Below are 220,607 nucleotides of genomic sequence, written 5' to 3'. Positions count from 1 at the left end.
TCGGCACCTACGACGTCGTCAATGGCGGCGTGCGCCTGCTCGAAGGCGGCGGCGCCAAGACCGGCGCGGCGCAGCAGATCGAGATCGCCGAGCTCGCCAAGCTCAACGCCAATCTCGACGTCTCCGCGGTGAAGGACGAGCTCGAGCTCGTCACCGAAGCCTCGAAACCGTTCGAGCTCGGCGCCTTCCGCGAGGGACATCTGACGCCGGTCTATTTCGGCAGCGCGCTGCGCAATTTCGGCGTCGGCGACTTGCTGGAAGGCCTCGGCAAGTTCGCGCCCGAGCCGCGCGCGCAGGAGAGCGACCAGCGCAAGGTCGAGGCCACCGATCCGCGCATGAGCGCCTTCGTGTTCAAGATCCAGGCCAACATGGATCCGAACCACCGCGACCGCATCGCCTTCGCGCGCCTGTGCTCGGGCAAGCTCAGCCGCGGCATGAAGGCGAAACTGGTGCGCACCGGCAAGAGCATGCCGCTGTCGAGCCCGCAATTCTTCTTCGCGCAGGACCGGTCGGTGGCGGACGAGGCATTCGCCGGCGACGTCGTCGGCATTCCCAATCACGGCACGCTGCGCATCGGCGACACGCTCACCGAGGGCGAGGATTTCACCTTCGTCGGTGTGCCGAGCTTCGCGCCGGAAATCGTCCGCCGCGTCCGTCTCACCGACGCGATGAAGGCGAAGAAGCTGAAAGAAGCGCTTCAGCAGATGTCGGAAGAGGGCGTGGTGCAGGTGTTTCGCCCGCGCGATGGTGCCCCGGCGCTGGTCGGCGTCGTCGGTGCGCTGCAGCTCGACGTGCTGAAGGCGCGCCTGGAGGCGGAATATTCGCTGCCGGTCGAGTTCGAGGTCAGCGAGTTCCAGCTGGCGCGCTGGGTCTCCTCGGACGATCGCAAGAAGCTCGACACTTTTATTGCCGCCAACACCTCGAGCATCGCCGACGACGTCGACGGCGATCCCGTGTATCTCGCCAGGAACGAGTTCTATCTCGGCTACACGAGGGAACGCGCCGAGGGTATCGAGTTCACCAACGTCAAGGACGTCAAGAAGAAGGGGTAGGGTGCCGCTGTCGTTCGCGCGCGAGCATGTGAACGCGCGCGGACTTGACGCGTTCACGGATAATGCCACCTCTTTCTCGTGGCATTGCGAGCTCACTCCATGTGGCGCGGCATCCTTGTTTTCATCTTGCTGACGATCTCGACGGTCGCCGCCGACGCGCAGCGACGTCAGATCAATCCGATCCCGTTTGCGCACGAACCGTGCAGCGTGCTCGATTATCGGCCCTGCACGCCGTCCTATTGCAGCCCGCTCGAGCCCGGGCCCTGCATTCCCGAGATGGACTATCCCTATGGGCAAAATCTTCAGCTGACGATCGAGAGCGTGCCGTCCGAGGCCGATCGCGCAAAATACCAGAAGCCGGATCACGATCTCGACACGATCGGCGACCTCTTCGCCGAGCTGCGCACCTGCTGGTCGCCGCCGGCGGACAATGCGCGGGCGGGCATGCAGATGGCGGTGCGCTTCAGCTTCAACAAGGCGGGCGCCCTGATCGGCCCGCCGCGCTTGACCTTTGCGACCGCGGGCGTGCCGGCTGCCACCCGCACGACCTATCTTGACGCCATCAATGCATCGCTGAACGCCTGCCTGCCGCTGAAATTCACCAGCGGCCTCGGTGGTGCCCTGGCCGGCCGACTGATCGCGATCCGCTACGTCGATAACAGGAAGCTCGGAAAGTAGCTCTATCCCCTCATCCTGAGGTGCGCGTTCTTCACGCGCGTCTCGAAGGATGAAAGGCCACGCTGTCGCGACAGCCGGGCCTGCATGGTTCGAGACGCGCGCAGGGGCGCGCTCCTCACCATGAGGGGGTGAGAGTTGCGACCATCGGCCAATCGATGATACCTCAGGGGCGGGGGCTGCTTGAGGGGAGGATGTCATGGGTCTGCTGGTCATGATCCTGGGGCTGGTGCTGTTTTTCGCGGCCCATGTTTTCACGACGAAACGCGAGGCGCGCGCGCAGGCCATCGCCAGGCTGGGCGAGGGGACCTACAAGCTCCTCTACGCAGTGGTCTCGCTCGCGGGGCTGGCGCTGATCATCTGGGGCTTTTCCCATTATCGCAGCTCCGGCTGGATCGACGTCTGGTACCCGCCGAAGGCGCTCAAGCACATCACGCTCGCGCTGATGCTGCCCGCCGTCATCCTGGTGGTCGCCTCCTATTTGCGCGGCCGCATCTATGCGACGCTGAAGCACCCGATGCTGGCCGGCATCAAGCTGTGGGCGGCCGCGCATCTGCTCGCCAATGGCGACCTCGGCTCGATCATCCTGTTCGGCTCGTTCCTGGGCTGGGCGGTCTATGACCGCATCTCGCTGAAGCATCGCAAGGATGCCGGCGGCCCGCCGATTCCGGTCGGCGGCGTCACCAATGATCTGATCGCGGTTGCCGTCGGCGTCGTTGCCTATCTGGCGCTGGCCTTTGCGTTCCATCCCGTCGTGATCGGTGTTCCCGTCGTGGGGGTCTAGCCGATCAGCGCAAGACAGCTCGGCATGCCCGTGCGCGGAAGGTGACAAAGCAACAAGCCGAGGCCTCCGATGGACTGGTCGCATTCAAAAATCCCGCCGATGCACCTCGAGGCGCGCTTCGGCGATCGGGTGGTGCCGGCGTTCTGTGACCGGCCGGCCAGTCTCTGGGCGATGATCGCGGACGCCTGCGCCCGCAATCCCGATGGTGAAGCGCTGATCGCAGGCAATGTCCGGCTGAGCTGGCGGCAGGCGGTGGAGCGGGCCGCGCAGATCGCCGCGGGTTTGCGCAAGCTCGGCCTGCAGCGCGGCGATCGTGTCGCGATCCTGCTCGGCAACCGCATCGAATTTCCGCTGCTGCTGTTTGCCGCCGCGCATGAGGGCCTCGTCACGGTGCTGCTCAGCACGCGCCAGCAGAAGCCTGAGATCGCCTATGTGCTGGCCGATTGCGGCGCGAAGATCCTGATCTATGAGGCGGGGCTCGCCGAGCGGCTGCCCGAGGCGCCTGATGTCCCGGACGTCATCCATCGTATCGTCGTCGATGACGATCCGCGCCTGTCGCGCTTTGCGGTGCTCGCAGACAATCCCCCGGCGCCTGCGCCGGTCGAGACGAGCGAAGAGGACACCGCGATGATCCTCTACACCTCGGGCACCACAGGCAAGCCGAAGGGCGCGATGCTCGCCCATGCAACATCGTGCATTCCTCGATGGTCTTCGTCTCCTGCCTGCAATTGACGCAAGCGGATCGTTCCATCGCAGCCGTGCCGCTCGGCCACGTCACCGGCGTCGTCGCCAACATCACCACCATGATCCGCTGCGCCGGCGCGCTGAGCATCATGCCGGAATTCAAGGCCGCCGATTATCTCAAGCTCGCCGCGCGCGAGCGCGTCACCTACACAGTGATGGTGCCGGCGATGTACAATCTCTGCCTGCTGCAGCCCGATTTCGACAGCTATGATCTGTCGAGCTGGCGCATCGGCGGTTTCGGCGGCGCGCCGATGCCGGTCGCCACCATCGAAAAGCTCAAGGCGACGATTCCCGGCCTCAAGCTGATGAACTGCTACGGCGCGACCGAGACGACGTCGCCCTCGACGATCATGCCGGGCGAATTGACGGCGAGCCATATCGACAGCGTCGGCCTGCCGTGCCCCGGCGCACGCATCGTCGCGATGGACGCGGACGGGCGCGAGCTGCCTCCCGGCGAGATCGGCGAGCTCTGGATCCGGAGCGCCTCCGTCATCAAGGGCTACTGGAATAATCCGAAAGCCACCGCCGAAAGCTTCACCGGCGGCTTCTGGCGCTCGGGCGATCTCGGCTCGGTCGATGCGGACGGATTCGTGCGCGTGTTCGACCGGCAGAAGGACATGATCAATCGCGGCGGCCTGAAGATCTATTCGGCCGAGGTCGAATCCGTGCTGGCGGGGCATCCCGCGGCGATCGAGAGCGCGATCATCGCCAGGGCCTGCCCGGTGCTGGGCGAACGCGTCCACGCCGTGGTGGTGACGCGCGCACCTGTTGCCGACGCCGATTTGCGCGCCTGGTGCGCCGAGCGGCTGTCCGACTACAAGGTCCCCGAGACCATGGCGATCACATCGCAGCCGCTGCCGCGCAACGCCAATGGCAAGGTGCTGAAGCGGCAGCTGCGGGAGCGCCTCGGAACCTGAGCGGGGGCAGGTCGCCTCCCGGGCTCCGCCGGGTGGTTAACGCCTTGATCGGGCTCGCTTTGCCTTGCCACCGCCATATCGTTAGGGTACCTCGCCGCCACACGGGGGACGGGATTCCTGACGCGAACGCCTTGGCGCGCGTACCCGGACGGGCATGGGATTAGCATAAGTGTCTGAATTATTTGACGAAGTCGACGAGGAAGTACGTCGCGAACAGCTCAAGAAGCTGTGGGACAAGTATTCGATCTACTTCATCGCCCTGATGGTGCTGGTCGTGGCCGCTGTCGGCGGCTGGCGCGGCTACCAATATCTGGAGGCCCAGAAGGCCGCCGAGGCCGGCGCCGCCTTCGAGAAAGCCGTCGAGCTGTCCGAGCAGGGCAAGCACGCCGAGGCCGAGACCGCCTTCACCGAGCTCGCCGCCAAGGCCCCCTTCGGCTATCGCACCCTGGCGCGGCTGCGCGCTGCGGCCGAGGCGGCAAGCCGTGATCCCAAGGCGGCCGCCAAGCTGTATGACGACATCGCCGCCGACCGCGGCGTGGGCGGCGAATGGCAGGATCTGGCCAGGATTCGCGCCGCCGGCCTCCTGGTCGACAGCGCCTCCTATGCCGACATCCAGCAGCGGCTGGAGGCCTCCGCCACCCCGAAATCGACGTTCCGCCACACCGCGCGCGAGATGCTGGCGCTGTCGGCCTGGCGCAACAACGACATGACTGCGGCCCGCAAATGGCTCGACACGATTGCCGAGGACGGTGAAACGCCACCCGGCCTGCGTTCTCGTGCCGAGGCGCTGGCGGCTCTGCTGCCGCCCGTCGCCAAAAGCTGACCAAGAGCTGACCGATGGGCTCTCTGACCTGACGAGATACGATATGCGCCGCACGCCACGCTTGATCGCAGCCGCCGTCCTGATCGCCTTCACCGGCGTCCTGGGCGGCTGCTCCAGCTTCGATCCAAGCGACATGCTCGACTTCCTCGACACCAAGAAGAAGCTGCCGGGCGATCGCAAGCCGGTCTTCCCCGAGGGCGTTCCGGGCCTCGAGCAGGGTGTCCCGAAGGAGATGTACAAGGGCGCGCAGCAGCAGCCGGATCCGAACGCGCCCGCCGTCGCGGCTCTGCCGACCGAACCGCCGCCGCCCGAGCCGGCCAAACCGGCCAAGGGTGCCAAGGCGAAGAAGACCCATCAGCCGGCCGCCGCTGCCGCCACACCGGCTGAGGCGCCTGCCGGCGAGGTCGATGGCGAGGTCCAGCCCGAGGCCGCGCCGCCCACCGCCGCGCCTCCGCCCAAGCAGAAGATCGTGCGCAAGCGCACCACCGCGCCGCCGCCGGATCAGCCGGTCCAGCAGGCGCAACCGACCCAGACCACACAGCAGCAATCGCAGGGTGCTTTCCCGGCGCCGATGCCGAGCGGCAGCTTCTCTCGCTAATAATTCCACCTGCATTGACAGGCGCAGCCCCGGCAGCGCACGAATGACCGATGTCCTTCACGATCGCCATCATCGGCCGGCCCAATGTCGGCAAATCGACGCTGTTCAACCGTCTGGTCGGGCAGAAGCTCGCGCTCGTCGATGACCTGCCGGGCGTCACCCGCGATCGCCGCGAGGGTGAGGCCAGGCTCGGCGATCTCGAATTCACCATCATCGACACCGCCGGCCTCGACGAGGGCGCCAGGGGCTCGCTCACCGCGCGCATGCAGGAGCAGACCGAGACTGCGATCGCGCAGGCCGACGCGCTGTTCTTCGTGATCGATGCCCGCATCGGCCTCACGCCCACCGATCGCGCCTTCGCCGATTTCGCCCGCAAGGCCAACAAGCCGGTGCTGCTGGTCGCCAACAAGAGCGAGGGCAAGCATGGCGACGCCGGCGCGATGGAATCCTTCGCGCTCGGCCTCGGCGATCCCATCCAGATCTCGGCCGAGCACGGCGAGGGCATGGGTGAGCTTTACGATGCGCTTGCCAAGCTCATGCCGGAGCCCATCGAGGACGATGAGGTCGAGGACGACGAGCCGCTCTCCGAGGAGGAGGCCGCGACGCGCCCGATCCGGGTTGCCATCGTCGGCCGGCCCAATGCCGGCAAATCGACGCTGATCAACCATCTGCTCGGCGAGGAGCGCCTGCTGACGAGCCCGGAAGCGGGCACCACGCGCGATTCCATCGCGGTCGAGATCAACTGGAAGGGCCGCGATTTCCGCGTGTTCGACACCGCCGGCCTGCGCCGGCGCTCGCGCATCGAGGAGAAGCTGGAAAAGCTCTCGGTCGCCGACGCGCTGCGCGCGGTGCGCTTTGCCGAAGTCGTCGTGCTGATGATGGACACCCAGAACCGCTTCGAGGAGCAGGATCTGCGCATCGCCGATCTGATCGAACGCGAGGGCCGCGCAATCGTGCTCGCCGCCAACAAATGGGACCTGATGGAGACCAAGGGCGGCGGCGCGATCTCGAACTTGCGCCGCGATGCCGATCACTGGCTGCCGCAGGTCAAGGGCGTGCCCATCGTCGCGGTCTCGGGCCTGATGGGCGAGGGCATCGATCGCCTGATGCAGGCGATCCAGGACGCCTACGCAATCTGGAACCGGCGCGTGCCGACCGCTGCGCTCAATCGCTGGTTCGAGCAGGCGATCCAGGCCAATCCGCCGCCCGCGGTGTCCGGCCGCAGGCTGAAGCTGAACTACATCACGCAGACCAAGGCGCGCCCGCCGAGCTTCGTGCTGTTCTGTTCGCGTGCCGATGCGGTGCCGCAGTCCTACCTGCGCTACCTCACCAATTCGATGCGCGAGACCTTCGAGCTGCCGGGCACGCCGGTGCGCATCACCCTGCGCGAGAAGGCCAATCCCTTCGCGCACAAGCGCAAGCGGCCGTCATGAGCGACGGGCCGGGAGAGGCGACAGCGTCAGCCGCTGCGCCGGTCCGGCGCGGCGCGGTCGCCTTCATCTTCGTGACCATCCTGCTCGACATGCTCGCGATCGGCGTGATCATGCCGATCCTGCCAAAGCTGGTCGAGAGCTTCGTAGGCAACGACACGGCGCATGCGGCGCGCATTTTCGGACTGTTCGGCACCGCCTGGGCGCTGATGCAGTTCGTGTTCTCGCCGATGCTTGGCGCGCTGTCGGATCGCTTCGGACGGCGGCCGGTGGTGCTGCTGTCGAATTTCGGGCTCGCCGCCGACTATGTGCTGATGGCGCTCGCGCCGTCGCTGACGTGGCTGTTCATCGGCCGCCTGATCTCCGGCGTCACTTCGGCGAGCATCTCGACCGCCTTCGCCTACATCTCGGACATCACGCCGCCGGAACAGCGGGCGGCGGTGTTCGGCAGGATCGGCGCGGCGTTCGGTGCAGGATTCATCCTGGGTCCGGCGCTCGGCGGTCTGCTCGGCGACATCGATCCGCGGCTGCCGTTCTGGGCCGCGGCGGCCTTGAGCTTTGCCAATGCGCTCTATGGGCTCTTCGTCCTGCCGGAATCGCTAACGCCCGAGAAGCGTGCGCCGTTCCGCTGGACCAGCGCCAATCCGGTCGGGGCACTGCGTCTGCTGCGATCCAACGCGGCATTGGCCGGGCTGTCGATCGTCAATTTCATCGCGCAGCTCGCGCATGTGGTGCTGCCGTCGACCTTCGTGCTCTATGCGACCTATCGCTACGGTTGGGATTCCAAGACCGTGGGCCTGACGCTGGCCATGGTCGGCATCTGCACCATGGTGGCGCAGGGGCTCGCGATCGGTCCGATCGTGCGCCTGCTGGGCGAGCGGAACGCAATGCTGATGGGCTTGTGCTGTGGCGCGATCGGCTTCGTGATCCTGGGCGCTGCGCCCACCGGACCGCTGTCCTGGCTCGGCATTCCCGTGCTGTCGCTGTGGGGCATCTCGGGTGCGGCCATGCAGTCGCTGATGACGCGGCTGGTCGCACCCGATCAGCAGGGCCAGCTGCAGGGCGCGACCGCGAGCGTGCAGAGCGTGTCGCAGCTCGTCGGCCCGTTCCTGTTCACGCTGACGTTTTCGTTCTTCATCGGCACCAGTGCACCGCTGCACCTGCCCGGCGCGCCGTTCCTGCTCGCGGCGGTGCTGATGGTGATATGCGTGGCGATCGCGGTGCGGGCGTTGGCTGCAACGAAGACGGTCTCGTAGGGTGGGTTAGCCTCGCGGGTCGCGCGAAGCGCAAACCGCGAGGCGTAACCCACCTCTTTCATTTCCGCAGAGGCGGAAGTGGCGGGTTACGCCAGCGGACTGCGCTTCGCGCAGCCGCGTGCTAACCCACCCTACGACTTCCTATTTCTTCACCAGCGGACAATCGCTCGCCTCGAGCGGCTTGGCCGCGTCTTCCGGCGCGATGGTGGCGACCAGCTTGTAATAGTCCCACGGGCCCTTCGACTCTTCCGGCTTCTTCACCTCGAACAGATAGGCCGGGATGAGGCGGCGGCCGTCGGCGCGCAGCGGCCCCTTGCCGAACAGCGGATCGTCGGTCGGCAGCTCCTTCATCTTGGCGACGACCTTGGCGCCGTCATGCGGGTTGGCTCCGAGCGCATCCATCGCCTTCAGGTAATGCAGGATGCCGGCGTACAGCCCCGCGACCGTCATAGACGGCATCGAGCCCTTGGGCGAAACCTTCTGGAAGCGCTTCGACCATTCGCGGGTCTGGTCGTTGAGGTCCCAGTAGAAGGACTCGGTGAAGGTCAGGCCCTGTGCGGTCTTCAGGCCCAGTGAGTGCACGTCGTTGATGAACAGCAGCAGCGCGGCAAGCTTCTGACCGCCGGAGACGATGCCGAATTCGGCGGCCTGCTTGATCGCGTTGGTAGTGTCGCCGCCTGCGTTGGCGAGGCCGATGATCTTCGCCTTCGAGGACTGCGCCTGCAGCAGGAAGGACGAAAAATCGGAGCTGTTGAGCGGATGCTTGACGCCGCCGAGCACCTTGCCGCCATTGGCGGTGACGACGGCGCTGGTGTCGCGCTCGAGCGCATGGCCGAAGGCGTAGTCTGCGGTCAGGAAGAACCAGCTGTCGCCACCGGCCTTGGTCAGCGCCTTGCCGGTGCCGTTGGCGAGCATGTAGGTGTCGTAGGTGTAGGAGACGGTGTTCGGCGTGCAGGCCTTACCGGTGAGATCAGCGGTGGCTGCGCCCGAATTGAGCAGCACCGAGTTCTTTTCCTTGACGAGGTTGTTCACCGCGAGCGCCACGCCCGAACTCGGCGTGTCCGAGATGACGTCAACCTTGTCGTTGTCGATCCATTGCCGGGCGATGTTGACGCCGATATCGGGCTTGTTCTGGTGGTCGCCGGAGAGGACCTCGATGGTCCAGCCCTTGGCCTTCAGGCCGGAATCCTCGACCGCCATTTTCACGGCGGCGACCGAGTTCGGGCCGCCGATGTCGGCATACAGGCTCGACATGTCGTTGAGCACGCCGATCTTGATGGTCTTGTCCTGCGCGTAGGCGGATGTTGCAAAACCGAAGGTGGCGCATGCCAAAAGAGCCGCAGTGCGGCGCGCGAATGTCGTCATGAAAGGTCTCCTCCACTGTCAAATATGCGGACGGCTCTCTTGCGGAGCCTTGTTCCTGTCGATGGCTCTACCGTGTCCCGCAGGTCCCGGCAATGCGCCTAAATGCGGATGACGCTGCGTCGTAGCGTCATCCGTCGGTTAACTTTTGGGCAAAATGCGTTGAGACGCTATTTGAGCGCGTCCGAGGTCAGCTTGAATTTCTGGATGCGCTTTCCGGTATCGACCTCGGCGGTATAGACGTTACCCTTGGCGTCGATCGCCATGGCATGCACCCAGTGGAACTGACCGGCGTTGCGGCCGCTATGCCCGAAGCTGCCGACCACGCTGCCGTCATCGCGCTTGATGACCCTGACCTCGTTGTTCTCGCCGTCGGCGCTGAGCAAATAGGTCTGCTTCGGATCGGGCCAGATCGCGATGTCCCACACCGCGCCGTTGCCGAGCGTGTTCTTCTCGAAGAAGAACTCCTTCACGAAGGTGCCGTCCTTTTTGAACACCTGAATGCGGTTGTTGATGCGGTCGCAGACATAGACGAGGCCGTCATTGGCGAGTTTCACGCAATGGACAGGATTGCCGAACTGCAGGGCGACCGGGGCCTTGGGGTCGTAGGGACCTTGCTTGTCGTCGCTGGGCTTGTTGCCGTAGGCGCCCCAGTGCCGCTTGTAGGCGAGCGTCGTCGCATCGAACACGATGACGCGGCGATTGCCGTAGCCGTCGGCGACGTAGATCTCGTTCGCCTCCTTGTCGATCGCGGTCTCGGCGGGCTTGCCGAGCTGTGTCGTGTCGTTGCTGCCGAGGCTCGGCGCGACCTTGCCGATCTGGGCGACGAACTTGCCGTCGAGCGTGAACTTCAAAATGGCGTTGTCATTGTCGGCATTGCCGCCGATCCAGACGAAGCCGCGCTCGTCGACCTCGATGCCGTGCTCGCGGCCGACCCATTCGTAGCCTTCGCCCGGGCCGCCCCATGAGCGCAGCAGATTGCCGTCGCTGTCGAATTCGAGAACGGGCGGCGCCGACACGCAGCATTTCGAGCGCGGCGGGTTGAGGCTCGCGCCTTTCTCGTCGTCGGTGAGCGAGCGCGGCCGATGGATCACCCAGATGTGGCCCTGCCAGTCGACCGTGATGCCGCCGACCTGACCGAGGATCCAGTTGTTCGGCAGCTGCTTCGGCCAGGAGGCGTCGACCGCGAAGGTCGGGACGTCGCCGGCAGTTGCCGCGCCCGGAAGCACAAATGCGATGGCCGCGATCAGGATGGAAAAAGCGTGAGAGATATATGCGAGCGCACGCGCAGAGCCTGCGCGATCATGCCATGGCGCCATGGCAACCTCCCTTTTTGTTGGCTTGCGGCTTGCTGCCGCCTGAGCGCGGGCAGTCAATCGCGGGGAGGCGCCCTAGTCAATCAGGCGGGCGAACGGAAGCTCATCAGGGTGCGGGTCTTGTAGTCGTAGAACTTGCCGGTCTCGGTCCAGTCGGGCGCGCACAGCGGCACGATGAACTCCGCGACCTGCTCGGGCGTGTCGAGCGTCGCCGGATCCTCGCCCGGCATCAGCGTAGCGCGCATGCGGGTGCGGATCGGTCCCGGGTTGAACAGAGTGACGCGCAGCTTGGTATTTGCCGTCTCCTGCGCCCAGGCGCGCGCCAGCGTCTCCAGCGCGGCCTTGGAGGCGGCGTAGGGGCTCACATAGGCGGTCGCCTTGTTGGCGGCGCCCGAGGTGATGAACACGGCGCGCCCCGCATCGGACTGCTTGAGCAGCGGCTCCATGCAGCGGATCAGCTGGAAGTTCGCGGAGACGTTCACGGCCATGACGTCGTTGAAGGCTTTCAGCTCGATATGGCCGATCGGCGAAGAGGGGCCAAGCACGCCGGCATTGCCGACGAGGATGTCGAGCTTGCCGTAGCGCTCGTGGAGCCCGGCGCCGAGCCGCGCGATGCCGTCGGAATCGGTGAGGTTGAGCGGCACCAGCGTAGCGCTGCCGCCCTCTTTGCGGATCTCGTCGTCGAGCTCTTCCAGCCCGCCCTGCGTCCGCGCCGTCGCAATGATATGCGCGCCGGCCCTGGCGAGCGCCTTTGCGGTGGCGAAACCGATGCCGCGCGAGGCGCCGGTGACGAGAGCGATGCGATCGGCGAGGGGTTTTGTCATGGCGGGGTTTTACAGGCGTGGACGGCCGGGACAAGCCCCCGCGTGGCCGTCATTCCGGGGCGATGCGAAGCATCGAACCCGGAATCCAGAGGTTATCATGCCATTTCGAGATCCCGGGTTCGATCCTGCGGACCGCCCCGGGATGACGCCTTCGGCGTCAGCTCGCCTCCGCCAGCAGCGACAGCTGCCGCGGCTGCGGCTCGGTCTGGGTCTGGTCGGTGAGGTGGGTCGGATAGGCCCCGGTGAAGCAATGGTCCGAGAATTTCGGATTGGCGGGGTCGCGGCCGGGCTCGCCCATGGCGCGGTACATGCCGTCGATCGACAGGAAGGCGAGCGAGTCGGCGCCGATGATCTCGCGCATCTCCTCCAGCGAATGCGTCGCGGCCAGCAGGCCGCCGCGGTCGGGCAGGTCGATGCCGTAATAATCGGGATAGAGGATCGGGGGCGAGGCGAGGCGGAAATGCACTTCCTTGGCGCCGGCATCGCGCATCATGCGCACGATCTTCTTTGAGGTGGTGCCGCGCACCAGCGAGTCGTCGATCAGGATGATGCGCTTGCCTTCGATCGCGGCGCGGTTGGCCGAGTGCTTCATGCGCACGCCGGATTCGCGGATCGCCTGGGTCGGCTGGATGAAGGTGCGGCCGACATAGTGGTTGCGGATGATGCCGAGCTCGAACGGCACGCCGGAATACTGGCTGTAGCCGACCGCGGCGGGCACGCCGGAATCCGGCACCGGCACGACGACGTCGATCGGCACGTGGCTCTCGCGCGCGAGCTGCGCGCCGAAGGCCTTGCGCACCTCGTAGACCGAGCGGCCGTGGACGATGGAATCCGGCCGGGAGAAGTAGATGTATTCGAAGATGCAGGGGCGCGGCGCCATCGGCGGGAACGGCTTGTGGATGTCCTGGCCGTTCTCGTCGAACACGATGACTTCGCCGGGCTCGATGTCGCGCACGAAGCGCGCGCCGATGATGTCGAGCGCGCAGGTCTCCGAGGTCAGGATCGGGCAGCCGTCGAGTTCGCCGAGCACGAGCGGGCGGATGCCGCGCGGATCCCGCGCGCCGACCAGCTTCTTGTTGGTGAGCGAGACCAGCGCATAGGCGCCCTCGATCTCGCGCAGCGCGTCGATATAGCGCTCGATGAAGCGGGCGCGCTTGGAACGCGCGACCAGGTGCAGGATCACCTCGGTGTCGGTGGTCGACTGCATCATCGCACCGTGCTTCACGAGCTCGCGGCGCAGCGTCAGGCCGTTGGTGAGGTTGCCGTTGTGGGCGACCGCGAGGCCGCCGGCATTGAGCTCGGCGAACAGCGGCTGCACGTTACGCAGGATGGTGGCCCCGGTGGTGGAATAGCGGACATGGCCGACCGCGACATTGCCGGGCAGGCGGTCGATCACCTCGCGGCGGGAGAAGGTGTCGCCGACGAGGCCGAGGCGGCGTTCCGAGTGAAAGCGGCTGCCGTCGTAGGAGACGATGCCGGCGGCTTCCTGGCCGCGGTGCTGGAGGGCGTGGAGGCCGAGCGCGGTGATGGCGGCGGCATCGGGGTGGCCGTAGATGCCGAACACGCCGCATTCCTCGCGCAGCGTATCCCCTTCCAGATCGTCCTGAAGCTCCAGCGCGGACGGCCCCAAGCCGGCCTTGGCGTCGAGATCAAGTTGAGCGTCCTGGTCAGGGTGTCGCATCTCGTTCGCGCCTCTCTCTGGGCTCAAGTCAACGTGCCGCGGGTTTCTCGATCAGTTTCTTCAAACTGTCACGAGCCGGTTTACTGTATCCGTCGCCACCGCCCGAAGGCTGCTGCTCGGAATCAGCTTGATCATCATCTGGTTTGTTTTTCTTGAATCTCTTCAAGATGGTGTTCTCGGGGTCGTCAGGCAAGAGGGCCATCAGCCAATCCCCGGTTCCCTGGAGCACGACACGGGATTTCGCCCCCGTGACCCAGTCCGGGCGCTGCTTGTCCGGCACCAGCCAGGTGAAGAACAGGAAGGCGACCACGACGATCAAAAGCCCGCGAGCCAGGCCAAACAGGAAGCCGAGGGTGCGATCCAGCGCGCCGATGCGCGAATCCAGGATCATGTCGGAGATCCGGACCGTGATCACGGACACCACGACGAGGGTGCCGACGAACACGCCGGCGACCACGACCACGCTCGCCACCGTGTCGTTGTTGAAATAGGTTTTTGCGGTCGGCAGCAGCTTCGAGAACGAATAGAGCGTCACGATTGCGGCGGCGCCCCAGGCCGCGATCGACAGGATTTCGCGCATGAAGCCGCGGACCATCGCGAGCAGGCCCGAGATCAGCATCACACCGAGCAGGATCAGGTCGAGGAGTGTTACTGGCATCGGCTGGTCTGGTCCGCTCGTACTTCAAAGGTGCTCAGCGAATCGGTGTTTGGCCGCCGCCCTAAAAGAGGGGTAGACGGCGTTCCCGGCAAGGCCGCAACCACGCAATCCCATGCTGCTTTTGTGACGGCTGTATAGCGGCGGTGGCCTCCGACGTCACCTCCGGCTACCCCTCTCCACGGCGGAATCTTGCCGGTGTGGCATTTTTCTCTGCCGGTGCGCTGGATTCGCCCCGGCGGGAGCCTTTGGCGGCGATCTCGGCCACCAATGTGGTCAGGCTGTTGACCGCGTTCAGGGACAGTCCGGCGTCGCCGCCAGCATCGCCGCCACGGGCCGATTCGGGCAGCACAGCGCGTTTGAAGCCGAGCTTGACCGCTTCCTTGAGCCGGGCGGGGGTCTGCGCCACCGGGCGGATGACGCCGGAGAGCGAAATCTCACCGAAATAGACCGCATCGGTGGGTAACTGCGCATTAACCAGAGAGGAAACCAACGCCGCCGCGGCGGCCATATCGGCTGCCGGCTCGTGGATGCGCAGGCCGCCGGCGACGTTCAGATAGACGTCGTGGCCGGACAGCTTGACCCCGCAATGGGCCTCCAGCACCGCCAGCACCATCGAGAGCCGGCTCTGGTCCCAGCCGACCACGGCCCGGCGCGGGGTGCCGAGCGAGGTGGGCGCCACCAGCGCCTGCAATTCGACCAGGACGGGCCGCGTGCCCTCGATGCCCGCAAAGACTGCGGTGCCGGGCGTGCCCAGATCGCGCTCGGAGAGGAACAGCTCGGAGGGGTTGGTGACCTCGCGCAGGCCAAGGCCCGTCATTTCGAACACGCCGATCTCGTCGGTCGGGCCGAAGCGATTCTTGACGGCGCGCAGGATGCGGAATTGCTGCGAGCCTTCGCCCTCGAACGACAGCACCGCATCGACCATGTGCTCGACCACGCGGGGGCCGGCGATCTGGCCGTCCTTGGTGACGTGGCCGACCAGGATGATGGCAGCGCCGGTCTTCTTCGCAAAGCGGATCAGCGCCTGCGCCGAGGCGCGCACTTGCGTGACCGTGCCCGGCGCGGATTCCACCGTGTCGGTCCACATGGTCTGGATCGAATCGATCACGATCAGCCGCGGCACCGCGCCCTCCGACAGCGTCGAGACGATGTCCTCGACCGAGGTCTCGGCCGCGAGCTGCACCGGCGCATCCGACAGCCCAAGCCGCTCGGCGCGCAGGCGCACCTGCGCGACCGCCTCTTCGCCGGAGATGTAGACGATGCGGTGTCCCGCACGCGCCATCATGCTGGTCGCCTGCGTCAGCAATGTCGATTTGCCGATGCCGGGATCGCCACCGACGAGCAGCACGGAGCCGCGGACGAAGCCGCCGCCGGTGACGCGGTCGAGCTCGGTCATCCCGGAGGACAGGCGCGGCGCATCCGGGCTCTTTCCGGCGAGGCTTTCCAGCGCAAACGTCCGGCCCTTGCGCTTGGAGCGGATCGAGACCGGCACGCTGCCGCTGGTGTCTTCTTCGGCGAGCGTATTCCACTCGCCGCAGGACTCGCACTTGCCCTGCCAGCGGTTATAGGCCGCGCCGCAGTTCTGGCAGACGAAGGAAAGCGTGTTCTTGGCCATCGGGGGATGTTGAGTCGGAGGTGTCGGGGCCTGCTGATAGCACGAAATGGCCGGCCCTGAGCCCGATCATCCCGCGCCGCATATCGCAATTCAACACGACCGGTACACGCTTTGTTAGCTCTAGGGAGCCGCGCCGCGCCGAACTTTGCCAAATCTTAGCGGACCCAGGTCCAGTTTCGGAACCGATACGGGATGGCGCCAAGAATGACGATATTTTTGCGGATAATGCTCGCCGTGGGCATGGCCTGCGGCGTGCTGGCGCCGGCCGGCGGTATCGACGCGGCTGCCGCCAAATCTCTCAACATTGTCTTCGTGAGCCCCGGCAAGACCGGCGAGGTCTACTGGGACATGGTTGCCCAGACCATGCGGGCCGCCGGCCGCAAGCTCGATGTGCATGTCGAGGTGCTGACCAGCGAGCGCAATTACCGCACCATGCAGGAGCTCGGCTTCGGCGTGGTGGCGCGGGCCGACAAGCCCGACTTCCTCATTCTCTCGAACGAGGAATCCGCCGCCGTTCCGATCCTGGAGGCGGCCGAGGCCGCCGGGGTCAGGACGCTGCTGCTGTCGAACACGCTGATCGGCGAGGACGCGAAGCGTCTCGGGCCGCCGCGCCAGAACCTCAAGACCTGGCTCGGCGACATCACGACCGATCTTCAGACCGCGGGCGCGCGGATGGCGAATGCACTGATCAGCGCGGCGCGTGCCGAGAAATGGCAGAGCCCGGACGGCAAGATCCACATTCTCGGCATCGGCGGCGACGAGATCACGCCGGCCTCGATCGCGCGCAACGCCGGTCTCCAGCTGGCCGCGGACGCCGCGCCCGACGTGGTGGTGGACCGGATGCTGTTTGCCAACTGGACACAGTCCGAGGCCGAGCAGGTCACGGCGAATTATCTTCGCTGGGCCGCGCGCAAGGAGATCCGGCCCGCCGGCATATGGGCCGGGAACGATCCGATGGCACTCGGCGCGCTGCGCGCGATCACTGCGGCCGGCCTCGTGCCCGGCCGGAACATCGAGGTGGTCGGCCTCAACTGGTCGGAGGATGCACTGCGCGAGATCAAGGCCGGCCGTCTGCTGCTGAGCGACGGCGGGCACTTCCTGCTCGGCGGCTGGTCGATCGTCCTGCTCCGCGACTACGCCGATGGCTGCGATTTCGCCGACGTTTCGCCCCGGGTCGAGGTCAAGACGTCCGCGATCACGCGCGACAATCTCGGCTCGGTCGGCGACCTCATCAAGACGCGCGCCTTCGACCGGATCGATTTCACGCGGTTCAGGGCGAAGGCGGGACATTGCGGCCAGTATGACTTTTCCCTCGATGCGCTGGTCTCGTCCCTGCCGCTTCCGGACGGCGTCGGTGATTGATGAAGCGTGAGGCGATGACCGATCCGGACGGCAACGGGCAGGCAGCGCCGCCGCGCTTGCGCTCGGTCGTCCGCGCGATGATCTGGGCCACCGTGCCGGTCCTGCTGCTGGTGCAATTGCTCGCCTCCGCCGGTGTCGAGGCCACCAGCTTCTGGTCGCAGATCCGGCAGCTCGATGCCCGCATTGCCCGCACCGCCGAGAGCCGCGCCGAGCTGATCGCCGAGCCGCTCTGGAAGATGCGTTATGACCAGGTCACGGGCGTGCTCAACGAGATCATGCACGACGAGACCATCGCGGCTGCGGCCGTCTATGACGACACCGGCGTTGCGATTGCCCGCGTGGTGGCGCGCGCCTCGGACCAGGCGGTCGCGGAAATCTCGCGCCCCATCAAGTACAGCAACGGCAACATCGCCGTGCAGGCCGGACGCATCGCGATCGCTTATTCCTATGCGACCGTGTATGCCGACACCGGCAGCCGGCTGATGCTGCTGCTCATCGTCGGCCTGCTCGCAACGCTCGCCACCGTGGTGGCGATGCGCATCTCAGCCAACATCTTCATCGGCAGGCCGCTCGCCGCGATCATGTCGGCGATCCAGCGCAGCAAGCAGGACGGTCGCGCCTATCCGGCCGAGATCAGATCCGCGAACGAATTCGGCCAGCTCGCACAGGCCTTCAACGCCATGCAGCACACGACGTCGCGCGCGCTCGACCGGCTCGGGCACATGGCGTCGCACGATCCGCTGACGGGCCTGCCCAACCGGCGCTCGCTGTCGGAGCGCCTCGTGACCTTGAGCGGCGATGCCGGCTCGCCGGACTCTCTGATCGCCTTCTGCTTCATCGACCTCGACGACTTCAAGGGCATCAACGACACCTTCGGTCACGATGCCGGCGACAGGTTCCTGGTCCACATCTCCGAACGTCTTCGCGAGGCGGTCGAGCCGCAGGACTGGGTCGCGCGGCTCGGCGGCGACGAGTTCGTCGTGATCCGTCCCGAGGTCAGCAACGAAGCGACGGCGCAGGCCTTCGCACGCCAGCTGCTGGATGCGATCTCCGAGCCGATCCGGCTGCACGACAAGCAGGTCGCGCCGCGGGCCAGCATCGGTCTTGCCGTGCGCCGCGCCGGCGACCCCGAATTGTCGCATCTGCCGGCGCTTGCCGACATTGCGCTCTACCATGCCAAGAGCAAGGCGCCCGGCACCGTCGCGGTGCTGGACGAAGCGCTGCAGCGCGACTACCGCCGTCGCAGGGATCTCGAGCTCGCCATTCCCGCAGGCTTCGCCGAGGGGCAGTTCGAGGTCTGGTATCAAGGCCAGGTCGACCTCGATAGCGCGGCCGTCGTCGGCCTCGAGGCGCTCATTCGCTGGCGTCACCCTGACCATGGCGTGATCGGCCCCGGCGAATTCCTGCCGCTGATCGAGCGCAGCGGCAACAATGCGCGGCTGACGCGCTATGTGCTCACCGACGCCTGCCGCGCGCTGCAACGTCTGGCCGCCGCCGGCAGGCCGGATATCAGGATCGCGATCAATCTGCCGCCGTCAGAGCTCGCCGACCATTCGCTGGCCGCCGAGCTGCGCGCGACCTGCGCGCGCTTCGATGTCGCGGCATCGATGCTCGAGCTCGAGATCACCGAGGGCTCGCTGATCAACAACATCGCCAGCGCCTCCGAGACGTTGCATCGACTACGGCGGCTTGGCGCCACCATCGCGCTCGACGATTTCGGCACCGGCTATTCTTCGCTCGCCCATCTGCGGCGGTTCCCGCTCGACAAGGTCAAGATCGACAAGGCCTTCATCAGCGAGATTCCTGACAGCGCCGAAGACAAGGCGATCGTCGGCGTCATTGCATCGCTTGCCGGCACGCTGGGGCTTACGCTTGTCGCCGAAGGCATTGAGCGGGCCGAGCAGGCCGCGGCCATGCGCGAGATGGGCGTGACGCTTGGGCAGGGCTATCTCTACCACCGGCCGCAGCCGCTCGCGGCTGTGCTGCAAGGGCTCGAGGGGCGGACCGGCGAGGGCCGCGTCCCCATCGACAGCCCGTCGGTTGCGCCCGAATTCGCCGCCTGAGTGCCGTTCGTTACGGCTGCGCCGCGTTCCAGAGCATCGAGAGCCCGGCCGCGATCATGATCGCGTCCATCAAGAGGCGGAACACGTCCGGCTTCAGGTGCAGCACGAAGCGCTTCGCGATGAAGGCGCCCGACATCAGCGAGCCCCCCGCGATCAGGCCTTTGACGAAGACATCGCCGGTCAGCGCGCCGAAGCGTTCGAACGTCACCGATTTCGCGAAATAGAGCCCGAGCGAGGAGGCGGCCTCGGTGGCCAGGAAGGCGCCTTTGGAGAGGCCGTAGAACAGGAACAGCGGCACGCTGAGCGGGCCGGTCGAGACCACGATGCCGGTGAGATAGCCGATGACGGCGCCGCCGATCGCGAGATGCCAGAGATTGGCCTTGAGGTCATGCCGCGCCAGCCAGTGCCGCACCGGCACCATCGCGATCAGGAAGACGCCGATGGCGAGATCGACGGCGTGCGACGGCAGGGCCAGCAGCGTCCGCGCGCCGAGGGCGGCGGCCGGAATGCCCGTCACCGAATAGGCCGCGCAGGCCCGCCAGTCGACTTCGCGCCACCAGGCCAGGATCCGCGAAAAATTGGCCATCACCGAGGCCACCGCCATGATCGGCACGGCCTCCTTCGGCCCGTAGGCATAGACCAGCACCGGCATCAGCATGATCGACGAGCCGGTGCCGACGATGCCGGAAATGGTGCCGGCGATGAGGCCGACGGTGAGGACGAAGAGAAAGGCCAAGGGCAGGGCTCCGGGAATCGGACGAGTGTAGCCGGGGCAGTGTTGGAGGTGAATGCAACTGCCGCATGGTTGGTATCGTCCCGGGCTGCACCGGGGCGTCATTGCGGAGATGTTGCGCGAAGCCGCTTCCACTCGTCATTGCGAGCGTAGCGGCTGTCACCGCGGAGGGATTCTGGATTGCTTCGCTGCGCTCGCAATGACGGAACATAGGCCGCAGCGCTGCCGCTAGCCGAGAGACGAAATCTCGGTCCGCATCGGCATGCCGGCCTGCGCGCCCGGCTTGAGGCACTTTTGGGCTGCCGCTTCGCATCCGACCTGGAGGGCGGTTTGCAGCGGAACCTTCTCGCTGAGCATCGCCGCAAACGCGCCGACGAAGGTGTCGCCGGCCCCGGTGGTGTCCACCGGTGTGATGCGCGGGGCGGGCGCGCGCAAACGGGTTCCGTCCGCTGCGACCGCGAGAGCACCTTGCGCGCCGGCCGTCACGACGCAGCTGAGATCGCCGGCCCTCGCGAGTGCCGCGGCTGCGGCTTCATAATCGGACGGGGCCATGCCGACGGCTGCGGCGGCATCCAGCGCCTCGTGCTCGTTGACGAGAAGATAGTCGGTGACCGCCAGAAGCTCCGTGACCATGGTGCGGGTCATGGTCTCCGGCACGGGCGCGAGATTCCAGATAACGGTGCCGCAGGACAATGTCGTCCGGCGCGCCGCCTCCAGCGCCTCTGCGAACGGCACCTCCATCTGCAGCACCAGCACCGTGTCGGGACCGAAAAGCTCGGCTGGCAGGTCAGCGGCGCTCGCGGCCATGTTGGCGCCGCTCGCCACCGTGATCGCGTTCTCGCCGGATTGATCGACCGTGATGAAGGCGCAGCCGGTCGGCTCGTCGTCCCTGACGACGAAAGCCGTGTCGACGCCGTTCTCCCGGAGGTTCCCGATCGCGCTGTCGCCAAATCCATCCCGGCCGACGCGGCCCGCCATCCGGACTTGTCCTGGTCCAGCAATCCGCGCGGCGGCGACGGCCTGGTTGGCGCCCTTGCCGCCGAAATGGGTCTGGTAGGACGGGGCGAGCACTGTCCGGCCGGGGCCCGGAATGACCGGGACCTGTGCGACCAGATCGACGTTGAGCGACCCGAACACCAGGATCATGGCAGGACTTCAGCCTTGCTCGTCCATGACGCGCAGTTTTTCGACGCGGCGGCGGAAATCCTCGTCGGTGGAGAATTCAGCGGAGAGGTAAGATGAGACGAGGTCCACGGCGAGCCAGGCGCCGACGATCTGCGCGCCGATGCACATGACGTTCACATCGTCATGCTCGACGCTCTGATGCGCCGAATGCACGTCATGGCAGACCGCGGCGCGGATGCCCTTCATCTTGTTGGCGGCGATGGAAGCGCCGACGCCGGTGCCGCACACCATGATGCCACGGGCGGCTTCGCCCGAGGTCACTTTCTGCGCCACCGCCCGCGCGATGTCGGGGAAGTCCACCGGCTTGTCGTCATAGGAGCCGACGTCGACGATGTCGTGGCCGAGCTTGCGGATATGGTCGATGACAGTCTGCTTGAGCGGCCAGCCGGCGTGGTCGGATCCGATGACGAGACGCATGTGATGTCCTTCTTGATTTGGCATTGTCCGTGACAGCCGCAAAACGGCTGTCACGGTTCTCGTGGTTTCAGCTACGCATGTCCGCCGGCAGATCGACGCCGTGGAATTTCTTGTAGATCGCGTTGAGCTTGCCGTTCTTGACGTTCTCGGTGATCCAGGCGTTGAGCTTGTCCATCAGGCGCTGCTCGCCCTTCTTCAGGCCGATGGCGAGGTCGAAGGTCGCCAGCGGAATCCGGGACTCGAATACGCGCGAGGGATTCTTCACCCCGATCTGGTTGATGATGGTCGCGGACGAGCCGACGCAATCGACCTGGCCGGACACGGCCGCGGTCACCATGGTGGCGTCGTCGTCGTAGCGGGCGATCTTGAGGTCCTTGTCCTTCATGTTGGACAGGGTGGTGTCCTGCGTGGTGCCACGCGAGACGCCGATCGACTTGTCCTTCAGGTCCGGCCAATCCTTGACCGTCGACGACTTCATGCAGCCGACGTCGGATTGCAGCGTCGCATAGCGCTTCGTGAAGTCGATCACCTTGGCGCGTTCGGGCGTCACCGACAGGGTCGAGATGATGATGTCGGCCTTGCCGGTGAGGACGTTGGGGATGCGGGTCGCCCCCGTGGTCTGGATGAACTCGAGCTCGAGCCCCCAGTCCTTGGCGAGCAGCTGCGCGACCTCGACGTCCGAACCGGTCGGCTTCATGCTCGAGTCCATCATGCCCGAGGGCGGGATGGCGAGGTCGGTCGAGATGCGGATCTTCTTCGCCTGCGTGATGTCGTCGAGCAGGTCGGCGGATGCCGGCGTCGCCGCCATCATGATGAGGCCGCACAATGCGGCGGCCATGCCCAGCAATGTCTTGTTTGTCATTCTTGGTTCTCCTCTCCCTGTTATGATTTTAGATTTCCCGTCCCCACGAATTGTGTGAGTTCGGGTGTGGTCGGCGACGTCAGGATCGAGGCGGGTCCGGTCTCGTGGACCTTGCCGCGATGCATGAAGACGATCCGGTCGGCGATGCCTTTGGCAAAGCCCATCTCGTGGGTGACCATCACCATGGTCATGCCGTCCGCCGCGAGTTGCTCGATCACCTTCAGCACCTCGGCGGTGAGCTCGGGATCGAGCGCGGACGTGACCTCGTCGAACAGCATGACCTTCGGCTGCATCGCCAGCGAGCGGGCGATCGCCGCGCGCTGCTGCTGGCCGCCGGAGAGCTGCTCGGGATAGGCGTGCAGCTTCTCCTCGAGCCCGACCTGCGCCAGCACTTTTCGCGCGAGATCCCTGGCCTGGGCCGTTGCCATGCCCTTCACCGCGCAGGGCGCGAGCGTGATGTTCTGCTCGATCGTGAGGTGCGGAAACAGATTGTAGCTCTGGAACACGATGCCGACGTCCTGGCGCAGTGCGCGCAAATCGACGTCGAGGCGGTCGACCCGGTGGCCGCAGACGACGATCTCGCCGCCGTCGACCTTTTCGAAGCGGTCGATGCAGCGCAGCGCCGTGCTCTTGCCGGAGCCGGAGCGGCCGATCAGCGCGAGCACTTCGCCGCGCTCGACGGCAAAGGAGACGCCGTCGAGCACCCGCAGCGGGCCGAAGCTCTTCTGCACGTTGCGAAGCGAGACGATCGGTTCGGAGGAGGAGTTCTGCTGCATGTTAGGCCGATGCGAGGTTGGACCTGCCGCGCCCCATCCGCCGCTCCAGCCTCTGGCTGAACAGCGACAGCGGATAGCACATGGCGAAATAGGTGACGGCGATGATGGCGTAGATGGCGAACGGCTCGAACAGCGAGTTGTTGACGATCTGGCCCGAGCGCATCAGCTCGACGAAGCCGACCACCGAGGCGAGCGAGGTGTTCTTGATGATCTGCACCATGAAGCCGACGGTCGGCGGCGTCGCGATGCGGATCGCCTGCGGCAGGATCACCTTGATCATGCGCTGCGTCCGGCTCAGTGCGAGGCCTTCGGCGGCCTCCCATTGCGGCTTCGGCACGGACTGGATGCAGCCGCGCCAGATCTCGCCGAGATAGGCGGCGACGTAGAGCGTGAGCGAGGCGCTGGCGGCCGTGAGGGGCGAGACCTTGAGGCCGATCGCGGCGAGGCCGAAATAGCCGAGGAACAGGATGACGAGCAGCGGCGTGCCCTGAACGAGCTGGACATAGGTTGCGCTGGCGAGCCGCACCGATTTCAGCGGCGAGATCCGTGCCAGCGCGATGATGAAGCCGACGATGCCGCCGCCTATCAGTGCGATCACCGACAGGCCGATAGTCCACAGCGCGCCCTGGCCGAGGAACATCAGATGGTTGATGTTGAGATGTCCGCCCATGCTCATCTCACAGCGGCGTGCCGAGCCGGCGCCGGCGCGGGAACAGCACGAGGCCGAGGCCCCAGAAGCCGGCGCGCATCACCAGCGACAGGATGACGTAGAGCACGGCGACGATGATGTAGGTCTCGAAAGCGCGATAGGTGTCCGACTGGATGTAGTTGGCGACCGCGGTGAGCTCCTCGGCCGAGATCTGCGAGCAAACCGAGGAGGCCAGCATCAACAACACGAACTGGCTGGTCAGCGCCGGATACACCTTCTCGACTGCCGGCAGCAGGATGATGTGCCAGTAGATCTGGAGCCGCGACAGCGCCAGCCCTTCGGCCGCCTCGATCTGTCCGCGCGGGATCGCCTCGAAGCCGGCGCGCATGATCTCGGCGGTGTAGGCGCCGACATTGATGGTCAGCGCGGCCACGGCGACCGCGAAGGCGGAGAATTTCAGCCCGAGGCTGGCGAGGCCGAAATAAACCAGGAAGATCTGCACCAGGAGCGGCGTGTTGCGGATGGTCTCGACATAGGCCTTGCAGGCGCCCGCGATCAGCGCGTTGTGCGTGCCGCGTCCGACCGCCGCGAGCGTGCCGAGCAGGGCGCCGAGCACCGTCGCGAACGCGGCAAGCTCCAGCGTGAGGACGGCGCCGGCGAGAAAACTCGGCCAACGCTCCAGCACTGCGGGAAAGTCGAGTTGCAGGCTCATCGCCGTCGCTTCAGCCGGTTGTCTGCTTGGTCATGCGATCATAGACGCGGAACAGCGCCTGATTGCCGTTGCTGCCTTCGCCGTGGGCGCGCGCATCGACATATTGGCTGGTGACCAGCGCGGTTCCGGGCAGGGGCACGTTCAGGGCCTGCGCGTGCTCCTGCACCAGGCGGAGGTCTTTGAGCTGCAGATCGATCCGGAAGCCGGCGGATACGTCGCCCACGATCATCGCGGGGCCGAGCTTGTCGAGCATCCAGGAGGCGGCGGAGCCACCGAGCAGCACCCGGCGCAGCAGATTGAGATCGAGGCCCGAAGCGCGTCCGAGCGCCAGCGCCTCGCAGATCGCCTGGATGTTGATGCCGCAGATCAGCTGATTGCAGAGCTTGACCGTCTGGCCGGCGCCGGACGCGCCGACATGGGTGATGGTGGTGCCCATCGCGCGGAAGAACGGCTCGGCCTGCGCGAAGGCGGCGGCATCGCCGCCGGCCATGATCGAGAGCGCGGCGTTCTTGGCGCCGACTGGCCCGCCCGAAACCGGTGCATCGATGAAGCTGACGCCAATCTTTTGCAGGTCGGCATGGATGCGGCGGACCGCGACCGGCGAGATCGTGCTCATGTCGACGATCAGCTTGCCTGTTGGTGGCGATTTCAGGAGGCCGTGCTCCCCGTAGATGGTCGCCTCGACGTGGGGCGTGTCGGGCAGCATGGTGATGACGATATCGGTGCCTTCAGCGGCATCGGCGGGACTCTTGGCGCGCGTCGCGCCGTCCTTGACGCTGTCGGTCAATGCGGCCTCGTTGAGATCGAAGACGCGGACCGCGTGGCCGGCCGCCAGCAGGTTGCGCACCATCTCGCGGCCCATCGTGCCGATGCCGATGAAGCCGACCTTGCCCTTGTCGTTCCGTCCCATGTTATCGATCCGTTTCTTGGTTGGTTTCTTGGTTCGTCCGCGATCAGCCTGAAGCGCTGGTCTTGTCGATGTCGCCGACGACGGCGCGCCGCCGGTATTCGTCGCCGATGGCAAAATGCTTGCGCAGCGTCGCATCCGCCCGTTCGGGATCGCGCGCGATCACCGCTTCGAAGATGCGGCGGTGGTCGTCGATCAGGTAGGTCTTCATCGACGGGAAGGCCTGCACCAGCTCGCGGCGGCTGCGATGCGAATGCGTCAGCAGGCCCGCCATCGAAGAGTGCAGGACGGTCAGCGTCTCCGAATGCGAGGCCACGACGATGGCGCGGTGGAACTCGAAGTCGGCCATGCCGCCGGCATCGGCCTCGTCGATCGTCTCTCCGATCTTGGCGAGCGCGCGCTGCAGGCGTTCGAAATCGGCGATGTTGGCGCGCTCGCAGGCGAGCCGGATCGCTTGGCATTCGATCGCGACGCGCGCCTGCATGACGTCGTCGAGCATGTCGGCCTGCTGGGCCAGCGCGAAGGTGAAGAAGTCGTTCAGCACGGAGACATCAGGCCGGGTCACCACGGTGCCGATGCGGTCGCGGATCTCGACGATGCCGAGCACGGTGAGGGCGCGCAGCGCCTCGCGCACGATCGGCCGGCTGACGCCGAGCAGGGTGGCCAGCTCGCGTTCGGAGATGAGGCGGTCGCCCGGCTTGAGCGAGCCCGCGAGCAGGCGCTCGCGCAGGAAGGCGAACACCTTCTCGAACCCTTTTTCGCCCTCAGTGGTCCGCTTGAGCTCCATTTCCATCCCGTTTTGGTCTGATCTTGGTCAGACCAGTATGCTAACCAGGCGGCTGAGGTCAAGGGGACAGGGACGCGTGGCTGGGAAGCGGCGAGGCGGCTTCAACAAGGCGCCTGCTAAGGCATTGAATCGCCTAGGGCCGGCTACTGTGCATGGGGTTGTTTTTCGTATTTTGTCGTTCCGCCTTGCTGCTGACAGCATGTTGGCAGCAGCGGCGGGCTACGACCATCTCCTGACAAACGGGGAGAGCGGGTCATGCCGATCGAGGGAAGCTGTCATTGCGGAGAGACTGTGTTCGAGGTGACGGAGGCGCCCTCCAGCGTCACGCGCTGCACCTGCTCGCTCTGCGCCAAGCGCGGGGCGCTGTGGGCCTATTACACGCCGGCGCAGTTTCACCTGCTCTTACCGGCGGACAACGTCGCGACCTATCTCTGGGGAAGCCGCACGGTCAAACATCATTTCTGCGCCAATTGCGGCTGCGGCACCTTTTCGGAATCGCCGGACTGGTCGAGCGGCAAGCCCGATTTCGACAATCCCAAGGTCGCGGTGAACGCGCGCCTGTTCGACGATTTCGATCTCGATGCGGTGCCGGTTAACATGATCGACGGCAAGAATCTGTGGTGAGCGTGAAGGGCGCGCCTCTCTGCTGCGCGCCCGTCCTCTTGAGGCCCGGTTGAAAAGCTGGTTTGTTTCCACCCCTAGAAAAAAGGGGAGGAAACCCATGATGCGTCTTTTTGCGCGAGTGGTGTTTGCAATGTGTCTGGCCGTTGCAGCCGGCTTCAATGCACAGGCGCAGACCAAGCCGAAGGTCACCTCGCTCGGGCCTGACTTCCCCAAGGCCGCGCTGTTCGTCGGCAACAGCTTCTTCTACTACAACAATGGCATGCCCGGGCATCTCACCTTCATGGAGCGAGCCGCCGATGCCGCCAACAAGGCGACCTATCGCAACACCATGGTCACGATCGGCGGCTCCGGCCTCGACTGGCACGACATGGACAATCTGCTGCGGGCGGGCGGCATCGGCGCCTATTCCTTCGACGAGCAGAACGTCGTGATCTTCAACAAGCCGGGCAGGCAGTTCGACGCCGTCGTGATGATGGATTGCAGCCAGTGCCCGATCCATCCGCAATTGAAGGACGCGTTCACGACCTTTGCGAAGAAGGACAGCGAGATCGTCCGCGCCCACAGCATGCGGCCTGTGCTGTTCATGTCCTGGGCCTATGCCGACAAGCCCGAGATGACGGACGGACTGGCCGAGGCCTACACGCTTGCCGGCAATGCCAACGACGCGCTCGTCATTCCCGCCGGTCTCGCCTTCGCGCGTGTGCGCAAGCTTGCGCCCGAGCTCAATCTCTATGCCCCGGACAAGCGGCATCCGAGTCCGGCAGGCACGTATCTTGCGGCGTGCGTGACGTTCGCCGCGCTGAGCGGCCGCACGCCGGTCGGCAATTCCTACAACATGGGCCTCGATGCGGAGACGACGCAGCTCTTGCAGAAGGCGGCGTGGGACACGGTGCAGGAATATTACGGGCGCTGACTTGGCGAGATCTCGTAGGGTGGGCAAAGGCGCACTTGCGCCGTGCCCACCATCTGTCTCCGTAAACCAATTTGGTGGGCACGCTTCGCTTTGCCCACCCTACGGCAGCTCGCTCATTTCAACACCACCCACGCCGGCGCATGATCGCTCGCGCCATCCTCGCCACGGACCCTCTTGTCGACACCGGCTTTCGCAAGGCGCGGCGCGAGGGCGGGACTGAGCAGGAGATGATCGAGCCTGAGGCCCGCATCGCGCGGCCAGCGGTTTCGCTTGTAGTCCCAGAACGTGTAGATGCGCTTCTCCGGATGCAGCGCGCGGATCGCATCGCACCAGCCTTGCTCGATGAGCGAGGCAAAGGCTGCCCGGCTCTTGGGCTGGATCAACGCATCCTTGTCCCACGAGCGCGTCGGGTAGATGTCGATCTCCGTCGGCGCGACGTTGTAGTCGCCGGCGAGCACCACCGGCAGGTCCTGCTTGATGAAGGTCCTTGCGTGGCGCTTGAGGCGTGCGAACCAGTCGAGCTTGTAGTCGAATTTCGGCCCCGGCTGCGGATTGCCGTTGGGCAGGTAGATGCTGGTGACGATGATCCCGCGGACGGCGGCCTCGATGTAACGGGCTTCGTGATCGTCGCGGTCACCCGGCAGCCGATCGCACGTGAGCACCGGCTCCGTGTTGCGCGCGAGGATGGCGACGCCGTTCCACGTTCTTTGTCCACACCACACTGCGCCGTAGCCGGCCTTTTCGATGGCCGCGGCCGGAAATTCGCCATCACTTGCCTTCAACTCCTGAAGCGCGACGACATCGGGCTTTGCCGCGCGCAGCCATGCCAACAGATTGGGCAGGCGGCGGTTGACGTTGTTGATGTTGAATGTCGCGATCTTCATGTAGAGCTACCGGCTCCCGCCTTCCGTCACCCGGAGATACAATGTCCAAGTTGAGCTTTGCCGCTATTGCTTTCGTCGTCGCGTTCTCCGGGGCTACTTCGGCACAGTCAGCCGAAACGCGCGGCGCGTGCAAGGCGGACTACGACAAATTCTGCGCCGGCCTCGCGCCGGGCGGCGGCATCGTCGCCTGTCTCAACGCCAAGCGCGACCAGCTCAGCGCGACCTGCAAGGCAGCGCTGGACAGCAGGAAGAAGAAGTAGACATCGTGTCCCGGACGCGCGGAGCGCGAGCCGGGATCCAGAAGGCGACGCGGTATGCTGCTGAGAGATGGGCGCCGGCTCTGCAGCGCATCGCTGAACCGGACGATGCTTCGCATCGCCGGGGAGCGCTACGCTGCGTCCGGGGCACGAAAGCGTCGCTTTAGCTCGGCAGCGGCGGCGGGCTTGCAGGCTGCTCGATCGGCGGCGAGGGCGGCTGCTCGGCTACCGCCGCCGGAGCCGGCCTTGCCAGCGGCTCGACCACGTTGCCGCCCTTGTAGACGCGGGCATAGCGGTGACCGAGGCTGGTCAGCACCTCGTAGCCGATGGTGCCGAAATGATGCGCGAGCTCGTCGACGGTGATGCCTTCGCCGAGCAGCGTCACCATGTGGCCGCGCCGCACCGCGTTCGGCGGCAGATCGGTGATGTCGATCGCGATCAGGTCCATGGAGACGCGGCCCGCGACGGGGCAGCGTTTGCCCGCGACGATCACCTCGGCGCCGCGGGTGCCGTCGTTGGAGCTGGCGGCGCGGAAATAGCCGTCGGCATAGCCGACCGCGATGATCGCCAGTTTGGTCGGCCGGCGCGCGGTCCAGGTGCCGCCATAGCCGACGCTCTCGCCGCGCTCGACATTGCGGATCTGCACGATGCGCGCCTTGAGGTCGACGACCTGCTGCATCGGATTGTCGGCCTCCGGCGTCGGGTTGACGCCGTAGAGCGCAGCGCCGGGGCGCACCAGGTCGAACTGGAAGGGGGCGCCGAGGAAAATACCGGACGAGTTGGCGAGCGCCGCCGGCACGCCCGAGAATTCGCTGGCGATGGCGCGGAAGGCCGCGAGCTGCTTGGCATTGACGGGGCTGTTGAGCTGCTCGGCCGAGACCAGATGGCTCATGACGAGCGTGATGCCGTGATCGCCGGCGTTGATGCGGGGAATGATGGCCTGCGCTTCCGACAGCGTCAGCCCGAGACGGTTCATGCCGGTGTCGATGTGGATTGCGGCGCCGCCATTCCAGCCGGTGCGGCGGCAGAACACGTCCCATTCGGCGAGCTCGTTGAGATCGCCGATCACCGGCCGGCAGTTGATCTGGGCGTAGTGCTCGCCGGTGTTCTGGAAATAGCCGCCCAGCACGTAGATCGTGGGCTCCGGCACGGCCGCGCGCGCCTTGCGGGCTTCCTCGATGGTGGCGACGAAGAAGGTCTTGCAGCCGGCCTTGCTCAGCGCACGCGACACCTGCTCGGCGCCGCAGCCATAGGCGTCGGCCTTGATCACCGCCGAACATTCGGCCGGCACCGCCGTCTTCTCGAGCTTGCGCCAGTTGGCGATGATCGCGTCGAGATCGACGGTGAGCACGCCGCCGTAAGCAGCGAGCGCGGCAGCCTGATTGGCCTCCGCGGAGAGAAGGCCGGATTGCGGGTTCATTTTCGGGTCGGACGCCATTGTCATGGCGCCGTTTTACGCAAGAGGCGGGTCTGGTTCAAGAAACTCAGTAGTCGTTGCCGCTGCGAGCGGGCAGCTGACTGTCAGGCGCGAGATCGCCGAACCGCGTGACCGAGGCTTCGAACGCCAAATCGACGGTGCCGGTCGGGCCGTGGCGCTGCTTGCCGATGATGACCTCGGCTTTTCCGTGCGCAAGACTCATGTCAAGCTGCCACTTCTCGTGTTCAGGCGTGCCTGGGCGGGGCTCCTTCATCGCGAGGTAATATTCCTCGCGGTAAACGAACAGCACGACGTCGGCGTCTTGCTCGATTGAGCCGGATTCGCGCAAGTCGGAGAGCTGCGGCCGCTTGTCGTCGCGGGATTCGACCTGGCGTGAGAGCTGGGACAGCGCGATCACGGGAACGTTGAGCTCCTTGGCGAGCGCCTTCAGGCTGGTCGTGATCTCCGTGATTTCCTGCACGCGGCTGTCGCTGGCGCGCTTGCCTGAACCTGACAGCAGCTGGATGTAGTCGATCACGAGCAGATCGAGGCCCTTCTGGCGCTTGAGTCGGCGCGCGCGCGCCATCAGCTGTGCGATCGACAGGCCGCCGGTGGCGTCGACATAGAACGGCAGCGATTGCAGCTCGATCGAGACCTCCCGGATCTTGTCAAAATCGGCTTCCGAGATGCCGCCGCGGCGGATGTGGGAGGAGGGAATGCCGGTACGCTCGGCCACGATACGCGTGGCGAGCTGGTCGGCCGACATTTCGCAGGAGAAGAAGCCGATCACGCCGCCATTGGCGGCCTTCATGGTGCCGTCGGCCTGGAGTTCGCCGACATAGGCCTTGGCGACGTTGTAGGCGATGTTGGTCGCCAGCGACGTCTTGCCCATGCCCGGGCGACCCGCCACGATGATGAGGTCGGAGTGCTGCAGGCCGCCCATCTTGGTGTCGAGGTCGCGCATGCCCGTCGAGATGCCGGACAGCTTTCCGTCGCGCTGGAACGCCTTTGCAGCGAGATCGACGGCGACCGCCAACGCCTGCGAGAATTTCTGGAAGCCGCCGTCATAGCGGCCGGACTCGGCGAGTTCGTAGAGCTTTCGCTCGGCGTCCTCGATCTGTGCCCGTGGCTGGAAATCGACCGGGGCGTCGTACGCGACATTGACCATGTCCTCGCCGATGCCGATCAGGTCGCGCCTGAGCGACAGGTCGTAGACGGTGCGACCGTAGTCCTGGGCGTTGATGATGGTGGTCGCTTCGGCCGCGAGCCGTGCCAGATATTGCCCGATGGTCATGCCGCCGACATCGGTATCGGCGGGCAGGAAGGTCTTCAGCGTCACGGGTGTGGCGATCTTGCCCATCCGGATCAGGCTGCTGGCGGTCTCGAAGATGGTCTGGTGCAGCGGCTCGAAGAAATGCTTCGCCTCCAGGAAGTCGGAGACGCGGTAGAAGGCATCGTTGTTGACCAGGATCGCGCCCAGAAGGCTCTGTTCCGCCTCGATATTGTGCGGCGCGCTCCGGTAGGCGGGAGTTCCCGGCTCGGGCGCGAGTTTGAGAACGTTCGAATCAGTCAGGGCCATGGTCGGACGTGCTTAGCAATTTTCTTGGGCAGATGCGGGGCCCGGGATAAAGCGCCGCCTCAAGCCAAAGCGGAAGCGAAAGCTGTCCGCTATCAACCGCTCAGTTAAAATGGTGGATGATTAGCAGCCGCAGCACGCGCCGCGCTTGACGGATTTTGGCGGAACTCGCCCGTCCCAAAGGCAGCCGCCCCTGGTCATGGAAAAATCCTGAAATCATGAACCTTATGGATTAGCGCGCAGACCTATCTGGAAGCGCGCGAAATGACGCGCACTGGCCGCTTTCGGCTCGGCTTCAGACCAGCAGGAGGTAGACCAGCGCAACAAGCGCCGCCCCAACGCCCGTGGCGATCAGGGCGTAATCGGTGCGGAGGTCGTCCTGCACGTCAAATGAGGTTTGGGTCTCTTTGCTCATGGCGACGGTCTAAGCCGGACCCGACCAGACTTATGTGAAGCAGATCACATCTCCCCGGAATCTTTCGGGGTAGGGCCGGAACAGGCAGGCGGGCAGGGGATTGTCCCAACCCGCGACGGGAAGACGAGGCGAGCGATGCGGCCAGAACGGCAGCAGCAGATTTGGCGGAGCGAGGCAGGCAGCCGACTGTGGCTGTCCGGGCTGATTGCGGCCATGCAGCACGCCGAGCGCCCCGAAGTGCGTCGCCAGCCGATCGCACCGGAGATCCTGGACGAAGTGCGGGCGCAATTGGCGTTAACGGCCTCTTTCCGCGCGTCCCCGATATCGACGCTGCGTCATTAGAACCTATTCACCTGCGAGCTTCAGCCTTGTCCTGGCGCCGCCTTCGATGGCGCGCAGGCGGGATTCATTGCGTGCGATGTAGTCACGGGTGATCGGCACCACGCCCTGACGCTTGGTGAGCTGGATCTGGAAGTTCATCATGGCCTGCTTACGGAACGTCATCTCGCAGGCCGCCAGATAAAATTCCCACATCAGCGCGAAGCGCTCGTCGTAGAGCTGAACGGCCTCCTCGCGCCGGGCCATGAAGCGCTCGCGCCAGGCTTTCAGCGTCTCGGCATAATGCAGGCGCAGAATCTCGATGTCGCAGACCAGAAGGCCCGCACGCTCGATCGCCGGCAGTACCTCCGACAGCGCGGGGATGTAGCCGCCGGGGAAGATGTATTTGGCAATCCAGGGATTGGTCGAATCCGGCCCTTGCGAACGGCCGATCGAGTGCAGCACCATGACACCGTCCTCGTTCAGGAGTTCGGCGCAGCGCTGGAAGTAGGCGTCGTAGAACCTCGCCCCGACATGCTCGAACATGCCGACCGAGACGATGCGGTCAAATGGCCCATCGATGTCGCGATAGTCCTGGAGCAGGAATCGGGCCGATCCGGTCAGGCCCTTTTCGGCCGCACGCGCATTGGCGATCTGCAGCTGCTCGGTCGACAGCGTGACGCCGGTGACGTCGGCACCCGCGATCTCGGCGAGATAGAGCCCGAGCCCGCCCCAGCCCGAGCCGACGTCGAGCACGCGCTGGCCGCGCTTGATGAGCAGCTTTGCTGCGATGTGGCGCTTCTTGGCAAGCTGTGCATCGTCGAGCGTCGCGTCCTGCGTCTCGAAATAAGCGCAGCTATATTGCTTGTCGGCGTCGAGGAAGAGCGAATAGAGCCGGGCGTCGAGATCATAGTGATGGGCGACATTGGCGCGGGAACGCGAGCGCGGATTGAATTGTTTCAGGTGCCGCGTCAGGTAGCGCAGGTGCCACCAGGGCTTTGCCCACTGCGGCAATAGGTCGGGTTGATTGAGCAGGATCGCGAGGGCATCAGCTATGGTACCGCGTTCGACCACGAACTCCCCGTCCATATAGGCCTCGCCAAGCCCGAGCTCGGGATTGACGAGGATCTTCCGCTCCGCCTCCGGGGTGACGAAGCGCACCGCGACCGGCTCGCCAGAGCCGTCGCCGACAGTGAACTTCGACCCCGCCGGCGTGGTCACCGTCAAAGACCCGCGGCGGATGAATTGAGACAAGAATCGACGCAACAAACGGTCCATCGACACCTTCCTCTCGAGCGAACCCGAAGAGATGCGACTAAGCCGGTCTTCACATCTGACGCTCAGGTCCCGCTCGGGTTCCTATGCGTTTGCATCTAAATTTAGGGGCGGTGTTCCGAACCCGCTATTGCGTTGTGTTCAATGCGGATATTCGAAAAGCGCTTAACCACACCCTTGCGCGGGCAGCCTGCTTCCATTCGCGGCTCAATCCGCTAAAAGGTGACCCGCCGGCGCCGCCGGATTGCCGGCTGTGCGGAAAATCAATGGAGATGATGGGAATGTCGAGCCGAGCGCTTAGCCTCGCGACGGTATTGCTTCTGATCGGCTTCGGCGCGACCGATGCCGTCCTTGCGCAGGCGACGAACCTCGAGGCCGGCAAGACCCCGTCCCAGCTCTTCGCGCAGACCTGCAATGCTTGCCACAAGAGCCCGCGCGGGCTGTTGAAGTCCGTGGCGCCGGGCTCGCTGCCGGGCTTCCTGCGCCAGCACTACACCACGAGCCCGGACATGGCGGGCGTCCTCGCCTCCTATCTCGTCTCCAACGGTGCTACCGACACCCGCTACCAGGCCAAGGACGGCAAGAAGGACGGCGCCAAGGAGAAGGAAGCCGCCACGGCTCCAGGCCAGACGCCCGAACATCAGGGCCGCCGTCAGCGCTTCCAGGAGGCCGTCAAGCCGGAGGGCGAGGGCGCAACTCCACCCGCTGAAGGGCGCCAGAAGCGCGCCGCGCGGCCGGCCGAGGAGGGTGCCAGGCCCGAGAGCCAGCCCGCGCCAGAGGGGCGCAAGGCTAAGCGTCGCGGTAAGCCTGGGACCGATGACGCAGCGAAGGTCGATGCCGCTGCGCCGGCCACTGAAGACAAGAAGAGCGAGCCAAAGGCGGAAGCCAAGCCCGAGACTGCGAAGGTGGACTCCGGTGAAGCCAAGTCCGACAGCAAGTCCGACAGCAAGCCCGCCGAGGCCAAGCCTGATACCGCCAAGGTCGAGCCGCGCGATCCGGTGCCGCAGGTGACTCCGGCTCCGCCGGCCGCCGCAAAGCCCGCCGAGCCGGCCGCGCCCAAGGCGGCGGAAGAGGCGGCTCCCAAGCCGGCTGCGCCTGCCGCAAGCTCCGAACCGGCGGCCAGGCCGCAGGAGCCGGCGCCCGCGACCGCTGTGGCCCCGCCGGCGGCGGAATCCTCCGGCCCGCCGACCCCGCCGATCTCGCGGTAAGCCCCACATCCTGCGATCAACTTGCGAAGGCCGCGTCATCGCGGCCTTCGCGTCGTCTTGACCGCAATTAGAGCAATACTCTAGAGTGCTGCTCCAGGAGGCGTCGATGACGGCCAGCGTGCGTGACGATCTGTTGGCGGCGGGGCTCGCCGTGTTCGATCGCGTCGGTTTTGACGGCGCGACGGTGGCGGCGATCCGCAGCAAAGCGCGCGCCTCCAACGGCAGCTTCTTTCACGCGTTCAGCTCGAAGAAGGAGCTGGCCGGCGCGCTGTTCCTCGAGGTGCTCAGGCGCTATCACGCCGCGGTGCTGGCGGCGCTCGACCCTGTTCCCGATGCCGAGCAGGGCATCGATCGCCTGATCCGCGCGCACCTCGACTGGGTCGTCACCAGCCGGCGCGAGGCGCGCTATCTCTTCGAGATCTCGCGCAGCGAATGGGGCGAGGATGTCCGCGATGCCCAGCGCGCGCAGAATGCGCGGCTGGCCGAGGGCATCGAGCGCTGGCGTGCGCCGCTGGTTGCAAATGGCGAGCTGCTGCCGATGACGCCGGTGATGTTCGTCAGCCAGTTGATCGGCCCGGCGCAGATTTTTTGCCGTGCCTTTCTGTCGGGGCGTGAGCGCGCCGATCCGCGCAGCGAAGCCGACACGCTGATTGCCTGCGCCAACCGCGCGCTGCGTCCGTTCGATCGCATCAACAAGCAATAAGGAGAGGCCTCATGCGAACCGAAGCAGATCCCGACTTTGAGCCGATCGCCGCGCGCATCCACGCCAATGTCGGCCGGCAGGGCTTTATGAACCTGGTGGGTGCCGAGCTGTCGGATCTGTCGCGCGGCAGCTGCACCATCGCGGTGGAGCGGCGGCCGGAGCTGTTGCAGCAGCATGGCTTCTTCCACGGCGGCGTCACCGCCTTCCTGGTCGACAATGCCACGACGATCGCGGCGGCCACCTCGCGTGGCCAGCCGGCGCTGACGGCGGAATACAAACTCAATTTGTTGTCGCCCGCGGTCGGCGACAAGCTGATCTGCCGCGCCCGGGTGATCAAGCCGGGCCGCCAGGTCTCGGTGGTCGCCGCCGACGTGTTCTGCGTCAGCGACGGCGTGGAGAAGCATACGGCAACCGCACTCGCCTCGATCGCGATGCTGAGCGAGGACGTCGGCGCCAACACGAAAAGCCCGGCCGCCTGAGGCGACCGGGCTGATCTAGATCTCGTCATTCCGGGGCGATGCGAAGCATCGAACTATGGTGCGCAATTGCGCACCTGAGAATCTCGAGATTCCGGGTTCGGTCCTGCGGACCGCCCCGGAATGACGGTATTCGGCTTACTTCTCTTCCGCAGCCGGGGTCGGCTCGACCTCGTCGTGCTGGGCTTCCGGATCGAAGAACTCGCCAGCGGCGGCGATCGCCTCGGCGGCCGCGTCGCGGTCCTCGTTGCGGGTCGAGATGTCCTCGCCGCGGTTGATGCGCTCGGCCTCGTCCTGGCTGCGGGCAACCGTGACGGTGACCTCGACCTCGACCTCGGGGTGAACGGCGACGGTGATGCTGTGCTTGCCGATGGTCTTGATCGGCGCGTCGAGCTGCACCTGCGGACGGGCGAGCGACACGCCGTCGGCTTCGAACGCGACGACGACGTCACGCACCGTGACCGAGCCGAACAGCTGGCCGGCTTCGGAGGCCTGACGGATCACGATGATGTTCTTGCCTTCGATCTTCTCGGCGACCTTGGACGCTTCGGCCTTGGAGGCGAGGTTGCGCGCCTCGAGATCGGCCTTCATGCCGTCATACTTGGCACGGTTGTCGGCGGTGGCGCGCAGCGCCTTGCCGCGCTTGAGCAGGAAATTGCGGGCATAGCCGTCGCGAACCTTCACGACTTCGCCCATCTGGCCGAGCTTGTTGACGCGTTCCAGCAAAATGACTTCCATATTCGTTCTCCTTTGAAGTGCTCTTGGTTTCAGTTTCAGGGTTGGACTTAAGGGGTTGGCAGCGGCGGCGGTTGCCGGTTGCGCAGGAAGCGCTCGCGGAAGCCGAACACGGCGTCCGCAAGACCGAGGATCACCATCGCGATGACGGGCCACCCGAACACGACCACGACGGCATAGGTCGAGCCGAGCCAGAAGGTGCGGCTCTTCAGCGCCAGCGTCAGCGTATGCAGCACGGCAAAGCCGGTGAGCGCATAGCCCATCATCAGCGCCGCCGTGGCGATCTGCGCGACGATCGCGAGCAGCCCGCCGGTGAAGCAGAAGGCGAGCGCGATGCAGAGCGCCACCAGCGTCATCGGCGGCAACTCGGCGGTCTTCAGATCCGGCCAGGGACGGCGCAGCCGGCCCGATGTCGCCGTCACCTTGGCGCTGAGCCAGAGGTTGAGGGTGAGCGTCATCATCGCGACGATGGTCGCCGCGGCCGGCGCGATGCGCACCAGCGCGTCGACGAACTGGCTGGCTTCGGCGGAGGTCTGCGGATCAGTGGTGCGGAGGATGCGCATCAGGCCGCGCTGCAATGTGCCGGTGATGGTCTCGGCGTCGGTGCCGAGCGTGAGCAGGGCCGCGATCGTGGTCAGCGTGGCGAAGCCGGCGATCCACAGCAGCAGACGTCCAACCGGATACCACTCGAGCTCGGGCTCGGCCGGCGGCTCGGTGGCGGAAGCGTCTGGCGCGACGGGGCCGATCTGCCGGCTGAGCAGAACGAGATGCCCGAGCCACCAGGCCGGCAGCGCGACGGTGACGGCGAAAGCGATGCAGTAGGGCAGGCCGAACAGGGCGCCGAGGCCGATTGCAGCCGTGATGCCGCCAAGGCTCGCGCAGAGCGGTCCCCAGCCGATCGAGGCGACCATCAGAGGCAGCGGTGCGAGATAGAACAGGACGAGCGAGATCAGCGCGCCCGAGACGATCGAGGCGAACATCAGGGCCGACGCAGCGCCGGCGATCAGGGCTATCAGTCCAAAGGCCATCATCAGCTGTCCCGCTCCCTTCGAGCGGTTAGAGGCGTTTCGCCCCAACCATCGGCAACCGGACGCCCCGGAAGCCTTATGAAACTAGGTAGCGCGACCGGCGGCGATGACGCCGCCGGTCGAATTCGTCTTAGCGAATGACGTAGGGCAGCAGGCCCAGGAACCGCGCGCGCTTGATGGCGCGGGCGAGCTCACGCTGCTTCTTCGCGGACACCGCAGTGATGCGGCTCGGCACGATCTTGCCGCGCTCGGACACGTAGCGCATCAAGAGCTTGGAGTCCTTGTAGTCGATCTTCGGAGCATTGGCGCCCGTGAAGGGGCAGCTCTTGCGACGACGGAAAAACGGACGGCGTGCACCAGCTTCAGCCATTGATCTTACTCCCCATCCGTCGTGGTTTCAGCTTCTTCGCGCGGACGACGCGGACCGCGATCACCGCGGAAGCCACCGTCGCGATCGCCGCCACGGAAACCACCCTCGCGGTCACCACGGAAGCCGCCTTCACGCTCGCCGCGGAAGCCGCCGCCACGGTCGTCACGCTCGCGATCACGGTCGGCCTTGCGCATCATCGCGGACGGGCCTTCCTCGAGCTCCTCGACGCGGACGCTGAGATAGCGGATCACGTCTTCGCTGATGCGCTCCTGGCGCTCGATTTCGGCGATCGCCGCGGACGGCGCGTCGATGTTGAGCAGCACGAAGTGCGCCTTGCGGTTCTTGTTCATGCGGTAGGTGAGGGAGCGTACACCCCAGTTCTCGGTCTTGGTGACCTTGCCGCCGAGACCCTCGACGATGCCGGTCATCTGCGCAGTCAGCTCTTCGACCTGCTGCGGGCTCGCGTCCTGACGCGCGAGAAAAACATGCTCGTAGAGAGCCATGGTGGTCCTTTCCTCATGTTGGCCCATCGCCCGGCGTCAAGCCCTTAAGAGGCCTTCGGAAAGGACTCTGGGATGAAGCTCAGAAGGCGGAAACACGGGACGACGGGCCGACTGGCCCTGCCACACCAAAATCACGAATGATTTGCTGAGACCGTCCGTTCAGCTCCCGGCCGGGGTCTGCGGATGCGCGCCTTATACGGATTTTGGCCGGCTTTGCAAGGTTCGGGGCCAGGTTTCGGCCCGGGTCGCCGGTGCCGGACCGGGGGCGGTCCTCTTTTACCACACTCGGCTTGATCTATTTGTTTGTATAGCGTACAAATAACTAGAATGAGAGAGCCCCATGGCAGAAAAGTCGGTCCATGAGCCGTTTGAGGCGGCTGGCGATCCCAAGCATGCGGCGCGTGCCACCCGTTCGGCCGGCCGCAAGATGCGTTCACTGCTGCTGGATGCGGCAAGCCCGCTGTTCCGGGAGCGGGGATTGTCGGGCGCCTCGATCACCGACATCGCGGCCGCCGCGAACGCATTCCCGAGCCAGATCACCTATTATTTCCGCACCAAGGAGGCGCTGTTCGTCGAATGCGCCTGCCGCGACCTCCTGTACCTGGCCCGTGCGACCGAGCAGGCTGCGCTGAAGGCGCGCACGCCGCGCGAGTACACCCATGCGCTGGCGAAAACGGTGACGGCGAGTGATTCGGTCGCCTTCTTCGCGGAGGCGCTCACCCTGACACGTCGGCGCCAGGATCTGGCGCCGCTGGTCGAGCGCACCATCGAGCGCCTGCACACCGAGGGCGCGCGGGCCTATGCGAGCCAGGTGGCACGCCACGGCTGGCGCTCCTTACGCGCGCCCGACGAAAGCTCGCGGCGGTTCTGGGCCGTCGCGATCGGCGTCATTCTCGAAGGCTACGCCATGGGCCGCTCGCCGGACGAGCTCTGTGCCGAGATGCTGCGCGTGCTTGGTGAGCAGGCGAAGTCTACCGGCGAGGCCGCGCGGCTGCGCCTCGTCGACGACCGCGACGCATCGACCCCTTCGGACGAGGAGAGCTAGGCCATGACCGCGCTTCGCATGCGTGCCCGTGATTTCCTGACCGACGATCAACTGGCCGACGTGCGCCAGCGCGTGACCTGGAAGGGCGTCGCGCTCATCGTGCACGCCTGGGCGCTGATCATCGGCGCGATCGCGCTGGTCGCGTGGTGGCCCAATCCGCTGACCTATATCCTCGCCGTTGCCATCATCGGCTCGCGCCAGCTGGGCCTTGCGATCCTCATGCATGATGGCGCCCACGGTTGCCTGTCCGCCGACGAGAACACCAATCTGACGCTGAGCCAATGGTTCTGCGCCTATCCCATCTTCGCAGAGACGCGCGCCTATCGCCGCTATCATCTGCAGCATCACGCGCGCACCCAGCAGGAGGACGATCCCGATCTCGTGTTGTCCGCGCCGTTTCCGATCACGCAGTTGAGCTACCGCCGCAAGTTCATTCGCGACATCACGGGCCAGACTGGCTACCAGCAGCGCAAGGCGCAACTGCTCAACGCGCTTGGCCCGAAGGTCTGGCCGTGGCCGCAGCGTCTTTCGCATTTCTGGGACAAGCTCGGTCCGCAATGCATCGTCAATGCCGTGATGTTCGCTGGCCTCGCGGCGGCCGGCGTGTGGTGGGCCTATCCGCTGCTATGGCTGGTGCCGCTGCTCACCTGGATGATGGTCATCACCCGCATCCGCAACATCGCCGAGCATGCCGTCGTGCCCGATAGCAGCGATCCGCTGCGCAACACCCGCACCACGCATGCCAATTTTCTCGAGCGGCTGTTCATCGCGCCGTATTACGTGAACTACCACCTCGAGCATCATCTGTTGTTCTATGTGCCCTGCTATAATTTGCCGAAGGTGCATCGGCTGCTCAGCGAGAGCCGCCATGCCGGGCGCATGGAGGTGCAACCGAACTATGCCGCCGTGCTGCGGCTCGCGACGGCCAAGCCGAACCGCGACGACCGGCCGGGGCAATTGGCGAGCAGCGCGCGGCGGGCGCGGGCCGGTGCCGAGGTCGGTGCCGATCAGAAGGCGGGCGGGTTTTGAGGGACCGCCTTCGCGGTTGAATGCCCGTCGAACTTCCCTTCTTGGCTTGACATTCCAGCCTCGGACGGTGTCTACGGCCCCCTTTGGAGCATGATCGGGAACCAAGGCTTGGGCCGGACGTAGTCGGCTGCCGGCTCTCGATACAACGGCTCAAGCGATCCAGGGGAGCGCCGATGACGGCAGCATTCACATTTCCGGGGCAGGGGTCCCAGGCCGTCGGTATGGGCAAGGCCCTGGCCGACGCCTTTCCGGCGGCACGCGCCGTGTTCGACGAGGTCGATGCCGCGCTTGGGGAGAAGCTGACGGCCACCATCTGGGATGGCCCGGCCGAGACCCTCCAGCTCACCGAGAACGCCCAGCCGGCGCTGATGGCGGTTTCTATCGCCACGCTGCGCGTGCTGGAAAGTGAAGCCGGTTTTTCCGTGGGGCGGGACGCCGCCTTCGTCGCCGGCCACTCGCTCGGCGAATATTCGGCGCTGGCCGCGGCCGGCAGCCTGACCATCTCGGACACCGCGCGGTTGCTTCGCACCCGCGGTCTCGCAATGCAAAAAGCCGTGCCGGTCGGCGCCGGTGCGATGGCCGCGCTGCTCGGCCTCGACTACGAGGCCGCCATGGAGGTCGCGGGGGAGGCGGCGCAGGGCCAGGTCTGCCAGGCCGCCAATGACAATGGCGGCGGGCAGGTGGTGGTCTCCGGCGACAAGGCGGCGGTCGATCGCGCCGTCGAGATCGCCAAGACCAAGGGCGCCAAGCGCGCCATGCTGCTGCCGGTGTCCGCGCCGTTCCATTGCAAATTGATGCAGCCTGCCGCCGACGCGATGGCCGAGGCGCTCGCGAAGGTCACGATCAAGGCGCCGGGCGCGCCGCTGGTGTCGAACGTGCTGGCGAGCGCCATCACCGATCCGGACGAGATTCGCCGCCGCCTGGTCGAGCAGGTCACCGGCACGGTGCGCTGGCGCGAGTCGGTTGCCTATATGGCAGGGCAGGGCGTGACCCGTTTCTTCGAGATCGGCGCGGGCAAGGTGCTGACGGGACTCGTCAAGCGTATCGCCGACGGTGCCGTCGGCGTCGCCGTGGGCGGACCGAACGACATTGCCGCCGCCAAGGATGCATTGGCCGCTGCGAAGCAGGCCTGAAGGAGTTTATCGATGTTCGATCTGACTGGCAAAAAGGCGCTCGTCACCGGCGCGACCGGTGGCATCGGCGGCGCGATCGCGCAGGCGCTGCATGCGCAGGGCGCCACCGTTGCGATCTCAGGAACGCGCAAGGAGGTGCTGGACGAGCTTGCCGGCAAGCTCGGCGAACGCGCTCACGTGCTGCCCTGCAATCTCTCCAAGGCCGACGAGGTTGAGGCGCTGGTGCCCGCCGCGGAAGCGGCGATGGGGCAGGTCGACATTCTCGTCGCCAATGCCGGCATCACGCGCGACAACCTCTTCGTGCAGCTTCGCGACGAGGACTGGGAGGAGGTCATCAACGTCAATCTGACCGCGACCTTCCGCCTGGCGCGCGCCGCCACCAAATTGATGATGCGCAAGCGCTTCGGCCGCATCATCGCGATCACCTCGGTGGTCGGCGTCACCGGCAATCCCGGGCAGGGCAATTATACTGCATCGAAGGCGGGCCTGATCGGCATGATCAAGACTCTCGGTGCCGAATACGCCAAGCGCGGCGTCACCGCGAACTGCATCGCGCCCGGCTTCATCAAGACGCCGATGACGGATGCGCTGAACGACAAGCAGCGCGAGACGATCCTGACCAAGGTTCCGGCTGCCCGTCTGGGGACGCCCGAGGACATTGCGGCGGCCGCCGTCTACCTGAGTTCGAACGAAGCAGCCTACGTCACCGGCCAGACCATCCACGTCAACGGCGGCATGGCCATGATCTGAAGCCCTCGTTCCGCACCGCCCACATGGGCGGCCCAGGATGCGGCAAACGGCCGTTTCCGGAGCGAAATGAGGCTTGTAGTCAAGGCTATTGAAGTATGATAACCGGACCTTCAACGGATGGGCAAAGAACGCCATTGCAGGTTTTTGAAACCCTGTATATTGGCGATGCGGAGCCTTGGCCGTCGTTCGCCGGGCCCTGCATCGGTTGAGATGGGGCCAAATCTAAAGTTCGTAAGCAAAGGCAAGTAACACGACCACGACGGCTCGTATCGTCCCGGGGGGTCGGGTCTACAGGGAACAACACGAGGTTAAGCAATGAGTGACATTGGCGAGCGGGTTAAGAAGATCGTGGTCGAACACCTTGGTGTTGAACCCGAGAAGGTTGTCGACGCTGCGAGCTTCATCGACGACCTCGGCGCCGACAGTCTGGACACCGTCGAGCTGGTGATGGCGTTCGAAGAAGAATTCGGTTGCGAGATTCCAGACGACGCTGCGGAAACGATTCTCACCGTCGGCGACGCCACGAAGTTTCTCGAGAAGAACGCGAAGAGCTAAGGCTCTTCATTTTCGCGGGGACAACAGTTGAAACCGGACGGGCCGCTTCGCAGCGGCCAGCCGGTTTCTTGTTATTGGCCGTGAATCTTTCGATGCGGAGTTTTCGGATATGAGGCGGGTTGTCGTCACTGGTCTCGGCATGGTGTCGCCACTCGGCTGCGGCGTCGAGCCAACCTGGAAACGTATCCTCAACGGTGAGAGCGGTGCGCGAGCGATCGAGAGCTTCGATGTCTCCGATCTGCAGACCAAATACGCCTGCACTGTCCTGCGCGGCGACGGCTCCAACGACAGCTTCAATCCTGACAAATGGATGGAGCCGAAGGACCAGCGCAAGGTCGACGACTTCATCGTCTTCGCCATGGCCGCCGCAGGCCAGGCGCTCGATGATGCCAACTGGCATCCCGAATCCGAAGAGGACAAGTGCGCGACCGGCACCATGATCGGATCGGGCATTGGCGGCCTCAACGGTATCGCCGACACCGCGATCCTCCTGAAGGAACGCGGACCGCGCCGGGTGTCGCCGTTCTTCATCCCGGGCCGCCTGATCAATCTCGCCTCCGGCTACGTTTCGATCGCACACGGGCTGAAGGGACCGAACCATTCGGTGGTCACGGCCTGCTCGACCGGTGCGCATGCGGTGGGTGATGCCGCCCGCCTGATCGCGCTCGGCGATGCCGACGTCATGGTCGCCGGTGGCGCCGAATCGCCGATCAGCCGCATCGGCATTGCCGGCTTCAATGCCGCGCGCGCGCTCTCGACCGGCTTCAACGAGACACCGGAGAAGGCCTCGCGTCCCTACGACAAGGACCGCGACGGTTTTGTCATGGGCGAGGGTGCCGGCGTTCTGGTGCTCGAGGAACTCGAACACGCGCAACGTCGCGGCGCCAGGATCTACGCCGAAGTGATCGGCTATGGTCTGTCGGGCGATGCCTATCACATCACGTCGCCGTCGCCCGATGGCGATGGCGGTTTCCGCAGCATGTCGGCGGCGCTGAAGCGAGCCGGCCTGACGCCGTCCGATCTCGACTATATCAACGCGCACGGCACCTCGACGCCACTTGGCGACGAGATCGAGCTCGGCGCGGTCGAGCGTCTGCTCGGCAATGCCGCCTCCAGGGTTGCGATGTCCTCGACCAAGTCGTCGACCGGCCATCTCCTCGGCGCTGCCGGCGCGATCGAGGCGATCTTCGCCATTCTCGCGATTCGCGATAATGTCGTGCCGCCGACCATCAACCTGGACAATCCGTCGGTCGAGACTGCGATCGATCTCGTGCCGCATAAGGCGAAGAAGCGCGAAGTTAATGTCGCGCTGTCGAACTCTTTCGGTTTTGGCGGCACCAATGCGTCGGTGATCGTCCGGCGCTTGGCCAGCTAGTTTGCGTTTGAAACAAATCCACCGTTTTGCCGTATTCGGCGATAGTCATAGAAGTGGGCGCGTGCATTTGGCTGGGCAAGCGATTGTCAGGCCGCGATTGAACCGGCAGGATTCAGGTTGCTTCGATGAGTGAAAGGCCGCCCATTTCGCCCCGGAGCCCGCGGGCAGCGCTCGAGCCCGAACAGGTTCCGCCGCCGCCGAAGCGATCGGAGCGCGCGCGCAACCCCTTCGTGGTCGTCGGCAATGCCATCATCACCCTCCTGCTGATCGCCATGCTCGGCGCCGGCGGCGTGTATTATTACGGCCGGCAGGTGCTGGAAGCACCCGGGCCGCTGAGGGAAGACAAGATCGTCAACATCCCGCAGCGTGCCGGCAAGCGCGACATCGCCGAGACGTTGAACAAGGAAGGCGTGACCGACGTCAATCCGTGGGTGTTCATCGCCAGCGTCGCCGCGCTGAAGGCGAGCTCGGACCTCAAGCCGGGTGAGTATTCGTTCCAGAAGAACGCATCGCTGCGCGACGTCATCGCCACCATCGTCGAGGGCAAGGTGGTGCAGCATGCGGTCACGATACCGGAAGGCCTGACCTCCGAGCAGATCGTGGCGCGGCTGTCCGACAACGACATCTTCACCGGCAGCGTGCGCGAGCTGCCGCGCGAGGGTACGCTGCTGCCCGAGACGTACAAATTTCCGCGCGGCACCACGCGCGAGCAGGTGATCCAGCGCATGCAACAGGCGCACAAGCGCGTGCTGGCGGAGATCTGGGAACGCCGCAATCAGGATGTTCCGGTCAAGACTCCCGAGCAGCTGGTGACGCTGGCCTCGATCGTCGAGAAGGAGACCGGCAAGCCGGACGAGCGCAGCCGCGTTGCCGCGGTGTTCGTCAATCGCCTGAGGCAGAAGATCAAGCTGCAGTCCGATCCGACCATCATCTATGGCCTCGTCGGCGGCAAGGGCACGCTCGGACGTCCGATCAAGCGCAGCGAAATCACGCAGCCTTCGCCCTACAACACCTATGTGATCGACGGCCTGCCGCCGGGCCCGATCTCCAATCCCGGCCGCGCCTCGCTGGAAGCCGCCGCCAACCCGGCCCGCACCCGCGACCTCTATTTCGTCGCCGATGGCACCGGCGGGCATGCCTTCACCGAGACCTACGACGCGCACCAGAAGAACGTCGCCAAGCTGCGCGCGATGGAGAAGCAGATCCAGAACGACACGGTTGAGCCGGCCGAGGACGCGCAGCCCCCGGCGGCCGCCGCGCCCGGCGCCGCCGATGCGCCCACCGCGACCACCCCCCGTCCCAATCAGCAGAAGAGGCCGCCGGCGACGCGCCCGGCCAATCCAGCCAATCCCGCACCGGCCCGGCAGGGCGCGGTGCAGTCCTCGCCGCCGGTGGTCCAACGTTAGGCAGCGCAGACCTGCCTACGGGACTTTGCGGATTCCACTTTCCTGCAAAATAGTCTTAAGATTCGCGTGGCTTGATGCCTCGCGAATCCTTTCGTTCCGGAGAATCTGACCTGATGGCGCTGTCGTCCATGACCGGCTTTGCCCGAAGCCACGGCGCGAGCGGGTCGTACACGTTCGAATGGGAATTGAAGTCGGTCAACGCCAAGGGCTTTGACCTCAGGGTGAGGCTGCCGCAGGGGTTCGATGAGCTCGAGGCCCATGCCAAGAAGCGCGCCGGCGAGCTGCTCTCGCGCGGCACGGTCTACGCCAATCTCACCGTCAAGCGCACCAATGCGGCCGCCACGGTCCGCATCAACGAGGACGTGCTCAATGCGGTGCTGAAGGCCGCCGCGCTGATCTCCGGCAAGGTCGATGCCGTGGCGCCGAGCATCGACGGCCTGCTCGCCATCAAGGGCGTGGTCGAGGTCGCCGAGCCCGAGGGCGACGAGGAGGAGGACAAGGCGGCCCGTGCCGCTGCCGCGGAGGCCTTCGACAAGGCGCTCGACGAGCTCGTCGCGATGCGCAAGCGCGAGGGGACCTCGCTCGGCCAGATCCTGACCCAGCGGGTCGACGAGATCGAGACGCTGGCGAAGAAGGCGGAAGGCGCGCCCGGCCGCAAGCCCGAGGCGATCAAGGCGAGGCTCGCCGAGCAGATTGCAACCCTGCTCGACACCTCCGACCGTTTCGATTCCGACCGCCTGATGCAGGAGGCGATCCTGATCGCGACCAGGGCCGACATCCGCGAGGAGCTCGACCGCATCGCCTCGCATGTCGCGCAGGCGCGCGAGCTGATCGGCAAGGGCGGCCCGATCGGGCGCAAGCTCGACTTCCTGGCGCAGGAGTTTCACCGCGAGGTCAACACCTGCTGCTCGAAGTCGAACGACATCGAGCTGACCAATACGGGACTCGCCATGAAGAACGTGGTCGAGCAGTTCCGCGAGCAGGTCCAGAATCTGGAGTGATCGATGACGACGGGCGGTCACGGAACTGACGGTGTCGAGCGGCGCGGCTTGATGTTCGTGCTGTCCTCGCCGTCGGGCGCGGGCAAGACGACACTGTCGCGTCTCCTGATCAAGCAGATGCCGGGCCTGCGAATGTCGGTATCCGCGACCACGCGCGCGATGCGGCCGGGCGAGGTCGATGGGCGCGACTATCTGTTCGTCGACAAGGCCAGGTTCGACGCGATGGTGAAGGCCGACGAACTGCTGGAATGGGCGACGGTGTTCGACAACAGCTACGGCACGCCGCGCGCACCGGTCGAGGCGGCGCTGTCGTCGGGGCAGGACGTGCTGTTCGACATCGACTGGCAGGGCACGCAGCAGCTGCGCGAGAAGGCGCGTGCGGACGTCGTCAGCGTCTTCATCCTGCCACCCTCGGCGGCCGACCTCGAGAAGCGGTTGCATTCGCGCGCGCAGGATTCCGACGAGGTGATCCGCAAGCGCATGAGCCGCGCCAGCCACGAGATGAGCCACTGGGCCGAGTACGACTACATCGTCATCAACCACAATGTTGACGAGGCCTTCGCCGAGGTGCAGTCGATCCTGAAGGCCGAACGGCTCAAGCGCGAGCGGCGGACGGGCCTCGTCGGCTTTGTGCGAGGGCTGCAAGCTCAGCTTCAGGGCTAGGCTCCGACAGTCGCGGCCCTTCCTTCAGCAGCCGTTCCAGCATCGTCGTGATGATGTCGATGTCGACCGCATCCTGATTGCGGTCATCATGTTTTTCGGCGGCAGCGTTATCGGCCTCGTTCGCAGCCAATCGGGGCGCACGGGTCTCGATCTCGAACTCCCTGTCGAACACCGGGATCTCGTCCGCATCGCGCTGCGCGGCCTCAGTAACGGCCGGCGGCTCGTGCGCTTCGATCGCGTCGATCCCGCGATCGATCGCGGCAAGTTGCACGGCCTGCGGACGCACGGCATCGAAGTCGACCGGGCGCGGCTGCCGCGCGCGCGGCGTGGCCGGCATCTCCTTGAGCCAGGGCGCGCGATCCTGATTTCGGTGCTCCCGATCGTCCCAATGCACGCGGCGGTGTTCGTTCGCCTGGGCGCGGAAGCGCCCGCCGGCGAAGCGGTAGATGACGCTGGCGAGGATGCCGGCGAGCGCCAGCGCGCCGCCGATGACGAGCAGCAGCATCTGGAGCGAGCCCGTCGGCTTGTCGACGCTGCTGTCTGCCGCGGCAAGTGCCATGGAGGGCGAGGATTTTGATGGCTTTGCGCTCGGCTGCGCGGCGGCAACCGCGGTCGGTGCCGGCTCCGGCGCAGGCGGGGTAGATGCTGCGGAGACATCGGGCCAGGGGGCGGCGCTGGCGGGTTGCTGCGCGTTGCCGTCCGCCGTCTGGTCGGAGGATTGTTGCGGCGGTGTCGCGGTTGCGGCTTGTGCAGCCAGGGCCGGCGTCTTGACGGCCGCAGCGCTCCGGGGCGTCGGATATTCGGCGCGTGCGTCCTGAACCGGATGTTGCTGCGGCGCCGGCGACTCTGCCAACGGCGTATCGCTTGTGGCCTGCGCAGTCTGCACGAGCTTCGCGCTGTCCTTGCCGCCTTCGGCACGCAGATACCAGCATTGCCGCTTGGTGCCGCGCTCGACGCGATAGTGCCAGTGCTGCCCCTGCGGCGCGGAACCCTTCGGCGAGGCGAGGCAGTCGCTCGCGCTACCGGCGGTGCTCGATGCGGTGGGCGCGTTCTGCGACACGGCAGCGAGTGGTGCGCCGGCAATGATGCTGCCAACAAGCGCAGATACGAATTTCGCGGTTCGGTTGCCCATCCTGGTCTCCCGGTTACGCATTACGCAACTCTTAACCATCCCTTTCTCGTCAAAGAGTTGGGTGGCAATGAGCCGCAAATCCGGAGAGGATGTGGCCTGAATTGGGCTCGGCGCGCGTTCGTTCCGCCGCGCCGCCGACCTTTTTCGGCCGCGTTATTGCTTGGCTGAGGTCCAGGTTCCCGAGAAGCGGAAGGTGGCGATAGGAACCCCTCGCATTGCAGTTCCCATGGCATCGCGTTCTCGCGGCAACTCCTGCCCGAGCCTTGCTGTCGCTTGCCGCCCGTTGGATGCCAAAGGGCGCAGGGAAGGCCGGGCGCCGGCCGGCACCCGCAGATCCGTGCGCTACGGAAGATGCACACGGGGTGGATCACAGGTGATGCCGGTCGCTCGGCCTTCCCTGCGCGGATGGTTTTAACGGTGTCCTTCGTGCTCTCCCCGGGGAGCGATGCACTATTGCCCCCGTCGCCTTGCAGATGACTGATGCGCGCACCCGGTCGGGCCGCCAGATCACTGCAAGCCTTGACGCACAGACCCCGGGCGTCAGGACCACACGACTTCTCCGTCCGCGGACGGCTTTGCCGATCATCAGAGGCTGGCGCGTGCTCACCCAAGATGACCAACACAACCGCTGTAACTGCACCGTGTCGTACCGCGTCGCGTGAGACTCACGGTCGCCCGCCCTGTCATCACACCGATCGCGCCGGCGCTGCCGCGTCCACCGCCATCCGGCCCGCATCTCGTGACGGTCGCGAACGCCCCTTTGGCAGGGCCAGGATGATGGGTGTATGCCACAAATCCGAAATTCGGGAAAGTGGAATATTTTTGCGAGGAGGGATTGACGGGTGTTTTGCCCAACGCCTCGCGAGGGGGCGAGGCTTTGGGCAGGCTCTTGCCACATCGTCATTGCGAGCGCAGCGAAGCAATCCAGAATCTTTCCGCAGCGGCAGTCTGGATTGCTTCGCTGCGCTCGCAATGACGGAGAGAAGGCGGCATCGTGATACGGCAAGCCGCGACCCCGTCGATGCCCCGCAACTTTGTCCCGGGCGGAAGCCTAGGTGAGTGATGGGTTTCGCAAGGGCTCAACCCATCCTACTGAATATCGCAAGTGCCTACTTCCACACCCGCGCCAGCATCAGCGCCAGAAACCCCAGCACGGTGCTCACGAGACCCACCATCGCGTAGGATTGCGCAAACACACCGGTCTGAATGAAGACCTGTGCCGCGATGGCGAAGCAGATGGCGGCGAGAAGCAGGCAGGCGCAACCGACGATGATCGACAGATAGCGTATCGCAGCTGCGACCGGCCGTGCGGGGAATGCGGGATCGCTCATGCAAATGACACCGGCATTGATGACTGGAGGTTCCGGTTTCGACGTGCGCGGAGAGATCAGTCGCGTGCGCAGCAATCGACCAGTGCGCGCCAGATGCGTTTGACCTCGACGGTCCTCTCAAGCTCGAGGACGTGGTTCTCGCTCACCTGGGACGATGTTGTCTCCTGGCGCGGTTCGCGCGGCGCGATCCAGCGCTCGGAGATGGGATCGTACCACTTGCCCAGATTGGTCAACTCGTTTCTCCTCTTTTCGATCCCCCGATCTTTTCGATCCCACATGCGTGATCGTTTGTCCCACGCGCCCGCTACCGGTGTTTTGCGTGATCTTCGGAGCAGGCGGCGCCTGCTCTTGTCATCGGCTCCGACCCGGTCGTCGCCTTGATGGAGAGCCAACGCGCTGGCGGCGCGCGACGTTCCAATGTCGCGCGCGAAGTGGAATCTGCGAAGAGAATCTAGGCGCTAGCGCTTCGGCGCGTTCCGATCATCGGACGAGGATTCGCCGGCCGTCGTGCGCTCCTCGCGCGTGCGGAGGTCTTCGGACACCGTCTCCAGCGATCCTTCGCCGTTTTCGGCTTCGGGCGGCTGGCTGGGCTTGCGGTACTTGTTGACCAGCCGCTTGATGTCGTCGACCGCCTGGAGCAGCGGCGGCGTCAGCGAGAACAGCGCGCCCATCGCAATGGCAATGATGGTGTGGCGAAGCGAGACCTTCTCGTCCTCATCGAAAGGATAGGCGTTCGGCTCGATGGCTGCCGGTGCGAGGCCGGCCGATGAGCGCGAATGATTCGGCTTCCGCGGCTTGCGCGGCGGCATCATGATGACGACGAACAGCACGTTGATCAGCAGCCAGATGCCGAAGATGATGAGAAAAGTTCGCATTCAGAAAACCAAAAAATAACGCGGCGTCGGCCTAAACCGCCATTGAACGGCCATTCACGGGCCGATGCAAGTTGTGGTTTTCGCGGCGGCAAGTCCCGGTCGAGTGAGGCATGACGAAATCACTATCGGAATCCGGCAAAACCCTGGAGCGGCCAGTGGAAAGCGATGGCTGCGTGGGAGAGGGCGACGTTGTGCCGTCGGTCACCCGAAGCGCACGTCCTGCGGCCGGCTCCTGGCCACGTGCGCGCGCCAGGCGTCGATCGCCCGGTTCGCGAGCAGCAGCTGCCGGCGTTCGCCGGTCCTGAGCTGAGCTTCAATGAAGTCGAGAAGAAAGTTCGCAGTCTCGTCCGGCGCGCCGAGCTCGCCGCTCTGCTCCAGGCAGCTCCAGGCAATGAAGAATGCGCTCTCGACAGTGCAGCGGATGGACATGTGCTGCCAACGCAGCGCGGGCGTCGGCGTTCCGCGGCGAGACCTTTGATCTCGCCGCAGGGAGGCTCAGGTTCCTCGCATCCTAGTTCTTCAGCACAATGCGGCCGACGACCTTGCCGGCGCGAAGCTCGTCGATCCATTTCTGCACGTCGCCCATCGGCTCCTCGCGCATCGGCGTCGGCTTGATCTTGCCGGCGCGGGCGAGCGCCATCAGCTCACGGCCTTCCGCGAGCGTTCCGACCATGAAGCCTTCGACGGTCAGGCGCTTGTAGACCCATTGCACCATCGGCAGCGTGAACTGGCCGCCCATCAGGCCGGAGACCACGACCTTGCCGCCGCGCGCGGCGACCGCGACCGCAAACGCCATCGACTTCTCGTTGCCGGCGAAATCGACGACCTCGTCGAAGCCGCCCTCGGTTTCTTTCAGGATGCGCTTGATCACGTCGGGCTCGGACGGATCGTAGGCGACGGCCGCGCCGTTCTTCAGCGCGGTCTCGCGCGCGGCCGGTGAGAGGTCGGCGACAGTGATCGGCTGCTTGAACATGGCCTGCGCGAACGACAGGCCCATCATGCCGACGCCGCCGAGGCCGATCAGCAGCAAATTGCGCTGGCGCGGACGGTCGACCAGGCGCTTGAGCGCGCCGTAGGCGGTGACGCCCGAGCACATCAGGGTCGCGGCCTGGTTGACCGGCAGGGGATCGTAGTCGAGCAGGTATTTTGCGTCAGGCACCAGCACATGGGTGGCGAAGCCGCCGTCGATGGAGACGCCGAGGAAGCGCTGCTTGGCGCAGAGATTCTCGTCGCCATTGGCGCAGTCGCGGCACTGGCCGCAGCCGATCCAGGGAAACACCGCCTTCTTGGTGCCGACGAGGCCGGCGGGCACGTCGGGACCGACTTCGTCGACGATGCCCGCGATCTCGTGGCCGAGCGTGAAGGGCAGCGTCATGCCGCGCGTGGTGTCGAGCTTCTTGCCGCCGCCGAGATCGGCATAGCCGTCCTGGATGTGCAGGTCGGAATGGCAGAGACCGCAGCGCTCGATGCGCACCAGCACTTCGCGTCCTTGCGGCTTCGGCGTGTCGACGATGGTCTCGCACAAGGGCGCGTCGAACTTGACCAGGGACTGCCTGCGCATCAACGCCATATTCCTTCCTCCGAAATTCCTATTATTGAGCCTCGCTGCGTATATCCGCCAATTCACGGGCCATGGCAACAAAGCCCGATATCGGGATCGTCTCGGCGCGCCGCGTCGCATCGACGCCGGCCGCCGCGGCGAGCCGTGCAGGATCGACACCCAGTGATTTCAGGCTTTGCCGCAGCATCTTGCGGCGCTGGCCGAAGGCGGCGGCCGCGACCTGCTCGAGCAGCTTGCGATCGCAAGGCAGCGGCTCTGCGCGCGGCTTGAGGCGCACGACGGAGGAGGTGACCTTCGGCGGCGGCACGAAGGCGGACGGCGAAATGTCGAACAGGATCTTGGTCTCGCAGCGCCAGTTGGCGAGCACGCCGAGACGGCCATAGGCCTCCTCGTCCTCGCGTGCGACGATGCGCTCGCCGACCTCGCGCTGGAACATCAGCACCATCATGTCGTACCAGGGCGGCCAGGGTTCGGTGATCAGCCAGTTGATGAGAAGCTGGGTCGCGATGTTGTAGGGCAGATTGGCGACGATCTTTGCGCGCTCGCCTGCGAGCCGCGGGCGCGGATCGAAGGTCATGGCATCGCCGTGGACGATCTCGAGCCGGCCGGGATAGCGCCCGGAAATATCCTGCAAGGCCGGGATCGCGCGCTCGTCATGCTCGATGGCGATGACGCGCCGGGCCCCGAGCGCGAGCAGCGCGCGCGTCAGTCCGCCCGGGCCCGGGCCGATCTCGACGATCGTGGAGTCCTCCAGCGGCGCGGCCGCACGCGCGATGCGCGCGGTGAGGTTGAGATCGAGCAGAAAATTCTGACCGAGCGATTTGCGGGCCGACAGCGCGTGCTGGCGAATGACCTCGCGCAGCGGCGGGAGGTCGTCGATCGCGCTCATCAGGTTTTCGCAGCCGCCATGCGGCTTGCAAGCTTCAGCGCGGCAATCAGGCTTGCGGGGTTCGCTTTACCGGTGCCGGCGATGTCGAAGGCGGTGCCGTGATCGGGCGAGGTGCGGATGAAGGGCAGGCCGAGCGTGACGTTGACTGCGTCGTCGAAGGCGACGGTCTTGATCGGGATCAGCGCCTGGTCGTGATACATGCAGACCGCGCAATCATAGAGGTTGCGTGCGGCCTCGTGGAACATGGTGTCCGCGGGCAGCGGGCCCCTGGCCTCGATGCCGTCATTGCGCAGAGCTTTGAGCGCCGGCGCAATCACCGTCTGCTCCTCATGGCCGAGCGAGCCGTCCTCGCCGGCATGCGGATTGAGGCCGGAGATCGCGATGCGCGGCCGCGCGATGCCGAAGCGGGATGTCAGCTCGGTCGCGACGATGCGCACGGTCGAGACGATCAACTCGCTGGTCAGCTGGCTCAGCGCCTCGCGCAAGGAGACGTGGATGGTCACCGGCACCACGGCGAGCCGCGGTGACCACAGCATCATCACCGGCTGCGGCACGCGGCCGTCCTCAGCGGCGAGCTCGGCGAGGAATTCGGTGTGGCCGGGATGGCGGAAGCCGGCGCGGTAGAGCACGCTCTTGGCGATCGGATTGGTGACGACGGCGCCGGCGCGCCCCTCGCGGACATCCGTGACTGCCTGGCGGATCGAGGCGAGCGCGGCGGGCGCGCTTGATGCGTCGGGCTTGCCGGGCTCGGCCGTCGCGCGCTCGCCGGTCGCGACCACGGGCAGGGCCTCGGCGAAGGCGGCCACGGACTCGCTGGCGCTCACCGGGACGATCCGGATCTCGGCGCCGAGCGCTTTGGCGCGTTGCGCGACGAAGGCTTGGTCGCCGAGCAGATAGAAGGCGGGCAGGTTCAGCTCACGGCGGCGAAGCCAGGCCGCAATCGCGATGTCGGGGCCGATGCCCGCGGGCTCTCCCAGGGTCAGGGCGAGGGGCTTGATCGGGGCGTCGGCCATCAGCGGTTGCGATATTCGATCATCGCCGCCTTGCGGAGCTCTTCGAGATAGGCCTTCTGGGTCTTCTCGTACTTCTCCTGGTACATCTTCTCGCGGACCTCGCGCTTCTTCGGCGTGTCGATCATGGTCGGCTTGCGCGAGCACAGCACCACCATCTCGATGCCCGCCTTGGTCACCTCCGGCGCCGTCAGATGGCCGATCGCCGTGTCGTCGAGCACCTTGCGCAGCGTTTCGGGCAGGTCCGCCGTCGTCTTGGTGACGGCCTCGCGAATGGTGGCGTTCGGCGTCGAGCGGAACAGCGAATTGGCTTCCTCGCAGCTGCCGACGCGGGAGCGATATTGCTCGGCTTCCTTCATCCGCGTCTCCTGGAAGGCCGGGGACGAGCCGCGCGGCACGATCAGCACGATCGGCTGCATCTTGTATTCGGTGCCCTCGATCTGCAGCTTGTCGCCGGTCTGGGCCTGCACGGCCTGCGCGACGTCGCGCTCGCCGACCATCAGCTTCTCCTTGAAGCGGCCGCGCACGAGGCTGGTCCAAACCATCTCGGCCTTCATGCGGCCCTTCAGAGTTTCAGGGCGGACGCCCTTGGATTCGAGCGACTTGGTCAGCTGATCCGGCGAGATGCGCATGCGCTGCGCCATGCCCTCGAAGGACTGGTTGACGTCGCTGACACCGGGATCGACGCCGTATTTCTTGCCTTCCTTGAGCTTCACCCTGTCGTCGATCAGCTCGTTGATGACCTCCTGCCGGCCTGGGGTCTTCTGCGTCGTCAGCTGGTCGAGCTTTGCGCGCTGGTCGATATCGAAATCGGTGATCGGATCGCCGTTGACCATGACGACGATGTTCTGCGCGCGCGACGGCGTGCCGGCCAGAAGCAGGGCGGCGAGGACGAAGAGGAGGCGGAACAGAGGCAAGGCAGTCGTCATGGATCTCGCTCGCATGTCAGCCGCGGTGAACCTGCGATTGGGACAACGCGGCCGGCACTTCAAACCGTTTACTGGAGGCCGCTGGAACTGCTGGTCGTCGACGAGGTCGCCAGCGTACGCAGCCCGAACGTGAACATGTACGCATGGTTCAGCACTGGCGGCGCAGCGCCTGCCGAATAGCTATACGAAGTTACATAGTTCGCCGCCAGCACGAAGCAATCGTCGACATAGCCGGCGCCGAGCACATACTGGTTGATCTTGTTGGCCTCGAGGTCCCAGCGCGCCGAGCCCGACACCACCCAGTTGGACGCGACCTTGAGCGAGCCCGAGGTCAGGATGCCCTCGCGGCGCGTCAGATAGCCGAGTTCCGGCTGCGGCGCGTAGTTGCCGTACAGCACGCTGACCGACCAGCGGTCGAAATTGGCGCGGCCTTCCGCCTCGAAGCGCTGCACGTTCCAGGTCTGCTCGTCCATGCGGGAGCGGACGCTGAAGGTGTAGGTGCGGTTGGGCGAGTAGCTGGCGCTTGCCACGTAATCCGAGCGCGGCTTGTCGAGACCGGAATCCAGACCCGTGTTGATGGAGTCCCGGACCGCGAAGGAGTTCAGTCCGAATAGCTGGTAGGACTCGCCGAACAGCACCTTGACGGCGCCGCCCCTGTCGAACTGCGTGGTGGACTGCACGCCGACATTGGCGCGGCCGCCGCCCTCGACGCGGTCGTAGCCGGAGAATTTGTCGACGCTGAACAGGTTCGAGGCGTCGAACACCATGCTCTGCGCGTCCTCGTTCGGCAGCTTGCCGGCATAAGTCTCGTTCGGACGGATGATGATCTGCGCGATCGGCTCGATGGTGGTCGAGCCCCAGGGCTGAACGTTGATGAAGGGGTAGCGGTATTCGAGACCGACGGTCGGCATCAGGCGGAATGCCTGGGTGTCACCGACCGGCAGATAGTTCGATACGCCCGGCTGATTGGAGACCGAGGAATTGATCGCGTCGGCGCGCAGGCTGGCGAACGGCGTCCAGATCTGGCCGAACGGATCGGTATAGGACTTGCGCCACTGCGCTTCCGCGGTGAGGCGGGTGTAGGTGCCGGGGAAGCCGCGCAGCAGGCACTGCGACGGCGTGCGCGCGAGCGGATCGGCCGAGGCGGTGGTGCACAGGCCGTTGGTGTTGGCGAGCGTCGTGATCGGATCGAACACCGCGTTTTCGCGCGACAGGTTCACGAAATTGGTCTTGTAGCTGAACTCGCCGCCGAAGACCGGATAGTTGAGCACGTTCGAGTAGTCGATCACGGGGTAGACGACCGGGACCTTGTCCTGGTTGCCCGAGTAGCTCAGCCAGTACATCGTGCGAGCGTCGAAGAAGCTGCGATTGCCGACGCCGGTCAGATAGAGCTGCGACAGCGCGTCGGTCGGCAGGTTCAGGAACGAGCCGAGCGGGTCTTTGTAGGCCGCGAGGCGATAGTCCGAGAAGAAATAGTAGTCGGACATCAGGACGCCGTCCCAGCCCCAGACCCATTTGTCGTTCAGCGCGAACTGACCCTTGGTGTCGACGGCGCCGCGGAACTGACGGTCGCCGGGCTGGCCGGCAAAGGCGCCGGGGTCGAGCTGGTCGATGCCGTAGGCCCGGATCTGGTAGGCGCCGTCGATCAGGCGCTGACGGAATTCACCCTGCACCAGCACGCCTTGCCGCGACAGGAAGCGCGGCGTGAAGGTTGCGTCCATATCGGGCGCGATCGCCCAATAATAGGGAACTTCAGCGCCGAAGCCGGTGTTCGTGGTGCCGGGGAAGTAACCGGGCATCAGGAAGCCGCTCTTGCGCTTGACGGTCGGATCAGGCGTCGAGAAATAGGGCATGTAGGCGATCGGCACGCCGAAGAACTCGAGCTGCGCCGTCTCGAAATACAGCATCTTCTCCTGCTGGTCGTGGATGATGCGGGCACCCTTGACCTGCCACAGCGGCGGCTTCTTCGGATCGTCCTTACACGGCGCGCAGGCCGTGTAGACGCCGTTGTCGAACACCGTGTAGTTGCCGCTGGAGCGATCGGCGCGGCTCGCGGCCATGCGGGTCTGGTCGGCGGTGTCCACGCGCAGCGAATCGACGAAACCGTCGCGGTAGTCGTCGGAGAGATCCATGATCTCGGCGTAGGTGATCTTGCCGTCGGCATCCGTCATGCGGATGTTGCCTTCGGCATGGAGCCGCTTGGTCTTCTGGTCGTAGATGACCCTGTCGGCCTCGACGCTGGTGCCGTTGTAGAACAGCTGGACGTTGCCGACCGCGGAAACGCGCGAATTGTTGTAGTCGTAGTCGACCTCGGTCGCCTGAACCAGCATCTGGTTGTCGTTGGCGACCTTCGGCGGCTTCGGGCGCGGCGGCAGCGGATTGTAGGTGAAGCTCTGGGCGGAGGCGGGGGCCACGGCGGCAACATCCACCAGCCCGCCGAGCGATGCCATGGCGGCAACAGCGAGCAGGAGCCTGCGAATAGACAAGCCGCACCCGTTCGCGCGCACCACAGTACGCCGCGTCAAACGAGACACGCGCCCTCGTTGGACGGCAGTCACTAACCGTCCTCCTGATAGAGCAAGGCCAAAAAGCCGGTGAGGCCGCCCACAACAACGGGCAACCACGCCGCAGCGATCGGATGCATCAACTCAGCCTTGCTCAAGTCCTCAGTTACTTTCGACAGAACGTAGAGCAGAAAGCCTGCGCCCACGCCACTCAAAACCATCTTCTGCACGCCGCCCATCCGGAAGAAGCGCAACGACACGGAGGCCGCGAGCATCACCATGGCGGCGAGCAAAAACGGCTGCGCCAGGAGCTTCTGATACTGGAGTCGATATCCCGCTGTCGCGAAGCCTGAGCTTTCGGAGGAGCGGATGTAGCTCGGTAGTTGCCAAAAGGACACAGTCTCCGGTGTGGAAAAGCTGTTGCGGACCTGGGCCTCGGTCAGCGTCGTCGGAATCTCCAGGCTGGCCTGGTCGATCGGCGGCGCGTCCAGCGAGAAGCGGCGGACGCCCTTGAACAACCAATGGCCCGCCTCGAGCGTGGCTTCGCGCGCCTCGACGCGTTCCTTGAAGTGCTGCTGTGTGTCAAACCGGAACAGCGTGAGTCCCGTGAGCCGGATGCCCTGCTGCTCGCTGCGCGCCGCGTTGATGATGGTCTGGCCGTCGCTGGTCACCTGATTGAGCCAGAAGCCGGAGGCATCCTGGATGCCGCCGCCGGGCGCCGAGCCGAACAGCTCGGCCTCCATGCGCTTGGAGAGCTCGCGCAGATTGGCCGACATCGGATTGTAGGCGACGGTGGCGACGACCCCGATCAGGAGCGCGCTGCCGAGCGCCGGCGCGATGAACTGCCAGGCCGAGATGCCGGCGGCGCGCGCAACCACGAGCTCGAGCCGGCGGGAGAGGGCGAGATAGCAGGTCATGGCGCCGATCAGCATGCAGAACGGCGTCAGCTTCTCCAAGAGCTGCGGCACCCGGAACAGCGAGGTCTCGGCCACCATGATCGCGGAGGCGGATGCAAGGCCGGAAGTCTTGCGCACCATCTCGATGTAGTCGACCAGCACCAGCAGCAGGAAGATGCTCGCGAACACGCCGAGCGCCGCGACGACGAAGCGGCCGGCGAAATAGCGCCCGAGTGTGTTGGTGAGCATGCTCATGCGGTGGCCGGCCGTCCGAACAGCCGCGCAATGCGCGCGTTGGACTTGTTGATGGCCTCCATGAGGCGGGGAGGCAGCTCGACCACGATGCCGCCGATGATCATCCACAGCCCGATGCCGATGGCGCCGACGACCATTGCGTACTGAACGAACACCGCCTCCGGCGATTTCACCGCCATCACCGAGCAGGCGAAGCCGGCCATGCGCAGGCCGAACACCGCGAGGATCGAGGAGCCGATCGAGAAGTTGCGGCTCTGGCGGGTGGTGCGAGGCGCACCCAGGAACGCGAAGGTGAGCACGGCAAAGGCGAAGGGATAGACCGGAGCCAACAGGCTGTCATGCAGGGCCGAGCGGAACTGCCCGGGAATCTGCTTGTAGACGGGATCATCCTCGGCCGGCGAGAACAGCTCCCAGAGATAGCGCTCGCGAATCCCGAGGGTGACGTCGCGGCCCTGGCCCGAGAATTTCGACATGTCGAAGCCGTAGCGGCCGAACGCCACCAGCGCGGGATCGCGCTTGCCGGCCTCGAAGCGCTGGAGATTGCCATCCTTCAGCACCAGGAAGGAGCCGTTCTCGTTCTTCACGACCTCGCCCTGCTCGGCGACGATCGAGACGCGCTCATTCGGATCGCGGCGGTCGTCGATGAAGATGCCGGCAAGGATGCCGCCGGGCTGCCGTTCGCGAATCCGGATCGTCAGGTTCTTGTCGAGCTGGGCGAAGCGGCCGGGCTGGAGGATGTTGGTGAGCACGTCGGCGGTGATCTCGGCGTCCCACTGCTTGATCCGCCGCATGCCGTCGGGCGCCAGATACGCCGCGATGAAGGCGACCAGCAGCGCCACCACGCAGGTGGCGTAGAAGAACGGATAGAACAGCCGGAACGGCGAGAAGCCGGCGGCATTCATCACGATGATCTCGGAATCGGTCGCGAGCTTGTTCAGCGTGTGCGAGATCGCGATCATCAGCGCGATCGGCGAGATGATCAGGACCAGCGCCGGAATGACGAGGCTGGTGATGCCGAGGAAGGTGAGGATGGTCTGACCCTGGCTCGTCATCAGGTCGATGCCGCGCAACGCTTGCGTAATCCAGATCACGCCGGTGAGGCTGACCAGGACGAGCGCAAACGACGCCAGCGTCGTGCGGAAAATATACCTATCGATCGACCCCATGCGCTACCGCACGAATCCCACCAAGCCCCACTGCAGGCCGGAACTCCGGCTGTCCAACCAATCCCCGATCAGGGGATCCCCAAGGTTGGCCAACCACCGCTTCCGCCGGCTTACTCTCTCACTACCATCCCTTTGATCCGTCAACAAAATGGCTGCCCCGTGGCACCCTCAATATATGGTTAATATTTCGCGCGTTGTGGCCTGGCGGCCACGGCGGTGCTTGGCATCTGCCGGGCCGGTGGCCCATAGTAGATAAAGTCCAGTGAATCGCCGTTCAGCTCCGGCCTGTGGCCGGGACCGCCGAACGGCAAAAAGCCCCATGTTTTGGAGGAGTTACCCAATGTCCGATGCCATCAAGGTCGGCTTCGTCCCGTTGTCTGCCGCCGCCCGTGGCATCCTGGTCGTGTTCTGTGACGACGGCCTGAAGCTCGGCCCGGCGACGGCCAAGGCGCTCGGGAGCGCTGCCGATCTCGTGAAGCGGGCGGCCTCCGCCGCCGGCTTCAAAGGTAAAAGCGGGGCTGCCCTGGATATCCTGGCGCCGGAGGGCGTGAAGGCGACCCGCCTGGTGGTGATCGGGGCCGGCAAGCCGGCGAGCCTGAAGACGAGCGATTTCCTCAAGTTCGGCGGCGTGGCGGCGAGCAAGCTTACGGCCGGTACCGCCGCCATGACCATCATGGCGGAATTGCCCGGCGGCGCCATGACCGGCGAGCAGGCGGTCGCGATCGCCTCGGGCCTTCGTTTACGCGCCTACAAGTTCGACCGCTACAAGACCAAGAAGAAGGACGGCGAGGAGGGCGGCTCGCGCGCCGACATCTCGCTTGCGGTCGGCGACGCCATCGCCGCGAAGAAGGCGTTTGCCCCGGCCGGCCACGTTGTCGACGGCGTCGTCATGGCGCGCGACCTCGTCAACGAGCCGCCGAACGTGCTTTTCCCCGAGGAGTTCGCGCGCCGCGCCGGTCAGCTCCGCAAGCTCGGCGTCAAGATCGAGGTGCTCGACGTCAAGGCGATGCAGAAGCTCGGCATGGGCGCGCTGCTCGGCGTCGGCCAGGGCTCGGCGCGGCCGAGCCGCACCGTGATCATGCGCTGGGACGGCGGCAAAAAGGGCGAGGCACCGGTCGCCTTCGTCGGCAAGGGCGTCTGCTTCGACACCGGCGGCATCTCGATCAAGCCGGCCGGCAGCATGGAGGACATGAAGGGCGACATGGGCGGGGCGGCCTGCGTCGTCGGCCTGATGCACGCGCTGGCGGCGCGCAAGGCCAAGGCCAACGTGGTCGGCGCCATCGGCCTTGTCGAGAACATGCCCGACGGCAATGCACAGCGGCCGGGCGACATCGTCACCTCGATGTCGGGCCAGACCATCGAGATCATCAACACCGATGCCGAAGGCCGCCTCGTGCTCGCCGACGTGCTCTGGTACGTCGCCAAGAAGACCAAGCCGAAATTCATGGTGGATCTGGCGACGCTGACCGGTGCGATCGTGGTGGCGCTCGGCACCGAGCACGCCGGCATGTTCTCCAACAATGACGAGCTCGCCGACCGCCTGCTCGCGGCTGGCATCGAGAGCGGCGAGAAGGTCTGGCGCCTGCCGCTCGGCCCCGAATACGACAAGCTGATCGATTCCCAGTTCGCCGACATGAAGAACACCGGCGGCCGGCACGGCGGCTCGATCACAGCCGCGCAGTTCCTGCAGCGCTTCGTCGACGGCACGCCCTGGGCGCATCTCGACATTGCCGGCACCGCGATGGGCGCGCCGAAGACCGACATCAACCAGAGCTGGGGAAGCGGCTATGGCGTCCGCCTGCTCGACCGGCTGGTCGCCGATCATTACGAGCGCAAGTGACCAAATGACCGAAGTGCTGTTCTACCATCTGCAAAACATGACGGTGGAGAACGTGTTGCCGCCGCTTCTCGAGAAATCGCTCGAGCGCGGCTGGCGCGTCGTGGTGCAATCGACCTCGGAGGAACACGCCGATGCGCTCGACGCGCATTTGTGGACCTATCGCGACGATTCCTTCCTGCCGCATGCGACGTGGCGGGTGAACGACGCCGCCGACCAGCCGATCGTGCTGGCGATCGAGGAGGGCAATCCCAACGGCGCCAACGTCCGCTTCCTGGTCGACAACGCCGCATTGCCGAAGGATGCGCAGGGCTATGAGCGCATGGTGCTGCTGTTCAACGGCGACGATCCGGATGCCCTCGCGTCGGCCCGCAGTGCCTGGACGGATTGCAAGGCGCGGGGATTTGATGTCACCTATTGGCAGGCCGACGAACGGGGCCGGTGGCAGCGTCGGAATTAGCGGCCGTTCGCAATTAATGATAATTTGCACTTTTGGGGTCAGGCTGGTCTCGGCCACCTTCGTGCCGCAAAGTGATGTTGGGACAATCGTTTAGGGCCGGTCCTTCACGCGGGGAATTTAGTTTATCGTGCGACATCAAAAGCTTCCCAGCTCCCTCATAGTTGTGTTGGCTGCCGTAGCACCGCTGGTTGCGGGCTGCTCGGGGACCGATCTGCTGTCGAAGGACGCCGAATGGTTCCAGAAGCCGGGTCGTCTCTTCATCAAGAACATCTCGATCGAGTCGCCGCCGCTGACCCCGGACAAGCCGGTGGGCGCCGAGGATCTCGTCAGCGCCGACGGCGCCTGTCCCGGCATGGCGCCAGCGCCCGGGCCGGCTGACGCCAATGCGTCGACGACGGCAGCGGCGCCGACGGGCGGCACGGTCGCGCTCGGCCACACCGAATGCGACGTGGTGCGCGGCATCGGCGCGCCCTCGACCGTCAATCTCTCCAATGACGCCGCCGGCCGCCGCGTCGCCGTCGTCACCTGGACCACCGGGCCGCGCGCCGGCATCTACACCTTCACGTCCGGCCGCCTGTCCTCGATCGAAGGCACGCCGGAAGCGCCGGTCATGCCGAAGGGGACCAAGCCGAAGCCGAAGAAGAAGTCGGCGTAAGGTGAGCTTGCGGGACGGCTATGGCCGTCCCTTCATTGCATCCTCGAACGACAGGACCTGACCGCTCGGTCCCCGGATTGCGGCGATCGCCGTTCGCGCCTGCGCATCATCAAGCGGCTTTGCGTCCCTTGATCGCGGTGGCCGAGGCATGAACCGTGATCTGTCCGCGCGCGCTCGCCGGCAGCCTTGCCTGCAGCCGGCGCTTGAGCTCCGCGCTCTCCGTCTCCGACAGCCTTGCCAACACGCCGGCCGGGCTGCTGACGACCATCGACAGCCAGTAGTCGTCGAAATTCGCAAACGTTCGTTCGACAACGAGTTCGCGCGTCTCGACCTCGCGGAGGCCGAGCTCCGCCCAAAGCGGCTTCAGCGCCTCGAACCGCGATACATCCACACTCGGCGGACGCTGTGCAGGTTTGCCGAGCGCATCCATCTCCTCCCACAGCGGCTGCGTGGGCGAGCCGCCCCGGACGATGTCCCAGGTGTAGGACGCGACCATGCCGCCGGGCCTGGTGACGCGGACCATCTCCGCGGCGCCTTTATGCGCGTCGGGGACGAAGAACAGCGCCAGCGCCATCACCGCGACGTCGAAGCGGTCGGCGTCGTAGGGAAGTGCCATGGCATCGCCAGTCGAAAGCTCGACCTGCTTTGCCGATAGTTTCGCGCGCGCCGTCGCGATCTGTGCGTCGGAGGGATCGATCGCGCAAACGGACGACGGGGCGGCCGCCGCAAGGATGAGCTCGGTAAACGCGCCATTGCCGCATCCGACGTCGATCCAGGCCAATCCGGGGCGAGGCGCCAGCCAGTCCAGGAAAAGGGTCCCGGCCGATCGGCTCCAGGGCGCCATGAAGCGCTCGTAAGCCACGCCGTCGGTGAACTTGATCGGTTCGAGCGCGGACATTCGAGATATCCCCTGATCATTGCTTGTTTGGAAATCGCTTGGCTAGAATCGCTTGGACTGAAAATGCCGATCGTTCTCGATCTGGAGTCCGATCATCCCCGGTGCGCTGACGCAAATTGCGTCCAACGTAACCCCAAATGCGCGCAACAGACACGGGCTATTTCGTCGGCAGGCGCGGATATTTCCGATTGACGCGCCGCCTGCAGACCCGGCGCCACCCAGGAAGCTAACCCGTCGCCTCGTCGAACTGCGTGCTCGCCTCGAGCCATTGCTCTTCCGCGCGCGCCAGCGCGTCGGCGGCATTGGCGCGCGCTTTCGAAAGCTGCGCGGCCTGCTTGGGATCGCGCGTAAAAATGTCGGGCAGGGCGAGCGCCGTGTCGATCTTGGCGATGATGTCGCTGACGCGGGCGATCTCGGCTTCGGCCTCCGCGATGCGCTTCTTCAGCGAGCCGCGATTGTCCGACTTCGGGCGCTGCGGCTTTTCGCTTGGCGCATTTCGCTCGCGCGGGGCGGGTTCGGCATTGCGCGTCGACAGAACGAGACGGCGGTATTCGTCGAGGTCGCCGTCGTAATTGGTGACGGTGCGGTCGGCGACGATCCAGAGCCGCTCGGCGCAGGCTTCGATCAAATAGCGGTCGTGCGAGACCATGATCACCGCGCCGGGGAATTCGTTGATCGCCTCCGCGAGGGCGGCGCGGCTATCGATGTCGAGATGGTTGGTCGGCTCGTCCAGGATGATCATGTTGGGGCCGAAGAAGGTCGCAAGCCCCAGCAGGAGTCGCGCCTTCTCGCCGCCCGACAATTTGCCCACCTTGGTGTCGGCGGCCTTGCCCGAAAAACCGATCGCGCCGGCGCGCGCCCGCACTTTGGCTTCGGGCGCATCGCCCATCAGCTTGCGGACGTGGTCGTAGGCGGAGGCGTCCTCGTTGAGCTCATCGAGCTGGTGCTGCGCGAAATAGGCGATCGACAGCTTGTCCGCGCGCGTAACTCTCCCTGAGAACGGCGCAAGCCGCCCGGCGAGCAGCTTTACGAGCGTCGACTTGCCGTTGCCATTGGCGCCTAACAGCGCAATGCGGTCGTCATTGTCGATGCGCAAGGTGACGCGGCCCAGCACCGGCGTCGACGGATCGTAGCCGACGGAAGCGTTGTCCACCGCGATGATCGGCGGCGACAGGATCTTCTCCGGCGCGGGAAAGGAGATCTCGCGCACGTCCTCGGTGACCAGCGCCGTGATCGGCTTCAGGCGCTCCAGCATTTTCACGCGAGACTGTGCCTGCCGCGCCTTGGACGCCTTGGCCTTGAAGCGGTCGACGAAGGACTGCAGGCGCGCGCGCTCGGCCTCCTGGCGCTTGACCGCCTTGGCATCGAGCAGCTCGCGCGCGGCGCGCTGCTCCTCGAAGGAGGAGTAGGTGCCCTTGTAGAGCGTGAGCTTGCCGCGCTCCAGATGCAGGATCTGGTCGACCGAGCTTTCGAGGAGATCGCGGTCATGGCTGATCACGATCACCGTGCGCGGATAATGCGCCAGGTGATCCTCCAGCCACAGCGTGCCTTCGAGGTCGAGATAGTTGGTGGGCTCGTCGAGCAGCAACAGATCAGGGGCGGCGAACAACGTCGCGGCGAGCGCGACGCGCATGCGCCAGCCGCCGGAGAATTCGGCACAGGGACGGAGCTGATCGGCGGCGGAAAAGCCGAGGCCGGAGAGGATCGCAGCCGCGCGTGCGGGCGCTGAATGCGCGTCGATGTCGACGAGGCGGGTCTGGATCTCCGCGATCCGGTGCGGATCGGTGGCGCTCTCCGCTTCGTGCAGCAGCGCGTCGCGCTCGAGGTCGGCCTTCAGCACGACCGTAATCAGGCTTTCGGGGCCGTTCGGAGCCTCTTGCGCCAGGCTGCCGACGCGCCAGCGCGGCGGCAGGGTCACCGTGCCATGTTCGGCCGCCAGCTCGCCGCGGATCACCTTGAACAGGGTCGACTTGCCGGTGCCATTGCGCCCAACCATGCCGACGCGCGATCCGGGCGTGATCTGCACGGAACTCTGGTCAATCAAAAGGCGTCCGGCGAGGCGGATGGAGAGGTCGGTGATGGAGAGCATGCGGTCTTGTCACCGCAAGGCGCGCCGAACGCAACTCGTTTTTCCGTCAGTGCGACTCGCGCTCGCGCCGCTTCAGCTCGTTGAGGAGCTGCTCGAGATGCGTCGGCAATCGGGGTTCGGGCCGCAGGCTCTGCTGGAGCCGTTCTCCCACGGCATCGCAGATGGAGCGGCTGGTACGCCGATCGATCTGTTCGCTGTCATTGGCGAGAAGGCCGGTCATAACGAGGTTCCATGTTGCGGAGTAACGACACGGTACCAAGTCATTGACCCCCCGGATGGTTTCGCCATTCTTGGGGGATGTCCGGCGCTCTAGCAAAAATTGTATGAATTCGTCTTAGCTGCCCAAAAATGAGGCCCCGGCGGGGGGATCGCCGGGGCCTCTCCAGGGGGTACCTGGGGGGCTTAGGTACCGTTGGAAGGTGCTTTGGGAAGGTGCTGTCGGGTTCAGTAGCAGCGGTTGATCAGCCGCCAGCGGGGTCCCCAGGGGGTCGGGACCAGCCGGCGCACATAGCAGCCGCCATAACCGTAGGAGACGGGGGCATAGAAGCGCGGGCCACCCCAGCCGTAGCCGTGGTGCCAGCCACCGCCACCGCCGTGCCAGCCCCAGCCGCCGCCATGCCAGTGCGCGGAGGCCGAGGTCGGTGCCAGCGCGGCACCCAGCGCAACCGCGGCGACGGCGGCAAGCGAAAGTTTCCTCAACATGGTGATCTCCTCAAGACTGCCGGCGCGGGGCTATCGCGTCGATGGAAAGGCCGCCGAAACGTTCCGCCTGTCGATCAGGCCTCGGTTTCGATAGGCCCGACCTTACGCCGGCGAGGCTGAACCAAACCCTGAATGGCGGCTTCAGATTCGGTTCATCTGGGTGAAATCTCGGTAATCCACCCCTAAATCCGATGGGGCAGCCCTGCGGCGAAGCGCCCGTGAGGCGACTCTGGCGGTCGCTTGCCGTCCGGCAAAGGCGCCGATATAAGCCCCGCAACTCCGAACCACCGCTTTCTTCCCAAGGACAAGATTATGGCCATCGAACGCACTTTCTCGATCATCAAGCCCGACGCGACCGCGCGTAACCTGACCGGTGCGGTCAACGCCGTGATCGAGAAGGCGGGCCTGCGCATCGTCGCGCAGAAGCGCATCCGCATGACCAAGGAACAGGCCGAGACCTTCTATGCGGTCCACAAGGCCCGCCCGTTCTTCGGCGAGCTCGTCGAGTTCATGACCTCGGGCCCGGTCGTCGTGCAGGTGCTCGAAGCCGAGAACGCCATCGCCAAGTATCGCGACGCCATGGGCGCGACCGATCCGTCCAAGGCGGCCGAGGGTACCATCCGCAAGCTCTACGCAAAGTCGATCGGCGAGAACTCCGCACACGGTTCGGATGCACCGGAAACCGCCGCGATCGAGATCGCGCAGTTCTTCTCGGGCAACGAGATCGTCGGCTGATCCATCAGCCGAAAAGTTGAGACGACGGGGGATAAGGACTCATTGTGAATTGGCTCTGGCAGATCTTCGATCCCGCTACGATCGGGGCATTCTTCACCCAGTTCCGCAATGAGATGGCCGAACCGACCTTCTGGATTGCGGTCGGCAAGATCATCTGGATCAACATCCTGCTCTCCGGCGACAACGCGCTGGTGATCGCACTTGCCTGCCGCGGCCTGAAGCCGCGGCACCGGCTGTGGGGCATGATCTTCGGTGCCGGCGCGGCGGTGCTGCTGCGCATCATCTTCACCGGCATCGTCGCGAGCCTGATGGAGCTGCCGTATCTCAAGCTCGTCGGCGGTCTCGCGCTGATCGTGATCGCGGCCAAGCTGCTGGTGCCGGAAAACGAGAACGAGGACGACGTCGAGTCCGCCTCGCATCTGTGGCAGGCGGTGCAGATCGTCGTGGTCGCCGACATCGTCATGAGTCTCGACAACGTCATTGCGGTCGCCGCCGCGGCCAATGGCAGCGTACCGCTCCTGATCCTCGGCCTTGCCATCAGCGTTCCGCTGATCGTCGCCGGTGCGGCGCTGATCATGGCGCTGCTCGCAAAGCTGCCGGTGCTGGTGTGGGCCGGTGCCGCGCTGCTCGGCTGGATCGCGGGCGAGGTGATCGCGACCGATCCCGGCGTCGCGCCGAGGCTGCACACGCTGTTCGACGGCCCGCTCGGTGCCTCGCTGGACAAGATCCTCGCCGGCTTGCGCATCCCGCTGCAATTCGGCCATGGCGGGTCGGGCGGCGAATATCTCTGTGCGGCGCTCGGTGTCGTCGTGGTGCTGGTCGTCGGCACGATCTGGCGCCGGCGTAGCCTCAGTGCGGCCGCGCTGGAATCCTCCGAGCGGCACGCCAAGGCGTCGGCGGAATAGTTATTTAGCGCCGGACGATCGAGCCGGCGCGGCTGACCAAACGGGCGAGCTGCTTGAAGCGGCTGCCGACGCGGTCGGCGACGAGATCGACGAGCCGGTGCTCGAACACCAGCATCAATTTGCGGCCCTGGGTGCGGAAATGCGTGGCGGGCAAGACGCCCGGCCGCGCCGCCGAGATCAGATGCGCGACACGGAATGCCGCGCCCAGCAGGCGGGCGCGTTCGAGCTGCGCCGGCGTCAGCAGCTCCTGCATGGTGACCGGCGGCTGGTTTTCCTCGCTGAGACCCGCATAGCGATAGAACACGGACAGGCCGACGAAGGCGCGCTCGGTGTGGGTGATCGCACCGAAATTGCCGTTGACGACGAGGCTGAGCGTCTGCTCGCCGCGGTGATCGGGATGTACGCGCCAGCCGATGTCGGAGAGCAGGCAGGCGGCGTGACGCAGACGGCGGTCCTCCTCGGTCTCGCGCAGCTTCACGACGCGCACCAGGCGATCGGTCCAGGCGATCAGCTCGCGGGCGTGCTTGGCCGAGCGTGACAGCAGCTGGTTGAGCTCCTCGGCTGCGCAGATCAGCCCGTCCTTGTTGCGCTCGGCCTCCGGCAGCTTCTCATGCAAGAGGCCCTCGCGCACGCCGAAGGTCGAGAACACGATGTTCTTGGGTTTTGCGACACGGATGATGTGCTCGAGCACCAGCGCCGCATAGGTGAGGAGAGGGCGGCGCGCGTCGGCGACGATCTCGATGTCGGCGAGCATGTCGGCGGCCGCAAGCCGGCGCAGGCGGCGCGAGAAGTCGAGCGCCTCGGTCGCGGAAATAGAATAGCCGTGCATCACCTGGAGCGGATAGCCGCTCTGGATGATGTGGATGCGCGCGAGCGCGCGCCAGGTGCCGCCGACGGCATAGAAGGTGCGGCCGCGGCCAGCAGTGAGCAACTGCACCTCGTCGATCTCCTCGCGCACGATGCGGTCGGCGCGCTTGAGCGATTTGTGCGCGAGGTCCTGCAGCGCAAGGCCGCCGAGCGGCAGCGTGACGCCGCTGCGCACACTGTTCCGGCGCACGTCGATCAGCTCGAGCGAGCCGCCGCCGAGATCGCCGACGATGCCGTCGGGATGGTGGATGCCGGAGATGACGCCGAGCGCCGACAGCCGCGCCTCGCGCGGGCCCGACAGGATCTCGATCTTGACGGCGCAGATGCGCTCGGCCTTCGCGATGAAGTCGGGACCGTTGGAGGCATCGCGGCAGGCGGCGGTCGCGATCGCGAACACGCGCCCGACCTGCATCACGCGGCACAGCGCGCGGAAGCGCTTGAGCGAGGTCAGCGCCTTGTCGACGGCATCAGGGGCGAGCAGGCCCGTGCTCTGCACCTCGCGCCCGAGGCCGCACAGGGTCTTCTCGTTGAAGATCGGAATGAGGCTCCGCGTCAGTCCTTCGTAGACGACGAGACGGACCGAGTTGGAACCGATGTCGATGACCGCGACAGTGGCGCCGCGCTTGCGCGGCCGCGTCACGTCAGGAATCCCGGATCAGGATGGATGACGTTCGTTCCGGCGCGTGAGACGACGCGGCGAGGATTCCTTGAGCGACTTTCCACGGCCAGACAGACTCGGATTTGTCATGAAGTAGTTGTGGACGTTGAAAGGCTCCTCGCCCTTCGCGGTCTTCATACGCGTTGAGGACCCGTCCGGCAACAACTGCCAGCTCTGCTCATTGTCCTTCAGATTCGCGACCATGATCTGTTCGAGAACCTGCTGATGCACCGTGGGATTTTGCAGCGGACACAGCACCTCGACGCGGCGGTCGAGGTTGCGCGGCATCATGTCGGCGGAGGAGATATACACAGCCGCTTTGGCGCTCGGCAGGCCCTGGCCCATGCCGAAGCAGTAGATTCGGCCGTGTTCCAGGAAGCGTCCGATGATCGACTTGACGCGGATGTTCTCCGACAAGCCGGGGATGCCGGGCCTGAGGCAACAGATACCGCGCACCACGAGCTCGACCTGCACGCCGGCCTGCGAGGCCTCATAGAGCGCGTCGATGATGTCGGGGTCGACCAGCGCATTCATCTTCATCCAGACCGCGCCGGGACGGCCGTGCCGCGCATGCGCGGTCTCGCCCTGGATGTGCTCGATGATGCGCTTGCGCAGCGTCAGCGGTGACACCGCCATCTTTTCCAGATCGCTCGGCGCGGCATAGCCGGTGATGAAGTTGAACACACGCGCCGCATCGCGCCCGATGGTCGGATCCGAGGTGAAGTAGGAGAGGTCGGTATAAATGCGTGCGGTGACCGGGTGGTAGTTGCCGGTGCCGGTGTGGACGTAAGTCGTGAGGCTGCCGCCCTCGCGGCGCACCACCATCGAGAGCTTTGCGTGCGTCTTCAATTCGAGGAAGCCGTAGACGACCTGCACGCCGGCGCGTTCGAGGTCGCGCGCCCAGCGGATATTGGCCTCTTCGTCGAAGCGCGCCTTCAGCTCGATCAGCGCGGTGACGGACTTGCCGGCTTCGGCGGCCTCCGCAAGCGTCCGCACGATCGGCGAGTTGTTGGAGGTACGGTAGAGCGTCTGCTTGATCGCGACGACATCAGGATCGCGCGCGGCCTGCTGGAGGAACTGCACCACCACGTCGAAGGATTCGTAAGGATGATGGACGACGAGGTCCTTCTGCCGGATCGCGGCAAAGATGTCGCCGCCATGCTCGCGCACGCGCTCGGGGTGGCGCGGCACGTAAGGGGTGAATTCGAGGTCGGGCCGGTCGAGGCGGGTGAGCTGCGAGAGCTCGTTCATCGCCTGCACACCATCGACCAGGAACACCTCGTCGTCGGCGGCCGAGAGCGCATGCTGCACGAAGCTGCGCAGCTCTTCCGGCATCTTGGCGTCGATCTCGAGCCGGATCACCGATCCGCGGCGGCGGCGCTTGAGCGCGGTCTCAAACAGGCGGACGAGGTCTTCGGCCTCTTCCTCGATCTCGAGCTCGGAGTCGCGGATGATTCGGAAGGCGCCCTGGCCGTGCAAATTGTAGCCGGGGAACAGGCGGTTGATGAACAGGGCGGTCGCCTGTTCCAGCGAAATCAGTCTGACGGCCTTGCCTTCGGACGGCAGGCGGATGAAGCGGTCGATCTTGCCGGGCATGCGGATCAGCGCGTTCATCTGCTTGCCATCGGCAGCGCGCGTGAGCTGGAGCGCGATGGTGAAGCCGAGGCTCGGAATGAACGGGAAGGGGTGGGCCGGGTCGATCGCCAGCGGCGTCAGCAGCGGAAATACGTTGTTGAGGAAGTAGTCCTCGACCCAGGTCCGTTCCGCCTTGGTGACGTCCTTGCCGTCGACCAGGACGATGCCGACATCGGCCAGCGTACTGCGCAGGTCGCGCCAGATCGCCTGCTGGTCGGAGGCGAGCTGCGAGACGGTGCGGTTGATCAGCGCGAGCTGCTCGGAGGGCGTCAGGCCATCGGGGGCGCGCTCGGCAATGCCCTCGCGCACCTGGGCCTTGATGCCGGCGACGCGAACCATGAAGAACTCGTCAAGGTTATTCGCTGAAATCGACAGGAATCGCACCCGCTCGAGCATGGGGTGGCTGGGATTGACCGCTTCCTCCAGGACCCGGCGGTTGAAATGCAGCCAGGAGAGCTCGCGGTTGATGAACCGTTCGGGGCTCGATGCGATCGCCGGAAGGCCCTCGGTCTCCGGGGCTTTTTCTTTGATTTCAACGGCTTGCACAGAGTCCATGAGAAGTCGATCCATCCAGTTCACCCCAATTTGCGACTCGTGCGCAAAACCGGCGGGAGCATGTGTTAGAGCGATGACGTTTCGATGACATTGATGTTCCGCCGCTCGGCGCCGTCAAGCGGTGTTGGAACCCGGGCGGGGTCAGGCGTCCCGCAGCAGCTCGACGGCCAGCGCCCGGGTGACGGGACGGCCGAGGCGCAGGGCCTCGCTGTCGAGCAATTCCACGGCCTGCCGGGCGGCCGCCGAGGACCGCTCCAGCCGGGTGGCGAGGTAGCCGACCACGCTCTCGTCCACGGTGAGCTGGCGGTCGGCGCAGAATTTGACGATCAGGCCGCGGAACAGCTGGTCGTCGGGCGGCAGCAGCGTGACGACAGGCACGGCGCGCAGCCGTGAGCGCAGGTCGCGGAGGTCGATCTCGAGCGAGGCCGGTGCATCACGTCCGGTGAAGAGGACGTAGGCGCCGTCCTCGCGGGCGAGATTCATCAGGTGGAAGAGGGCGCGTTCATCAAAATCCCCGGCCTTGAGATCCTCGACCACCAGCGCGCCGGTGGCGAGCGCGGCCGGAACGCCCGCGGCGCTCAGCGCATTGGCGGTGGTCGAGCGGGCGCCGGCCTCCTCGGCCCAGATCGCGGCGAGATGGCTCTTGCCGCTGCCTTCGGGGCCGGCCAGCCACATGATGCGGTTCGGCCATTCCGGCCAGCCGTCGATCAAGGCGAGGCCGGCGGCGTTGGCTGGGCCTTCGAGGAAATTGTCCCGGCTGAGGCTCTCCGCATGCGGAAGCGAAAACGCCAATTGTCTGGGGTGAACGCGGCCTGCCACGCTTGCTTTGCTCCATGCCGGCGTGCCGGCTTCGTTTCAGAGATTCAATTTCATCGAGCGGGAGTTGGCCTTTTGCGGGGCCGTGTCCCACCTCATTTGGCCTCGATCGTGCTCATGTGCCGCAGCCACTCGACGAGGTAGAGCGACACGGAGGAGAGCGTGAAGACCGTGACGAGGCCCATCATGATCATATCATAGGGCGCAGGCTTGAAGCCGAAGGCAAGAGACGCCAGCACCAGGGCGGCGTAGGCGACCTGTGCGGCTGTGTTTAGCTTGGATACTTTCGACGGCTTCATCTCGACCGGCTTGTCGAACAGCCAGGACACGATCACCGCGGTGACGATCATGATGTCGCGCGACACCACGAGGATCACGACCCAGCGCGGGATGTCGCCCCAGATGCCGAGGGCGAGATAGATCGAGACCAGGAGCGCCTTGTCGGCGAGCGGATCCAGCAGGGCGCCGAGCTCGCTGCGCATGTTGAAGCGCTTGGCGAGGAAGCCGTCGACGGCATCGCTGATGCCGGCGATCAGGAAGACGGCGAACGCCACCTCCATTTGGCTCGACACGATGGCCCAGACGATGATCGGGACCAGCATGATGCGGCCCAGGGTAATGATATTCGGAATACTCACGCGGCGCTTCCCGGCACCCGGCCTGACCTCGAATCCGGCCCCCTGGGAGGCTGAACCGGTTGATATCTCTACATAGTATAGGGCGGGGCGCCACGCTTGCCATTGCGCGTCCCCGGAATTCGACGTAACCAGCCGCAAACCCACTGGAAATCGGGCATGACCGACCGCAAAAACGGCCTCACTTACGCCGATTCAGGCGTCGATATCGATGCGGGCAACCGCCTGGTCGACCTGATCAAGCCGATGGTGCGCGCCACCGCGCGCCCCGGCGCCGACGCCGAGATCGGCGGCTTCGGCGGCCTGTTCGACCTCAAGGCGGCCGGTTTCAAGGACCCTGTCCTGGTTGCCGCCACCGATGGCGTCGGAACCAAGGTGAAGATCGCGATCGAGACCGGCCTGCATGGCGGGATCGGCATCGACCTCGTCGCCATGAGCGTCAACGACCTCGTGGTTCAGGGCGCCGAGCCGCTGTTCTTCCTCGACTATTTCGCCTGCGGCAAGCTCGACCCGGAGGCCACCGCCGCGATCGTCGCGGGCGTCGCCGAAGGCTGCCGCGAATCCGGCTGCGCCCTGATCGGCGGCGAGACTGCCGAAATGCCCGGCCTCTACAAGGACGGCGATTACGACCTCGGCGGCTTTGCCGTGGGCGCCGCCGAGCGCGGTACCTTGTTGCCGCGCAAGGACATCGCCGCGGGCGACGCCGTGATCGGTCTCGCCTCGTCGGGCGTGCATTCCAACGGCTTCTCGCTGGTGCGCAAGATCGTGGAACAATCCGGCCTCGGCTTCGAGGCTCCGGCGCCGTTCGCGCCCGTCATGACGCTGGGCGGCGCGCTGCTGACGCCGACGAAGCTCTACGTCAAATCCTGCCTGCGGGCGATCCGTGAGACCGGCGCGGTGAAGGGGCTCGCCCACATCACCGGCGGCGGCTTCACCGACAACATTCCGCGCGTCCTGCCGAAGGACCTCGGCGTCGGCATCGACCTCGCGCGCCTGCCGGTGCTGCCGGTGTTCAAATGGCTGGCGGCGCAGGCCGGCATCGCCGAGCTCGAGATGCTGCGGACCTTCAACTGCGGCATCGGCATGATCGCGATCGTCGAGCCCGACAAGGTCGACAAGGTGATCCAGGTGCTCACCGACGCCGGCGAGACCGTGGCGCAGCTCGGCACCGTGATCCCGGCCGAGGGCGAGCACCGCGTCGTCTATAACGGTCACCTCGATCTGGCGCTGTGATGAAGCGCCGCGTCGCCATCCTTATCTCCGGTCGCGGCTCCAACATGGCCGCGCTGATCAAGGCCGCAAGCTCGGCTGATTTCCCGGCGGAGATCTCGCTCGTCATCTCGAACAAGGCCGATGCGCTCGGGCTCGAACGGGCCAAGGCGAGCGGCGTCAAAACGCTGGTGATCGAGAGCAAGCCGTTCGGCAAGGACCGCGCCGGCTTCGAGAAAGTGCTGCAGGCCGCGCTCGACCAGCATGGCATCGAGCTGATCTGCCTCGGCGGCTTCATGCGCCTGTTCACGGCCGAGTTCACCAGAGCCTGGTACGGGCGGATGCTCAACATCCATCCCTCGCTGCTGCCGTCGTTCCCCGGCCTCGACCCGCACGGCCAGGCCTTGCGCGCGGGCGTGAAGCTGTCCGGCGCGACGGTGCACTTCGTCATCCCCGAGACCGATGCCGGCCCGATCGTGATGCAGGGCGCGGTGCCCGTCGGCGACCACGACACCGCGGACACGCTGTCGGAGCGCATCCTCGAAGTCGAGCACCGCATCTATCCCGAGGCGCTGCGGCTGCTTGCGACCGGCAAGGTCCGGATCGAGGGCGACGTCTGCAGGACGGCGGGCAGTGCGGCGTCGGAGAATTTTCTGGTTGCGCCGGTGGTGAGCTGAAGCGCCATCGCGCTTTGCCCGCCCCAAACGAAATCCCCCGGCAGAGCCGGGGGCAACGTCATGATCTCTCGCGTGTTGCTGCAAGAGAAATCAGGAGACCTTGAGGTTCTCCGCGGACGACTTGCCGCGGTTCTCCACGAGGTCGTATTCAACCACCTGGTTCTCGTTGAGGGTCGAGAGTCCGGCACGCTCGACGGCCGAGATATGGACGAACACGTCCTTGTCGCCGCCGTTCGGCTTGATGAACCCATAGCCCTTGGTCGGGTTGAACCATTTGACGGTGCCCTTTTGCGGCATCGCTAGTCTCCTCCACTAGATAAAAAAAAGACGCGGCCGCTTTTTCGCGTGCCACGCCACAAACGGGCTTCCGGAAGTCTGTTCGAGTCTCATCGTCGCGAAACGCACAGTCGAGCGGCCAATTCCGATTGTGTCGGATATTGCAACATGAAAATCGCGCGTTAGCAAGCCGCGCGCGATTTTCAAGAGCCGGACGGGTGCCATTGTCTGCTATTTGCGACCTGTGGCCGCGGAACCACAATCGAGGCAATAGGCTCGGTAACGGCGTGCCAACAGGTTGACCCTCCGTGGCAGTTCGGCACAAATCGCCGCACACGCGAGCCGCTCGTGTTGCATTTTTGCGGACCGCCCTTTGCTTCGGGATTAGTCGTCATGCGCTGCACCTCGCAGCCCACCGGAACACGGCAGACGATCGGGCTGGACCGCGTCCGCCGGATCGCGGCAGCGGTCGCCAAGATCCTTGCAGCCAAGACCTTTGCAGCCAAGACCTTTGCAGCCGTGGCGGTGGCGCTGGTCGTGACGATGTCGGCGGTGACGCCCGTCCTCGCGCAAAGTCCGACACCCACTCCGACCCCGACGCCCACGCCGTCGCCGACCCCGGTCCCGATGCCCACCTCGACGAACTACGATCAGTCGGCCGGCAACAGCATGCTCAATTTCGGCTCGGGATTTCTGGAGCGGCTGGGCAACCAGGCTTCCGATGGTTTCAACCGGTCGTTCCGGACCAATCCCGGAGGCGGCGGCGCGTCCGCGACCACGGAAGATCCGCGCTACCGCACCTGGTTCGAGGGCTACGGCATCTCGGTCCGCACCGACGCCCAGGGCGACTTCGTCGGCGACAAGCGCAAGACCTTTGGCGGCGTCGCCGGCTTCGGCGCGCGCCTCGCACCCGGTGTCAACATCGGCTTCTCGATCGACCAGAGCCACACCGACATCGACGTGCCGCTCGCGCTGCAGTCGGCAACGCTCGATCTGACCCAGCTCGGCTTCAACGGCTCGGTCGACAAGGGCCCGTGGACCTGGGCCTTCGCGGTGGTTCATGGGTTCGGCAAGGTCCGTTCCAGCCGGGATACTGGATTTGGTTTCGCGACCGCCGGCTATCGCGCCGCCGTCGACGGCGCGCTGACAGAGGTCAGTTACTATTGGACCAAGGATCAGATGCGCATCGTGCCCAAGGGTGCGCTCGAATATGTCCGCGCCACCAGCGCAGCGTTCCAGGAGGCCGGCGGGCTCGATCCGCTCAATGTGGGCTCGACGGCGCTCTCGCGCGCACGCGTGATGATCGGGGCGGAGGTCGGGCGCTATTTCATCTTCGACCAGAAGATCCTCGACCTGTCGGCGTACGGCAAGTTCGTCGACAATTTCTACCAGAGCCTGGGATCGGTGCAGGTCAGCCTCGGGACCCAGAGCATCATTGTCCCCGGCATCGGCGAGAGCCGTTACGGCATGGATGCGGGCGGCTCGGCCTCGCTCAGCCTGACCAACACCGCGCGGCTCTACATCAACTACGATGGCAAGTTCCGCAACGAGCTCACCTCGCACCAGGGCACGGTCGGATTCGAATATCGGTGGTGATTTACGTCGGCGTTGCCGCGACGTAGCCGGTCAATCCAAATCCCTCGCGCGCGGCCGTCATCATCGGCACCAGCGCGTCCGGATGGATGAACTCGTCGCGGAAGCAGGGATAGGTCCTGGGATCGAAGATCTTCTTCAGCCAGTCGACCACGATCTTGTGGCGCTCGGAGGCGCGAAACTCCCTGTGATAGGTGAGCCAGAGATCGGCGTGGTGGCTGACGCCGAGATCGACCGCAACGAGCGGCGCGCCGAGCGCGATCGACACGGTCGGCAGGAAGCCGATGCCGGCGCCGCGCTCCACCGCATAGAGTACGCCGACCGAGGAATTGGTCTTGATGCCGACGATGCCCTCGAGCGATTTCAGCCCGAGCACGCGGGCGTAGGCGCCATCGTCGACCTGCGGCGCACTCTGCTTGATGATGCGATGGTCCTGCAGATCGGCTAGCGTTGCCGGCAGGCCGTACAGCTTCTCGTACTCCCTGGAGACGAAGGGATAGATGTGCAGGCGGCCGAGCTTGGCGACGATCAGATCGGGATTGGTCGGCGGCTCGAGCTGGATCGCGATATCGGACTCGAGCCGCGCGACGTCGGCCTGCTCCATCGCGCAGCGCAGGTCGACGGTGATCTTGCGATAGGTCTTCTGAAAGTCGATCAGTCGCGGCAGGATCCAGAAATTGCCGGGACCTTCGGTCACCGCGACGCGCACGGTGCCTGTCGTATCGTTCGACGAGCGCGATGCGCGGCGGAAGACGTTGAAGGCATGACGCTCCATGTGTGCGACGTCGGCAATCATCGCGGTGCCTTCGTCGCTGAGCGTGAGCCCGCTCTGGTCGCGCAGGAACAGCTTGCAGCCGATGCTCTCTTCGAGCCGATCGATCCGGCGCATCAGCGTCGTGGAGGTGAGGCCGAGCTCCTCGGCGGCGTTGCGGAAACTTTTATATTTTGCGCACGCTAAAAACAGCTTCAAATCATCCCAGGACGCGCCCAGGGCTTCTTCACGGTGCTGCATCATCGCAGCACCCCGGTGCAATAACTGCTGCATACTCCTGATCCCCAACCGCTAAGCTCGTCGTAGCGGGGCATGAAAGCCGCAAACGATAGAGGGACGATCCGGGTATGGAAAGGGGCTCGTTTGCCGCAAGGCATGATTTCGACGCGCTGCCGCTCAGTCCGGAGGTCGACGTCCGCTGCGCGCAATTTTCCGAAATTGCGACGCTTTCGGAGATGGCGCACCGGCTGGTGCCGGGCGTGCAGATCGGGACGGCGGAGCTTGCGAAATATTACACGTTCGATCCCCAGAGCATCCTGACATTCAGCCGGAAGGGCCGTCTGCTCGGCGGCATGGCCTTCCTGTTTCTCAACGACCGCGGACACGATGCGTTGCTGCTCGACGAGATCTGCCTCACCGCGCCCGAGACGCACTATCTCGCTTCCGCGCGGGAAGACGTTGCTGCGATCTATATCTGGGCGATCGCCGCGACGGGGCGCGGCATCGCGGGTCTCGGCAAGGCCGCGGCTCATCTGCGACAGGTAAGATTTCGCCGCGCGGATTGCTATGCGCAGCCGTCAACCGTGGCCGGACGCGACATCATGAAAGCGACCGGATTCGAGCCGGTCCCGAGCTTCCAACCCGACCTGTGGTGCTACGAACGCCCCTGGCATCGGCAGCCGATGCACATGCCGGGCGCGATCGTCCAAGCAAGGAGTTTTGCAGATGCACGGCACTAGGATTCCTCTCGCCAAGCCCGACTCTCGCGCCATCACCATCCGCCTCGCGCGCGATCCCAGCGATCTCATGCTGGTCACCGCCATCCGCTCGGCGGTCTATCTTGCCGAGCAGGATTGTCCGTTCGAGGAGGAGTTCGACGGCAACGACATGGTCGCGGCGCATTTCATCGGCTATGTCGGCAACGAGCCCGCGGGTTGCCTGCGGGTGCGCTTCTTCGGCGATTTTGCCAAGGTCGAGCGGCTCGCGGTGCGGCACCAATACCGACGCTCGCGCGTCTCGTTCAAGCTGGTGCAGGCGAGCGTCGACTATGTGAAGCGCAAGGGCTTTCGCAAGATCTACGGCCAGGCGCAGGACCGGCTGGTCGATTTCTGGGCCCATTTCGGCGCCAAGCCGCTCGGCCACAACCGCAAGATCACCTTCTCGGATTTCTCCTACACGGAGATGCTGCTCGAGATCGAGCCAGGGCCGGACGCCATCACGCTGGACAGCGATCCTTACGTGATTATCCGTCCCGAGGGCGATTGGGACCGTCCGGGCGTGCTCGACGCCTCGGCGGGGCGGGCAGTGACCTCGCCGCTGCGAGACCTCGCACTCGCCGATCGCTGAAACTGGTGCAGCCAAACGCAAGACAATGCTGGCCTCCATCACCGACGACCCGCCGATCCTGGTCTGTGCGGATCTCCAGGTCGAATATCTGACCCCCGGGCGGCGCCACGTCATCCTCGACGGCGAGGCGGCCACCATGCGCTGCCTGGAACTCCTGGCGCTATGGCGCGACAAGCTCTGGCCCGTGATGCATCTGAAGCGCATCGCCCAGGCCGCCTGGTTCAATCCGGCATCGAGGCTGACCGATTGGATCGCCGAGGCGAAGCCGCGGCCGGGCGAGATGACGTTCGAGCATCCGCTGCCCTCGGGCTACAGCTCGTCGCGGTTTGTGGACTACATGTCCAATATCCGCAATGCCCGCTGCGTGCTGGTCGGCTTCTCGCTGGACGAAACCATCCTGGCCACCGCTGTCGACGGGTTTCACCGCAGCCATCGCTACCAGGTGGTGGCCGACGCCGTGGCCTGCCGGCAGCCGGGCATGGGCGATGCCGCCGCCTATAAGCAGGCGGTGGTTAATGTTGTCGGAAATTTTGCTACAATCCAGTCCAGCGCCGAACTGATCAAAACCAGCGGCGCCGTTGCGGTGTAGGCGGCCGCGGTCGGCGGGTGGGGTGGGACATTGTCACGGGGAGAAGAGCTCAAGGAGCTGGCGAGCGAGCTGTCGCGCGCAGCCGAGAGGGCGCGCCGCATCGGCTTGCCCACGACGGTCTATCTGCTTTCGATGGCGATCGTCGAGGTGAGGGAGGCCGCTGTCGCGGCCGACGAGGGCGATGACGACAGCGCGGCCTGAGAACTGCCAAGTCTGAGCTACAAGTCTGCAAGCCACAAGTCTGCAAGCTACCCGTGTGCGGCTTTCTGCAACGCTGCTGAGCGCTTGCTGCCGACGAATTGGCGTTGCAAGTTTTCCCTCGTCGCAATAGCCAAGTCATTCGATCATCACGTGACGAAGCTGGCCGCGCCCGGCGACGCGACTATTCGAAGGATTTCGCAAATGTCCATGCTGCCCAATTCGCAAGAGGCCCGGGATGTAGCCTACCAGCTCCATCCCTACACCAACGCGCGCACCCATCAGCAGGCCGGTCCCCTGGTGATCGAACGCGGCGAGGGGCCTTACGTGTTCGACGCGGCGGGCAAGCGCTATTTCGAGGCGATGGCGGGCCTGTGGAGCGTCGGGCTCGGCTTCAATGAGAAGCGTCTGGTCGAGGCGGCGCACAAGCAGATGCAGGCGCTGCCGTTCTATCACACGTTCTCCGCCAAATCGCACGGACCCTCGATCGATCTCGCCGAGAAGCTGGTCGCGCTCGCGCCTGTGCCGATGAGCAAGGTGTTCTTCACCAATTCCGGCTCGGAAGCCAACGACACCGTGCTGAAGCTGATCGCCTATCGTTCCAACGCGCTCGGCCAGCCCCAGCGCAAGAAGATCATCAGCCGCCTGCGCGCCTATCACGGCGTCACCATCGCGTCCGCCAGCCTCACGGGCCTGCCGAACAACCACCGCTCGTTCGACCTGCCGCTGCCGAACATCCTGCACACGGGCTCGCCGCATTTCTACAAGGACGGCGCGCCCGGCGAGAGCGAGGAGGCGTTCGCCACGCGCCGGGCCGAGGAGCTCGATGCGCTGATCCAGAAGGAAGGCCCGGACACGATCGCCGCGTTCTTTGGCGAGCCGGTGATGGGAGCGGGCGGCGTCATCGTGCCGCCGGCGACCTATTGGGACAAGATCCAGGCGGTCCTGAAGAAGTACGACATTCTGCTGGTCGCCGACGAGGTGATCTGCGGCTTCGGCCGCACCGGCAAGATGTTCGGCTGCGAGACCTATGGCATCAAGCCCGACGCAATTGTGGTCTCCAAGCAGATCACCTCGAGCTATTTCCCGCTGTCGGCGATCATGATGAACGACCGCATGTTCGAGCCGATCGCGGACGAGAGCAACAAGATCGGCGTGCTCGGCCACGGTTTCACCGCGGGCGGCCATCCGGTCGGCTCGGCGATCGCGCTCGAGAACCTCAAGATCATCGAGGAGCGCGGCCTGGTCGCGCATGCCGCCGAGCTCGGCGGCTACATGCAGGGCAAGCTGCGTGAGCTCACCAGCCACCCGCTGGTCGGCGAGGTCCGCGGCGTCGGCATGATCGCAGCGCTCGAGCTCGTGCTCGACAAGAGCCGCAAGACCGCGGCGGCAACGCCCGGCGCGGTCGGCGGCATCGCCAGCCGCATGCTGCAGGAACGCGGCGTGATCTCCCGGAACATGCTGGATGCCATCGCCATCTGTCCGCCGCTGATCACGACCAAGGCGCAAATCGACGATCTGGTCGCCGCGATCGCGGGCGTGCTGAATGACATGAAGGCGGAAGTGGCGAAGCTGACGCCGGCGTAGGGCTGATCTCGTCAGCTTTGGACGAAGCGATACGCCATAAATTCGGTGTCGTCCCGGCGAAGGCCGGGACCCATACCGCGTGATCTATCGAGGTCGGGTAGTCGTCGTACCGATGAACAAGTAACCCCCAGTCTTCGCCAAACCACTCCCTGTGGTTATGGGTCCCGGCCTGCGCCGGGACGACGTTGGGGAGGGGTTACGGCCTACGCCCGCTGCACCCCGATCACGCGGCCTTTCTCGATCGCCAGCGCGAGCTCGCCGCGCTTGAGCTTCAAGGCGGCCTCGCCGAACAGCTCGCGGCGCCAGCCGCGCAAGGCGGGCACATCGGCTTCGTCACTGGCCGCGATCTCTTCGAGGTCGTCGACCGTCGCGATCACCTTGCTCGCCACGGCATGGCGTTCGGCGGTCATGCGCAGCAAGACCTTCAACAGCTCGACGATGGCCGCGCCGTTGGAATTGTTGCGCGGCTTCTCCAGCTTCGGCAGCGTCGCGAAATCCCGCGCCAGCCCGCGCTCGACCGCGGCCACGATGTCCGTGCCCCATTTCGACTTCTCGAAGCCTTTCGGCACCGAGCGCAGATGGGCGAGCTTTTCCAGCGTGTTCGGCGCGTGGGTTGCGATGTCGGTGATCGCCTCGTCGCGCAGCACGCGGCCGCGCGGCACGTCACGGCTCTGCGCTTCCTGCTCGCGCCAGGCGGCGACCTCCATCAGGACGGCGAGGTCCTTCGGCTTGCGCACGCGCGTCTTCAGCCGCTCCCAGGCGCGCTCGGGGTGGAAATCGTAGGTCCTGGGCGAGGTCAGGATCTCCATCTCGATCGAGACCCATTCGCTGCGGCGACGCTTCTTCAGGTCGGCATCGAGCGCGGCGAAGACGTCGCGCAAGTGCGTGACGTCGGAGACCGCGTAGTGCATCTGCTCCTTGGTCAGCGGCCGGCGTGACCAGTCGGTGAAGCGGTGGGTCTTGTCCGGGCGGTGGCCGGTGACCTTCTCGACCAGCTGGTCGTAGGCGATGCTGTCGCCGTAGCCGAGCACCATCGCGGCGACCTGGGTGTCGAACACCGGGTGCGGGATGATGTTGGCCTGATGCCAGATGATCTCGATGTCCTGCCGGGCGGCGTGGAAGACCTTCAGCACGCCCTCATTGGCCATCAGCTCGAAGAACGGCTTGAGGTCGATGCCGGGGGCGAGGGCGTCAATGACCACGGCTTCCTCGGCGCTGGCCATCTGCACCACGCATAGCAGCGGGTAATAGGTGGTTTCGCGCAGGAACTCGGTATCGACGGTAATGACGGGGTGCTTGGCCAGCCGGCTGCAGGCAGCCGCGAGGTCAGCGGTGGTGGTAATCAAATCCATGAACGGCCCATGACACTTGACATCAGCCGTTCTGCCGAAAGTGCTGTGATGTCAAGGGCCTTGGAGTGAATTCGAGCCTTGCATCGGGCCGGAATCGCCTCTTTCCGACGAAATTCCTATTCGTAGCGGATCCGGTGCGAGGATTTGCGGGCGCAGGGCAGTGCCACCACGACCACGCACATGGCAACCAGGGCCAGTCCCAGGAACTCGAAAACCAACAGATCCACGGCGAAATCTCCAGAAACATTGATAGATTTGTCGGGGGTGCGTTTAGGGTCTGTTAATTGCGATGGTTACCGCCGGCGGGGCGGGCCGGATGGTGGACGGGGAGTTAATGGAGGACGCGGTGCGTAGGGTGGATTAGCCGAAGGCGTAATCCACCACTGTTCATATCCGAGGACGCAGAAGAGGTGGATTACGCCCGCGGACTGCGCTTTCGCGCAGCCGCAGGCTAATCCACCCTACGAAGCCCCTTACGGCAGCTTCAGCGAGGTCTCCGCGTTGTACGGCTTTAGCGTCTCGTCCGCGGCCTTCTGGGCGGCGGCGAGGGCCTCCTTCGGCTGCTTCTTGCCGTTGAGGACCAGCATGACCTCGTCCTCGAGGTTCTTGCGAACCGGGACGGTCTTGTACGTGGCGAACCAGGGCTTTGCGACGTCGAGCTGCTCGACGGCGGTCTTGGCGTCCGGGTTCTTGTTCAGGAAGTCGACCATCTCGGGCGTCTTGTAGGCGGCCATGTTGGGCGCGAAGTAGCCGGTGGCGCGGCTCCACCAGCCGCTCTTCTCGGGTGAGGTCATCCACTTGATCAGCGTCCAGGCGGCCTTCTGCTTGTCGGCTTCCTGGCCGGCCGGAACGATCAGCGAGGCGCCGCCGATCGGCACGGCGTTGCGGACGTTGCGCGGGATGAAGGCCACCTTGTAGGCGAACTTGGCGTTGTCGCGCACATAGGTCAGCGAGCCCGTCGACAGCATCATCATCGCGGCGTTGCCGGAGATGAAGGAGGTGCTGACGGCAGGGCCGGGCGTGGCGCCGGGCGGATGCACCTTGTGCTTGGTCACGAGGTCGTTCCACCAGGAGAGCGCGCCGAGCATCGAGGGCGTGTCGTAATAGACCTCGCCGCCGAACTCCTCGTTGTAGTAGCGCCCGCCATTGCTCATGGTGAGCGTTTCCATCATCCAGCCGCAATAGTCGTAGGCGCAGGGGATCGCGATGCCCCATTGGGTCACCTTGTCACCCTCGCGCTTGGTGAGCTTCTTGGCCCAGTCGGTGAGCTCGGCCCAGGTCTGCGGCGGCTTGCTCGGATCAAGGCCGGCTTCCTTGGCCTTGTCGGCATTGATGTAGAGCAGCGGCGTCGAATTGTGGAAGGGCACGCCGTAGACCGAGCGGTTGATCACCGCATTGCCCTGCAGCGCCGGGAAGAACTGGCCGAGGAACTGGTCCTTGGTGGTGCCGTCGGCGGCGATCAGGGGATCGAGATTGGTGAGCTCGTTCTCGATCTGCATGTCGAGCAGGAAGTTCGCCGACATGATCACGGCGGCGGGCGGCTTGCCGGCCTTGATCGACGCGCGCGTCTTGATCAGCGTGTCGTCATAGGAGCCGGTGTAGACCGCGGTTGCCTTGATCGCGGGATGGCTCTCGTTGAACTCCTTGATCAAGCTGCCCATGTCGCGGGCAAGCTTGCCGTCGACGGGAACGGGAAAGAACAAATCGATCTCGGTCGGACCTTCGCCGGCGAGCGCCGGGAAGGTGAGGGCGCCTGCCATAGAGCCTGCCATGGCAAGACCCAGCATGAGCCTGCGGGAGAACAGCATCGGAAAATCTCCTATTTGATGCCTGAGGTGACGAAAGAGCTGATGAAGCGCTTCTGGAAGATCAGGAAGGTGACGAGCAGCGGCGCGATCACCATGAGCGTGCCCGCGGCGATGGTGCCCCAGGCCTGGGTGCCTTCGGCGGTCTTGGTGAACACCGAGAGGCCGACCGTGAGCGGCCGCTTGTCGGGCGAATTGATCACCATCAGCGGCCACAGGAAGTCGTTCCAGTGGCTGGTCACGGAGATGATGGCGAAGGCGGAGAAGCTCGGCATCGACAGCGGCACGTAGATGTGACGGATGCGCTGGAACAGGCTGGCACCGTCGATCAGCGCTGCGTCTTCCAGCTCGGTCGGGATCGCCTCGAACGCCTGGCGCATCAGGAAGGTGCCGAAGGCCGAAGCGAAGAACGGCATCATCACGCCGGTGAGCGTGTCGTAGAGGCCGAGCTGTGCCACCAGTTTCAGGTTCGGCACGATCAGCAGCACCGGCACCAGCATCAGCTGCATCAGGAACAGGTAGAAGATCAGCGTCTTGCCGGCGAAGCTCAGGCGGGCGAAGGCAAAGCCAGCCAGCGTGATCGTGAAGAACTGCACCAGGAGGATGCCGGTGCAGATGATCGTGGTGTTGAGGGTGTAGCGCGGGAAATCGCCGATCTCCCAGGCATCCCTGATATTGTCGAGCGTGGGCTTCAGGCTCGGCATCAGCTCGGCCATGGCGTTGATGCCGTCCGAGGCGGGGCGCAGCGTTGCCACGACCATCCACAGGAAAGGGATCAGCCAGACGATCGCGAGCAGCACGGTCAGGAGGAAGCCGAGCTTGGGCGTGATCTCGCCGCGGGTGGCGAGCGGTGCGTCCTTCCACATCGCATCGAACAGCTTCATGGCCCGCCCTCCCGGTTCGCCATGGTGCGGAAGGACAGTGCGGTGAGGCCCATCAGCGCGGCGAGCGTCAGCAGCGTCGCCGCCGAGGCCTTGCCGACGTCGTAGTGCTCGACCGCCTGCTGGTAGATGTAGAACAGCACGAGATTGGTCGAGTTGGACGGCCCGCCCTGGGTCATGACGAAGACGTGGTCGACCTGCGTCACCGCGTTGAGGATCGCGATGACGGTGACGAACAGGAAGGTGGGCTTGAGCTCCGGCAGGATGATGTGGCGAAACCGCTGATAAGGCCCCGCGCCGTCGAGATGCGCCGCCTCCATCACATCCTCGGGCACGGCCTGGAGGCCGGCGAGGAAGAACAGCATGTAATAGCCGGCGTTCTTCCAGATCGTGATGATCATGATCGCGTAGAGCGCGATGTCGGGATCGCCGAGCCAGTTCGGCAGCACCGGCAGCAGCCGGCCGATGTAATAATCGAGCAGGCCGACATTCGGCAGGAAGATGAACAGGAACAGCGCGGACGCCGCGACCATCGGGATCAGCACCGGCAGGAACAAAGCGGCGCGCAGCGCGCTGTTCACGGCATGGGTACGTGACAGCGCCAGCGCAAACAACAGCGCAAGTCCGATGCTCGGCACCGCTGTGCCGATTGCGTAAATCAAATTGTTGACGACGGCGCCGATGAAGGCGGGGTCGGCGAGCACCGCGCTGATATTGTCGAGGCCGACGAAACGCACCGGCGCCTTGGGCGTGGCGCGCTGATAGAGCGCGTCGATGAGGACGCGCCCCATCGCGCCATAGGTGAACAGCGCGAGGAAGACCAGCGAGGGCAACAGCAGAAAATAGGCAGGCAGCGAGGCTTTGAGGCGGCTCGAAAACCGCTTCAGGACGTGCAGACGCGGTGCCGCCGACGTCGCGACCGGGAGTGCCGCGCGTTCAGCGAGGCTCATCTCATCGCGCCGGGAAATTGAGCGCATAGTCGCGGCCGTCCACTCCTGCCGGTGGCTCGAAGGGGAAGCGCAGACTCTGGTCGAGGAAGTCGTGGCTGTGCACGACCAGGTTCTCCTGGTTGATCAGCGCGACGCCATAGGCCGGCGGCTCGTGGCTGGCGAGGTGGTCGGTGGCCGCAGCGTCAAGCTCGAACCAGACCTGGTGGTTGGTGCCGCGCAGCGTCGAGAACGGGATCTTGCCGTAGCTGCCGAAGATCGGCCGGTGCACATGGCCGAAGAAGAGATGGCGGATGCGTGAGCGATAAGGCGCGATGACTTCCGCGAATTCGGCGCTCTGCGCCAATGCGATCTCGTCCATCGCATGGACGCCGACCGGGAAGGGCGGATGGTGCATGAACACCACGAATTGCTGGTCCGCCGGCGCTGCAGCCAGCGTGCTCGCGAGCCAGCCGAGGCGCCTCTCGCACATCTCGCCGGCGTGGCTGGTCTCGTCCAGCGTGTCCAGGAACACGAACAGACCGTGCTCGGTGGTGCGCGTGCCCTGCACGAAGCCGTTGGCATCGCGCGGCGCGGCTTTCAGGCTGTCGAGACAGGCGACGCGCTTGTCGTGATTGCCGACCATGGCGATGTACGGAATTTTCAGCGCCGCCATCGCCTCGGCGAAATTGGCGTAGGATTCAGGCTCGCCCCAATGGGTGAGGTCGCCGGTCACCACCGCAAACGCAGCATCGGACTGGTGCTTGTTGATGTCGGCGATCGCCGCATCCAGCCGGGCGCGCGGATCGAGCCCATAGAGCTTCAGCCCGGGGTTCGCGAGATGCGTGTCGGTGATGTGGATGAACTTGAAGGGCATGGGGCGCTTTGTCGGGACGGTTGGAGGATGGGCGCCTCCGGCAAGACGGCCCTGCCAGCCCGTTAGAGCGCGTGTGTTTCAGTTTGATGACAGCGGTTCCCGTGTCCACAACGGCCAAGGCCGTAGGGTGGATTAGCCGAAGGCGTAATCCACCACTGTGAGCCAACTTCAAGTTGTGCTACGATAGTTCATGCCTGACTACCGTCGCGCATTCGTTCCCGGAGGATGCTGGTTCTTCACGGTGAATCTGCTTGATCGGCGGAAATCTCTTTTGACCGACGAGATCGAGAGCTTGCGGGACGCAGTCGGCGCAACGCGCCGGAGCTATCCCTTCGAGATCGATGCTTTCGTACAATCCCGTCAAACACGGGCACGTCTCGAAAATGCGTGATTGGCCTTATTCGTCGTTTCATCGCGATGTCCGCGCGGGGTTATTTCCGGAGGATTGGGGCGGTGACCCCAAGATCGCAGGCGAATTCGGTGAGCGGACGTGACGCCAGTGTCGGTCTGTAGGGTGGATTAGCGAAGCGTAATCCACCTCTTTACTTTCCGCTTGCTGAGAGGAGTGGTGGATTACGCCAGCGGACTGCGCTTCGCGCAGCCGCGGGCTAATCCACCCTACGCACCGAGCTTGTCGCTACGTCCCGCAGAACGTCTGCAGCACCCGCTGGTCCGGCAGCGGCGGATCGGCGTAGGCCGCATAGTCCGGCTGGTCCTCGTATGGCTTGGCCAGCACCTTCACCAATTCTTCGAACGGCGCGTAGTCGTCATCGTTCACCGCGGCCTGGATCACGGCTTCGACGCGGTGGTTGCGCGGGATGAGGATCGGGTTGACGGCGTGCATGGCGGCCTGCCGCTCGGCCGCGCTCTGCGGCTCCAGCGCGATACGCGCGCGCCAGCGGCCGGCCCATTCGTCGAAGGCTGCGGGCTCCATGAACTGCGCGCGGACGTCGGCGCCGTCATCGCCCGCGGCCTCGCCAAGCTTGCGGAAGGTGAGGGTGAAGTCGGCCTGGTTCTTGGCCATGGCGTCGAGCAGGTCCTGGATCAGCGCTTCGTCGCCGTCGTGCTCCGCGAACAGGCCGACCTTTTTGCGAAGACCCGCCTGATAGGCCGAGCTGAATGTTTCGGCGAAGGCGCCGAGAATGTCCTGGGCTTCGGCGACCGCCTTCTCCTGATCGTCGGAGAACAGCGGCAGCAGGCATTCGGCGAGGCGCGTCAGATTCCACAAGCCGATGCGCGGCTGGTTGGCATAGGCGTAGCGGCCCATCTCGTCGATCGAGGAAAACACCTGCGCGGGATTGTAGGCGTCCATGAACGCGCAGGGGCCGTAATCGATGGTCTCACCGGAGATGGAGCTGTTGTCGGTGTTCATCACGCCATGGATGAAGCCGACCAGCAGCCAGCGCGCGACGAGGTCGGCCTGGCGTGCAACGACGGCAGCGAGCAGGTCGTGATAGGGCCGCTTCGCGTGGAGCAGTTCCGGATAGTGGCGGGCAATGACGTGGTCGGCGAGCCGGCGGATCGCCTCGGTGTCGCGGCGGACCGCGAAGAACTGGAAGGTGCCGACGCGGATGTGGCTGGAGGCGATGCGGGTCAGCACCGCGCCGGGCAGCGCGGTCTCGCGGATGACGTGCTCGCCGGTGACAACGGCGGCGAGCGAGCGCGTGGTCGGGATGCCCAGCGCATACATCGCTTCGCTGACGATGTATTCGCGCAGCACCGGCCCGAGCGCCGCGCGGCCGTCGCCGCGGCGGGAGAACGGGGTGGGGCCAGATCCCTTGAGCTGGATGTCGCGGCGGATGCCGTCCCTGTCGATGACCTCGCCGAGCAGGATCGCCCGGCCGTCGCCGAGCTGGGGCACGAATTGCCCGAACTGATGGCCGGCATAGGCCATGGCGATCGGGTCGGCCCCGGCGGGAACCGTCTTGCCGGCAAGGATCTCGGCGCCTTCGGGGGTCTCCAGCAGGTCGGGATCGAGCCCGAGCTGGACCGCCAGCGGCCGGTTGAGCTTGATCAGCCGGGGCGCGGCCACGGGGGTCGGCGCGACGCGGGCAAAGAAGCTGTCCGGCAGCGCCGAATACGAGTTCTGGAAGGGGAAATGGACCGTCATGGCCTCAAGATAGGGCTGGAACGCCTGATGGCAAAGGCTCGGGCCCTGATCGGCCAAAAATGGGCCTTCCGGGCCCAAAACAGCCCGTTCCCTTGGTTGCCGCCTCGGGCCTCGTCGGGTAAACCCTGCCGCAACTTCGGACCGGTCGTTTCAGGCCGTCCGATTCGCTTCCTCCGACATTGATTTTGGGACGACCATGCATCGCTACCGGTCACATACATGCGGCGCGCTCCGCGAGAGCAACATCGGCGAGACCATCCGCCTGTCGGGCTGGGTCCATCGCGTTCGCGACCATGGCGGCGTGCTGTTCATCGACCTGCGCGACCATTACGGCCTGACCCAGTGCGTGGTCGACCCGGACTCGCCGGCGTTCTCGCTGGCCGAAAAGCTGCGCTCGGAATTCGTGGTCAAGATGGACGGCAAGGTCCGCCGCCGCCCCGAGGGCACCGACAATGACGATCTGCCGACCGGCAAGGTCGAGGTCTATGTCAGCGAGATCGAGGTGCTGGGCCCGGCCGGCGACCTGCCGCTGCCGGTGTTCGGCGACCAGGAATACCCCGAAGACATCCGCCTGAAGTACCGCTTCCTGGACCTGCGTCGCGAGAAGCTGCACCAGAACATCATGACGCGCGTCGAGATCATCAAGTCGATGCGCCGGCGCATGGAGGGGCAGGGCTTCTTCGAGTTCAACACGCCGATCCTGACCGCGTCCTCGCCCGAGGGCGCGCGCGACTTCCTGGTGCCCTCGCGCATCCATCCCGGCAAGTTCTACGCGCTGCCGCAGGCGCCGCAGCAGTACAAGCAGCTGCTGATGATGTCCGGCTTCGACCGCTACTTCCAGATCGCGCCCTGCTTCCGCGACGAGGACCCGCGTGCCGACCGTCTGCCCGGCGAGTTCTACCAGCTCGACGTCGAGATGAGCTTTGTCACGCAGGAAGACGTCTTTGCGGCCATGGAGCCCGTCATCACCGGCGTGTTCGAGGAGTTCGCCAAGGGCAAGCCGGTGAGCAAGAACTGGCGCCGCATTCCGTTTGCCGAGGCGCTGCGCAAGTACGGCAGCGACAAGCCGGATTTGCGCAACCCCATCGAGATGCAGGACGTCTCCGAACACTTCCGCGGAAGCGGCTTCAAGGTGTTCGCGCGCATGCTCGAAGATCCCAAGAACCAGGTCTGGGCGATCCCGGCCGCGGGCGGCGGCAGCCGCGCGTTCTGCGACCGCATGAACTCGTGGGCGCAAGGCGAGGGCCAGCCCGGCCTCGGCTACATCATGTGGCGCGAGGGCGGCGAGGGCGCAGGTCCCCTCGCGAACAACATCGGACCTGAGCGCACCGCTGCGATCCGCGCGCAACTCGGCGTGAAGGAAGGCGATGCCGCCTTCTTCGTCGCCGGCGATCCCGACAAGTTCTGGAAGTTCTCCGGCCTTGCCCGCAACAAGGTCGGCGAGGAATTGAACCTCACCGACAAGGAGCGGTTCGAGCTCGCCTGGATCGTCGACTTCCCGATGTACGAGTACAACGAGGACGACAAGAAGGTCGACTTCTCGCACAACCCGTTCTCGATGCCGCAGGGCGGGCTCGATGCGCTGAAGGGCCAGGACCCGCTGACCATCAAGGCGTTCCAGTACGACATCACCTGCAACGGCTACGAGATCGCCTCGGGCGGCATCCGCAACCACGTGCCGGAAGCGATGGTGAAGGCGTTCGAGATCGCAGGCTACGGCGAGCAGGAAGTGGTCGACCGCTTCGGCGGCATGTACCGCGCGTTCCAGTACGGCGCGCCGCCGCATGGCGGCATGGCCGCGGGCGTCGACCGCATCGTGATGCTGCTCTGCGGCACCACGAATCTGCGCGAGATTTCGCTGTTCCCGATGAACCAGCAGGCCATGGACCTCCTGATGGGAGCGCCGTCGGAAGCCACCGCCAAGCAGCTCCGCGAGCTGCATGTGCGGGTGAACCTGCCCCAGAAGTAAACGCGCGGCGAGTTGCCCGTGCCCCGGACGCAGCGCAGCGCTACTTCAGCAGTGCGCTGCTGAGCCGGGGCCCATGTCTCGGGATCAGTTCTCTCCACATCGTCATTGCGAGCGCAGCGAAGCAATCCAGAATCTTTCCGCGGAGGGACTCTGGATTGCTTCGCTGCGCTCGCAATGACGGGGAGGGATTTCGCTGAATCCGTAGCCCGGATGGAGCGCAGCGTAATCCGGGGCGTCTCGTGCGCGGACGGAATTGTCCCGGATTGCGCTGCGCTCCATCCGGGCTACGAGGCCGCCACCGCGTGCCTACAGCCCCGTCGACGCCTCGATCCTGAATTGCGCGAGCGCAACGATCGGCTCGTGGTTCAGGACATCCATCAGCTGAAGCACCGGGAGCTTGCCGAACGGCGTCAGCTTGATGCTCAGCGTTTGCCCTGAGGTCTCGACGAAGCCGGCGAGTGCATCGACCGCGACCTTGGCATCGAGATTGGAGGCCGCGATCTTCTCGCCCTGTGCGCGGATCATCGCGACGAGGGCGCTGCGTGCGGCATCACGGCTGACATTCTGAACGCGCGCGAACTGGGCCACGACCAGATCGACAACGCCGCGGTCGCGCAAGGACAGCTCGATCGCACCGGTCTCGATCTGCGCCAACTGACCCATCGCCTCCAGGGGATCGGTCGTGGTGAAGAGGTCGCGCGGCACCTTGGCGAGCGCCAAGCTCGCCTGCGCCCGGGCGAGGTTGCCGAGATCGATGGTGGCCGGCGCGAGCGCGAAGGCTCCCGAGGATTCCGTCCAGGCCGCACCGAGATCGAGGTCGATCGCAAGCTTGTCCACACCCGCCATGGATCAGCGGCTGCAGCGCCGGATTGGCGGGATCGGTCGGCGTGACCATCTTCACGACCAGATTGGCCTTGCTCGGGATCGACCCGACCAGCTGGCCCCAGTTCAGGCTGATCCTGTCGATGGTGAAGAGCTGCCGCGTGTTCTTATAGGGCGAGATCACGCCCTTGATCTCGGCGCCTTCGAGCACCCGGAACAGTCCCAGCATCTGATCGGGCGAGGGAGGCTGTCCGGGATTGGCGAGGCCGGCCGCCCAGCGGATCAGATCGACCATTTTGAACGATTTGAGCGCGAAGCGCTCTACCCTCAACTGGCCCTGAGGTGTCGGCGCATCAAGGCCTTCCAGGGCGAATTCAGTCTGGTCGTATCTTACGGCCCTGAGCCTTGCCGTCCCTTGTGGCGTCTCGACCGACTGCTTGCCAATTTCGATCTTGCCAATCTGAAGACCTTCAAGGAAGTCGGCGATCTTCACCATCGAGTCGCGCGACTGCGCCGGCGTCAGGATCGCGTGGTCTGCCGGCACCAACGCCATGATTTCAGCCAGGCGGAATTTTGATGGCCGGATCGCAATATCGTCGACGATGATGCTGTCGGTCTGCACGCGCACGCCCGGCGCCGCCGTCACTGTATAGGAATCGGCCGAGAGGCGCCGGTAGATCCTGTGGAAGCTGTCGTCACCGGACTGTTGCGGATCAAGTGCGACCGCGACGGCGCTTGCGTCGAAATCGTAGGCCGCCACGCCGGACAGCTCGCCGGTCATCTTCGCAGGCTTGCTCGGCTGGGTCAGGTCGAGTGTATAGGTGATGCGATCTGTCTTCGCCGTTTCGACCTTGCCGCGATTGATGTTCTGAATCACCAGACCCGAATAGACGAAATCTCCATTGCCCGCTTTGCCGGTGCCGGCATCGACGTTGACGGTGATGGTCGGGGCCATGATCGAGGACGCCGAGACCGTCGCGTATTGCAGCAGCGCGAACCGGTACATGTCGATCAACGAGCCGGACAGCGGAGCGCTGTTGGCCGCACGGGTCGGACCGGTAAAGTTGCGAGCTGTAATCTGGGGAATCTTGTAGGTCGCCTTCACCTTGGTCCGATCGGTGTAGGTGATGGCGACTTCGACACCTCCCAGCTCGATGCTGTCAGCCGAGAAACGATCCTCGTCTGCCTGACGTACCCCAAGCGCAGTCACCTTTGCGATCTTGAGGAGAGCCAGCTCCGGCTGGCCGGGCTCGATCACGACATCCTCGATCGTGAGCGCCCGAGTCGCGAACTCGAACCCGATCTTGCCATGGCCCGCCTTGCCGCCGCCCGAGCGCATCCGCTCGAACGCCGCCTCGACCTCGTTCGTCGCCCGATGCTGGACGTAGACATTGAAGCCGAACCATCCGCCCGCGGCGAGCACGGCTGCCACGATCAGGCCGATCAGGATGCGCTTCATTCCCAGCTCCAGTTGCCCGTTTTGCACTGCGCAACCTGCCATATTCGCGAAACGCCGCCCGGTCCAGGGAAAGCTACGGTTTTCAATTATTTGACCGCGCGCCCTGTTGATGGGGGCGCAATCCGATGTTGCCACCGGGGCGCCGGCCGTGCTTCATCCCGTTTCCACGACCCGGAAATACCCTCCGCTTGGACGATTGCTCCGGATCGTGCATTTTGAGGCCGGTAACGCGAGGCGAGACACCGCATGTCGTCCTATTCCGATGATCTCCACCAGGCGGCGCTCGCCTACCATCGTCTGCCGCGCCCCGGAAAGCTCGAGATCCAGGCAAGCAAGCCGCTTGCCAACCAGCGCGACCTCGCGCTTGCCTATTCCCCGGGCGTTGCCGCCGCCTGCACCGAGATCGCCAAGAACCCGGCGGAAGCCGCGACCCTGACCACCCGCGCCAATCTGGTCGCCGTGGTCTCGAACGGCACCGCGGTGCTCGGCCTCGGCAATATCGGCCCGCTGGCCTCCAAGCCGGTGATGGAGGGCAAGGCCGTCCTGTTCAAGAAATTCGCCGGCATCGACGTGTTCGACATCGAGATCGCCGCCGACACCATCGACCGCGTGGTCGAGACGGTGGCGGCGCTCGAGCCGACCTTCGGCGGCATCAATCTGGAAGACATCCGTGGACCGGAATGCTTCGAGATCGAGGCGCGCCTGAAGGAGCGCATGAAGATCCCGGTCTTCCATGACGACCAGCACGGCACCGCGATCATCGTCGCCGCCGCCATCACCAACGGCCTCCGCCTGAACGGCAAGAAGCTGTCGGACGTCAAGATCGTGGCGTCGGGGGCAGGGGCCGCGGCCATCGCCACGCTCAATCTGCTCGTGTCGATGGGCGCGCAGCGCAAGAACATCTGGGTCTGCGACATCGACGGTCTCGTGCACGAGGGCCGCAACACCTCGATGGACCGCTGGAAGGCGGTCTATGCGCAGAAGACCGACAAGCGCACGCTCGGCGACGTCATCGGCGGCGCCGACATCTTCATCGGCCTGTCGGCACCGGGCGTGCTCAAGCCGGAGATGGCGCAGGCGATGGGCGAGAAGCCGCTGATCATGGCGCTTGCGAACCCGACCCCGGAGATCATGCCGGAGGAGGCGCGCAAGGTGCGCCCCGACGCCATGATCTGCACCGGCCGCTCCGACTATCCGAACCAGGTCAACAACGTCCTGTGCTTCCCCTTCATCTTCCGCGGTGCGCTCGACGTCGGCGCCAGCGCCATCAATGAGGAGATGAAGCACGCCGCGGTCGAAGCCATCGCGCAGCTCGCGCGCGAGGCGCCGTCCGATGCCGTCTCCCAGAGCAGCCTCGACACCGGCGAGACGGGCGGCTTCGGTCCCGGCTCGCTGATCCCCAGCCCCTTTGATCCACGGTTAATTCTACGTATTGCGCCGGCGGTAGCGAAGGCGGCGATGGAGTCCGGCGTCGCGACGCGCCCCATCACCAATTTCGACGAGTATCGCGCGCTGCTCGAGCGCTTCGCCTTCCGCTCCGGCCTCGTCATGAAGCCGATGTTCGCGAAGGCCAAGACCCAGCCGGTGCGCGTGATCTATGCCGAAGGCGAGGACGAGCGCGTGCTGCGCGCCACGCAGGTGGTGCTGGAGGAGAAGTTGGCGACGCCGATCCTGGTCGGCCGTCCATCGGTGGTGGAGGCGCGCATCAAGCGCTTCGGCCTGTCGATCAAGGCAGGCAAGGATTTCGACCTCGTCAATCCCGAGGACGATCCGCGCTATCGTTCCTACGTGCAGTCCTATGTCGAGGTCGCCGGCCGCCGCGGCGTGACGCCGGATGCGGCGCGCACGGTGGTGCGCACCAACAACACGGTCATCGCCGCGCTCGCGGTGACGCGCGGGGAGGCGGATGCGATGCTCTGCGGCGTCGAGGGCCGCTACATGAGCCATCTGCGCCATGTCCGCGAGATCGTCGGCTTCTCGCCGGGGATCAGCGACTACGCCGCGCTGGCGCTGCTGATCACCAGCAAGGGCGCATTCTTCATCGCCGACACGCAGGTCCGCCCCAATCCGAGCGCGGAGGAGCTCGCCGAGATCGCCTCGCTGGCGGCGGTCCACGTCCAGCGCTTCAACATCAAGCCGAAGATCGCCTTCGTCTCGCATTCGGATTTCGGCAGCTACGACACCGAATCCTCGCGCAAGATGCGCCGCGCGACCCAGCTCTTGAAGGATAAGCATCCGGAGATCGAGGCCGATGGCGAGATGCAGGGCGACACCGCGCTCTCCGCCGCTGCGCGCCGCATGGTCCTGCCGCACTCCAAGCTCGAGGGTGAGGCCAACATCATGATCATGCCGACGCTGGACACCGCCAACGTCGCCTACCAGATGATCAAGTCGCTGGCGGACGCGCTTCCGGTCGGCCCGATCCTGGTCGGCCCGGCGCGCCCGGCGCACATTCTCACGCCGTCGGTGACCGCGCGCGGCATCCTCAACATGACCGCGGTTGCGGTCGTCGAAGCGCAGGAACGCGCGGCCCGGCAGCAGCCGACGCTGTTTACGTAAGTGCGGTGGTGCAATCCCTTCTCCCCTTGTACAGGGGGAGAAGGGGGACCGCACGCGTGGCGCGCTTTTGAATTGCTCGCAGTTCGTCATTTCCCCGTTTGAAAACCGCAGACGGACTCTTCATAATCCTGGGAAGCGACCCGCGCTTAGCGTTTTTGCCAAGAGGCCGATCATGCCAGCGTTCGTGACTTTCGGGCGGATCCTGTTCGCCGTGCTGTTCATCTACACGGGCGCCACCAAGCTCTTTGCCATCCAGGCGACCGCCGATTTCATCGCGACAAAGGTCGTGGTGCCCGACATCGTCGCGCCCTACGCCAAGCAGATCGAGACGGCGACTGCCATGACGACACCGCAGCTGCTGGCGATCGCGGTGGGCGGGCTCGAGGTCATCGCGGGCCTGATGATCGCGCTGAACTTCGGCGCGCGCTTCTTTGCGATGCTGCTGATCATCTACGTCGCGGTCGCAACCGTCCTGTTCTACGATTTCTGGAACCAGGTGCCGCCCGACAATGCCAAGATGCTGGTCGATGCGCTCAAGAATCTCTCGATCATCGGCGCGCTCTGCATGATCATCGGCTACGGCCGCACCACGCGTCCGGCCGAGGCGGCCTACGGGGACGTGTAGGGGCTGCGCTCATAGGGGGCTCTCCGGGGACACAAAAGAGGTGGATTACGCCAGCGGACTAGCCGCGGGCTAATCCACCCTGCGCCATGGCGTGACGGTCACGTCATGCGCGGCATCGAGCAGGTAGGGCGCGCCCGGCTTCATCCCGTGGGAGGCCAGCACCTGGTGCGGCGTCCGCTCGGGCACGCCGACAAAACAGCCTTCGCCGCCGGGAAGTCGCACATGGGGGGCTTCCGACAGCCAGAACGTGTCGTAGCGGTCCATGAACATGTCGAACACGACGGGGCCGCCGATGATCGCGACGGTGCCGGAGGCGACGTCGGCAAAGGCGCAGGCCTCCGCGAAGCTCGCGTGCTCCGGATTCCACAGCGTCGCGTTCGGCATCTCCGGATCGACGGTGAGCGCGCTGATCTTGCGGGTCAGGATCAGGCGCTTGCGCTTCGGCGAATTCGGCTGCTGCTCGTGCGAGCGTCGGCCGTGCACGATCAGCGCGGCGCGATCGAGCGCCTGCTCGAAGAACAGCTTGTCACCTTCGAATTTCAACGTCTCGGGCATGATGTGCGACGGATCGGCAAGCATGCCGTCCGCGGAGACGATGACGTAGCCTTCGATACGGAAAGACAATTGCGACGGCTATTCGGAAACGGTCGTCACCACGGAATTGACCGGGCGCTGGCTCACAGTCGGCAGCTTGACGTCCTTGAGCAGCTCCTGGTCGTATTCGGGCAGCGTCGATGCCGGGAATTTCGCGCGCATCGCCACCACCTTGTAGCCGCCGGCCTTCAGGCGCTTGAGCAGCTCGGGCAGGGCTTCGGCGGTGTGCTTCTGGAAGTCGTGCATCAGGACGATGCCCTTGCCCTTGGCGTCGAGCTTCTTCATCACGGTCTCGACCACCTTCTCGGGCTTGGAGGCCTTGAAGTCGAAGGAGTCGATGTCGCAGGAGAAGATCGCGGTGTTGCGGTTGCCGAGATAGGTGACCATCTCCGGCGGATGCTGGAGCGCCGGGAAGCGGAAGAACGGCGAGGGCGAGATGCCGCCGAGCGCCCACTTCACCGCGGAAAGACCCTTCTCGATCTCTTCCTTGCGCTGCGCTTCGGTGAGCTTCTTGTTGTTGAGGTTGGCGTGCGACCAGGTGTGGGTGCCGACCGTGTGGCCGGCAGCATAGACCTGCTTCAGGATCTCCGGCTCGTAGGTCGCGTGCTTGCCGATCGAGAAGAAGATGCCGGTGGTGCATTCATCGGCGAGCGCCTTCAGCACGGCGGGCGTGTTCTTCGGCCAGGGGCCGTCGTCGAAGGTCAGCACCACCTCCTTGTCACGCAGGAAGTCGAGCTCCTTGAAGTGCTCGAACCCGAAGCCTGGACCGCCGGTGGTGTCGATCTCGACCGTGCGGGCGACGCCGAGCGCGCCTTGCGTGTTGCAGGCCGCGCGCGCCGGCTGCGGCGCCTGTTTCGGCGGGGGTGGATTGACGACGCCTGCCGGCGCGGCGGCTGCTGCGGGTGCAGCTGCCGGAGCCGCAGCGGGCGCTGCGGCGGCCGGTGCTGCCGCCGGTGCGGCTTGGGTGGCGGCGGCGGGCTTGGCGGCCGGCGTCTGCGACCATGCCGCGCCCGTCATCGCTAGAGACATCGCGCTTGCCAAAATCAGTCCTGCCGCCACGCGCATGATGTTGTCCTCGAGATTGATCCCGTTGTTCCGCCGTGGCTTTTCACCTCCGGCCAAACCTTCCCGCCCCAAACGATCCTAGCCTAGATGGTGGGCCCTCGCCATTGCAACGGCTGTTTGGCATCCCGCCACAATTGTGCCCAACCCGATTGGGCCCGCGTCGTGTCAGCTGGCGGCCAGCGACTTGGCGACCGCCGTTTTGACCCGCGTGTCCGTCGGCTCGACCGCGGAGGGAAACACCTCCGCGATATAGCCGTCGCGGCCGATCAGGTATTTGTGGAAGTTCCAGCGCGGAACTTCCCGCGGGCGCGCCTCGGCCGCCCATTTGTAGAACGGATGCGCCTTCGCGCCGATCACCACGGCCTTGGCCGCGATCGGGAAGGTAACGCCGTATTGGTGGTGCGCGGTCTCCGTGATCTCGCCAGCGCCGCCGGGCTCCTGGCTGCCGAAATCGTTGGAGGGGACGCCGATCACGGTGAGCCCGCGCTCGCGAAACTCGCCCCAGAGCTCCTGCAAGCCCGCATATTGCGGGGTGTAGCCGCAGAGCGAGGCGGTATTGACCACCAGCAGCGGTTTGCCCGTGAAGGCGGCAAGACGGATGTCGTCGCCGGACAGGGCCGGGAAGGTGAAGGCATAGGCCGATATCCGGCTCATGCCGCCCTCGGCGTAGGCGCGCGTCATCGGCGCGGCTGCACCTGCAAGCGCCGCGATGAGCAGTGTCCTGCGATTCATCATGACGGCGTCCCCCGAAATGATCCGGGACGGATGTTACTCCACCGGCACAATCGGACCGCTCAACACCGCGTTATCTCTTGCTAGTACAGGCGGACGATGAAATCGGTGCCTTCGCCGGTCTCGCCCTGGTTGATGCCCTGGTCGGAGACGATGATCGAGCCGCCGGAGGTCAGCATCTCGTTGATCTTCGCCATGGTGTCGGCGGGGACCGAGATGCGGTCGAGCGCCTCAGTCGGGCTGTCCGGCGTCACCACCGGCTTTGCGGCGACGGGGATCAATGCGGCGCCACCCTTGCGGCGCGCAACACGGCCGTCATCCTCGCGTGCGGCGGAGCGAGCGGTGACGGGCAGCGACACGACCGACCAATGCAGCGCATTGGAATCGGCCTTGTCGATTTCGGCGGTGAAGACATGCGTGCCGAGCGGCCGGTCGCTCGCGGCGATCGTGACCGGTACCTCGAACAGCGGCGCAAAATTCTGTCGAACGTAGAGCTTGGAATCCTTGCGGCTGATGAAGACGGCGATCTGGCCGGCCCGCTTGGGGGTATCAGGCTTCGCGACCGGCGCGGGCTCGGCGAGGCGGGTCTCGTCCTTCTTCGCATCCGGCGCAGGCGACGTGGCCGTGACGGCGGCATCGGGCTTCTTGGCGGGCTCGGCAGCTTCAGTCTTCGCCGTCTCGGACTTTGCCGCTTCTGACTTTGGCGTGTCAGACTTTGGCGTGTCGCTCTTGGCAGCCTCGACCTTGTCGTCGGTCGCCGCCGGAGCCTTGGGCGCTTCCGCGGTCTCGGCGGTCTTCGTCTCGGACGTCGCCTCGGCCTTAACCGCCGTCGCATCCGCTTCCGCGCGGGCAGGTGCATTGCCCGTTGTGATGTCCGACATGACAGTGTGGCCGACCGACGAGCGCAGCTCCAGCACCGCATCGGCGCTGGCCGTCTTGGTCTCGAGCGGCTTGGCTTCGGTGACCTTGGCGGCCGCGCCCTTGTCGGCCTTGTCGCCGGCATTGGTCTGCGGCTCCAGGCTGGCCGCGGGCTGCGGCGGAACGCGCAACGAGGCGAGCAGCGGATGCTGGAAGCTGTGCGGCGTCATCTCGGCGGGCGAGACGATGACGCGCGCACCCATCTTGGTCCAGTTCCACATCTTCACCGCGAACGCCATCGGCATGCGGATACAGCCGTGCGAGGCGGGATAGCCCGGCAGCACGCCGGCATGCATGGCAACGCCGGACCAGGTGATCCGCTGCATGTACGGCATCGGCGCGCCGCTATAGATGTTGGAGTGGTGGAATTTGTGCTTCTGGATGACGCTGAAGACACCCATCGGCGTCGAATGGCCCTTCATGCCGGTCGACACCGGAGATTCCGCGAACACGCCGTTGGTGTCGTAGACCGTCACCTTCTGCCGGTCGATCGAGACGACGATAACGAGGGGACCTTGCGGCTTGCTGCCGGCTTCCTTCTCGGCGACGATCGCTTTCTTGCCCGCGGCGCCGCGCTTCTGCGGCGGCTTCTGGCGCGGAATGTCGGGATGCCGATCCTGCCGGGCGTAATAGGACCCGTCGGAATAATCCGTCCAATAGTAAAACGCTGCGTCAGCCTGGCTTGCCGTACCGATCGCACCCGCCGCCGCCAAAATGGCGACCTGCCAAATCCGCGCTGGCTTGGCAGCAAAACCGGACACGCTCACGCTGTTCATCCTCGAATCCATAATTCAAATCATTAGTCTCGCAGAGGGGATACGCGTTCACCAGCAGAGCGGTTCTGCCATCAGCTAATTTTGTCCTAGACGTATCAAAAAAGCCTCACGGACCGGTAAACGGCGGCCGCGCCCGGCTTGCCGTCATCTTCCTGACCGGCCGGCCGATGCCTACATTGCGGGGACTTGTTACCGGAGAACTTCATGTCATCTCGTTTCCCCGGTCTTTCCGGCATCCGCTTGAAAGGCCTAGCTTTATTCCTCCTGGCCCTGGTCGTGCCGCTGGCTTCCGCATCCGCCGCTGATGAGCCCGATCTGATCTTCCGCCGCTCCACCGTGTTCAAATGGATGAGCCCGAACGACAAGCTCGCGACCTATGGTCTCGACGACCCCGAGGTCGAGGGCGTCGCCTGCCATTTTACCGTGCCGGAGAAGGGCGGTTTCAAGGGCTGGCTCGGCCTTGCCGAGGAGGTCTCTGACATCTCGCTGGCCTGCCGCCAGGTCGGCCCGATCAAGTTCAAGGCCAAGATGGAGCAGGGCGATGACATGTTCCGCCAGCGCCGCTCGCTGTTCTTCAAGAAGATGCAGATCGTGCGCGGCTGTGACGCCAAGCGTAACGTGCTGGTCTACATGGTCTATTCGGACAAGCTGATCGAGGGCTCGCCGAAGAACTCGACCTCGACCGTGCCGATCATGCCATGGGGACCGGCTGACGCCAACGTCCAGAAGTGCGGTGAATTTTTCACTCAGTAACGCACTTGCGTTCACTCCAGTGACGCTCTTGCGTTCACTCAGTGACGCTCTTTGCGTTCACTCAGTGACGCGTTCGCGGCTGACGCGCGGTTTTGCGAGATGCGAGCCGGTCAGCCGCACGAACATCTGCGGCGCGGCTTCGAAGCCGCGGCTTGATTGCAGCGCCATTTCGTTCGCCGTAGTGGCGCGGTTGCGAACAGGTCGTTGATCCCCGCGGTCCGTCCGCAGGTCCGTCTCGCGCGGCGTTGCGCGATCTTGCGCCATCATGATGGCCATTCCTCACGTGGATGCGCCCGGTGATCCCGGCGTCTCGGTTTCGATGGCTTGGGTCGCGGCCAAAGCGTCCCCGGTTCGACGGGACCAGCCTTCGTTGGCTTCTCTTCAGCAGAAAAACGTAAAACGCATGTGAAGCGTGCAAGGCGGGCGCATGACGATGCCGGCGTCCGGTACCGTTGCGCACCGCGAGAGCGCCTTGCGAGGCCGCTGTGAGTTGCGGTGCAACGTGACTGAAATGATTGGCATTTTTCGAGAATTGTTTCGTCGCCTCGAACGGGACGAAACAATTCGCACGCGGATGAAACCATTTTCCGCGTTTGGCGCATCACGCGCGAAACCGCCCGTGGTTATCAGCTTCACAACGACGACGGCGCACTGCCGGCCACGGAATTGAGGGACAAGACCATGCGCGCGCTCAGCTTTATCCTTGCTTTCGGCTTTGTGCTCGCCGGTTCCTCATTCGCGGGCATGCCCGACGGCAATCTCCCTGGCATCGGTACTTTCCAGTACACCGGCTCGCCGGTCGTGACGCCTGCGCCGCATCCGATCGTTGTGGCCGCACGCTTCTGATCGCGAACGAAACAATCAGCCGGCAAAGGCCATCATGTTGCTTCGTTTCAGCGCCGCAGCGTTTATCGCCCTTCTGATGATCAGTTCCGTGCAGGCGCAGGTGCGCGCGCCCTCGCGGCTGCCGGATCCACGCAGTGAATTCGTGCGCCAGTGCGCGCCGCGCATGCTGGGACGCTGGGAGCATCCGGAAGAAGTCTGCGGCTGCCTGCACGACCATGCCGCTGCTGTGGTCGAGGACCGCGATTTGCGCGAAGCGCTGCTGCGCGGCATCAGCGAGACGGGCGTGCCGACGATCGAGACCGATTGGGTGCCGACGTCAAAGCAAAGCGAGATCGGCCCGACCTTCACCAAGATCGCCAAGCCGACCCTGCAGTGCATGTTCGATCCGGCGAAGTAGCTTCTCAGCTCATCATTTTGTTTTCGGCCCTTGCCGCGGCACGCAGGAACTCGTGCGCGAGACGCCCTTGTCGGTCATCTTTGCGCCGCGCACCTCCTTGACCTGCCCGGCCGGGCAGGTTCCGTCGTCCACGAGCACGCGCTGGCCGAGCTTCAGATCCACGATGTCCTGCTCGCGTCCGATGGTGGCCGCGCGTGCCGTCGAGGCAAGCGCGATGGAGATCAGGAGCGAGAAGCAGGTCGCCTGGCGAAGCAGCATGATGTGAGGTCCCAGCATCGATGTCGCAATCTAGGGAGGGGCGGGCGATTCTCATAGTGAAGCTTCGTCACGCCCGGCGGGCCGACTTGCTCCTTGCGCCCAACGCCGCGCGCGATTCCCGTGCGAGCCGCTCGGCGGATGCCACGAGCTGTGGCACCGCATGCCCGGAAAATCCCAGTACGAAGCCGGGCAGGGGCCGTGCGCGCGAATAGGTGTCGGCGAGTAGCCAGCCCTCCGCCCCGGCAGCCTGCTTGGCCGCTGCTGCGACCGACAGTTCGACCGATGGATCGAGCCGGGCGACAAGATGCAGGCCCTGCGACGGCACCGGCACGGACAGCAGGCCATCAGACCTCGCCTCCAGCGTCCCGGCCAGCGCATCGCGCGCCTCGCGATAGAGCTTTCGCACCCGTTTCAGGTTCGCGGCGAAGGCGCCGGAATTGAGCATGTCGGCCACCGCGCCTTCCATCAGCGTGCCAGGAAAGCGGTCGAGCGCGGCCCGCGCGGCGGTCACGTCGCCGATCAGGCGCTCGGGCAGGGCGCAATAACCGATGCGCAGGCCGGGAAACAGCGTCTTGGCGAACGTGCCCATGTAGATCACGCGCTGGAGGTGGTCGATGCCGGCAAGCGACATCAGCGGCGCGCCGTCATAGCGGAACTCGCTGTCGTAATCGTCCTCCAGCACGAAGGCACCGGCCTGCCTCGCCCAGTCCAGCAACTCCAGCCGCCGCGGCATCGACATCTGCACGCCAAGCGGAAACTGATGCGACGGCGTCACATAGGCCGCGCGCGCGGACGGCGCCGCAGTACGTCCCTTGGCAATGCGCATGCCGTGCGCATCCACGGGGACGGCGACGGCGCGATAGCCGCAATGCGCGATGGTTTTTCGCGCGGCGGGGTAGCCAGGGTCCTCGCACCACACTTGATCGCCCGCCTTCAGGATCGCACTCAGCACGATGCGCAGCGCGTGCAGCGTGCCCGAGGTCAGCATGATCTGATCGGGATCGCAGCGCAGGCCGCGCGCCGACAGCAGGTGGTCGGCAATCGCAGCACGCAGCTCGCGGCTGCCGCGGGGATCGCCATAGTGCAGGTGCTCGGACCCGAATGCGCGCATGCGGCGGCCGACGAAAGCGCGAAACCGTTGCACGGCACGCTCGTCGATATGGGTGCAGCCGAGCGCGAAGGCGCCTTGCCGGGGCGCTTCGACCGTTACCTTCGGCTTCTTCGGCTCAGTCGCGCGCGCCGGGATTCGCGCAGCGACGAAGGTGCCGGAGCCGACGGTTGCGTCGGCAAAGCCGTCGGCGATCAGGCGCTCATAGGCGGTGACGACGGCGTTGCGCCGAAGGCCCGTTTGCGCCGCCAGCGTCCGCGACGGCGGCAGCGACTCGCCGGGCTTGACGAGGCCGGAGACGATCATCTCGCACAGCGCCTGGTACAGCCGGTGCGCGGCGGAGGCACCTGGCGTGATGTGCGCCCCGGTAAGATCGAGCGGCAGCTCGGCTTTGGTGGCCGCGGGAGAATTGGTCGGAATTTTTCGCATGGAATTGGCACTATCGCAGACCAAATCGGCCGCTACAACTGGTCTGGAATTGTTCCAAGCCCGACAGGAGCGGCCGTGAGCCAGACCGAGAGCCAAAATTCCTATCCGACCTCAACGCGCAACCAGGTCAAGCGCCGTCACGACCGCGGCTTCTACGATCACGACACGGTTCATCGCATCCTGGATTCCTCGATGCTCTGTCACGTCTCCTATGTGATCGACGGCCAGCCCTATTGCACGCCGACCTTCTTCTGGCGCGAGGGGACGAGGCTCTATTGGCACGGTTCGAGCGCGAGCCGCATGTTGCGCAACCAGACCAAAGGCGAGCGAGTCTGCCTGACGGTTGCCCATCTCGATAGCCTCGTGCTGGCGCGCTGCGGCTTCAACCATTCTGCCGATTATCGCGCGGTGATGGCGTTCGGCACCGCCTATCTCGTCACCGACTCCGAGGAAAAGGAACGGGCGGTGATCGCCATGGTCGACCGTTTCTTCCCGGACCGCACCGCGAGCCTGCGGGCGAGCAGCGCGCAGGAGATCAAGGCGACCTCCTTCATAGCCATGGAAATCGAGGAAGCCTCGGCAAAAATCCGCGCCAAGGGCGTCGCCGATGACGACGAGGATTATGAATTGCCGATCTATGCCGAGCGCATTCCCGTGCGCACGGTGCTCGGCGCGCCGGAACCTTGCGCGCGCCTGCTCGACGGCGTGAGCCGGCCAGCGACGCTCAATGGCTATTCGGAAGGCCGACTGCTCGAAGATGCATTGCGGGATGCATATTTTGTGGAGTACCCGAACGGCTGAAATCGGCTAGCTTGCGCGCTCCCTGGGATCATTGAAATGCCTGGAGTTGCCTGATGAATGCCGAAACGCAGCAAAGGATTCTTGACGCCGTCGACGCCGGTTTCGAAGCCCAGCTTGCGACCACACGTGATTTCGTCGCGATCCCCTCGACCCGCGGGGCGGAGGGACCGTGCCAGGACATGATCGGCGACCTCTTGCGTGCGCGCGGCTACGAGGTCGACGACTGGCACATCAATGTCGACGATCTCAAGGATTTGCGCGGCTTCGGCCCGATCGAGCACGATTTTTCCAAGGCGCGCTCGGTGGTGGGCACCTACCGTCCGCAAACGAATGGCGGCAAATCGCTGATCCTCCAGGGCCACTGCGACGTGGTGCCGGCTGGGCCTCTGGAGTTGTGGGACACGCCGCCATTCTCGCCCGTCATCAAGGACGGCAAGATGTTCGGCCGCGGCGCCTGCGACATGAAGTCGGGCACCATCGGCGCGCTCTATGCCCTCGATGCGATCAAGGCGGCGGGCTTGAAGCCGACCGCGCGTATTCATTTCCAGTCCGTCATCGAGGAGGAGAGCACCGGCGTCGGCGCGCTCTCGACGCTGCAGCGTGGCTACCGTGCGGATGCCTGCTTCATCCCGGAGCCGACCGGCGGCAAGATGGTGCGCTCGCAAGTCGGCGTGATCTGGTTTCGCCTGCGCGTGAAGGGGCACCCGACCCATGTCGCCTTTGCCGGCTCGGGCTCCAATGCGATCATGGCGGCCTATCATCTCGTCCATGCCCTGCAAAAGCTCGAGATTGAATGGAACGAGCGGGCCAAGGCCGATCGTCATTTCAAGACGCTGAATCATCCCATCAACTTCAACCCCGGGATCATCAAGGGCGGCGACTGGGCTTCCAGCGTTCCGGCCTGGTGCGACGTCGACTGCCGCATCGCGGTCCTGCCGGGCTGGTCCGTCGCCGATCACCAGAAGGAGATTTTGGCCTGCGTCGCTGCCGCCTCGCGCAATCACCGCTTCCTCGCCAACAATCCGCCGGAGATCGAATGGTCGGGCTTCTTGTCGGAAGGCTATGAGCTGACCGACGCGGCGGAGCCAGAGGCTGCGTTCGGCAAGGCCTTCAACAAGGTCTATGGCGGCATGCCTGAGGATCTCGTCTTCACCGCGCTGACCGACACCCGCTTCTACGGCCTGAATCATGGCATCCCGAGCCTCTGCTTCGGCGCCAGCGGCGGCGAGATGCACGGCTTCAACGAGTATGTTGAGCTGGACTCGTTGAAGAAGACGACCAAGGCGATGGCCTTGTTCATCGCGGAATGGTGCGGGGTGGAGAAGGCGTAGGCCTCTCCGCCGTCATTGCGAGGGGCCCTTGCGACGAAGCAATCCAGGCTGCCAACGCGGAGGCAGACTGGATTGCTTCGCTGCGCTCGCAATGACGGATGATAGTGCTGTAGGGTGGGCAGAGGCGCCCTTGCGCCGTGCCCACGAGTTCTATCCGTCATGACCAAGTGCGTGGGCACGCTTCCGCCTTCGCTGTTCGAGCTATGGCGGACAAGTCGCTTTGCCCACCCTACGGTATCCCAGCTGGAGCATCGGTTGCCCGAAACAATGGCGCGCCCAAATCCTTTAAGCTTAAAATAAAGACTAGGATGCCGGCCGCGCTGGTGGCAGACTGGCGCCCGGCTTGTCCGCCGTAGCTCGAAGAGCGAAGGCGGATTCGCAAGGCCTGGTTCGCCGAGGAATGAACGATGCGCGATTGGGATGATGCTTACGCCAATTCGGCCCATATCCCGGGCTCGGACAAGATGCCGGCGCTGTGGGCGGAGCGGGCGGCGGCCTACCGCGCCGGGCTGAAGGATTTTCGCGCCGACATCGCCTATGGCTCCGGTGAACGCCAGACGCTCGACCTGATCCTGCCTGACGGCGACAGCAAGGGCCTCGTCGTGTTCGTCCATGGCGGCTACTGGATGCGTTTCGACAAGTCGACCTGGACGGATCTGGCCGAAGGCGCGCGGCATCATGGCTGGACCGTGGCGCTGCCGAGCTACACGCTGGCCCCTAGCTCGCGCATCTCCGACATGACAGCCGAAATCACCGCCGCGATCGCCAAGGCCGCCTCGCTCGTTTCCGGCCCGATCCGGCTTGCAGGGCATTCGGCCGGCGGCCATCTCGTCACCCGCATGCTGTGCGACGACAGCCGGCTCGAACCTGCCGTCTTCAACCGCATCGCCGGCACGCTCTCGATCAGCGGCCTGCATGATCTGCGCCCGCTGCTCAAGACGAAGATGAACGACACGCTGCGTATGACCATGGAGGAGGCGACGCTGGAAAGCGCGGCGCTGCACCTGCCGCGCGGCCATTCGCCGGTGACCGCCTGGGTCGGTGGCGGCGAACGGCCCGAATTCATCCGCCAGTCCGACCTGATGGCCAATCTCTGGACCGGCTTCGACGTGCCGACACGCCTCGTGGTCGAGCCTGCGCTGAACCATTTCACTGTCATCGACGGGCTGAAGGATCCGTCGTCGCAGATCACCGCGCGCCTGATCGGCCTCGATTGACGAGGCCGGTAATGATCGATCGGGAGGGCCAGCCATGACGTCCAGCGATTACGATCCCGCAAGCGAAGGCGCCGAGACCGATTTCGCCCGGCGGATGTCCTATGGCAATTATCTCGCGCTCGATGCGATCCTCGGCGCGCAGCATCCGCTGTCGGAGGCGCATGACGAGATGCTGTTCATCATCCAGCATCAGACCACAGAGCTGTGGATGCGGCTTGCCATCCACGAGCTCAGCGCCGCACGCCGCGCCATCGCCAAAGACGAGGTTGCCCCTGCGATGAAGATGCTGGCGCGGATGTCGCGGATCTTCGAGCAGCTCAACAACGCCTGGGACGTGCTGCGGACCATGACGCCGAGCGAGTACACACGTTTCCGCTCGCAGCTCGGCCAGTCCTCGGGCTTCCAGTCCCGCCAGTACCGGCTGATCGAATTTTTGCTGGGCAATCGCAACCATGCGATGCTGAAGCCGCACGCGCACGATGTGGAAACGACAAAACTGCTCGAATCTGAGCTGGCGACCCCAAGCCTCTATGACGAGGTGCTCAGGCTCGCCGACCGCAACGGGCTGAAGATGCCGGCCGCGGTGCTGGCGCGGGATGTTCGCGAGACCCACAGCTTCAACGAAGGCGTGCTGCAAGCCTGGCGTATCGTCTATGAGGCGCCGGAGACGCACTGGATGCTCTACGAGCTCGCCGAGAAGCTGGTCGATTTCGAGGATTATTTCCGGCGCTGGCGCTTCAACCACGTGACCACGGTCGAGCGCGTCATCGGCTTCAAGCGTGGCACTGGCGGCACTGGCGGCGTCAGCTATCTCAAGCGCATGCTCGAGGTTGAGCTGTTTCCCGAACTCTGGCGCGTCCGCACCATTCTGTGAAAATGCCCATGACCGGATATCGCGTCTATGACGACACCAAGGCTCTGTTCCATCTGCCTGACGGCGTGATCTATCTCGACGGCAACTCGCTCGGCGCGCTGCCGCTTGGCGTTGCCGAGCGCGTCAATCGCGTCATCACGACCGAGTGGGGCAACGAGCTGATCCGCGCCTGGAACACAGCGGGCTGGTACGCGCAGCCGCGCCATGTCGGCGATCGCATCGCCCGGCTGATCGGCGCGGAAGCCGGCTCGGTGATGGTCGGCGACACGCTGTCGCTGAAGGTCTATCAGGCGCTCGCGGCGGCGCTCGACATGAACGCATCGCGCAAGGTCGTATTGTCGGACACCGGCAATTTCCCGACCGACCTCTACATGGCCGAGGGCCTGATCGCGACGCTCGGGCGCGGCCATCAATTGCGCCTGGTGGCACCGGAGGAGATCGAGGCGTCGTTGTCAGAGGAGATCGCGGTTCTCAACATTACCGAGGTCGACTATCGCACCGGCCGCCGCCACGACATGGCGAAGCTGACGGCGAAAGCGCATACGCTCGGCATCGTCACGGTCTGGGATCTCGCCCATTCGGCCGGCGCGCTGCCGGTCGAGCTCGCCGGCTGCGGCGCCGATTTCGCCGCGGGGTGCACCTACAAATACATCAACGCCGGCCCCGGCGCGCCGGCCTTCCTCTACGTCGCGCCGCGCCATGCCGATACGGCGCGTGCAGCCTTGTCGGGGTGGATGGGCCACGCAAAACCGTTTGCGTTCGAGCTCGCTTACGCGGCCGCCGGCGGCGTCGAGCGCATGCGCGTCGGCACGCCGCCGGTGCTGGCGATGGCGGCGCTGGAGGCTTCGCTCGATATCTGGGACCGCGTTGACATCGCCGAGGTCCGCGCGCGATCACTGGCGCTCGGCGATCTCCTGATTGCGGAAGTCGAACGCCGCTGTCCGCAGCTCAAGCTCGTCACGCCGCGCGAACACGAGCGCCGCGGCTCGCAGGTCTCGTTCGCCTTCGACGGCGGTTACGCCGCCATGCAGGCGCTGATCGCCCGCGGCGTCATCGGCGATTTCCGTGCGCCCGACATCATGCGGTTCGGGATCACGCCGCTGTATATCGGCGAGAGCGAGATCATGAGGGCGGCCGAGATCGTCGAGGAGGTGATTTCAGGCGAGGTGTGGCGGCGGCCGGAATATCAGGTCGTGAACGCCGTGACGTGAGCGGGGAGGACCGGCACCGCGGGCGGATCCTCCCCGTGTTCATGCGCCGAACGTGCCGTAAGGCGCGAAATGCGGGTCGTAGGACGGGCTCTTGATGATGCTGTGGAGCTGCCGGCGGCGAGCCCCCATGTTGCCGCCGTCATAGAGCGGGAAGCACATCGCATCGTTCATGAGTTCTGCCAGCGGGTGCATGTCGGTGTAGCTGTCGACCCCGACCAGGCGCATGCAGTCGTAGACGACGTCCACGCAGGTCTCCGAGCAGAACACTTTCGTCATCACGGCGAGCTCGTGCTCCGTTCCGCCCGACAGATCGTATTGCTGGCAGGATTTCCAGGTCAGGTAGCGGCAGGCCTCGATCTTCATCTTGATGTCGGCCAGCATGTAGCCGACGGTGGGATAGTCGATGATAGGGTGGGGCCCGGAGCGGGCGTCCTTCCTGGCAAAGGCGAGCGCGTGATCGAAGGCGGCGCGCATGACGCCGACGCAGGCGGCGCCGATCAGCGCGGCGGTCCAGGCGAAGTTGGTGGACACGATCTTGATCCCGTCGCCGGGCTTGCCGATGATATTGTCGGCGGGAACGCGGACATTCTCGAACTTCATCCGCGGCGAGATCGTCGCCCGGTGGCCCGCCGTATCAAGAATTCCCGTCACCTGCACGCCGGGCAGGTTGCCCGGCACCATGATGACGGCGAGCGACTCCTGCGCGCCCTTGTTCGGATCGGTTCGGCACACCACGGCATAGAGATGGCAGTTCTTGCCGTCCCAGCCGGTCCCATTCGTCGTGTAGTGCTTCTCGCCGTTGATGATCCATTCGTCGCCCTCGCGCCTGGCAAACGTCTTCACGCCGAAGCGCGGATCGGCAGCATCGAAGTTCGCGCCGCCCGTCACCTCGGTGAAGGCGAGCGCGCCGAGCCGGGTTCCATCCTCGATGAAGTCAGGCAGGAAGCGCTGCTTCTGCGCCCCGGTGCCGAAGAACACGATGGGTTTGACACAGAGACCGGTCCCGAGCAGCGTGCTGGGTACGTTGACATCGACCGCGGCCAGCTCTTCGGCGGCGATGGCGAAGTCGAGTGCGGGAACGTCGGTGCCGCCAACCTCCTTCGGAAACAGTCCCTTGACGAAGCCGGCTTCGACCGCCTTCTTGTGAAACGGCCGCGTTGCATAGAAGCGCTCGTCCGGCTTGCTGTACTGGCGGATCGTCGGCCGGACGTCCTTCAGCACGGTATTGGCGAAGCTGCGTGCGCCTTCGCGAAGCGCGGCCTGCTCCGGGCTGAGCGTGAAATCGATAGGCATGGCTTCCTCCTCAAGACGTCGAGACGTGTTGACACGCCGTCCCATGGCGCGCTGCGATCGACGGGAGGAAGGCTATGCGCGGTCGTCACGACGGTCTTGCCCGACAGCGCCCGGGCTTTGTGCTGACAGTGAACAGACCGTATTGGGCAGTCGTTCTGTCTCATCGGTTGCCGAATGTTTGTGCTGCATGCTGGTGTCGTTCTGGCATGGAAAGTGCTTTTTTAGATGCCTGTGTCACTCTGTGTCGAGGATTTGCCATGGAGACCTGGACCACGAACGATCTGCCCGAGCGGGATCAGTTCAGCTATTGGAGAGAGGTCCTCTGCGAGGCCTATATCGCGCTCAATCCGGTGCGCGAGCCCGCGGCGGGCGGCTTTGCCGGGCATGTCACCGCCCATCCGCTTTCGACGATCAACGTCACTACCATCTCGTCCGGCCGTCAGAAGATCTATCGCGGGCGCTCCGAGATCAGCCGCATGCCGACGGAAGTCTATTTCCTCAATCTCCAGCTCCGGGGGCAATGCTGCATGCAGCAGGGCGGTCGCGCCGCGCTGCTCAATCCCGGCGAGTTCTCGATCGTGGATTCGACCGAGCCTTATCTCAACGACTATTGCAGTGACGATTGGGAGCAGTACTCGTTCCGGATTCCGCGGCACCTGCTGCGTCCGCTGCTGCGCAATCCCGACAAGGCGACGGCCACGATCGTCGCCGACAATGGCGGCATCAGTACGGTCGCCATCGATCTGCTCAAGTCGATCGTCCGCAATGTGGAGGGGCTGTCGCCGACCGGTGCCACGCTGAGCAGCAGCATGGTCGAGCTCGTGGCCATGTCGCTCGGTGCGACGCAGACCGCCCAGGAGATGGCGCGAGGCTCCGCGCGGCAGGCGCTATGTTGCTCGCTGGTCTCTCACATCGAGGTGAACGTCGCGGACCCCGAACTGGCGCCGGCCAAGGTCGCCGCCCATTTCGGCATCTCCGTGCGCTATCTGCACAAGGTGCTGGAGGAGGGCGGTCGATCGTTCGGCCGCCTGGTCCTGGAGCAGCGCCTCGAGCGTTGCGCCAGGGATTTCGTGAAGCAGAAGGCGGACAGCGAGACGGTGACCGAGATCGCCTTGCGCTGGGGCTTCAACGACCTCTCGCATTTCAGCCGGACATTTCGCCAGCGGTTCGGAAAGACGCCGCGGGAATATCGCAGCGAGGGCGCGTGAACCGCCGGCGCCTCGTCAGGCGGCGCGCTCCAGCCGCCTGAATGCGCTGTCCATGTAGAGCAGGGGATCGACGTCCTGCTCGGCGAGTCCGACCTGCAAGACCTCGCCGAGAAAGATGGTGTGGGTCTCGTAGGCCAACCGTTGCACCACCTTGCAATCGAACGCGGCGAGCGCCGAAGCCAGCACGGGCGCGCCGGTGATCTGCGTCCGCCAATCTCCGGACGTGAACCTCTCTGCGCGGCGCACCGATTTCGAGAAGACGTCAACGAGTTCGAGGTCAGCGGCGGCCAGCAGGTTGACGGCATAGACGCCGGACCGATCGATGACGTCATGCGCCGAGGCGCTCCTGTTGATGCAGATCAGCAGGGTCGGCGGCGCCGTGCTGACCGAGCTGATGGCGGTTGCGACCAGCCCGGCACGCTGTCCGGCGGCGGCGCTCGTGATGAGCGCGACGCCGGAGGCAAATCTCCGCATCCCCGACTTGAAGGCGTTGGCCCTCGACATCGCGTCGAAGGCAGGCTCGGAACGGTCCATGACGGTCTCGTTCATCCTGCGCGTTCCGTCTGCCACTTGACGCCGGTGCTGCCTGCGCTCTTCTCGCCGCCGCCCTTGAAGGCGCCGCGATAGCGCGCGGCGGGGTGTCGGTCGTTCAGCCGGCCGCCGCTGCCGGGGAACATCTTTTCGCGCAACGTGCCCGGTGCGTATTCGCGCTGGGCAAGGCCGCGTTTCTGCAGCACCGGGATGACGTGTTCGATGAAGTCGCGATATGAGCCCGGAAAATACTGGCAGATCATGTTGATGCCGTCGACGCCCGCATCCTGCCAGGCCTCGAGCTGGTCGGCGATGCTCTCGGGCGTTCCGACGATGCGGCTGTTGTAGGACAGCGCGTAGGCGAGGTCCTGGACGCGCGCCTTCTTGCCGGGGTTGCTGGCCTCGAACATGCTGATGAATCCGCGCAGGCCCTCGATGTTGGCTTGTTCGATCGGCATGTCGCGGTCGAGCATGCCGAGGTCGATGCCCATGTCCCTGCTGATATGTGCGGCGAGGCCGTCATAGCTGACGCCCTTGTCGATCTCCTCGGATTTGCGCCACGCTTCTTCCTCCGTGCTGCCCACGACGAAGGAGAAACCCTGGATGAACTTCAGGTCCTCCGGCCGCCGTCCGTGGGCTGCCGCGACGGCGCGGGTCGCCGCGATACCTTTGCGCGCGCCTTCGATGGTCGGATAGAGCACGAAAGTGCCTTCCGCATTACGGGCGGCGAAGGACTGGCCGACCGGCGAGGCGCCGGCCTGATACAGCACCGGCGTACGCTGCGGCGAGGGCGAGCAGAGATGCGGCCCCAGCACCCTGTAGCGCTCGCCGGAATGGTAGATTCGGTGGATCTTGCTGGCGTCGGCATAGACGCCGTTCTCCCTGTCGCCGAGCACGGCGCCTTCGTCCCATGAGCCTTCCCAGAGCTTGTAGACGACATCCATGTACGCGTCGGCGCGGCGGTAGCGCTCGTCGTGCGGAATGATCTCGTCGAAGCCGAAATTCTGTGCGGCGTTATGGCTGACGCTGGTGACGATGTTCCAGCCGATGCGCCCGTTGCTGAGATGATCCAGCGTCGACAGCCGGCGCGCGAAGCTGAACGGATGCTCCGACATGATGGAGCTGGTGAAGGTGAGGCCGAGGTTCTCGGTGACGCCGATCAATACCGCGGAGAGCGCGGCGGAATCGTTGCAGGGGATCTGCAAGCCTTCCCTGATGTAGGTGTCCCACGATCCTTTATAGGCCGGGTCGATGCCGATGACGTCGGCGAGGAACAGCGCGTCGAAGCAGCCTTGCTCGAGGAGCTTGGTCAGCTCGATCCAGGTGCTGAGCTTGTCGAAATGCATCTGCGTGCTGTCGGGGTGGCGCCAGAGCCCGTGATAGATGTGGGAGACGACATTCATCGAGAAGCAGTTGAGGATCAAACGATTGCGCATGGACAAGCCTCTGGGTTGCGAAGGTTTCGTCGGATCAGAGGCTAGCGACGCAGCAATGGGGCGTCTTGCTTACGCGCGCCCGGCGTTTGTGCTGGGAGGGAACAGCAGGGGCAGCTGAGCATGAGGTGTTCGAGAATCGAATTCGATGTCTCCGCAAGCGTCATTGCGAGCGTCGCGAAGCAATCCAGAATCTTTCCACGGGGCAGTCTGGATTGCTTCGCTGCGCTCGCAATGACGAGGTTGCAGAACGCTTCAAATCTCCGTCCGTCACCCTGAGGCGCGAGCCGCGGTGCGCAGCAGCGTGAGCGAGCCTCGAAGGACGACGGCCCGGCTGTATCTCGGCCGTTCATCCTTCGAGGCTCCCTGTGCGCCGCTTTGCGTCGCACGGCTCGCACCTCAGGATGACGGAGCTGCCGACAGAGCTCGCTGTTACACGCGCTCGCCCCACAACGCCGCAACGATCGCATCCAGCCCGTCCGTCAGCGCCGCCGGCCCCGGCTGCAAGATGATCGACGACTTGATCTCGACGATGCGGTCGTTGTGCACGGCGGGGATATCGCTCCAGCCATCGCGCGCGCGGATGCGGGCAGGGACGACTTTCTTGCCGCACCAGGAGGCGAGGATCACATCGGGCGCAGCCTCACGCACGGCATCCGGTGAAATGATGCGATCCTTCGCCGCCTGCCGATGGCGCAATTCCGGGAAGACATCCGCGCCCCCGGCGATCTCGATCAGTTCGGAGACCCAGCCGATGCCGGAGATCAACGGATCGTCCCACTCCTCGAAATAGACCTTTGGCCGCGGCGAGGGGCGGGGTGCTGCCGCGATTGCGGCAAGGCGGCGTTCGAAGCTTTGGGCCAGTTCCTCTGCGCGCCCGCCCGCACCGACCAGCGCACCCAGTGTCCGGATCATCGCCAGGATGCCAGCGACGTCGCGCTGGTTGAAAACGTGGACGTCGACGCCGGCCCGCACAAGATCGGCGACGATGCCGGCCTGGAGATCGGAGAAGGCCAGCACCAAATCCGGCTCCAGCGCCAGGATCTTCGGGATGTCCGCGGAGACGAAGGCCGACACCCGCGGCTTCTCACGGCGCACCTGCGGCGGACGGACGGCGTATCCGGACACGCCGACGATGCGGTCCTGCTCGCCGAGCAGGTAGAGTGTCTCGACCGTCTCTTCGGTCAGGCAGACGATGCGGCGGGGCGGGTAATGGCGCATGGCGGACCATATGCAAACGTTGCAGGTGATGTCACGGCGGGCATTACCTCGAACGTCATTGCCTTGCTGCGCGAAGCAATTCACGCTGAGAACACAACGAATTGGGAGGAGATCCGATGACGCCGCTCGAGAAACTTAAAGCGATGAAGATGCCGTTCGCCGAGCTCAAAGGCGTCGAGTTCGTCGAGGCCGAGAAGGACCGCGTGGTGGCGCGGATGACGGTCCGGCCTGATCTCTGCACGCTGCATCACACCATCCATGGCGGCGCGCTGATGGCGCTGGCCGATTCCGTCGGCGCTGCGGCGACCGTGATCAATCTGCCCGAAGACGCCAAGGGCACCACAACACTGGAGAGCAAGACCAATTTCATCGGCGGAGCCAAGGAGGGGGCCACGGTCATCGCCACCGCCACCCCGGTCCACCGGGGCCGGCGGACCCAGGTGTGGACCACGCGGCTGGAGACCGAGGATGGCAAGCTGGTGGCTGTGGTGACCCAGACCCAGCTGGTCCTGTAAGACTACGGGGCATTGATTCTGTTAACGAAATAGTCGTTCCCGATGCCGCTAAGTTGGGCAGGCTCCCGCCTTGAAAAGCGTGTTGCGATGCACAATATAGGGGGCCTAGGGATTCGAACGCCTCCTCGAGGGACACCAAGAGGAGTTTTGACGTGGTACTTGAAGACACCGCCCGCGCGACGTCCGTTCCGGGCTATGTGCGGACCCTGAGCCAGCAGGAAGAATTGCCGCTTCTGCGCGATCACCTGCTGAGACTCGATGCCGAGAGCCGGCATGACCGTTTCAACGGCTTTCTCGACGACAGCTTCATCGAGCGTTACGCCGCCCGCTGTGCCGAGGACGGCACCGTCATCGTCGCCTATATCGTCGATGGCGTGGTCCGCGGTGCAGCCGAGCTGCATCCGCCGGAGGGTGATTCGCTGCCCGAGGTTGCCTTCAGCGTGGAAGCCTCGGCGCGGCGCCAGAACGTCGGCACCATCCTGTTCAGCCGCCTGATCGCGGAAGCGCGCTGGAAGGGTTTTAAGCACCTGCGCATCACCACGGGCGCCGAGAATCACGCGATGCGGGCGCTCGCCAGGAAGTTCGGCGCGCATCTGCAATTCCGCCACGGTGAATCGACCGGCACGATCGATCTCACCAAGACGACCGAGGACGAGCTGGCCGATCTCGCGGCCGCGCCGTTCAAGGCTGGGCGCGCGCTTCTCAGCTTCAACTCGACCTGCTGGAAGATCATCTCCAGCATGTACGGCAATCGCGCCGCCTAGTTCAAAGAGGCCGACTGGAATCAAAAAGCGGACCGGCAAAACCGGTCCGCTTTTGTATGTCGGATCGAGAAATAAACGCTCAGGTGCCGGTGCGCGTAGCGGCGCTGAAGCGGCGAACGACGCGGCGTTCGACCACCACCGAGCGCTGCGCGCCCTGTTCGCCGGCGATCACGCGCGTGGCGGTGATGCGGCTGTTGGTGCGGGCCTGCTTCTTCACCTCGGCCTGGACGACATCGAGCGGCATCCCCATCAGAGCTGCGGCGATCTCGGCCTGCTGCTCCTGGTCGTCGGTGATACCGACGGCGGCGAAGATCGCCTCGTCCAGGGTCGGCGGATCGTGACGCACGCGCCGCGTGCCATATTTGGTATTCCAGTCTGCGCTCATGGGGGCCTCGTTTCGATCCGGGATACCTAGTGCCGCCTATGTTGCATTGCAATATGAAATTGGTGTGGCATCTCAGCTATTCACCACTTGCATCGATCCGGTGTCAGGGTGGTGGCGGAGCACCGGCATCGGCCTCGACCCGGTGCTGTGGCCAGCGCTTCAGGGCGGCGTGTCCCGCCTCGGTGAGCCCGTAGATTCCCCGCTCGGCACGCTCGAACCAGCCATACACATTGTTAAGCAAGATCTTGCCGGCATCGGGACAGCGCACACGCAGCTCGCGCACGGGCCGCGGGCCCGTCGCGAGCTCCGACGCGCAAGCCAGCGCCTGCTGCCGGTAGGCCGTCATGATCGGCGCGCGCGTGCTGCCGCCGAGTACGGGATCGCCCTGGCGGCGCTGATGCTCGGCAACGAGTCGTGAGCGAATCTTCGGCTCGCGGCGCGGGGCCGCCGTCGGCGGCTTCACCAGCACCTCGACCTGGCCGCGGTCGGTGACCCCCAGCATGCCGAAGCCGAGGCGGCGGCAGAGATTGCGGTAGCGTGCGTCGCTCTCGCGTCCCTTGCCACGCGCGGACATTTTTGCGGCGATCCAGACCTCGTCGCCGGCCGGCGCGCGGTCGACCGCCTGCAGGATCAGCTCGAGATTGAAGGCGAGCTTGAGCTCGCCGATCACCACCACAGGCGGATCGCCGGCGCTGAGGCCGACGAGATCGCAGCCGCCGATCTCGCCCTTGACGGTGAAGCCGAGCTCTTCGAGGAAGCGTTTGACGGGCAGGTAGAGCGCGGTTTCCACTTGTGGTCCGATCGAAGAATCAGTTGCGTGCAGTCTAGAGCCTTCTCGGCTCCGATTGAATCCGAGCCTCGCCCGGACGTTCCGATCTGAACGCAGCTACACCCGCCCGCCGACCGGGATCAGTGCGCCGGTGATGCCGCTCGCCGCGTCGCTGGCGAGGAACAGGATCACCTCGGCGAGTTCCTGCGGCGTCACCCACTTGGAAAAATCCGCTTTCGGCATGTCGGCGCGGTTGGCCTTGGTGTCGATGATCGAGGGCAGCACCGCGTTCACGGTGACCTTGCCCTTCCACTCGCTGGCGAGCGCCTCGGTGAGCCGATGCACGCCGGCCTTTGAGGCGGCATAGGGGCCCATGCCGTTGCCGGCCTGGAGCGCGCCCATGGCGCCGATGTTGACGATGCGGCCGGCCCTGGACGCGGCGAGATGCGGCAGCGCTGCGCGCGAGGTGTTCAGCGCCGTCAGCACGTTCAGCGCATACATGCGTTGCCACGTCGTGATGTCGCCGTCGCCGACAGTCTCGAAGGCGAAGCCGCCGGCGATGTTGATCAGTGCGTCGAGCCGGCCGAAATGCTTCGCCGCCGCATCGATCGCCGTTTTCGCCTGTGCCGCGTCGGACAGATCGACGCCGCCGATCTCGATGCGCTCGGGCGTCGCCGCTAGTTGCGAGGGCGCATGATCGATGCCGGCGATGAGCGCACCGCGGGACTGCGCGACTTCGGCGACCACTTTGCCAAGCGCGCCGAGCACGCCGGTGACGACCAGAACCTTGCCTTGCATCATCGTTCTCCCGGTGCAGCCAGCTACGCTTGCAGATAACGCGCCTTCAGTGCGGTGCGCTCTGCTGTGCCGAGCTTGAGCCCATCGCGCAAGTAGGTTTCGAGATCGCCATAGTCGCGCCCGACGGCTTCGAAGGCTGCTGCGAGGTACGAGGCCTCGACCGAGCCGATCGCGTTGAGAACGTCGGCGGGAAGATCGGCGGCGTTCGATGGGTCGCGCTTGTAGTGCTGGTTGGTCAAAAGGTAATCCTCGGAAATGACGTCGTCGGGGACGCCCAGCGCATGCAGGATCAGCGCGCTGGCAAAGCCGGTGCGGTCCTTGCCGGCGGTGCAGTGGATCACGAGCGGAGCGCGGTCTTCGAGCAGATGGCTGAACAGCGCGCGAAAGCTGTGCGTGTTGTGGCGAACATAGTTGCGATAGGATTCGCGCATGAGTTCGAGCGCGACCGGTGCCGTCAACGCGCCCTGCGCGAGCTCGGCGCGCAGCGCGGCGACGACGGTCGGCTCGATCGGCAGCGAATACACCGCGATCTCGTTGACGACGCAGACGCCGGCCGCGCGCTCCTCGACACCGCGAAAATCGAATGCGCTTCTGACGCCGAGCGCGCGCACGATCTCGACATCGGCTGCGGTGAGCTGCCCGAGATGATTGGAGCGGAAGATGTGCCGCCAGCGCGTGGTGCGGCCGTCGGCGGTCCGATAGCCGCCGAGATCGCGAAAGTTGCTGGCGCCTTGCAAGGCGAGATGGCGGGCAGGGGAGTCTTTCAGGGAAGAGTCTTGCATGGGATCAGCTTGGGTTATGGTTCCAACGGACGCACGGCGGGCGTCCTTGAGGTCTATTACAGGGGGCGATCATGGGCCGGCACAAGGCCATTGTTTTGGCGATCACCACGCTGGCGGTTGGATTTTTGGGAGTGCGGCAGGCGGGTGCGCAGACCTTCCGGACCTACCGCTGCGCCGATGGTACGCAGTTCATCGTGGGATTTTATGACTACGACAAGCGCGCCTTCCTCCAGATCGACGGCGAACCCGTCACGCTCGCCAAGCGGCTGTCGGTCTCGGGCGCACGCTATTCGGGGGCTGGGATCACGCTTGTTATCGGCAAGACCGGAACGACCACGGTCAAGCATCTGAAGCGGCCGGTCACGGCCTGCGCAGTGATCGAAAAGCCCGGGATCTAGCCGGGGGGACGACTGGAATCAAAAAGGGCCGAAACACCGTTGTTTCGACCCTTTTTCAAACTGCCGCCGGCTGCTTGCGAGAGCGCGGCGGTACCAAACCAGCAGCTGGCATTAGCGTTCCCATTTGGGCTTGGCTTCGTCGACCGCGTCCTGGTGGTACCAGCTCTCGCTGCAGATCGAGACGTTCGCGGGAAGCGAAGCGTGATCGGCGGGAAGGCGGGTATCGCCATAGCGGCGTCCGGCGAGAGCCGCGCGGCCCCCGACAGGGAATTGGTAGATCTTCGCAGATCCGTGACTCAGACCATTGTTCATCATTGCGATTCTCCTTGGTCGAAGCGCCGTGGCCTCCATGGTGCGCCCGACTCGTTCGATTGTGGTTACTGGAATCCCCATATCGGCCGCGCATCCCGAATTGGAAAGTGCTGAAAAGGAGATCAGTTGCGGCCTATTTTGTAGGCACGCAGCTGCCTGCACCCCCAAAGGCACCGTATGAGTGGCTAACGCCTAGGCCATTCCAAAGGTTGCTAGGCAGGGGCCCGGGGCTTTACGAAAATTGCCGGACGTTGATGCGCGTTTCATCGGCACCCCCCGGCACCGGTCGCCTTGCTCCAGAATCAGGCGTTTTCCGCGGGATTTTTGCGGTGCAGCTTCACGCGAAGGTGCGCGGCTATGACGCAGGTCGCTGTGGACGGTTGCCGGCGCCGCGGCGAGGCCGGCTGCCGTGGAAAACCTCCCGCACTGCGGCCTTTTGGCACGTTAAATGCTTGTAGAGGGCCGGCCGATGATGGCCGGGTACAAAACGTGCGGGGGCCCCAGGGCCCCCAACCTTTCGCATCATCTACAGAGAGGCTCAATGACCAAGTATAAGCTCGAGTACATTTGGCTCGACGGATATACGCCGACTCCGAACTTGCGCGGCAAAACTCAGATCAAGGAATTCGCGTCGTTCCCGACGCTCGAGCAGCTTCCGCTCTGGGGCTTCGATGGCTCCTCCACCCAGCAGGCCGAAGGCCACAGCTCCGATTGCGTGCTGAAGCCGGTCGCCGTGTTCCCGGACGGAGCGCGCACCAACGGCGTGCTCGTGATGTGCGAAGTCATGATGCCCGACGGCAAGACCCCGCACGCCTCCAACAAGCGCGCCACCATCCTCGACGATTCCGGCGCCTGGTTCGGCTTCGAGCAGGAATACTTCTTCTACAAGAACGGCCGTCCGCTCGGCTTCCCCGAGTCCGGCTATCCGGCTCCGCAGGGCCCGTACTACACCGGCGTCGGCTACTCGAACGTCGGCGACGTCGCCCGCAAGATCGTCGAAGAGCATCTCGACCTCTGCTTGGCTGCCGGCATCAACCATGAAGGCATCAACGCTGAAGTCGCGAAGGGCCAGTGGGAATTCCAGATCTTCGGCAAGGGCTCCAAGAAGGCCGCTGACGAAATGTGGATGGCCCGCTACCTGATGCTGCGCCTCACCGAGAAGTACGGCATCGACATCGAATTCCACTGCAAGCCGCTCGGCGACACCGACTGGAACGGCTCGGGCATGCACGCCAACTTCTCCACCGAGTACATGCGTACGGTCGGTGGCAAGGAGTACTTCGAGGCGCTCATGGCTGCCTTCGACAAGAACCTGATGGACCACATCGCCGTCTACGGCCCGGACAACGACAAGCGTCTGACCGGCAAGCACGAGACCGCGCCGTGGAACAAGTTCAGCTACGGCGTTGCCGATCGCGGCGCCTCGATCCGCGTTCCGCACTCCTTCGTCAACAACGGCTACAAGGGCTATCTGGAAGACCGCCGTCCGAACTCGCAAGGCGACCCCTACCAGATCGCTTCGCAGATCCTGAAGACGATCTCGTCCGTGCCGACCGACAAGAAGGCCGCGGCCTAAGATCCTCCCGGCCCGGGCTGGGGGGCTGGCCCGGGTTGGCTCACAATCCGCCGGAGCGAAGGCTCCGGCGGATTTTTGCATTCTGATGACAGCAATCCCGTGACGTGCGGGGCTGTGCCGCGCGAAATTTGTCCGCCGCCGTCGAAAGCGGGATAGAGTGCCCCTGGATGCGCGCTGGGGCCGGGGACACGGCTGGTGTTTGAGGGTTTCTACAAGGTGCGGTTTCAGCTCGGCGACGCCGTCGGCCGGAGCGTGATGCATGCCGGCAACGGTAAGATGCTCGGCGGCAATTCGGCTTTCGCCCATATCGGCACCTACGAGAAGACCAACGAGGGCGTGGACGTCGTGATCAAGACGGTCCGGCACAATCCCGATCCGAACTACCGCGCCATGGCCGGCACCGATGATGCGACCTTGCTGGCGAAGGGCTGGGCCGACGGCGATCTCTATCGCTTCAAGGGGGAGCTGAAGGAACTGCCGGGCGTGCCGTTCCAGTCGGTGATGACGCCGATCACGGAGGACGAGGTGCCGATCGCCGGCGGCGTCGGCGAGGGCGGCATCGCTGACGGCCTCTACTCGGTGCATCTGCGCATGCTCGACGGCATCGACGGTGGCCTCACCGGCGTGGTGCTGCTCAACCAGGGCCGCATCCTCGGCGGCGATGCGGCGTTCTACTATCTCGGCAGCTACACCGCCGCGAAGGGCCGCTGGAAGGGGCAGATCCTCAACCAGGAGCACACGCCAGCCAAGGACGATCCGATCTTCGGCGGCCACGAGGTCGGCATCGGCTTCTCCGGCAGCTATGACGCCGAGGAGGCGGTGCTGGAGGCGACGGCGCTTGCGGGCAAGCGATCCTTGCGCCTCACCGCCGCGCTCAAGCTGATGCACCGCGCCTGAACGCTTTTCCGGGAATTCACATGGCAGACACCATCCGCATGCTTTCGACGCTCGGCCTGATGGGTGCGATGCGCAGCCTGTCGTCGGCCTTCGAGACCGCCAGCGGCATTCATGTCGATGCCGACTTCGCGCCGACCCTGGCGTTGCTCAAGCGGCTGCGCGAGGGCGAGGCCGCCGATCTCGTCATCCTCACGCGCGAGGGGCTCGACGAGATGATCGGCGAGGGCCGCGTCGTTGCCGAGAGTGCAGCCGATCTGGCGCGCTCCTATGTCGGCATTGCCGTGCGGGCAGGGCAGGTGCATCCTGATATCGGCAGCGAAGCCGCGCTGCGCCAGACGCTGCTCGCCGCGCGGTCCGTTGCCTATTCGCGGCTCGGTGCGAGCGGCGTGTACTTCGCCCAGCTGATCGTGCGGATGGGGGGCGCGGCCGAGATCAATGCCAAGGCCACCATCGTCGAGCAGGGTTTTACGGCAGAGCGGCTCGTCAGCGGCGAGGCGGACCTTGCCGTGCAGCAGATCAGCGAATTGAAGCAGGTCGGCGGCATCGAGGTGGTCGGCCCGATCCCGCATGAGCTGCAAACGCCCGCCGTCTTTTCCGCCGGCCGCATGGCGAACGCGAACAATGCCGTCGCGGCCGACCGGCTGCTGCGATACCTGGCCTCACCGGAGGTCGTTCCTGTCCTCCGCCAATCCGGGCTCGAGCCTTGAATTTGCCGGGGCGGGGACGCAACGTAGCGATCATGCGAACTCATCTCCTTGCCATCGCTCTCGCACTCGCCGCGCCTCTCGCAGCCCACGCGCAGTCGGCCGACCTCGTCCTGTGCGACCGGGTTGCGGCCGATCCCAGCGATCCCGACAAGCCGGCGGACGTGAAGGGCGTTGCGGAGATCGCTCCCTCCGACGTCGCGACCGCGATCAAGTTCTGCAAGCAGGCGGCAGGCTCTTCTCGCCGCGCGATGTTCGCGCTGGGCCGCGCCTATGCGGCGAACCGGCAGACGGCGGAGGCGATCGCCGCCTGGCGCAAGGCGGCCGACAAGGGATCGAGTGCGGCCATGGTCGAGCTCGGCGTGCTCTACGGTACCGGCGCCGGCGTCGCCAAGGATGAAGCGCAGGCGCGCAAATTGTTCGAGAAGGCAGCGCAAGCCGGTAATCCCCGCGGCGTCAGCAACCTTGCCGCGCTCGGCAGCGCAGGTGGCGCAGCGCCGGCCGATCCCGCCCAGGCCCGCGCGCTGCTGGGCAAGGCCGCCGAGACCAATGCGGAGGCGCAGTACCAGCTCGGCCTGATGCTGTCTGAAGGCGATGGCGGCGCGAAGGACGACGTCGCGGCGCGCGCGCTGTTCGAGAAGGCGGCGGCGCAGAACCATCCCGGTGCGCTGGAGCGGATGGGCGCCTTCGCGGAAGGCGGCCGCGGTGGGCCCAAGGACAAGGACGCCGCAAAGGCCTATTACGAGCGCGCCGCAGCGCTCGGCGACGACGATGCCAAGAAGGCGCTGGAGCGCATTCGCTGTCCCTATGCGATCAAGGACAAGCAGGGCAAGCTCGTCACCACGCTGTGCTTCTAAAGCGCGATGAGATCGCGCTTTAAATTCTTTGTTTGAGCATGATCTTTTCGGAAAACCGCTGCACACTTTTCTGGATCATGCTCTAGCTCACTTCATGTAGTAGGCGAGATTGTTGCGGGCGTCGCGATAGGTCGTCTCGAGAAAGTCGGGATACTCTGCGGCGGCCTGCGCCACGGCGCGCACGACGCAGGCCCAGAAATCACCGTCCCATTTGAAATGCGCTTCCGTCGCGCTCTCGAACTTGACGGCGGTGATGATGGCCTTCCGGATCGCATCGTCGTCGGCATGCGGATGGGCCCGCTTCACGTAGCCGAACATCGGCCCCTCGTGGGCATGGTCGCGGTCGTAGCGATATTTCGCGGCCATCTGCTGCGGCGTCAGGGTGCGATTGATGCGGACCTCCTCGGCGGTCGGACGGCCTTCGATCGAATCCAATCGGTAGCGCCAGCGCCAGAGTTCGAAGGCGGCATCGAGCAGCGGCTGCTTCGCCGCACTGGCGATGAATTCGGCGATCTGCTGTTCGGGGGATGGCTCTGTCTGCTGCATGCGCCTTGGTCGCAAGCTTGCGCCTCACGGTTCGAAGCGGGGGAGGAACCGGCTCCGGCACCGGTCGTTGACCCCGATCAGCAGGAGGCCCGATCATGATCCGTAAACTGGCATCCGGCGAATATCGCCTCTATTCACGCAAGGTGAATCCGAAGACCGGCAAGCGCCGCAACCTCGGCACCTTCAGGAGCCGTGCGGCGGCCCAGAAGCACGAGCGCGAGGTGCAGTATTTCAAGCGTCACTAGGGCCGCCAAAACAAAAAGTCGAAAAACAACCCCATGCACAGTAGCCGGGGCACTGAAATCACAGCGAAATCCCGCTCTGCTGATTTTACGAAATAAATTTGACCCGTCGGGCAAAACAGGGGCATAATGGCACCATGGCAGAGCGCGGCCTCCCGGGGAGCCCTGCGCGGAAAAGCCGGGTGGAATCGGTGCGGCAGCAGTGCTAGGTAGCCGGCGATTCCTTTTGATTTTGCGGGCGAATTGCGTTGCTGGACGGACTCTACAAGGTTGAATACGGCGTCAACGATGCGGTCGGCTGCAGCATCATGTGCCTGCATGACGGCAAGATGCTGGGCGGCAATTCGGGTTTTGCGCATCTTGGCACCTATGTCGAGCGCGACGGCGAGATCATCGCCGAGGTCATCACCGAACGGCACAACCTCGATCCCAACTACAAGCCGCTGATGGGGGCGGACGTTGCCAAGATCGGGGCGCGCGGCCGGCTGCACGGCAACGAGATCCGTCTTCAGGGCGGAGCGGACACCATGCCGGGCGCCCATTTCTGGGCCAACATGACGCGGCTCGACGACGGGGCGCTGCCGCCGCGCGGCGCGATCGGGCCGGGCGGCATCGCCAACGGTCTCTACGGAATGGGCCTGCGCGCGCTCGATGGCGTCGATGCCGGACTGTCCGGCGTGATGCTGCTGATCGACGGCCGCATCCTCGGCGGCGATGCGTTTTTCTACTATCTCGGCTCCTATTCCTCGGCGGACGGCCGCTGGAAGGGCGAGATGCTGAACCAGGAGCACACGCCGGCGAAAGGCGAGAACCCCGTGTTCGGCGGCTACGAGGTCGGAATCGGCTTCTCCGGGACCTGCACCGAGGAGAGCGGCGAGCTCGAAGGCATCGCGCTCGCCGGCAAGCGCAGCCTGCGGCTGGCAGCTTCGCTCAAGCTGATGCGGCGGGCGTAGCGCGCACGCTCGTTGGCGTCGGATGTCCGCGTCTTGAGGCTGAAGCAGGCCTCACGGCTCGCCTTGGCCTATGTCGGCAAGTGACCCCATAGCTGACCTTCCGTGACGTCCGCCGATCCGTCGGCTTGTGGACCCATCCCGGACATTCGATCAGCATCCGAAGCTACACAGAACAACAATGGGTCTTAGTTGGTGCGCTTGAACAGCTCGGTCTTGTTACCAGTGACGACCGTCAGTTCGGACGGTCTTGCGGTATCGTCGCCGGCAAATCGCAGTCGCAAGTTAAGTGCTCTTGCGACAAAGTCCCCGGCGACCGCAGGATACACCGCAAGCGCCCGTTGATCCGCAAACTCGATGAGAAGGCGGTTGCTCTGCTGCGCCACCCCTATCTTGCGGTTGACGCTCTCATAGGTTCCGGCATACGCGACGTCAGGTACGACCTCGCTGATCTCCGGAATATCTTGGAGCACTGGCCAGCCATACTCACGTCCTACCGCAGAAATGATCTCGCCCCGCAGCATAGAGCCCTGATTGGAGTTCAGCATCACAACAGCGCCTTTGCCAATTGCCGGCAGCATCAGCATTGTGGCCACGTACCCATGATCCCAGCCGTGGTGGAAGAACCGAAAATTCTGGTCTTTACCCGCGCAAAACCAGCCAAGCCCCACGAATTCCTGTCCGATCTCCTGGGCCGGCAGCTGAGGCCGAAGCATGCTGCTCACCGTCTCGGGCGCGAGGCCAAGCTTGGAGACATCGCCCCGTAACGACCGCATCATCTCAACGCCGAGCGCAGTAAGATCGGCGGCCGTGGTCCAGAGTCCCGCGGCTGCCATTTCCGGATAAACATGATGGCCACCTTCTATCTCGGTGCCGTTCAAGGGGTGACCTCTGGCAGCTCGTTTGGCGAAAGCGGACGGCGGAGGCTGTTCGAAGCTGCTATCCGTCAATCCAACCGGCTCCAGGATGAGGTTCCGCATTAGCTCGGGAAACGGCGTTCCCGTCACGTCGACGACAAGTTGCTGAGCAATCGTCGTCCCGCCACCTGAGTAGTGGTGCTGCGTACCCGGGAGAATATCAACCACGACCGGCTGAGTGTTTGCTGGAGGGACGCCGTGCAAGACTTGAGGTGCCGTGGGCCACGGCCCTGAAGCCGGATAACCGGGAAATCCGTGTATGGTGGTGCCTGCAGTGTGGCTCAACAGCTGCCGCAGCGTGATGCGCGGTTGCCATCCGTCTCTTCCGGGTAGCTGCCACGATTTGAGATAGTCGTTGACGTCGGTATCGAGATCGATGATTCCGATTTCGACGAGCTTCATCACGGCGAGGGCAAACACCGGCTTGCTGATCGAGCCGGACTGGAAAGGCGTATTCGCCGTTGCCGGCTCAGCCCCCGCGGCAAGCGTGCCGAAGGCGCGAGTCCACGCCAGCTCGAAGTTGTCAATCACACCCACGCTCAGCGCCGGTGTGCAGGTTTGGGCCATCCTTTGATGAACGGAAGCGGGCAAGCCATACTGGCCCGGAATAGTGGTCTCCTCGCGCAAATCCGAGACCACTCGACGGATCTGTTCTTCCAGGTCTGAGGTTGACATAGGGCTCGGTTTCCCAACATGGTCGCAAGTTGTTGCAACCATCAATTGCAACCGCGAACTCACGGTAGTCAAGTGCACTTTGGGCTCTAATGGCAACGACCAACGATCCAGAGCGCGGACCGTCACCCTATTACTCTATCGTTATCGATAGGCCTTAAGGTCCGCTTTTGGCCCTGAGCCGAACCGAGCTGCACCATGCTGTGACGTCGGCTCTCGGCCGTAAACCGGACGCAAGATCGCGCTTGCGTCGCCTGTCGCTTATGACCGGCGGCGAAGATCACGGCGGTTTCCGGCCCGTCGGCAGTCGACCATCCGCGCTGGCGGGAAGATGCCCAATCGACACACATGGCCCAAACGGCCCATGCGTTCGCTTAGTCGACGGTTGTCTCAGAAGGTTCATGCAATCCTGAAATATTTCGCGGCTCCTCAGCGCTCGTGTGCAGTCATAGGATTGGATCACCCGAGCAAACGGGCATCATTGACAACGCGCTCGCTTTGAACGCGTACGTCGGCGCCCGGGGGATCTGCTCGTCAAAGCCGGCCGCGTCCGCGAATAAAAAGCAAAGGGGGGTATCATGTCCGCGTTGTCACGCCGCGATTTCCTTGCACTTTCGACATCAGCCGCAGCTATCTGCCTCACAGCGCCTGCGCGCGCCACGATGGGACCGAACGACAAGTACGATCTGGTGATCCGCGGGGGAGAGGTCCTCGACCCCAGCCAGTCGCTGCGCGCCAGACGCGATATCGGCATCCGTTGGGGCGTGATCGAAACCGTCCAGGAGACGATCCCCGCCGAGCGCGCCCTGAAGAGCATCGATGCGTCGGGCAAGCTCGTGATGCCCGGCCTCATCGATCTGCATTGTCACGTCTATCCCTACGGCTCGGCGATCGGTATTCCCGCCGACGAGCTGGTGCAATTCCAGGGCACGACGACCGTCGTGTCGGCAGGCGACGGCGGGGTCAACAATCTGGCGGCGCTGCGCCGTTTCATCGTGGCCCAGACGCGGGCGCGGATGTACGCCTTCGTCCACATCGCGAACAACGGCCTTTCGGCGTTCCCCGTCGCCGAGCTCTACAATATCGACTCCGCGCAAACCGAGGCCTGCGCCATGGCTCTCGCCGAGAATTCGGACTTCCTCCTCGGGGTCAAAGTGCGGATGTCGGAGAACGTGATCTTCAAGCACGGGCTCGAGCCGCTCAAGCGCGGGATCCAGGCGTGCGAGATGTGCGGCTGGCCGGCGAAGATGATGGTGCATATCGGAGGCGTCGAGTCCAAGGAGCTGATGTCGCAGATCCTCGACTTGCTTCGCCCTGGCGACGTGCTGACGCATGCCTATTCGGGCGCCCCGAACATGTCCAACGTCTTCACGAATATCGTCCAGGAGGGCAAGTTGCTGCCTGCGGCCCTGGCGGCCAAACAGCGTGGCGTCATGTTCGACGTTGGCCATGGCGGCGGCAGCTTCGATTTCACCGTGGCGGAAGTGGCGATCCCCGGTGGATGCGCTCCAGACACCATTTCCTCCGACATCCACGTCTTCTCCGGCAATTCGCCGGGGATTCCCTTCCTGCCCAACGTGATGAGCAAGTTCATGACGCTTGGTTTCACGCTGGAGCAGGTGGTGGCAATGGCCACGACGGCGCCGGCGAAAATCATCAGCCGCGCCCCGAAAATCGGCACGCTGCAGGTCGGTGCGCCCGCCGACGTCGCCATCATGGAACTGGTGGAGGGACCGGTCAGCTTCGTCGACACCCGCAACAACAAGAGGGACGGGAAGGCCCAGCTCAAGCCGATCCAGACCGTCATCAACGGCGTGCCCTTCGGCCGGCCCTATCAGGCGCCGTTCGCTGTGAGGTAGCGAGCCGGCAGGCGCTCAGCGACCCCAAAGCGGACGTTGGGGCCGCCCCGGGGCTGCCGATCCTCTCGCGCGCTTCGCGTCAGCCCTCCGGCACGCCGGCGAGGCGCAAGCCCTCGAAGTAGCGCTGGCGCCGGGTGAGATACACCGGATTGTCGCCTTTGGCGTTGATGCGGTAGCGGCGGATCGTGAAGCCGGGATCGAGGGCAAGTCCCGCGTCGGCGATCGATCGCGCCTCCTTCAAATCCCCCACCAGCGCAAGGGCGGTCGCGAAGTGAAAATGCGAGAGCGCGTGATTGCGGTTGAGTTCGAGGCTGCGGCGAAACCAGCCGATGGCTTCATGGTCTTGCTTGATGCCCAGCTTGGCCAGCCCGACAAACATGTACCACAGAAAGGCGCGCGTATCGCGGGGGGACAGCCGGAGTGCCTCCTGAATGTGACCCTCGACTTCCTCGCTACGGCCGGACTGATATTTGCCGAGGCCGATGAAGCCGTGGGCATCGGCCAGATTGCGATCAAGCGCCAGTGACCTGCGGCATTGGGCGATGCCATTTTCGATGCGGCTCGTCTGAATCTGCACAGCGCCGAGCAACATGTGGGCTCTGGGATGATTGGGGGCATGCAGCAACGCGCCATTCAAAGCCGTCTCCGCGGCTTGAAAATGTGTGTTGACGTCGTCGGCCATGAACGCCGATCCCACGGACACCTCGACCTGAGCTGCCGCGACCGCGGCTTCGATGTTGCCGGGATCGAGCGCCAGGGATCGCGCGAAGAAATCCCTGGCCTGCGTCAGGAGCGCGCGAGTGACGCCTCTGTTTTGGAGCGCTCGGCCCTGGAAATACAGATCCATCGCGTCCGGGCGGGGCGATCGTGCCGCGCGTCGCGCTTCGGCGGCGATGAGCTCGGCATTCAAGGTGTTGGCGAGGTGCGACACGATTTCGTCCTGCATGTCCAGCAGTTCGGCCGCGGGCTTGTCGAAGCGGTCTGCCCAGACATGGCTTCCAGTCTCGGTGTCGGTCAGGTGCGCATTCAGGCGAAAGCGGTTGCCGCCGCGTTGCACCGAGCCTTCCAGCACGTAGCGCACGTTGAGATCGCGGCCGATCTGCCTGGCGTCGACGGCTTTTCCCTTGAAGGTGAACGCGGTGTTGCGGCCGATCACGAACGAGCCGGCGATGCGCGACAAATCCGTCGTCAGGCTTTCCGTGACGCCATCGACGAAATAGTCCTGCGCGGGATCGCCGCCGATGTTGGCGAATGGCAGCACGACGATGGACAAATGCGGCATCGCAGCCGCCGGCAGCTCTGCGGTATCGGATGACCGCGGCGTGTTGCCGGAAACGACGGTGGCATCGATCGGCCTTTCATCGACGACCAGCATGTAGCCTCGGCGAGGCAGTGTCTTCAGGGCCAAGCGGCCTGCATCTCCCAAAGCGCGCCTAACGTCGCCGATTGCCTGGACGAGAGAATCCTCCGTGACCTCGCAGTCCGACCAGACCTCATCCATGATCTCGTCCTTGCTGATCAATTGCCCTGGTCGTGTCGCAAGCAGTCGCAGCACGGCCCAGGCGCGCGGGCGCAAGGGGACGATGTCGCCGTGTCCGTCGCGCAAGGTTTCACGAGCCAGATCCACCATCCGGTCGCCGACGAGGATCGGGGACTGCGATGATTTCAAAGAACCCCTCGTGGAACTTGCTTTCGGAAAATTTCGGCGGAGTTTCGGGACGCTGGGACGATTGTACAGCATTATCTTACAGCCCGGGATGGCAAAACGGCGCCGTCAGGGCCGCCAGCACGAGGTAAGCCTCCATGATCCGGCCTCTGATCTTTGCTGCGTTAAGCCTTTCGATCGTCGGCCTTTCACCCGTCGCTGCGGCTGGCAAGAAATACGGTCCCGGCGTCACCGATACCGAAATCAAGATCGGCCAGACGGTTCCCTATAGCGGGCCGATCTCGTCGCTGAGCCGCTTCGGTCGGATTGAAGCGGCCTATCTCAGCATGATCAACGCGTCGGGCGGCATCAACGGCCGCAAGGTGACGCTCGTTTCGCTCGACGACGCCTTTTCGCCGACCAAGACGGTGCAGCAGACGCGAAAGCTCGTCGAGGACGACAATGTGCTCGCGATCGTTGGATCGGTCGGCACGCCGACCAACCTTGCGGTGACGAAATATCTCAACAGCAAGCAGGTCCCGCAGATCCTGCTGCTGGCCAGCACCTCGAAGCTCGACGACCCCGAGAACCTGCCATGGACGACCACGTTCATGATGCCGCAACCGGCCGAGACCAGGATCTACGCCGAGTATCTGCTGAAGACCAAGCCTGACGCGAAGGTCGCCGTGATCTTTCAGAACGACGATCTCGGGAAGGGCAATTTGGCCGGGTTCAAGGCCGCTCTGGGTTCGCGCGCTTCGAGCATGGTGGTCGCCGAGGCCGCGTACGACATCATGGAGCCGACGGTCGATTCACAGATCGTGGCGCTCAAAGCCTCCGGTGCCGATACCCTGTTTCACGCCTCCAATCCACGCTTCGCCGCGCAAGCGATCCGCAAGGCGCATGAGCTCAACTGGAAGGTCCAGCACGTGCTGCTGTCCGGCGTCAGCAGCATTTCGGCGGTCCTGCGTCCGGCCGGACTTGCCGCATCGACGGGTGCGGTCAGCGCGTTCTGGCTGAAGACATCAGAGGATCCCATGTGGGATGAGGATGCCGGCATGCGAGAGTTTCGGGCCTTCATGAAGCAGTGGGCACCGAACGACGACATCGAGGAATCGATCTTCCCGTATGCGACCGCTCAAATGATCGTCGAGGTCCTGAAGAAGTGCGGCGACGACCTGTCGCGGGACAATCTCATCAGGCAGGCCACCAACATCGAAGGGCTGCAACTGCCGACATTTCTGCCCGGCCTGACCATCAACGTCACCCCGTCGAGCCGGATCGGCTGGAGAAAGGCCAGGATGGCGCGTTTCAACGGTACGCGATGGGTGCTGCTCGATGATGTCGTCGGCAACTGACCACAGATCGAATCCTGAAATGACACTGTTCGACGGGGATCCGGCCATGACCGGCCGGCTGAATGTCGCGATTGTCGGCGCGGGGATCGGCGGATTGTCTGCGGCGCTGGCGCTGTGCGCGCGGGGCCTGAACGTCGCCGTCTTCGAGGGAGCAGAATCGCCGCGTGAGGCCGGGGCAGGACTCTCCATCCCTCCGAATGCGCTGATGCTGCTCAAACGTACCTCGCTTTGCGCGGCGATCGAGCAGATCATCACTCGGAGCCAGGGGCTGACGCTGCGAACGTCTCAGGGACAGCCCGTTTCGAGACCGGGTGCGCCCATGGCGCTGAGCTACCAGATTCACCGCGTCGAGCTGCTCGAGATGCTGCTGGGTGTGGTGAAAGGACCGGTCCGGTTCGGACATCGCTGCGTGGCCGTCGCTGACACGGAGCACGGAGCGCGATTGACCTTTGCCAACGGCGTGGTCTGCGATGCGGACGTGGTCATCGGTGCGGACGGCATCCATTCGGTGGTCCAGCGGCAGATCGGCCTGTCGGCGCGACCGACCAGCGAAGGCATCGTGGCGTATCGCGGCCTGGTGCCGGCAGAAAGGCTCGCATGGGGCGCGGAGCTGCGGGGCCTCAACATGTGGATGGGGGATGGTCGCAGCTTCATCTGTTTTCCGGTGTCGCAGGGGCGATTGATCAACATCGTCGCGTTCGTCCCGAGCATGCGTGACATGGAGGAGACCTGGTTCGCACCGGGAGATGTCAGAGCGCTTGCGCGCGAGTACGAGGGGTGGGATGCGCCGGTCGAGGCCCTGATCGCGGCGCTCGATCACAGCTTCCGCTGGGGCATCTACGATCGGCCGCCATTGCCGTATTGGTCGCGCGGGCATGTCACACTTCTCGGTGACGCCGCCCATCCGATGGTGCCGCATTTCGGCCAAGGCGCGGGACAAGCCATCGAGGACGGCTTCGCGCTTGCCGTCCTGCTGGAGCACGCCGGACGCGGCGAGATCCCGGCACGTCTGAAGGCTTACCAGGACCTGAGGCTGGAGCGGACCAGCCGCGTGCAGGCAGCCTCACGCCTTGCCGGCCGGTTCTACCGATCCGCCGGCGGCGATCCCGTGGAGCAGGCGCAGAGGATGCGCGGCTGGATGTCGGCGGCCGAGTGGATCTTTCCTTACGACGCGGAGAAGGCCGCCGCGGCCGTTCTGTCGTCCGGCGAAAAGGCTCCGTCTGGTGCCGCACGGGCGTAGAACCCAGGTCCCGGCCGGGCTTCACCTCCGGGCCGGCGAGGTGATGAATGGCGCGGGTCCCGTCAGCAGCCGCGCTGCGTGAAGCCGGGGCTGATATTGCGCTCTCGGCGAGCGCGCCGCTGTTTCAGTGAACACGGCGCCGGAACGGTCCTATAATACGCGCCTTAACCTTGCGGTTGCCCGCTACCTGCCCATCGCTGGCGGAGGCCGCCGTTCGCGTATTTGCGCTCGAGTACAGCTTCGCAAGCGGACGACGCTGAACGATCCGCCCTGCGGAGGTTTTGACAGTGGACCACGGCATCACCCTTTGACTTCGGCGCGCCTCTTGCAGATTGGAGGAGAAACGCGATGGTCGAGATATCTCCGCGGCAACCACAAACGTCTCTCGTTCGTGATGCGGGGGACGACAAGGCTCCATCTGCACACCGGGCGGATGGTGAAGATCAGAACTCGTTCCTTTATGCGAATTGTGCTCTCGGTCTCTTTCCAATCGACCCGGTCGATCTTCACGATTTCGCAAAAGGGCAGCTGTTGGCTTTGGCGATTTTTGTGCCTGTTGCGATGGCGCTTTTCATTTTTCTTGCCTCGTAAGGGCTTCCGCCTGACGGCGCAGCGGCGAGTCCATTATGGAGCATTGGCAGACGTCACGCCGGCAAGTGCAGCCTGCGCCTTGCGGCTTCGCTCAAGCTGACGGGGCGCGCGTGAACGTCAATTCGCGCGATCGCGGTTGAGTACGCTGGCGCGGTCTTCGCCGGGAGACAGTCGTCATATCCGTTGGGCGGACAGCCGCGCCACGAGGAATTCGATGGCGGCACGGACCCGCCGAGGCATCGCGCCGGTTCCTCGCTTGGGCCAGACGATCTGGAGCGGGATGGGGGGCGGCTCGTGGCCGACAAGGATCTGCTCGACGATCCCCTGATCGATGAGTCTGCGGACCTGCCAAAGCGGGGCGATCCCGATGCCAAAGCCGGACGCGACGGCCGCGTTGCGTGCCGCGGCGCTTTCCGACCGAAAACGACCATGGACTTCGATACGCTGCCTGTCGCCGCCGAATGCCCATCTGTCATCGTCACCGGCTCGCAACACGCATTCATGCCGGGATAGTTCTTCTGGATGCTCGGGCCGACCATGGGCCGCGAGATAGACCGGCGAAGCGAACACGGCCCAGCTCAGTCCACCGAGGCGGCGAATCCGCAAGTTCGAGTCCGGCAGATTGCCGATGCGAACGGCGAAATCGAGCTTCTCGGCGACGAGATCGACACGCTCGTCGGACAGGACGAGTTCGAGGTCGATCTCCGGATTCCGCGTCAGGAATTGGCTCAGCACGGGAGTCACATATTCAGGGCCGAACAGGCTCGACGTGCCGACGCGGATGGTGCCGGCAAGCCGCCGGTTGCTGGCGAGCAGGTCCTCACGCGCGGCGTCGATGGTCGTGAGCGCGAGGCGGATCCGATCGGAAAATTCGAGGCCCGCTTGCGTTGGATTTAGGCGCCGCGTCGTGCGCGACACGAGCTCCACGCCAAGGTCGTCTTCGAGCCGCGCAAGCGAACGGCTCACCGATTGCAGCGATCTGCCGAGGCGCGTTGCCGCGGACGTCAGGCTTCCCTCGTCGAGGACAGCCAGAAGCACCGCGTAGTCTGCAAGCGAGGCCAACGTCATTCTTCCGAAAAGTGAGATAATATATCCATATCTCCGCATATTATCATCATAGATGTGATGTGTTGTGAATGGGCTCCCAACCACCCGGAGCTTCTCATGACGAAATCGGATTCCCGCGCAGCAAACGTCCCTCAGGCCCTGACGCCTCTCTATGGCGCGCCGATCACGCTCGACGAGGCGACGCGCGTGGCCGATGCGGCGCGTGCCGAAGCGCAACGTCATGGCTGGCCCATGGTGATCGCCGTTGCCGACAGCGGCGGCCATCTCGTCCTGCTGTATCGTCTCGATCAGGCGCAGCATGGCAGCGTGCTCGTCGCGCAGCAGAAGGCGAAGACCGCCGTCGATTTCAGGCGGCCGACCGGGGCGTTCGAATCCGCGCTGGCGGACGGCGGCCTTCACTGGCGATTGCTGGGCATGACCAACCTGACGCCTCTGGAGGGTGGCCTTCCAATCCTTCGCGACGGCAGGGTGATCGGAGCGATCGGCGTCTCGGGCATGCAGTCAACCCAGGATGCGCAGGCCGCCGCGGCAGGCGTTGGGGCCCTCGGAGCGTAATGGCTCCGGCGCGGGATCGCGGCGCGGAAGCTCTGCGCGGCTTGGGATAGCGAAATCCGTACCCCGCCGGGCTTCCCCTGGCGGCTCGTATGCCCTATGACGCTGCAACGCAAAAATCCCCCCAAAAGACCCCATGATCCGCCTCGACAACGTCAGCAAGCAAGCCGGCCACCAGATCCTGTTCATCGAAGCCTCGGCGGCCCTCAACAAGGGGGAGAAGATCGGCCTGGTCGGGCCGAACGGCGCCGGCAAGACCACGCTGTTCCGCATGATCGCCGGCGAGGAGCTGCCCGACGAGGGGCAGGTCTCGACCGATCGCGGCATCACCATCGGTTATTTCAACCAGGACGTCGGCGAGATGTCCGGCCATAGCGCCGTGGCCGAGGTCATGAATGGCGCCGGTCCCGTCAGCGAGGTCGCGGCCGAGCTGCGCGCGCTCGAGGCTGATATGGCCGATCCTGACAAGGCCGACCAGATGGACGAGATCATCGCGCGCTATGGCGAGGTGCAGCACCGGTTCGAGGAGCTGGACGGCTATGCGCTCGATGGCCGGGCGCGCGAGGCCCTGTCCGGTCTCGGCTTCAGCCAGGAGATGATGGACGGCGACGTCGGCAAGCTCTCGGGCGGCTGGAAGATGCGCGTGGCGCTGGCGCGCATTCTCCTGATGCGGCCCGACGTCATGCTGCTCGACGAACCGAGCAACCATCTCGACCTCGAAAGCTTGATCTGGCTGGAAAAATTCCTGCACGACTACGAAGGCACGCTGCTGATGACCTCGCATGACCGCGAGTTCATCAACCGCGTGATCTCCAAGGTGATCGAGATCGACAGCGGCTCGCTCACCACCTACACCGGCGATTACGAATTCTACGAGCAGCAGCGCGCGCAGAACGAGAAGCAGCAGCAGGCGCAGTTCGAACGCCAGCAGGCCATGCTCGCCAAGGAGATCAAGTTCATCGAGCGCTTCAAGGCGCGCGCCTCGCATGCCGCGCAGGTGCAGAGCCGGGTCAAGAAGCTCGACAAGATCGAGCGGGTCGAGCCGCCGCGCCGCCGCCAGAGCGTCGCCTTCGATTTCCCGCCGGCGCCGCGCTCGGGCGAGGACGTCGTGGCGCTGAAGAACGTTTACAAGGGCTATGGCGCCAAGCGCATCTATGACGGCCTCGACTTCATGATCCGCCGGCGCGAGCGCTGGTGCGTGATGGGCGTCAACGGCGCCGGCAAGTCGACGCTGCTCAAGCTGGTTGCCGGTGCGAGCGAGCCCGACCAGGGCACGGTGGCGTTAGGCGGCAGCGTCAAGATGGGCTATTTCGCCCAGCATGCGATGGACCTGCTCGACGGCGAACGCACCGTGTTCCAGTCGCTGGAAGACCAGTTTCCGACCGCGGGGCAGGGAAGCTTGCGCGCGCTCGCCGGCTGCTTCGGCTTCTCCGGCGACGACGTCGAGAAGCGCTGCCGCGTGCTCTCGGGCGGCGAGAAGGCGCGGCTGGTGATGGCCAAGATGCTGTTCGATCCGCCGAACTTCCTGGTGCTGGACGAGCCCACCAACCATCTCGACCTCGCCACCAAGGAGATGCTGATCACGGCGCTCGCAGATTTCGAGGGCACCATGCTGTTCGTCTCGCATGACCGGCATTTCCTGGCGACGCTGTCGAACCGCGTGCTGGAGCTGACGCCCGAGGGCATCCACCAGTACGGCGGCGGATACACGGAGTACGTGGCGCGCACGGGGCAGGAGGCGCCGGGGTTGCGGTCGTAGGGGTGGCTTGTAGCCCGGATGGAGCGCAGCGCAATCCGGGATTTCTCCCACGCGAGCGGTTGTGCGATGCGGATGGTCTGGCCCCGGATTACGCTTTGCTCCATCCGGGCTACGAGAGCGCCGGCGGGATTCCGTAGCCCGGAAGGAGCGCAAGCGTAATCCGGGATCACTCCCCGCGTTCGCCAAAATTGCCGGTGATCTCGCCGCTGCCGCCCCAATCGGCGGGCAGGATGCCGGCACGAATGTAGCGATGGAGCGAAGAGTAGGGCCAGTCGATCGGTGACGCGACGAGGCCGTGCTTGACGGGATTGAAATGGATTTAGTCGGCGCATCGTTCGAAATCCGCGTCGTCGCGAATGGTGTGCTCCCAAAATCGTCGCTGCCACAGGCCGAACTCGCCGCGATGATTGCGAACAACAGGCACGCTGGAAGCGACGAGCCGGTGCGTGAACAGGCTCTTGATGCGTCGCCATCGACCGGAGAAGTCCGAGTCATTTTCCGGCAGCGTCATGATGACGTGGAGATGGTCAGGCAGGATCACGATCGTGTCGATCGTGAACGGCTTTTCGATCCGGGTCGTCTTAAATGCTGCGCGCAACTGCGCGACGTTGTCCACCAACGCGGACGATCTTCGATCGTCCAGCGTCGCGGTGAAGAAGTAAGCGCCGCCGGGTACGAAATTTCGCCGATAGCGAACCACGCGAGAGTTTCCCGGATTGCGCTTCGCTTCATCCGGGCTACAACCAAATCGAGAGAGTTGCAATGAATTCGCGGGATGCGCGTCGATCGGCGCCCATCCGTTCGGGGCTTTTGATCGTTTGACGGTGGCTCGGCTGGCGATCTGCGCGCTTCAATGAATGATGCCCAGGCTTCGCCCGGCCGCCACCGGCCGGACGATGCCGTAGCCGTAATCGTAGTTGGGCACAGCGGCGCCCTGGGGGCGTGCCGTCGCCTTCAAGACCGCAATCATGGTTGCCGGATCCGTCGCCATCGGCGATTGCACGGTCCGCAGCGCGGCGATGCACCCGGATGCGACGCCGCATGATGTCGACGTTCCCGTATCAGGTTCGAAGCCGCGCGGGCCGCGCAGGACCTTCGAGCCGAGAAACTGCGTATAGGCGGTGATGTCGGGCTTCCTTTGAGGCATGCCCGCGATCGACGGTCCTTGCGAGGAATAGCAGACGCGCGCGTCCAGGATGTCGCAACCGGCGATCGTCAGCACTTCGTCATAGGCGTTGGCGCCCATGATCATGCCGTCCGTCCGCTGCAGACACACGGCATTGGGGCAGCCGTCGCCGCAATTGCCGGCGGCGAAAACCACGTCGGCCCCGAATGCCGTGAGCAACCAGATGTACAGCCTGAAGGGGTGATTGGGATTGTCGATGTAGCGCCTGGAATCACCGGGCGGAAAATCGTCGAGGCTCGGATGAAAGATGCCCCAGCTATTGTTGACCACGAGCGCGGTCTGCGGAATGGCGCCAGTGACCGCCCAGCGCCAGATCAGCATCAAGTAACCGCGCATCATTTCCGAGATCGTCGCACTGACGGTGTGCTCCCCCGCCGGCCGCCCAAGCAGCAAGGGATAGTCGAGCAGCGTCACCTTTGGGGCCACCGCGAGCATGCCGTAGGCACACATCGTTCCGTGTCCAATGCGATGGAGTCCCGGCGTCGTCGCCACGGTCGGAGGCGTCCACGAATTGCCGACATCCAGGTCCAGGTTGAGGCCGAATCGCGTCTCAAGATGTGACTTGCAGATGCCGGTATCAACGATGGCGACGGCAACACCCGCGCCGTGAAGGCCGTTGTGCTGCAGCGTCGGGGTGTTGAGATCCTGCCGAACCATCTCGGTATCGCCGGTGGCCTTGTTGGCAGGGGGTAAAGCAAGCTGGCCGCGCACATCAGGATCCAACCAGACCGGCTCGCCATTGTTGAATCCCGGCTTGGCGAGGCTCTCGGGAGAAACGTAGGCGCGGATCAGGAATTTCTTCGATTTATCGAGCGCGAGGAGCGCCGACGCATTTTTGCCCCTGTCCCTGGTCGAGACTGCAGGTCGCTGATCGGCGCCGTCCCAGAGCGGCAAGGCGCCGAACTCACCGTCGATCAAAAAGTCGGGCGCCGCGTTCCTTTGAATGTATTCGCGCATCGCGCCGACCGGACTATCGCCCTTGAGCAGGTCGTTTGCCGCCCTCACGAGCATGCCATCCTGATTGCGCTGCGCCAGCACCCGCACATAGCCGGTGTGCAATTCCCAAGGCGTCATGACTGCCTCCGCTGCCGTGGTCAGGTTGCGCGTGGTCTCACTGCCATTCTTTCTGCGCGAGTGCGAACGTGGCCGCGTAGAACGGGCAAGCGATCAGAAAGCGCCTTATGACGATCGCGGCCCTGGCGCCCGCGTCGATGTCCTCGCGATAATGCAGTCCCGCGATCACCCGGTTCATCCCGACTCGCGCGGCCAGCGCGCGCAAGGCCTCCGCGTATTGAGGGAGCAGGTCGGCCAGGCATTCGGAGGTGAGCGTGCCAATGAGCGCGTGCCCGGCCGGATAGGCCGGGTGCCCCGGGACCTGGACCGGCGGATACAGCGTCGGGCAGACTTGGCTTGGTCGCGGCTGGTACCAATAGGGTGGGGGGGCGGCACCAGCCGGGTTCGGATATTGGAGCTTGAGCTGGACCATCGCAAACTCGCCGACCCGGGCCATGATCTTCATCAGCAGGAACGTTTGCGGGTGGGACGTGGCGCTGATGTTGAGAAGCTGCAGCCATCGCAGCTGAAAATTCTGGTTCTCCTCCACGATCTCGCCGAGCGCTTCCGGCCGCTCCGCGACAGCCAGCACCAGGACCTCGTCGATCATCTTCGCAGTGACGGGGAAGGTGGGTGGCGGCAGCGCGACCGCCGCCTGCCATTGTTTGCCGCCGATGGTCTGGGCCAGAAACTCCGGCATGATCGCGATGGCGCGCAGATCCGGATCCCATTCAGAGTCTCGGAACTTGGCGTAGTAGTCCCGCGTGATGGTGATCTCGGCAAGTGGCCGATCGGCCCGCATCGCGAACACGGGCGATCCACCGCCGCCCGAGCCGCCTGACCAGTTTCCTCCGAACCAATTGCCACCAAACCAGTTGCCTCCGAACCAATTTCCCCCCATGACGGGATCCTCCTGTGGTTCGCTGCAAATGCAGCATGGTTTCAATCCGGCAAGCCTGCCTCTCGCAAATGTTCGATGAAGCGTTCCCGCAAACCAATTTTGAACGGGCATCGCTCACGATAGGCCGAAAGCTTGAATCGAGGCTGTATCTCCAGAAGCGTCCTGGTAACGCTCCGGGCCTCATCGTTCTGACCCTTCGCAATGTAGGCGGCTGCCAGAACACGCAGGTTGGCGGACAGCCGTCCGTTCAGAGCTGCGGTCTTGCGGGCCCACACGACCGCCTCGTCGTAATTGCCGTTGATGTAATGCGCTTGGCCGAGGAACATCAGGTAGAAATATGCCTGCGTATCGGCCGGTGACAGCCGCAATCCCTGTTCAGCGCGCGTGATCGCTGATTGGCCCTCCTCAAGGTAGCCGTACACGCCACTGCTAAGGGTCCAAGCCATAGCATTTCCGGGTGACGCGCTCAACGCTCTATCAAAGAGGTCGAGCGCTGAGTCGTAGTCCTTGAACAGCAGCGCCTTGGTGTGTCCGAGAACGGCGAGTGCGAAGCCGTCTGCCGGCGCACGATCGACCGCCGCCGTGGCGAGGCGCGCCGCTTCCGCCGCATCGGGGCCGCCCTCGGCGCCCCAGCCCTGCGCGACATTGTGAATGTGCCAGAGCGCTGCATAAGCATAGGGCGTAGCATAGCTCGGATCCGCAGCGATCGCGGCCTGCAACAGCTCGCCCGCCCGGCCGAAGTCGAAGAAATTCATGCGGTACATGAAGTCGATCGCCTTCATGAGCAGCTCGTAGGCATTGAGATTGTCCGAGCGTTTTTGCAGCGCGCGCTTCAGCTCTGCCTCGCGGACCTGGGGAGCGATGCTCCATACGATGCGTGTCGCAATGCGGCTCTGAAATTCGAACAGTTCGGAGACATCGCCATCATAATGATCTGCCCAGAGCAAGATCCCCGCTTCGACGTCCTGCAATTCCACGCCGATGCGAAGCCGCTTGTCGGCGCGTCGGATGCTGCCGCTCAGGACATATCGGACGCCGAGCTCCTGGCCGATCCTCTGGTTGTCGATCGGTCCGCTGCGATAGGGAGAGGTGGACATGCTTGAAATGACGAACAGCCCGCGGAGGCTCTGAAGCGCCACGACGATCTCGTCGGCCGTCCCATCGCCGAAGTAATCGTCCACAGGATTCGCTCCCTGCGTACGAAACGGCAGCACCGCGATGTAGGGCACCTTGGCCTGGCGGCTCGCCTTGCGGTGGTCGCCCGAGGGCAGTCGTTCGGCCTCAGGCAGCAGCAGAGAATAGGCGTGAACGGGGCGTGCGAGATGCTTGAGCCGGAGCACGCCCAGATCCTGGACCGGCACGTCGAGCCGGTCCTTGATCTGCTGGAACATCTCATCTGAAAGCACCACGCCGCCAGCCGGCGCCGACTGCTCGAGTCTCGCCGCGATATTGACGCCCTTTCCGAAGATGTCCTCGGATTCGACGATGGTCTGCGCAACGTTCAGACCCATTCGAAATTGAATCTTCCGATCGTATCCTTCCCGGGTCTGCGCGGCCGCGACTTCGGCTTGCAAGGCGACCGCACAGCGCGCGGCATCAAGGGAGGAATCGAACGAGGCGAGAAAGCCGTCCCCGGTATTCTTCACGATCCTGCCGCGGAAGGAGACGACGCACGGGTTGATCACGCCGAAACGAAGCGCTCGCAGGCGGATGTGTGTTGCCTCCTCCGCCACCTCGGTCAGGCGAGCGTAGCCCACGACGTCGGCGGCCAGAATTGCAAGTACGCGCCGCGATGGCGGGGCCGCCTCTGCAGCATCGATCCCCGGATGGTTCACCTTGACCACCCCGCTACCTTGCAGAACGGGGGCAGGATAGCAGACCATGACGCTATTGACAGCGCGCACCGGGCACCTCGTGCTCCAAACAACGTCAACGCCCGCTTGCGCGCGCGCCGACATTTTGCTGAATGACGCGGCCCCCAAATCATAAACAGCGAATCTCCCTTCCGGTGAGCGCCATGTCAGACGAGGCACGCCTGTCGTGTCCGCGAACTTGGGAAACTCGCTCCCCGAAGCGGGTAGTGGGCCTGATCCTGGCGGCCTTTTCAGCCCTATCTGCACAGAGCCACAATCGGTTTCAGCAACTTGACTGCAAAGCGGAAGGCCTGAGCGCTACCGTGTTGCGCAGTGGGACTTTACAGCCGAAATGGAAATTCGCTGTGAATTAAATCATAAATAAACACATAAATTCGTGCCACTGGGCCCGGCGGTTGTGTTTCGCCGATTTGCTCGCTGTCGACGGTGAGGATGGGCGCTGATCGGCGCCCATCCCGTGCGGCCGTTATTCGGCTACCGCAAAATCTCGCGCAGCAACTCGCCGTCGACCTGGTGCGGCCGGACGCCCAGGAGTTGCATGATGGTCGGCGCCACGTCGAGGTTGCGCATACGGCGGATCGTCGTGTTGTTGCGGATCTGCGGGCCGGCGGCGATGAAGGTCGCGCTCATCACCGGCAGCTTTGGATCGTGGCCGTGGGCGCCGTAGAAGTTCGGCATCGACAGCGTGGTCGTCGCCGCATTGAAGGTCGCATCGCCGAGGCGGGCGACGCCGGGGTTCTGGATGCCGTCGAAATTGTACCCCGGAGCCATCAGCGCGAACACATCGCCAAAATCCTGGCCGATGGTCTTGCTGGTGCATTGCCCGATCCCAGCCTCGCACTGGAGCGGACGGGTCTCGACCACGGTGAAGAGCCGTCCGCCCTCGAGCGAGAAGTTGAATTTCGGGTTGGGATCGACCGCGTTCTTCACGGCGTCGGTGATCTGGGTGACCAGCGCGGCGTAGGTCGCGGGGTCGACGGTGCCGCCGGACTCGCGCTGCTGCAGGTTGACGTAGATGTTGACCGCCGGACCCGAGGTGCGGATCGCCACCTTGCTGGTGTCGATGCCGGCATTCTTCAGGATGTTGGTCATGCTGACCGAGGTGTGGAACGGTGCGAAGCCGTGGTCCGACACGACGATGATGTTGCTGTCCGGCCCCGCCGCCTCAGCGATCTGCTTCACCGCCTTGTCGGCGGTCTGATAGGCGAAGCGGATGTACGATTTGTAGCGGGCGACCTTGGCGGCGTCCTGGCCGGCGCCGACCGAGCTCGGGGCCTTCGGATTGGTGCCCTGGCGGGGATCGGTGAGCAGGAACTGATGCTCGGAGCCGTCCGGCTGCTCGATATAGATCATCACCAGATCGGCGTCGGGATGGTTCTTGATCGCGCGCTCGCCGATGTCGGCCTGGTAACGCACAAAGGTCTTGACCATGTCCTCGTACATCGCCTCGATCTCGATGTCGGGGAAATCAGTGAAGCCCGGGCTGAGGCGCTCCGGAATGCGGAAGTCGGCCTGCGGGCGCCAGAACCCGATGCTGTTGTTGATGTCGTCGACGTCGGCCAGCACGGGCGTGTTGCGCGGGATGTAATTGGCGCCGTAGCGGGCAAAGCGCACCACCGACAGATCGGGCGCGAGCTGCGAGACGAAGTAGGCGGCGCCGACCCGGGCGCCGCTGCCCTCGAAGAAGAACGGCGCGTTCTCGCCGCCCAGCTTGGCATAGGCAGGTCCAGTCGCCGGCGGCTTGAACGGCCCGGCCGTGATGCCGCGCGTGGCGTCGAAGAACACGAGGGTGTCGTAGTTCAACTTGTTGTCGTTGGTGGTGTCGAGCGCCGCCACTCGGATCGCGTATTTGAGGTCCTGCGTGGCCGCGCTGGTGCAGGTCGCGGTCTGCACCGAGGCGCACGAGAACGTCTCGATCGGCGTGGGCGTTGCCAGCACTGGGCTGAACGAGAAGCGGCCGGCCGCCTGCAACGCCGCGGCCACCGCCGGATCGGGCGCGAAGTTCGTCTGCGTCAGCGAAAAGCCCTGGGCGCCGAGCCCGCCGAACGCGCCGAACGGCACGGTGTAGTCGGTGACGCGGATCGGCTGGGCCGGCTGCACCACGGTGCCGTTGATCGAGATGTCGGCGCCGTCGCCGCCCGGCCACGTCGCGGTGACCACTTTCTTGCCCTGCTGACGCAGCTGCACCCATAGCGGCAGCGCCGACGGCCGCGGCGAGGGCCCAAGCGGGCTCTCGCGATAGCCGCCGATCGGCGCCGCAAAGCCGCTGAGGCTCGATGTGATCGGGCCGACGATCGCCTGGAAGGTGTTGGAGGGAATGTCGTTGTGAACGGCGGTCGAGCCGGTGGCGATCTCGATATGGGAAACCGCGGTGAGTGACGGCGAGGCCGTGATGTTCTGCAACGCCACCGCGCCATGGCGGCTCAGCCGCGCCAGTCCGCCATCGCGCGGCAGCACGCCTTCGTCGATGAACTGCCGGATGAAGTCGGGTTTTGCGCCGTCGAGCGAGATGAGGATCACTGGCGATCTGCGGCCGTGGTGATGGCCCCGATCATGGTCGCGATCGCGGACATTGTCGAAACCGCGGCCGCTGTCATCCTGATCGGCGTGTGCCGTCGCTGCAACGCCTGTCAGTGTTGCGGCGAGCGATAACGAAGAGATCAGGGAGAAGAGCTTTTTCACGTGAATGCCCCGTGCTTTTTGTTGCGCAACCTGTGCGCGATCAATCTCGAATGACGCAGAGATTATCGAGCGGGGCCGACGACGCGCGTGTGACGCCCAGGCGACGCATCTGCGTCGCTGTGTGAATGCTGTCGCAAGACTCCAAGCGGAGCTCTGTCGCGCGAGCTATGGGAACTCGTCAACGCAAGTACACGCCCGTGTGTGTTGAACGCTGCGAACTCGTTCGCTACGCTAGAGAAAATCAGGGGAGGGCGCGTGAAGCAGCTCAGGATCGGGGACATCACGATCGACGCGGTGATCGAGCGGGAGGGCCCCTGGCGGCGGCCGCAAGATTTTTTTCCGGCTTATGACGAGGGCGTGTTCAGGCGTCATCTGCCGACGATGGAGCCGGAGGTGTTCGATGTCACGCGCGGCATGATGGTCATCACCTACCAGACCTTCGTCGTGCGCACGCCGCGCTACACCATCCTGGTCGACACCTGCACAGGCGAGGACAAGGGCCATCCGCCGCCGTTCGATTTTCCCGGCAAGGAGCGCTGGCGCAACGAATTGTTCGCGCTCGGCATCGGCTTCGAGCAGATCGATTATGTGTTCTGCACGCATCTGCACATCGACCACACCGGCTGGAACACGACCTTGCGCGACGGCCGCTGGGTGCCGACGTTCCCGAACGCCAAATACGTCTTTCACAAGGGGGAGTACGCGGCCTGGGAGGCCGAGCACGCCAAGGGCAACAATCCGCCCGGCACGGTCTTCCGTGATAATTGCCTGCCGATCGTCGAAGCCGGGCAGGCATTGCTGGTGGATGACGATTACGCGCTGGATGATACGGTCACACTGACGCCGACGCCGGGGCATTCGCCCTGCCATTGCTGCGTGAATATCTTTTCGAAGGGCCAGCGCGCGGTGGTCGCCGGCGATCTCATGCATCACCAGATCCAGTGCCGCGAGCCGGACTGGTCGGCAATGCCGGATTGGGATCCGAAGCAGTCGGCGCTCTCACGGCGAAAGTTTTTTGCGTCGGTTGCGGACATCGACACGCTGATCCTGCCGATCCATTTTCCGGCGCCGACGGTGGGATGGATCAGGCCGCTGGATGGGGCATTCGATTATCGGTTCAGGCGGGAGTGACGCTCTTCACCTCGCCCCGCTTGCGGGGCGAGGGAGTTCAGCTTCGTCGTGGCGCCCTTACGCGCCGACTTCGCACTTCTTCATGAAGCTGTTCTTGGCGGCGCCGGCGAGCGGCTTGCCGTCGGCGCTGACGGCCTTGGGCGCGCAGGCGTCGGCCTTGCACTTCTTCAGGAACGAGGTCTTGGCGGCGCCGGCCAGCGGCTTGCCGTCCTTGCCGACCGCCTTGCTCTCGCAGGTGTCCTCCGCGAAGGCCGAGCCCGCTGCAAAGGTGGCAACGATCGCAGCCAGCAAAATCCGCTTCATCATGGGTGTCTCCTAAACCAGAAATGGCGCTGAGGATTGGAGCCGGGAATCGTGGCGCAATCAAGCAGGATCGGCGTTGCCGGGTCGTGGTGTGCGGATATTTTCTGCGTGCGATGAATGAGTCTCGCCCTCGCGCACGGCGGGGTCGCTTTTGGGATTTTGGCCAGCTGCTTGCTGCACTGCGCGCTGACCGCGCGGTGCGAACCTGCTAGGCTCATGCCATTGCAGCAGGAACGGAGCGTTGCCATGGACGCCGTGACGAGCCCGCAGACCGCCGACCGGCATTCCCATCTGGTTCAACCTCAGGCCATGGAATGGCAGAAGACGCGCTTTCCCGGCTGCGAGGCCAAGACCTTGCTGTTCGATCGCGACACCGGCCTGATGACCGCCATGATGCGCTTCGCGCCGGGATCGGTGCTGCCCGATCACGAGCATGTCGGCATCGAGCAGAGCTACGTGATCGAGGGCGCGCTTGTCGACAAGGAGGGGCCCGCCCAGGGCATCGCCTGCAAGGCCGGCGAATTCATTTGGCGCGAGGCGGGCAGCCGGCACGCCGCCTGGTGCCCAGACGGGGCGCTGATCCTTGCGATCTTCCAGGTGCCCAACAAGTTCTTCGAGGCCGATGGCCGCGTGGTCGACGCCTCCGGCCAGGATTGGGACGAGGCCTGGGGGCACACGGCGGCGCAGCGGGCGCGGAGCGTCTAGCGAGCCTCGTAGCCCGGATGGAGCTTTCGGGCGCCGGCCCGATAGTAGCGCAATCCGGGGCCAGGCCAACCGCACGCTCGACCGCCCGTGGGGCCAGAAACCCGGATTGCGCTTCGCTCCATCCGGGCTACGAACTTCGTCGCATCCGCTATTCCCCGCGCGCGAGCAGCGCCTTGAAATCGGCCCGCGCGCGCTGCGCTTCGGCCCGCGCGACGTCCGAAGCGTCGCCCATGCCGAAATAGCCATGGATCAGGCCGGGGCCTTCATGGTGCTTGACGCGCACGCCGGCGGCCTCGAGCGCCCGGGCATAGGCTGTGCCCTCATCGCGCAGGGGATCGAACCAGGCGGTGGTGACGATCGCGGGCGCAAGGCCTGCGAGGGATGGCGCGCGCAACGGCGAAACGCGCCAGTCGCTCGCCTGAGCGGGATCGGCGAGATAATGGCCGCAGAACCATTCCATCGTGGCGCGCGTCAGGAAGTAGCCTTCGGCATTCTCGGCACGTGAGGGAAAGCGCGCGTTCTCGCCCGCATCGGCGTAGCTGCCTGCGACGTCGGTCACGGGATAGACCAGCAATTGCGCGGCGAGCTTGATGCCGGCATCGCGGCAGGCGATCGCCGTTGTCGCCGCGAGATTGCCGCCGGCGCTGTCGCCGGCAACACCGAAGCGTTTTGCGTCGCCGCCAAATTCCGCGACACGGCTAAATACGTCGCGCACCGCGGCAAAGGCATCTTCGAAGGCGCCGGGAAAGCGCGTCTCCGGCGGACGGCGATAATCGACGGAGACGACGACCGCGCCGGTCTCGATCGCGAGATTGCGCGCTTGCCGGTCATGGGTTTCGAGATCGCCCGCGACCCAGCCGCCGCCGTGGAAGAACACCACGGTCGGTGCCGGCGCCGTGCCGACCCGGTAGACACGTGCATCGAGCGGGCCGGCGCCGCCGTTCACCTTGATATCCTGCACACGATCGACCGGCGGCGGCGGGATTGCGGCGCGCGAAGCAGCCAGTGCGCGCAAGGAATCGCGGGCGCTCTGTGGCGTCATGACCGCGGGATCGCGCATCGGCATGAGCGGAATGATCTGGGCGATGACGGGATCGAGCGGCGTGGGCATGAGGTCCTCACAGGGTTCTTGGTCTTGCTTGCGGGTTAGCATAGATTTTGCGCGCCGCATCGGCAACCGGCCACGTGTTGTGATGCGCGGGGATGAACGGGCAGGGAGGCCAAGGAGTGGAATTCGAGACGCTGATTCAGTCGCGCCGCAGCGTGCGCGGTTTCAGGAACGAGTCGGTGCCGCGCGCGGTGATCGAGGCGATCATCGAGAGCGCCAAGCGCGCGCCGTCGTCGATGAACACCCAGCCCTGGCACGTTCACGTGCTTACGGGGCGTCCGCTCGAAGAAGTACGCCGCCGCAACATGGAGGAGATGATCGGTGGCGCCAAGGTCAAGCGCGACATCGTCAGCCACGGCGAGTATCAGGGCGTGCATCGCACCCGGCAGGTCGACATCGCCAAGAAGCTGTTCGGCGCGATGGGGATTGCGCGCGACGACAAGCCGATGCGCCAGGACTGGGTGCTGCGCGGCTTCCGCCAGTTCGACGCGCCGGTCTCGCTGGTGCTGACATATGACCGCGTGCTCGATCCCGGCGCGGTCTGCCATTTCGATCTCGGCGCGCTCTGCTACGGTATCGTGCTCGCAGCGTGGGACCGCGGTCTCGGCTCCGTCATCAACGGGCAGGGCATCATGCGCTCCGACATCGTGCGCGAGGTCGCTGATATTCCGGAGGACGAGGTCATCATGACCTGCGTCGCGATGGGCTATCCCGACGACGGCTTTGCCGCGAACGCGGTTCGCTCAGACCGCGAGCACAACGATGAGTTCGTGCGTTACGTGGGCTTTGCCGATTAGCACGACAAAGAGGAGATTGTTCTCCGGCGAAACTTTTTTTGGTGCGGAGTCGTCAGCAAGCTCTTGCAATCTCGATCGTGCGGGAGGAACAATATGCAGGCTGAAAGGTTTGTTGCTGGCGCGAGGGAATCGATATGCGGCGGCTGGCTAGCCTGGTGCGACGGTTGTTCGGCCCGCGAGTGCGGCGTCCGATCGATGATGATCCCACTCTTCCTTTCACCTCCGACGAGTTCGGGCGGCTGATCCGGAGCGGCAAACGCGAGGACATGAAGCTGCTGGCCGAAGGTCTGGCCAGCAACTCGATCCCCCGCCGCGCCAAATACCGCGCCACGCACTAGGGCAGGTATTCGAGTGGAAGGGCAGCGTTTACCGCGTGAGGGCGACCTGCTTGAACGAGGCGACCAGCGCGTTCTCCAGCTTGCCATTCATTCCGCAGAGAATGTTGTAGGCCTCTGCGCGCGGCATCGTCGGTTTGTAGTGGCGGTGCTCGATGAGTGCCGCGAAGATGTCCGAGATGGTGAGAATTCGCACGATATCGCCGATGCTTTCGGCGTACAGCCCGTCCGGATAGCCGCTGCCGTCGAGATATTCGTGATGATGCAGCACGGCATCGAGGATCTCGGGCGAAATTCCCTCGTGGTTCTTCAAAAACCCATAGCCCGCCGCCGGGTGCGTTTCGATCAGAGCGCGCTCTTCGGCATCGAGACGACCCGGCTTGTCGAGAATGGCGAGCGGGATCTGGGCCTTGCCGATGTCGTGAAACATCGCGGCCGAGTAGAGGCGCTCCAGATCGGCTTTGCCCACGCCGAGGCTGAGACCGAAGTCGATGGTGACACCGGTCACCAGCAGGCAGTGCTGATAGGTTCCCTCGTGGTGGCGGCGTACCGTCGTCAACCACTCGGACAGGCCATGCTCGATAATGCGATCGGCAATCTGGCGCCCGGCTTCCCTGGTGCCGTCGACGTCGAGCGGCTGGCCAAGGGTGACGGACGTGAACATCGTGGCGATGGCGGTCGCTGCGGTCTCGACCGCGTCGACCTGCTGCGCCTCGCCGCCCGGTGAGGCGGTCACCGGGGCGGCATGATCGGACAGGGCCGCCAGCAATTTGATCCGGTTGATCGTGCCGGGAAGCACGAGCGTGGCCCCGAGCGCATAGGCTTGCGAAATGCCGGCGTGAGAAGTGTGCTCGAGCAGGAAGACGCGTTTCCTGGCCTTTGCCAGCTTGCCGGCGCGCTTCTTGATGGCCGTGATGTTGTCGACGTCGCGCAACTCCGCGCGGACGACGATCGCGTAAGGCACCTGCGCGAGCTTGGCATCGGCGTCGAGGCGTTCGCCCGCGACAGTGAACTTCTCTTCAAGGATCGAGCGGATGCCGGATAGCTTGCCGGACGTGTCGGCCAGCACTTGGACGAGTGGGCGCGCCGTCTCTGCCGCCCGGACACCGCCGTCGCTATTGACGGCGGGTTTTGAGATGGTTCGCGCGCTCGTCACGGTCTGACCTGGAGTTACGGCACTGAACTTCAATGCGTGGAACGGAGTTTCGGATCACCTGGTTTGCACGAGCCCGGCGCGGTGGCTGCCGATGCGCGTGCAGTTCTCTTCTTGCCGTCTGCAGTGATGAAGTGAACGCCGGCCGTGGTGCCGTCGATCCACACCAGCTCGCAGCGCCGATAGGCGAGCCCCGTCGACGACAGCACCATGAAGAATTCCTTCGCCTGCAGCACGTCGAGCGTACCCTCGACCTCGACTTTCGCGCCGGTCTGCGACACGTCGAGCAGAACGCAGCTGCGCCGCCAGGTGCCGTCCGAGCCCATCAGATTGACGGGCTGCCGGTGATCCATTTTCACGCGAGACGCCTTTCGACCGTCGAACCTCATCGGCTAACCCCCGCTTTTGCGCTGCGATGTCCTGGATCGCTTGAGCCTGCCCCTGCTGCGATTTCTCCCCAGCGCACCGTCCATTGGCTGGTCGACAAGAGCAGTGTTTCAAAGATGAGCTGCGCGCGTTCGCGCTGTGCGAAAGAGAGTCCAACGCCGCTGCGGTTGCTGAGGATCGCGAGCGTGGTCGCCCAGTTCAGCCGCGAGGCACGGCAGGCCATGACTAGGCCCTCGCAATTCTCGTCGGTCATGACGTGCTCGATGATCTCGATCGGAGCCCCCGAGAGCACCGACAGCGCGGTGACCAGATTTGCAGTCTCTCCGCGGATCGCAAAGCGGTTCACAGTGGAGTCGTTGAGCTTGCCGACCCGGGCGAGGGCGACGATCTCAGGCCGTGCGTTCGCATAGGCCGCCGGACAGGGTAGAGCGGGTGTTGTCGGACCGGATGCCGCATCGTGCGTCGGCGGCACGGCGGAAGCGTCGGGCTCGGCCGGCGGTGTCTTGTCGGGCAGCGTCTTGCCGGCGGGAGCGGACAACAACTTCCTGACGATGAGGTCGGGGGTATCCGGCCTGAGCGCTAGCGCCTTGATGATTTCGTCATCCTGTCCGGCCCCGGCGATCAGTGCGGCATAGGCCGCATCGGAGAATTTCGTCCCCGGGTTCTTGAGCAGCGCGGGATAAACCGGCCGGCCACCGTGCCTGATCAGCGCCTCGGTCACATCAGGCGGGATGCTGTCGCGGTCGCAGATCGCGCGTTGCTGCCGCTCGCCGCGCGAGCTCGCAATCGCAACGAGATCGGGCGCGGAAAGTGCCTGCGATTCGAGCAGGAGCGAACAAGCAACGTCCGGATCCTCGTGCAAGGCCAGCCGCAGGAGTGTCCCCTGCGGCGCCACGTTCAGTTCAGCGAGCGCCCTGCTGAGCCGCATCAGTGCGTTAACCGCGACCCGTTCCGTCAGGCGTAGCAGGACACCATCGACCACACCGACCAGCATTTGCTGGGGGTAATCGCGGTTCGTGGTAAGCAGGTGGGTGATGCCTTCGAGAATGCGCGTGCAACGCTCCGGAGGGCAAGTTGCGACCGCGTCTTCCAATTCAACAAGACTATCGGCAGGCAAATTTGCCATCATGGCAGGAGCCTGAGTTTGAAATAGTTTTGACGATTAACGACCATCATTGCGCCTGACAGACGTTAATTTGGATTTGAGATTTTAAACGCCTGGGTATAAGATAACCGGCGTTACAACCTAAAACGCTATCGAAATTCGGCGGGACGAGTTGCCGCAGCGTGTCCCTTCAACCGAACGCTCGCCAATTGATGCGGGCGGGGTAGGGGAGTTCTTTCGGTCTAACAGGGGCACCGAAAGGGGGGAGTTCAGATCGGCGCTATTGCCGGACGCGCGTCGTTTCAGGGCGCGGCTTTTTTTCATTTGCCATGAGCAACAATGATGATGCGCCAGGATTGGCACCAAAGGTATTTCGCTTCTCCGATGTCGACGAGTTTCGCAGTTCGATACGCGGGTTGAACATCGAGTTTACGCCGTTCGTGCGACGGATTGCTGCTGAGCAGGTGATCTTGCGCCTGCCGGGCTGCGACGTGAACGTGACGCGGACGTTTCCGCGCGTCGTGGACGCGCAGCTGGTTGCCGACTGCACGGCGATCGGTTTCGCGATGGACGATCTCGAAGTTCCCATTCGCTTCAATGGCGCGCAGCGCGACCGCGCAGTCGTCGTCATCGGCACCAGCGGCGCGGCCTACAACACCATCGAGGAGGTGCAGAGGCAGATCGCCTCGGTCGTGTTTCGCCCTGAGGTGAAGGACCGCGGCTGGCCCGAGACGCAGTCGAGCTTCAAGATCTTCGAGACCAGCATGCAGGCCCTGCTCCGGTTGCGAAAGGTGGTCCGGGAGGTGTTGGCGGCTGCGTCCGAGCCGATCGATCCCGCTGAGGTTCCGTTGAAGGGGGCGGCGATGAAGGAGTCCCTGTTCGGCGCGGTCGATACCGTGTTCGCCAATCTGGTGTCCGCGCGATGGACAGTGCGGCCGAACGACGGGCGGCAGTTCAAGACCTTTCAGGACATCCGCGCGCTGTTGTCCGAGGATCTCTCGCAGCCGATCTACAGCGAGGAGGTCGCACGCAAGCTCGGCCTGTCCGTCCGCACCATGCACGACGTCGTCCGTCGCTATCGCGGCATGAGCCTGCACCGCTATCTGCGCCTGCGCCGGCTCTGGCTGGTGCGACAGCGGCTGCTCGCCGGCGCCGACAGCGTCAAGGCCGTGGCGCTAGCCTTCGGCTTCTGGCACCTCAGCGACTTCTCCAGAAGCTACCGCGATCAATTCGGCGAGATGCCGTCGCAAACGTTGGACCGAGGCCGCGGAAGATAGCGCGACAAATCGGTCGGGCACGCCGCCTGCTTTTGTGCTAGCCTGCCGGCCATGAGCAATCGCATCCTCGTTTTGTACGGTTCCTACCGTTCCGACCGTATGGGCATCCGCCTTGCGAATTTCGTCATCGATCGCCTGCGCAGCCGCGGCGAGGACGTCGAGTTCATCGACGCCAAGGCCATCGGCCTGCCGATGCTCGACCGCATGTACAAGGAATATCCCAAGGGCGCCGCCCCCGAGGCACTGGAGAAGCTGGCCGGGCAGATCCGCGGCGCCGACGGTTTTGTCTTTGTCACCGGCGAATACAATTGGGGCATTCAGCCCGGATTGAAAAATCTGACCGACCACTTCCTCGAAGAATGGTTCTGGCGCCCGGCCGCGATCGTGAGCTATTCCGCCGGCCGCTTCTCGGGCGCGCGGGCCGCGACCGCCTGGCACGGCACGCTGTCGGAGATGGGCATGGTGGTGGTGTCGAGCACCATCGGCGTCGGCCCGATCGCGCAGAGCTTGTCGGCGGACGCCGAGCCGATCGGCGAGGGCGGCAAGGCGCTGGAACGCGCGTTCCCGCGCTTTGCGGATGATCTGTTGTGGTGGATCGAGGCCGCGAAGGCGCAGCGGGCGCGGAAGGCGCCACCGTACTGACGTCCCGTAGCCCGGATGGAGCGAAGCGCAATCCGGGGCCGCTTTAACCGCGGCGCGATTCCCGGATTTCGCTTCGCTCCATCCGGGCTACGAACCTCGCGAGGCCGCGCCTTACGCGGCCCTGACCTCACCGAGGAAGCGGTCGAACTGGCCGGCGAGATCGCGCGACTGGGTCGAGAGCTGCTCGGCCGCGCCGAGCACTTCCCTGGCGGCAGCTCCGGTGTCGTCGGCGGCGCGCTGCACGCCTGAAATGTTGGTGTTGACCTCCTGGGTGCCGCGGGCGGCTTCCTGGACGCTGCGGGCGATCTCCTTGGTGGCCGAGCCCTGTTCCTCGATCGCAGCCGCAATCGCGGTGCCGATCTGGTCGATCTCGGCGATGACGTCGGCGACGTTGCGGATCGCGGCCACGGTCTCGTCGCTCGCGCTCTGGATCGCGGTGATCTGCTCGGAGATCTCGGTCGTGGCCTTGGCAGTCTGGCCCGCCAGCGATTTCACTTCGGAGGCGACCACAGCAAAGCCGCGGCCGGCATCGCCGGCTCGGGCGGCCTCGATGGTCGCGTTCAGCGCCAGCAAATTGGTCTGCTCGGCGATGCTCTGGATCAGCGTGACGACGTCGCCGATCTTCTGGGCGCCCTCGGCGAGCGCGCGGGCGGTGTCGCCGGTGCGACGGGCGTTGTCGACGGCGCGGGCCGCGATCTCGGTGCTCTGTGCGACCTGACGGCCGATCTCGGCGATCGAGGACGTCAGTTCTTCGGTCGCGCTCGCAACCGTCTGCACATTGGTCGAGGTCTGCTCGGAGGCTGTGGCCACCACCGCGGCCTGGCTGTTGGTCTGGGCCGCCGTCGAGGTCATCGACTGGGCCGTGCTCTCCATCGTGGAGGACGCCTTCGACAGGCCGCCGACGAGCTCGGTGACCTTGGCTTCGAATGCGCGCGTGAGCTCGTCGAGCGCGTGCGCGCGGCGCATCTTGCCGTCGTTCTCGGCCTGCTTCTCGGCCGCGAGCCGCTCGGCCCGGATCATGTTGTCCTTGAAGACCTGAACGGCCGCAGCCATCGCGCCGATCTCGTCGGAGCGCTCGGCGCCGGGGATGGCTTCCGCAACCTCGCCGTCGGCCAGCCGCGACATCCGCGTCGTCAGATTGACGATCGGCGCGCAGACGCGGCGGCGGACGGTCACGACGAGGCCGATGCTGGCGACCAGCACGGCGGCAAGGCCGAGTAGCGCGATGATGAAGCTGGTACGCGCGGCCGACGAGGCGCCGGCGAGAACCTGCTCGGCGTTGTCGTAGAAGGCGTCGCGGACCTCGATGATGGTGCTGAGGCCGCGCTGCGTCGAGGCGTAGTAGGTGTCCATGTCGTGTTCGTACTTGCCGGTGACCGCACCGTCCTTGACCAGCTTGAGCTCGCGGCCGAACTCCTCGACATAGATCGAATTGAATTTCTCCAGCGCGGCGGCGACGTTCGCCGGGGTTGCCGGATTGCCGCGCAATTCCAGCAGCGACATCACGATCTGGTCGTTGCGGCCCTGCGAGCGGCTGATGTCCGCCTTCTCGGCGTCGGTCGCCGGCTTCTTGCCGCCGACGAGATTCTTGTGCAGGCTGGAGTTGAAGCCGCCGACGTCGCGCAGCGTCATCGCGATGTTGGCGTAGCTGGCCTGACGGTAGGCGTCGCCATTCAGGATCGCCATGCGGCGGACCTGCTCGTTGAGCAGCGCGGTCACGCCGCCGTTGAGCACGGCATTGTCGGCGACGATCTTCTTGGCGGCGTCCTTGCGCGCCTCCGCCGGCCCGGCCAGCGCCTTGTCGATGGCATCGCGTAAGCCGGTGAACTTCGTATTGATGCCGTCGATGTTGCTGCCGATCGTGGTGCCGTCGTCGAACGGGCCGGGCAGCTCCTTGCGCAATGCGTTCATCTTGTCGCGGGCGCCGTCGGTCTGCTTGCGCAGCTTGTCCTGCTCGGCAAGCAGCGCGGGGTCGATGCTCGCAGGTCCGTAGAGGATGTTGGTGGAAAAGCCGCGTTCGGGATTGAGATAGCGCGGGATGTCGCTGACGGCGCGGACGATCGCGAGCCGCCCCTGGGCTTCGGTGATGCGCTCCATCGTCTGGTATTTCGTCACGGCGACGTAGACCGCGAGGCCGCCGCCCACGGTCGACAACGAGACGATGGCGGTGGTCAGGAGCGTACCGATTTTCATGGGCATTCCGGCAATTGGCGCGGGAGGACAATTATTTTGCCCGAACGATAGGCAGCCGGCGTTAATCCGCGGTTTACGCTGACGGCCGGCATGCTCCGCCTGCATGCGTCCATTCGTCTTATGCGCGAGCTTCAGGCGTAGGTCGCGCTCACGGTTCCGAACGGCCCGAAATCGGCGACGTAGGTTTCGCCGGCCTTTGGCCGCAGCATGCCGGTCAGCGTGCCCGTGCTGATCGTCTGCCCCGCCTTGAGACCGATTCCGGTCCGCGACAGCTCGTTGGCGAGCCAGGTCAGGGGTACCAGCGGATGATCGATGGCCTCTGCGGCGCTGCCGCGGCGTCGTTCCGCGCCGTTGCAATTCAGCACGACCTCCTGAGTCGCGATGTCGCGGCTGCGCCAGTTGGCGATCGCCTCGCCAAGCACGATCGTTCCCGATCCCGCGCCATCGGCCAGGATCGCCGGCATCGGCGGAAACGCCGCGTCGTGGATGAATCGGCATTCGGCAAGCTCGATACCGGGATGCAGCGAGGCGACGGCATCGCCAATCTCTTCGACGGAGAAGGGTTTTGCACGCGGCGGCAGGTCGGTGCCGAGCCGGGCCTGATATTCGACCTCCGGAATCGGGCTGCACTGCCTGGCGTGCTCGACAGTCGCGGGCGAGCCCTTGATCAGCGGCGCGAACACCCGCCCATAGATCGGCGAGGAGGTGCGAAGCTGGCGCTGAAGCCCGGGCTTCATGCCGGCGATCTTCCAGCCGACGACCTCCCAGCCCAGTTCCTCTTCCACCATCTGCGCGACGCGGTACGCCGTGTCGGCGTCCGGCGGCACAAGATGCGCATCGAGGCCGCTTTGTGGCCGGCTCTCGCGGCGCAAATCGGCGAGATGGCGGGCGAGCTCGCGTTGTCGGGACAGATCCATCGGTGCGTATCCAATCTATTTGGCGGGGCGGGCGAGGGCGGCGGACAGGGCTGTCTCCAGTTCCTCCTGAACCTGATCGAGCGCGTCGGCGCTGCGGCTGGCGCGGCACATCGCGACCGTGCCTTCGATCGACGCGACGACGAGCGTTGCAAGCCGCTCGGCGCGGTCGGCAGCCAGTCCTTCGCGCAACAAGGCTGCGTGCATGATCCGCCGCCAATCGGCAAACACGCCGTCGGCGAGATCGAGCAGGTGCTGCTGCGCCGCCGCGTCGTCCTTCTCGCTGGGCTCGCCGACATAGCGGTCGACGGCGACGGCAAGCACGGGGCAGCCGGCCTCGAAGCCGGTTGCTTGCAACTGGCGGCGCCACGCTGCGACGAAAGCCTTGAGACCGCCGATCACGCCGCGTTCGTTCATGGCTTTCTCCAGGGGAATGGACACCTGCCGGCCGGCGAAGGTCACGGCTTCGGCGATCAATTGCGGCTTGCCGTCGGGGAAGTGGTGGCTGATCGAGCCGCGCGGCGTCGCCGTGTGGCTGACGACGTCGCGCATGCTGGTGGCGTTGACGCCGCGGCGGCTCATCAGGTCGGCGGCGCCGGCGATCATCTTGTCGCGTGTGGTGGCGGTCATCGAGAGTCCTACGATTGGCTGGCTCCATCTAGACTATGACACTTGACATAGGCAAGCCGCGCTGAAATATGACGAGTGTCATACTTGTTGAGGGCTGCCGATTTGACCATCATCACCGTGACCGCACCGGCCGGCCGGCTCGGCCTGAAGCAGCGCCGGATTCTTGCGGAAAGCCTGACCGACGCCGTGCTCGAGCCGGAGGTCGGTCAGCACGCGCCGGCGGCGCGAATGGGTTTTCAGGTGCACTTCCACGACCTGCCGCCTGACTGCATGGCGATCGGCGGCCGGTTGCTGTCCGACCAGGACTCACCGCGCGACATCATCACCGTCACTATCGCGGTGATGAACGCGGCCTGGCCGGCAGAGGTGCGCGCGGAGGTGATCCGCAACGTGCTGGCGCGGCTTGCGGAGGCCTGCGGCATGCCGGCGCCGTCGCCGACCTGGTGGGTCAATTTCGAGATCATCGATGAGGGAAGCTGGGGATCGCGCGGCGGGGTGCTCTCGATCCTCCAGCTTCTGGACTCCGGCGTGTTCACGCCGGCGCGGATCGAGGCGATCCGCGCGGCGATTCAGCCGCCGGCCTGACTTGCTGCCAACACCAACAATCGGGAGAGAAGCACATGAGTGAAGGTCAGATCCGCACCGAGGTGCATGGCCACGTCTTCAAGATCATCATCGACAACGCCGCGAAGAAGAACGCGTTCACCCCGGCCATGATGGAGCAATTGTCCGATGCGCTCACCGCGCTGCACGACAACGAGGCCTACCGCGTCGGTGTGATCTGCGCTGAGGGCGGGGATTTCACTGCAGGTCTCGACATGCCGAAATTCTTCGGTCCCACCGCGGAGAAGCGCAACATCAAGGACGGCAATGTCGATCCGTTCGGGCTTGCAAAACGCTGCCGCAAGCCTGTTGTCACGGCCGTGCAGGGCATCGTCTTCACGATCGGCATCGAGCTGATGCTCGCCGGCGACATCGTGGTTGCGGCCGATGATGCACGCTTCTGCCAGATGGAGGCAAGGCGCGGCATCGCACCGCTCGGCGGGGCGCATTTCCGCTTCCTGTCGCGCGCCGGCTGGGGCGATGCGATGTATCATCTGTTCCTGTGCGACGAGTTTTCGGCCCAGCGCGCGCATGCGATAGGTCTCGTCCAGGAGGTCGTGCCTGCGGGCGGGCAGATCGAACGCGCCATGGCGCTCGCTGCCATCATCGCGCGCAATGCGCCGCTCGGCATCCAGGTGACCAAGGAAGCGGCGGCGAAATACGTCGAAGCCTGTGAGGCGGCTGCGATCGCCTACATTCCGAAAATCCGCGATCGCGTGCTCGACAGCGCCGACGCGAAGGAGGGCATTCAGTCCTTCATCGAGCGTCGCGCGGCTGTCTTCCAGGGGCGCTGAGCTAGCGCGACGCCTGATCGAGCTTCGCGAGGATCTCCAGCGTCGCGTCGTCGCGCTCACCTGCGAAGTACCGGGAGAGCGCCTGATCGAAGACGGGCTCGTCGGACACGGCGCCGAACAGCGTCATCGACGAACGGAATTTTGCGTCATCGGGCGCGCCGAGGATCGCGTTGATGGTGCGCCCCTCGACGGCGAGCACGAGGCGCGTGCATTCGATCAGGCGCGGGCCAAGCACGGGGTGGGCGAGGTAGGCCACGGCCTCAGCGCACGAGCCGATGGCGTAGCGCTGCGACATGGCGCTGAAGCCGAGGCCGGCGACTTGCGGGAAAACGAACCACATCCAGTGGCTCTGCTTGCGGCCCCGGGCCAGCTCGCCCTGGACGTCGCGAAAAACCGGGTCTTGGGCCTGGACGAACCGTTCTAGGTCGAAAGTATCGGTCATTGGATACCCCCGGAGCTGTCTCACCGGCCGCGATTATGCCTAACTTTTGGCTCCCAATGTGGTAGCTGGTATAGAGTCTCTCCGGGTGGGGGTTGGGTCCCCCGGGGGTCGATTTGGGGATCTGATGGTTTCCGACGCAGCACACGCCGAAAGGCTGTTGTCGCGCCGCCGTATTGGGCGAGCGGAGACGATACTGCTGTCCTTGGCTGCCGTCGCGCTGGCGCTGGGCACTGCCGCCTGGGTCGCTGATCTCGGCGATTCGACCCCGCTGGTCACCGCCGCCCTGCCGCCGGCCAATACGCCTTCGTTCGAGGACCGCTTCGCATCGGCGTCTGGCAACCCGCCCGCCCGCGAGCTCGGGCTGCGGACGCTGGAGCGCTCCGCCATGAACGCGGTCCAGCTCAAGCTCCGCGACGCCAAGGCGATGCTCGCCCAGAAGCTTCAGGGCGACGAGTGGCGCTCGACCCTGACCGAGGACGATCGGACCGCAGTCGAGGAGCCGCGACCCGCGCAGCGTGCCGATGCCATCCCGATGCCGCGCTCGCGTCCGGTCCAGGCGGACTTCTCCGCCCAGATTGCCTCGAGCCAGTCCTATGCCGAGACCAATCCCAGGGTCGACAACCGCAACTTCTTCGAGAAATTCACCGACAAGATCAAGCTGGCCTCCCTGACCCCCGGCGACGGCTTGCTCAGCAAGGCGCCGGACCTCGCCGCGCTCGGTTATGATTCGCGCACGGCGGTCTACGACATCTCGGCCAAGGCGCTGTACCTGCCGAGCGGCGTCGCGCTGGAAGCGCATTCGGGCATGGGCGCGCTGATGGACGACCCCCAGCATGTCGACCAGCGCATGGTCGGTGCGACCCCGCCGGCGACCTATGATCTGAAGCCGCGCGAAAAGCTGTTCCACGGCGTCCGCGCGCTGCGCCTGACCCCGACCGATGGCACCAGCGCGCTCGGCCGCGTCGGCCTGCTCACCCACAACTACATGCTCGGGCCGCGCGGCGATTCCAACGGCTGCGTCTCGATCAAGGACTATGATCGCTTCCTGAAAGCCTGGGACAATGGCGAGTTCAACCGCCTGGTCGTGGTGCCGAGCCTGAGCGGATCGGCGACCGCCTCGCAGCGCGCCAGCACCGCCTCCTGATATTTGCTAGGTGCGGCGGGGCTGCCGTTTCCCCTTCGTTAAGCCGTCATCGTCCAGAAGCAGCCCATGAGTGATCCAGCAAGTTCCGAAACCCCGCTGCGCACCACGTTCAAGATCAAGCTGAACGGTGACACGCTGGCGATTGCGACCGTCGGACAGGCCTATCAATTCCTGACCAATTTCAAATCGGTCGAGTGGATGGAATTCCGCTCGCTGCATGAGGATGCCGTCGCGGCCCTCGAAGGCGCGGCCGGCAATGCCATGCTGGCGGTGCAGGCGACCAACGCCGTGCGCGCGCTGTTCGTGAGCGCCAAGCTGCTCTGAGCGGGGGTTCCTTCCACCCGACGTCATTGCGAGCGATGGGCATCGTCATTGCGAGCGCAGCGAAGCAATCCAGACTGTCTCCGCGGAGGGACTCTGGATTGCTTCGCTGCGCTCGCAATGACGGAGTGTGGAGGTGAGGGCATTCGTCCCCACCATGTCCCGGACAAGCCGCAACGCGCGAAGCGTTGCGGCGCAGCGCCGGGACCCAGAAAAGCCGCAGGATATGCGGTGGGATGGGCCCCGGCTCAGCAGCGCATCACTGCGTGCTGCGCTGCATCCGGGCACGAGCGAGCAGACAACGCCTCACTGCCTGTTGTCGCCGCGCCCGTCGTCATCGTCGTGGAAGTCGTGATCGCCGCCCGGCCTGAAGCCGGGGTCGATGCAGGCGAAGCTGCCGGCGTCGTTGGTCAGGCCGCTGCCCTTATAGGCGGCGATCTTCGGATAGACGCAGAGCGGCCGCGTGCCACTGGCCGGGAAGTTCTGGGCAATGCGCGGATCGAACAGTCCGCCGGCCGGATAGGGCGAGGTCGCGTTGGTGTTGGCCGCGACGATGCGGTCCGGCGCGATGCCTTTCTCGACCCAGTCGGTGATGGCCTTGAGCTGGTTCCCGGCGAAGCTCGCCGTGCCCGCGCCGCCGCCGCAATGGGCCATGTTCGGCACCATGAACAGCCGCGCGAAATCCTCGGCGCGTCCACCCATGCGTCGGTCCATGTTCCGGTACCAGCGGGCAATTGCGGCACCCGAGAAGATGCCGTCATTGACGGAGGAGGAGATGATCAGCTTGTTGCCGCGCGACCTGAACGGCCGCAGGTCGGTCGAGGTCGCCGCCATGAAGTCCATGCTGCTTTCGGGATAGGCCGCCGTCTTCGTGAAGATCTTCGGCGCGTCGGTGTCGAAGTTGAACTTGAACACGAAGGCTTCCTGGCCGTTCGGCCCGCCCACGGGCGTGACGACCGGCGGGGTCTGGAAGATCATCGGGATCGCGCCGGCGCCGAGCGTCAGGTTGATCGCGGTGTTGACGTTCGGGACCGGCGCGGTGACGACGTTCCAGAGCTGCCAGCCCGCGCCCGGTGCGGTCGGCGGCGTCCAGATGCCGGCATCCCAGAACCAGTTCGAATAGAGCCGCTGGCCTTTGGAGTTGGCCGGTCCGGCATAGATCTTCTTGAGCGCATCCACCTGCGCGGTGGTGAGGCAGGTGCCGCCATGCGGCGTGCTGCCGTGCGAGCCGGTGCCGCAGGTGTAGCTGGCGAGCGCCGGATACACCTTCCTCGCCGTGCAGGCGTGATAATTGTCGATGATGCCGTCGACCAGACCATCGAGGGCGTCGCAGGCGCTCAGGATCGCGGCCGAGGCTACCTGGAGATCCTGCGCGGGAAACGTGTCGGGAATGAACGGCTGCCCGTTGACGTCCTTGCTGGTCGAGAGCGTGCCGAGCACCTGCTCGTTCCAGGCCTCCGCAAGACCAGCCTGCGGCAGGTTGAAGCCGGGATTTTGCGAGATTACGCCGTCGAACAGCCAGGGGAAGCGTTGCGAGGCCATCATGGCGTCACGTCCGCCGTTCGAGCAGCCCATGATGTAGGAATGGACGGTGTCGAGGCCGTAGAAATAGGAGATGATCTGCTTGGAGATCGTCGCGGTCTTCTCGATGCCGTTATAGCCGTAGTCCCGGCGTGCCTGCGCGTCGATCGCGAAATGCGCGGAGCCGCCGGCATTGGGATCGTCGTCCTGATGTCCGCCGACGACATTGTTGGCGTTGTCCTCGTGTCCGCCGTCATTGGCCGCGACGGCCCAGCCCTGGCCGAGCTCGACGCCGGCGGCGCCCTGGGGATCGGCATTGAGGCTGCCGTCGGTGCCGCCTCCGCCCATCATCTCGAAACGGCCGTGCCAGGTGTTGGGCAGATTGAGCGAAAAGCCGATGCCGTAGGTGAAATGATCGGGGTCCTGCGTCGAGACGCGCTTGTTGATGATGCCGATCACGTTGCAATAGCCGGACTTCTGCGTCGCGCTCAGGATCTGCGTGTTCGGCAGCGTGAGGCCGGTGAGGGCGGTACAGGACGCTCGCGGCGCGACGCCGCTCGGCGGAAATCCGTGCGCAGTGGCCTGCGTGCCGAGAGCGGCACAGCCGGCCATGATCGTCGATGCGAGAAATAGGCGTTTCATCTCAGTCCCTCCCAGTTTCATCAATGATGGTCGAGCGGACGCGCCCCGTGAGGTCGCGTCCGTTCAGGCAGTGTCGTTGACGATGTCGTTGCCAAAGCAGAGGTGACGGTGCGCGATGTGCACGCAACGCGCAGACGCGTGCTGCGCGAGTCGATCGCACCGCGATGCGTAAGCGCACGCAGCTCGGCGCCCATCTCTGATGGAAGCACGGACGTCATCCCCCTAGGCCCCGCTCGTGTCACGGCGGGCTTTCACGATCCTAGGGCGGGCGATGTTGCCGTGTCAACATGACGCGGCGCGCGAGTGCGCCGCGCAACCTGTCGTAGAAGCTGTGCTCGCAAAGCGCGCGATCCCGCCCGGCTTCTCGATCCGGCCCGGCTGCGATAAACTCAAGCGTCGAATCCCGGATGGCCGGGACGGATGCCGCAGCAACGGCTTGCGAAAGATCATCGTCGATGGGGCCGGAGAAAGCGGGCGTCAGGAAGCGATCGTCCAAGGGCGCGCAACGCCGGGCGCCGGTTGCAAAGCCGCCGCGGTCCGCGCCGCGCGCTGCGGCGGCCGCAATGCCCGTCCGGCCCAAGTTGCTCGCCTCCGACGATCTGTCCCGTTCGCTCGGCTATCGCATCCGGCGCGCCCAGCTCTGGGTCTTCAAGGACGTCAGCCGGCGGCTCGCCGCTTTCGACATCAGTGCGGCACAGTTCTCCGTCCTGTCGGTGATCGAGGCCAATCCGGGTGTCAATCAGCTCGCCATTGCGCAATCGCTGTCGATCGAGCGGGCCGGGCTCGGGCGCCTCGTGGATCATCTGGAGCGGCGGGGCCTCGTGCAGCGGTCGGCCTCCGCGATCAACCGCCGCTATTACGTGCTGTATCTGACGCAGGCCGGGGCCGCGCTGCTGGATCGGTTGCGCCCGGCGATTGCCGAGAGCGAGAAGACGCTTGCAGCCAAGATCGGACCGCGCGCGTTCAAGGAATTGCAGCGGGCGCTCTCGGTCTTTCTCGAGGACGCCTGAGGCCTTCGGCAAGCCCTTGGTTCGGCGCGCCGTTTTGGCGGCCGACGGCCGCGGCGCCATGCATTCTGGCCGCTTGAACTCTGCGCCAGGAACAGGCAAACGGTCCGCCAAGGCCGTGGCCAAAGCCGGTTCACAAGGCCACCCATCTCGAGCCTGACTTCAAGGGAGAGCCCCATCATGAAACGCCGTACATTCCTCAAGGGCGGCGCGGTCGCCGGCGCGACGACGCTGGTTGCAGCACCCGCGATTGCGCAAAGCGCGCCCGAGATCAAGTGGCGCCTGACCTCGAGCTTCCCGAAGTCGCTCGACACCATCTACGGCACGGCGCAGACCTTCGCGAAATATGTTGCCGAGGCCACCGACAACAAATTCCAGATCCAGACCTTTGCGGCGGGCGAGCTCGTCCCCGGCCTGCAGGCGCTCGACGCCGTCAGCGTCGCCTCGGTCGAGATGGCGCAGACCCCGCTCTATTTCTACATCGGCAAGGAGCCGGCGCTGGCTTACGCCACCGGTGCGCCGTTCGGCATGAACCATCGCCATCAGGAGTCCTGGTGGCACTTTGGCGGCGGCGCCGACCTCACCAACGAGGCGCTGAAGCCGTTCAAGGCGCACGCCATCCTGTGCGGCAATTCCGGTACCCAGATGGGCGGCTGGTTCCGCAAGGAGATCAAGACCGTCGACGATCTCAAGGGTCTCAAATTCCGTATCGCCGGCATGGGCGGCCATGTGCTGGCACGGCTCGGCGTCGTCCCGCAGCAGCTCGCCGGCGGCGACGTCTATTCGGCGCTGGAGAAAGGCTCGATCGACGCCGCCGAATTCGTCGGTCCCTATGACGACGAGAAGCTCGGCTTCCAGAAGGTCGCAAAGTACTACTACTTCCCCGGCTGGTGGGAAGGCGGCGCCATGCTGCACATGATCGTCAATGACGAGAAGTGGGCGTCGTTGCCGAAGCAATATCAGGCCATTCTCAACCAGGCCGGCTCCGCGGCCGGCGCCTGGATGCTGGAGAAGTACGACAGCGTGAACCCGGCGGCGCTGAAGCGGCTGATTGCCAACGGCGCCGAGCTGAAGGCATTCCCGCAGCCGGTGCTGGAGGCCTGCTACAACGCGACCCAGGAACATCTGAACGAGCTCGCCGGCAAGAGCGATCTGTTCAAGCGAACCAAGGACAGCCACGACGCGTACATGAAGGAGCTGCTGTTCTACACGCAGATCGCGGAGAATTTTTACGACAACTACCTGCTCAGCAAGATGCGCAACAAGAGCTGAGCGTGAGGAGGGCGCGGTGCTTGCGCCGCGCCCGGCTCTCGTAGGTGGGCAAAGGCGCTCTTGCGCCGTGCCCACGTTCTTTGCGTCACGTGCACGGGTGGGCACGCTTCCGCCTTCGCTCGTTGAGCTTCGGCGGACAAGTCGCTTTGCCCACCCTACGGGTTCTGAGTGTGTAGCGCGTAGCCCGGATGGAGCGCAGCGTAATCCGGGACCTCGCACGTCAACGGCACCGTCCCGGATTGCGCTTCGCTCCATCCGGGCTACGGGACTGCCGCGCCCAGCCCCAGCTTCGTATAGATCCGCCTTGCATAGGCGCCGAACGCATCGGTGGTCTTGAGCGGCAGATCGCGCGGGAAGGGCAGGTCGATCGGGAAATAGTCGGCCATCTTCGCCGGGCCCGCGGTCAGCACCGCGCAATGCGAGGACAGGAACACCGCTTCCTGGATCGAATGCGTGACGAAGATGATGGTCTTGCCGCTCTCGCGCCAGATCCGCAGCATCTCCAGATTCATCTGCTCGCGCGTCAGCGCGTCGAGTGCGCCGAACGGCTCGTCCATCAGGATCAGCTTGGGATCGTGAATGAAGGCGCGCGCGATGGCGGTGCGCTGCTGCATGCCGCCGGAGAGCTCTCGCGGATATTTCCGCTCGTAGCCGGCGAGCCCGACCAGGTTGAGCAGGTCGCGCGCCCGCTCGCGCGCGGCCTTCATCGGCAGGCCGACGATTTCGGCCGGCAGCAGCACGTTGTCCAGGATGGTGCGCCACTTCAGGAGCAGCGCCTGCTGGAACACCATGCCGATGTCGCGGGTCGGATCGAACGGGCTCTTGGCGTTTCCTATTCTGACGGTGCCGCCGTCGGCGCCGTGCAGGCCGGCAAGAATCTTCATCACCGTGGTCTTGCCGCAGCCGGAGGGGCCGACCAGCGAGACGAGCTCACCTTCCTGCACGTCCATGGTGACGTCGGACACCGCGAGAAACTCCGCGCCGCCGCTGCGATAGACTTTTCGCACGCCTCGCAGGCTGATGAAGGGCTCCGCCGTCATGCCAGCCATTTATCCAGATTGGCGGCGACGAACGCGTCGTCGCTGAGGTCGGCGTGCTCGCGGCAGACGCGGTCGATCTCCTCCTTCTGGCCAGGGCTGAGGCCCTCGCTCGGATCGAGGCACCACAGGCCCCGCAGCAGGCCCTGGCGCCGCAGCACCTCGTGGCAGCCGGCGATGCAGCCGTGAAAATTGTTGGCGACGTCGAAGAAGGCGCTGTTGCAGTCGGTGACGCGGGCATCGAGCGCGAGCAGATCGGCCGGCACGCTGTCCTTGTGCCGCGCCGCCTTGCAGCGCTCGAACTGCTTGATGGCGCTCGCGGTCCAGACCGACCAGTGGCCGAGCAGGCCACCTTTGAAATAGGTGCGCGTGGTAACGCCCTTGTCGCGCAGGTCGAACGGCAGCATCAGGTCGAGCAGGATGTGGTCGTCATTGCCGGTGTAGAGCGCGACACGGTCGAGCGCGCCGGCGGCCGCGACGCCGCGCAGCACGTCGAGGGTGCGGTAGCGGTTGAACGGCGCGATCTTGATCGCGATGACGTTGTCGATCGCGGCAAAGCGCTGCCAGAACCGGCTGGACAGGATGACGCCGCCGACGGCGGGCTGGAGATAGAAGCCGACGAGCGGGATTTCGGCGGCGACCGCCGTGCAATGCGCGATGATCTCGTCCTCGGAAGCGCTCTTCATCGCGGCGAGGCTGAGCAGGCCGGCGTGATAGCCGATGTCGCGCGCAGTGCGGGCTTCAGCAATTGCCTGCCGGGTCGGGCCGGCGAGGCCCGCAACCATCGCCAGCGGACGTTCTGTCCAATTCGCGGCGGTCTCGGCGGCAAGCTCGAGCACGGGACGATAGAGGCCGACGTCGCGGATCGCGAATTGCGTCGTGTGGACGCCGACGGCAAGGCCGCCCGAGCCGGCATCGATGTAGTACCGCGTCAGCGCGCGCTGATGCTGTTTGTCGAGCTGGCGTTCGGCGGTGAGGGCGAGAGGATGGGCCGGCAGCACGGTGCCCTCGGCGATCAGCTTGCGGACGTCTGCGTTGATCTGGCTGTGGTGCATGATGTCCTATCCGAATTCGGGGCCGGCGACGGCGAATGGCAATTCCTCGGCCATGGTGGTGGCGGGGCCGAAGCGCATGCGCTGGAACGGACGCTCGATGGTCCAGCCCGAGACCGTCAATCCTTCCAGGAACGCGGCTTGCGACGCAACGGCGTCGATCAGGAGAGGGGCGGTCTCGGAGCGTACGATCGCGTGAACCAGAGCCAGTGCTTCGGCGGCATGATCGGCAAACAGCGGGCCGATATGGCGGGCGGTCCTGCCGTCCCGGACCAGCGCGATGGCGCCATGCGCGGCGACGATGCGCGAGCCGGAGCGCCGCGCGAATGCGGAGAGGAGGGCAGTTCGATCGAAGCCGGTGGCGCGCCGGTCCCGCGTACGAAGCGCGTCGATGCTCGCGGATGACGATGGCGGCGCGTCGGCCCGCGCGGGCTTCACCAGCCTCAAGCGGCGCAATTGCAGCGTCGGCGTGAAGCCGAGCGGGCCGTAGACGGCGGCACCATCAGGCGTGGCGTCAAGCCAGCTGGTCAGGTCGTTCTTGCGCGCAGTTTCCAGGCAGGCATCGACGAGACGGGTGGCGAGGCCGCGGCGGCGATGTGTGGCCGAGACCAGCACCATGCTGATCCAGGCGTTGTTGCCGGAATAGGGCAGCAGCGCCGCGGTCGCGACCAGCCGCTTGCCGTCGCGAATGCCGAACACGATGCCGTCGCGCAGGAAGATGCGCCAGTCCTCTTCGGTCTGGTTCCAGTGCGCCTCCGTCGACAGCGCGAGCCCCGGGATCGCGTCGTCGGCGCCAAGCTTGAGGATGGGCGGATCGTCAGTAGCGTCCATCGCGCACCTCGTATTTGGTGGGCTTACCGAGGCTCGGCATGGCGCGGGACACCCAATCGGCAGTCCAGGCGATGAGCTGCTCGGTACCGACCACCGGCAGGCCGAACAGCTCGACGGCCTTCGAGGTGTCGGTGAGCCACGCGGTCGGCTCCTCCTCGCCTGTCAGCACTGGTGCGCGGCCGAAGCGGGCGCCGAATTTTTGCGCGAGATCGCGCACGGCGAGGATGTCATGGCCGCTGACGTTGATCGGCGAGGTCGGCGCGGTGCAATGCGCCAGGCACCGCAGCGCCTGCGCTGAGGCATCGCCCTGCCAGATGAAGTTGACATGACCGATGCTGACGTCGATCGGCGTACCGTTGAGGACCTTCGTGGCGATGTCGTGCAGCACGCCGTAGCGCATGTCGATCGCGTAATTGAGCCGGAACAGCCGGCCGGGCGTTGCAAATTTGTGCGAGAAATATTCGAACATGCGCTCGCGGCCGACGCAGGACTGGGCGTATTCGCCGGGCGGGTTCGGCGCCATCTCCTCGGTCGAGCCCTTGCCGTCGACGGGCACGAAGGGATAGACGCAGCCGGTCGAGAACGCCACGATCCGCGACGAGGAGAAGGCCTGCGCCACCAGCGCCGGCACATGCGCGTTCATTGCCCAGGTCAGCGACAGATCGCCCTCGGCGCCGAACTTGCGCCCGGCCATGAACACGACGTTCGGCGCCTTCGGCAGCGCGTTGATCGCGGTCTCGTCCAGCAGGTCGCAATTGATGGTCTCGACGCCGCGGGCGTGCAGCCAGTCCTTCACACCCGCGTCGCTGAAGCGGGCGACGCCGATGACGCGGCGATCCGGCGCGGCAGCTTTCGCCAGCCCCGCCAGCGTCGGGCCCATCTTGCCGGCGACGCCGAGGACCATGATGTCGCCCTCGACCTTGTTGAGGTCGTCGATCAGCGCCTGCGTCGGCCGGCACAGGAGATCGTCGAGGGCTGCGATATCGGGAATCGTCTTCGGCAGCGTCTGGCGGGTGAGGAGCATGAGATGGTCCTTCAGGTTTGCCGTTCTTAGGTTTGTCGTTCTCAGGTTTGTCTTGCATCGCCCACGACGAACATGCGTTCGAGCGCGAGCACGAGGCCGTAGAGGGCGACGCCGAGCAGCGTCAGCAGCACCACGGCCATCACCATCGCGGGCGTGTCGAGCGAGGATTGCACCTGGATCATGAGGTAGCCGAGCCCGCGCTCGGAGGCGATGAACTCGCCGACGATGGCGCCTGCAACGGCGAGGATGGCGCCGACCTTCATGCCGGAGAACACGTAGGGCAGCGATCCCGGCAGCTGGATCTTGCGGAACAGCGTCCAGCGCGAGCCGCGCAGCGATTTGACGAGGTCGAGTAGGTCGGGCTCGACCTCGCGCAGGCCCCGCGCGGTGGTGAGCAGGATCGGGAAGAAGCAGATGCTGAAGGCGATCAGGATGTTCGGCACGATGCCGTAGGAGAACCAGACGATGAACAGCGGGCCGAGCGCGACCTTCGGGATCATGTTCAGCGTCACAAACAGCGGCAGCAGCACGAGGCTGAGCAGCGGCGCCCAGCTGAAGATCACCGCGAGCGCGACGCCGACGAAGGCGCCGAGCGCAAAGCCGCCGAGGATCTCGACCGCGGTGACCAGCGTGTTGGCACCCCAGGCGTAGCTCGCGGTTCCCAGTGTCTGCACCGTCGCGAGCGGCGAGGGCAGGATGAATTTCGGCACGGGGAAGGCGTCGACCGCGACCTGCCAGAGCACGAGCACGGCCAGATGCACGATCAGGACGATCGCAAAGCTGCGCGCGGTGCGTGCTCCGCCTGCTGTCACGGTCTGCTCCCTGTTGCTCGCGGCCTCTTCGCCACGATGTCAGCCTAATCGGCCTTGGGGCAAGTTTCAACCAGTTGGTTGATTAGGGCCGGAGCGACTGCAGCACGAGGTCGACCACATGCCGGCGCCGGGAGCGGCGCTGGGCGCGGCTCGACAGGTCCTTGCCGAAGATGGCCGACAGCGTCGGCGTGTTGGAGAAGAAGAAATAGCTGAGGCCCGCGATGGAGATGTAGAGCTGGACGGGGTCGATCCCTTTGCGGAAAAGGCCGCTGCGCACGCCTTCATGGAGGATGTGGGAGACGCTCTTGACCAGTGGCGAATGCATGGCCTCGAGCCGGGTGGAACCGCGAACGTGGCGGGCGCCGCCGCGGTTCTCGTCGTTCAGGAGCACGATGAAATCAGGGTTTGCCGCGAGGTGGTCGAACGAGGCCTCGATCAGTCGGCGGATCGCCTTGTCCGGCGGCAGGCCTTCGAGATTGAGCTTGCGCTCCTGCTCGCGGATGTCCTCATAGACCCATTCGAGCACGGCGAGGTACAGCGCGTCCTTGTCGCCGAAATAATGATAGACGAGCTGCTTGTTGACGCCGGCGCGCTCGGCGATCTCGTCGACGCGGGCACCGGCCAGGCCGTGCCGTGCGAATTCCAGGCGCGCCGCGGTGAGCAGCTTCTTGCGGGTGGCGGCGGGATCGCGCCGCTGCGGCACGGTGTCGCCAGATCGTTTTGCAGGCATTTCCAACCAAACAGTTGACAAGCGGGAGGCGGACTTGTTGCATTGGTATCCTCACAAGGGGAGAGCGACAAGCCGGGTCGCTGGCAATGAGGAGGATGCGATGAAGCGTTTTCAGGCGGCTTTTGTGGCCCTGATGCTCGGTTTGCCGGCGGTACCGGCGAGCGCAGGCGAGGCGGTCAACCTGATCCTGAACTGGACGCCGACCGCCGATCACTCGCCCTATTATTACGCCAAGGCGCTAGGTTGGTACGAGAAGGCCGGCATCGACCTCACCATCGAGACCGGCAAGGGCTCCGGCGTCTCCGCCGCCAAGGTCGGCTCCGGCGGCTCGCCCTTCGGCGTCGCCGATCTCGCCACCATGCTGGTCGCGAAAAGCAAGGGCGCCGACACCGTCGCGGTGATGAGCGTCTATGCCAATACCGGGCAGACCTTCTACTGGCTGAAGAGCTACGGCGTGAACGGCGTCAAGGACTTTGCCGGCCACAAGATCGGCAATCCGCCCGGCGATGCCTCGCGCGTGATGTGGCCGGCCTTCGCCAAGGCCGCAGGGCTCGCGCCCGATGCCGTCGGCTTCGTCAATGTCGGGCCGACCGCGAAGATCGCGGCGCTGAAGAGCCACACGGTGGATATCATCAGCGACTTCTACAACGAGCACGATCTCAAGGTGATCGAGTTCGGGCAAGATCTCGGCTACGTCAACTGGAAGGACATCGGCCTCAATCCGTACGGCAATTCGCTGATCGTCAACGGCGCGTATCTGCAGAAGAACCCGAAGCTGGTCGAGGATTTCGTGCGCGTCAGTCAGAAGGCCTTTGCAGCCTGCGTCGCCGACGCCGCGCCGTGTCTGAAGGCGCTGCTCGACCAGGTCTCCGGCCTCGACAAGGAGAACCAGGAGCGCCAGTGGGAGCGCATCAAGTTTTTGATGACGGACGAGTTCACCACCACCAAGGGGCTCGGCTGGATCGACGGCGAGCGGATGAAGAAGGACTACGAGCTGGTCCAGACCTATCTCGGCATGGAGAAGCCGTTCGACGTGACCACGGCGTTCACGACCAAGATGCTGGATCCCGCCATCAAGATGGATGCCAGCAAGGTGAAGAAGTAGGGGGCCTCGCTCTCTCCTCGTCATTGCGAGCGCAGTGAAGCAATCCAGAGTCTCTCCTCGGAGGCAGCCTGGATTGCTTCGCTGCGCTCGCAATGACGAAGTTGAGGCAGTTGCGCGCCAATCCATCACCGTCACCCTGAGGTGGCCGCTTCTTCAGCGGCCCTCGAAGGGCGACGGCCCGGCTCCCTCCGCGCGGTTGCATGGCGGCCGTGCATCCTTCGAAGCTCCCCGTCCGGTGCTTTGGACCGAACGCCTCGCACCTCAGGATGACGGGGCAAGAGCGCCGGCCGCCGCGCACGGGCCATCACCCCACGGAGAAATTAACCGGCCATTAACCAAATCCGCCGCATCGTTAACCATTCAATAACGGGGAACGAGTCGGCCGCCATGGAGGCTGCAGCAAAAGTCCAACGTCAGATGGTGCGCCTGCGCGGGCGCTCCTATGTCGCCTTTGTGTTCGTGCCGACGGTTCCGATCCAGGACTGGCTCCAGGAGATCGACGCCACCATCGCGCGGTCGCCGGGCTTCTTCGCCGGCCGGCCCGTGGTGATCGACCTGTCCTCGGTCGATCTCAGCCAGGCCGGCATCGCTCATCTGCTCACCAGCCTGCAGGACCGCAACATCCGCGTGCTCGGCATCGAGGGCGTCGAGGAGGGGCGGTTGACCCCGACGATGCCGCCGCTGCTGTCGGGCGGACGCAGCTGCGTGGTCGAGCCGACAGCGGCCAAGAAGCCTGAGGCGAAAGCCGAGACCAAGCCGACCTCGCTGCTGCTGGAGGCTCCCGTGCGCTCGGGCCAGACCGTGATCTTCCCCGAAGGCGACGTCACCATTCTCGGCTCGGTCGGATCCGGCGCCGAGGTCGTCGCCGGGGGCTCCATCCACATCTACGGCGCGCTGCGCGGGCGCGCCATGGCGGGCGTGAACGGTCACACCAGCGCGCGCATCTATTGCCAGAAGATCGAGGCTGAACTGCTTGCAATTGATGGCTTTTACCAGACTGCGGACGACATTGACGCCGCTCTGCGCGGCAAGCCGGCGCAGGCCTGGCTGCAGGGGAATACCATGCGAATTACAGCACTGAACTGACCAGCAAAGGAGACATTTCAGATGAGTAAGGTACTGGTCGTGACATCAGGCAAGGGCGGGGTCGGCAAGACCACGACGACCGCCGCGCTGGGAGCTGCACTGGCGCAGCGCGGCGACAAGGTCGTCGTCGTCGATTTCGACGTCGGCCTGCGCAACCTCGATCTCGTGATGGGCGCCGAACGCCGCGTCGTGTTCGACCTCATCAACGTGGTGCAGGGCGTCGCAAAGCTGCCGCAGGCCCTGATCAAGGACAAGCGGCTGGAGAACCTCTGGCTGCTGCCGGCTTCGCAAACCCGCGACAAGGACGCGCTGACGGAAGAGGGCGTCGGCAAGGTCATCGCCGATCTGCGCAGCCGCTTCGACTGGGTGATCTGCGACAGCCCGGCGGGCATCGAGCGCGGCGCCTCCATGGCGATGCGCTTTGCGGATGAAGCCGTGATCGTCACCAATCCCGAAGTGTCCTCGGTGCGCGATTCCGACCGCATCATCGGCATGCTCGATTCCAAGACCGTGCGGGCCGAGAAGGGCGAGCGGGTCGAGAAGCACATCCTCATCACCCGCTACGATCCCTCGCGCGCCGCGCGCGGCGAGATGCTGACCATCGACGACATCCTCGAGATCCTCGCAACGCCCTTGCTCGGCATCATTCCCGAGAGCCAGGACGTGCTGAAGGCCTCCAACGTCGGCACGCCGGTGACCCTGTCGAACGCGGATGGAGCGCCGGCGCGGGCCTATATGGACGCGGCCAAGCGCCTCTGCGGCGAGAACGTGACGATGCACGTTCCCGCCGAGCGCAGAGGTCTGATGGATCGTCTGCTGCGACGGAGGGCTGCATGAGCATGGGTCTGCTTCGACTTCTCCGCGGCAACAAGGCCTCGGCACCGGTCGCGCGCGAACGGTTGCAGATCCTGCTTGCCCATGAGCGCGGTATGCGCGGCCAGCCCGATCTGCTCGGTGTGCTGCGTGAGGAAATTCTCGCCGTCGTGTCCAAGCATGTGACGCTGGACCCGACCAAGGTCATCGTCCGGCTCGAGCGCGGCGACGAGGTCTCGACCCTCGAGGTCGATATCGAGGTGCCCAACGACATCGAGCGCAAGAAAGTGGCGGTCGCGTAGGGGACGCGGCCGACGACCCGCAGTTTTGGGGTGGGTGAGAAGGCGGTCCGCCGGGCATGGCGGGCCGCCTTTGTCGTGTGGCGGTATGGACGGAACGGGGCCCGGGACTCCGTCGTTTTAGGAAATGCGCGGGGGTGATCGAGCCAGCTCCGTGGTTCGTCAAACGGGAGAGCGTCCATGATATCCGAGGTCCAGGTCCATACCATTGCACGGCAGATGCTCGAAAAGCACGGTTTTGCTGCGATTGCGAAGGCCGCGGAGCAGGCCCAGGCCTGTGAGGGTCGCGGCGAGGCCGACGAGGCCAAGGAGTGGCGCCACATCGAGGCCGCCATGAAGATCATGCGCGGTCCCACCCAGGGCTGACCGCGGAAACGGGAGCGCTCAGCGCTCCTCGCGATCCGTTCCCTGTGCAGGGGCGCGGTGTTGCGTCTGCGGCTGGCCGCGTTCGCCGGTTTCCTTGCAGGGGAGCTGTTCCCACGTTCCGTCCGGCGCCTGCTGATAGGCGCTACAGGACGACGATGTCGACTTGTCCTCGCTTTTCTGGGTGTCGGAATTCTTCGCCAGCGCCGGGGCAGTCAGCGCGGAGCCGGCCATGAGAGCTCCGGCGAAAATGAGATAGGCAATCCGCATGGGGTTCTCCTGTTCAAGGAAGCGCATGCTGGCGATGATTGTGACGATTATTTGCCGGCGCGGCGGTTCCGCCGCGCGATGCTTAACGTCTCGAAGACGCGTGCCTTTGGCGCGGACCGGTGTCCACCTCGCGCGAAAATGATTCTAGCCGCCCTTGCTGCGGATCAAGCCGGCGAGGTTGGTCTTCTGCGCGTCGCACCAGCCGGGCATGCCGAGGCGGCGCTGGTCCATGTCGGTGGCCTGCGTCGCGACCGCGACCTCGGCCATCAGATCATCGTCCTGCTTCTCGCCCATCTTGCCGCCGGTGTGCATCCAGGCGATTGCCTTGCGCACCTTCTCGGTGGTGCCGTCGGGCAGCTGCATCTGCTGCGCCTTCTGCACGAGGTCCTGATAGACGAGATCGGTGCCGGGACATTCGACCTTGGCGGCGAAGGCCTGCAAGACCATCGTCACGTAGGTCGCGCGCGGCGGCGCGTCGCCCGCCTGGGCCGGCGCGGCAAGCAGCAAAAGGCCCGTCATCAGAAAACCAGTGCGCATCCTTGGTACCTCCTCGATTTTTGGGGGAGGCTAGCGTCCGGCGCGCCGCTCCGCAATGGTGCCGGGGCGCAATTGTCGCGCCGCGTTGCGGCGCGCTAGATTGGCGGCAGAGGACCCGGAGAGCGACATGAGCCTGTTCAGTGCGCCGTTCGATCCCGCAACCGACACGGCGCTTGTCACCGGCGCGGGCAACGGCATCGGCCGCGCGATCGCGCAGGCCCTGGTCTGTGAGGGCGTCCGAACCGTGTTTGCCGATATCAGCGCGGAACGGGTGAGTGCCGCGATCAGCGCAAGTGTGAGGCCTGAGCTGGCGGTGCCCTGGGTCGGCGATCTCGCCGGGCTGGACGCCTGCGATGCGCTGCTTGCCGCCTCTCACGCCGCGCTGGGCGAGGTCTCGCATTTCGTGCACAGCGCCTCGCCGCCGCGGCGCGAGGCTGATCACGCGCTCGCGGTCGATCGCAGGACCTGGCAGGAGATGCACGCCGTCAATCTCGATGCCGGCTTTCATCTGGCGCGCGAGATCGCAAAGCGGCTGATCGCAGCGAAGCGGGCCGGCTCGTTCCTGTTCCTCACCTCGCTGCACGCGGGCACGCCGCGCAACCTGCCGCATTACTCGACGGCGAAGGCGGGAATGGCGATGCTGGTGAAGGAACTGGCGAAGACTTTCGGGCGGCACAACATCCGCGTCAATGCGCTGGTGCCGGGTGCAATCGCAGCGGGCGGGTTCGTAGCGGACGCGTCCCTGGCGAGACACATTCCGCTCGGGCGTCTCGGCGCGGCGAATGACCTCGCGCCGATGGCGCTTACGGTGCTGTCGAATAAGCTCTCAGGTTACGTCACCGGCGCGGCCTTCGTCGTCGACGGCGGATTGTCGCTGACGAACTGGTTCGAAGCGCCCGCTCTCGACACTCTTTCTTGACGCGTTTTCTTTACGCGAACCGGCGTCCACTTCGCTCGAAAACGCTATGGCCTAGCTAGCGCTGCCAGGCCGGCACGGGATCGAGCGGCGTGCGATAGACCTCGTTGTCATCGCGGTCGGTGACCCGCACCGCGCAGCCCTTCTGCTGCAGCTCCGGCTTCACCTGCGACAGCTCGCAGGCGAGCTGATCGGCGCGATCGGAGGCAACCTCGATGTCCTCGAGGATGATTCCGCCCTGGTTCTTGAACTCTTTACCAACCACTAGATCGAAGGAGTAGTACGGCATCTGAAGTCCCCCGGTGTGACGACCCAAGTCTCAGTTGCGAGTCCTGAAAACAAGTCTTGAAAACAAGTCTTCAGCGGAAGTCCCGACACGTCTTGGATAGTACCACTGAGTCGATCTTTATCGAATGAACAAGCCGCACAATCTCTGTGCCTATGGCGCAGAAATGATGTGCAGCGCGCGAGCCCGGTAAGGTTTTATTAAATATGTTGGCGCGATCATAAGGCATGGAATTGCAACAGAACCGGGCTCCGGGAACCGGCAGTTGCAAGAGAAGGCCGGCGGCATAAATCCCGACGGCCTTTTCTCATGATGGATGACGATCGTAGCATCGCTTCCCGTAGTAACCCGGACTCAACGCATCACATCGACTCGGACAGCGTTCGTGACGTTGTTGCTCCAAGGCGCGATGAGATTTTAGCGCAGCGGCATCGGCGGACGCACGACCGGTCCATCGTCATCGGCAACCGCTTGCGTCGTCGCGACCGGTGCAGCCGGCGGCGCGGCTGCGGCAGCTTGCGACGGTGGCGGTGCGAGCGGCGCCGGTGAATAGGCCGGCATGTAGGTGTGCGACACGACCGGCTTCGGCTTGCGAACCGGCGGCGGCGTTGGAGCCGGCGCGCGCGGCGGCAGCGCGGACACGCGTGCGCGCGGATCGACGGGCGGCTTCGCTTCGACGACCGGCTTCGGTGCAGGCGGCTTCGCCATCTCGCGTGCCATCTGCTCCTGGCCGGCCTTCAGCTCGGCGATGTTGGCCTTGAGTGTTTCGATCTGCTGCGCCATGGCCGCGAGATCTCGCGTCATCGATTGTACCGACTGTGCTGCGTCGGTCGGTGTTGCCGCGGGCGCGGCTGCTGCAACCTGAACTGCAGGCGGACTAGCAGGTTGATCGGCCGCAGCTTGCGCCGCAGGTTGATCGACCGGTTGATCCGTCGCGGCTTGCGCCGTAGGCGGGACCGCCTGCGCGGCGGCGACTTGTGCAGTCTGCGACGCCGAAGGCAGCAGCGAGGTCAAGACCGGTGTCCACTCGGCGAGCATCTGTTTGGCGGTATCGCCGTGCTTCTCCCAGGCAACCGTGGCAGCCGCGCTGCCGCCGGCAAACAGGAATGTGAGAAAGGCGCCGCGCAGCCACTTGCCGGCAGCGGAACGTTTGGGCCGGCCGGGACCATCGCCGGCCGCGACGCGCACGGCGGTGTCGACCGAGGGCGCTGCCGCAGGCAGCTCCAGGACGGGACTGAACTTCGGCTCAGGACTGAACTTCGGCTCGGGACCGGCTTTGGGCTCCGGGGCGAATTTCGGCTCAGGGCGGGGCGTGATGTCAGGCGCCAGTGCCGGCGCCGCGCTGATGGGGCGCGAGGCCATCACGATCTCGGGCGAGATCTGAATCGCATCGTGCGGATCGTTGTCCTTGACCGTGTCCTTCACGATCTCATCGACGATCTGCTTGCTGTTCAACGTTGCGAGCATCGCAGCTCCTTCGAAGCCTTCGTCGTTTCGCATTGGCGCGAGCCGATCTGTTGAGGTGAGCCCCATCCAACCTGGTGTGCCCGGGCAGATGACGCACGAGTCCAGCCGGGTTTGACCAAAGCAAGGCGAGGGCATGGAGATGATGCGACGCTCCTCCGCCGTTTGTGGTGATGGAACCCGGCCGATCGAACACGCGCAATTGTTCCGGCTTGCCTTGTTTTCAGCACGATTTGGGCAGCATCTAGCGGTGCTGGGGGTGCTGCTATTCCGCTATCGGGGGGCCGGTGGTGCCAAAATCTGTTCTCGCTTTCTTCGTCGTTGCCTTGCTGCCGCTGGGCGGTTGCATGCAGACGACGCTTTCGCCGTCGACCGACGCGAGCATGACGCCGCGCGACCGGCAGTTGCTCGCGCACACGCCTTACGCCCAGGCCAGCGTGCCCGAGCAGTATTTGCGTCACATCGTCGATTATCCGCGCAAGGAGATGCCGGGCACGATCCTGGTCGATACCGACGCGCGCTACCTCTATTTCGTGCTGGCCGACGGCAAGGCGATCCGCTACGGCGTCGCAGTCGGTGAGGAGGCGATGGCCTTCTCCGGCGTCGCGCGCGTCGGCCGCCTCGCGGAATGGCCCGACTGGGTGCCGACGGCGGACATCCAGGCGCGGCTTGGACCCTATCCGGCGCGCGTGCCCGGTGGTCCCGCCAATCCGCTCGGCGCCCGGGGCATCTATCTCTATGTCGGCAACAAGGACACGCTCTACCGCATCCACGGCACCAACCAGCCCGAATATATCGGGCAGGCGATCTCGTCGGGCTGCATCCGAATGCGCAACGAGGACGTGATCGATCTCTACGACCGGGTGAAGCTCAATTCGACCGTCGTGGTGCTGCCGCCCGGACAGAATGCGCAGGCCGGACCAGGCGCGCGCTGGCGCGGATAGGGCGTTCGGGCGAGGAGCGCTGCTTGCCGACAATTTTATCCATTGTCTTGCCCGAGCCGTAACGCTTCGCGTCTAGCGTGCAGCGAGCAAGGGGTTGCTCGCATGTATCTCGTCAAGAATTCGCCGCGCGCACTGTTGGCCGCGCTGATTCCGCTCGCCATCGTCGAAGCTGTGCTGATGGTCTTTGCCATCGCGGGCGGGCAGGTGACCGATCCCGCAGGCACACCGGCGCCGGACCAGATCCTGGTGCTCTTCGCAGGCCGCATGGCCATCAATGCGGCCTTCCTGTTTGCCGGGCACGTCGTGCTGCGGCAATGGACAATCTCGAGCCGGCTCGCCTATGGGCTGATGGGCGGCGTCATGGCCGCGGCGAGTTACGCCATTGCCATCCGCAACCACATCCAGCTGGCCGCACCCGGCGACGGTACGGTGGTGACGATCGGTCTGTTGCCGACGATCGCGGGAATGATCGGCGGATTCCTCTATGGCCAATTTGCCGGTCTCAGTCCGGTGGCGCGCGCGACCGGCGTGGCCGCCGCCGCTGATGCACCGGCAGTGCCGCCGCCAATCGTATTCGACGGACCGGTCCGGGTCCGCACGTCGATCGCCGGCATCGCGATCGCGGCCCTGATGCCGACGGTGCTCGCAACGCTGCTGCCCTACACGCTGGTGCCGCTCCTGATGAACGGTTTCGCAGACAAGAGCACTGCTCATATCTTCGCGGCCGTGATCCCGGCGCAAACCTTCATGGTCATGATGGTGGTCTCGGTTATTCCTTCGAGCATCTTCATGCTCTGCGTGCATCACGTTGCGCGGGCCATGAGCCGCCGCAGCGCGTGGGAATACGCGGCGATCGGAGGCGTGACGGCGCTCGCCTGCGTGCTGCTGCTGGTACTGGTCGTGCCGATCCTCGCTGCTCTCCTGCTGCCGGCGGCATTTTGCGGCGCCATCATGGGCGCGCTCTATCGCCGCTTCGCCGGCCTCGAGCCGGTGCCGTTGCCGGAAGTGGTGATCGCGACCGATCCGAACGCGCTGGTCGGCGCCGACCATCCGTCGCGACGCCAGCACGGCGTCATCCTCAGCAACTGATCGCCAGGACGGAAACATGAAAGAGATTGCGGCGCTCGGTGCGGGAATGGTGATCGCGGCCGTGGCAGCGGCCTGGCTCATGACCGGACCCGTGGTGGTCAACGCAGAACTCAAGCCGCTGCAGGCAAGCGCGAACATGCCGGTGTTCAAGCCGGTGCCGTCGGAGCTTGCGCGCTAGGACGCTGACAACGATCACATCGTTTTGAAGCGGTGACGGGTGAACGGCTTCACAGCCGATCGGCTCCGACTGCGCTATGCCTTGATGGCTCGTTGCCATTGGAGGCATCATGCAAAAATACTTTGATCCATTGAATGAGAACGACCGCCGCATTGTGCGGAAATGGCGCCTGGCCACGTTCGGTTTTTATGGCTCCATCCTGGCCGGAATGGTCCTGTACGTCGCGCTGCACTGGAATCCGGAGGTCAATTATGCCTCGGCCGATTCCGCAGCACACGCGAAGCTCATGGGCAGGCCCGACGGACTCGCGCCGTTCTCGCCCTAGTTTTCAGGCCGCGCGACGTGCCACTGCAGGGTCGTGGCCGTGCCGTTGGCGTCGCCCGGCGCCTTGTCGGCCGGCGAGGTGTAGAGCGGGCGGTAGCGGTACGCCCACATCTTGCTGCCGTCGTTGCGGTTGATCACGGTGAAGTCGCCGACGGCCTTGGCGTCGGCGGTTGCGGCCAGCGGCACCCAGGTCTCGGTGCACTTGCCGTTGCAGTTCGATGTCTTGCCGGTGGTGTCGCGCTCGTAGGTGTAGAGGGTCATGCCCTTGAGATCGACCAGCTTCGGGCCCTGCTTGGTCAGGACTACCTTGGCCGGTGCGGTCGTCGCTTCGGGCTTGGGCGGAGGAGGGGCATCGCCGCCGCCATGGCCGTTCGCGAGCGCAGGGACGGCCGAGAGCGCGATGGCCGCCGCGACGATGATGAACCTGGACATCCAAAACTCCCGAACGGCAAAGTTAATCGCGCGTTAAGCGCCGAATGGGGCCGACCGTAGCAGCCGAAGGTTAGTTCCAGGTTTCGCCGCACTGCGACGATTACGTACAAAATTGGCTCACTCGCGCAGTGGGGCGCGGCTGAGCTCGTTGCCGGCGGCGATCGCCTTGCGCAGGAGCCGCATCAGCTCCTCGCCTTCCTTCGCGCTGAGGCCGCGCAGCATGATGCGCTGCGCGGACTCGACTGCCGGCGTGATCTTGCGCAGCGCGCGCCGGCCCTCGTCGGTGATCTCGAGTTCGCGGGCCCGGCGGTCGCGGGGACTGGCACGGCGCTCGATGAGATCCTTCTGCACCAGGCGATCGATCACGCCGGTGATGGTGGTGCGGTCATAGGCGATCAGGCCTGCGAGCGTCACCTGGTCGAGCCCCGGATTGGCCTTGATGGTCGCGAGTGCGGCGTATTGCACCGGTGTGAGGTCGAAGCCGGCATCCCCGACCTCGGCCAGGAACACCGCCACCGCGATCTGCTGGAACCGGCGCGCCAGATGCCCGGGCATGTCATTGTTGTCTTTCACCGAATTCTCCTTGAGCGCAGGGACGGTGCGGATCATTGACAAGTATACTGATAGTCAGCATACTGAGCAATATCGAAGAAGACGTTGACGGGAGAGGTGCTCATGCAATTCCATCTCAATGGATTTCAGCCTGGAGACCCCGAGATCGCCGATCCCGCCGAGCGCGTTCAGGCCCCGGGCGCAGCGGGCGCCGTGTCTGACGAGGTCGATGTCCTCATCGTCGGCTGCGGGCCCGCGGGCCTTACGCTCGCCGCACAGCTCGCGCAATTCCCCGATATCAAGACCTGTATCGTCGAGCAGAAGCCGGGCCGGCTGCTGGTCGGGCAGGCCGACGGCATCGCCTGCCGCACCATGGAGATGTTCCACGCCTATGGCTTCAGCGAGCGCGTGCTGAAGGAGGCGTATTGGGTCAACGAGACGACGTTCTGGAAGCCGGATGAGCGCATGCCGGAGACAATCGTCCGCAGCGGAAGGGTGCAGGACGTCGAGGACGGGCTGTCTGAATTCCCGCACCTCATCCTCAACCAGGCACGCATCCATGACGGCTTTCTCGACATCATGCGCAAGGCGCCCGGCAAGCTCGAGCCCTATTACAGTCGCCGCCTGATCGACCTCGAGGTCGATCCGGCCGCAGGTCCTGCCGACCATGCCGTGACCGTGCGGCTCGAACGCGTCGATGCCGGAAACGAGGGTAGGGTCGAGACGATCAGGGCGCGCTATGTCGTCGGCTGCGACGGCGCGCGCAGCACGGTGCGCAAATCGATCGGCCGGGAGCTGCACGGCGATTCCGCCAACCATGCCTGGGGCGTGATGGACGTGCTGGCGGTGACCGATTTTCCCGACATCCGCTTCAAGTCCCTGATCCAGTCGGCGAAGGACGGCAGCCTGCTGATCATTCCGCGCGAAGGCGGCTACATGGTTCGCATCTATGTCGAGCTCGCCAAGCTCGATGTCGGCGAGCGCGTTGCCAATCGCAACATCACCGCCGAGGACGTGATCGCGAAAGCGCAGCGGATCTTGAAGCCGCATAGGCTTGACGTGAAGGAGATCGCCTGGTGGTCGGTCTACGAGATCGGCCAGCGCCTGACCGACAAGTTCGACGACGTGCCGGAGGCGGAGATCGCCTCGCGCCTGCCGCGCATCTTCATCGCCGGCGATGCCTGCCACACCCACAGCCCGAAGGCCGGGCAGGGCATGAACGTCTCGATGCAGGACGTCTTCAATCTCGGCTGGAAGCTCGCCGCTGTTCTGCGCAGGCAATGTGCGCCGGGACTGCTGCATTCCTATTCGGCGGAGCGGCAGGCGGTTGCGAAGGAGCTGATCGATTTCGATCGGGAATGGTCCGGGATTCTCGCTTCGGCCGCCAAGGCCGGCGGCGCGGATGCAGCCAGGACGCAGGACTATTTCGTCCGGCACGGCCGCTACACGGCCGGTACCGCGACGCATTACAAGCCTTCGGTTCTCACCGGCGCGACGTCACATCAGCACCTCGCCGAAGGTCTCGTGATCGGCAAGCGCTTCCATTCCGCACCGGTGATCCGGCTTGCGGATGCCAAGCCGGTGCATCTCGGCCACGCCGCGCAGGCGGATGGCCGCTTCCGCATCTACGCGTTCTCGCCCGCCGAGAATCCCGCCGCGTCGGGCTCGGCCATTCGTGCCTTGTGCAATTTTCTCACGGAGACGAGGCAGTCGCCGGTCCGGCGATACACGCCTGCTGGCGCCGACACCGACAGCGTGATCGATCTGCGCGCGGTGTTTCAGCAGGAGCATCGCGAGCTCGCCGTCGAGGCGATGCCGCCGCTGCTGCTCCCGCGCAAGGGGCGCTATGGCCTGATCGACTACGAGAAGATGTTCTGTCCGGATCTCAAGAGCGGCCACGATGTTTTTGCAATGCGCGGCATCGACCGGCCGGCCGGCTGCATGGTCGTGGTGCGGCCGGACCAGTATGTCGCGAGCGTGCTGCCGCTCGACGACTTTGCCGGGCTTGCCGCGTTTTTCGACGCCTTCATGCTGCCGGCGAACTGACGCCGCGATCGCAACGGTCGCCGGACCGATGAATGGCGGATGAATATTGAACTCCGCGCGGGGCGTGCCCTCAATCTTTCGGCTGCTGCGATGATAACACGCGGAACGCTCGTTCCGCCTGCGCGTTCCGTCTCGCAGAGGAGGAGCACGCCATGAAACTCAGAAGCATTTTGGTTGCAGCATTGCTGCTTGCCCCGACGGCCGCGCTGGCCGCACCGGGCATCGTCACCGTCTCGACCGGCCTGCGCGCCGGCCCGGGCTCCGGCTTTCCCCTGGTCGATCGCGTCCCCGGGGGCGCTCGCGTCAACATCCATGGCTGCCTGCGCGGCAATGCCTGGTGCGACGTGAGCTTCTCCGACGATCGCGGCTGGGTATCGTCGCAATATCTCGAATATCTCTACCGCAATCACTACGTCTATCTCCCCGACTATGTCGACGTGATCGACGTGCCCGTCGTCCCGTTCGTGCTGACCTCGTACTGGTCGAGCTATTACGAGGGGCGACCCTGGTATCGCCGCCACGCCTACTGGAATAATTACTGGACCTCGCATCAGAGCTTGGCGACGCGGATGACGATCGACCCGGGCGCAGCCCGTATCGGTCGTGCGGCAACGCGTGACGCGGCCATCGCACTGGAACGCGAAGGCGTGCGTGGCAGGGGTGCTGCCGCGATCTCCGGACGTGACGCTGTGACCTCACGGCGCGATGGCGCGATCACGAAGCGTGACGCTGCGATCGCCACGCGCGACGCTGCGATCGCGAAGCGCGACGCCGCGATCACGACAAAGCGTGACGCGGCGATCACGACAAAGCGTGACGCGGCGATCACGAAACGCGACGCAGCGGTTGCTGCCGACCGGATGCGTGCCGGACGGAGCGAGCGCATCGCGCATGAGCGGACCAACGTGCAGACTCGCAATCCGCGCGATGCTCAGGCGCGCATGATGCGCGAACAGGCCGCGAGCCGCGCCGCGGTGCGTGCCCAGCCGACGCCACGTGCGCATGAAGCACCGCGTGTGTCGGCTGCACCTGCGGCACGGCCCGCGACGCCGCATGTCGCGCAGCCGAATGCGAGCCACGGTGCGCCGATGAATGCCCGTGCGCAGATGCCGGCGCCGCGTGCCGCTGCGCCTGCAGCGCCGCATGGCGGTGGCGGCGCTCCGCGCATCAATGCCGCGCCACATGGTGGCGGTGGCCCGGCCGGCGGCCCCGGCGGCGGTCACGAGAAGCGCTAGCAAGCCCAAAGGAAAGCCCGGCCCTCGCGCCGGGCTTTCTGCTGATTTGATACGGGTTCCCTGCGCGTACAATTTAAGAAAGTTCTTCGCCGGCAGATTTCATCGATCGTAAGATGTGTACCCAAAGATGTAAGCATCCACTCGGGGCAGCGGGGCACGGGAGGATGACGATGAGACAGAGCCAGGCGGAGACGCGCCGCCAGAATGTCGCGAAGCGGTCGATGACCAAAGAGGCCAAGCAGCTGGCCGGCCTGATCGCCGGACTGCGCAAATCCCTCGATGGGATTCACAAGGAACGGATGAGCACAAAGCTGACCGGTGCCGAGATGGGCATGCTCGACGAGCGCCGCAACAATCTGCTGCTCACCATCGCAGCCCTCGACGACCGTCTCTCGGCGGTGCAGGGGCTGATCGATCTCGGCCGTCCCCACATCATCCGCGTCCACTGATCGGGCGAGGATTTAAGGCTATCGGTTTCGTCGCGGCGGCGACGGGGCCAGGCCTTGCTGCCTGCTCTGGGCGGCGTGGGGATTGACGTAGCACTGCGCGGACTGGCCGGAGGCCGTCGCGGCGCACTGCGCGATCATCGTGAAACTGCAATCGATATTGCTGCCGTCGATGGTGTAGACCTCGATGCAGACGGGTAGCGCGAATCGTAGGTCTACGCCGCTGCCGGCGCGCCAGTCGAAGCGATGCCGAGCAAGCCCGCGACCAGCTGAATCGCATTCATGATCGGGCGCACGATCAGCCTCCGTCGGACGCCAAGCACAATGCTGCCTGCGGATGGCACCAAATTGCCACGCTCCCGGCGAATTGCCGCCAAAGCCCGCTGCCACGAGGGGGCGGGTGCAGGGCAACGCAAGGGGATGCGCATTGGCCTACAAAATGGTCGCAGAACGCGACAATGCGAAGTACAGTTTTGCCCGCGAGAGCCGGCTACTCATCGTGGCGAAGGCAAAAGTGTGGGCGAGCGAGGGCTGGCAGGTCGTGATCACCGACCAGGACGGCAAGGCCTATGCGCCATCCGAATTCGATCAGTTGCTGGCGGCGTGACCGCGGGACGGGCTGGGGGACGACATTGATATCGCTATTCCGACCGGGGCGCGGTTTGATCGCGCCCCTTATGATTTTTGCTGCGGCCGCCGCACTGACGGCGACGGTTGCCTCCGCGCAAAACCTCGATGCCGGCAAGTCGCCCGAGAAGCTGTTTGCCGACGGTTGCGCGACCTGCCACCGCAGCCCGCGCGGCCTTGCCAAGGGGCGCTTCAGCCTGACGCTGTCCTGGTTCCTGAAGGACCATTACGCGACCAGTTCCGACTCCGCCAAGGCGCTCGCCGCGTATCTGGAGTCGGTCGATGCGCCGCCGCCGCGGGCCGCGGCCAAGCCTGGTGCAAAGCCGTCCAAGTCCGCGCCACGTCCGCCCAAGCCAGTGCAGAGCCACTAGGCACGGCCAGAGACGATCCCGCGCGATTGGGATTGCAATCTCAATTACAAATAGAATGAGATTGTCTGTGCTGCCATGAGATGGTATTAAACCTGAAGTAGTTTAAGTCTATCAAGCAACCGACATCCCGTCGGACCTGTCTCGGGATTCGGTCGCACATCACATTTGAGCTCGGCGAGGGCGGGGCGGTTGAGCTGGCATCCGTGAGGACCTCCCATGAAGCATTGGCAGTCTTTGGCCCTGACGTCGCTCGCGTTCGCTGCGGCGATGCTGGCAGCGCCGTTGCGGCCGGCCGCGCAGTCGCCGCAAGCGGCGCCGCCCTATATTCCGCAGGCCAAGTTCTGCGCCAACGGCACCGGCGGGCTGTGCTCCATCGTGCCGGCCTATATCGGCCCCGATCCGGGCCTTGCAGAAACACAGGGGTATAACGGCCTTTACGGCCAGCCGCCGCAAAGCGAGAAGGCGGACGTGCAGTCGCCGTTCGACAACATGGCCTGGCAGATGTTCGTCGCACTCAACTGGGTGGCGAGCGGCGTCAAGGAGCCGCCAGCACAGGGACTGACGCAGCCAGGCCGGCGGGTCTGGCAGACCTATCCGACGGTCTCTTCGCTGTTCGGCAACGCGCCAGTCATCGCCGGCTGCCCGCAGGCGCTGCCGCTTCCGATCTTCCATATCGGCTCGAACGGCAAGGGCCAGCCGATGCCGAACAATGAAGAATATCTGCAGGCCGCAACCAACAAGCCGCTGATCGACGTCAACGGCAACTGGACGCTGTTCGAGCGGCGCGTCAACGAGATCGAGGCGCAATATCTGCGCGCGCCCGGCGGACAGAAGTCGCAGACGCTGACGACGAGGGCGGGCCAGCAAGAGTTCATCAAGAAAAATCCTGGCGGCGCCGACTTCACGTCGTCGGCCACGGTCCCTGATGGCACCACCGGTTCGATCGAGATCAAGGCCTCCTGGCGCATCCTCGATCCGTCCAAGGACGATCCGTCAAAGTTCTTCACCCAGAACATCCTGCTTGCGGTGTCAGGCGATCTGGTGCGCGACGGCCGTCCGTTCTGTCGCAGCGAGCGGGTGGGGCTCGTCGGCATGCACATCCTCCAGCGCAATCCGCTGGACAAGACCAATCCGGCGCTGCGGCCGCAATGGATCTGGGCGACGTTCGAGCATGTCGACAACGCGCCGCTCGCGAACGCGCCCTGCAACGTCGCGGATGGCTGCGGCACCGACAAGGCCACGAACTGGATCAACCAGCCGAGCTGCGGGCCCGCGAGTCCCGCCCCGGGCGCGCATTTCTCGTTCTTCAACACCGGCGCGCCGTCGAGCCTCGGCACCAATATCTCGCCGCAATCGCCCGGCGTCAGCAAGACGTCCTTCCCCTGGAATCCGCGCAAGCCTTATGCGCAAGGCGGCACCACCAGTGCAACCGCGCAGCCGCAGGCCGTGCGCTGCTGGAGGATTTATCCGACAACAAGCACCCTCAACGAGCAATGGCGGATGGCGCTCGGCTCGCTTAAGAGCGTGTTCGGGAATTACATGCTGGTCGGCACGCAATGGGGCGGCAATGTCGAACCTCCGACGCCGCCAAATCCGATTCCATCCAACGCCGTGCCGGGCATGCTGTCCAACATGACACTCGAGACCTACATCCAGAATTATCTGAGCAATGGTCCCGCGGGTCCGGGCTCATGCGTCAGCTGCCACAACTTCGCGACGCTGGTCGATGGCAAGACCTCTGCGAATTTCAGCTTCCTGCCGGGGATCGTGGAACCGGCATCGCTGCGCGCGAAGATCAGGACGGCGCCGTGAGGTGACCAGTAGCCCGGATGGAGCGCAGCGCAATCCGGGATTGGTGGTTACGGAAAGACTGTCCCGGATTACGCTGCGCTCCATCCGGGCTACGGAGGGTAGAACAGAGCCGCTACGCGCGCCGATGGGTCTGCGCGATCAGCCGGTCGTGCACGGCGCGCAAGTCGGCGCTCATGCGGGTCTGCCCGGTCGTGACAAAGGTCAGCCAGGCGCCGTCGGCGGCGAGGCGCACGATCTGCAGCTCGGGCGTGCCGTCGGTTGCGCGGTGGCGCTTGAGGCGCGCCTTCATCCAGTCGTTCCAGAGCTGGCGCAGCGACGGATCGGTCACGACGACCATGCTCAGCGCCGCCCATGGCGTGGTGAAGCCGAAGGCCTTGCCGGTGAACACGGCGTTCACATAGGCGCGCGTAAAACTGCCGCGCGGCTTTGGATCGGCTTCGATGGCGGCGTCGATCTCGGCATCGACGCGGGCGAGCAGGTCGGCGAACAGGCCCTCGATCAGGGCCTGCTTGCTGCCGAAGTGGTGAAACAGTCCGCCCTTGGTGACCCCGGCCGCCCCCGCCACCGCCTGCACTGTGACGCCGGCGACCCCATGGTCCGTGGCAATGGCCGCGGCGTGATCGAGCAGGGCGCGCCGCACCTGTTCGGGCTGCTTGGCGCGGGTATAGGCGTTTCCCGGCATCAATGCACCGTCGTCTCCGAGAACAGGTTGATGATCACGACCCCCGATACGATCAAGCCGATGCCGACGAAGGCTGCAGCGTCCAGCATCTGCCGGAACAGCACGAAGGAGACGGTTGCGGTCAGGATGATGCCGACGCCGCCCCATATCGCATAGGCGATGCTCAAGGGGATCACCCGGATCGCGACCGACAGCGCATAAAACGAGGCGACGTAGAACAGCACCATGGCGAGCGTCGGCCACGGCCGCGTGAACTGCGCGGACTGCTGCAGGAAGGCGGACGCGGTGACCTCGAAGACGATGGCGAGGGCAAGCGCTGCATAGGCGTTGAAGGCGGAGGTCATATCTGGCTCGGGCATGGCGGCGGGGAAAGATACCGCGCGGTAGGTATGTTTAGCATGCGGAGCGCGGCTTTTGACGTCAACCATTATCACGTGTCAGTGACGCGCCTGCGACACGTCGGGAACACAGGCTGAAGCCGCCGCGCGATGAAGCGTGCGGCGGCTTCAAGCTCTTGTGGTGGTTCGGGGCGGCGCTAGTTGATCCGCACGGAGAGTTCGACGTCTTCGGCAAAGGGCGTGGACATGTAGCCACTACCAGGCGCACGCACCCGCGCCAGATAGTCGGGACTGTCGTCGGCGTTGTCGGCGACGATGATCGCGCCCGGCCGGAGATGGCCTTCGATCAGATCCAGGATCTCGGGGTAGAGCGCCTTGGCGCCGTCGAGCAGCACAAGATCGATCGTATCAGGCAGATCAGCACGCAGGGTTTGCAGCGCATCGCCCTCTCGGATTTCGACGAGGTCGATCAACCCGCCGGCCGACAGGTTCTCCCGCGCCCTCGCGGCTTTCGACGGCTCGAACTCGCTGGTGATGAGACGGCCGCCGCCATTGTCGCGCAAGCCTGCGGCAAGGTGCAGCGTCGAGATGCCGAACGAGGTGCCGAACTCGACGATCGCCTTGGCGCGGGAGCTGCGCGCCAGCATGTAGAGCAGCATACCGGTCCCGCGCGAGACCGCGAGCGGGGCGTCCTTCAGGCGTCCATAGAGATCGCGGTAGTCGGTCTTGCTCCGCAGCATCCGAGCCCGCTCGGTATCGGACAGATCCGCGACGGCTGCGTGTGTTGCGCCGCTTGCGGCCTCGGCTTCGTTGAAGAGGCGCTCCAGCAGCGGCGCAAGCGACGTGATGGTTGTGGTGGTCATTCCAGGTCTCCAGAGTTGGCGGCGAAGCGTGTGCTTGCGTGGAAGCTGAAATACGACTAATTCGTCGCATTCGCTATTCGCATTGCCCAAGGGCGCCATGGCCGATCGTCGAAGCCGTTCAGTTTCCTCACGAAAACAGCCGCAACAGGCGCGCTCAACGGAGCTGGTCGCGGCCATTCTGGATGCGGCTGTTTAGGTCCTGGCGAAGGAGGGCGCGCAGCGTTTCACCACGGCGCGGGTGGCGGAGCGGGCCGGGGTGAGCGTCGGGTCGCTCTATCAATACTTTCCGAACAAGGCGGCGATCCTGTTCCGCCTCCAGAGCGATGAGTGGCGGCGCACGGGCGACATGCTGGGCGGCATCCTCGCGGACGGCGCGAAAGCGCCGCCGCTGCGGCTGCGCGCGCTGGTCCACGCCTTCATCCGCTCGGAGTGCGAGGAGGCCGCGATCCGCACCGCCCTCAGCGACGCCGCTCCGCTCTATCGCGATGCGCCCGAGGCGCAGGACGCGCGGGCTGCCGGCAAGGGAATCGTCGCGGCGTTCATGCGGGAGGCGCTGCCCAGGGCAACGGACGCGACGCGCGCTCTCGCCGGCGAATTGATCACGACGACGCTGAGCGAGGTCGGCAAGAGGTTCTCGGAGACGCAACGCAGCGAAGCGGAGATCGCACGCCATGCTGACGGACTGGCCGACATGTTCTGCGCCTATCTCGGCGAGCTTGCACGGCGCCGAAATCAATCCTGATATCCGCGTTTGCGGCCCAATATCGTTTCCGATCTCGGCGCATGATGGTTTAGCCTCGCATCGTCTTTCGTTGAGCCAATCGAGCGCCGCGCCATGCATGTTCTCCGTCCCCAATTCCGCATCGAGGAGCAGGCTGCATTGGAATTCGCCGGGCAACGCGGCTTCGGCGTGGTCGTAGCGGCGGATGAGCGCGGACCGCGAGCCTCGCACGTGCCGTTTGTGCTGAACAGGCGCGACGGGCGCGCGATCGTGCAGATCCACCTCACTGCGAAGAACCCGCTCGTTCCGCTGGCGGATGGTGCGAGACGCTTCCTGCTGATCGTGGCCGGCGACGATGCCTACGTCTCCAATGACTGGTATGCCTCGCAGGACAACGTCTCGACCTGGCTCTACGAAGCCGTACACCTGTCAAGCGTGGCCCATCTGCGGGAGATGGGTGAGAACCGCGGGCACGGCGATGCGCTGCTCGGTCGCCGAGGCGCGGTTGCCAAAGGCGCCCTGGGACCTCGCACGGATGGAGCCGGAGAAGCGCGAGAGCATGCTGGCGGCGATCCGCGTCATCGATCTCGTGGTCGATACCGTCGAAGGGCAGGCAAAGCTCAACCAGCACAAGAGCGATGTGGATCATGTCGCGGTCGCGGGCCGGCTGGCGCGGTCGCTGGAGACGGGGCATCGGCGGCTGGCGCGGAAGATGCGGGCGCTGCGGCCGGGGCTTGGGTACGATTTTTCGTGATCCGGGTTGCGCTTGCCTTGCACCGCAATTGACCTTACGGACCTCCGCATGCTCGTCATCTCAATTCAAAGCCAGGTGGTCCACGGCCATGTCGGCAACAGCGCGGCCGCCTACGCTATGCAGGCGGAGGGCGTGAACGTCGCGGCGGTGCCGACCACGCTACTGTCGAACCATCCGCGTTATCCGACCCTGCGCGGCCGCGTGCTGGAGACTGAGCTCGTCGCCGATCTCCTGAAAGGCGTCGAGGAACGCGATCTTGTCGACGAGGCCGCGGTGTTGGTGACCGGCTATCTCGGCTCGCCCGGCAATGCAGCTGCCGTCGCCGATTTCGTCGAGCGGGCCCTGATCCGCAATTCCAGGCTCGTCTATCTCTGCGATCCCGTGATCGGGGACGATGGCCGCGTCTATGTCGCCGACGGCATCCTGGATGTGGTGCGGCACCGGCTGCTGCCGGCCGCGAACCTGACGACGCCGAACCAGTTCGAGCTCGAGCTGCTGTCCGGCCTCACGATCGCCGATACGCAGGGCCTGCGCGCGGCGTGCGCGGCGCTCGCGGGCGAAGGCCGCATCGACGTCGTTGCGACCGGCTGTGCGCTCACCGACACGCCAGACGGGCAGGTGGAGACGATCCTTTGCGCGGACGGCCAGCTGTCGCGCTTTGCAACTCCGCGACTGCCGATCCGTCCCTATGGCACCGGCGATCTGCTCACCGGCCTGATCGCAGCGCATCTGGCCAAGGGCAAGGCGATGGAGGCCGCGGTGCGGCTTGCGGTTGAGACCATGTTTGCCGTGCTGGTGCGCACGCAAGAGGCTGGCACGGCCGAGATGCGGCTCGTGCCGCTGCCCTCCGTGGGACGCAAGTCGTAACGGCTCAGGTCGCGCGCTTGCCGGTCGATTGCGCGGATTTCTGCGGCCTGGCCGAGCCCTTCTGCTCGCGCGCGGCTTGCGCCTTTGGCAGCTTGGCATGCGCCACGGCCCGCGCCTTCTTCGGCTTGGCGCTGGCGACGTCTTTGCGGTCCGCCGTGCCGCGCTTCGACATGTATTCCGCACCGTCGATGGGGCCGACATGCGGCGGATCGCGGCCGAGATAGGGCCGGCCGATACCGTACGCCTTGCCGTTGGCGTCGACCCATTTCCACAACACTTCAGTCGAGACCCAGCGCTGTGCGCGGTTATTGCCCTGGGTGCTGACGATGTCGGCCGCCATGCCGTGGCCATAGCCGCCGCGCGTGCTGCCGCCGTGATAGGAGCGGTCAGAGGCGGCCTTCAGGCCACTCGCGATCGATTGGCGATAGTCGTCGCGGAACGCGCTGGTGATGCCCGGCGACAGGCCGGCGGCTTCGGCGGCGAGCAGCGTGCGAAACAGTTTTCGCTTAAAACTCTTGTCCATGCCGCCGATGACGTAGTCCATCATCGACATGTTCGCGTGCTCGGCCGCCTTCGGATCCTTCCAGCCGAAATCCTCGTCGACCAGTTTTGTGAAGCTGCGCATCACGGTCACCATCTTGCCCTTGCGCTTGACGGTGACGGCACGGCGCTCCTGCACCTTGATCGAGTCCTCCTTGGCCGTGCGCTGGTAGAGCGCCCAGAGATAGCGGTCGATGCAGGCGTCCATGACGAAGCATTCGTCGAGCACGGCGATGGTGTCGGCAGGTGGTGACGGCTTGCTCGCTGCGGGCGCCGGCCCGGTCGCGAGAGAAGCGGACGACAATGCGTCCGTGGTCACGATCTCGGCGGGATCGGCCGAGGCGAGCTTGACCGGCTCCGGCGCCGGCGCGGCCTCGCTGGCGGCGGGCGCGGGCTCTGGCAGAATTTGTGGCGTGGGCGGCTCGCTCGGCAGGATCAGCGCCGGATCTGCTGAGGCGAGCTTGACGGCGGGGGCGGGCACTTCGGGCGCCGCTGCCTCGGTGACCACCGGAGCCGGCGTCGCGGCTACGGCGGCGGCGATGTCGGCAGTCAGCGCAATGCCATCCTCGATCGTCGCAGCGCGCGGAACGTCGGCGAGATCGAGACGGCTGAGGTCTTTGGCACGCGAGATTGCGGCCACGTTGGCGCCGCTGTTCTCGATCACGGCAGGGGCATAGGCGGACAGAGAGAGCGCCAGCCAGCCGGCCATGACGGCCGAGGGGCACGCGACCGCCACCAGAAGAGACCGCCGATCATTCATGGTCCCTGCCTCCAAACGGTTCTGCCCGAACCAGTCTTGTCGGACAGTCTTGCACAGAAAGGCACGCAGCACGTCAATTGTTCGGGGGACCGTGTGGCGGCGCAATGGCGCAAATCGGCGAAAAGGGGCTTTTTGGGTGAAGTGTGGCCTCGGTGCCACGCGCGGGTTCCGTTGGGTCCTACGAGCCTGACTTCGATAAATACGAATCGGGCGTCTTGCGGCAACTTTCCCAAAGCCGAGCGCGTTGGTCGGCCATGACGCATTCCTCGCTTCGTCCCATGGACGCCTTCGATCCCACCGAGCCCGCCATCCTGCACGATCGCATCTCCGGCAGGATCATCACCTGGACCGCCGATCAGGCTGACGACTATCGGTTGGCCAGCCGCCTTCGCGGCGACGGGACGGTGGCCTGGAGGACCTATGTCTTCGACGGCTGGGGCGACGTCCTCGGTGGCTGACCCGCCGAATCAGAGAATCCGTCCAAGACACTGGGCGCGTTAAACATATTGCCATGCGTGAGGCGCGATGTTGCGTTGCAACAGTGCATATCGCAATGCAACAAATCAGGCTTAAATGTGCTCCGAAACTTTCCTTCTGGAGCATCACCAATGAACAAGAAGACTTTGTCGATCGCAGCCGCCGTCCTCGCCATCGCGGGCTCGACTGCCACCTTCGCCGCCGAGCTGCCGGCCTATGAGGCCAATGGCATTCCGGCTTCGCCCCTGCAGGTTCGCGTCCTCGGTGCCAACAAGGTCGAGCAGCAGGTGTCGGCGCCGGCCTCCAGCGCGACGGCGCTGCAGGCCAGCGTCCTGGCCCCGCGCCACGTCAAGACCGCGACGGTGGGATCGGCCCGCTAAGCTTTCGCGACAGGCACGGGTGCGGACGCAATCCTGCCTACCGCAAGATTCGGGTTTTAAGAAGGCCTCGTATCGGATTCGAACCGCGCTCCCCATCGGGAGCGCGGTTTTTCTTTATGGCAGGCAGCCGCGCGTTTTGTGCGTTTGTGCGCGGATCGAGAAGCAGTGACTGAAAAAAGAAGCGCGCGAGCCGAGCGTTGTGTACGGCGGTTCAAGACGCGTGTGATCTTCTTAATAGTTGTTTCGGAGATCGCGGCGCCTGATGCGCGCGCCGCATATTGAGCGGCCAATGCTGGAATCATACTGGAGGTCGTTCATGCCCGTTGCGCAAAAAGCCGTTGTTGCCGGCACCTCGACGCGTGAATTCATTCTCAGGCAGCTTGCGCTGCTTTCGGCCGCCGCGCTGTTTGTGTTCGTGCTGAGCTTGACCTACGGCCTCGATCTCAGCCCCGGCTTTTTCTGAGCTGTCTTTCGTAGCCCGGATGAGCGGAGCGACATCCGGGTCGGTGGCAAGAGAAGTCCCGGATATCGCTTCGCTCATCCGGGCTACATCTTCGTCACTGCCGTTGCGTGCCAGCCCTGCGCCCACGTGGGTTGAGCCGCGGCCTCTGCCGACATATCGCTTGATCCATGGATCAGCGGACGAGCGGCGCTGACGCTCTCACTCAAAACAGCGACGCGGCACCGGCGCTTCTCGGCGTGGTCTGCGGCCTGTCGGCAGCGCTGTTCTGGGCGCTGGGTTTTGCCGGCACGCGGCATGGCCTCAAGGTCGGCTTCACGCCGGTCGATCTGCTCGTGCATCGCTATGTCTGGTCGGGCATCGCGTTCCTGCCGCTTGTGCTGCGCGCCGGCATCTCCGATCTTTGCGGCATCGGCTGGGGCAGGGGCCTTGTGTTGATGGTGCTCGGCGGCCCCGTGATGTCGCTGATCTCCTACACCGGCTTCCTGTTCGTGCCGCTCGGCCATGGCAGCGTGATCCAGCCGTCCTGCGCCACGCTTGGCGGCCTTTTGCTCGCAGCATTGATCCTGAAAGAGCGGATCTCGGCCTCGCGGCTCGCCGGCGCCATCATCATCGTCGCCGGTCTCGGCGTGATCGGCGCGGAATCGATCGGCCATATCGGCGCCGACGGCGTGCAGGGCGATCTGATCTTCGTGCTGACCGGATTGATGTTCGCCGGCTTCGGCGCGGCGCTGCGGCACTGGCGCGTCTCGGCCGTCTCGGCCGCGCTCGTCATCAACGTGCTGTCGCTGTTGCTGCTGCCGCTCTACATCGCCACCGGCGGCCTCGCTCACGTCGTGGCGATCGGCCTGTGGGAGAACGCGATCCAGGCGCTGGCGCAGGGCGTGCTCGCAGGTCCCGCCGCGCTCTATCTGTTCGCGGTCTCGGTCCAGCGCCTCGGCGTCGCCCGCGCCGCGGTGTTTCCGGCCTGCGTGCCGGCACTGACGCTGCTGACCGGCTGGCTCCTGCTCGGCGAGCCGCCGACGCTGTTGCAGACGGCCGGCCTCGTGACGGTACTGTGCGGATTCTATCTGGCGCAGCGGCAGCGCTAGGCCGACCCCGAAAACGGGAAGGCCGCCCCAGAGGGCGGCCATTCAAGTCTCAAGCAGCAATGCAATCAAACGCGTCTTCGAAAGCCAGCCCCGGGTTGAAAAAATACCTACGCGATACAAAGGCCTCCCCGGCAGAAGCCAGATTACACATTTTTCCCGATTGGATAAGCGGAATTCTGTGTTCCACGGCCGGAACCCGCGTTAGCGTTACCGCGACCGGCCCCGCCCGGTGCTCAGGCCTTCCTCACGAACTCCGATTTCAGGTTCATCGCGCCGATGCCGTCGATCTTGCAGGCGATGTCGTGTCCGTCGCTGGCGTCCTGGAGGCGGATGTTGCGAACCTTGGTGCCGCCCTTCACGACCGAGGAGGAGCCCTTGATCTTGAGGTCCTTGATCACGATGACGCTGTCGCCGTCAGCGAGCACATTGCCGTTGGCATCGCGCACGCCTGCATCCGGCGCCGTGTCGGCAGCCGCATCCGCCGCACCGCTCCACTCGTGGCCGCACTCCGGGCAGACCCAGAGGTCGCGGTCCTGATAGGCGTGCTCGGAGCTGCACGCAGGGCATTTCATCGTGTCGGTCATGTCTGTCTCGTTCAAAGCTTCGTTCGCGGCGCGACCGTAGGGGCGGGAACCGGGAAAGCAAGCGAAAGCTGAAGGAGACCCGGACCGGTCGTCGCCTGCCGGTGCGATATCACCGGAACAGCGCTACGAAGATCACGTAGAGCCAGCCCAGGATGCCGTGGATGATCGCCCACAGGATCGAATGGTTGTTGGTGTAGGAGATCGCGATGGCGAGCGCCGAGCCGAAGCCCACGCCGTATTTCGCACCCTCGACGCGGACGCCGTAATAGCGATTGCCGTTCATGGTGATCCTTCCTGCGGGTTGCGATGACGCGTTGATTGGCGGGTAGCCCGGATGAGCGAAGCGATATCCGGGGAATGCTTCGGCTGCAAAGGTCCCGGATGTCGCGTCGCTCATCCGGGCTACACGCTCCGCAAAAAAACATCGAAAACAACCCCATGCACAGTAGAAAATGTCAGGGATCTCAAAGTTCTGCGATACCGAAAATCGTGTGACGCGTCGGGCAAAGCCGGCCCCAAATGATGCGTGGCGAGGTACGAGTCGTGAAGCCTGCCCTTTGGCCGGACTTCGGCGATACCGAACAGCATTTGACCCGTCGGGCAAAACAGGGGCATGATGACATTGTGGCACTGGCGCGACGGCCGGGAGCTGATGCGTCGCGGGGCGACATGCCGAAACAACTCAAGAGAAAGCTGAAGGCCTACCAGACCTCGCTCGGCTTCTACGACCAGGCCGTCGCTGCGCCCTCGATGAAGGCGGCGCTCGAGGCCTGGGGCGCCAGCTCCAATCTGTTCCATCAGGGCGTGGCCAAGGAGACCGACGATCCCGCCATCGTCGCCGCGACCATGGCGAAGCCCGGCGTCGTGCTCAGGCGCCCGGTCGGATCGGACGGTTCGTTCACCGAGAGCGCGGCGCTGCCGTCCGATCTTGCCGACGCCGAGGACAAGCCCAAACGTAAGCCGAAGCCGAGCAAGCGCGCCGCCAAGACGGCACACAAACCGTCCCGCAAGATCGACGACCAGCAGGCACGCAAGGCCGCCGCGGCGTTCGAGAAGGACGAGCGGCGGCGCGAAGCCGAGCGCCGGAAGGAGGAGGCCGCCCGCGCCAAAGAGCGCGTGCGCCGCGACAAGGCGGTCGCCGCGGCCGAGGCGGCGCTCGACGAGGCGAGGCGGGAGCACGAGGCGCGAACGGAGCAGATCGAAGCCGAGCGCGCCGCACTCGACGAACGCGCCGAGGCCGAAGAGACCCGCTGGGGCAAGCAAAGGACGAAGCTTGTGGAGGCGCTGCGCCGGGCGCGCGCGTAGGGCACGACGCCCCCGGTCCTCAGTACATTCCCCGATGGCGGCAAGCCATCGGTCGGGACACGTTGGCACGGCAAACGTGACGATGAGCTTGCAATGGATGCCATGGCCATGCCGACCGGCCGCATCGAGCTGAAGCTTCGGAAGGTGTCGCAGCTCTTCAACACGCTGGATCCGTCGCCATTCAGGGAAAGCGAGCTTGCGCTCGACGCCGAAGACTACATCGTAGGCCGTGCGCAGGAATTGCCGATCGATGCGCCCATCGCGATCGTCATTCATCTGCCGTCAGACGAGCTGTCGCAAGCGTCCGCAAGCGACATCGTCATTGCGGTGAAGGATCATTTCGAGCTCAGAAGCGAGGCCATGACCCGAGAGATGCGGGAGCTGTTCAAGACCGGACGGCTCTCGCTCGCGGTTGGCCTTTCCATCCTGTCGTTATGCCTGGTGCTCGGCTGGCTGCTGTTGCGAAAGCTGGACGCGAGTCCCGTGTCCCACATCCTGCAGGAGAGCTTCCTGATCTTCGGCTGGGTCGCGATCTGGAAGCCGTCCGACATCTTTCTTTACGCCTGGCCCCCGATTGCCCGCCGCAGGGCGCTTTTCCGCCGGCTCGCTGCTGCGGATGTCGCGCTCGATAGCGACGTGCCCTGGCTTTCCCGTTCGTCGAAGGAGGAGAAGGATGTCAAGGCCATGTAAATTCGAGTCCAGCATCTTGAACCATGAAGAACAGCAGATTGCCCTGACGTCCCACCATCCCGCGATCGGAGAGGTCGATCGTGCGGCATTGGAGAAATTGCGCAGCCTGCTGCGTGACCTTCGCGACAAGGAACGAACGCTGGCGCACCGCCAACGACGCGTCGCGAAAGGTTCGGCCGAGCCCGGTGGTCGCCGCACGCCGGGGGCGGGGGCAAACACGTTCCGGCGCAAGGAAGTTTTTGTTGCCGCCCTCAAGCGCGTCAACAAGGAGCTGAGACGGCACCAGAACTTCGAAGCAAGGCGCGAGCTGGGAGAAGCCGCCAGACGGGCGCTGGCGCTGCGCCGGGAGAGGCAGTTCGCGCGCCCGGAAAATCATCCCACGTCACATGATGGCATGCGTGCACTGCCGAGCCGTCGTCGAACCGTCAAACTTCCTCCCTCGAAGATTGGACGGGTTTCGCAGGCCAACAAGAGGGCACAGGCGAGGCGGGACTCACGGCGCTGACCGGACGTCGCCGCCGCTGCGAGGGGGCAGCGAATTCGCTTGCCTTGCCTTCAGTCCTTTTGCACTCTGGCGGCAGGGAGACCAACGCATGACAAAGATGACGCTCGCCTGTGCGCTCGGAACAACGGCCCTGGTGCTGTGCAGCCAGGGGATATCAGGCGCTGAAGCCCGGACGCGGAAGGCCGTGGTCGTTCGCGCACCGCAGGAGAGGCTCATCGTCACGGCGCCTGTGCTGAGGCCGACGCCGTGGGATTACAATGTCGTTCCCCGCTATCGCTATCGCCCGGAAGACGACCGCGTCGATCCCTATGGCCCGCCGCTGGTGCCGTCATATGTGCGCTATGAGGGATGGCGCTGGCCGTATTGGTGGTAGTGGCCAAGCGCAGAATTGATGAATGTCTGTAGCCCGGATGGAGCGAAGCGCAATCCGGGGACTGCCCTGAGCTACGCTGGTCCCGGATTACGCTTCGCTCCATCCGGGCTACGCTCGTTTGCTAGTCTTCGTCCTCCGCCGCAAGCCGCAAAAACGGCCGCCTCATCGCGTTGTCCCTGGCGGTAGAGCCCGTGACCAGGAGAGGTTGCGCGATGATGACTCCCTCATCGCTGCGTGCGGGGCCCGCGACCGGGAAAAAACGGCAAAGCTGCGGCTGTCAAGAATACATCGGTGTAGAATGCCAGTTACCCCCGTAATAAACCCAATACTGTTTGGGGTTCTGGGTGCGTATTGGGAGGACCAATCAAATGGCAAGTGTTGAACAATTGCGCAGACGGGAAGGCGTGAACCTGGTTCAGCTCGAGGCGGACATTTCGTCGGTACGCCCGGGAAGCTCTCTTACCTCCATTGCTTTGCCTGATTACGTCGAGCACACCGAGGGCGTCACGCGCGTCGGCGCGCTCAGTGCAGAGGCGGTCATTCGTGATTATGAGTCCGCTGCAAAAGAGATCGAGGCCATGGGCACCGAGTTGATCGACGCCGCGCAAAAATGCGAGGCGCTGACAGCCCAGGTCCATGATGCGATCGCCTTCATGCGGGAAACGGCGGCGGGGTATCGTGAAGAGGGACGGAAGATCTTCAAGCGCATCGAAGAATGCGCGCTGTTCACGGAGGACGTCCGCAAGACATGCGAACAGGTCAAGCGCAGAATGGCGGAAGTCTCGGTCGGGCCGTCTCCCGATGAGGAGCTTGCTCCGGAGGACTCCGAGCTGGCCGGGATCGCCGCCAAGGTGACGATGAACGAAGTCCGGTGAGGCGGGCGTAGGTCCGTAGGGTGGGTTAGCAAAGCGACTGCGCTTTGCGTAGCCGCAGACCAACCCACCCTACGGCACTCGTAGCGGGCTCACCAATCCGGATCGCCGTAATAAGGGCCGTAGGGTGGAGGCATCCAGGGTCCTCGCGGCGGCGGTCTGGGCCGCCGAGGCGCGGGATCTGGCACGTGCGGCCGGGCACGCGGAGCCGCATCGTTGTTCATAACGCTGCGCACGGCGGGCTTGGCGGCCGCAGACGCGGATGACGTCGTCTGCTGCGTTTGCAGCGCCTGGACCTGCGCGGCGAGGCGCGCATTGTCCGCCGCCTCCTTCTCCTGGGCCGCCTTGAGCTGTTGAATGGTGGCGGCCTGCTCACGCAGGGTCTGCTCGTTGCTGCTTTTCAGTTGCTCGAGCTTGCCGCTGATGTTCGCAAGCTCGCCCGTGATGGCCTTGAGCGATTGCGCGAGCTCGGACGATGACGCCTCAGGCGCCGTGGCGGCAGGCTTTGCGGCGCTGTCCGTGTCCTTCGCGACCTGCGGCGCGGGCACCGGGCTCGGCTCACCCGCAGCAGCCAGCAGCACGGCCTGCGGCGGCGCGGGGCTTTCCACCGCGGCGGCTTGCGGAGCGCTGCTCGCGGCCGGCGGCGCCCATCGCGCCATGATCGACTTGCCGATCGATTTGGCCTCATCGCGATATTGCGAAGCGAAGGCGGCACCGAGCAGGCCGATCGCCAGCACGAGGCCGACCAAGGCGCGCATCATGGTTCGATCTCCCTTCAAGCCTTGATCGCGAAGCTTGGCGTTCGGAACCCCGGCATCCGGCGTCGGCGCCTTGGAAGTTGCCGTCGCCGTCGCAGCGGCGCTTGCGTGCGAGGCCCGCTTGCCCTCGCTGTCGCGTTCCATTCCGGAAACCAGCCGGTCCAGCCGCGCAAGATCCGGTCATAGGCCCGGGTCAGCCCGCCGTCCGCGCGCGCCTCGTCCGGCTTTGCGGTGTCGGGCTTGGTGGTATCAGCCTTGTCGGTATCAGGCTTCGCCGTATCAGGTTTGGGGTCGTTCGTGTCAGGCACCGATGCGCTCTCCATCCGGTCGGGCGTCAATGGGAGGCAGTCCGATCTTGGGAAGGATAGGTCTCGCCGCTATCCGACACAACGCGTGTGCCAAGGAAAAATTATGGCGGGCTCGGGAGCGGGGCGGAGTGAGCGCGGAGGGTGGGTAGCGCGTAGGGCGGGTTAGCTCCGCGACTGCGCAAAGCGCAGTTCGCGCAGCGTAACCGACCGCTTCTGTTTGCGGCGAGACGAAAGAGGTGGGTTACGCCAGCAGACGCGCGTGGCGCATCTGCCGGACTAACCCACCCTGCGGACCTGCGACGTGCTATGCTATCGCGGGAGGAACCGCAATGAGGGTCCCTACCGCGATACTCGCCATGCTTCTTGCAAGTCCGGCCGCGGCCCAGGAGTGCCAGACGTGCTCAATGGCCGACGCCTGCATGAAGGAATACGCCAAGTCGACGTCGGAGGCCCAACGGGCCACCAGGCAAGGCATCCGGGACTGGAAGCAGAACCTGGACAGAAAGGCCTCCGCAGAATTGTCCAGCAGGGGCATCCTCGCATTGCAAGACGCCATGGAGGCACAGGTTCGTACGGAGCTGGAGCGCCTGAAGGAGTGCCTGGCGAAGATCAGGTAGGGTGCAAAGGAGGATCCGATGAAATCGCTTTTGCTGTTGACGGCGAGCGGTCCGCTGCTTGTTCTCACCTCGCACCAGTCCCTGGACGATCTGAAGCTTCTCGGGGTGCTCAGGCAGAAAGGTATCGGCAAGTTCGTCGCGTTCGAGGTTCCCTTGTCGCTCGCCAGGGAGCGCTACGGCGGGCACTTTCAGGCGGTTGAAAGCAACCTGCACGAGACCGATGATTTGAGAGTGCTCGACTTCAATGGCCAGCGGGTGTTTCAGCTCTTTCGTTTCGAGGAGCTGGGTTCGCCGATGCTGATCGAACCGTCGTGATCGGTTTTGCCTTGCGGCATGACCTGTTTCGAAAAACCGGTTCATGGCGTTGCGGCGGCGAAAGGGAGCAGTTGAGCAGCGCGGGTCTCACCATGAACGTTCCGCTTGGAGGAACGGGCGCTGGCTCATTCCGTTTCCTTGAGGGGCTTGTGAGAGGAGGACAACATGAAAGCAATGATCATTGCGCTTTCGGCTGCCGTTGTCATGGCTGCAGCCCCAGCCGTGTTTGCTCAGGGCGTATCGAGCAAAACGCCGGGTCATGAGATGCAGCAGACGGGTTCCAAGGGCGCTTCCAGCTACGCTCCCGGGCATAAGAAGAAGCATCACGCGAAGTCCGCGAAGAGCACCAGCCCCGGCGCGTCGAGCTACGCGCCAGGACAAACCACAGGTCAAACCACGGGCGCGAGCACGAGGCCGAGCACGGGCTCGAGCAAGTCAGGGTACTGAGCTCCAGGCGGTCCTTAGGTCCAGGCACTGACGGGACACAACGGCCGGTCGGACGCAGGATGGGTCGAGCCCCTCGAGAAACCCATCACGCCAAATGGTGGGCAGGGCTTCCGGTCGTTAGTGACGGGTCGCGCGGATTTCGAGCGTCGTCTGGGTGAGCCTGGCCACGAACCCCTCAAGATGCATGACCCTTTGTCTGGTCATTTGTTCATGCAACACGGCGATCTTCTGGGATTCGGCGACAAAGGAGTCGCACGCCTGTTTCGCGTACTCCATCTGAAGCTCAAAGGCCTCGACGGGTGAGCGCGCTGTCGCGAGCTTTCCCAGGAAGGTCCAGGCGTGCTCAAGCGACGTCTTGATGTAGCCGCTATAGGCATCGGCAATCGCCTGCGGGCCGGCCAGGGAGGGTTCCACCGGTGCGACGGGCGCGCTGGCAGCGATCTCCATCCCGGACGGCAAGGCTGCAGCCGAGGGCACCTGCGCACCGATCGGTCGGCTCGTCTCTACCTCTTGCTCGGTCTCTTGCCTGTTTTCTTGCGGTTTCTCTTGCTCGTTCTCCTGCACGTTCTCTTGCACGTTCTCTTGGCTGATCTCCGCCGAGGCATCCGGCAATGGATGCGCTGCAGTTGCGTGTTGCTCGCCGGCCCCGGTCCGTTGCCCGGCCTTCTTCTTCCCGCCGCGCCGGCCGGATTTTTTCATTTGCTTATTTTCTACCGTACTCAACATTGCAAATGGCTCCTGAATATCGCTGAAGCCGCAAGCCTCCGTCGCGTTTGCGCTGAAATCGCGATTGTGGGTTGTCGCTTGCGTGGCGGCCATGTGGTGAGATTTTGCCGGGCATGGGCAGGGCCGTAGGGCGGGTTAGCCCCGGGCTGCGCGAAGCGCAGTCCCTTGGCGTAATCCACCTCTTTCATCTCGGCGCGCGCAGAGGTGGTGGGTTACCCCGGCGGACCGCGCTTCGCGCGACCGCCAGCTAACCCACCCTACGGATCTACGGATCTTCCGCCGCAAGCCGCAGAAACTGCCGCTTCATCGCGTTGACCTTCCCGACATAGCCCGCGACGAGGTGATCGCCGCAGCGTGTCCCCGCGATCATCTGAAACTTGCGGCGCGCATAGGCCGTGGCGGGACCTGCGCCGCAGAGATGGATGAAGGCGGCCAGATCCTGCTTCTGCTCGCGGCCAGCCTTCACATCGCCCGCGAGGCCGAGCACCATGGCCACCTGGCGGTCCAGATACACCGACGTCAGCTCGATGGCATGGCTCGGGATCGCGCGGATGTAGAGGCTCGTGTATCCGCAGTTGCTCTCCGTAACCGCATTTCCGCGGACACAGAACCGCGCGGCCTCACGATAGGCCGGATCGGTCATCTGGAAGAGCCCGACGGCGCTGGAGGCGGGCCGGTAGATCGCCAGCGGATTGAAACTCCACCGCCAGCGCCAATAGGTGCGCGCCACCGGATTGCCGGAGCTCTCGACCTGCGCAAGTGCTGCCAGCAATTCCGGCGCGATCGTCGCGGTGGAATAGGTGCGGAAGAGGGGGGCGTATTGGCGCCAGGTCTCGGCGGGCTCCTTGTCGAGGGTGTTGCCGATGACGGCGAAGAGTTCGGTGGGCTTGCGAATGACGTGGTAGGCGATGTTCAGGAGGGCGAGGGTTGCGAGGAAGATCGTTGCGACGCTCGCGATCCGGATCATTCGCGGCGCGCGGGCGAATGTCGTGCGTGCCCACCGAGCGCCCCGCCCTATGGTGCGAAGGCGAGGGAAGAGACTCTTGCGTTTCCTTGACATGGGCTCGGGGCAGTGGGGAGGTAGGTGAGCCCTTGAGTAACTCATCACCTATTGACGTTGATGGGGAACCGTTTCACTCGATCCACCCTTCGGGTCTGTGCGGATATCATTACACCGATCCGTGCCGAAGAGCTGAGTGCGCCCTCACTGCAACTAAACGCCTCGTGCGCCCAGCTTGTGACAATCATTGTCGTTCGCCACCTTAAGTGGCGCTGCTGTTCAGCATGGAAACGCTGCAATCACCGAAATCCAAGCCTTGTTGATTTTAAGTTGATTTTAACGCCGACTGCGCGAGGCAGTTAAAAGGGGGCGCCTAAAGACGCGACCGCATTGGCCGAGCGTATCGCAACAATCCACTAGGGTATCGTTACTTCTGGCTCGTTAGTGGAAATAATCACGCTGGGAGCGCTAAGCATGAAGTGCGACTGCTGAAAAACCGATCGCCAAGTCTTTGCGGGGGCGGCTATGATTAGCTGGGGTGTCCCCTCCAGGCGATCCACGATCCTAACACCTGCCGGCTCAAGTAACTCGACCTGTCTGATTACGGGCGCCTTTGCCCGAGCATAAAATTCGTTCACAAACCGCCGCCGAGCACCTCGATTGGGCTGCGCGTCGATTGCTGAGTCTTTTGGTCTTTCGTGAATAGATACGACGAAAGCAAGGTCATCAGAAGGATGTGCTTGTTGGACCAACTGCCTTGCGCGCCTTGTAAGCATGTCCAATTCCAGTTCCGGAAACCCTAGAGGTTTCCTAGGTCAAGACTGCCATGCCCTCTCCGTTCCGACTGCGGGTGATGCGGACGGCCGGATCGCGGCTTCGTGAGCGACAAAACGCGGGCTACGATATCATCAGCACTCAAATTGCCCGAGCGATATTTTTGCAAAATAAGTGCCAACGCGCCTGCAACTAGGGGGCTTGCCATCGAAGTGCCGCTCGAAGGAGCATAGCTGCCTCCCGGAACTGCGCTGATGACCTCAACACCAGGGGCAACCAAATCGGGCTTTTCGATTTGGCCAGAAGCGGAACGCTTTTGAACAGAGCCCCAATCACTAAACTGCGCTACTTGATCTTTCGAATCGACAGCTCCGACACCGAGAACCATATCATAATTTCCTGGACTTCCATGGTTGTCGATTCCCATGACGCCGTTATTTCCGATTGCGGCAACTGTAATGATTCCGTCGAGGCGGCGCGCGTCAGCGAGACGGTCGTAGTAAAATAGGTTGAGGCCGCGACCTCCGAAGGATGCGTTTATTATATCGACTGAGCGAGGTAGTGGGCGACTGCCTTGCACGAGCCAATTCATTCCTCGCAAAATTTGAGCAGGTCTGCCCGACATTCGCCCCTGTCTGTTTCGGGTTGTAAGCACAGCAGCGACCGCTAGTTGAGCTTCAGGCGCTATCCCGACGGAGCGTCCCGCGCACAAGGCGCTTACGTGTGTTCCGTGCTTTTCAAAATCTTTCGGGCCTATCGCGAGTTCGTCCCCGCTCGGACCGAACGCGAGAAAGTAAATCTGTTTCCCAGAGAATTCCGGGTGAGAAGGATCAATGCCCGTATCTAGGATACCGACCAAAGTGCCTTCGCCAGTCAGACCTTGCATGCGCGCGGCTGCGGAATTGATGTGATCGAGATGCCATTTTGGCTCCCGCCCTGAATTGCCTTGTCCGGTTGACGATTCGACGGGGTCAATAATCTCTATCGGTTCATTGCCGAGAACAGTTGCACCGCGGCTTTCTAGTTCAGCGACTTCTGTCTTCGACAGCTCGGGGCAAATGATCATTCCTAACGCCTCGAGAAAGACAGCTGTTCCCAGAATCTTTCTCGAGACGTCTTGAGATGAATCTTGCGAGTTAAGTAGAGCTACCCGCCCATGCGGTCCACTGGACTGCAGTTCGAAGTGATGGTGCGACAAAGTTCCAATCAATGTCTTGGCGAGCTTTCGTAACCCCCCTCGGTTCGAACGGCCTGCCGCTGCCGTGGTCGGTTCGTCATTTGTGGAAGGTAGAATTACTATCTTCACGTTATCGGGATTCGCCTGCTCGTAGGAATTCGAAGAATTCCTTATTGGCGATGCGATCTTGAGTGTTTGAAGTCCCGTTTGTCTCTTGTAGCGTTGAATCCATTGGCCCGACATTCGACGCACAAAGCGCTTGCGCAGATGGCTGGGTATCCCGGGTGTCTTGCGGATCCAGACTGATTTTTGTTGAATTAGTAGTTGGCTAAACGTTTCTACTGAAAGTGATGCTTTCGGAAAACTCGACATGAAAATTTCCCCCACTGGAGGAACTTGAAGCATTTGCGTTCCAAATACAACCTTAAAGAGATAGTTTTCTTGGTGCAGCTATATGATCGCGGGCATGCAAAAGGCGGCCGAAGGGCCGCCTTTATCGTCTCTGGGGAGGGCTCCAGTGCAGAACTCTGGGCAGGCTCTACCCCCTCACGAACACCCCGTCGTGCTGCCGCAAGTATCGCACTTCATGCAGGTCCCATTCCGCACCAGCGTGAAGTTGCCGCACTCGCTGCACATCTCGCCCTCGTAGCCCTTGGCCTTCGCTTCCGCGCGGCGCTCGGCCTTGGTGGGGACGATGGTTTGCGCGGTGCCGGCCTTGCTCCACTGCAGCTGCTCGAGCTTCTCCGTGGGGGAGAGGTCGTGCTGGGCTTCCTGCTTCAGGGCGACGGCGCCTTCGATGGCATCGCTGGCCCGGGCCGACGTGCCGTGGGAGGCGAGGGCCGTGACCTTGCTGCCGCCGGTCGGAGCACTGTCGTTGCCTGGCGCGATCGCGGCGGAGCCGCCGCGCATCACGACGAGGTTGTCGGTGCGGGAGCGGGTGAGGCCGCGCGAGACCAGCTTGGTCGCATGCTGGGTCTCGTCCGGCTCCTTGCCTTCCTCGACGCCCTTGCCGAGCGCGTCGAAGTTCGACTCGGTCGGATCGACATGGGCGAGATCGAAGCGCGACATGTAGCTCACCGCCAGCTCGCGGAAGACGTAGTCGAGGATCGAGGTCGCGTACTTGATGCTGTCGTTGCCCTGCACGGGGCCCGCCGGCTCGAAGCGGGTGAAGGTGAAGGCATCGACATATTCATCGAGCGGCACGCCGTATTGCAGACCGAGGGAGACCGCGATCGCAAAATTGTTGATGAAGGAGCGGAGCGCTGCGCCTTCCTTGTGCATGTCGATGAAGATCTCGCCGAGACGGCCGTCGTCATATTCGCCGGTGCGCAAGTAGACCTTGTGGCCGCCGACGACCGCCTTCTGGGTGTAGCCCTTGCGGCGATCCGGCATCTTCTCGCGCTCGCGCATCACGATGATGCGCTCGACCAGCTTCTCGACGATCTTTTCCGAGACCTGGGCGGTCCGCGCCGCCATCGGCTTCTCGTAGAGATGGTCGACCGCATCGTCCTCGTCCTCATCATCGCTGATGAGCTGCGAGTTGAGCGGCTGGGACAGCTTGGAGCCGTCACGATAGAGCGCGTTGGCCTTCAGCGCCAGCTTCCACGACAGCATGTAGGCGGACTTGCAGTCCTCCACCGTGGCGTCGTTCGGCATGTTGATGGTCTTGGAGATCGCGCCCGAGATGAAGGGCTGGGCAGCGGCCATCATGCGGATGTGGCTCTCGACCGACAGATAACGCTTGCCGATCTTGCCGCAGGGATTGGCGCAGTCGAACACCGGATAGTGCTCGGCCTTGAGGTGCGGGGCACCTTCCACCGTCATCGCGCCGCAGATGTGGACGTTGGCCGCCTCGATCTCGCGCTTGGTGAAGCCCACGGCCTGGAGCAGGTCGAAGCCGGGGGCCGCGATCGCCTCGGCGCCGATGCCGAGCTGGTCGCGGATGAAGTCTTCGCCAAAGGTCCACTTGTTGAAGGCGAACTTGATGTCGAAGGCGGTCGGCAGGGCCTTCTCGACCTTGGCGATGGCTTCATCGGTGAAGCCCTTGGCCTTCAGCGTCGAGGCGTTGATGCCGGGCGCGTTGGAGAGCGAGCCGTGGCCGACGGCGTAGGCCTCGATCTCCGCGATCTCGCTCTCGCGATAGCCGAGCGCACGAAGAGCCGAAGGCACCGCACGGTTGATGATCTTGAAGTAGCCGCCGCCGGCCAGCTTCTTGAATTTCACCAGCGCGAAGTCGGGCTCGATGCCGGTGGTGTCGCAATCCATCACCAGGCCGATCGTGCCCGTGGGCGCGATCACCGTGGTCTGGGCGTTGCGATAGCCGTGCTGCTCGCCGAGCTCGAGCGCCGCATCCCAGGCCGCCATCGCACGCGTGACGATGTTGGCTTGCGGGCAGGAGGCGTGGTCGAGCGGCACCGGATTGACGCTGAGCGCCTCGTAGCCGGCGGCCTCGCCATGCGCGGCGCGGCGGTGGTTGCGGATGACGCGCAGCATGTGCGCGGCGTTCTTCTTGTAGCCGGGGAAGGTGCCGAGCTCGGCCGCGATCTCGGCCGAGGTCTTGTAGGTGATGCCGGTCATGACCGCGGTCAGCGCGCCGCAGAGCGCACGGCCTTCCTTGCTGTCATAAGACAGGCCCATGGTCATCAAGAGGCCGCCGATATTGGCGTAGCCGAGGCCGAGCGTGCGGAACTCGTAGGAGAGCTCGGCGATGGCGCGCGATGGGAACTGCGCCATCATCACCGAGATTTCGAGCACGATGGTCCAGAGCTGGCAGAGGTGCTCGTAGCCGGCGACGTCGAACTGCTTGGTCGTGGTGTTGTAGAAGGTGAGCAGGTTCGCGGACGCCAGGTTACAGGCGGTGTCGTCCAGGAACATGTACTCGGAGCACGGATTGGACGCGCGGATGTCGCCGGACGCCTTGCAGGTGTGCCAGTCGTTCATGGTGGTGTTGAAGTGCAGGCCCGGGTCGGCCGACGCCCAGGCGGCGTAGCCGATCTTCTCCCAGAGGTCGCGCGCCTTCAGCGTCTTCGTCACCTTCTTGGAGGTGCGGGCGTTCAGGTTCCAGTCGCCGTCGGTCTCGACGGCACGGAGGAAGTCGTCCTTCAGCGAGACCGAGTTGTTGGAGTTCTGGCCTGATACGGTGAGGTAGGCTTCGCTATCCCAGTCGGTGTCGTAGGTGTCGAACTGGATGTCCTTGTAACCCTGCTTGGCGAACTGGATGACGCGCTTGATGTAGTTGTCGGGCACGAGGCTGCGGCGCGCGAGCTTGATCTCGCGGCGGAGCGCAGGGTTCTTCTCGGGGTCGAAGCAATCGTCGCCCGAGCCTTCGCAGTTCACGCAGGCCTTCAGCACCGCCTTGAGGTGCTTCTGGTTGATCTTGGATCCCGTGACGAGGGCGGCGACCTTCTGCTCCTCCTTCACCTTCCAGTCGATATAGGTCTCGATATCGGGGTGATCGACGTCGACGACGACCATCTTGGCGGCGCGGCGGGTGGTGCCGCCCGACTTGATCGCGCCGGCGGCGCGGTCGCCGATCTTGAGGAAGCTCATCAGGCCGCTCGAGCGGCCGCCGCCGGAGAGCTTTTCGCCTTCGCCGCGCAGGCGCGAGAAGTTCGAGCCGGTGCCGGAGCCGTATTTGAACAGGCGGGCTTCGCGGACCCAGAGGTCCATGATGCCGCCCTCGTTGACGAGGTCGTCACCGACGCCCTGGATGAAGCAGGCGTGCGGCTGCGGGTGCTCGTAGGCCGACTTGGACTTGGTCAGCTTGCCGGTGAAGGGGTCGACGTAATAGTGGCCCTGGCCGGGGCCGTCGATGCCATAGGCCCAGTGCAGGCCGGTGTTGAACCATTGCGGCGAGTTCGGCGCGACCATCTGCATGGCGAGCATGTAGCGGAGCTCGTCATAGAAGGCCTGCGCATCCTCGTCGGAGGAGAAGTACTTGCCTTTCCAGCCCCAATAGGTCCAGCAGCCGGCGAGGCGGTCGAACACCTGTTTTGCCGAGAGCTCGCTGACGAAGCGCTCTTTCTCGGGCAGCTGGCTAAGCGCATCGGTGTCGGGCACGGAGCGCCACAGGAAGGAGGGCACGGATTCCTCCTCGACCTTCTTCAGGCGCGCGGCGACGCCGGCCTTGCGGAAGTATTTTTGGGCGAGAACGTCGGAGGCGACCTGCGACCACTCAGTCGGCACCTCGACGTTATCAAGCTTGAACACGACCGAGCCGTCGGGATTGCGAATCTCCGACGTGGTCTGGCGGAATTCGATTCCCGCGTAAGGTGACTGTCCTACCGTGGTGTGGCGCCGCTCAATCCGCATGGTCTTGCCCCGTCCTTTTCTTTGACCGGTCCCGCCCCTCGTTGGGGGCGTGCCGGGTCGTCATTTCGCTTCGCGAGTCCTCGAAGGGCCGTTCGGCCTTAAGGCTTCGCAGTTCAGCCGGTGGTTTCCGGCCCAGTTTCTCCCGACGCAATTCCTCGATGCGTGCATCGATCATCCGCCGGCATGTCCACGCCCATCCGCCCCAACGGGATGTGCGCGACATGCGTTCAACGCCCCACAACGTCACTTCTTCAACCGATGCCATTCGAGCCTTTTGCCGGCCCGTTCTGGCGCCTAGGAGTCTGCATTCACAGGGCAGACAAGCCCTTATTCCGCTGCCTTTGGCTGGCCGGCGGAGTGGTAATTTGCGAGACCCTTTGGGGGAGTGCCGGCGGGACGCAAACTCACTCGCGCCGAACAGACCGAAAGCTAGGACTCTCCGTTGCGCCCGTCAAGAACTAGTGCGAGTTCCTGAATCAAATACTAAATATGGTGGATTGCGGGGGATAACAGGGGGCAAGCCCGCACCTGTTGTTGAGCCAAGTATCAGTGAGTCCTCAGGGATTCCCAACCGAAAAAATTTCCAACCCGTGATGATCCGGACCTTCATCCCGCTGTTCACAGGGCAGGTATATTTTTCGGGATCGGGATTGCGTCAGCAGGACTCACGTAGCCCTACGGAGGGTGAGGGCAGGCATGCCCGCCGAGGTGGTGGTCCAGCTCCCGAATCCGGGCCAAGCTGACCCCGATTTTGCCGGACTGCCCACATGCTTGATTCGACTCGCCGGGATGCGCGGCCGCGCGTCGCCCCGGCCGGCCTGATGTTCCTCGCGATCACCTCGATCGGCTGGGGTTTTAATTGGCCGGTGACGAAATTCCTGCTCGCCGAGCTGCCGCCGCTGACCCTGCGCGGGGTCACGGGCGTGCTCGGGGCCGTGCTGCTGGCGGCGCTGGCGCTCATCCGCCGGCAGAGCCTGAAGGTGGAGCCCGCGATCTGGCCGCGCCTCGTCACCGCCGCCATGCTCAACGTCACCGGCTGGATGGTGCTGATGGGGCTGGCGCTGCTCTGGCTGCCGGCCAGCGAGGCAGCGCTGATCGCCTACACCATGCCGGTCTGGGCCTCGATCATCGCCTGGCCGGTGTTAGGGGAGCGGCCGACCGTGCTGCGCACCCTCGGGCTGGTGATGGCCTTTGCGGGCCTCGCCTCGATCATGGGCGGCAACGGCATTGCCGCCAGCGCGGAGAAGGCGCCGGGAATCATCATGGCGCTCGGCGGCGCGCTGGGGTTCGCCATCGGCACGGTGTTCTCGAAGAAGTACCCGATCCATCTGCCGCCGATCACGGCCGCGGCCTGGCAGATCGGGATCGGCTGCCTGCCGATCTCGGTCATCGGCCTCATGGTCGAGACCACGCATCTGGACAAGGTGACGCCGGTCGGCTGGTGGCTGCTGGTCTACTCCACCGTGGTGCAGTTCTGCATCGCCTATGTCAGCTGGTTTGCGGCGCTTGCGCGCCTGCCGGCTTCCGTCGCCGCGATCGGCACCATGGCGGTGCCGGTCATCGGCGTCGTCGCGTCGGCCATAGCGCTGGGCGAGCCGCTCGGGGCAGGGCAGATCGCGGGGCTGGTGTTCACGCTGGCTGCCGTGGTGCTGGCGACGCGCTAGCCGTCCGGACGCCGGGGTATCAGTGGTCCTGAGGCTCTTTCTCCCGCCGGCGTTGTCCCGAGCCCGGCGGTTTCAACGGCAGGTCAGCAGGTGCGACAGCAAAGACTTCGAGGGCCTGGTCGTAGCCTTTGATGGTCCGCTGTCCGAGCGATGCCAGCGGAACGCTATCCCTTACCCTTCCAGCAATGGTGGGATCAGCCAGGATCTGCGCGTCCTTCGCGAGATTGCAGAGCCGCGACGCCAAATTCACCACGGCTCCCATCGCCGTGTAGTCCAGCCGACCGTTATAACCAACCGTTCCTACCGTTGCCGGTCCCATGGCAACGCCCACACCAAAGCCGATCGCGTGGCCGGCGTCGCACCATTTGCCGGCAAGGGACTGCACCGTCATCTGCAGGTCGATCGCGAGTCGGACCGCTTGAGTTGCCGGCTGTTCGCATGCGACCGGGGCATTGACCAGGAGCATGACTCCGTCGCCATCAAAGCCGATGAGCGTTGCCTCGTGACGAGTCGTCACGGCGCCGACGGCCTCGTAGTACTCTCGCATGACGGCCATGATGACATCGGGTTCATTGCGCGTGGAGAACGCCGTGAAGCCGCGTAAGTCGCCAAAAATGACGGCCACTTCACGTCGCTGCCCTTCGAGCAGTTCATGAGAATGCTCGACCAATTCGGCGACCTGTGATGGCAGGAACTGCTTCAGCCGTTCGATCCGCGCAGATTTCTGCTGCGAGATCGCCAGTTCAGAAGCCATTTCATTGAAGCGCAACGCCAGTTGCTGCAACTCGTCACCGCTGAAGATTTTGATGCGATGCTCGAATTGTCCGGTTCTGATCCGCTCCACGCCCTCTTCCAGTTGCTTGATCGGGCCGGACATTCTGTGCGCGCGCCAATAGGCGAGCGCCAGCGCGATGAGAACACCAAAGGCAATGAGAATTGACGAGCGCCACAACGCCGCGCGAATTGATGCAAAGGCTTCCGAGGCCGGCTGCATCGCGATCACCGTCCATCCCACATCGGCGGCCTGAACGGATAGGGCCACCACCGGGTTGCCTCGGTCCCCGGTTATCACCGCCGCTCCGTTCGCCGCGCCGGCGAGATGCTTGATCCGGCCGAAGCTGCCCGAGCTGGCGCGGCCGCGCAGAACCAGACTGATATCGGGATGTGCGATCAGATGACCGGAGTCATCGACAACAATGGCGTAGCCGGTCTCGCCAATTCTAATGGCTGCGATGACATCCCAGATCAGCTTCAGATTGACCTCGGCGATCGCAACCCCCGCGGCCGGCAGGCTCCCGGCAACCGCGATCCTCATGTAGGGCTCCGAATCCCGCTGGTACTGGACCGGTCCGTACCAGACCTTGTTGGCGCGTGCGCCCAGAACAGCGGGATCCGTAGACATATCGGTGCCGCGCCCGGTCCTGTTCAGAAGCAGCCTGGAAACAAAGACCCGTTCGGTGCCGGTCTCATCCAGAAGCGAAACCGAAACGATTGCAGGCACCTGCTGGAGGAGGCGCAAGGCATCGATCTTATGTTGCGCATCGTCTCCGGCAGACCAGGGAAGCTGCACCATCCAACCCAGCTGATCTCGGATGCCATCGGTGAACGCCTCGATCCTGTCGGACGCCGCGCGAGCATCGGCCTGCAGCACCGCGGTGATCTGGCGGCGCTGGTCTCGGTAACCGAAAGAAGCCTCGACGGCCGCGCCGAGTATCAGAGGCACGACCGCAGCGACAAACAACGTCGCGAAGTACTTGCAGAACAGCGAGCGACGCGGGGGCATCGTACACGAAGAGGACTGCGCAGCACCGTCCGTCATAACTACTCTCAGGAGATCACCTTGCTGGCGCGAAACAGGATCGACGACACATCCAGGTCGATACCCAGAAGCCTGGCTGTCTTCAGATTGACTGCCAGTTCAAACTTCTCCGGGCGCATCACCGGAAGATCCGACGGATTTTCACCGCGCAGGATGCGATCGGCATAGGTCGCAAGCCGAAAATAGGTCGTGCGCTGGTTTGCGCCGTAACTCAAGAGACCTCCGGCGTCACAATATTCAGACCAGCCAAACATCGAAGGCAGCCGGTGCGCGATTGCAAACTCCGCAATCTTCGCACGATGCACCAGCGTCACAGCATCGGGAAACACGAGGAGAGCATCCGCGTCCACCTTGCCGGCAGCCATCAATCCATTCTCGATTTCGCGAGCGCCACAGAACGGAACGTAGGCTGCCTCAATGCCGAGATTCCGGCACGACTCCAGAGTCGCACGCCATTCCAGTGGCTCTCCCGGATGATCCGTGTTCGAGAAGACCGCCAGTTTTCGCAGCTTTGGATAAATGTCCTTGAGCAGCTCGACGCGCTTTCCTGCCAGCTCGAGCGACAGGAATGTACTGCCGGTGAAATTGGTGCCGGGGTGAGCAAGGCTCTTCACCACACCCAAAGCGACGGGGTCACCGCTCAATGCAAACAGCACGGGGATGTCGGTGACCGCAGTCATGACGCGTGTCGCCGGACCGCTCGAGACCACGAGGTCGATATCCCCTCGCTGCAACTCGGAGACGATCTTGCGCAGTGCCTGCGGATCTCCGGGGGCATAATGCGTCTCGAAGGTTACGGTCTTGCCCTCGACGTATCCCAGCGCGCGCATTCCCTCGCGAAAGCCGTCCAGGAAGGGATCCGGTTCGGACTGAGTCGAGACCCAGAAGACACGATGCAGCTTGGCTCCGCCCTGCGCCCGTGCGATCGCAGGCCAGGCCAGTCCTCCACCAATCAACAAGATGAACTCTCGTCTTTTCATGCGAGCACCTGTCGAAGCTGCGCCGTCAATTCCGGCCGCAGACCAAGATCCCAGCTGTGCATCTGGTGACCGCTCGGTATCGCGCTCCGTAAGCGGACTGTCGCGACACCGGCTCCAACATTGGTCGCCGAGAGCATGCTCAGAGACTGGGCTGGTGAGACGATTTGTCCTTGAGATGCGCTTGATTTTTGCTTGAGACCGGCCCGATCGAGATCAAAACGGCCTTACTCGCTGCATAGCGCGGTGTCGGAACACCTCGGACGCGGATCCGGGCGAGCTACGGCGTCTCAAGAGGACAACCGGAACTCACATCCTGAGCCAGTGCCCTCGACCTCAAATATGGTGTGACTGCAGCGCGCCTTCGGTAGTTCACGCGCTAGCTCGCCGCCATCCCGCCGCCATTCAGCGCCTTCCGGATCATCTCGGCGAGCTGGTTGCGGCGATAGGGCTTTGTCAGCAGCAGCACGCCGTCATCTAACTTGCCGTGATGGACGATGGCGTTGTCGGTGTAGCCGGAGGTGTAGAGCACCTTCAGCCCGGGGCGGAGCTTGGCCACCTTCTCGGCGAGCTCGCGCCCGCTGATGCCGCCGGGGATGACGACGTCGGTGAACAGCAGGTCGAAGGCCTGGCCGCCTTCGATCAATTCCAGCGCCGCCCGGCTGTCGGGCGCGGCGACGGTCTTGTAGCCGAGGCTCTGGAGCTGCGCGGTGACGAAGTTGCGCACCAGCGAATCGTCCTCGACCACGAAAATGGTCTCGGCACCGCCTTCGGCCTGCGGCGCGACATTCGCGGCCGCGTCCGGCGCGCCTTCGCCCGGCGGCAGATACAGCTTGATCGTGGTGCCGTGGCCTTCCTCGCTGTAGATCTTGATGTGGCCGCCGGACTGCTTGACGAAGCCATAGACCATGGAGAGGCCAAGGCCGCTTCCCTTGCCGACCTCCTTGGTGGTGAAGAACGGCTCGAACGCCATCTGCTGGGTATCGGCCGACATGCCGGTGCCGGTGTCGCTGACCGCGAGCATCACATAGGGGCCGGGCCGAACCTCCGCATTGGCCTGCGCATAGGCCTCGTCGAGCACGACGCGGTGAGTCTCCAGCAGCAGCTTGCCGCCGTTCGGCATGGCGTCGCGGGCGTTGATCGCCATGTTGAGCACGGCATTGGTGAGCCGGGACGGATCGATATGCGCCGTCATCGGCCCCTGTTCCAGCACCGTCTCGATCTGGATCTGCTCGCCGAGCGTGGGGCGCAGCAGTTTGGCGATGTCCGCAATCGCGGCGTTGATCTCGACGTTGCGCGGCTGCAGCGGCTGCCGGCGCGCAAACGCGAGCAGGTGCTGGATCAGCTCGGCGCACCGCTCGGCGGCGTCGTCGATCAGGCGCGCCACGCGCTGCAGCTCCGGCTGCTGCTTCAGGCTCGCGACCAGCGTCTCCGTGTTGCCGGAGATGACGGTCAGCATGTTGTTGAAGTCGTGCGCGACGCCGCCGGTCAGCTTGCCGATGGCATCCAGCTTCTGCGACTGGTGCAGTTGCCGCTCGGTCTCGCGCGAAGTGGTCGCGTCGTGATAGACCAGCACCGCGCCCGAGATGTCGCCTTGCCCGTCCAGCATCGGCCGGCCGCTGATCATGAGATGGCGGATCTGATTGCCGCTGTGCGGGCGGACGATCATCTCCAGATCTTCGAACTCCTCGCCGCTCAGCACGCGCGCCGAAGGCAGCTCTTTTGCCTTCATCGGCGTGACGCCGTCGCCGTGAAAGACGTCGGACAACGCCCGCAGATTGCCGAGGTTCATGCCGCTGCGATGCAGCAGCATGCGCTCGGCGGCCGGATTGGACAGAAGGACGTTGCCCTCGGCGTCGATGACCAGCACAGCCTCCGCCATGCTGCGAAACGTGCTCTGGAGCACGTTGACCGACAACCGCAGCTCATCATGCGCGACGACCAGATGCTCGGTGCGCTCGGCGACCGCGGCCTCGAGCTGCTCCTTGGCGGCCGTGGTCTCCAATAGCGTGCTCTTGAGCGCGAACTGGGTGCGCTGACTCGCGCGCATCACCATCACGACCAGCAGCAGGATCACCAGCGCGCCGGCGACGTCGATGCCGAGCAGCACGATGCCGGTGCGGCGCGAATCCTGGGAGCGTGCGGCGAGGAGGCGCTCCTCATCTGCGCTCAAATGGTCGAGATTGGCCATCACCGTGTCCATCAGGCCGCGGCCTTCGGCCTTGCTGTTGAGCGCGGTAATGCCGGCCTGGTCGTTCATGGCGCGCAGGCGCATCGCCTCGGCGGCGATCTCGACCCGGCGCAGCGCCAGCGGCTCGGTGCCCTCCAGCAGCGCGACCTGATCGGGATTGTCGCGCACGCCGCGCTTGAGATCGGCGAGGGCCGGCGCGATCTGGGCATGGACCGCCTCGAACTCGTCCTTGAAGCCCGGGCTGCGATAGAGCTCGTAGCCGCGCGCGGCGCTCTCGGCGCGGCGCAGCAGCACGCGCAGATCGGAGATCTTCTTCTGCACTTGGACGGTGTGATTGACCCATGCGGCCTCGGACCGCGACTTCACGTCGAGGGCGATCGAGGCTGCGGTGATGATCAGGAGGATTGCAAGTCCCGCACCGAGAATGACGCGCTGCGTTGGAATCAAGGGGCTTCTTTCTTGTCCTTTGCGCTCTCGCCGGCGAGACATTCCCGGATGCTGGTCAGCAGCGCTTCCGGCGTGAACGGCTTGCGCAGGCAGCGGCTCGCGCCGAGCTCCAGCGCCATGCGCAGGAAGTCGGGAGAGGGCGAGGCGGACGAGGCGAAGGCATAGCCGGACATCGCGATCAGCGGAATCGCCGGCGCGCGCTCGTGAAAGATGCGGATGGATTCGAAGCCGCGCATGTGCGGCATGAAGATATCGACCAGCATCACGTCGTAGGGCTGCGCTTCCAGCGCAGCCAATCCCGTTTCGCCGCCGTCAGCCAGCGTGACGTCGAAGCCCTGACGTTGGAGGAGGACCTCGATGGTCGCGCCGACCATCGGATCGTCATCTACCACGAGGATACGCGGCATGACACTTCCCAGTAGATCGAAGTCCCCACAGGCAATGGTGATATCCGCGAATCGTGGGTCGGGTCAATTTTGGATTGGATCAGGGTAGATATGCACGGTGCGGTGAATAGAGGTCCCGTTGCATCAACTTGTACGCAACGTTGAGCCGCGGAGTCCGATACACGCGAAACAGGTGACGGATATGACACTCGCGAAAAAGGCGCCGCATTGCTGCGACGCCTCGTCCTTCAAACGTGTTCGGTCCGCTTACGGGCAGGGATGACGCTGACCGTCATAGCCGAGATATGTGCCGGAGGCCGGATCATACGATCTGTAACGCTGCGCGCAGTAGGCCGCGGAATCGCCGCCACCGTCGGGCACCACCGCCACTGACGGCTCATCATAATAACTGTCGCCATAGTAGTAGGGGTCATCGTAGTACCCGCCGCCGTAATAGGCATACGAGCCGAGGCCGCCGATCGCGGCGCCAGCCGCGAAGCCGGGCCAGAATCCGCCACCACGATGGTGCCAGCGACGGCCGCTCCAATTGCCGCTGCCGCCTTGCCAGTTACCCGCGGTTGCGACGCTGCGCGTCCCGCTGAAGGACGGCGCTACGGTGGGACGGCTCGCCATGCCGCCTACGAAACCGCTGCTCGGACGTACGGCCGTGCCGGCCGCGAAACTGCCGCCGCTCGGACGCACCGCTGCGCCGGCCGCGAAGTTGCCGCCGCTCGGGCGCATCGCCGCGCCTGCCGCGAAATTGCCGCCGCCGCCGTGGA

At 64.8% G+C, this 220,607-nt stretch carries 227 protein-coding genes and 5 pseudogenes (2 of these 232 cut by a window edge); 112 read left to right on the top strand and 120 right to left on the bottom strand.

Annotated features, from left to right (window positions below; all coding sequences use genetic code 11):
* From N2603_RS25550 to N2603_RS25515, 8 genes and pseudogenes are all read left to right on the top strand, one after another.
* Positions 1 to 1,052, top strand: partial view of a peptide chain release factor 3 gene (locus tag N2603_RS25550; RefSeq protein WP_018646087.1) — the 3' portion only. 571 nt of this gene lie to the left of the window's left edge; the window shows 1,052 of its 1,623 coding nt (coding positions 572-1,623); its start codon lies off the left edge, out of view; it ends in the stop codon at positions 1,050 to 1,052.
* Positions 1,053 to 1,151: 99 nt separating this feature from the next.
* Positions 1,152 to 1,730, top strand: a complete 579-nt coding sequence (locus N2603_RS25545; protein ID WP_260384302.1) for a hypothetical protein — start codon at positions 1,152 to 1,154, stop codon at positions 1,728 to 1,730.
* Positions 1,731 to 1,926: 196 nt separating this feature from the next.
* A complete protein-coding gene (locus tag N2603_RS25540; RefSeq protein WP_018646084.1) occupies positions 1,927 to 2,511 on the top strand; it encodes an NnrU family protein in 585 nt (194 codons plus the stop codon).
* Between the two features lie 69 nt (positions 2,512 to 2,580).
* Positions 2,581 to 4,172, top strand: a pseudogene (locus tag N2603_RS25535) (class I adenylate-forming enzyme family protein).
* A 169-nt stretch (positions 4,173 to 4,341) separates the two neighbouring features.
* Positions 4,342 to 4,995: a tetratricopeptide repeat protein gene (locus tag N2603_RS25530; protein WP_018646082.1), complete on the top strand. Its 654-nt coding sequence runs from the start codon at positions 4,342 to 4,344 to the stop codon at positions 4,993 to 4,995.
* 43 nt (positions 4,996 to 5,038) lie between these two features.
* Positions 5,039 to 5,593, top strand: a complete 555-nt coding sequence (locus N2603_RS25525) for a hypothetical protein (RefSeq protein ID WP_018646081.1) — start codon at positions 5,039 to 5,041, stop codon at positions 5,591 to 5,593.
* A gap of 50 nt (positions 5,594 to 5,643) precedes the next feature.
* Entirely contained in the window at positions 5,644 to 7,026 is a 1,383-nt protein-coding gene (der, locus tag N2603_RS25520; protein WP_018646080.1) for a ribosome biogenesis GTPase Der, read from the top strand.
* Positions 7,023 to 8,279 carry a TCR/Tet family MFS transporter gene (locus N2603_RS25515; RefSeq protein ID WP_260384301.1) on the top strand — a complete coding sequence of 419 codons (1,257 nt, stop codon included), beginning with the start codon at positions 7,023 to 7,025 and terminating at the stop codon, positions 8,277 to 8,279. The genes der and N2603_RS25515 overlap by 4 nt, the downstream gene beginning before the upstream one ends.
* A 141-nt stretch (positions 8,280 to 8,420) precedes the next feature.
* Here the strand turns inward: N2603_RS25515 and N2603_RS25510 are convergent, their stop codons facing one another.
* The 6 genes from N2603_RS25510 to radA form a co-directional block, all read right to left on the bottom strand.
* Positions 8,421 to 9,644, bottom strand: a complete 1,224-nt coding sequence (locus N2603_RS25510) for an ABC transporter substrate-binding protein (protein WP_260384300.1) — start codon at positions 9,642 to 9,644, stop codon at positions 8,421 to 8,423.
* A 167-nt stretch (positions 9,645 to 9,811) separates the two neighbouring features.
* Complete coding sequence (locus N2603_RS25505; protein WP_260384299.1) at positions 9,812 to 10,960, bottom strand: NHL repeat-containing protein; 1,149 nt, start codon at positions 10,958 to 10,960, stop codon at positions 9,812 to 9,814.
* Between the two features lie 80 nt (positions 10,961 to 11,040).
* On the bottom strand, positions 11,041 to 11,781 hold the full coding sequence (locus tag N2603_RS25500) for an SDR family NAD(P)-dependent oxidoreductase (RefSeq protein ID WP_260384298.1): 741 nt from the start codon (positions 11,779 to 11,781) through the stop codon (positions 11,041 to 11,043).
* Between the two features lie 157 nt (positions 11,782 to 11,938).
* Complete coding sequence (gene purF, locus N2603_RS25495; RefSeq protein WP_018646075.1) at positions 11,939 to 13,462, bottom strand: amidophosphoribosyltransferase; 1,524 nt, start codon at positions 13,460 to 13,462, stop codon at positions 11,939 to 11,941.
* 28 nt (positions 13,463 to 13,490) lie between these two features.
* Positions 13,491 to 14,120 carry a CvpA family protein gene (locus N2603_RS25490; RefSeq protein WP_018646074.1) on the bottom strand — a complete coding sequence of 210 codons (630 nt, stop codon included), beginning with the start codon at positions 14,118 to 14,120 and terminating at the stop codon, positions 13,491 to 13,493.
* Positions 14,121 to 14,286: 166 nt separating this feature from the next.
* The gene (gene radA / locus N2603_RS25485) at positions 14,287 to 15,735 is read right to left on the bottom strand and encodes a DNA repair protein RadA (protein WP_260384297.1); all 1,449 of its coding nucleotides are present in this window, start codon (positions 15,733 to 15,735) and stop codon (positions 14,287 to 14,289) included.
* Between the two features lie 204 nt (positions 15,736 to 15,939).
* On the opposite strand from radA, the gene N2603_RS25480 reads away from it, so the two are divergent.
* Together N2603_RS25480 and N2603_RS25475 are read left to right on the top strand one after the other, a co-directional pair.
* Positions 15,940 to 17,097: an ABC transporter substrate-binding protein gene (locus N2603_RS25480; protein ID WP_260384296.1), complete on the top strand. Its 1,158-nt coding sequence runs from the start codon at positions 15,940 to 15,942 to the stop codon at positions 17,095 to 17,097.
* 14 nt (positions 17,098 to 17,111) lie between these two features.
* Entirely contained in the window at positions 17,112 to 19,160 is a 2,049-nt protein-coding gene (locus N2603_RS25475) for a putative bifunctional diguanylate cyclase/phosphodiesterase (RefSeq protein WP_260384295.1), read from the top strand.
* Positions 19,161 to 19,170: 10 nt separating this feature from the next.
* On the opposite strand, the gene N2603_RS25470 is transcribed toward N2603_RS25475, so the two are convergent.
* From N2603_RS25470 to N2603_RS25430, 9 genes are all read right to left on the bottom strand, one after another.
* On the bottom strand, positions 19,171 to 19,896 hold the full coding sequence (locus tag N2603_RS25470; RefSeq protein ID WP_018646070.1) for a sulfite exporter TauE/SafE family protein: 726 nt from the start codon (positions 19,894 to 19,896) through the stop codon (positions 19,171 to 19,173).
* A 225-nt stretch (positions 19,897 to 20,121) separates the two neighbouring features.
* Entirely contained in the window at positions 20,122 to 21,039 is a 918-nt protein-coding gene (locus N2603_RS25465; protein WP_260384294.1) for a ribokinase, read from the bottom strand.
* Positions 21,040 to 21,048: 9 nt separating this feature from the next.
* Positions 21,049 to 21,495, bottom strand: a complete 447-nt coding sequence (rpiB, locus tag N2603_RS25460) for a ribose 5-phosphate isomerase B (protein WP_018646068.1) — start codon at positions 21,493 to 21,495, stop codon at positions 21,049 to 21,051.
* 67 nt (positions 21,496 to 21,562) lie between these two features.
* Positions 21,563 to 22,357 carry a transporter substrate-binding domain-containing protein gene (locus tag N2603_RS25455; protein WP_260384293.1) on the bottom strand — a complete coding sequence of 265 codons (795 nt, stop codon included), beginning with the start codon at positions 22,355 to 22,357 and terminating at the stop codon, positions 21,563 to 21,565.
* 20 nt (positions 22,358 to 22,377) lie between these two features.
* Positions 22,378 to 23,133, bottom strand: a complete 756-nt coding sequence (locus N2603_RS25450) for an amino acid ABC transporter ATP-binding protein (protein ID WP_260384292.1) — start codon at positions 23,131 to 23,133, stop codon at positions 22,378 to 22,380.
* 1 nt (position 23,134) lies between these two features.
* Positions 23,135 to 23,803: an amino acid ABC transporter permease gene (locus N2603_RS25445; protein WP_260384291.1), complete on the bottom strand. Its 669-nt coding sequence runs from the start codon at positions 23,801 to 23,803 to the stop codon at positions 23,135 to 23,137.
* Positions 23,804 to 23,810: 7 nt separating this feature from the next.
* Positions 23,811 to 24,494 carry an amino acid ABC transporter permease gene (locus tag N2603_RS25440; protein ID WP_018646064.1) on the bottom strand — a complete coding sequence of 228 codons (684 nt, stop codon included), beginning with the start codon at positions 24,492 to 24,494 and terminating at the stop codon, positions 23,811 to 23,813.
* A gap of 10 nt (positions 24,495 to 24,504) precedes the next feature.
* Entirely contained in the window at positions 24,505 to 25,404 is a 900-nt protein-coding gene (locus N2603_RS25435; RefSeq protein ID WP_260384290.1) for an NAD(P)-dependent oxidoreductase, read from the bottom strand.
* 43 nt (positions 25,405 to 25,447) lie between these two features.
* Positions 25,448 to 26,188 (bottom strand): FadR/GntR family transcriptional regulator, encoded by a 741-nt coding sequence (locus N2603_RS25430; protein ID WP_018646062.1) that lies wholly within the window; start codon positions 26,186 to 26,188, stop codon positions 25,448 to 25,450.
* A gap of 255 nt (positions 26,189 to 26,443) precedes the next feature.
* Here N2603_RS25430 and N2603_RS25425 point away from each other — a divergent pair, with 255 nt between their 5' ends.
* Together N2603_RS25425 and N2603_RS25420 are read left to right on the top strand one after the other, a co-directional pair.
* Positions 26,444 to 26,812: a GFA family protein gene (locus tag N2603_RS25425; RefSeq protein ID WP_260384289.1), complete on the top strand. Its 369-nt coding sequence runs from the start codon at positions 26,444 to 26,446 to the stop codon at positions 26,810 to 26,812.
* Positions 26,813 to 26,909: 97 nt separating this feature from the next.
* Complete coding sequence (locus tag N2603_RS25420) at positions 26,910 to 27,725, top strand: SGNH/GDSL hydrolase family protein (RefSeq protein WP_260384288.1); 816 nt, start codon at positions 26,910 to 26,912, stop codon at positions 27,723 to 27,725.
* Positions 27,726 to 27,838: 113 nt separating this feature from the next.
* Here N2603_RS25420 and N2603_RS25415 read toward each other — a convergent pair whose 3' ends face one another.
* A complete protein-coding gene (locus N2603_RS25415; RefSeq protein WP_260384287.1) occupies positions 27,839 to 28,609 on the bottom strand; it encodes an exodeoxyribonuclease III in 771 nt (256 codons plus the stop codon).
* A 41-nt stretch (positions 28,610 to 28,650) separates the two neighbouring features.
* On the opposite strand from N2603_RS25415, the gene N2603_RS25410 reads away from it, so the two are divergent.
* Positions 28,651 to 28,869: a hypothetical protein gene (locus N2603_RS25410; RefSeq protein ID WP_018645344.1), complete on the top strand. Its 219-nt coding sequence runs from the start codon at positions 28,651 to 28,653 to the stop codon at positions 28,867 to 28,869.
* A 160-nt stretch (positions 28,870 to 29,029) separates the two neighbouring features.
* Here the strand turns inward: N2603_RS25410 and alr are convergent, their stop codons facing one another.
* Positions 29,030 to 30,304, bottom strand: coding sequence for an alanine racemase (gene alr / locus N2603_RS25405; protein WP_260424252.1), 1,275 nt, complete (start codon positions 30,302 to 30,304; stop codon positions 29,030 to 29,032).
* Between the two features lie 46 nt (positions 30,305 to 30,350).
* Positions 30,351 to 31,862: a replicative DNA helicase gene (locus tag N2603_RS25400; protein WP_018645348.1), complete on the bottom strand. Its 1,512-nt coding sequence runs from the start codon at positions 31,860 to 31,862 to the stop codon at positions 30,351 to 30,353.
* A 547-nt stretch (positions 31,863 to 32,409) separates the two neighbouring features.
* On the opposite strand from N2603_RS25400, the gene N2603_RS25395 reads away from it, so the two are divergent.
* Positions 32,410 to 32,616 (top strand): hypothetical protein, encoded by a 207-nt coding sequence (locus tag N2603_RS25395; RefSeq protein WP_018645352.1) that lies wholly within the window; start codon positions 32,410 to 32,412, stop codon positions 32,614 to 32,616.
* A gap of 3 nt (positions 32,617 to 32,619) precedes the next feature.
* Here the strand turns inward: N2603_RS25395 and N2603_RS25390 are convergent, their stop codons facing one another.
* On the bottom strand, positions 32,620 to 33,870 hold the full coding sequence (locus N2603_RS25390) for a cyclopropane fatty acid synthase (protein WP_260384286.1): 1,251 nt from the start codon (positions 33,868 to 33,870) through the stop codon (positions 32,620 to 32,622).
* Between the two features lie 278 nt (positions 33,871 to 34,148).
* Between N2603_RS25390 and N2603_RS25385 the strand changes: the two genes are divergently transcribed.
* From N2603_RS25385 to N2603_RS25375, 3 genes are all read left to right on the top strand, one after another.
* Complete coding sequence (locus tag N2603_RS25385) at positions 34,149 to 35,075, top strand: hypothetical protein (protein ID WP_260384285.1); 927 nt, start codon at positions 34,149 to 34,151, stop codon at positions 35,073 to 35,075.
* Positions 35,076 to 35,181: 106 nt separating this feature from the next.
* Positions 35,182 to 35,778, top strand: a complete 597-nt coding sequence (locus N2603_RS25380) for a TetR/AcrR family transcriptional regulator (protein ID WP_260384284.1) — start codon at positions 35,182 to 35,184, stop codon at positions 35,776 to 35,778.
* A gap of 11 nt (positions 35,779 to 35,789) precedes the next feature.
* Positions 35,790 to 36,257, top strand: coding sequence for a PaaI family thioesterase (locus N2603_RS25375; protein ID WP_260384283.1), 468 nt, complete (start codon positions 35,790 to 35,792; stop codon positions 36,255 to 36,257).
* A gap of 135 nt (positions 36,258 to 36,392) precedes the next feature.
* Here N2603_RS25375 and rplI read toward each other — a convergent pair whose 3' ends face one another.
* The 4 genes from rplI to rpsF form a co-directional block, all read right to left on the bottom strand.
* On the bottom strand, positions 36,393 to 36,992 hold the full coding sequence (gene rplI / locus N2603_RS25370; RefSeq protein WP_260384282.1) for a 50S ribosomal protein L9: 600 nt from the start codon (positions 36,990 to 36,992) through the stop codon (positions 36,393 to 36,395).
* 47 nt (positions 36,993 to 37,039) lie between these two features.
* On the bottom strand, positions 37,040 to 38,020 hold the full coding sequence (locus N2603_RS25365; RefSeq protein WP_260384281.1) for a YybS family protein: 981 nt from the start codon (positions 38,018 to 38,020) through the stop codon (positions 37,040 to 37,042).
* A gap of 127 nt (positions 38,021 to 38,147) precedes the next feature.
* Positions 38,148 to 38,387: a 30S ribosomal protein S18 gene (gene rpsR, locus N2603_RS25360; RefSeq protein ID WP_007592020.1), complete on the bottom strand. Its 240-nt coding sequence runs from the start codon at positions 38,385 to 38,387 to the stop codon at positions 38,148 to 38,150.
* Positions 38,388 to 38,392: 5 nt separating this feature from the next.
* Positions 38,393 to 38,890: a 30S ribosomal protein S6 gene (gene rpsF, locus N2603_RS25355; RefSeq protein WP_020607995.1), complete on the bottom strand. Its 498-nt coding sequence runs from the start codon at positions 38,888 to 38,890 to the stop codon at positions 38,393 to 38,395.
* A 340-nt stretch (positions 38,891 to 39,230) separates the two neighbouring features.
* Here rpsF and N2603_RS25350 point away from each other — a divergent pair, with 340 nt between their 5' ends.
* From N2603_RS25350 to gmk, 9 genes are all read left to right on the top strand, one after another.
* Positions 39,231 to 39,935 (top strand): TetR/AcrR family transcriptional regulator C-terminal domain-containing protein, encoded by a 705-nt coding sequence (locus N2603_RS25350; protein WP_260384280.1) that lies wholly within the window; start codon positions 39,231 to 39,233, stop codon positions 39,933 to 39,935.
* 3 nt (positions 39,936 to 39,938) lie between these two features.
* Positions 39,939 to 40,964 (top strand): fatty acid desaturase family protein, encoded by a 1,026-nt coding sequence (locus tag N2603_RS25345; RefSeq protein WP_260384279.1) that lies wholly within the window; start codon positions 39,939 to 39,941, stop codon positions 40,962 to 40,964.
* Positions 40,965 to 41,137: 173 nt separating this feature from the next.
* A complete protein-coding gene (gene fabD, locus N2603_RS25340) occupies positions 41,138 to 42,097 on the top strand; it encodes an ACP S-malonyltransferase (protein ID WP_018645366.1) in 960 nt (319 codons plus the stop codon).
* Between the two features lie 12 nt (positions 42,098 to 42,109).
* The gene (gene fabG / locus N2603_RS25335) at positions 42,110 to 42,847 is read left to right on the top strand and encodes a 3-oxoacyl-[acyl-carrier-protein] reductase (RefSeq protein WP_018645369.1); all 738 of its coding nucleotides are present in this window, start codon (positions 42,110 to 42,112) and stop codon (positions 42,845 to 42,847) included.
* 315 nt (positions 42,848 to 43,162) lie between these two features.
* Positions 43,163 to 43,402, top strand: a complete 240-nt coding sequence (locus N2603_RS25330; protein WP_008130699.1) for an acyl carrier protein — start codon at positions 43,163 to 43,165, stop codon at positions 43,400 to 43,402.
* A 109-nt stretch (positions 43,403 to 43,511) separates the two neighbouring features.
* On the top strand, positions 43,512 to 44,777 hold the full coding sequence (gene fabF / locus N2603_RS25325) for a beta-ketoacyl-ACP synthase II (RefSeq protein ID WP_018645371.1): 1,266 nt from the start codon (positions 43,512 to 43,514) through the stop codon (positions 44,775 to 44,777).
* A gap of 125 nt (positions 44,778 to 44,902) precedes the next feature.
* The gene (mltG, locus tag N2603_RS25320) at positions 44,903 to 46,183 is read left to right on the top strand and encodes an endolytic transglycosylase MltG (RefSeq protein WP_260384278.1); all 1,281 of its coding nucleotides are present in this window, start codon (positions 44,903 to 44,905) and stop codon (positions 46,181 to 46,183) included.
* Positions 46,184 to 46,296: 113 nt separating this feature from the next.
* Entirely contained in the window at positions 46,297 to 47,184 is an 888-nt protein-coding gene (locus tag N2603_RS25315) for a YicC/YloC family endoribonuclease (protein WP_260384277.1), read from the top strand.
* A gap of 3 nt (positions 47,185 to 47,187) precedes the next feature.
* Positions 47,188 to 47,847, top strand: coding sequence for a guanylate kinase (gene gmk / locus N2603_RS25310; protein WP_260384276.1), 660 nt, complete (start codon positions 47,188 to 47,190; stop codon positions 47,845 to 47,847).
* Here gmk and N2603_RS25305 read toward each other — a convergent pair.
* The 12 genes from N2603_RS25305 to lptF form a co-directional block, all read right to left on the bottom strand.
* Positions 47,780 to 48,979, bottom strand: a complete 1,200-nt coding sequence (locus N2603_RS25305) for a hypothetical protein (RefSeq protein WP_260384275.1) — start codon at positions 48,977 to 48,979, stop codon at positions 47,780 to 47,782. The genes gmk and N2603_RS25305 overlap by 68 nt on opposite strands.
* Positions 48,980 to 50,088: 1,109 nt before the next feature.
* The gene (locus N2603_RS25300; RefSeq protein ID WP_260384274.1) at positions 50,089 to 50,310 is read right to left on the bottom strand and encodes a hypothetical protein; all 222 of its coding nucleotides are present in this window, start codon (positions 50,308 to 50,310) and stop codon (positions 50,089 to 50,091) included.
* A 56-nt stretch (positions 50,311 to 50,366) separates the two neighbouring features.
* Positions 50,367 to 50,543 carry a hypothetical protein gene (locus N2603_RS25295; RefSeq protein ID WP_018645378.1) on the bottom strand — a complete coding sequence of 59 codons (177 nt, stop codon included), beginning with the start codon at positions 50,541 to 50,543 and terminating at the stop codon, positions 50,367 to 50,369.
* Positions 50,544 to 50,768: 225 nt separating this feature from the next.
* Positions 50,769 to 51,185 (bottom strand): hypothetical protein, encoded by a 417-nt coding sequence (locus tag N2603_RS25290; protein WP_018645380.1) that lies wholly within the window; start codon positions 51,183 to 51,185, stop codon positions 50,769 to 50,771.
* Positions 51,186 to 51,386: 201 nt separating this feature from the next.
* Complete coding sequence (locus tag N2603_RS25285; RefSeq protein WP_018645383.1) at positions 51,387 to 51,614, bottom strand: hypothetical protein; 228 nt, start codon at positions 51,612 to 51,614, stop codon at positions 51,387 to 51,389.
* An 82-nt stretch (positions 51,615 to 51,696) separates the two neighbouring features.
* Positions 51,697 to 52,755, bottom strand: a complete 1,059-nt coding sequence (locus N2603_RS25280; protein ID WP_260384273.1) for an alcohol dehydrogenase — start codon at positions 52,753 to 52,755, stop codon at positions 51,697 to 51,699.
* A gap of 22 nt (positions 52,756 to 52,777) precedes the next feature.
* A complete protein-coding gene (gene rsmA / locus N2603_RS25275; protein ID WP_260384272.1) occupies positions 52,778 to 53,635 on the bottom strand; it encodes a 16S rRNA (adenine(1518)-N(6)/adenine(1519)-N(6))-dimethyltransferase RsmA in 858 nt (285 codons plus the stop codon).
* A complete protein-coding gene (gene pdxA / locus N2603_RS25270; RefSeq protein WP_260384271.1) occupies positions 53,635 to 54,648 on the bottom strand; it encodes a 4-hydroxythreonine-4-phosphate dehydrogenase PdxA in 1,014 nt (337 codons plus the stop codon). Before pdxA ends, rsmA begins: the two co-directional genes overlap by 1 nt.
* The gene (locus N2603_RS25265) at positions 54,648 to 55,574 is read right to left on the bottom strand and encodes a SurA N-terminal domain-containing protein (protein ID WP_026312377.1); all 927 of its coding nucleotides are present in this window, start codon (positions 55,572 to 55,574) and stop codon (positions 54,648 to 54,650) included. The genes pdxA and N2603_RS25265 overlap by 1 nt, the downstream gene beginning before the upstream one ends.
* A 68-nt stretch (positions 55,575 to 55,642) precedes the next feature.
* Positions 55,643 to 58,024 (bottom strand): LPS-assembly protein LptD, encoded by a 2,382-nt coding sequence (locus N2603_RS25260; RefSeq protein ID WP_260424251.1) that lies wholly within the window; start codon positions 58,022 to 58,024, stop codon positions 55,643 to 55,645.
* 107 nt (positions 58,025 to 58,131) lie between these two features.
* Complete coding sequence (gene lptG, locus N2603_RS25255; protein ID WP_260384270.1) at positions 58,132 to 59,229, bottom strand: LPS export ABC transporter permease LptG; 1,098 nt, start codon at positions 59,227 to 59,229, stop codon at positions 58,132 to 58,134.
* Positions 59,226 to 60,395: an LPS export ABC transporter permease LptF gene (gene lptF, locus N2603_RS25250; protein ID WP_018645393.1), complete on the bottom strand. Its 1,170-nt coding sequence runs from the start codon at positions 60,393 to 60,395 to the stop codon at positions 59,226 to 59,228. The genes lptG and lptF overlap by 4 nt, the downstream gene beginning before the upstream one ends.
* 340 nt (positions 60,396 to 60,735) lie before the next feature.
* On the opposite strand from lptF, the gene N2603_RS25245 reads away from it, so the two are divergent.
* The 3 genes from N2603_RS25245 to N2603_RS25235 all read left to right on the top strand — a co-directional run bounded on the left by N2603_RS25245 (position 60,736) and on the right by N2603_RS25235 (position 63,347).
* Positions 60,736 to 62,235 (top strand): leucyl aminopeptidase, encoded by a 1,500-nt coding sequence (locus N2603_RS25245; protein ID WP_260384269.1) that lies wholly within the window; start codon positions 60,736 to 60,738, stop codon positions 62,233 to 62,235.
* Between the two features lie 4 nt (positions 62,236 to 62,239).
* Positions 62,240 to 62,692 carry a DNA polymerase III subunit chi gene (locus tag N2603_RS25240; protein ID WP_260384268.1) on the top strand — a complete coding sequence of 151 codons (453 nt, stop codon included), beginning with the start codon at positions 62,240 to 62,242 and terminating at the stop codon, positions 62,690 to 62,692.
* Positions 62,693 to 62,858: 166 nt separating this feature from the next.
* Positions 62,859 to 63,347: a hypothetical protein gene (locus N2603_RS25235; protein ID WP_018645398.1), complete on the top strand. Its 489-nt coding sequence runs from the start codon at positions 62,859 to 62,861 to the stop codon at positions 63,345 to 63,347.
* 109 nt (positions 63,348 to 63,456) lie between these two features.
* Here N2603_RS25235 and N2603_RS25230 read toward each other — a convergent pair whose 3' ends face one another.
* The 4 genes from N2603_RS25230 to N2603_RS25215 all read right to left on the bottom strand — a co-directional run bounded on the left by N2603_RS25230 (position 63,457) and on the right by N2603_RS25215 (position 67,036).
* Positions 63,457 to 64,245: a class I SAM-dependent methyltransferase gene (locus N2603_RS25230; protein WP_260384267.1), complete on the bottom strand. Its 789-nt coding sequence runs from the start codon at positions 64,243 to 64,245 to the stop codon at positions 63,457 to 63,459.
* A 226-nt stretch (positions 64,246 to 64,471) separates the two neighbouring features.
* The gene (locus N2603_RS25225; RefSeq protein WP_260384266.1) at positions 64,472 to 66,334 is read right to left on the bottom strand and encodes an ABC-F family ATP-binding cassette domain-containing protein; all 1,863 of its coding nucleotides are present in this window, start codon (positions 66,332 to 66,334) and stop codon (positions 64,472 to 64,474) included.
* A 46-nt stretch (positions 66,335 to 66,380) separates the two neighbouring features.
* Positions 66,381 to 66,554: a hypothetical protein gene (locus tag N2603_RS25220; protein WP_260384265.1), complete on the bottom strand. Its 174-nt coding sequence runs from the start codon at positions 66,552 to 66,554 to the stop codon at positions 66,381 to 66,383.
* A 224-nt stretch (positions 66,555 to 66,778) separates the two neighbouring features.
* A complete protein-coding gene (locus N2603_RS25215) occupies positions 66,779 to 67,036 on the bottom strand; it encodes a sulfur globule protein precursor (protein ID WP_260384264.1) in 258 nt (85 codons plus the stop codon).
* 312 nt (positions 67,037 to 67,348) lie between these two features.
* Here N2603_RS25215 and ndk point away from each other — a divergent pair, with 312 nt between their 5' ends.
* Together ndk and N2603_RS25205 are read left to right on the top strand one after the other, a co-directional pair.
* Entirely contained in the window at positions 67,349 to 67,771 is a 423-nt protein-coding gene (gene ndk, locus N2603_RS25210) for a nucleoside-diphosphate kinase (protein WP_018645406.1), read from the top strand.
* Between the two features lie 44 nt (positions 67,772 to 67,815).
* Complete coding sequence (locus N2603_RS25205) at positions 67,816 to 68,676, top strand: TerC family protein (RefSeq protein ID WP_260384263.1); 861 nt, start codon at positions 67,816 to 67,818, stop codon at positions 68,674 to 68,676.
* A 4-nt stretch (positions 68,677 to 68,680) separates the two neighbouring features.
* Here the strand turns inward: N2603_RS25205 and ppx are convergent, their stop codons facing one another.
* The 4 genes from ppx to N2603_RS25185 all read right to left on the bottom strand — a co-directional run bounded on the left by ppx (position 68,681) and on the right by N2603_RS25185 (position 73,845).
* Positions 68,681 to 70,183, bottom strand: coding sequence for an exopolyphosphatase (gene ppx, locus N2603_RS25200; protein WP_260384262.1), 1,503 nt, complete (start codon positions 70,181 to 70,183; stop codon positions 68,681 to 68,683).
* 15 nt (positions 70,184 to 70,198) lie between these two features.
* On the bottom strand, positions 70,199 to 72,391 hold the full coding sequence (locus N2603_RS25195) for an RNA degradosome polyphosphate kinase (protein WP_260384261.1): 2,193 nt from the start codon (positions 72,389 to 72,391) through the stop codon (positions 70,199 to 70,201).
* A gap of 141 nt (positions 72,392 to 72,532) precedes the next feature.
* Positions 72,533 to 73,210, bottom strand: a complete 678-nt coding sequence (locus tag N2603_RS25190) for a P-loop NTPase family protein (RefSeq protein ID WP_145831756.1) — start codon at positions 73,208 to 73,210, stop codon at positions 72,533 to 72,535.
* 92 nt (positions 73,211 to 73,302) lie between these two features.
* On the bottom strand, positions 73,303 to 73,845 hold the full coding sequence (locus tag N2603_RS25185; RefSeq protein ID WP_018645412.1) for a CDP-alcohol phosphatidyltransferase family protein: 543 nt from the start codon (positions 73,843 to 73,845) through the stop codon (positions 73,303 to 73,305).
* Positions 73,846 to 74,001: 156 nt separating this feature from the next.
* Here N2603_RS25185 and purM point away from each other — a divergent pair, with 156 nt between their 5' ends.
* The gene (gene purM / locus N2603_RS25180; RefSeq protein WP_260384260.1) at positions 74,002 to 75,075 is read left to right on the top strand and encodes a phosphoribosylformylglycinamidine cyclo-ligase; all 1,074 of its coding nucleotides are present in this window, start codon (positions 74,002 to 74,004) and stop codon (positions 75,073 to 75,075) included.
* Complete coding sequence (gene purN / locus N2603_RS25175) at positions 75,075 to 75,728, top strand: phosphoribosylglycinamide formyltransferase (RefSeq protein ID WP_260384259.1); 654 nt, start codon at positions 75,075 to 75,077, stop codon at positions 75,726 to 75,728. Before purM ends, purN begins: the two co-directional genes overlap by 1 nt.
* A 90-nt stretch (positions 75,729 to 75,818) precedes the next feature.
* On the opposite strand, the gene N2603_RS25170 is transcribed toward purN, so the two are convergent.
* Positions 75,819 to 76,025 carry a cold-shock protein gene (locus N2603_RS25170; RefSeq protein WP_008551638.1) on the bottom strand — a complete coding sequence of 69 codons (207 nt, stop codon included), beginning with the start codon at positions 76,023 to 76,025 and terminating at the stop codon, positions 75,819 to 75,821.
* Positions 76,026 to 76,397: 372 nt separating this feature from the next.
* Between N2603_RS25170 and N2603_RS25165 the strand changes: the two genes are divergently transcribed.
* Positions 76,398 to 77,600: an autotransporter outer membrane beta-barrel domain-containing protein gene (locus tag N2603_RS25165; protein ID WP_311740477.1), complete on the top strand. Its 1,203-nt coding sequence runs from the start codon at positions 76,398 to 76,400 to the stop codon at positions 77,598 to 77,600.
* A gap of 1 nt (position 77,601) precedes the next feature.
* Here the strand turns inward: N2603_RS25165 and N2603_RS25160 are convergent, their stop codons facing one another.
* A complete protein-coding gene (locus tag N2603_RS25160) occupies positions 77,602 to 78,642 on the bottom strand; it encodes a LysR family transcriptional regulator (RefSeq protein WP_018645419.1) in 1,041 nt (346 codons plus the stop codon).
* A gap of 74 nt (positions 78,643 to 78,716) precedes the next feature.
* Here N2603_RS25160 and N2603_RS25155 point away from each other — a divergent pair, with 74 nt between their 5' ends.
* From N2603_RS25155 to N2603_RS25135, 5 genes are all read left to right on the top strand, one after another.
* Complete coding sequence (locus N2603_RS25155) at positions 78,717 to 79,328, top strand: hypothetical protein (protein ID WP_260384258.1); 612 nt, start codon at positions 78,717 to 78,719, stop codon at positions 79,326 to 79,328.
* Positions 79,315 to 79,935: a GNAT family N-acetyltransferase gene (locus tag N2603_RS25150; RefSeq protein ID WP_018645421.1), complete on the top strand. Its 621-nt coding sequence runs from the start codon at positions 79,315 to 79,317 to the stop codon at positions 79,933 to 79,935. The genes N2603_RS25155 and N2603_RS25150 overlap by 14 nt, the downstream gene beginning before the upstream one ends.
* Positions 79,936 to 79,960: 25 nt before the next feature.
* Positions 79,961 to 80,524, top strand: coding sequence for a cysteine hydrolase (locus tag N2603_RS25145; RefSeq protein WP_260384257.1), 564 nt, complete (start codon positions 79,961 to 79,963; stop codon positions 80,522 to 80,524).
* A gap of 30 nt (positions 80,525 to 80,554) precedes the next feature.
* Positions 80,555 to 80,725 carry a hypothetical protein gene (locus N2603_RS25140; protein ID WP_018645423.1) on the top strand — a complete coding sequence of 57 codons (171 nt, stop codon included), beginning with the start codon at positions 80,555 to 80,557 and terminating at the stop codon, positions 80,723 to 80,725.
* 201 nt (positions 80,726 to 80,926) lie between these two features.
* Complete coding sequence (locus tag N2603_RS25135; RefSeq protein WP_260384256.1) at positions 80,927 to 82,309, top strand: aspartate aminotransferase family protein; 1,383 nt, start codon at positions 80,927 to 80,929, stop codon at positions 82,307 to 82,309.
* A gap of 203 nt (positions 82,310 to 82,512) precedes the next feature.
* Here N2603_RS25135 and rnd read toward each other — a convergent pair whose 3' ends face one another.
* From rnd to N2603_RS25110, 5 genes are all read right to left on the bottom strand, one after another.
* On the bottom strand, positions 82,513 to 83,661 hold the full coding sequence (rnd, locus tag N2603_RS25130; protein ID WP_260384255.1) for a ribonuclease D: 1,149 nt from the start codon (positions 83,659 to 83,661) through the stop codon (positions 82,513 to 82,515).
* A gap of 473 nt (positions 83,662 to 84,134) precedes the next feature.
* Positions 84,135 to 85,469 (bottom strand): ABC transporter substrate-binding protein, encoded by a 1,335-nt coding sequence (locus N2603_RS25125; protein WP_260384254.1) that lies wholly within the window; start codon positions 85,467 to 85,469, stop codon positions 84,135 to 84,137.
* 11 nt (positions 85,470 to 85,480) lie between these two features.
* A complete protein-coding gene (locus tag N2603_RS25120) occupies positions 85,481 to 86,350 on the bottom strand; it encodes a carbohydrate ABC transporter permease (protein WP_260384253.1) in 870 nt (289 codons plus the stop codon).
* Entirely contained in the window at positions 86,347 to 87,297 is a 951-nt protein-coding gene (locus N2603_RS25115; protein ID WP_260384252.1) for a carbohydrate ABC transporter permease, read from the bottom strand. The genes N2603_RS25120 and N2603_RS25115 overlap by 4 nt, the downstream gene beginning before the upstream one ends.
* Before the next feature lies 1 nt (position 87,298).
* A complete protein-coding gene (locus N2603_RS25110; protein WP_260384251.1) occupies positions 87,299 to 88,150 on the bottom strand; it encodes a phosphodiesterase in 852 nt (283 codons plus the stop codon).
* A 190-nt stretch (positions 88,151 to 88,340) separates the two neighbouring features.
* On the opposite strand from N2603_RS25110, the pseudogene N2603_RS25105 reads away from it, so the two are divergent.
* Positions 88,341 to 88,644 (top strand): annotated as a pseudogene (locus tag N2603_RS25105) (transposase).
* Between the two features lie 143 nt (positions 88,645 to 88,787).
* On the opposite strand, the gene N2603_RS25100 reads toward N2603_RS25105, so the two are convergent.
* The gene (locus N2603_RS25100) at positions 88,788 to 90,260 is read right to left on the bottom strand and encodes a protein adenylyltransferase SelO (protein ID WP_260424249.1); all 1,473 of its coding nucleotides are present in this window, start codon (positions 90,258 to 90,260) and stop codon (positions 88,788 to 88,790) included.
* 196 nt (positions 90,261 to 90,456) lie between these two features.
* Here N2603_RS25100 and aspS point away from each other — a divergent pair, with 196 nt between their 5' ends.
* Entirely contained in the window at positions 90,457 to 92,229 is a 1,773-nt protein-coding gene (aspS, locus tag N2603_RS25095) for an aspartate--tRNA ligase (protein WP_260384250.1), read from the top strand.
* 306 nt (positions 92,230 to 92,535) lie between these two features.
* Here aspS and N2603_RS44760 read toward each other — a convergent pair whose 3' ends face one another.
* Positions 92,536 to 92,817: a hypothetical protein gene (locus N2603_RS44760; RefSeq protein ID WP_311740474.1), complete on the bottom strand. Its 282-nt coding sequence runs from the start codon at positions 92,815 to 92,817 to the stop codon at positions 92,536 to 92,538.
* Positions 92,780 to 94,309 carry a hypothetical protein gene (locus N2603_RS25090; RefSeq protein WP_311740473.1) on the bottom strand — a complete coding sequence of 510 codons (1,530 nt, stop codon included), beginning with the start codon at positions 94,307 to 94,309 and terminating at the stop codon, positions 92,780 to 92,782. The genes N2603_RS44760 and N2603_RS25090 overlap by 38 nt, the downstream gene beginning before the upstream one ends.
* A gap of 51 nt (positions 94,310 to 94,360) precedes the next feature.
* Here N2603_RS25090 and N2603_RS25085 point away from each other — a divergent pair, with 51 nt between their 5' ends.
* The 3 genes from N2603_RS25085 to N2603_RS25075 all read left to right on the top strand — a co-directional run bounded on the left by N2603_RS25085 (position 94,361) and on the right by N2603_RS25075 (position 97,694).
* A complete protein-coding gene (locus N2603_RS25085; protein ID WP_260424446.1) occupies positions 94,361 to 94,729 on the top strand; it encodes a hypothetical protein in 369 nt (122 codons plus the stop codon).
* A 27-nt stretch (positions 94,730 to 94,756) separates the two neighbouring features.
* Positions 94,757 to 97,069, top strand: a complete 2,313-nt coding sequence (locus N2603_RS25080; RefSeq protein ID WP_018645434.1) for an NADP-dependent malic enzyme — start codon at positions 94,757 to 94,759, stop codon at positions 97,067 to 97,069.
* 172 nt (positions 97,070 to 97,241) lie between these two features.
* Positions 97,242 to 97,694 carry a DoxX family membrane protein gene (locus tag N2603_RS25075; RefSeq protein ID WP_018645435.1) on the top strand — a complete coding sequence of 151 codons (453 nt, stop codon included), beginning with the start codon at positions 97,242 to 97,244 and terminating at the stop codon, positions 97,692 to 97,694.
* A 69-nt stretch (positions 97,695 to 97,763) separates the two neighbouring features.
* Here the strand turns inward: N2603_RS25075 and N2603_RS25070 are convergent, their stop codons facing one another.
* From N2603_RS25070 to N2603_RS25055, 4 genes are all read right to left on the bottom strand, one after another.
* Positions 97,764 to 98,318, bottom strand: a complete 555-nt coding sequence (locus tag N2603_RS25070) for a dihydrofolate reductase family protein (protein WP_260384249.1) — start codon at positions 98,316 to 98,318, stop codon at positions 97,764 to 97,766.
* Positions 98,319 to 98,327: 9 nt separating this feature from the next.
* On the bottom strand, positions 98,328 to 99,353 hold the full coding sequence (locus N2603_RS25065; protein WP_260384248.1) for a polysaccharide deacetylase family protein: 1,026 nt from the start codon (positions 99,351 to 99,353) through the stop codon (positions 98,328 to 98,330).
* A gap of 165 nt (positions 99,354 to 99,518) precedes the next feature.
* The gene (locus N2603_RS25060; RefSeq protein ID WP_260384247.1) at positions 99,519 to 100,088 is read right to left on the bottom strand and encodes a glutathione peroxidase; all 570 of its coding nucleotides are present in this window, start codon (positions 100,086 to 100,088) and stop codon (positions 99,519 to 99,521) included.
* Between the two features lie 80 nt (positions 100,089 to 100,168).
* The gene (locus tag N2603_RS25055) at positions 100,169 to 101,779 is read right to left on the bottom strand and encodes a L,D-transpeptidase family protein (RefSeq protein WP_260384246.1); all 1,611 of its coding nucleotides are present in this window, start codon (positions 101,777 to 101,779) and stop codon (positions 100,169 to 100,171) included.
* A gap of 204 nt (positions 101,780 to 101,983) precedes the next feature.
* Between N2603_RS25055 and N2603_RS25050 the strand changes: the two genes are divergently transcribed.
* Positions 101,984 to 102,532, top strand: coding sequence for a CreA family protein (locus tag N2603_RS25050; protein WP_018644751.1), 549 nt, complete (start codon positions 101,984 to 101,986; stop codon positions 102,530 to 102,532).
* A 57-nt stretch (positions 102,533 to 102,589) separates the two neighbouring features.
* On the opposite strand, the gene N2603_RS25045 is transcribed toward N2603_RS25050, so the two are convergent.
* Positions 102,590 to 102,799 (bottom strand): hypothetical protein, encoded by a 210-nt coding sequence (locus N2603_RS25045; protein ID WP_260384245.1) that lies wholly within the window; start codon positions 102,797 to 102,799, stop codon positions 102,590 to 102,592.
* 414 nt (positions 102,800 to 103,213) lie between these two features.
* Here N2603_RS25045 and N2603_RS25040 point away from each other — a divergent pair, with 414 nt between their 5' ends.
* Both N2603_RS25040 and N2603_RS25035 read left to right on the top strand, forming a co-directional pair.
* Complete coding sequence (locus tag N2603_RS25040; RefSeq protein ID WP_018644749.1) at positions 103,214 to 103,378, top strand: hypothetical protein; 165 nt, start codon at positions 103,214 to 103,216, stop codon at positions 103,376 to 103,378.
* Between the two features lie 34 nt (positions 103,379 to 103,412).
* Entirely contained in the window at positions 103,413 to 103,775 is a 363-nt protein-coding gene (locus tag N2603_RS25035) for a hypothetical protein (protein WP_260384244.1), read from the top strand.
* Between the two features lie 12 nt (positions 103,776 to 103,787).
* On the opposite strand, the gene N2603_RS25030 is transcribed toward N2603_RS25035, so the two are convergent.
* Both N2603_RS25030 and pdxR read right to left on the bottom strand, forming a co-directional pair.
* Complete coding sequence (locus N2603_RS25030) at positions 103,788 to 104,033, bottom strand: DUF6719 family protein (RefSeq protein WP_018644747.1); 246 nt, start codon at positions 104,031 to 104,033, stop codon at positions 103,788 to 103,790.
* A gap of 67 nt (positions 104,034 to 104,100) precedes the next feature.
* Positions 104,101 to 105,570, bottom strand: a complete 1,470-nt coding sequence (gene pdxR, locus N2603_RS25025) for a MocR-like pyridoxine biosynthesis transcription factor PdxR (protein WP_260384243.1) — start codon at positions 105,568 to 105,570, stop codon at positions 104,101 to 104,103.
* 75 nt (positions 105,571 to 105,645) lie between these two features.
* Between pdxR and N2603_RS25020 the strand changes: the two genes are divergently transcribed.
* From N2603_RS25020 to kynU, 5 genes are all read left to right on the top strand, one after another.
* Entirely contained in the window at positions 105,646 to 106,371 is a 726-nt protein-coding gene (locus N2603_RS25020; protein ID WP_260384242.1) for a pyridoxamine 5'-phosphate oxidase family protein, read from the top strand.
* 53 nt (positions 106,372 to 106,424) lie between these two features.
* On the top strand, positions 106,425 to 107,702 hold the full coding sequence (locus tag N2603_RS25015) for an ArgE/DapE family deacylase (RefSeq protein ID WP_260384241.1): 1,278 nt from the start codon (positions 106,425 to 106,427) through the stop codon (positions 107,700 to 107,702).
* A gap of 407 nt (positions 107,703 to 108,109) precedes the next feature.
* On the top strand, positions 108,110 to 108,919 hold the full coding sequence (locus tag N2603_RS25010; protein WP_260384240.1) for an alpha/beta hydrolase: 810 nt from the start codon (positions 108,110 to 108,112) through the stop codon (positions 108,917 to 108,919).
* Between the two features lie 34 nt (positions 108,920 to 108,953).
* The gene (gene kynA, locus N2603_RS25005) at positions 108,954 to 109,793 is read left to right on the top strand and encodes a tryptophan 2,3-dioxygenase (RefSeq protein ID WP_018644742.1); all 840 of its coding nucleotides are present in this window, start codon (positions 108,954 to 108,956) and stop codon (positions 109,791 to 109,793) included.
* A gap of 8 nt (positions 109,794 to 109,801) precedes the next feature.
* Positions 109,802 to 111,004, top strand: a complete 1,203-nt coding sequence (gene kynU / locus N2603_RS25000) for a kynureninase (protein ID WP_260384239.1) — start codon at positions 109,802 to 109,804, stop codon at positions 111,002 to 111,004.
* Between the two features lie 39 nt (positions 111,005 to 111,043).
* Here the strand turns inward: kynU and N2603_RS24995 are convergent, their stop codons facing one another.
* Positions 111,044 to 112,297, bottom strand: coding sequence for an acyl-CoA dehydrogenase family protein (locus tag N2603_RS24995; protein WP_260384238.1), 1,254 nt, complete (start codon positions 112,295 to 112,297; stop codon positions 111,044 to 111,046).
* 257 nt (positions 112,298 to 112,554) lie between these two features.
* Between N2603_RS24995 and N2603_RS24990 the strand changes: the two genes are divergently transcribed.
* Positions 112,555 to 113,505 (top strand): helix-turn-helix domain-containing protein, encoded by a 951-nt coding sequence (locus N2603_RS24990; RefSeq protein WP_260384237.1) that lies wholly within the window; start codon positions 112,555 to 112,557, stop codon positions 113,503 to 113,505.
* Positions 113,506 to 113,520: 15 nt separating this feature from the next.
* Here the strand turns inward: N2603_RS24990 and N2603_RS24985 are convergent, their stop codons facing one another.
* From N2603_RS24985 to N2603_RS24975, 3 genes are all read right to left on the bottom strand, one after another.
* Complete coding sequence (locus N2603_RS24985; protein ID WP_260384236.1) at positions 113,521 to 114,054, bottom strand: flavin reductase family protein; 534 nt, start codon at positions 114,052 to 114,054, stop codon at positions 113,521 to 113,523.
* Complete coding sequence (locus tag N2603_RS24980; RefSeq protein ID WP_260384235.1) at positions 114,051 to 115,472, bottom strand: NtaA/DmoA family FMN-dependent monooxygenase; 1,422 nt, start codon at positions 115,470 to 115,472, stop codon at positions 114,051 to 114,053. Before N2603_RS24980 ends, N2603_RS24985 begins: the two co-directional genes overlap by 4 nt.
* Before the next feature lie 429 nt (positions 115,473 to 115,901).
* Positions 115,902 to 116,690, bottom strand: coding sequence for a cobalamin-binding protein (locus tag N2603_RS24975; RefSeq protein WP_260384234.1), 789 nt, complete (start codon positions 116,688 to 116,690; stop codon positions 115,902 to 115,904).
* A 116-nt stretch (positions 116,691 to 116,806) separates the two neighbouring features.
* Here N2603_RS24975 and N2603_RS24970 point away from each other — a divergent pair, with 116 nt between their 5' ends.
* Both N2603_RS24970 and N2603_RS24965 read left to right on the top strand, forming a co-directional pair.
* Entirely contained in the window at positions 116,807 to 117,205 is a 399-nt protein-coding gene (locus N2603_RS24970) for a PaaI family thioesterase (protein ID WP_018644735.1), read from the top strand.
* 152 nt (positions 117,206 to 117,357) lie between these two features.
* Positions 117,358 to 117,969, top strand: coding sequence for a GNAT family N-acetyltransferase (locus N2603_RS24965; protein WP_018644734.1), 612 nt, complete (start codon positions 117,358 to 117,360; stop codon positions 117,967 to 117,969).
* A 79-nt stretch (positions 117,970 to 118,048) separates the two neighbouring features.
* Here N2603_RS24965 and N2603_RS24960 read toward each other — a convergent pair whose 3' ends face one another.
* The 4 genes from N2603_RS24960 to N2603_RS24945 all read right to left on the bottom strand — a co-directional run bounded on the left by N2603_RS24960 (position 118,049) and on the right by N2603_RS24945 (position 120,688).
* On the bottom strand, positions 118,049 to 118,354 hold the full coding sequence (locus N2603_RS24960; protein WP_018644733.1) for a hypothetical protein: 306 nt from the start codon (positions 118,352 to 118,354) through the stop codon (positions 118,049 to 118,051).
* Between the two features lie 103 nt (positions 118,355 to 118,457).
* Complete coding sequence (locus tag N2603_RS24955) at positions 118,458 to 119,144, bottom strand: DUF2161 domain-containing phosphodiesterase (protein ID WP_260384233.1); 687 nt, start codon at positions 119,142 to 119,144, stop codon at positions 118,458 to 118,460.
* A gap of 96 nt (positions 119,145 to 119,240) precedes the next feature.
* Positions 119,241 to 119,921, bottom strand: coding sequence for an SDR family oxidoreductase (locus tag N2603_RS24950; protein WP_260384232.1), 681 nt, complete (start codon positions 119,919 to 119,921; stop codon positions 119,241 to 119,243).
* Between the two features lie 23 nt (positions 119,922 to 119,944).
* On the bottom strand, positions 119,945 to 120,688 hold the full coding sequence (locus N2603_RS24945; protein WP_260424248.1) for a tyrosine-protein phosphatase: 744 nt from the start codon (positions 120,686 to 120,688) through the stop codon (positions 119,945 to 119,947).
* 86 nt (positions 120,689 to 120,774) lie between these two features.
* On the opposite strand from N2603_RS24945, the gene N2603_RS24940 reads away from it, so the two are divergent.
* On the top strand, positions 120,775 to 121,101 hold the full coding sequence (locus tag N2603_RS24940) for an MliC family protein (RefSeq protein WP_260384231.1): 327 nt from the start codon (positions 120,775 to 120,777) through the stop codon (positions 121,099 to 121,101).
* A gap of 111 nt (positions 121,102 to 121,212) precedes the next feature.
* Here the strand turns inward: N2603_RS24940 and N2603_RS24935 are convergent, their stop codons facing one another.
* Positions 121,213 to 121,416: a DUF2735 domain-containing protein gene (locus N2603_RS24935; protein ID WP_260384230.1), complete on the bottom strand. Its 204-nt coding sequence runs from the start codon at positions 121,414 to 121,416 to the stop codon at positions 121,213 to 121,215.
* A gap of 538 nt (positions 121,417 to 121,954) precedes the next feature.
* On the opposite strand from N2603_RS24935, the gene N2603_RS24930 reads away from it, so the two are divergent.
* The 4 genes from N2603_RS24930 (at position 121,955) to N2603_RS24915 (ending at position 125,447) form a co-directional block, all read left to right on the top strand.
* On the top strand, positions 121,955 to 122,989 hold the full coding sequence (locus N2603_RS24930; RefSeq protein ID WP_018644727.1) for a glutamine synthetase beta-grasp domain-containing protein: 1,035 nt from the start codon (positions 121,955 to 121,957) through the stop codon (positions 122,987 to 122,989).
* A gap of 195 nt (positions 122,990 to 123,184) precedes the next feature.
* Positions 123,185 to 123,886 (top strand): GrlR family regulatory protein, encoded by a 702-nt coding sequence (locus tag N2603_RS24925; RefSeq protein ID WP_018644726.1) that lies wholly within the window; start codon positions 123,185 to 123,187, stop codon positions 123,884 to 123,886.
* A gap of 20 nt (positions 123,887 to 123,906) precedes the next feature.
* Positions 123,907 to 124,593 carry a substrate-binding domain-containing protein gene (locus N2603_RS24920; RefSeq protein WP_260384229.1) on the top strand — a complete coding sequence of 229 codons (687 nt, stop codon included), beginning with the start codon at positions 123,907 to 123,909 and terminating at the stop codon, positions 124,591 to 124,593.
* A gap of 32 nt (positions 124,594 to 124,625) precedes the next feature.
* A complete protein-coding gene (locus N2603_RS24915) occupies positions 124,626 to 125,447 on the top strand; it encodes a tetratricopeptide repeat protein (RefSeq protein ID WP_260384228.1) in 822 nt (273 codons plus the stop codon).
* A gap of 87 nt (positions 125,448 to 125,534) precedes the next feature.
* Here the strand turns inward: N2603_RS24915 and N2603_RS24910 are convergent, their stop codons facing one another.
* Positions 125,535 to 125,993, bottom strand: a complete 459-nt coding sequence (locus tag N2603_RS24910; RefSeq protein ID WP_260384227.1) for a hypothetical protein — start codon at positions 125,991 to 125,993, stop codon at positions 125,535 to 125,537.
* Positions 125,994 to 126,088: 95 nt separating this feature from the next.
* On the opposite strand from N2603_RS24910, the gene N2603_RS24905 reads away from it, so the two are divergent.
* Positions 126,089 to 126,238, top strand: a complete 150-nt coding sequence (locus N2603_RS24905) for a hypothetical protein (RefSeq protein ID WP_260384226.1) — start codon at positions 126,089 to 126,091, stop codon at positions 126,236 to 126,238.
* A 245-nt stretch (positions 126,239 to 126,483) separates the two neighbouring features.
* Positions 126,484 to 127,188 carry a hypothetical protein gene (locus N2603_RS24900; protein WP_260384225.1) on the top strand — a complete coding sequence of 235 codons (705 nt, stop codon included), beginning with the start codon at positions 126,484 to 126,486 and terminating at the stop codon, positions 127,186 to 127,188.
* A 185-nt stretch (positions 127,189 to 127,373) separates the two neighbouring features.
* Here the strand turns inward: N2603_RS24900 and N2603_RS24895 are convergent, their stop codons facing one another.
* Positions 127,374 to 128,777, bottom strand: a complete 1,404-nt coding sequence (locus N2603_RS24895) for a serine hydrolase domain-containing protein (protein ID WP_260384224.1) — start codon at positions 128,775 to 128,777, stop codon at positions 127,374 to 127,376.
* 575 nt (positions 128,778 to 129,352) lie between these two features.
* Here N2603_RS24895 and N2603_RS24890 point away from each other — a divergent pair.
* Positions 129,353 to 130,633, top strand: coding sequence for an amidohydrolase/deacetylase family metallohydrolase (locus N2603_RS24890; RefSeq protein WP_260384223.1), 1,281 nt, complete (start codon positions 129,353 to 129,355; stop codon positions 130,631 to 130,633).
* Positions 130,634 to 130,712: 79 nt separating this feature from the next.
* On the opposite strand, the gene N2603_RS24885 is transcribed toward N2603_RS24890, so the two are convergent.
* Positions 130,713 to 131,915 (bottom strand): tetratricopeptide repeat protein, encoded by a 1,203-nt coding sequence (locus N2603_RS24885; protein ID WP_260424247.1) that lies wholly within the window; start codon positions 131,913 to 131,915, stop codon positions 130,713 to 130,715.
* A gap of 147 nt (positions 131,916 to 132,062) precedes the next feature.
* Positions 132,063 to 132,263: pseudogene (locus tag N2603_RS24880) on the bottom strand (winged helix-turn-helix domain-containing protein); the annotation flags it as partial.
* 173 nt (positions 132,264 to 132,436) lie between these two features.
* On the opposite strand from N2603_RS24880, the gene N2603_RS24875 reads away from it, so the two are divergent.
* The 3 genes from N2603_RS24875 (at position 132,437) to N2603_RS24865 (ending at position 135,467) form a co-directional block, all read left to right on the top strand.
* Positions 132,437 to 133,636, top strand: a complete 1,200-nt coding sequence (locus N2603_RS24875; RefSeq protein ID WP_260384222.1) for an ABC transporter substrate-binding protein — start codon at positions 132,437 to 132,439, stop codon at positions 133,634 to 133,636.
* A 19-nt stretch (positions 133,637 to 133,655) separates the two neighbouring features.
* On the top strand, positions 133,656 to 134,876 hold the full coding sequence (locus N2603_RS24870; protein ID WP_260384221.1) for an FAD-dependent monooxygenase: 1,221 nt from the start codon (positions 133,656 to 133,658) through the stop codon (positions 134,874 to 134,876).
* 348 nt (positions 134,877 to 135,224) lie between these two features.
* A complete protein-coding gene (locus N2603_RS24865; RefSeq protein WP_260384220.1) occupies positions 135,225 to 135,467 on the top strand; it encodes a hypothetical protein in 243 nt (80 codons plus the stop codon).
* 174 nt (positions 135,468 to 135,641) lie between these two features.
* Here the strand turns inward: N2603_RS24865 and N2603_RS24860 are convergent, their stop codons facing one another.
* Positions 135,642 to 136,535 carry a LysR family transcriptional regulator gene (locus N2603_RS24860; RefSeq protein WP_260384219.1) on the bottom strand — a complete coding sequence of 298 codons (894 nt, stop codon included), beginning with the start codon at positions 136,533 to 136,535 and terminating at the stop codon, positions 135,642 to 135,644.
* A 96-nt stretch (positions 136,536 to 136,631) separates the two neighbouring features.
* On the opposite strand from N2603_RS24860, the gene N2603_RS24855 reads away from it, so the two are divergent.
* Both N2603_RS24855 and N2603_RS24850 read left to right on the top strand, forming a co-directional pair.
* Positions 136,632 to 137,090, top strand: a complete 459-nt coding sequence (locus N2603_RS24855; RefSeq protein ID WP_260384218.1) for a GlcG/HbpS family heme-binding protein — start codon at positions 136,632 to 136,634, stop codon at positions 137,088 to 137,090.
* Between the two features lie 133 nt (positions 137,091 to 137,223).
* Positions 137,224 to 138,846: an ABC-F family ATP-binding cassette domain-containing protein gene (locus N2603_RS24850; RefSeq protein ID WP_260384217.1), complete on the top strand. Its 1,623-nt coding sequence runs from the start codon at positions 137,224 to 137,226 to the stop codon at positions 138,844 to 138,846.
* A gap of 166 nt (positions 138,847 to 139,012) precedes the next feature.
* Here N2603_RS24850 and N2603_RS24845 read toward each other — a convergent pair.
* From N2603_RS24845 to N2603_RS24825, 5 genes and pseudogenes are all read right to left on the bottom strand, one after another.
* Positions 139,013 to 139,546, bottom strand: a pseudogene (locus tag N2603_RS24845) (REP-associated tyrosine transposase).
* A gap of 150 nt (positions 139,547 to 139,696) precedes the next feature.
* Positions 139,697 to 141,106, bottom strand: coding sequence for a S8 family serine peptidase (locus tag N2603_RS24840; RefSeq protein WP_260384216.1), 1,410 nt, complete (start codon positions 141,104 to 141,106; stop codon positions 139,697 to 139,699).
* A 37-nt stretch (positions 141,107 to 141,143) separates the two neighbouring features.
* On the bottom strand, positions 141,144 to 141,887 hold the full coding sequence (locus N2603_RS24835) for a phosphatase PAP2 family protein (RefSeq protein WP_260424246.1): 744 nt from the start codon (positions 141,885 to 141,887) through the stop codon (positions 141,144 to 141,146).
* A gap of 140 nt (positions 141,888 to 142,027) precedes the next feature.
* Positions 142,028 to 143,890 (bottom strand): adenylate/guanylate cyclase domain-containing protein, encoded by a 1,863-nt coding sequence (locus tag N2603_RS24830; protein ID WP_260384215.1) that lies wholly within the window; start codon positions 143,888 to 143,890, stop codon positions 142,028 to 142,030.
* A 444-nt stretch (positions 143,891 to 144,334) separates the two neighbouring features.
* Positions 144,335 to 146,542, bottom strand: coding sequence for an alkaline phosphatase family protein (locus N2603_RS24825; protein WP_260384214.1), 2,208 nt, complete (start codon positions 146,540 to 146,542; stop codon positions 144,335 to 144,337).
* 255 nt (positions 146,543 to 146,797) lie between these two features.
* Here N2603_RS24825 and N2603_RS24820 point away from each other — a divergent pair, with 255 nt between their 5' ends.
* Positions 146,798 to 147,673 (top strand): MBL fold metallo-hydrolase, encoded by an 876-nt coding sequence (locus N2603_RS24820; protein ID WP_260384213.1) that lies wholly within the window; start codon positions 146,798 to 146,800, stop codon positions 147,671 to 147,673.
* 57 nt (positions 147,674 to 147,730) lie between these two features.
* On the opposite strand, the gene N2603_RS24815 is transcribed toward N2603_RS24820, so the two are convergent.
* Positions 147,731 to 147,979 carry a hypothetical protein gene (locus N2603_RS24815; RefSeq protein ID WP_018644704.1) on the bottom strand — a complete coding sequence of 83 codons (249 nt, stop codon included), beginning with the start codon at positions 147,977 to 147,979 and terminating at the stop codon, positions 147,731 to 147,733.
* A gap of 243 nt (positions 147,980 to 148,222) precedes the next feature.
* Here N2603_RS24815 and N2603_RS24810 point away from each other — a divergent pair, with 243 nt between their 5' ends.
* Positions 148,223 to 148,681 (top strand): cupin domain-containing protein, encoded by a 459-nt coding sequence (locus N2603_RS24810; protein ID WP_260384212.1) that lies wholly within the window; start codon positions 148,223 to 148,225, stop codon positions 148,679 to 148,681.
* Positions 148,682 to 148,829: 148 nt separating this feature from the next.
* Here the strand turns inward: N2603_RS24810 and N2603_RS24805 are convergent, their stop codons facing one another.
* Complete coding sequence (locus N2603_RS24805) at positions 148,830 to 149,792, bottom strand: alpha/beta hydrolase (protein ID WP_260384211.1); 963 nt, start codon at positions 149,790 to 149,792, stop codon at positions 148,830 to 148,832.
* 116 nt (positions 149,793 to 149,908) lie between these two features.
* On the opposite strand from N2603_RS24805, the gene N2603_RS24800 reads away from it, so the two are divergent.
* Positions 149,909 to 150,586 carry a nitroreductase gene (locus N2603_RS24800; RefSeq protein ID WP_260384210.1) on the top strand — a complete coding sequence of 226 codons (678 nt, stop codon included), beginning with the start codon at positions 149,909 to 149,911 and terminating at the stop codon, positions 150,584 to 150,586.
* Between the two features lie 134 nt (positions 150,587 to 150,720).
* Complete coding sequence (locus N2603_RS24795) at positions 150,721 to 150,924, top strand: hypothetical protein (protein ID WP_026312250.1); 204 nt, start codon at positions 150,721 to 150,723, stop codon at positions 150,922 to 150,924.
* Positions 150,925 to 150,952: 28 nt separating this feature from the next.
* On the opposite strand, the gene N2603_RS24790 is transcribed toward N2603_RS24795, so the two are convergent.
* From N2603_RS24790 to N2603_RS24780, 3 genes are read right to left on the bottom strand one after another with little or no spacing between them, the layout of a single operon-like run.
* Positions 150,953 to 152,077, bottom strand: coding sequence for an HD-GYP domain-containing protein (locus N2603_RS24790; RefSeq protein WP_260384209.1), 1,125 nt, complete (start codon positions 152,075 to 152,077; stop codon positions 150,953 to 150,955).
* A 29-nt stretch (positions 152,078 to 152,106) separates the two neighbouring features.
* Positions 152,107 to 152,463, bottom strand: a complete 357-nt coding sequence (locus N2603_RS24785; RefSeq protein WP_018644696.1) for a PilZ domain-containing protein — start codon at positions 152,461 to 152,463, stop codon at positions 152,107 to 152,109.
* On the bottom strand, positions 152,460 to 153,590 hold the full coding sequence (locus N2603_RS24780; RefSeq protein ID WP_260384208.1) for a DUF2336 domain-containing protein: 1,131 nt from the start codon (positions 153,588 to 153,590) through the stop codon (positions 152,460 to 152,462). Before N2603_RS24780 ends, N2603_RS24785 begins: the two co-directional genes overlap by 4 nt.
* Positions 153,591 to 153,895: 305 nt before the next feature.
* Here N2603_RS24780 and N2603_RS24775 point away from each other — a divergent pair, with 305 nt between their 5' ends.
* A complete protein-coding gene (locus N2603_RS24775) occupies positions 153,896 to 154,843 on the top strand; it encodes an AraC family transcriptional regulator (RefSeq protein WP_260384207.1) in 948 nt (315 codons plus the stop codon).
* Positions 154,844 to 154,894: 51 nt separating this feature from the next.
* The gene (locus N2603_RS24770) at positions 154,895 to 155,485 is read left to right on the top strand and encodes an NADPH-dependent FMN reductase (RefSeq protein WP_260384206.1); all 591 of its coding nucleotides are present in this window, start codon (positions 154,895 to 154,897) and stop codon (positions 155,483 to 155,485) included.
* A 111-nt stretch (positions 155,486 to 155,596) separates the two neighbouring features.
* Here N2603_RS24770 and N2603_RS24765 read toward each other — a convergent pair whose 3' ends face one another.
* The 3 genes from N2603_RS24765 to N2603_RS24755 form a co-directional block, all read right to left on the bottom strand.
* Complete coding sequence (locus N2603_RS24765; RefSeq protein WP_260384205.1) at positions 155,597 to 157,678, bottom strand: methyl-accepting chemotaxis protein; 2,082 nt, start codon at positions 157,676 to 157,678, stop codon at positions 155,597 to 155,599.
* A gap of 131 nt (positions 157,679 to 157,809) precedes the next feature.
* Positions 157,810 to 158,595 carry a 2-keto-4-pentenoate hydratase gene (locus N2603_RS24760; protein ID WP_260384204.1) on the bottom strand — a complete coding sequence of 262 codons (786 nt, stop codon included), beginning with the start codon at positions 158,593 to 158,595 and terminating at the stop codon, positions 157,810 to 157,812.
* 15 nt (positions 158,596 to 158,610) lie between these two features.
* Positions 158,611 to 159,198 carry a TetR/AcrR family transcriptional regulator gene (locus N2603_RS24755; protein ID WP_260384203.1) on the bottom strand — a complete coding sequence of 196 codons (588 nt, stop codon included), beginning with the start codon at positions 159,196 to 159,198 and terminating at the stop codon, positions 158,611 to 158,613.
* Positions 159,199 to 159,306: 108 nt separating this feature from the next.
* On the opposite strand from N2603_RS24755, the gene N2603_RS24750 reads away from it, so the two are divergent.
* The gene (locus tag N2603_RS24750; RefSeq protein WP_260384202.1) at positions 159,307 to 159,807 is read left to right on the top strand and encodes a tautomerase family protein; all 501 of its coding nucleotides are present in this window, start codon (positions 159,307 to 159,309) and stop codon (positions 159,805 to 159,807) included.
* 35 nt (positions 159,808 to 159,842) lie between these two features.
* Complete coding sequence (locus tag N2603_RS24745; RefSeq protein ID WP_260384201.1) at positions 159,843 to 160,619, top strand: crotonase/enoyl-CoA hydratase family protein; 777 nt, start codon at positions 159,843 to 159,845, stop codon at positions 160,617 to 160,619.
* Position 160,620: 1 nt separating this feature from the next.
* On the opposite strand, the gene N2603_RS24740 is transcribed toward N2603_RS24745, so the two are convergent.
* Positions 160,621 to 161,061, bottom strand: a complete 441-nt coding sequence (locus N2603_RS24740; RefSeq protein WP_260384200.1) for a DUF1810 domain-containing protein — start codon at positions 161,059 to 161,061, stop codon at positions 160,621 to 160,623.
* A 193-nt stretch (positions 161,062 to 161,254) separates the two neighbouring features.
* On the opposite strand from N2603_RS24740, the gene N2603_RS24735 reads away from it, so the two are divergent.
* Both N2603_RS24735 and N2603_RS24730 read left to right on the top strand, forming a co-directional pair.
* Positions 161,255 to 162,205 (top strand): DUF2778 domain-containing protein, encoded by a 951-nt coding sequence (locus N2603_RS24735; protein WP_260424245.1) that lies wholly within the window; start codon positions 161,255 to 161,257, stop codon positions 162,203 to 162,205.
* Positions 162,206 to 162,271: 66 nt separating this feature from the next.
* A complete protein-coding gene (locus N2603_RS24730) occupies positions 162,272 to 162,529 on the top strand; it encodes a hypothetical protein (RefSeq protein ID WP_018644685.1) in 258 nt (85 codons plus the stop codon).
* 303 nt (positions 162,530 to 162,832) lie between these two features.
* On the opposite strand, the gene N2603_RS24725 is transcribed toward N2603_RS24730, so the two are convergent.
* The gene (locus N2603_RS24725; RefSeq protein WP_260384199.1) at positions 162,833 to 164,689 is read right to left on the bottom strand and encodes a tannase/feruloyl esterase family alpha/beta hydrolase; all 1,857 of its coding nucleotides are present in this window, start codon (positions 164,687 to 164,689) and stop codon (positions 162,833 to 162,835) included.
* Between the two features lie 259 nt (positions 164,690 to 164,948).
* The gene (locus N2603_RS24720; protein WP_260384198.1) at positions 164,949 to 165,185 is read right to left on the bottom strand and encodes a hypothetical protein; all 237 of its coding nucleotides are present in this window, start codon (positions 165,183 to 165,185) and stop codon (positions 164,949 to 164,951) included.
* 67 nt (positions 165,186 to 165,252) lie between these two features.
* Between N2603_RS24720 and N2603_RS24715 the strand changes: the two genes are divergently transcribed.
* Together N2603_RS24715 and N2603_RS24710 are read left to right on the top strand one after the other, a co-directional pair.
* A complete protein-coding gene (locus N2603_RS24715; protein WP_260384197.1) occupies positions 165,253 to 165,699 on the top strand; it encodes a MarR family winged helix-turn-helix transcriptional regulator in 447 nt (148 codons plus the stop codon).
* 177 nt (positions 165,700 to 165,876) lie between these two features.
* Positions 165,877 to 166,968: a TRAP transporter substrate-binding protein gene (locus N2603_RS24710; RefSeq protein ID WP_018644682.1), complete on the top strand. Its 1,092-nt coding sequence runs from the start codon at positions 165,877 to 165,879 to the stop codon at positions 166,966 to 166,968.
* A 260-nt stretch (positions 166,969 to 167,228) separates the two neighbouring features.
* Here N2603_RS24710 and N2603_RS24705 read toward each other — a convergent pair whose 3' ends face one another.
* The 6 genes from N2603_RS24705 to N2603_RS24680 form a co-directional block, all read right to left on the bottom strand.
* The gene (locus tag N2603_RS24705; protein ID WP_018644681.1) at positions 167,229 to 168,017 is read right to left on the bottom strand and encodes an ABC transporter ATP-binding protein; all 789 of its coding nucleotides are present in this window, start codon (positions 168,015 to 168,017) and stop codon (positions 167,229 to 167,231) included.
* Positions 168,005 to 169,060, bottom strand: coding sequence for a dihydrodipicolinate synthase family protein (locus N2603_RS24700; RefSeq protein WP_260384196.1), 1,056 nt, complete (start codon positions 169,058 to 169,060; stop codon positions 168,005 to 168,007). The genes N2603_RS24705 and N2603_RS24700 overlap by 13 nt, the downstream gene beginning before the upstream one ends.
* Before the next feature lie 6 nt (positions 169,061 to 169,066).
* Positions 169,067 to 169,888 carry a GNAT family N-acetyltransferase gene (locus N2603_RS24695; protein WP_260384195.1) on the bottom strand — a complete coding sequence of 274 codons (822 nt, stop codon included), beginning with the start codon at positions 169,886 to 169,888 and terminating at the stop codon, positions 169,067 to 169,069.
* Positions 169,875 to 170,912, bottom strand: coding sequence for an NAD-dependent epimerase/dehydratase family protein (locus tag N2603_RS24690; protein WP_260384194.1), 1,038 nt, complete (start codon positions 170,910 to 170,912; stop codon positions 169,875 to 169,877). Before N2603_RS24690 ends, N2603_RS24695 begins: the two co-directional genes overlap by 14 nt.
* A gap of 41 nt (positions 170,913 to 170,953) precedes the next feature.
* The gene (locus N2603_RS24685; RefSeq protein WP_260384193.1) at positions 170,954 to 171,724 is read right to left on the bottom strand and encodes an ABC transporter permease; all 771 of its coding nucleotides are present in this window, start codon (positions 171,722 to 171,724) and stop codon (positions 170,954 to 170,956) included.
* A gap of 82 nt (positions 171,725 to 171,806) precedes the next feature.
* On the bottom strand, positions 171,807 to 172,454 hold the full coding sequence (locus N2603_RS24680) for a TetR/AcrR family transcriptional regulator (RefSeq protein ID WP_260384192.1): 648 nt from the start codon (positions 172,452 to 172,454) through the stop codon (positions 171,807 to 171,809).
* A 100-nt stretch (positions 172,455 to 172,554) separates the two neighbouring features.
* Here N2603_RS24680 and N2603_RS24675 point away from each other — a divergent pair, with 100 nt between their 5' ends.
* The 5 genes from N2603_RS24675 (at position 172,555) to N2603_RS24655 (ending at position 176,123) form a co-directional block, all read left to right on the top strand.
* Entirely contained in the window at positions 172,555 to 173,559 is a 1,005-nt protein-coding gene (locus tag N2603_RS24675) for an ABC transporter substrate-binding protein (RefSeq protein WP_260384191.1), read from the top strand.
* Positions 173,560 to 173,946: 387 nt separating this feature from the next.
* Positions 173,947 to 174,645, top strand: coding sequence for a septum site-determining protein MinC (minC, locus tag N2603_RS24670; RefSeq protein ID WP_018644674.1), 699 nt, complete (start codon positions 173,947 to 173,949; stop codon positions 174,643 to 174,645).
* Between the two features lie 21 nt (positions 174,646 to 174,666).
* Complete coding sequence (gene minD, locus N2603_RS24665; RefSeq protein WP_018644673.1) at positions 174,667 to 175,482, top strand: septum site-determining protein MinD; 816 nt, start codon at positions 174,667 to 174,669, stop codon at positions 175,480 to 175,482.
* Entirely contained in the window at positions 175,479 to 175,760 is a 282-nt protein-coding gene (gene minE / locus N2603_RS24660; protein WP_018644672.1) for a cell division topological specificity factor MinE, read from the top strand. The genes minD and minE overlap by 4 nt, the downstream gene beginning before the upstream one ends.
* A 177-nt stretch (positions 175,761 to 175,937) precedes the next feature.
* Entirely contained in the window at positions 175,938 to 176,123 is a 186-nt protein-coding gene (locus N2603_RS24655; RefSeq protein ID WP_018644671.1) for a hypothetical protein, read from the top strand.
* 18 nt (positions 176,124 to 176,141) lie between these two features.
* Here N2603_RS24655 and N2603_RS24650 read toward each other — a convergent pair whose 3' ends face one another.
* Together N2603_RS24650 and N2603_RS24645 are read right to left on the bottom strand one after the other, a co-directional pair.
* On the bottom strand, positions 176,142 to 176,390 hold the full coding sequence (locus N2603_RS24650; RefSeq protein WP_260384190.1) for a hypothetical protein: 249 nt from the start codon (positions 176,388 to 176,390) through the stop codon (positions 176,142 to 176,144).
* A gap of 144 nt (positions 176,391 to 176,534) precedes the next feature.
* Complete coding sequence (locus N2603_RS24645) at positions 176,535 to 176,927, bottom strand: hypothetical protein (RefSeq protein WP_260384189.1); 393 nt, start codon at positions 176,925 to 176,927, stop codon at positions 176,535 to 176,537.
* Between the two features lie 127 nt (positions 176,928 to 177,054).
* Here N2603_RS24645 and N2603_RS24640 point away from each other — a divergent pair, with 127 nt between their 5' ends.
* Complete coding sequence (locus N2603_RS24640) at positions 177,055 to 177,846, top strand: SDR family NAD(P)-dependent oxidoreductase (protein ID WP_260384188.1); 792 nt, start codon at positions 177,055 to 177,057, stop codon at positions 177,844 to 177,846.
* A gap of 55 nt (positions 177,847 to 177,901) precedes the next feature.
* Here the strand turns inward: N2603_RS24640 and N2603_RS24635 are convergent, their stop codons facing one another.
* Both N2603_RS24635 and N2603_RS24630 read right to left on the bottom strand, forming a co-directional pair.
* On the bottom strand, positions 177,902 to 178,132 hold the full coding sequence (locus tag N2603_RS24635; protein ID WP_018644667.1) for a DUF6894 family protein: 231 nt from the start codon (positions 178,130 to 178,132) through the stop codon (positions 177,902 to 177,904).
* 414 nt (positions 178,133 to 178,546) lie between these two features.
* Positions 178,547 to 179,596 (bottom strand): hypothetical protein, encoded by a 1,050-nt coding sequence (locus N2603_RS24630; RefSeq protein ID WP_260384187.1) that lies wholly within the window; start codon positions 179,594 to 179,596, stop codon positions 178,547 to 178,549.
* A 344-nt stretch (positions 179,597 to 179,940) separates the two neighbouring features.
* On the opposite strand from N2603_RS24630, the gene N2603_RS24625 reads away from it, so the two are divergent.
* The 4 genes from N2603_RS24625 to N2603_RS24610 all read left to right on the top strand — a co-directional run bounded on the left by N2603_RS24625 (position 179,941) and on the right by N2603_RS24610 (position 182,129).
* Positions 179,941 to 180,537 carry a L,D-transpeptidase gene (locus N2603_RS24625; protein WP_260424244.1) on the top strand — a complete coding sequence of 199 codons (597 nt, stop codon included), beginning with the start codon at positions 179,941 to 179,943 and terminating at the stop codon, positions 180,535 to 180,537.
* Between the two features lie 102 nt (positions 180,538 to 180,639).
* Positions 180,640 to 181,626 (top strand): hypothetical protein, encoded by a 987-nt coding sequence (locus tag N2603_RS24620; protein WP_260384186.1) that lies wholly within the window; start codon positions 180,640 to 180,642, stop codon positions 181,624 to 181,626.
* 16 nt (positions 181,627 to 181,642) lie between these two features.
* Complete coding sequence (locus N2603_RS24615; RefSeq protein ID WP_260384185.1) at positions 181,643 to 181,804, top strand: hypothetical protein; 162 nt, start codon at positions 181,643 to 181,645, stop codon at positions 181,802 to 181,804.
* A 109-nt stretch (positions 181,805 to 181,913) separates the two neighbouring features.
* Positions 181,914 to 182,129 (top strand): hypothetical protein, encoded by a 216-nt coding sequence (locus tag N2603_RS24610; RefSeq protein WP_260384184.1) that lies wholly within the window; start codon positions 181,914 to 181,916, stop codon positions 182,127 to 182,129.
* Here the strand turns inward: N2603_RS24610 and N2603_RS24605 are convergent.
* Both N2603_RS24605 and N2603_RS24600 read right to left on the bottom strand, forming a co-directional pair.
* Positions 182,126 to 182,560, bottom strand: coding sequence for a COG4315 family predicted lipoprotein (locus N2603_RS24605; RefSeq protein WP_018644662.1), 435 nt, complete (start codon positions 182,558 to 182,560; stop codon positions 182,126 to 182,128). The genes N2603_RS24610 and N2603_RS24605 overlap by 4 nt on opposite strands.
* Positions 182,561 to 182,677: 117 nt before the next feature.
* Positions 182,678 to 183,133 (bottom strand): MarR family winged helix-turn-helix transcriptional regulator, encoded by a 456-nt coding sequence (locus N2603_RS24600; protein WP_026312246.1) that lies wholly within the window; start codon positions 183,131 to 183,133, stop codon positions 182,678 to 182,680.
* Between the two features lie 102 nt (positions 183,134 to 183,235).
* Here N2603_RS24600 and N2603_RS24595 point away from each other — a divergent pair, with 102 nt between their 5' ends.
* The 3 genes from N2603_RS24595 (at position 183,236) to N2603_RS24585 (ending at position 186,842) form a co-directional block, all read left to right on the top strand.
* On the top strand, positions 183,236 to 185,158 hold the full coding sequence (locus N2603_RS24595; protein WP_260384183.1) for an FAD-binding monooxygenase: 1,923 nt from the start codon (positions 183,236 to 183,238) through the stop codon (positions 185,156 to 185,158).
* A 152-nt stretch (positions 185,159 to 185,310) separates the two neighbouring features.
* Complete coding sequence (locus N2603_RS24590) at positions 185,311 to 186,393, top strand: SH3 domain-containing protein (RefSeq protein WP_260384182.1); 1,083 nt, start codon at positions 185,311 to 185,313, stop codon at positions 186,391 to 186,393.
* Positions 186,394 to 186,563: 170 nt separating this feature from the next.
* Positions 186,564 to 186,842, top strand: coding sequence for a hypothetical protein (locus N2603_RS24585; protein ID WP_026312244.1), 279 nt, complete (start codon positions 186,564 to 186,566; stop codon positions 186,840 to 186,842).
* Positions 186,843 to 186,860: 18 nt separating this feature from the next.
* Here N2603_RS24585 and N2603_RS44960 read toward each other — a convergent pair whose 3' ends face one another.
* A complete protein-coding gene (locus N2603_RS44960) occupies positions 186,861 to 186,980 on the bottom strand; it encodes a DUF3551 domain-containing protein (protein ID WP_425249006.1) in 120 nt (39 codons plus the stop codon).
* A gap of 259 nt (positions 186,981 to 187,239) precedes the next feature.
* On the opposite strand from N2603_RS44960, the gene N2603_RS24575 reads away from it, so the two are divergent.
* The 3 genes from N2603_RS24575 to N2603_RS24565 all read left to right on the top strand — a co-directional run bounded on the left by N2603_RS24575 (position 187,240) and on the right by N2603_RS24565 (position 189,649).
* A complete protein-coding gene (locus N2603_RS24575) occupies positions 187,240 to 187,446 on the top strand; it encodes a hypothetical protein (RefSeq protein WP_018644656.1) in 207 nt (68 codons plus the stop codon).
* Between the two features lie 70 nt (positions 187,447 to 187,516).
* Complete coding sequence (locus N2603_RS24570; protein ID WP_260384181.1) at positions 187,517 to 187,837, top strand: hypothetical protein; 321 nt, start codon at positions 187,517 to 187,519, stop codon at positions 187,835 to 187,837.
* A 216-nt stretch (positions 187,838 to 188,053) separates the two neighbouring features.
* Entirely contained in the window at positions 188,054 to 189,649 is a 1,596-nt protein-coding gene (locus N2603_RS24565) for a hypothetical protein (protein WP_260384180.1), read from the top strand.
* Positions 189,650 to 189,761: 112 nt separating this feature from the next.
* On the opposite strand, the gene N2603_RS24560 is transcribed toward N2603_RS24565, so the two are convergent.
* From N2603_RS24560 to N2603_RS24550, 3 genes are all read right to left on the bottom strand, one after another.
* Positions 189,762 to 190,331, bottom strand: a complete 570-nt coding sequence (locus tag N2603_RS24560; RefSeq protein WP_260384179.1) for a TetR/AcrR family transcriptional regulator — start codon at positions 190,329 to 190,331, stop codon at positions 189,762 to 189,764.
* Positions 190,331 to 190,675 (bottom strand): DMT family transporter, encoded by a 345-nt coding sequence (locus N2603_RS24555; RefSeq protein ID WP_018644652.1) that lies wholly within the window; start codon positions 190,673 to 190,675, stop codon positions 190,331 to 190,333. Before N2603_RS24555 ends, N2603_RS24560 begins: the two co-directional genes overlap by 1 nt.
* Positions 190,676 to 190,866: 191 nt before the next feature.
* Positions 190,867 to 191,532: an O-methyltransferase gene (locus N2603_RS24550; protein WP_260384178.1), complete on the bottom strand. Its 666-nt coding sequence runs from the start codon at positions 191,530 to 191,532 to the stop codon at positions 190,867 to 190,869.
* Positions 191,533 to 191,731: 199 nt separating this feature from the next.
* Between N2603_RS24550 and N2603_RS24545 the strand changes: the two genes are divergently transcribed.
* From N2603_RS24545 to pdxY, 3 genes and pseudogenes are all read left to right on the top strand, one after another.
* The gene (locus N2603_RS24545; protein WP_260424243.1) at positions 191,732 to 192,274 is read left to right on the top strand and encodes a TetR/AcrR family transcriptional regulator; all 543 of its coding nucleotides are present in this window, start codon (positions 191,732 to 191,734) and stop codon (positions 192,272 to 192,274) included.
* 93 nt (positions 192,275 to 192,367) lie between these two features.
* Positions 192,368 to 193,007 (top strand): annotated as a pseudogene (locus N2603_RS24540) (FMN-binding negative transcriptional regulator).
* Positions 193,008 to 193,055: 48 nt separating this feature from the next.
* On the top strand, positions 193,056 to 193,874 hold the full coding sequence (gene pdxY, locus N2603_RS24535; protein ID WP_260384177.1) for a pyridoxal kinase: 819 nt from the start codon (positions 193,056 to 193,058) through the stop codon (positions 193,872 to 193,874).
* 4 nt (positions 193,875 to 193,878) lie between these two features.
* Here the strand turns inward: pdxY and N2603_RS24530 are convergent, their stop codons facing one another.
* Complete coding sequence (locus N2603_RS24530) at positions 193,879 to 195,174, bottom strand: M15 family metallopeptidase domain-containing protein (protein ID WP_260384176.1); 1,296 nt, start codon at positions 195,172 to 195,174, stop codon at positions 193,879 to 193,881.
* Positions 195,175 to 195,428: 254 nt separating this feature from the next.
* Between N2603_RS24530 and N2603_RS24525 the strand changes: the two genes are divergently transcribed.
* The 4 genes from N2603_RS24525 to N2603_RS24510 all read left to right on the top strand — a co-directional run bounded on the left by N2603_RS24525 (position 195,429) and on the right by N2603_RS24510 (position 197,582).
* The gene (locus tag N2603_RS24525; RefSeq protein ID WP_026312242.1) at positions 195,429 to 195,632 is read left to right on the top strand and encodes a hypothetical protein; all 204 of its coding nucleotides are present in this window, start codon (positions 195,429 to 195,431) and stop codon (positions 195,630 to 195,632) included.
* A gap of 150 nt (positions 195,633 to 195,782) precedes the next feature.
* Positions 195,783 to 196,031 (top strand): hypothetical protein, encoded by a 249-nt coding sequence (locus N2603_RS24520; RefSeq protein WP_260384175.1) that lies wholly within the window; start codon positions 195,783 to 195,785, stop codon positions 196,029 to 196,031.
* 262 nt (positions 196,032 to 196,293) lie between these two features.
* A complete protein-coding gene (locus N2603_RS24515; RefSeq protein ID WP_260424445.1) occupies positions 196,294 to 196,494 on the top strand; it encodes a hypothetical protein in 201 nt (66 codons plus the stop codon).
* 167 nt (positions 196,495 to 196,661) lie between these two features.
* Complete coding sequence (locus N2603_RS24510; RefSeq protein ID WP_260384174.1) at positions 196,662 to 197,582, top strand: DMT family transporter; 921 nt, start codon at positions 196,662 to 196,664, stop codon at positions 197,580 to 197,582.
* Between the two features lie 233 nt (positions 197,583 to 197,815).
* Here N2603_RS24510 and N2603_RS24505 read toward each other — a convergent pair whose 3' ends face one another.
* Both N2603_RS24505 and N2603_RS24500 read right to left on the bottom strand, forming a co-directional pair.
* Entirely contained in the window at positions 197,816 to 198,166 is a 351-nt protein-coding gene (locus N2603_RS24505) for a zinc ribbon domain-containing protein YjdM (RefSeq protein ID WP_260384173.1), read from the bottom strand.
* A gap of 109 nt (positions 198,167 to 198,275) precedes the next feature.
* Positions 198,276 to 198,449, bottom strand: a complete 174-nt coding sequence (locus tag N2603_RS24500) for a hypothetical protein (protein WP_018644642.1) — start codon at positions 198,447 to 198,449, stop codon at positions 198,276 to 198,278.
* A gap of 386 nt (positions 198,450 to 198,835) precedes the next feature.
* Here N2603_RS24500 and N2603_RS24495 point away from each other — a divergent pair, with 386 nt between their 5' ends.
* From N2603_RS24495 to N2603_RS24475, 5 genes are all read left to right on the top strand, one after another.
* Positions 198,836 to 199,471, top strand: a complete 636-nt coding sequence (locus tag N2603_RS24495) for a cell envelope biogenesis protein TolA (RefSeq protein ID WP_260384172.1) — start codon at positions 198,836 to 198,838, stop codon at positions 199,469 to 199,471.
* 93 nt (positions 199,472 to 199,564) lie between these two features.
* On the top strand, positions 199,565 to 200,161 hold the full coding sequence (locus N2603_RS24490; RefSeq protein WP_260384171.1) for a hypothetical protein: 597 nt from the start codon (positions 199,565 to 199,567) through the stop codon (positions 200,159 to 200,161).
* 16 nt (positions 200,162 to 200,177) lie between these two features.
* Positions 200,178 to 200,666 carry a hypothetical protein gene (locus N2603_RS24485; RefSeq protein ID WP_260384170.1) on the top strand — a complete coding sequence of 163 codons (489 nt, stop codon included), beginning with the start codon at positions 200,178 to 200,180 and terminating at the stop codon, positions 200,664 to 200,666.
* An 88-nt stretch (positions 200,667 to 200,754) separates the two neighbouring features.
* Positions 200,755 to 201,039: a hypothetical protein gene (locus N2603_RS24480; protein WP_260384169.1), complete on the top strand. Its 285-nt coding sequence runs from the start codon at positions 200,755 to 200,757 to the stop codon at positions 201,037 to 201,039.
* A 368-nt stretch (positions 201,040 to 201,407) separates the two neighbouring features.
* A complete protein-coding gene (locus tag N2603_RS24475; protein ID WP_260384168.1) occupies positions 201,408 to 201,914 on the top strand; it encodes a hypothetical protein in 507 nt (168 codons plus the stop codon).
* 89 nt (positions 201,915 to 202,003) lie between these two features.
* Here N2603_RS24475 and N2603_RS24470 read toward each other — a convergent pair whose 3' ends face one another.
* Positions 202,004 to 202,672 (bottom strand): hypothetical protein, encoded by a 669-nt coding sequence (locus N2603_RS24470; RefSeq protein ID WP_260384167.1) that lies wholly within the window; start codon positions 202,670 to 202,672, stop codon positions 202,004 to 202,006.
* Positions 202,673 to 202,686: 14 nt separating this feature from the next.
* Entirely contained in the window at positions 202,687 to 202,977 is a 291-nt protein-coding gene (locus tag N2603_RS24465; RefSeq protein ID WP_260384166.1) for a hypothetical protein, read from the bottom strand.
* A gap of 404 nt (positions 202,978 to 203,381) precedes the next feature.
* Here N2603_RS24465 and N2603_RS24460 point away from each other — a divergent pair, with 404 nt between their 5' ends.
* From N2603_RS24460 to N2603_RS24450, 3 genes are all read left to right on the top strand, one after another.
* Positions 203,382 to 203,594: a hypothetical protein gene (locus tag N2603_RS24460; protein ID WP_244635820.1), complete on the top strand. Its 213-nt coding sequence runs from the start codon at positions 203,382 to 203,384 to the stop codon at positions 203,592 to 203,594.
* Positions 203,595 to 203,612: 18 nt separating this feature from the next.
* Positions 203,613 to 203,909 (top strand): cytosolic protein, encoded by a 297-nt coding sequence (locus N2603_RS24455; RefSeq protein WP_260384165.1) that lies wholly within the window; start codon positions 203,613 to 203,615, stop codon positions 203,907 to 203,909.
* A gap of 165 nt (positions 203,910 to 204,074) precedes the next feature.
* Positions 204,075 to 204,356 (top strand): hypothetical protein, encoded by a 282-nt coding sequence (locus tag N2603_RS24450; RefSeq protein ID WP_260384164.1) that lies wholly within the window; start codon positions 204,075 to 204,077, stop codon positions 204,354 to 204,356.
* Positions 204,357 to 204,473: 117 nt separating this feature from the next.
* Here N2603_RS24450 and N2603_RS24445 read toward each other — a convergent pair whose 3' ends face one another.
* From N2603_RS24445 to N2603_RS24430, 4 genes are all read right to left on the bottom strand, one after another.
* Positions 204,474 to 205,175, bottom strand: a complete 702-nt coding sequence (locus N2603_RS24445; protein ID WP_260384163.1) for a phasin family protein — start codon at positions 205,173 to 205,175, stop codon at positions 204,474 to 204,476.
* A gap of 172 nt (positions 205,176 to 205,347) precedes the next feature.
* Positions 205,348 to 206,142, bottom strand: coding sequence for a transglycosylase SLT domain-containing protein (locus tag N2603_RS24440; protein WP_260384162.1), 795 nt, complete (start codon positions 206,140 to 206,142; stop codon positions 205,348 to 205,350).
* A gap of 739 nt (positions 206,143 to 206,881) precedes the next feature.
* Entirely contained in the window at positions 206,882 to 208,405 is a 1,524-nt protein-coding gene (locus N2603_RS24435) for a S8 family peptidase (protein ID WP_260384161.1), read from the bottom strand.
* 174 nt (positions 208,406 to 208,579) lie between these two features.
* Positions 208,580 to 212,344 carry a vitamin B12-dependent ribonucleotide reductase gene (locus tag N2603_RS24430; RefSeq protein WP_260384160.1) on the bottom strand — a complete coding sequence of 1,255 codons (3,765 nt, stop codon included), beginning with the start codon at positions 212,342 to 212,344 and terminating at the stop codon, positions 208,580 to 208,582.
* A gap of 767 nt (positions 212,345 to 213,111) precedes the next feature.
* Between N2603_RS24430 and N2603_RS24425 the strand changes: the two genes are divergently transcribed.
* Positions 213,112 to 214,008, top strand: coding sequence for a DMT family transporter (locus N2603_RS24425; protein WP_260384159.1), 897 nt, complete (start codon positions 213,112 to 213,114; stop codon positions 214,006 to 214,008).
* Between the two features lie 19 nt (positions 214,009 to 214,027).
* Here N2603_RS24425 and N2603_RS24420 read toward each other — a convergent pair whose 3' ends face one another.
* The 5 genes from N2603_RS24420 to N2603_RS24400 all read right to left on the bottom strand — a co-directional run.
* Entirely contained in the window at positions 214,028 to 215,827 is a 1,800-nt protein-coding gene (locus N2603_RS24420; protein ID WP_260384158.1) for an adenylate/guanylate cyclase domain-containing protein, read from the bottom strand.
* An 8-nt stretch (positions 215,828 to 215,835) separates the two neighbouring features.
* Positions 215,836 to 216,807, bottom strand: a complete 972-nt coding sequence (locus N2603_RS24415) for an ABC transporter substrate-binding protein (RefSeq protein ID WP_260384157.1) — start codon at positions 216,805 to 216,807, stop codon at positions 215,836 to 215,838.
* Positions 216,808 to 217,183: 376 nt separating this feature from the next.
* Entirely contained in the window at positions 217,184 to 219,442 is a 2,259-nt protein-coding gene (locus N2603_RS24410; protein ID WP_260384156.1) for a CHASE3 domain-containing protein, read from the bottom strand.
* Positions 219,439 to 219,849 carry a response regulator gene (locus N2603_RS24405; protein WP_260384155.1) on the bottom strand — a complete coding sequence of 137 codons (411 nt, stop codon included), beginning with the start codon at positions 219,847 to 219,849 and terminating at the stop codon, positions 219,439 to 219,441. Before N2603_RS24405 ends, N2603_RS24410 begins: the two co-directional genes overlap by 4 nt.
* Positions 219,850 to 220,095: 246 nt before the next feature.
* Positions 220,096 to 220,607, bottom strand: the 3' portion of a protein-coding gene (locus N2603_RS24400; protein ID WP_018647518.1) for a BA14K family protein. Its footprint extends 190 nt past the window's final position; the window shows 512 of its 702 coding nt (coding positions 191-702); its start codon lies off the right edge, out of view — the gene reads right to left on this strand; it ends in the stop codon at positions 220,096 to 220,098.

It is taken from the genome of Bradyrhizobium huanghuaihaiense (assembly GCF_025200885.1).
GTDB lineage: Bacteria > Pseudomonadota > Alphaproteobacteria > Rhizobiales > Xanthobacteraceae > Bradyrhizobium > Bradyrhizobium huanghuaihaiense.
The sequence above is the reverse complement of the archived record's forward strand: the minus strand, read 5'-3'. Positions and strand labels throughout refer to the sequence as shown.

What these genes read in the sequence shown, in the direction of transcription:
- N2603_RS25545 (WP_260384302.1), top strand. Translation starts at nt 1,152, where the DNA reads ATGTGGCGCGGCATCCTTGTTTTCATCTTGCTGACGATCTCGACGGTC.
- N2603_RS25540 (WP_018646084.1), top strand. Translation starts at nt 1,927, where the DNA reads ATGGGTCTGCTGGTCATGATCCTGGGGCTGGTGCTGTTTTTCGCGGCC.
- N2603_RS25525 (WP_018646081.1), top strand. Translation starts at nt 5,039, where the DNA reads ATGCGCCGCACGCCACGCTTGATCGCAGCCGCCGTCCTGATCGCCTTC.
- der (WP_018646080.1), top strand. Translation starts at nt 5,644, where the DNA reads ATGTCCTTCACGATCGCCATCATCGGCCGGCCCAATGTCGGCAAATCG.
- N2603_RS25515 (WP_260384301.1), top strand. Translation starts at nt 7,023, where the DNA reads ATGAGCGACGGGCCGGGAGAGGCGACAGCGTCAGCCGCTGCGCCGGTC.
- N2603_RS25510 (WP_260384300.1), bottom strand. Translation starts at nt 9,644, where the DNA reads ATGACGACATTCGCGCGCCGCACTGCGGCTCTTTTGGCATGCGCCACC.
- N2603_RS25505 (WP_260384299.1), bottom strand. Translation starts at nt 10,960, where the DNA reads ATGGCGCCATGGCATGATCGCGCAGGCTCTGCGCGTGCGCTCGCATAT.
- N2603_RS25500 (WP_260384298.1), bottom strand. Translation starts at nt 11,781, where the DNA reads ATGACAAAACCCCTCGCCGATCGCATCGCTCTCGTCACCGGCGCCTCG.
- purF (WP_018646075.1), bottom strand. Translation starts at nt 13,462, where the DNA reads ATGCGACACCCTGACCAGGACGCTCAACTTGATCTCGACGCCAAGGCC.
- N2603_RS25490 (WP_018646074.1), bottom strand. Translation starts at nt 14,120, where the DNA reads ATGCCAGTAACACTCCTCGACCTGATCCTGCTCGGTGTGATGCTGATC.
- radA (WP_260384297.1), bottom strand. Translation starts at nt 15,735, where the DNA reads ATGGCCAAGAACACGCTTTCCTTCGTCTGCCAGAACTGCGGCGCGGCC.
- N2603_RS25480 (WP_260384296.1), top strand. Translation starts at nt 15,940, where the DNA reads ATGACGATATTTTTGCGGATAATGCTCGCCGTGGGCATGGCCTGCGGC.
- N2603_RS25475 (WP_260384295.1), top strand. Translation starts at nt 17,112, where the DNA reads ATGACCGATCCGGACGGCAACGGGCAGGCAGCGCCGCCGCGCTTGCGC.
- N2603_RS25465 (WP_260384294.1), bottom strand. Translation starts at nt 21,039, where the DNA reads ATGATCCTGGTGTTCGGGTCGCTCAACGTCGATCTGGTCGCACAGGTC.
- rpiB (WP_018646068.1), bottom strand. Translation starts at nt 21,495, where the DNA reads ATGCGTCTCGTCATCGGATCCGACCACGCCGGCTGGCCGCTCAAGCAG.
- N2603_RS25455 (WP_260384293.1), bottom strand. Translation starts at nt 22,357, where the DNA reads ATGACAAACAAGACATTGCTGGGCATGGCCGCCGCATTGTGCGGCCTC.
- N2603_RS25450 (WP_260384292.1), bottom strand. Translation starts at nt 23,133, where the DNA reads ATGCAGCAGAACTCCTCCTCCGAACCGATCGTCTCGCTTCGCAACGTG.
- N2603_RS25445 (WP_260384291.1), bottom strand. Translation starts at nt 23,803, where the DNA reads ATGGGCGGACATCTCAACATCAACCATCTGATGTTCCTCGGCCAGGGC.
- N2603_RS25440 (WP_018646064.1), bottom strand. Translation starts at nt 24,494, where the DNA reads ATGAGCCTGCAACTCGACTTTCCCGCAGTGCTGGAGCGTTGGCCGAGT.
- N2603_RS25435 (WP_260384290.1), bottom strand. Translation starts at nt 25,404, where the DNA reads ATGGGACGGAACGACAAGGGCAAGGTCGGCTTCATCGGCATCGGCACG.
- N2603_RS25430 (WP_018646062.1), bottom strand. Translation starts at nt 26,188, where the DNA reads ATGGAGCTCAAGCGGACCACTGAGGGCGAAAAAGGGTTCGAGAAGGTG.
- N2603_RS25425 (WP_260384289.1), top strand. Translation starts at nt 26,444, where the DNA reads ATGCCGATCGAGGGAAGCTGTCATTGCGGAGAGACTGTGTTCGAGGTG.
- N2603_RS25420 (WP_260384288.1), top strand. Translation starts at nt 26,910, where the DNA reads ATGATGCGTCTTTTTGCGCGAGTGGTGTTTGCAATGTGTCTGGCCGTT.
- N2603_RS25415 (WP_260384287.1), bottom strand. Translation starts at nt 28,609, where the DNA reads ATGAAGATCGCGACATTCAACATCAACAACGTCAACCGCCGCCTGCCC.
- N2603_RS25410 (WP_018645344.1), top strand. Translation starts at nt 28,651, where the DNA reads ATGTCCAAGTTGAGCTTTGCCGCTATTGCTTTCGTCGTCGCGTTCTCC.
- alr (WP_260424252.1), bottom strand. Translation starts at nt 30,304, where the DNA reads ATGGCGTCCGACCCGAAAATGAACCCGCAATCCGGCCTTCTCTCCGCG.
- N2603_RS25400 (WP_018645348.1), bottom strand. Translation starts at nt 31,862, where the DNA reads ATGGCCCTGACTGATTCGAACGTTCTCAAACTCGCGCCCGAGCCGGGA.
- N2603_RS25395 (WP_018645352.1), top strand. Translation starts at nt 32,410, where the DNA reads ATGCGGCCAGAACGGCAGCAGCAGATTTGGCGGAGCGAGGCAGGCAGC.
- N2603_RS25390 (WP_260384286.1), bottom strand. Translation starts at nt 33,870, where the DNA reads ATGGACCGTTTGTTGCGTCGATTCTTGTCTCAATTCATCCGCCGCGGG.
- N2603_RS25385 (WP_260384285.1), top strand. Translation starts at nt 34,149, where the DNA reads ATGTCGAGCCGAGCGCTTAGCCTCGCGACGGTATTGCTTCTGATCGGC.
- N2603_RS25380 (WP_260384284.1), top strand. Translation starts at nt 35,182, where the DNA reads ATGACGGCCAGCGTGCGTGACGATCTGTTGGCGGCGGGGCTCGCCGTG.
- N2603_RS25375 (WP_260384283.1), top strand. Translation starts at nt 35,790, where the DNA reads ATGCGAACCGAAGCAGATCCCGACTTTGAGCCGATCGCCGCGCGCATC.
- rplI (WP_260384282.1), bottom strand. Translation starts at nt 36,992, where the DNA reads ATGGAAGTCATTTTGCTGGAACGCGTCAACAAGCTCGGCCAGATGGGC.
- N2603_RS25365 (WP_260384281.1), bottom strand. Translation starts at nt 38,020, where the DNA reads ATGATGGCCTTTGGACTGATAGCCCTGATCGCCGGCGCTGCGTCGGCC.
- rpsR (WP_007592020.1), bottom strand. Translation starts at nt 38,387, where the DNA reads ATGGCTGAAGCTGGTGCACGCCGTCCGTTTTTCCGTCGTCGCAAGAGC.
- rpsF (WP_020607995.1), bottom strand. Translation starts at nt 38,890, where the DNA reads ATGGCTCTCTACGAGCATGTTTTTCTCGCGCGTCAGGACGCGAGCCCG.
- N2603_RS25350 (WP_260384280.1), top strand. Translation starts at nt 39,231, where the DNA reads ATGGCAGAAAAGTCGGTCCATGAGCCGTTTGAGGCGGCTGGCGATCCC.
- N2603_RS25345 (WP_260384279.1), top strand. Translation starts at nt 39,939, where the DNA reads ATGACCGCGCTTCGCATGCGTGCCCGTGATTTCCTGACCGACGATCAA.
- fabD (WP_018645366.1), top strand. Translation starts at nt 41,138, where the DNA reads ATGACGGCAGCATTCACATTTCCGGGGCAGGGGTCCCAGGCCGTCGGT.
- fabG (WP_018645369.1), top strand. Translation starts at nt 42,110, where the DNA reads ATGTTCGATCTGACTGGCAAAAAGGCGCTCGTCACCGGCGCGACCGGT.
- N2603_RS25330 (WP_008130699.1), top strand. Translation starts at nt 43,163, where the DNA reads ATGAGTGACATTGGCGAGCGGGTTAAGAAGATCGTGGTCGAACACCTT.
- fabF (WP_018645371.1), top strand. Translation starts at nt 43,512, where the DNA reads ATGAGGCGGGTTGTCGTCACTGGTCTCGGCATGGTGTCGCCACTCGGC.
- mltG (WP_260384278.1), top strand. Translation starts at nt 44,903, where the DNA reads ATGAGTGAAAGGCCGCCCATTTCGCCCCGGAGCCCGCGGGCAGCGCTC.
- N2603_RS25315 (WP_260384277.1), top strand. Translation starts at nt 46,297, where the DNA reads ATGGCGCTGTCGTCCATGACCGGCTTTGCCCGAAGCCACGGCGCGAGC.
- gmk (WP_260384276.1), top strand. Translation starts at nt 47,188, where the DNA reads ATGACGACGGGCGGTCACGGAACTGACGGTGTCGAGCGGCGCGGCTTG.
- N2603_RS25305 (WP_260384275.1), bottom strand. Translation starts at nt 48,979, where the DNA reads ATGGGCAACCGAACCGCGAAATTCGTATCTGCGCTTGTTGGCAGCATC.
- N2603_RS25300 (WP_260384274.1), bottom strand. Translation starts at nt 50,310, where the DNA reads ATGAGCGATCCCGCATTCCCCGCACGGCCGGTCGCAGCTGCGATACGC.
- N2603_RS25290 (WP_018645380.1), bottom strand. Translation starts at nt 51,185, where the DNA reads ATGCGAACTTTTCTCATCATCTTCGGCATCTGGCTGCTGATCAACGTG.
- N2603_RS25285 (WP_018645383.1), bottom strand. Translation starts at nt 51,614, where the DNA reads ATGTCCATCCGCTGCACTGTCGAGAGCGCATTCTTCATTGCCTGGAGC.
- N2603_RS25280 (WP_260384273.1), bottom strand. Translation starts at nt 52,755, where the DNA reads ATGGCGTTGATGCGCAGGCAGTCCCTGGTCAAGTTCGACGCGCCCTTG.
- rsmA (WP_260384272.1), bottom strand. Translation starts at nt 53,635, where the DNA reads ATGAGCGCGATCGACGACCTCCCGCCGCTGCGCGAGGTCATTCGCCAG.
- pdxA (WP_260384271.1), bottom strand. Translation starts at nt 54,648, where the DNA reads ATGGCCGACGCCCCGATCAAGCCCCTCGCCCTGACCCTGGGAGAGCCC.
- N2603_RS25265 (WP_026312377.1), bottom strand. Translation starts at nt 55,574, where the DNA reads ATGACGACTGCCTTGCCTCTGTTCCGCCTCCTCTTCGTCCTCGCCGCC.
- N2603_RS25260 (WP_260424251.1), bottom strand. Translation starts at nt 58,024, where the DNA reads ATGGCATCGCTCGGCGGGCTGGTGGATGTTGCCGCCGTGGCCCCCGCC.
- lptG (WP_260384270.1), bottom strand. Translation starts at nt 59,229, where the DNA reads ATGAGCATGCTCACCAACACACTCGGGCGCTATTTCGCCGGCCGCTTC.
- lptF (WP_018645393.1), bottom strand. Translation starts at nt 60,395, where the DNA reads ATGGGGTCGATCGATAGGTATATTTTCCGCACGACGCTGGCGTCGTTT.
- N2603_RS25245 (WP_260384269.1), top strand. Translation starts at nt 60,736, where the DNA reads ATGTCCGATGCCATCAAGGTCGGCTTCGTCCCGTTGTCTGCCGCCGCC.
- N2603_RS25240 (WP_260384268.1), top strand. Translation starts at nt 62,240, where the DNA reads ATGACCGAAGTGCTGTTCTACCATCTGCAAAACATGACGGTGGAGAAC.
- N2603_RS25230 (WP_260384267.1), bottom strand. Translation starts at nt 64,245, where the DNA reads ATGTCCGCGCTCGAACCGATCAAGTTCACCGACGGCGTGGCTTACGAG.
- N2603_RS25225 (WP_260384266.1), bottom strand. Translation starts at nt 66,334, where the DNA reads ATGCTCTCCATCACCGACCTCTCCATCCGCCTCGCCGGACGCCTTTTG.
- N2603_RS25220 (WP_260384265.1), bottom strand. Translation starts at nt 66,554, where the DNA reads ATGACCGGCCTTCTCGCCAATGACAGCGAACAGATCGATCGGCGTACC.
- N2603_RS25215 (WP_260384264.1), bottom strand. Translation starts at nt 67,036, where the DNA reads ATGTTGAGGAAACTTTCGCTTGCCGCCGTCGCCGCGGTTGCGCTGGGT.
- ndk (WP_018645406.1), top strand. Translation starts at nt 67,349, where the DNA reads ATGGCCATCGAACGCACTTTCTCGATCATCAAGCCCGACGCGACCGCG.
- N2603_RS25195 (WP_260384261.1), bottom strand. Translation starts at nt 72,391, where the DNA reads ATGGACTCTGTGCAAGCCGTTGAAATCAAAGAAAAAGCCCCGGAGACC.
- purM (WP_260384260.1), top strand. Translation starts at nt 74,002, where the DNA reads ATGACCGACCGCAAAAACGGCCTCACTTACGCCGATTCAGGCGTCGAT.
- purN (WP_260384259.1), top strand. Translation starts at nt 75,075, where the DNA reads ATGAAGCGCCGCGTCGCCATCCTTATCTCCGGTCGCGGCTCCAACATG.
- N2603_RS25170 (WP_008551638.1), bottom strand. Translation starts at nt 76,025, where the DNA reads ATGCCGCAAAAGGGCACCGTCAAATGGTTCAACCCGACCAAGGGCTAT.
- N2603_RS25165 (WP_311740477.1), top strand. Translation starts at nt 76,398, where the DNA reads ATGCGCTGCACCTCGCAGCCCACCGGAACACGGCAGACGATCGGGCTG.
- N2603_RS25160 (WP_018645419.1), bottom strand. Translation starts at nt 78,642, where the DNA reads ATGCAGCAGTTATTGCACCGGGGTGCTGCGATGATGCAGCACCGTGAA.
- N2603_RS25155 (WP_260384258.1), top strand. Translation starts at nt 78,717, where the DNA reads ATGGAAAGGGGCTCGTTTGCCGCAAGGCATGATTTCGACGCGCTGCCG.
- N2603_RS25150 (WP_018645421.1), top strand. Translation starts at nt 79,315, where the DNA reads ATGCACGGCACTAGGATTCCTCTCGCCAAGCCCGACTCTCGCGCCATC.
- N2603_RS25145 (WP_260384257.1), top strand. Translation starts at nt 79,961, where the DNA reads ATGCTGGCCTCCATCACCGACGACCCGCCGATCCTGGTCTGTGCGGAT.
- N2603_RS25135 (WP_260384256.1), top strand. Translation starts at nt 80,927, where the DNA reads ATGTCCATGCTGCCCAATTCGCAAGAGGCCCGGGATGTAGCCTACCAG.
- rnd (WP_260384255.1), bottom strand. Translation starts at nt 83,661, where the DNA reads ATGGATTTGATTACCACCACCGCTGACCTCGCGGCTGCCTGCAGCCGG.
- N2603_RS25125 (WP_260384254.1), bottom strand. Translation starts at nt 85,469, where the DNA reads ATGCTGTTCTCCCGCAGGCTCATGCTGGGTCTTGCCATGGCAGGCTCT.
- N2603_RS25120 (WP_260384253.1), bottom strand. Translation starts at nt 86,350, where the DNA reads ATGAAGCTGTTCGATGCGATGTGGAAGGACGCACCGCTCGCCACCCGC.
- N2603_RS25115 (WP_260384252.1), bottom strand. Translation starts at nt 87,297, where the DNA reads ATGAGCCTCGCTGAACGCGCGGCACTCCCGGTCGCGACGTCGGCGGCA.
- N2603_RS25110 (WP_260384251.1), bottom strand. Translation starts at nt 88,150, where the DNA reads ATGCCCTTCAAGTTCATCCACATCACCGACACGCATCTCGCGAACCCC.
- N2603_RS25100 (WP_260424249.1), bottom strand. Translation starts at nt 90,260, where the DNA reads ATGACGGTCCATTTCCCCTTCCAGAACTCGTATTCGGCGCTGCCGGAC.
- aspS (WP_260384250.1), top strand. Translation starts at nt 90,457, where the DNA reads ATGCATCGCTACCGGTCACATACATGCGGCGCGCTCCGCGAGAGCAAC.
- N2603_RS25085 (WP_260424446.1), top strand. Translation starts at nt 94,361, where the DNA reads ATGGCCCGCCTTGCCGCCGCCCGAGCGCATCCGCTCGAACGCCGCCTC.
- N2603_RS25080 (WP_018645434.1), top strand. Translation starts at nt 94,757, where the DNA reads ATGTCGTCCTATTCCGATGATCTCCACCAGGCGGCGCTCGCCTACCAT.
- N2603_RS25075 (WP_018645435.1), top strand. Translation starts at nt 97,242, where the DNA reads ATGCCAGCGTTCGTGACTTTCGGGCGGATCCTGTTCGCCGTGCTGTTC.
- N2603_RS25065 (WP_260384248.1), bottom strand. Translation starts at nt 99,353, where the DNA reads ATGCGCGTGGCGGCAGGACTGATTTTGGCAAGCGCGATGTCTCTAGCG.
- N2603_RS25060 (WP_260384247.1), bottom strand. Translation starts at nt 100,088, where the DNA reads ATGATGAATCGCAGGACACTGCTCATCGCGGCGCTTGCAGGTGCAGCC.
- N2603_RS25055 (WP_260384246.1), bottom strand. Translation starts at nt 101,779, where the DNA reads ATGAACAGCGTGAGCGTGTCCGGTTTTGCTGCCAAGCCAGCGCGGATT.
- N2603_RS25050 (WP_018644751.1), top strand. Translation starts at nt 101,984, where the DNA reads ATGTCATCTCGTTTCCCCGGTCTTTCCGGCATCCGCTTGAAAGGCCTA.
- N2603_RS25045 (WP_260384245.1), bottom strand. Translation starts at nt 102,799, where the DNA reads ATGATGGCGCAAGATCGCGCAACGCCGCGCGAGACGGACCTGCGGACG.
- N2603_RS25040 (WP_018644749.1), top strand. Translation starts at nt 103,214, where the DNA reads ATGCGCGCGCTCAGCTTTATCCTTGCTTTCGGCTTTGTGCTCGCCGGT.
- N2603_RS25035 (WP_260384244.1), top strand. Translation starts at nt 103,413, where the DNA reads ATGTTGCTTCGTTTCAGCGCCGCAGCGTTTATCGCCCTTCTGATGATC.
- N2603_RS25030 (WP_018644747.1), bottom strand. Translation starts at nt 104,033, where the DNA reads ATGCTGCTTCGCCAGGCGACCTGCTTCTCGCTCCTGATCTCCATCGCG.
- pdxR (WP_260384243.1), bottom strand. Translation starts at nt 105,570, where the DNA reads ATGCGAAAAATTCCGACCAATTCTCCCGCGGCCACCAAAGCCGAGCTG.
- N2603_RS25015 (WP_260384241.1), top strand. Translation starts at nt 106,425, where the DNA reads ATGAATGCCGAAACGCAGCAAAGGATTCTTGACGCCGTCGACGCCGGT.
- N2603_RS25010 (WP_260384240.1), top strand. Translation starts at nt 108,110, where the DNA reads ATGCGCGATTGGGATGATGCTTACGCCAATTCGGCCCATATCCCGGGC.
- kynA (WP_018644742.1), top strand. Translation starts at nt 108,954, where the DNA reads ATGACGTCCAGCGATTACGATCCCGCAAGCGAAGGCGCCGAGACCGAT.
- kynU (WP_260384239.1), top strand. Translation starts at nt 109,802, where the DNA reads ATGACCGGATATCGCGTCTATGACGACACCAAGGCTCTGTTCCATCTG.
- N2603_RS24995 (WP_260384238.1), bottom strand. Translation starts at nt 112,297, where the DNA reads ATGCCTATCGATTTCACGCTCAGCCCGGAGCAGGCCGCGCTTCGCGAA.
- N2603_RS24990 (WP_260384237.1), top strand. Translation starts at nt 112,555, where the DNA reads ATGGAGACCTGGACCACGAACGATCTGCCCGAGCGGGATCAGTTCAGC.
- N2603_RS24985 (WP_260384236.1), bottom strand. Translation starts at nt 114,054, where the DNA reads ATGAACGAGACCGTCATGGACCGTTCCGAGCCTGCCTTCGACGCGATG.
- N2603_RS24980 (WP_260384235.1), bottom strand. Translation starts at nt 115,472, where the DNA reads ATGCGCAATCGTTTGATCCTCAACTGCTTCTCGATGAATGTCGTCTCC.
- N2603_RS24975 (WP_260384234.1), bottom strand. Translation starts at nt 116,690, where the DNA reads ATGCGCCATTACCCGCCCCGCCGCATCGTCTGCCTGACCGAAGAGACG.
- N2603_RS24970 (WP_018644735.1), top strand. Translation starts at nt 116,807, where the DNA reads ATGACGCCGCTCGAGAAACTTAAAGCGATGAAGATGCCGTTCGCCGAG.
- N2603_RS24960 (WP_018644733.1), bottom strand. Translation starts at nt 118,354, where the DNA reads ATGAGCGCAGACTGGAATACCAAATATGGCACGCGGCGCGTGCGTCAC.
- N2603_RS24950 (WP_260384232.1), bottom strand. Translation starts at nt 119,921, where the DNA reads ATGCAAGGCAAGGTTCTGGTCGTCACCGGCGTGCTCGGCGCGCTTGGC.
- N2603_RS24940 (WP_260384231.1), top strand. Translation starts at nt 120,775, where the DNA reads ATGGGCCGGCACAAGGCCATTGTTTTGGCGATCACCACGCTGGCGGTT.
- N2603_RS24935 (WP_260384230.1), bottom strand. Translation starts at nt 121,416, where the DNA reads ATGATGAACAATGGTCTGAGTCACGGATCTGCGAAGATCTACCAATTC.
- N2603_RS24930 (WP_018644727.1), top strand. Translation starts at nt 121,955, where the DNA reads ATGACCAAGTATAAGCTCGAGTACATTTGGCTCGACGGATATACGCCG.
- N2603_RS24920 (WP_260384229.1), top strand. Translation starts at nt 123,907, where the DNA reads ATGGCAGACACCATCCGCATGCTTTCGACGCTCGGCCTGATGGGTGCG.
- N2603_RS24915 (WP_260384228.1), top strand. Translation starts at nt 124,626, where the DNA reads ATGCGAACTCATCTCCTTGCCATCGCTCTCGCACTCGCCGCGCCTCTC.
- N2603_RS24910 (WP_260384227.1), bottom strand. Translation starts at nt 125,993, where the DNA reads ATGCAGCAGACAGAGCCATCCCCCGAACAGCAGATCGCCGAATTCATC.
- N2603_RS24905 (WP_260384226.1), top strand. Translation starts at nt 126,089, where the DNA reads ATGATCCGTAAACTGGCATCCGGCGAATATCGCCTCTATTCACGCAAG.
- N2603_RS24895 (WP_260384224.1), bottom strand. Translation starts at nt 128,777, where the DNA reads ATGTCAACCTCAGACCTGGAAGAACAGATCCGTCGAGTGGTCTCGGAT.
- N2603_RS24890 (WP_260384223.1), top strand. Translation starts at nt 129,353, where the DNA reads ATGTCCGCGTTGTCACGCCGCGATTTCCTTGCACTTTCGACATCAGCC.
- N2603_RS24885 (WP_260424247.1), bottom strand. Translation starts at nt 131,915, where the DNA reads ATGCCGCATTTGTCCATCGTCGTGCTGCCATTCGCCAACATCGGCGGC.
- N2603_RS24875 (WP_260384222.1), top strand. Translation starts at nt 132,437, where the DNA reads ATGATCCGGCCTCTGATCTTTGCTGCGTTAAGCCTTTCGATCGTCGGC.
- N2603_RS24870 (WP_260384221.1), top strand. Translation starts at nt 133,656, where the DNA reads ATGACACTGTTCGACGGGGATCCGGCCATGACCGGCCGGCTGAATGTC.
- N2603_RS24865 (WP_260384220.1), top strand. Translation starts at nt 135,225, where the DNA reads ATGGTCGAGATATCTCCGCGGCAACCACAAACGTCTCTCGTTCGTGAT.
- N2603_RS24860 (WP_260384219.1), bottom strand. Translation starts at nt 136,535, where the DNA reads ATGACGTTGGCCTCGCTTGCAGACTACGCGGTGCTTCTGGCTGTCCTC.
- N2603_RS24855 (WP_260384218.1), top strand. Translation starts at nt 136,632, where the DNA reads ATGACGAAATCGGATTCCCGCGCAGCAAACGTCCCTCAGGCCCTGACG.
- N2603_RS24850 (WP_260384217.1), top strand. Translation starts at nt 137,224, where the DNA reads ATGATCCGCCTCGACAACGTCAGCAAGCAAGCCGGCCACCAGATCCTG.
- N2603_RS24840 (WP_260384216.1), bottom strand. Translation starts at nt 141,106, where the DNA reads ATGACGCCTTGGGAATTGCACACCGGCTATGTGCGGGTGCTGGCGCAG.
- N2603_RS24835 (WP_260424246.1), bottom strand. Translation starts at nt 141,887, where the DNA reads ATGCGGGCCGATCGGCCACTTGCCGAGATCACCATCACGCGGGACTAC.
- N2603_RS24815 (WP_018644704.1), bottom strand. Translation starts at nt 147,979, where the DNA reads ATGATGAAGCGGATTTTGCTGGCTGCGATCGTTGCCACCTTTGCAGCG.
- N2603_RS24810 (WP_260384212.1), top strand. Translation starts at nt 148,223, where the DNA reads ATGGACGCCGTGACGAGCCCGCAGACCGCCGACCGGCATTCCCATCTG.
- N2603_RS24805 (WP_260384211.1), bottom strand. Translation starts at nt 149,792, where the DNA reads ATGCCCACGCCGCTCGATCCCGTCATCGCCCAGATCATTCCGCTCATG.
- N2603_RS24795 (WP_026312250.1), top strand. Translation starts at nt 150,721, where the DNA reads ATGCGGCGGCTGGCTAGCCTGGTGCGACGGTTGTTCGGCCCGCGAGTG.
- N2603_RS24785 (WP_018644696.1), bottom strand. Translation starts at nt 152,463, where the DNA reads ATGAGGTTCGACGGTCGAAAGGCGTCTCGCGTGAAAATGGATCACCGG.
- N2603_RS24780 (WP_260384208.1), bottom strand. Translation starts at nt 153,590, where the DNA reads ATGATGGCAAATTTGCCTGCCGATAGTCTTGTTGAATTGGAAGACGCG.
- N2603_RS24775 (WP_260384207.1), top strand. Translation starts at nt 153,896, where the DNA reads ATGAGCAACAATGATGATGCGCCAGGATTGGCACCAAAGGTATTTCGC.
- N2603_RS24770 (WP_260384206.1), top strand. Translation starts at nt 154,895, where the DNA reads ATGAGCAATCGCATCCTCGTTTTGTACGGTTCCTACCGTTCCGACCGT.
- N2603_RS24765 (WP_260384205.1), bottom strand. Translation starts at nt 157,678, where the DNA reads ATGAAAATCGGTACGCTCCTGACCACCGCCATCGTCTCGTTGTCGACC.
- N2603_RS24760 (WP_260384204.1), bottom strand. Translation starts at nt 158,595, where the DNA reads ATGGATCTGTCCCGACAACGCGAGCTCGCCCGCCATCTCGCCGATTTG.
- N2603_RS24755 (WP_260384203.1), bottom strand. Translation starts at nt 159,198, where the DNA reads ATGATCGCCGGCGCCGCCGACCTGATGAGCCGCCGCGGCGTCAACGCC.
- N2603_RS24745 (WP_260384201.1), top strand. Translation starts at nt 159,843, where the DNA reads ATGAGTGAAGGTCAGATCCGCACCGAGGTGCATGGCCACGTCTTCAAG.
- N2603_RS24740 (WP_260384200.1), bottom strand. Translation starts at nt 161,061, where the DNA reads ATGACCGATACTTTCGACCTAGAACGGTTCGTCCAGGCCCAAGACCCG.
- N2603_RS24730 (WP_018644685.1), top strand. Translation starts at nt 162,272, where the DNA reads ATGAGTGATCCAGCAAGTTCCGAAACCCCGCTGCGCACCACGTTCAAG.
- N2603_RS24725 (WP_260384199.1), bottom strand. Translation starts at nt 164,689, where the DNA reads ATGAAACGCCTATTTCTCGCATCGACGATCATGGCCGGCTGTGCCGCT.
- N2603_RS24715 (WP_260384197.1), top strand. Translation starts at nt 165,253, where the DNA reads ATGCCCGTCCGGCCCAAGTTGCTCGCCTCCGACGATCTGTCCCGTTCG.
- N2603_RS24710 (WP_018644682.1), top strand. Translation starts at nt 165,877, where the DNA reads ATGAAACGCCGTACATTCCTCAAGGGCGGCGCGGTCGCCGGCGCGACG.
- N2603_RS24705 (WP_018644681.1), bottom strand. Translation starts at nt 168,017, where the DNA reads ATGGCTGGCATGACGGCGGAGCCCTTCATCAGCCTGCGAGGCGTGCGA.
- N2603_RS24700 (WP_260384196.1), bottom strand. Translation starts at nt 169,060, where the DNA reads ATGCACCACAGCCAGATCAACGCAGACGTCCGCAAGCTGATCGCCGAG.
- N2603_RS24695 (WP_260384195.1), bottom strand. Translation starts at nt 169,888, where the DNA reads ATGGACGCTACTGACGATCCGCCCATCCTCAAGCTTGGCGCCGACGAC.
- N2603_RS24690 (WP_260384194.1), bottom strand. Translation starts at nt 170,912, where the DNA reads ATGCTCCTCACCCGCCAGACGCTGCCGAAGACGATTCCCGATATCGCA.
- N2603_RS24680 (WP_260384192.1), bottom strand. Translation starts at nt 172,454, where the DNA reads ATGCCTGCAAAACGATCTGGCGACACCGTGCCGCAGCGGCGCGATCCC.
- N2603_RS24675 (WP_260384191.1), top strand. Translation starts at nt 172,555, where the DNA reads ATGAAGCGTTTTCAGGCGGCTTTTGTGGCCCTGATGCTCGGTTTGCCG.
- minC (WP_018644674.1), top strand. Translation starts at nt 173,947, where the DNA reads ATGGAGGCTGCAGCAAAAGTCCAACGTCAGATGGTGCGCCTGCGCGGG.
- minD (WP_018644673.1), top strand. Translation starts at nt 174,667, where the DNA reads ATGAGTAAGGTACTGGTCGTGACATCAGGCAAGGGCGGGGTCGGCAAG.
- minE (WP_018644672.1), top strand. Translation starts at nt 175,479, where the DNA reads ATGAGCATGGGTCTGCTTCGACTTCTCCGCGGCAACAAGGCCTCGGCA.
- N2603_RS24655 (WP_018644671.1), top strand. Translation starts at nt 175,938, where the DNA reads ATGATATCCGAGGTCCAGGTCCATACCATTGCACGGCAGATGCTCGAA.
- N2603_RS24650 (WP_260384190.1), bottom strand. Translation starts at nt 176,390, where the DNA reads ATGCGGATTGCCTATCTCATTTTCGCCGGAGCTCTCATGGCCGGCTCC.
- N2603_RS24645 (WP_260384189.1), bottom strand. Translation starts at nt 176,927, where the DNA reads ATGCGCACTGGTTTTCTGATGACGGGCCTTTTGCTGCTTGCCGCGCCG.
- N2603_RS24640 (WP_260384188.1), top strand. Translation starts at nt 177,055, where the DNA reads ATGAGCCTGTTCAGTGCGCCGTTCGATCCCGCAACCGACACGGCGCTT.
- N2603_RS24635 (WP_018644667.1), bottom strand. Translation starts at nt 178,132, where the DNA reads ATGCCGTACTACTCCTTCGATCTAGTGGTTGGTAAAGAGTTCAAGAAC.
- N2603_RS24630 (WP_260384187.1), bottom strand. Translation starts at nt 179,596, where the DNA reads ATGCTCGCAACGTTGAACAGCAAGCAGATCGTCGATGAGATCGTGAAG.
- N2603_RS24625 (WP_260424244.1), top strand. Translation starts at nt 179,941, where the DNA reads ATGCAGACGACGCTTTCGCCGTCGACCGACGCGAGCATGACGCCGCGC.
- N2603_RS24620 (WP_260384186.1), top strand. Translation starts at nt 180,640, where the DNA reads ATGTATCTCGTCAAGAATTCGCCGCGCGCACTGTTGGCCGCGCTGATT.
- N2603_RS24615 (WP_260384185.1), top strand. Translation starts at nt 181,643, where the DNA reads ATGAAAGAGATTGCGGCGCTCGGTGCGGGAATGGTGATCGCGGCCGTG.
- N2603_RS24610 (WP_260384184.1), top strand. Translation starts at nt 181,914, where the DNA reads ATGCAAAAATACTTTGATCCATTGAATGAGAACGACCGCCGCATTGTG.
- N2603_RS24605 (WP_018644662.1), bottom strand. Translation starts at nt 182,560, where the DNA reads ATGTCCAGGTTCATCATCGTCGCGGCGGCCATCGCGCTCTCGGCCGTC.
- N2603_RS24595 (WP_260384183.1), top strand. Translation starts at nt 183,236, where the DNA reads ATGCAATTCCATCTCAATGGATTTCAGCCTGGAGACCCCGAGATCGCC.
- N2603_RS24590 (WP_260384182.1), top strand. Translation starts at nt 185,311, where the DNA reads ATGAAACTCAGAAGCATTTTGGTTGCAGCATTGCTGCTTGCCCCGACG.
- N2603_RS24585 (WP_026312244.1), top strand. Translation starts at nt 186,564, where the DNA reads ATGAGACAGAGCCAGGCGGAGACGCGCCGCCAGAATGTCGCGAAGCGG.
- N2603_RS44960 (WP_425249006.1), bottom strand. Translation starts at nt 186,980, where the DNA reads ATGATCGCGCAGTGCGCCGCGACGGCCTCCGGCCAGTCCGCGCAGTGC.
- N2603_RS24570 (WP_260384181.1), top strand. Translation starts at nt 187,517, where the DNA reads ATGATTTTTGCTGCGGCCGCCGCACTGACGGCGACGGTTGCCTCCGCG.
- N2603_RS24565 (WP_260384180.1), top strand. Translation starts at nt 188,054, where the DNA reads ATGAAGCATTGGCAGTCTTTGGCCCTGACGTCGCTCGCGTTCGCTGCG.
- N2603_RS24560 (WP_260384179.1), bottom strand. Translation starts at nt 190,331, where the DNA reads ATGCCGGGAAACGCCTATACCCGCGCCAAGCAGCCCGAACAGGTGCGG.
- N2603_RS24555 (WP_018644652.1), bottom strand. Translation starts at nt 190,675, where the DNA reads ATGACCTCCGCCTTCAACGCCTATGCAGCGCTTGCCCTCGCCATCGTC.
- N2603_RS24550 (WP_260384178.1), bottom strand. Translation starts at nt 191,532, where the DNA reads ATGACCACCACAACCATCACGTCGCTTGCGCCGCTGCTGGAGCGCCTC.
- pdxY (WP_260384177.1), top strand. Translation starts at nt 193,056, where the DNA reads ATGCTCGTCATCTCAATTCAAAGCCAGGTGGTCCACGGCCATGTCGGC.
- N2603_RS24530 (WP_260384176.1), bottom strand. Translation starts at nt 195,174, where the DNA reads ATGAATGATCGGCGGTCTCTTCTGGTGGCGGTCGCGTGCCCCTCGGCC.
- N2603_RS24525 (WP_026312242.1), top strand. Translation starts at nt 195,429, where the DNA reads ATGACGCATTCCTCGCTTCGTCCCATGGACGCCTTCGATCCCACCGAG.
- N2603_RS24520 (WP_260384175.1), top strand. Translation starts at nt 195,783, where the DNA reads ATGAACAAGAAGACTTTGTCGATCGCAGCCGCCGTCCTCGCCATCGCG.
- N2603_RS24515 (WP_260424445.1), top strand. Translation starts at nt 196,294, where the DNA reads ATGCGCGCGCCGCATATTGAGCGGCCAATGCTGGAATCATACTGGAGG.
- N2603_RS24510 (WP_260384174.1), top strand. Translation starts at nt 196,662, where the DNA reads ATGGATCAGCGGACGAGCGGCGCTGACGCTCTCACTCAAAACAGCGAC.
- N2603_RS24505 (WP_260384173.1), bottom strand. Translation starts at nt 198,166, where the DNA reads ATGACCGACACGATGAAATGCCCTGCGTGCAGCTCCGAGCACGCCTAT.
- N2603_RS24500 (WP_018644642.1), bottom strand. Translation starts at nt 198,449, where the DNA reads ATGAACGGCAATCGCTATTACGGCGTCCGCGTCGAGGGTGCGAAATAC.
- N2603_RS24495 (WP_260384172.1), top strand. Translation starts at nt 198,836, where the DNA reads ATGCCGAAACAACTCAAGAGAAAGCTGAAGGCCTACCAGACCTCGCTC.
- N2603_RS24490 (WP_260384171.1), top strand. Translation starts at nt 199,565, where the DNA reads ATGGATGCCATGGCCATGCCGACCGGCCGCATCGAGCTGAAGCTTCGG.
- N2603_RS24480 (WP_260384169.1), top strand. Translation starts at nt 200,755, where the DNA reads ATGACAAAGATGACGCTCGCCTGTGCGCTCGGAACAACGGCCCTGGTG.
- N2603_RS24475 (WP_260384168.1), top strand. Translation starts at nt 201,408, where the DNA reads ATGGCAAGTGTTGAACAATTGCGCAGACGGGAAGGCGTGAACCTGGTT.
- N2603_RS24470 (WP_260384167.1), bottom strand. Translation starts at nt 202,672, where the DNA reads ATGATGCGCGCCTTGGTCGGCCTCGTGCTGGCGATCGGCCTGCTCGGT.
- N2603_RS24460 (WP_244635820.1), top strand. Translation starts at nt 203,382, where the DNA reads ATGGCCGACGCCTGCATGAAGGAATACGCCAAGTCGACGTCGGAGGCC.
- N2603_RS24455 (WP_260384165.1), top strand. Translation starts at nt 203,613, where the DNA reads ATGAAATCGCTTTTGCTGTTGACGGCGAGCGGTCCGCTGCTTGTTCTC.
- N2603_RS24450 (WP_260384164.1), top strand. Translation starts at nt 204,075, where the DNA reads ATGAAAGCAATGATCATTGCGCTTTCGGCTGCCGTTGTCATGGCTGCA.
- N2603_RS24445 (WP_260384163.1), bottom strand. Translation starts at nt 205,175, where the DNA reads ATGGCCGCCACGCAAGCGACAACCCACAATCGCGATTTCAGCGCAAAC.
- N2603_RS24440 (WP_260384162.1), bottom strand. Translation starts at nt 206,142, where the DNA reads ATGTCAAGGAAACGCAAGAGTCTCTTCCCTCGCCTTCGCACCATAGGG.
- N2603_RS24435 (WP_260384161.1), bottom strand. Translation starts at nt 208,405, where the DNA reads ATGTCGAGTTTTCCGAAAGCATCACTTTCAGTAGAAACGTTTAGCCAA.
- N2603_RS24430 (WP_260384160.1), bottom strand. Translation starts at nt 212,344, where the DNA reads ATGCGGATTGAGCGGCGCCACACCACGGTAGGACAGTCACCTTACGCG.
- N2603_RS24425 (WP_260384159.1), top strand. Translation starts at nt 213,112, where the DNA reads ATGCTTGATTCGACTCGCCGGGATGCGCGGCCGCGCGTCGCCCCGGCC.
- N2603_RS24420 (WP_260384158.1), bottom strand. Translation starts at nt 215,827, where the DNA reads ATGACGGACGGTGCTGCGCAGTCCTCTTCGTGTACGATGCCCCCGCGT.
- N2603_RS24415 (WP_260384157.1), bottom strand. Translation starts at nt 216,807, where the DNA reads ATGAAAAGACGAGAGTTCATCTTGTTGATTGGTGGAGGACTGGCCTGG.
- N2603_RS24405 (WP_260384155.1), bottom strand. Translation starts at nt 219,849, where the DNA reads ATGCCGCGTATCCTCGTGGTAGATGACGATCCGATGGTCGGCGCGACC.